The organism is Massiliimalia timonensis (assembly GCF_900186585.1).
In the GTDB taxonomy this organism is placed as follows: domain Bacteria; phylum Bacillota; class Clostridia; order Oscillospirales; family Ruminococcaceae; genus Massiliimalia; species Massiliimalia timonensis.
Genome location: NZ_FYDD01000003.1, coordinates 690,973 through 921,658, shown reverse-complemented (window position 1 = coordinate 921,658; position 230,686 = coordinate 690,973). Strand labels below are relative to the sequence as shown.

The following is a 230,686-nucleotide window of genomic DNA, read 5'->3' as shown; positions in this document are numbered from 1 at the left end:
AATCCACCTTTTTAAAGACCCTGAATCGGATGAACGACTTGATCCCCAACGTAAAGATCGACGGGACGGTACTGCTGGATGGGGAAGACATTTATTCTCCAAAAGTGGATACCACCCTGCTGAGGAAGAAAATCGGAATGGTATTTCAGCAGCCGAACCCGTTCCCGATGAGCGTATATGACAATATCGCCTACGGTCCTAGAATCCATGGGATCCGTTCCAAGGTAAAGCTGGATGAGATCGTGGAAAAGAGCCTGCGGGACGCCGCGATTTTTGACGAGGTAAAGGACCGTTTAAAAAAATCCGCACTTGGTCTGTCCGGTGGACAGCAGCAGCGCCTTTGCATTGCCAGAGCGCTTGCCGTAGAACCGGAAGTGCTTTTGATGGATGAACCGACCTCTGCCCTGGACCCGATCTCTACTTTGAAGATCGAGGAATTGATGGAAGAATTAAAACACAAATATACGGTTGCGATCGTTACCCACAACATGCAGCAGGCCACCCGTATTGCGGATTATACCGCGTTTTTCCTGGTAGGGGAGATGATCGAGTTCGGCACCACGGAACAGATCTTCTCCATGCCCAAGGACCAACGTACAGAAGATTACATTACCGGACGCTTCGGATAATCGGGAGGGGGAGAAAAGTATGTCTGCAAGACCGACATTTGACCATGAACTGGAGCAGTTAAACACAGATCTAATCAAAATGGGGACCCTGGTGGAGGAGGCGATCGAAAACACGATCACTGTGTTCCAAACGCAGGATTATGACTTAGCGAAAACGATCGTGGAGCACGACCGCCAGATCAACGATATGGAAAAGATCATTGAGTCCCGAAGCCTCAGCCTGATGCTCCGCCAGCAGCCGGTGGCGGTTGATCTGCGGTTTGTATCCACCGCATTGAAAGTAGTGACTGATATGGAACGAATCGGAGATCAGGCTGCCGACATTGCGGAGCTTCTGACCCACATGGATGGCTCGCACATCTATACGGTGATCCAGCATATCCCTGACATGGCCAAGAACACCAAACAAATGGTCCACGATGCGATCGCCGCGTTTGTACAGCTTGATTTAGAGCTTGCCGAGCGGGTGAAAAAACGGGATGATGTGGTAGACGACCTGTTTAACCGGGTAAAAGACGAGGTGATCAAAATCCTGAAAACAGATGGCGCGCCGGTAGACAGCGGGATCGACTTTTTGATGATCGCCAAATATCTGGAGCGGATCGGGGACCATGCGGTAAATATCTGCGAATGGTTGGAATTTCGTCTGACAGGGGAGATCAACCACACGAAGCTGCTATAAGGCGTTTATAAAGAAACTGCACTGCGAAATTCACGGTGTGGTTTCTTTTTTGACCCGATAGAAACATAAAAATTTACATCTTTGTATTTGTATCTTTCAAACAGTTGTGATATAATATACCAGAATAATATAGAAAAGTTTTTTCTATCAATGGAGGATACTATGGGAAAATATCAGGATGTTGATTGCCCAATTTGCCATAAACCGATCGAAAACGGGGAACCGGTTGCTGTCTGCCCGGAATGCGGAGCGCCTTACCACAAGCACTGCATCGAACAGACAAAGCAGTGTGTGCATCAGGATTTGCATGCTTTGGGGAAAAACTGGGAGCCTCCTAAAAAGGCGCAGGCTAACTATGTAAAGGACGAACCGAACCGGTGCAGCCGCTGCGGTGCGTTAAACCCGGCGCAGGGACTTTTCTGCGAGGTGTGCGGCAACCCGCTTCGCACGACGCAGCAGCCCAGTCCCAATGACCCCGCGCGTGACCCTAAAAATCATTATCACGGCAATGCCGGTGTGAATATTGGACCGGAAAATCCAGCTGGCAGGGGAATGCAGACCCCGCCGCCGATGATGGAATACAATCCGTTTACTACTCCTTTCGGCGGAGTAAACCCGGATGAAAAGATCGACGATGTGCCGGTGCGGGACGTAGCAATTTTTGTGGGGCAGAATACGCCGTATTTTATCCCGAAATTCAAACAGATGAGCGACAAGACCGGCGGGATGTTTTTTAATTTTGCCGCAATGTTTTTTCATGGGTTTTATTTTTTGTACCGAAAAATGTACCTGTGGGGAATCCTGTTTTTGATCGTGATGTTTGCGCTGAGTACGCCGAGCTTGCTGATGTATATTGACACGATCCGCAAGGTACTGGACCCCAATGCGGCCGCATGGTTTAACAGCGACCAGTTGATAGTGCTTGGGAATACGCTGTCTATGGTGTCGGTGGTGGTGCGGTTTGTTTGCGGGATCTTGGCGAACCGGCTGTACAAAAATTACACGATGCAGAAGATCAAAAAAATACAGGAAGAGTACCCGGATCATGACGCTTATGTTGCAGCGCTGACCAAACAGGGCTCCATATCTTCCAAGCTGATCGTCGTTTGTGTGATCGGGTATTTTGTATTGGTGGGGGCAAGCTCCTTTTTGCTGGTGATGTTTGGCCTTTAAAAAATACTTGACAGATAGTTTTTAAAAGGGTATAATATTTCTGTTATCCTTGCTCTGCGTTACGGCGCAGGGCCAAAGTCCAAAAGGAGGTGCTTTTTAATGGCAAAATTAGAACAGAGCTATGAATCGATCATCATTTTAAGTACAAAATTAGGTGAAGATGGTATCAAAGCCGTGATCGCAAAATTTACGGACATGATCTCTAAAGAGGCTACTTTGGAATCTGTGGACGAATGGGGCAAACGCAGACTTGCTTATGCGATCAACTATGAACACGATGGTTACTATGTATTGTTCAACTTTACCAGCAAACCGGATTTCCCGGCTGAACTGGACCGTGTTTATAAAATTACTGACGGCGTAATTCGTTCTTTGATCATTGCAAAATCAGAAGAAAAGTAGGAGTTGATTTTTTATGTTGAACAGGGCGATTTTAATGGGACGCTTAGTAGCTGATCCAGAACTTCGTCAAACTCCGAACGGCGTCTCTGTGACTGCGTTCCGCATTGCGGTAAACCGGACCTATAACCGGGAACTGACTGACTGGATCGACATTGTCGCTTGGCGGCAGCAGGCGGAATTTGTATCTAAATATTTCCAAAAGGGAAGTATGATCGTTGTTGAGGGATCTATCCAAACCCGTAATTACGAAGATAAAAATGGAAACAAGCGCACTGCTGTAGAAGTGGTTGCGGATCAGATCCATTTTGCAGAAAGCAAGAACGCACAAAGAACGAACTCTCAAAATTTTCCGTTGCCGACTGAGATGGATGAACCTGCAAAGGGGACAGGCTTTTCTGTTGGGAACATGGACGATTATGAGGAACTGGATACCGATGACGGCGACCTGCCGTTTTAAAACCGATTTGTAAAGGAGGTACTTGAAAGATGGAAAGAAACAACCGTGGGAAACGTACCCGTAAAAAAGTATGCGCATTTTGTGTAGATAAAGTTTCTGAGATCGATTACAAAGACATCGCAAAACTGAGAAGATACCTTTCGGAAAGAGGAAAAATCGTTCCGAGACGTGTTACCGGTACTTGCGCTTGTCATCAGCGTCAGTTGACCACAGCGATCAAACGTGCCCGTCACATTGCATTGCTGCCATATGTAAGCGAATAAGACTGGAAAATCCCGTACCGTAAGGTATGGGATTTTTTATTGTTTATTTTTCGTATAACTCCTTACAAAATTAGACCTTCTTTTTGTGTATTCGTATATAAATGTCAAAAAAATTAAACATTTTGTTGACTTTATAGGTATATTTTTGTAAAATAAAAGAAAATTGACAATGAAAGGGAGAAAACAATGCAGCAATGCACTTCAAATGACGATTTAATAGAATACCAAGAGTTTAACTGGTCTGTAATGAGTTTTGTTTCCGAAATGGTGGGATTATTCCGGGATAACCCTGATCCGCAGACAGCGATTCTGCAAATTTTGAAAAGGGTAGGGGAACTGTACCGGGTAGACCGTGTATATATCAGTTTGTTTACACCGGATGGAACTAAAATTGAAACTGCGCTGCAATGGCATGTGGAAGATACGCCGGCACTGAATTTTTCCGACTTGATCAACCGAAAAGATGTTTTGCACACGTTTCAGGAACGGGAGATCTGCCGGTGCGATGACGTTTCAAAGCTTGATGACGAAAACGCGAAGAAATTTTATGACACTTACGGGGTAAAAGCGGGAATCGAGTACCTCTTTATCAAAAATGGGGAAGCATTCGGCTGGATCGGGCTGCACGACTGCCACCATACCCGTCATTGGCTGGCGCGGGAAATAGAACTGCTGCAAACGGTAGCGATCCTGTTGCGCGAAAGGATCCATAGCCTGTAAATCTTTACAGACAGACTTTTTTATGGTATGATGAATTTTGTTTGGAAAGCCTATGAAAATGATAAGATATTGTTGATAAAAGCGTTTGTGGAGTTTTCCGCAGGCGCTTTTTTACTTCAGGAGGAATTTATGCAAAGAAAAGAAGAAAATTTTAAGGCAGCAATTTTTGATTTGGATGGGACGATTTTGGATTCCATGTATGTATGGGAGTGGATCGATCAGGAATTTTTAACAAAACGGGGGATCCCTGTTCCGGATGATTATATCGAAGCAGTGTGTGCCCGAAGTTTTCAGGAAGCTGCGGATTATACCATTGCGCGTTTTGGCCTTCAGGAACGCGCGGAGGACATCATCGAAGAATGGGGAGAGCTGGCATATCAGCAATATAGCGAACAGGTAAAATTGAAACCCTATGCTAAGGAGTACCTCACCTTTTTAAAGGAACAGGGGATCAGGTTGGCAGTTGCGACTGGGCTTTCCCATGCTTTGATGGAAGCGGTTTTAAAAAATAATCAAATTTGGGACCTGTTTGACCTGTTCTGCTCTGCCGACGAAGTAGAGCGGGGAAAGGAATATCCGGACCTGTATTTTTATACGGCGGATAAGCTTTCCCTTGCGCCGGAAGAATGCATCATGTTTGAGGATGTTTATCCTGGGATAAGGAGCGCAAAGATGGCGGGAATGATCGTTTATGGAGTAGAGGACTTTTATTCGCTGGAACAGAAAGAGCGGATCATCGAGATCGCGGATGGGTATTTGAAAGATTTTCGCTTGGCGCCTGTTCCAAAGGAAAGCGGTCAATAAAGCCTCTGACAAGTATAGTACCTTGATAGGTAAATCGGTTACAAATGATCTTTGATTCGGTCCAGCGCGCCTTTTTCCAACCGGCTGACCTGCGCCTGGCTGATCCCAATTTCCTGCGCCACCTCCACCTGTGTTTTCCCTTGAAAAAATCGCAGGGTCAGGATCGTTTTTTCCCGGTCGTTCAGGCTGGTAAGGGCTTCTTTTAATAGGATTTCCCCCAGCCAGTCAGTTTCATCATTTTTGTCCCCAAGCTGGTCCATGACATAGATGGTGTCCCCGCCGTCGGAATAGACTGGTTCGTACAGGGAAACAGGATCGACGATTGCTTCTAACGCAATGACTACATCGGCTTTCTCCATCTGGAGTTCCTTGGAGATCTCTTCGATCGAGGGTTCACGGTTTAATTCCCGGATCAATTTTTCTTTGGCTTGCATGGCGCGGTAGGCGGTATCTTTTAAGGAGCGGCTGACCCGGACAGAATTAGAATTGTCCCGGAGAAAGCGACGGATCTCCCCGATGATCATGGGGACGCAATAGGTGGAAAAACGGACGTTAAAGTTAATATCAAAATTGTCGATTGCCTTGATCAGCCCGATACACCCAACCTGAAACAGGTCGTCTAAGCTTTCGCCGCGGTTGGTAAAACGCTGGATCACGCTTAAGACTAATTTTAGGTTTCCGCTGATCAGCTTTTCACGGGCAGTTGGATCTCCTTCATGCATTTTTTTCAAATATTCAATTCGTTCCTTTTCTTTTAGAACGGTCAATTTTGAGGTATTGATCCCGCTGATCTCAACTTTGTTTGCCCACATGTTTTTAGCACACCTTTCAAATGAACTACACCAAAAGTATGAGCAGGAAAACTGCGCGGCAAACAACTGGAAAAAAATAACGGCTCTTTTGTAATTTACCTTGACGAAAAAAACGGAATAGCTTATAATAAATTTAGAGAAAATATTCTTCTCCATTAAGGGAAGAATATTTTTATTTTGTGTAAAAACGAATGGAGTTGGACATTTTGGCAGCACAGACAAATGACTTGGGAACGTTACCGATCAAAAAATTATTGCTGCGTTTAGCTGCACCGGCGATTTTGGCGCAGCTGATCAATGTGCTTTATAATATTGTGGACAGAATCTACATTGGAAATATGCAGGGAATCGGACATCTGGCATTGACCGGGGTCGGGCTGACATTTCCCATCATTACGCTGATCTCCGCCTTTGCTGCAATGATCGGGATGGGCGGAGCGCCGCTGATGTCTATGAGCCTGGGCGAAAAAAATATGGTACGGGCGCAGAAGATTTTATCGACCTGTATGGCGGCTCTTATCGTGCTGGCAGTTGTTTTGACGGCAGTATTTATGATCTGGAAACGCCCTTTTTTGTTTGCCTTTGGCGCAAGCGGCGATACCATTTCCTATGCGGATGAGTATATCTCGATCTATCTGCTGGGCAGTGTTTTTGTTATGATATCATTGGGGCTGAATAGCTTTATCACCGCGCAGGGATTTTCCAAGATGGGGATGCTGACAGTTTTGATCGGGGCGGCGGCCAACATTGTTTTAGATCCGATCTTTATCTTTGTGTTCCAGCTGGGAGTGCGGGGCGCGGCGATCGCTACAGTCATTTCCCAGGGAATATCGGCAGCGTGGGTTTTGTTATTCCTATTCGGGAAAAAAGCTACGGTAAAATTAAGGCGGAAAACATTCCAATTTGAGTGGAAAGTCTTGCTTTCTGTGGTGGCGCTTGGGATCTCACCGTTTATAATGCAGTCTACGGAAAGCCTTGTGATGATAGTACTCAATAGCCAGCTCCAGCGTTACGGGAACGATTATTATGTAGGCGCTATGACGATCATATCCAGTGTTTCCCAGATCACGATGATGCCGCTGATGGGATTGGCGCAGGGGGCACAGCCTATCATCAGCTATAACTATGGGGCGGGGCAGCTGGGACGTGTCCGTCAGGGATACCGTTTACTGATCCGGGTATGCGTGATTTATGCAACTATTCTGTGGCTTTCCTGTATGCTGATTCCGCAGATATTTATCCGAATTTTTAACAGTGACCCTCAGCTTGTCAGCACGGCAGTCCCTGCACTGCGCATTCAAATGGGGATGATCTTTGCTATGGGGGTGCAGAACTCTTGCCAGCAAAGCTTTCTTGCCTTGGGTCAAGCGAAAATATCAGTTTTTTTGGCACTGCTCAGAAAGGTGATCTTACTGATCCCGCTAGCTCTTATTTTCCCATTATTTATGGGGGTCAACGGAGTATTTTACGCACAGCCTGTGGCAGATATTTTAGCAGCTACCAGTACGGCGATCTGCTTTGCTTTGTTTTGTAAGAAGCATCTGCACAAACAGGAAGAAACGAGCGCTGAATAAACGGAATGATTTTGTGCAAAATTATTAGAATATAGGGCTTCTATTAAAACTTTGTTAAGAAAATAACCAAATTTGGTATGAGCTTTGTAAAAAATGGATATTTTGGATTGCATTTGACAAGCATTTCAGTTATAATGTATAAGAAGAAATTTTGAACAATTCATGTTCAGAAGATTAAGAAGTAAAGGAGATGGAATGTATGAGTAGTTGGGCAGAGTTTTTCAACGTTGCAATTACCGGTATTGTGGTTGTTTTCATTGCATTGGTCGTACTGATCATTATTGTTTCGATCGTTGGCAAGATCTTCTCAAGTTTAGACACAAAAAAAAACAGCAATAGCACGGGAAACGACCAGCCTAAAGTGACCGGATCTCCTGTACCGGCCGATACTGTGGCAATGGAAGCGGAAGACGGCTTAACTGATGAGGTTGTGGCTGCTATCACTGCTGCGATCGCCTGTGTCATGACGGAAAACGGCGTTACAAAGCCGTTTCGGGTAAAAAGTATTCAGCGTGCCGGGAATTCTCGGAATGTGTGGAATATGGCTGGTTTGTTAGAAAATACCCGTCCATTCTAAGGAAAACAACACAAGGGGAGAAAAACAATGGATTTATTTTTGAAAAGTATGGGCGATATGCTGGCTGATTCAGGATTCGCTGCATTCTTTCAGGGTGACGGCTGGAAAAGCCTCATCATGATTGGGATCGCATGTATTCTGATGTATCTGGCTATCGTGAAGCAGTACGAGCCATTACTGCTGCTGCCGATCGCTTTCGGTATGCTGCTCGTAAATATTCCGCTTGGCGGGGTAATGGATTATCCGAAAATGGTATTTGAACCGATGCAAAACGGGGCGGGGCATTTCCCTGAGCTTTTAGTAAATACCGGTTCAGAAACCTTTACTGTATATCAGAACCTTGAAAAACAGGTGAACGGCGGTCTGCTTTATTACCTGTATCAGGGTGTAAAACTGGGGATCTATCCGCCGCTGATCTTCTTGGGCATTGGTTGCATGACCGATTTTGGTCCGCTGATCGCAAACCCGAAATCCTTTATTTTAGGTGCTGCCGCCCAGCTTGGTATTTTCGTAACATTTTTAGGAGCTTTGGCAATTTCTGCATTAAATATTCCGGGCCTTACCTTTACTCCGGAACAGGCTGCTTCTATCGCTATTATTGGTGGTGCTGACGGCCCGACTGCGATTTATACGACTGGTAAGCTGGCGCCAGAATTACTGGGGCCGATTGCGGTTGCCGCGTATTCTTACATGGCGTTGGTGCCGGTTATCCAGCCTCCGATTATGAAGGCATTGACCAGCAAGAAAGAGCGTATGGTCGTGATGGAACAGCTTCGTCCGGTTTCCAAAACCGAAAAGATCATTTTCCCGATCATCGTTACTTTGGTCGTTTGCTGCTTAGTTCCTTCTGCAACTCCGCTGATCGGTATGCTGATGCTGGGGAACCTGTTTAAAGAAAGCGGCGTGGTTGACCGTCTGGTCAAGACTGCACAGAACGAGCTAATGAACATTGTTACCATTTTCTTGGGTGTTACCGTTGGTGCGACTGCAAGCGCTGAAAAGTTCCTGAACCCGCAGACTATTGCGATCATCTTCTTAGGTCTGTTTGCATTCTGCGTTGGTACAGCAGGCGGCGTTCTGTTTGGAAAACTGATGTATGTCTTCACCAAGGGCAAGGTAAACCCGCTGATCGGTTCTGCTGGTGTTTCCGCGGTCCCAATGGCTGCTCGTGTATCCCAGAAGGTTGGTGCTGCTGAAAAACCAACCAACTTCCTGTTGATGCATGCAATGGGTCCAAATGTTGCTGGCGTTATTGGTTCCGGTGTTGCAGCTGGCGTACTCATTAGTATTTTCGGTTAAACTTGAATGAAAAAAGGACAGGTATGATGCCTGTCCTTTTTTATTTTTATCAGAAATTTCATTTTAGGGTACAAAGAGGGAATATCAGCAAATAATTTTGTGAATATGAATAATCTTTGAAGAATATTCTGTAGTATTTGCACACAAAATTTATGGAATCTTGATTTTAAGCTGGTAAAATGTTAAAATGTTCTGGTATGGTATCCTCTTTCTGGATAGGATTTGTTCTTGAGAGAGATACCAAGAATTTGGCAAGAAATCACAGGGAAGGGCATGGTAAGAATTTATGGCGATTATCAAAAGCAGACGATCCTTAAAGGGTGTCCATGTACCGCATCATAAAAATACGGAGCACTGCGAATCTGTATTGTTCCGTGATGTCGGGGAGGTTGTCATTCCAATGCAGCAGCATATGGGTGCACCTTGCCAGCCAACAGTAAAAGCAGGGGATTTGGTCAAGTTGGGGGACAAAATCGGCGACAGCCAAGAGTTCTTTTCTGCGCCAATCCATGCAAGCTGTTCTGGCACCGTGGTTCGTGTTGAGGATTTTTGGACTGTGACCGGTGCGCAGACCAAGGCTGTTGTTATTAAAAATGACGGGGAATATACAGTCAGCGAATCAGTAAAAAAACCATTTATCAGCGATAAAGAGGACTTTATCCACGCAGTCCGGGAATCGGGCCTGGTGGGCCTTGGCGGCGCGGGTTTTCCCGTTCACGTCAAACTGGCTTATAAAAATCCGGAACGGATCGACACATTGGTAATTAACGCCGCGGAATGCGAGCCTTATATTACAGCGGACTTCCGGGAATGCATGGAAAATACTGACGCTGTTTTGGCAGGGATCCGGGCGGTAAAAAAATACCTGAATATCAAGTCCGTTTATTTCGGGATCGAAGCCAACAAGCCGGAGGCATTAAAGCTTTTAGATGAAAAGACAGAAAGCGATCCGGATTTTCATGTGGTGCAGCTGAAACAGCTTTATCCTCAGGGGGCGGAAAAATCTATCATCTATGCTGCGGCGGGGATCGTGGTGAAAGACGGAAAATTGCCTGCCGACTGCGGTGTGATCGTGATGAACGTATCCTCTGTAGGATTTATCGGAAATTATTTAGAAACCGGGATGCCGCTGGTATCGAAGCGTATTACAGTAGACGGGGATTGTGTGAATCGTCCACAGAACCTGGTCGTGCCGATCGGGACGCCGATCCGATGCGTGCTGGAATACTGCGACGGTGACCTTGGTTGTAAAAAGCTTTTGATGGGCGGCCCTATGATGGGGACACCGGTCAATTCGGTGGATACGCCGGTCATCAAAAACAACAATGCGATTCTGGCCTTTTCCCATAACGATATTCTTGGGAAGCAGACGACCGCCTGCATCCGCTGCGGAAAGTGCGTATCGGTATGTCCTATGAATTTGATGCCTACCATGCTGGAAAAGGCATATGACCGGAAAGACGCCGAGGCGTTAAACGCTTTGCATATCAATTTGTGCATCAACTGCGGATGCTGCAGCTATACCTGTCCGGCCAAGCGGCAGCTTGCCCAGAAAAACCAGCTGGCAAAAACCTTTGCAAGAAAAAGCGCTGTCAAATCGTAAGGCTGCTGATAGAGAGAAGGAGAGTCTATGGGAAATTTTATTGTAACACCATCCCCTCATATTACCAGTAACCACAAAACAAGCACGATTATGAGGGACGTAATTATTGCACTGATGCCGGCGCTGGTAGCGGCAGTCGTAGTTTTTGGGATCCGCGCGCTGGTAGTTACAGCGGTTTGCGTGGCTTCCTGTGTATTGTTTGAGTATTTGATCCGCCGGGTGATGAAACGGGATGCCACCATTTCTGACCTGAGCGCGGTAGTCACAGGGATCTTGCTGGCATACAACCTGCCGGTGACGATCCCGCTGTGGATCGCTGTGATCGGTTCTTTTATTGCCATCGTTGTGGTGAAGCAGATGTTTGGCGGGATCGGGCAGAACTTTGCCAATCCGGCTTTAACGGCAAGGATCGTGTTGTTCGCCTCCTTTGCGGTACATATGACGACCTGGGCAAACCCGTTTGATATTGATACCATTTCTTCCGCGACCCCGCTTTTGGACATTGAACACGCTGATACAATGGCGCTGTTCCTTGGCAATGTGCCGGGCTGCTTGGGTGAAACCAGCGCGCTGGCCCTGTTATTAGGTGGGATCTATCTGGTGCTTAGAAGAGTGATCAGCCCAGTGATTCCGTTGACCTATTTGGGAACGGTATTTGTTTTGTCCTGGCTGCTGGGGTCTGACCCGGTAAACCAGTTGTTTGCGGGGGGGCTTATGCTGGGCGCTATCTTTATGGCGACCGACTATGCAACGACCCCGATCACGACCAAGGGGAAATTTATCTTTGCTTTGGGATGCGGCTTGATGACGATCGCGATCCGGCTGTACGGTTCTTATCCGGAAGGGGTTTCTTTCTCGATTTTGTTTATGAACCTGCTGACCCCGCTGATCGACCGTGTGACAAAGGCAAAGGCTTTTGGGACCCAGAAAAAAAAGAAAGGGGCGGAGGAATAATGGGAAAAGCAAAAGAGATTCTCGTTCCGACCCTTGCACTGACAGTCATTGCGGTTTTGGTAGCTGTTTTGCTGGCTGTTACTTATAATGCGACTGGGGTTGGAAATATCCAGCCGGGGTTGAGCGACGAGGAATGTGTGGAATATGCCTCTACGGTGATCCCGGATGCGCAAAAGCTTATTAAGGCAGATTATCAATCTGGTGAAGCGGATTTGCTTGGCGTGTATCAGGACGAAGGAAAAACCGGTGTTGCCTTGCATATCCAAACAGTGGGATATGCCGGGAAAAGCTCCCCGATAGAGGCTTTGATTGGGTTTGACAAGGAGGGGGCTGTCACTGGGATCGTGATCGTGTCCTGTCCGGAAACCCCAGGACTTGGTACGCGGATCGAAGACGCGGAATACCTGAAAAATTATACCGGCGTCAGCGGCTCAGCAGATGGGGTAGACACCATTACTGGTGCGACGATTTCGTCTACTGCTTTAAAAGCCGGCGTGAATTTTGCGATGGAGCAATTTGAAGCTGTGAAAGGGGAGGTGCTGGCATGAGCAACTTTAAAACGTTCAGCAAGGGCATTTTAGAAGAAAACCCGGTATTGGTCATGCTGCTTGGCACCTGTCCGACACTGGCGACCACCACGCTTGCCTCTACCGGCGTAGGGATGGGACTGGCGACCACCTTTGTTTTGGTCTGTTCCAACATTGTTATTTCCATGCTGAAGCGGGTGATTCCCAAGGAGGTACGCCTGCCCTGCTTTATTGTTGTGATCGCGGGGTTTGTTACCTTTGTCAGCTTTATTTTGCAGGCATATATCCCGGATCTTTACGATTCGCTGGGGATCTTTTTATCCTTGATCGTTGTAAACTGCATTATTTTAGGGCGTGCGGAGATGTTCGCTAGCAAAAATAAGGTCGGGGCTTCTGCTTTAGATGGTTTGGGAATGGGTCTTGGCTTTACATTGGCCTTGTTCGTTATCGGCTCCTGCCGTGAGATTTTGGGATTTGGCTCCTGGCTTGGAATCTCGTTTGAGGATCTGCTTGGTTTTTGGCCGGAACCAATGCTCTTCTTTATTACGCCTGCCGGCGGGTTCTTTGTGTTTGGTGTTGTGATCGCGGTCGTCAATCTGATTATGCGCGCCAAAAACCGCAAGCCAAAGGAAAAAATCGGTTGTGAAGGCTGTCCGCATAAAGCAGAATGCACGAAACAGGAAGGGGGCTGTGACGCATGTTAAAAGAAATGCTAGTCATTTTGTTCAGCGCAATTTTGGTCGACAACTTTGTGTTGAGTAAATTCATGGGGATCTGTCCGTTCCTGGGAGTTTCCAAAAAGATGGATTCCGCTGTCGGGATGGGCGGCGCCGTGATTTTTGTCATGCTGATGGCCTCGGCTATGACTTATCCGATCTATGAATACCTGTTAGTTCCTTATCACTTGGAATATCTGAACACCATGGCGTTCATTTTGGTAATTGCCTTGTTTGTTCAGCTGGTGGAAATCATTTTGAAACGGTATATCAAGCCTTTGTATAATGCCTTGGGCGTTTACCTGCCATTGATCACCACCAACTGTGCGGTGCTGGGTGTCACGCTGTTAAACGTGGAAAACGAATATAATTTCCTGTCCTCTATGGTAAATTCCTTGGGTGCCGGTTTAGGCTTTACCTTGGCGCTGATTTTGTTTGCAGGTGTCCGGGAACGGGTAGAAGCGGCGGATGTGCCTCAGGCGTTTAAAGGGGTGCCGATCACCTTGGTTGCCGCCAGCATCGTGGCGGTATCGTTCATGGGCTTTAATGGTTTAGTAACCGGTATTTTTGGATAAGGAGGGAAATGTGATCATGCAGATTTTAATTCCTGCCCTTATCTTTGCGGGGCTTGGTATTTTCGCCGGACTGCTGCTGTCGATCTTTTCAAAAGTGTTTGCAGTGAAAACTGATGAACGAGTAGAAAAGATCCGGGAGGCGCTTCCGGGAGCCAACTGCGGGGCATGCGGCTTTTCCGGGTGCGACGGTTATGCGGCAAAGCTGGTGGAGGATGACAGCTTAAAAACAAACCTTTGCCTGCCGGGCGGAGAAGAGACCTCCCGCGCGATCAGTGAGATCCTTGGTAAAAGCTTTGAAGCAGTGGAACCAATGGTGGCAGAGGTATACTGCAAAGGCACGAGCGAAACGACAGAAGATATTTTTGAATATGACGGGATCTATTCGTGCAGTGCCTGCAACCTGTATTATAGCGGAAAGGGAAAGTGTAATTACGGCTGTTTGGGATTCGGCGATTGTATGAACGTTTGCCAATATGGCGCGATCAGCATTGTAGACGGAAGGGCGCATATCAACGAGTCGCTTTGCGTTGGCTGCGGAATGTGCGCCAACATATGCCCCAAGGGGATCATTGGGATCCACAAGAAAGCGCAGAAGGTCGTGGTAAAATGCTTTAACTGCGACCCCGGAAAATACACCCGAAACGCCTGTACCGCCGGGTGTATCGGCTGTAAAAAATGTGAAAAGACCTGCCAGTTTGACGCGATCCATGTAGAACGCAACCGCGCCCGTATCGACTATGATAAATGTACCAACTGCGGGGAATGCGCGGCGGTTTGTCCGGTGAAGTGCATCCTTGTAAAAGATATCTAAAAGAAAAAACGCTGCAAAAGAAAAAATTTTGCAGCGTTTTTACATAGCAGGGCTAGCTTTATTTTTGAAACGTGCTATAATAAACGATACGGGACTAAAAACAAAACACAGAGAAGAGGCTTTTAGAAGAAATGAAAAAGGTTTTTACAGTGATTTTTTGCTTTTTAGGAGTGATTCTGACATTTGGCGGTATTTCCGGTATGGCTCGTTATTTTGAGGCGGCTGACGGGGATTCTGTTGCGGTAATTGGCGGAACGGATGGGCCGACTGCTGTTTACCTGACCGGGCCGATGGCAGATGAGAGCCTTTGGAGTTTGATTTGTATCACTGTTGTTGGGATCGTGACCTTGATCGCAACACTGCTGTTTACAAGGCATAGAAGGAAAAAATAAGAAAGGTATCTCTTACATGGGGAAGTATCAAAAGAAAAATTTGTTATTATTCTTGCTGGCTGGTCTGCTGGCAGTAAGCTGTACAGCGTGTGGCAAAGAAACCAAAACAGAGAACAGCAAGGCGGAAATATCTGTTTCTGAGCAATCCACCGCGGTCAGCGGAGCGGAAGAAAGCATGGAAGAGGTACAGCCTGTAAAGCTAAATCATACTTATACCACAAAATTTTCCGATGTAAATGCAGTCACTTATCCTCACTTTTTATTTGATTATTCGGATAACTGGACCATTTCACAGGAAGAGGTAACAACGAATACAGAGTCTGTGACCTTAGCCAATGATCATGGGGCGGAAATAAAGTTCCGTTATTTTGGCTATCCGAAGGATTTTAATTTTGGAACCAGCAATGCGACAATGACACGGGTAGAGGTTTCAAAAATCGGGGATTCCCAGTTTGTGCCCTCCTATGTACAGGGGACAGACCACAGCGATTTGGGGAAGTTTATGGTGGCACAGCTGAAAGTGACCGGGGAATTGGATATGCAGACAGATTCTGATTTTTCGGATATTGACGGCGCAGTGTCCTATGCTGTTTTGCCGGAATCATGGACCGGGACAGATGACAATGTCAGAGGACCGTTTGAAGGGGAATTTAGCTTTTGGTACAGCGGCTATCTTTCCTTTACCTGTAATATGCCGGAAGGAGAAATATCCGCGTCAGAAAAGCAGGAAATATTAGCGATCCTGTCAAGCTTTCGGAATGAATCATAATAAAACCAGCCGCGGGCATGCCCGCGGCTGGTTTTATTATGATTCCAGACTTTCAAAAAATGGATCAATATTTTTGTCCATCTGGAAGTGGAGGGATACATTCCCCAAAATCAGGGTAATGTAGGGAACATCTTGATAAAAAACCATTTCCATGATTTCACTTTGTTCTACGTCGCTTTTGTCTTCACCAAAGCGCTGGGTATCGTCTTGAGAAAGGACGCAGCGGTAGGAAACAGTTTCACTTTTTGGGTTTTGGACCAGCTTCCAGTTTACAGCTAGATTCATTTCCTCAAAAAGCTGTGAGATCTCTTCTTGGGTGTTCAGGGTCGCGATCACTGTTTTGTCCTCTTCCCGGATCACCTGGACCTCCTGTGATTTTCGCATTTCTGTAGTAATTGCTTTCATATCTGCTGCCCTTTCTGCAAGCTGATCGGTAAATTCACATCCTGCTAACAGGGAAAGGGTCATGATCCCTGCCAATAGGGCAGCTGTTATCTTTTTCATACTCTTTCACAATTCCTTCCTTAGAATTCATATCTTGAGCAAAAGCGCTGTTATAGCTTGTTTATTCCAGCCTTGTCAGGCATTCTTTGACAGCCCAAGAGATAAAGGAGGATTTTGCCACTCGTTCCGCTTCTTGCTCGAGGCGGTTTTCCCAGTAACAGCCTGTGAAACAGGAAAGCAACAAAGCCATTGAGCAGGAAATGAAAATAAATTTTTTCATCAGTTCCTCCTTGTAAAAAGGTTACTCCAGATTCAGGTGTTTGGATAAGGTACTGTGAGTGATAAAGAAGAACAGTACAAATTCCGCGGCGCTTAGAATGATAGATCCGATCATGATCAGATGCCCTAAGGCAGTTGGCGAAAGAACGATCGATTCTAAGAAGATGCCTGCAAACATCATCAGAATCAAAGCCACGATCTGCATGACAAAGGAGATCACCAGATATGCGCCGATCGCGTAAAGGATCTTATGCTTTTTGCTTAAACGGTGCCCGAGCGCTAGGCAGGCATAGTAAAAAACAATGCCTGAGTAATTGCTGACAACCAGCAGCACGATAAACTCAATGATAAAGAATACCAAGTGGAACTGGGTGATAAGCTCTGTTTCAAAGAAGCCTTTGATCAGATTATGAAACAGGAACGGGAGGTTTTGAACCATCCATTGGATCCCGTCGCCATTGAGCAGTAAAATGAACAGGGACAAAATGAATACAAGGATAGTCGCGACCGACCAGATCATGGAGGTGTGCAGTTTTGCCCAAATGTGCTGGGAAGGTTTTACCGGCAGGGTCATCATCAGATAACCTTCATCGCACATCAGGTTTTTATAAAAGCGGTACACAAAGATGATGAACGAAATGAAAAACATGGCAATCAATCCTAAAATGTAGATCGTCATGGTTGCGCCTGTCAGGATGGAAAGAATGCTTTGGATCATATCATTTTCGGGAAAGATCCGAAAGGAGGTGCTGTACCCGTTTAATTCCATGAACAAGCGATTGATCAAAGCAAGCGCCAGGATAATGAGATACATCGGCAAAAACATCCGGGCTGTCGCCTTAAACTCATATTTCATCAATTTTACTAACATCTGAATACCTCCCGGAAATAAGCGTCAATAGATTTTCCATGCTGTTCCCGGATCTCGTCGGTAGAAGCCGCCAGGAACAGGTTGCCCTGATTGATAAAGATAATATCATCCAGAATTTTTTCAATATCATAGATCAGGTGGGTAGAAATGATGACCGTTGAATTTTCACTGTAATTGCTGATGATCGTGTCAAGGATATAATCCCTTGCGGCAGGGTCAACGCCGCCGATTGGTTCATCCAGCAGATAAAGGTCTGTTTCACGGCTCATCACCAGGACAAGCTGGACCTTTTCCTTAGTTCCTTTCGACATGGTTTTTAAGCGGTCGCCGTCATTGATTTGCAGGCGTTTGAGCATATCATAGGCTTTTTCCTTATTGAAATTAGTATAAAAATCAGAGAAAAAGTCGATGATGTCCCGCACCTTCATCCAGTCGTTCAAATAGGTGCGCTCCGGAAGATAGGAAACCATGTTTTTTGTTTGTGCTCCAACAGGGATGCCGTTGATAGAAATGCTGCCGGAGGACGGGGTGAGGATCCCGCTGATCATTTTGATCAGGGTGGTTTTCCCGCTTCCGTTTGGACCAAGCAGGCCAACGATCCGTCCCCGCTTTACCGTTAAGTTTGTAAAGTTTAACGCAGGGAACTGGGTATAAATTTTTGAAACGCCCCTGCATTCTAAAATATTTTCCATACTCAAACCTCCTAGTTTGATCGTGTGATACGTTCGATCGTTTCCGATTTAGAATAACCTAATTGCTGCATTTGCAGGAAAAAGGTTTCGGTTTTTTCATCGGCTAGCTGTTCCTTGATTTGGGAGATACGCTGCTGGTTTTCGGTAATAAAGCGTCCTGAAGTACGCTGAGAATAAACCAGCTCCAACCGCTCCAGTTCTGCCAAAGCCTTCTGCATTGTATTTGGGTTGACAGAGGCTTCAGAAGCAAGGTCCCGTACAGACGGCAGCTTAGAGCCGGACGGGTACATCCCGGAAACGATCCTTAGCTGGATTTGTTCGATCAGTTGGGTGTAGATCGGCCTGTCATCTCGAAATTCCCATTGCAATCTGTTTTCCTCCTTCCGATTGTATTATTGTACTACTGGAATAATACAATGATACAATCGGAATAAAATTTTGTCAAGTAGTTTTTAAAAATTTTTGCCTTGCAATTTTTTTGATTTCATTGTATCATAAAGTATCGCAAAGAAAGGAAGGATATTGATGCAGATCCGATTAAAAAAATTAAACCCCAATGCAACGGTTCCAACCCGCGGAAGCGAACTGGCGGCGGGGTATGATCTATACGCCTGTTTGGAAAGGCCTGTTACGATCCTGCCGGGGGAAACGGCGAAAATCACTACCGGCCTGTCAATTGAGATCCCGAAAGGGTACGCGGGATTGGTGTATGCCAGAAGCGGGCTGGCTACCAAAAAGGGACTTGCCCCCGCCAATAAGGTAGGGGTATGCGACAGCGATTACCGGGGAGAATATTTGATTTTCCTACATAATCATAGTAAGGAAGCAGCTACTGTAGAACCAAATGAGCGGATCGCGCAGCTGGTAGTGACGCCTTTTTTAGAAGTTACTTTTGAAGAGGCAGAGGAATTGACCCAGACCCAGCGGGGCGAGGGCGGATTTGGCTCGACCGGAAAATAGAAAACGCCTTTCCCTGTCACGGGGGAAAGGCGTTTTCGCATTGTTTGAAAGCAAGGATCTGCTTGAAAAAAAGAGCAAAATATGGTAGAATAAATAAAATATTGGCACTATATGTTGAGTGAATTTCAAAAGAACGGAAGGCGTAAAAACATGTCGAAACTTTCCCCGATGATGCAACAATACTTAAATATCAAGGCGGCGCACAAAGACCATGTGCTTTTTTTCCGGCTGGGCGATTTTTATGAAATGTTTTTTGACGACGCGGTAAATATCTCGAAAGAACTGGAGCTGACCCTGACCGGGAAGGATTGCGGACTGCCGGAGCGGGCGCCCATGTGCGGGATCCCGTACCATGCCGCGGAAACTTATATCAAACGGCTGATCGACAGGGGGTATAAAGTAGCGATCTGTGAGCAGACAGAAGACCCCGCGCAGGCAAAAGGACTGGTGAAGCGGGATGTCATCCGGGTCATTACCCCGGGCACCTTGATTGAAGGGGACATGCTGGAGGATTCCAAGAACAATTATATTGCCAGCTTCTATGTAAAGGGAAAGGCCTTTGCGGTTTGCTTTGCGGATATTTCCACGGGGGAAGTATATCTGACCGAGCAGATCAGCACCAACCTGAACAACGATATGCTGAATGAACTATCCAAGTTTATGCCGTCTGAAGTACTGTGCCATGAAAGTTTTTTAAAGGCAAAGGAGATCAAGGATTTCCTTTCCAACCGCCTGCATGCGGTGTGCAGCTTTTACGAAAGGGAAGGGATCGACCTTTCTGAATCGGAATCGGTGGTAAAACAGCACTTTGCGGTTTCCGGCCCGGAGGAGCTGGGGCTTGCCGAAAACGGGCTGGCTGTTCTGGCACTTGGGGGATTGATTCAATACCTGAACCAAACCCAGCATGATGGGGCAAAGCGGTTATCACAAATTCACTTTTACAACGAAACGCAGTATATGAATATTGACATCACCGCCCGCCGGAATCTGGAGATCACGGAAACGATCCGCACTAAGGAAAAGCGTGGGACATTGCTGTGGGTGCTGGACAAAACAAAGACCGCAATGGGGAAACGCCTGATGCGGAAATCTTTGGAGCAGCCGCTGATCAATTTGGCGGAGATCACCCGCCGCCAAAACGCCGTTAAGGAATTGTTTGAAGAGGATATCCTGCGCAGTGATCTGCAGGATCAGCTTTCCGGGGTATACGATCTGGAACGGCTGATGACCCGGGTGGTTTACGGTTCGGCAAATCCAAGGGAGCTGCGCTCTCTGGCCGCGACCGCGGGCAGGCTCCCTGCGATCAAGGAGCTGACCGCCTCGTTCCAGTGTGAAATGCTCAAAGACATCCACGAGCAGATCGACCTGATGGAGGATATTGCGAACCTAGTGGACAATTCGATCGTGGAGGAACCTCCGTTCAACTTAAAGGATGGGGGATACATTAAGCCTGGCTTTAACTCTGATTTGGACGAATACCGCAGTCTTTGTACCAACGCGAAGGAGATCATCAAGGGAATAGAGGAATCGGAGCGGGAAAAGACTGGGATCAAGGGATTGAAGGTCAAATACAACAAGGTATTCGGCTATTACATCGAGGTGACAAACTCCAACCTTGACATGGTGCCTGATACTTATATCCGCAAGCAGACCCTAACAAACTGCGAGCGGTACATCACGCAGGAACTGAAAGAGCTGGAAACCAAGGTTTTGACAGCCAGTGAAAAGATATTGGCGTTGGAAAATGAAATTTTCCATGAGGTGCGAAAATATATCGCCTCTCGGCTGGACGGGATCCAGCGGACCGCGATCGCGGTTTCCAAGCTGGACTTTTTGTGCTCGCTGGCGTTCGTGGCGGCACAAAACAACTATGTTTGCCCGCAGATCGTGCCGGACGGGAGCCTAGAGATCAAAAACGGGCGGCATCCGGTGGTAGAGCAAATGCTGGACGGAAGCGTGTTTGTGCCCAACGATACCTATCTGGACCAAAAGGATCACCGCATGGCGATCATTACCGGGCCGAACATGGCGGGAAAATCCACCTATATGCGTCAGGTAGCGATTTTAGTGATCATGGCGCAGATCGGCAGTTTTGTCCCGGCCTCCAGCGCGAAGCTGAGCATTGTGGACCGGATCTTTACCCGCGTCGGCGCGTCGGACGATTTGGCGGCCGGCCAGTCTACCTTTATGGTGGAGATGAGCGAGGTGGCGCATATCCTGAAGCACGCGACCCCCCACAGCCTTGTCATTCTGGACGAGATCGGGAGGGGGACCTCTACTTTTGATGGGATGAGCATTGCCAAAGCTGTGGTGGAATACATGACGAACGCCAAAAAACTGCGGTGTAAAACACTATTCGCGACCCACTACCACGAGCTTACCTCCTTGGAAGACGAGTTGGAGGGCGTGAAAAATTATAATATCTCAGTGAAAAAACGGGGAGATGACATCACCTTCCTGCGCAAGATCGTACCGGGCGGCGCTGACGACAGTTTTGGGATCGAGGTGGCAAAGCTTGCCGGGATCCCGGAAAAGGTGGTAGAGCGTGCCAAGGAGATCTTAAAGGAGCTGGAATCGGAAAATGGGGTCGTGCGGGTGATCCGGGAATCCGCCCCGCAGGACAGCCAGATGACTCTGATGAATTACACCAGCGAAATTGAGGAAAAGCTCAGACAGCTTCAGGTGGATGCCTTAACACCGCTGGAAGCATTGAGTTTATTATATGAATGGAAGAAACTGATCAAATAAATTTGAGGAGGTGCGTACCAATGGCTAAAATACAGGTGCTGGATAAATCAGTTTCCGAACTGATCGCGGCGGGCGAGGTGATTGAACGCCCGGCTTCGATCGTTAAGGAGTTGCTGGAAAACGCGATCGACGCGAAGGCAAGCGCCGTGACTGTAGAGATCAAGCAGGGAGGGATCGGTTTTATCCGGATCACTGACAACGGGATCGGAATTGCAAGGGAGGATGTGCCGACGGCATTTCTGCGCCATGCAACCAGTAAGGTGCGCACCGAAGATGATTTGACGAATATTGCAACCTTGGGCTTCCGCGGGGAGGCGCTTGCTTCTGTCTGCGCGGTCGCCAAGGTGGAACTGATCACCAAGACCGCCGGGCAGGAACTGGGAAGCCGTTACCTGATCCAGGGCGGGGAGAATGGCACTTTGGAAGAGGCGGGCTGTCCCAACGGCACAACGATCATCGTGCGGGATTTATTTTACAATGTCCCGGCGCGCTTAAAGTTTTTGAAAAAGGACTTTTCTGAAGGGAACGCGGTTCAGGGAATCGTGGAAAAGATCGCCCTTTCCCACCCGGAAGTGTCGGTGAAGCTGATCAAGGAAAACAAAATGGTTCTGCATACTTCCGGCAACCGTGATCTGCGTTCGGCGATCTATTCGGTATTTGGAAAGGATTTTGCGGCAGGGCTGCTGCCGGTGAATTATCAGCACAATGGGATCAGGGTAAGCGGGTTTATCACAAAACCGGCTTGCTCCCGGACAAACCGCTCCATGCAGCATTTTTTTGTCAATGACAGATATGTGAAAACCCGCACGGGGATGGCCGCGCTGGAAGAAGGATACAAGCACTCGATCATGGTGGGAAAATTCCCGGCCTGTGTATTAAAATTGGGAATCGATTACAGTCTGGTCGATGTAAACGTCCACCCGGCAAAGATCGAGATCCGCTTTGTACAGGAACGCCCAGTGTTCGAGGCGATTTACTTTGCGGTAAAATCCGCGCTGGAGCAGGAGGATATTCTAAAATCCCAGTCCAAATCCCAGCGTCCGGAGCTGCTAAGCACCTTTTATCAGAAACCGACGCGGCAAACGCAGTTCCCGGCATCGCCCTCCGTGCCGCCAAAACCGGCCGATCCGGTTAAAGAAACCTCCCTGCCCCCCGGTAAGCTGAAAGTGCGGGAATATCCCGCGACACCCGCCGCACCGCAAATGACCGTGCAGGAGCCGGTACAAGAATATGATTTTCAAGCTCCTAAGCGGAGCGTTCCAGTATCGCCGGCGCCGCAGTCTGCCCCAAAGCAGGTGTTTGATGAAGCTGCATTTTCTTTTTTAAAACGGGAAAACTTTCAAAAACAGGAGCAGCAGGAGCCGGAAACCATCATTCCGGAAGCTGCGCCGCCTCAGCCGGAACCGGAACAAGAAACGCCCGTGATCCGCATGATCGGAGAAGTGTTCAAGACCTATATTCTCTTTGAAACAGAAGACCTGTTCATTATGCTTGATAAGCATGCGGCGCACGAGCGGATCTTATATGAGAAGCTGAAAAAACAAATCCATTTAAAGCAGTCCCAGCTTTTGCTGGCACCGGTTCCCGCCGCGCTTTCCACAGAGGAAACGGACGCGCTGCTCTCACACCGGGATTTATTGCGCCAAATGGGCTTTGATATTTCACAGCGGGACGGAAAGCTTCAGGTGACCGAAGCGCCGGTCGTTTTAAGCCGGTATCCCTTAGGGGAGATCATGGAAGACTTAGCAAAAAATATTTTACTTTGTAAAATAGATGTGACCCCGCAGGTGTTTGACGATCTGCTGCACTCTATGGCCTGCCGGGCGGCGATAAAAGCGAATGAGGACAACACCCCGGAAGAACTTCAGGAATTGGCGCAGCAGGTGTATTTTGACCATAAGATCCGTCATTGCCCACACGGACGCCCTGTAGGGATCACCATGACAAAATATGAGATCGAAAAAAAATTCGGGCGTCACAATTGATCAGAGGAAAGGAACATTCGGATGCAGAAAATAAAGCTTTTGGCGTTGGTAGGTCCCACTGCTTCCGGGAAGACCCGGCTGGCGGTAGAACTGGCAAAGCGTTTTTCGGGAGAGATCATTTCCGCCGACAGCATGCAGATCTACCGGACAATGAATATTGCGACGGCAAAGCCGACAGTGGAGGAGATGGCGGGGATCCCCCACCATTTGATCGACTGTCTGGATCCGGAAGAGGCGTTTTCTGTTTCTGATTATGTTTCTTTGGCAAGGGAAAAGATCCGTGAGATACACGGGAGGGGACATCTGCCGATTTTAGCTGGCGGGACCGGGCTTTATATCGACTCGGTGGTCCAGCATGTGACCTTTTCGGAACAGCCGGAGGACCCTCGGCTGCGGGAAGAGCTTTACCGGCAGGCGAAAAAAGATCAAGGGAAGGAACTTTACGAGTCCCTTTGCCGGATCGACCCGCAGGCAGCGGAACAGATCCATCCGCATAACTTTGTGCGATTGGTGCGGGCGGTCGAGGTTTACCGGCTTACCGGGAAGACCCTGACCCAGCATAAGGAAGAAAGCCGGCGGGAACCTTCCCCCTACGAAACCTGCATGATCGGTCTGAACGCCACGGACCGGCAGTTTTTGTATGACCGGATCGACCTTCGGGTCGATTTGATGATGAAGGCCGGACTTTTAGAAGAGGCCAGAAAGGTTCTTTTCTCCAAACATTTAAAAACAGCTTGGAATGCCATCGGGTACAAGGAATTAAAGCCTTATTTTGACGGAGCGGCTTCGCTGGACGAATGTATCGGGAAGATCAAGCAGGAATCCCGGCGCTATGCCAAGCGGCAGCTGACTTGGTTTCGGCGGAATCCCCAAATCCATTGGGTTTATATTGATGAATGCGGTACATTTGAGGATGTTATAAAAAATTCTCAAAAATATGTAGAATCTTTTTTCAATCTGTGATAGAATAAGGAAAAATGAATACTATAGGTATAATTTTTAAAAGAAAGGTGGTCTGAGCAACGGGAATGGTTCCCTTGCGGTATCAAATGAAGAACTTAAATTTACAAGATGTATTTTTAAATCAGGCCCGGAAAGAAAAAGTACCTGTGACGATCTTCTTGACGAATGGATTTCAGTTTCGGGGGATCGTAAAAGGGTTTGACAGCTATATTGTGATTTTGGACTGTGACGGCCGCCAGAATCTGGTGTATAAGCATGCGATGTCCACCGTCGTACCTTCCCGCCCAATTTCGATTTTAGATGCGGAACAGAATAACGAAGAATAGGAACGCTGATTCATGAGCAATAAATTGACAAGGGTAGTTGCCCTGATCCTTGCTGTTTTCGCATTGATCTATTTTGGCTATCAGATCTATCACTTTTTTTATACCCCTTATCAAACCGAGGTGACAGAAGTATACCAGTATGTCGATGAGGTGGAGCTGGAGGGGGTCCTCTTGAAAAATGAGGAAGTGATCAGCAAAGAGCACGATGGGGTGATCCAGTATGAATACCACAATGCAAAAAAAGTTGTGGAAGGTTCAGTGGTGGGGACCATTTACCAATCGGAGGCGGATGTTTCCAAAAATTTGTATGCCAAACAGCTTGATGAAAAGATTTCTGTTTTACAGGAATTGCAGACGCTTACCAACAGTTCCGGTACGGATCTGCAAAGCATCCATTCGGCAGTAGAGCGTGAGCAGTCCGATTTGGTGTATCTGATTAGTCAGGGTCAATATTCGGAGCTTTCCGACCGTTCCAGTGAATTTTTAAAACAGCTTTTGAAACAGGAAAAAGCGCTGGCTCCAGAGCTTAATTTTGGGGAGGAGCTTTCCTCCTTGCAGACCGAGCGCAAAGCTTTGGAGGTCCCGGAGGGGGAAACGGTCAAGGCACCGATCGCAGGGTATTTTACCAGCGCTCTGGACGGATATGAAGGGGTGATCACTCCAGAATCTTTGGACGAGCTTTCTGTTGATGCGATCACCGATCTGCTGGAAAACACAAAAGCTGGTTTTGCGCCTCAAAATGCGGTTGGGAAGATGGTTGCATCCACCGATTGGAAATTTGCTGCTTTAGTGAAAACAAAGGATTTGGAAAAGCTGAAGGAAGGACAAAAGGTTTCTCTTGTTTTTTCTGGCGGTAGCTCCAATAGGATCGAGGCAAAGGTGGAAAAGATCAACAAAAACCTAGAGGAAGAAACTAGTTCGGTCCTGCTGAGCAGCAGTATTATGAATGAAGATATTATTGATCTGCGCAAGGAAAAACCGGTCATTTATTTTGGCAGCGGAAAGGGTCTGCGGGTTGACCGGGAGGCTGTGCGGATGAAAGACGGACAAACTGGCGTTTACATCAATTCAGGCCGGGTGGTCCGCTTTCGGAAGATCGATATCGTTTACAGCACAGATGATTATGTAATCAGTAAAATGTCCGATGAAGACGGATTTTTACAGTTATATGACGAAGTCATTATTGAAGGAAAAGATGAGTTATATGATGGGAAACCAATGTAGCCCGGAAGAAATCCGGGAAAACATCAAACGGATCCGCAGCCGGTTGGGGGAAGCATTTATAAAATCAGGCAGATCCCCTCAGGAGGTTCGGGTAATGGCGGTTACCAAGACCGTTCCCGCCGAGTTAGTGAATGTGGCGATTCAGGAAGGGATAGACTTGCTGGGCGAAAACCGGGTACAGGAATTTCAGTCTAAGCGGGAGTCTTATGATTTAAGAAAAGCAGAAGTTCACTTTATCGGCCATCTTCAGACGAATAAAGTAAAGTACCTGGCAGATACGGTTACAATGATCGAATCGGTGTCCTCTTATAAACTGGCGGAAGAGATCGACCGGATCATGGGGAAAAAACAGAAAAAAATGCCGGTTTTGCTGGAAGTAAATATTGGAAATGAGGAAAGCAAGAGCGGATTTGAGCCAAATAATTTGGTGGAAAATCTGGAAAAATTGTCGAAACTATCCAATATTTCCATAAAAGGATTGATGTGTATCCCTCCAAAGGGGGAATCTGAGAAATTTTTTTACAATATCCAGAAATTATTTGTTGACATTAAAGGGAAAAAATTAGATAATATAGATATGAGTGTATTGTCCATGGGGATGTCTGCGGACTTTGAACAGGCTATTCAGTACGGGTCGAATATTGTCCGTTTGGGTACTGTGCTGTTTGGACATAGAAACTATCAGAATTAAAATTGCTGGAGGTTTAAACTTATGAGCATTGTAAATAAGATCAGAGACATATTTGTCCCGCCGGAAGACGAAGAATTTGAAGATGAAATGGACATTTTGAATTCCAGTGCTCCGGAATCTAAAAAAGATTACGACTATGAAGAAATGACAGTTTCTACAAAAAAGAACAAGGTGGTCAATATCCACGCAACGACACAGCTTCAGGTTGTTTTGGTAAAGCCGGAACACTTTGAAGATGCAAGCGGAATCGCAGACCATCTGAATAACAAACGCACTGTTGTTTTAAATCTGGAATCTGCCAGCAAGGAACTGGCCAGAAGACTGGTAGACTTTTTAAGCGGTGTGGCTTACGCAAATAACGGACAGATCAAACGCGTTGCAAACAGCACCTTTATTATTACTCCGTATAATGTAGATATTATGGGCGATCTGTTGGACGAGCTGGAAAACAGCGGCGTATATTTTTAATGGATGGATTCGAAAACAGAAAAAGCGGATGAAATTTTTTCCGCTCGCGTTCAGAATATGATCGCGGCCGCAACGGATAAAAATTACCCGAAGTATTCTTTGTTTCTGGACGAGCATCAGCAGATGCTGGCGCTGGGCATTCTGAAGAAACACCAATGTGAGCATTACCATTTTTACGGTGGTTTTAAGGAAGCAAAACGAAAGATGCTTTGCGTGTATCCGGATTATCTGCAAATAGAGGACCTTTCTTTTCCGATCCGGTACCTTTCTTTCACATATCGGAAGAGCGATACTCTGACGCACCGGGACTTTCTTGGGTCCTTGATGGCGCTTCAGATCAAAAGGGAAACGGTTGGCGATATTGCGGTTGGAGAAGGGCTCTGTTCTATTGCGGTCGGAGAAAGCACAGCGGATTATATCTTAAATAATGTGCGCAAGATCGGCCGTGTTGGGGTGGCTGTTTGTGAAACAGAATCTCCCAGCATACAGGTCCAGCAGGAATTTGAAGAGCAAAGCGGTACTGTGGCTTCTTTAAGGATCGACAGTGTGGCTGCGCTTGCTACCAAATTAAGTCGGTCGAAAACCGTACAGCTGATTGAAGCCGGAAAAGTAGCTGTGAATTATCAGGAGATCTCTTCTGCTTCACAGATGCTCAAGCCGGGCGATGTCATTTCTGTGCGCGGTTTTGGCAAATATATTCTCGGGGAAGAGATCCGGGAAACGAAAAAAGGCAGATACTATATTATGATGCACAAATACATATAAAGGGGGCAACACCATAATGAACAGCAATGAAATTATGGCTAAGGATTTTGACGTAGTAAGAAGAGGCTTTGACCCGGACGTTGTAAAAGGATACTTGGCTGAAGTTTCTAACTATGTAAAATCTTTGGAAGCAGACAAAGTAAACATGATGAAAAAGCTGGAAGTTCTGGCGCGCAAAGTAGAAGAATATAAAAAAGATGAAGAAAGTTTGCAGGATGCTTTACTGGGCGCTCAGAAACTTGCGAAAGCCACCATTGGCGATGCGCAGGAAAAAGCTGACACGATTACCACCGAAGCGCAGGAAAAGGCGGATGCTCTGTCTGCTGCCGCAAAAGCTGACGCGGAAAAAATGGTAACAGAAGCGAAGGCGTTTTCTCAGGAACTGCTGACGAAAACAAAGGCAGAATCTGAACGTATGATGGCTGAAACAAAAGCTAACATCGAAAATACTCTGCGTACCAGCAGATATGAAATTGAAAAAGAACAGACGATCCTTTTGAGAACGCAGAGAGAAGTTTCTAAATTCAAAAAAGAATTGTTGGATATTTACCGCACCCATATTGACCTGATCCAGAAATTGCCGGATGATATGAATTCTGACAAAACGGAAGAAGAAAAAGAAGTACGCGAGCTGCAGAAAAACATCTACCAGCAGAAAGTGGAAGAAAAACAGCATGAGGATCTGCCGGCAGATGTAACGGTCAAAGAAGAAACGATCGATACTGCTGCAACAGAAACTTCCGCAGAAGTGAAGGAAGCGCCGGCTGAAGCTGCCGAGCCGCAGGTCAGTAAATTTGGGGAATTAAAATTTGGCAGCAATTCCTAAGGGAATCGTTGTCTGATATGGAAAACAGGAACCTGCCGGCATTTTTGCTGTCAGGTACTTGTTATTTCGGTAAAGATTTACTTAAGGAGAGTTTTGTTGAATGGCACAGGATTACAATCAAACACTGAACTTACCGCAGACTGAGTTCCCTATGCGGGGGAATCTTCCGAAGCGTGAGCCTGATATGTTGAACGCTTGGGAAGAGGCGGACTTATACCAGAAATTGATGGAAAAGAATGAAGGGAAACCTTTGTTCATTTTGCATGACGGCCCTCCGTATGCAAATGGGAATATCCATATGGGTACTGCGTTAAATAAGGTGCTCAAGGATTTTATCATCAAATATAAAAATATGAACGGCTTTAAAGCCCCGTATGTTCCGGGGTGGGATACCCATGGTCTGCCGATCGAACTGAAAGCACTGAAAAAAGACGGTGTTGACCCGGCCTCGATCTCCAAAGTGGAACTGAGAAAGATCTGCAAGGAATTTGCAACTTCCTTTATTGGTTCTATGACGAACCAATTCAAACGTTTGGGAGTCATTGGGGACTTTGAAAATCCGTATATGACTCTGCGCCCAGAATTTGAGGCAAAACAGATCGAAGTATTCGGCGCGATGGCAAAACGTGATTTCATTTATAAAGGGTTAAAGCCGGTTTATTGGTGTCCTGAATGTAATACCGCGTTGGCGGAAGCTGAAATTGAATACGCCAACGATCCGTGCCATTCTATTTATGTAAAATTCCGGGTAACAGACGACAAGGGATTCTTCTCTAATATGGGTGTTGACCCGAAAGATGTTTTCTTTGTGATCTGGACCACTACGACATGGACGTTGCCGGGCAACGTAGCGATCTGCCTTGGGCCGGAATACGAGTATACCTTGGTAAAGGCAAACGGCGAATACTATGTAATGGCGAAAGAACTGGTCGCTCCGACTATGGAAGCAGCCAAAATCACAGATTATGAAACAGAGGGTTCTTTCTTAGGAAAAGAACTGGAATATATGAAAGTCGCACATCCGTTTATGAACCGGGAATCGTTGGTGATCTATGGGGATCACGTCACCTTGGAAAGCGGTACTGGCTGCGTTCATACAGCACCCGGACACGGTGTGGAAGACTTTGAGGTCTGCAAAAATTATCCGGAGATCCCGATCATCGTTCCGGTTGATTCGGTTGGGAAACTGACTGAGGAAGCTGGAGAATTTGCCGGGTTAACCACCGATGAGGCTAACAAAGCGATCGCAATTAAATTAGAGGAAATCGGCGCTTTGTTTGCTTTGCAGAAGATCATCCACCAATATCCGCATTGCTGGAGATGTAAACAGCCCGTCCTGTTCCGTGCAACAGAACAGTGGTTCTGCTCGGTCGATGGGTTTAAGGATGAGGCGATTCAAGCGATCCATGATGTGAAATGGATCCCAGAATGGGGCGAAGGACGGATCGAAGGAATGGTCCGTGACCGCAGCGACTGGTGTATTTCCCGTCAGCGCTCTTGGGGCGTGCCGATCCCGATCGTTTACTGCAAGGACTGCGGGAAAATGATCGTCAATGACGAAACGATCAAGGCGATTTCCGACCTGTTCCGCAAAGAAGGGGCAGATGCTTGGTTTGAAAAAGAGGCGAGCGAATTTATCCCGGACAGTGTGAAATGTGAATGCGGATGCGGGGAGTTTATCAAAGAAACAGACATTATGGACGTTTGGTTTGACAGCGGAGTCAGCCACGCAGCTGTTTTGGCGGAACGCGATGACCTGCAATGGCCGGCTGACCTTTATTTAGAGGGTGCTGACCAGTACCGTGGATGGTTCCAGTCCTCCTTGCTGACCTCGGTTGCGTGGAAAGGCGCCGCGCCTTATAAGGCGGTCTGCACCCACGGCTGGGTTGTAGACGGGGAAGGCAGAAAGATGTCTAAATCCCTGGGCAACGGGATTGAAGCGGATGAGATCATCCAGCAGTACGGCGCAGATATTCTGCGTTTGTGGGTTGCTTCCTCCGACTACCATGCCGACATTAGAATTTCAAAGGAAATCCTGAAACAGCTGAGCGATACCTACCGCAAGATCAGGAATACTGCAAAATATATCATTGGGAACCTGTTTGATTTTGATCCGGATACTGATATGGTTGCTTTAGATCAGTTGGAAGAACTGGATAAGCTGGCAATGACCCGTTTGAATACTCTGATTGAAAAGGTCAATGCAGGTTACGAGGCGTTGGATTTCCATGTTGTTTATCACGCTATTTATAATTTCTGCGTTGTTGATATGTCAAACTTCTATCTTGACATCATCAAGGACCGGTTATATTGTGAAGCGCCAGCGGGAGCTTTACGCCGTTCTGCACAAACTGCGATGTATCTGATCTTGAACACCTTAACAAAGATACTGGCTCCAATCTTGGCTTATACTTCTGATGAGATCTGGAAAGCAATGCCGCATTCCAAAGAAGATGATGCGGAAAATGTTCTGTTTAACCAGATGTCTAAACCGTTTGCACTTTCTGTGGATCAGGCGTTTATGGATAAGTGGAACCGCATTTATGCAGTGTGCGGAGATGTTCAGAAAGCTTTGGAAGAAAAGCGGAGCGAGAAGCTGATCGGAAAATCCTTGGATGCAAAGGTGACCTTGTATTGTGACGGGGAATTGTTCACATTCCTGTCTGGGGTGAAGGGAGAACTGAAAACGATCTTTATTTGCTCTCAGGTCGAAGTGTTAAACGGGACCGGGGAATTTTCCGGTGAAACCGAAGGGCTTTCGATAACAGTTACCAAAGCGGAAGGCGAAAAATGTGAGCGCTGCTGGGTTTATGACGACAGCGTTGGAAAAGATGCAGAACACCCAACACTGTGCGCGCGCTGTGCGGGCGTGATGAAAAACTAAGGATACTTTAAATTGCCGTTATCAGAACCGCTGTATAACGGCAATTTCTATATTGTCACAGGAGAAATAGCATGAATATCATCAAAAAACATCTAAATTATTTCGTTTTATTTGCAGCCTTAGTTGCGATCGGCCTAGATCAGTTGTTTAAATATCTGGCGATCCAGTTTTTGTCCGGCATAGAAACTCTGCCGCTGATAAATGGCGTACTGAATCTAACTTATTTGGAGAACAGGGGCGCCGCCTTTGGGATTTTTCAGGGGAAAAAGTTCTTATTGGTCGGGATCACCGGTCTTTTGATTTTGGGCTTGATCGTGCTGTTACTGGCCGGACGCATCCGTTCCGCCATGCTGATGTGGGCTGTTGGGCTGATTATCGGCGGCGGGATCGGCAATTTGATCGACCGGATCTTCCGAGGATACGTTGTGGATTATGTGCATGTCCGCTTTATCCAGTTCCCGATCTTTAATTTTGCGGATTGTCTGGTCGTGATCGGAACGATCATGATCATTATCTATTTTTTATTCATTGAGGGACGCAAAAAAACGGATGAAAAGACACAGGAAACATCAAAATGAATCAGGAATTTGAATCGGTCAAAACAATAGAATGCCTGGATTCCGATCAGGGGAAAAGGCTGGATAAATTTCTGTCAGAGATCTTTCCCGAGCGTACGCGCAGCAGCCTGCAAAAACTCCTGGAATCGGGAAATGTATTGTTAAAGGATAAGCCGCTCCCTAAAAACTATAAGCTAAAAGGAGCAGAAATGCTGGTCGTACAATTTCCTATGCCGCGGGAACTGACGATCAATGCGCAGGATATTCCGTTAGAGGTCGTATATGAGGACGCTGACCTGCTGGTGATAAATAAACCGAAGGGGATGGTGGTTCATCCGGCTCCCGGAAATTATGAGGGAACGCTGGTTAATGCCCTTCTGTATCATTGCGGGGACAGCCTTTCGGGAATCAACGGGGTGATCCGTCCCGGGATCGTTCACCGGATCGACAAGGATACTTCCGGCCTTTTGATGGTCGCAAAGAACGACAAGGCACATTTGTTTCTGGCGGAACAGATCAAGGAGCACAGCTTTCTGAGGGAATATGAGGCGGTCGTGTATCACGCGCCGAAAGAGGAGAGCGGGGAGATTGACCTGCCGATTGGCCGTTCCAAAGTAGACCGGAAAAAGATGTGCGTAACAGACCAGAATTCTAAACCGGCAGTCACTTATTTTGAGGTGTTGGAACGATTTTCAGGGTTTTCCCATCTGAGGTTTCGTCTAAAGACCGGCAGGACCCACCAGATTCGTGTGCATATGGCGTATTTGGGGTGCCCTGTCGCAGGCGATCCGGTTTACGGGCCGAAAAAGGTGATCACCTCATTACAGGGACAGTGTCTGCACGCTAAAAAGTTGGGGTTCATTCATCCCACGACTAAGGAATGGATGGAGTTTGACAGCCCGCTGCCGGAATATTTTCAGGCCTTTTTACGGGGATTGGGAAGGAAATAAGGAGGCGCAGGATGAAAAAGCCGTTATCCCATATATTATTGATCACAGATATGGATGATACTTTGTTGAGGACGGATAAGACTGTCAGCCGGGAAAATCTAGATGCACTGGAGGAATTCCGGGCTTTGGGAGGAAAGTTTACCATAGCGACCGGCCGTTCTATCCCCTCCTATCTGCCATATCATCAAAGCCTGCATCCGGACTGCGCGGTGGTGCTCAATAACGGCGCTGTCTTATACCGTCCGGACCGGGATGAAATTCTGTGGAATTCGATCCTGCCAGCCAGCGCCAAGGAATATGTGACACAGGCAGTACAGGAATTTGACTCGCTGGGAGTAGAGATTTTGCTGGGGAAAGAGATCTTTATCCCCAAAATGAACCAGCAGATCTGCGACCATATGGAGCATGAACATTTAGTACATACGGTGGCGCCGGTAGAACAGATCCCGGATGAGTGGTACAAGGTGCTTTATGCCATGGAGCCTGATGAACTGCCCGGACTTTGCAGCTTTTTAGAGCAGCAGGGACATTCTGATGTGACCTATGTCACTTCCAGCTCCTGTTATTGTGAAATGCTTCCCAAGAATACCTCGAAAGGGGATTCCTTAAAAATTTTGCTGGAATTAGAACAACTTCAAAATCATAAGGTATATGCGGTAGGGGACTATTACAACGACATCCACTTGTTGGAGGCCGCGGATGTTGCGGCAGCAGTGGACAACGCACCGGATGATGTGAAAGCATACGCGGACTTTGTGGTGGCCTCTAACAACGAACATGGGATTGCTCAGGTAGTGAAACGCATCATGGAGAAAGAATTATGATCTCGAAAAAACAAATATGGTCTGAAAGCTGTTTGAGAAAAAGAAGACAACGGCAGGCTATTTTGCTATTGTTGCTATTGATTTTATGCGGTGTTCTGTTGACTATGCTTTTCATAAGAGAGCCGGGAGCTGCCCATTATTCCAAAGGGGCGATCTGTTTGGATGCGGGGCACGGCGCGGAATATACCGGGGCTGTTTATGAAGGCCGTCAAGAAAAGGACGATACGCTGCGCATTGCGAAGGAGGTGCGCAATGTACTGGAACGCCAAGGGCAAAAAGTTTTGATGACCCGCGACGGTGACGATAATATCGGTTTGAAAGAACGGACAGACCTTGCAAACCGGTATCGGGCTTCTGTATTTGTTTCCCTGCACCGTAACAGCGGAAGCGGAAAAGGAGTAGAGATCTGGGTGGAGCATACACAGCCGGAACCAGACACTACCTTGGCTAATAATATCTTAACTGAGTTAGAGAAAGCTGGGATCCAGGAAAACCGGGGCGTCAAATTCGGATACCGGGAAAACCATTCCAATGCGGATTATTCAGTTAACCGGGAATCTGAGATGCCGAGCTGTCTGGTAGAGCTTGGATTCATGCAAAATGAAGTGGATAACCAGTTTTTCGATGATCACCTGCATGATTATGCGGTCGCGATCGCAAGGGGAATTATGAAGACGTTTGGAATTCCCTTTGATGAAAGCAAAATTTGATTGGAAAATCTGTTCCAATTTTGAGCGCTTCGGTAAAAACAGTAAAACACCCCCTTGTGTGATACACAAGGGGGTGTTTTGGTATAGAATGGCCTTTATTTGCGCAATACCGCTAAAATATAGGGCGGTAAGGATTTATTGATAAAGTCGTATTTTAAAACATCATATTCTTTTGCGTTTAAGGAGGTGCAGAACGGTTCGATCAGTTCGCTTTCCAGCTTTCCCTGCGGGTGGCCGGGATATAAAACAATGACAAGCAAACCACCTTTACACAGATTATTCACTGCTAAAGATACTGCCTGCATGGTAGTTTGAGGCAGGGTTGTGACTGATTTATCCCCATTGGGCAAATAACCTAGGTTAAAGACCGCTGCATCAATCGGGTCATTGACATATTCTAAAAAACGGTGGTGGCTGTCTAATATCAGACGCACGTTGCTGACACCGTGTTCTTCCAACCGCTTTTGGGTGGAGGCTAAAGCCTGAGGCTGAATGTCGAACGCCGTTACCACAGATTGGGTGTGCTGGGCCAAGAACAGGGTATCATGCCCGTTTCCCATGGTAAAATCAAGATAGTTCCCCGCTGGCTTTACATGAGGGAGAAGCAACGTTTTGACAAAATCAAGAATCCGTTCCAATGTTGTTCCACTCCTTTCCCTGCATGCTGTTCCGCCGCAGAAGCTCTTTGTCGATTTCATTCATCACCACAAATTTTTTTAAGCTCCACAGCGGCCCAACCAGGTCCTCTTTCTTTCCGTCGCCAGTGACCCGCTGGATTACCGTTTGTGGAGAAAATACCTCCAGCTGGTCGCAGATGATCTGTACATATTCCTCTAGGCTGAGGAGGGAAAAGTCCCCGCGCTCCAGTTCGTTTGCGATTTGTGTTCCTTTGAGTACATGCAGCAAATGAAGCTTGACAGAATGGGGACGCAAAGCGGCGACGGTCCGCGCGGAATAAAGCATCATTTCGTGCGTTTCGCCGGGCAGGCCGTTGATCAGGTGGACGCACACCCGAATCCCCCGTTGAGTCAGTAGACGATACCCTTTTAAAAAGTCCTGATACGAGTGGCAGCGGTTGATCCGTTCGCCGGTTTCATCAAATACGCTTTGCAGCCCCAACTCCACCATCAGATGGGTTTTCTGGTTGATCTGCGCCAGATAATCGGCGGTCGCCGGGCTAAGGCAGTCTGCGCGAGTAGCAATGCTTAAGCCCACAACGTTGGGGTAGGCGAGCGCCTCTTCAAAGCACCGTTTTAAAACCGGCAAAGGGGCATAAGTGTTGGTGTGCGCCTGAAAATAGGCAATGTATTGCGCCTGCGGCCATTTTTGATGAAGTTGGTGTTTTATTTCGTCAAATTGCTTGTGTAAAGGCGTTTCGGGATTCCCGGCAAAATCGCCGCTGCCGGCGGAAGAACAATAGGTGCATCCGCCCACGCCTTTTTTTCCGTCAAGGTTTGGGCAGGTAAATCCCGCGTTTAAAGAAACCTTAAAAACTTTGCCGCCAAATTGATGCCGCAAGTAATAATTCCAGGTATGGTAGCGCTTGTTATCATCAGAATAAGGAAAAGGTGACTTCATAATCCAGCCTTTCTCAGCATAAAATTTTGATACCGAATCTATTATAGCCTGTCCTGAAAGCAAAGGCAAGCTGGGGAAAGCGGTTTACAAATATTTTATGGGAATTAAATTGATTATTTTTAGAAATTCCAGTATAATTATAATAATGAGAAAAAGTTCTTGAAAGGTACTAATATGATGAAAGAAACGCTTGCTATGCTGTTAAAACAGCAGAATATAGAATATAAAGAAAATATCAGCCTGTCGCAGTACACCTCCTTTAAAATCGGAGGGCCGTGCCCGTTGATGCTCCTTCCCCATACGGTGCAGGAGGTGGAACAGGCAGTGGTTAGCTGTAAGCAGGAAAACGTCCCTTACCTGATTCTTGGGAACGGTTCAAACATGCTGGTTTCGGACGACGGTTATGACGGGGCAGTCATTTGGTTTCATCATAATTTTTCCGAGATCTATTTGGAAAACGAAACGACCGTTTATGCGCAGGCGGGGGTCAGCCTTGCGGGGCTGTGCGTTTTTGCACAGAAGCATGGTTTGTCCGGGCTTGAATTTGCCTATGGGATTCCTGCAACAGTGGGCGGAGCCGTTTACATGAACGCGGGAGCCTACGGCGGGGAGATGAAAGATGCGGTTTCCTACGCCGATTATGTGGACGAAACTGGGAAGCTGTGCCGGAAATATTTAACGGAGCTGGATTTTTCCTACCGCCACAGCTTTTTTACCAATACTGCGAACGTGATCGTAGGGGCGGGGTTCTCTTTGCGGCCGGAAGAGCCGGAAAAGATCCGCACCGCAATGGACGATTTTTACACAAGGAGGAAATCAAAGCAGCCGCTGGAATATCCGAGCGCGGGCAGCACCTTTAAACGCCCGCAGGGAGCCTATGCCGCGCAGTTGATCGAAGACTGCGGGTTAAAAGGCAGGACAGTCGGCGGGGCGCAGGTCAGTGAAAAGCACAGCGGATTTGTCATCAACAGGGGCGGCGCTACCTGTGCCGATGTATTGGAATTGATCCGTATCATTCAGGAAACTGTAAAAGAAAAAACCGGCTTTACCTTGGAATGTGAAGTAAAACGAATCGGTTTTTAAAAGAAAGTGGAGGCCAAAATTATGGAAATGCTGATAATTACAGGGATGTCCGGCGCTGGGAAATCCCGGATGATCGACACCTTGGAGGACATTGGATTTTACTGCGTGGACAATATGCCGCCAATGCTGATCAGCAAATTTGCAGAGCTGGCGTCCCAAAGTGAAAATAATATCAATAAAATGGCAGTGGTCGTAGACGCGCGAAGCGGCCGGCTCTTTCAGGAATTTTACCGTGAAATGGACCTACTGGTAGAACGGGGGATCGAACATAAGCTGTTGTTTTTGGATTGCTCCAACGATGTTTTGATGCGCCGTTACAAGGAAACCCGAAGAAAGCATCCGCTGTTTGACGAGGGCACGCCCTCGATCGAACAGGCGATCCAGAAAGAACGGGAAATGCTGCGTCCGGCAAGGGAAAGGGCAGATTATGTCATCGACACGACTCATCTGGCGCCGATCCAGCTAAAGGAAAAGGTGACAGCTATTTTCTTGGACAATATTTCTACCGGAATGCTGATCAACTGTATGTCTTTTGGCTTTAAATACGGTCCAGCCAGTGAGGCGGACCTGGTGTTTGACGTGCGCTGTTTGCCGAATCCCTTTTATATTAAGGAATTAAAATTTAAAACAGGGATCACGTCAGAGGTACAGGAATATGTGATGAGTTGGCCGCAGTCGCAGGAGCTTTTGAAAAAGCTGATTGACCTGATCGACTTTTTGATTCCCTTGTATGTTGCCGAAGGAAAAAGCCAGCTTGTCATTGCGATGGGCTGTACCGGGGGAAAACACCGGTCGGTCACCTTTGCGGAGATGGTTTACCGCCATCTGCTTGACCAGAACCGGAAAGTTACGGTAAACCACCGTGACATCAGCAAATAGGAAAGGTTTGTTTTTCATGACGTTTTCACAGTCGGTGAAACAGGAATTGTGCCATGCAAAATTCCATTGTCCGGAGTGCGGGTTTCTGTGTACCTACATGGCGCTTTCGCTGTGCCAAAGGCAGAGCCCGGAGATCTTATACCGTTCGGACCGCCCGGAAGTGGTCGAATTTTTGGCGGAAAATCTGGTGGAGGACATTGGGGTCATTGCGACGGTGACAAACCCCGATCTTTCGGCAAAGGGGAAGAACAAAGTGCTGCTGCTGACCTTGGAGGACAAAGAGGACAGGCAGGCTTATTTAAAGCGGTATGAAATTCCGATGAAGAACGCTCTGGAAAAGGTGAAAAAGGCATGCTGCCGGGCAGCAGTGCTCCGTGGGGCGTTTTTATCCTGTGGAACGATCGTAGACCCGGCGCGGGAATACCATTTGGAGTTCCGTTTTTTAGATAAGGAACAGGCGGATTTGTTTGCGTCTTTTTGCGAAAGGTTTGACTTGCGTTTTCACAGGGCGACCCGGAAAGAAACAGATATATTATATTTAAAGGAAAGCGAACATATCGAGGACCTGCTCACCTTTATGGGAGCAGTTAAGTCGGCAATGAACCTGATGGATGTCAAGATCGTGAAAGAGGTCCGCAACAACGTGAACCGGATCACCAACTGTGAAACTGCGAATATCCAGAAAACGGTGACAGCTTCTGTAAAACAGGTGCGGGATATTGAACTGATCCGTGCAGGAAAGGGGCTTTCTTTTTTGTCGGAGGATCTTCAAAAAACAGCGAAAGCACGGTTAAAATATCCAGAATTGTCGTTAGGGGAGCTGTGCAAGGTCATTGACCCGAATCTTTCCCGTTCCGGTTTAAACCACCGGTTAAAACGATTGTCCGCCATTGCGGAAGAAATGAGAAAAGAAAAATAACAGGAAGAGGAAAATAGTTGTGAGTGATTTTGTCCATCTTCATGTCCACAGTGAATTCAGTCTGTTAGACGGGGCGTGTCGGATCAAGGAACTGCCCAGACAGGCGGCAAAGCTGGGGCAAAAAGCGATCGCGATCACCGACCACGGCAATATGTACGGGGTGGTGGATTTTTATAAAGCCTGTAAAGAAGAAGGCGTTAAGCCGATCATTGGCTGCGAGGTATATGTCGCCCCGCGTACCCGCTTTGACAAGGTGCATAAAATTGACAGTTCGCCCTACCATTTGGTGTTGCTGTGCAAAAACCGGATTGGTTATCAAAATTTAATTAAAATGGTATCGGAAGCAAACTTAAACGGTTTTTACAATAAGCCCAGGATCGACCATGATCTGCTGGAGCAGTACCATGAGGGGCTTGTCTGCCTCTCTGCCTGCCTTGCAGGGGAACTGCCCAGACAGTTATTGCAGGAGGGGTATGAAAAGGCGAAAGAAACAGCTCAATTCTACCGATCCCTATTTGGAGACGACTACTATATTGAATTGCAGGATCATGGGATCCAAGCGCAAAAACAGGTTTTGCCTATGCTGGAACGTCTGGCAAGGGAATTGGGGATTGGATTAGTCGCTACCAACGATACCCACTATCTTGAAAAGCAGGATGCCAAGACTCAGGCTGTTTTGATGTGTATTCAAACAAATACTGTTTACGGCCAGACCCAGGCAATGGAATTTGAAACAGATGAATTTTACCTAAAGTCCTATGACGAAATGGATGCAGTATTGGGAATGTATCCGCAGGCGCTGGAAAATACGGTAGAAATTGCGGACAAATGTAATTTCGATTTTGAATTCGGTATGACAAAGCTGCCGTATTTTAAAGCGCCGGATGGGCTGGATAACCGGGAGTTTTTTATTTCTTTGTGCCAAAAGGGGTTGCGGGAACGTTTTGGGGAAAATCCCGGCAAAGAACTTCAGGACAGGCTTTCCTACGAAATCGACGTCATCAGCCAAATGGGATATATTGATTATTTCCTGATCGTATATGATTTTATCCATTATGCGAAGGAGCATAATATCCCGGTTGGCCCGGGGCGGGGGTCTGGTGCGGGGAGCCTTGCCGCTTACTGCATTGGCATCACGGGGATCGACCCGATCAAGCACGATCTGCTCTTTGAACGGTTTTTAAACCCGGAACGGGTCAGTATGCCCGACTTTGATATTGATTTCTGTATTGAAAAACGTCAGCAGGTCATTGATTATGTCATCGCAAAATACGGTTCCGACCATGTGGCGCAGATCATCACCTTTGGAACCATGGCCGCAAAGCAGGCGGTGCGGGACGCAGGGCGCGCCATGGGGATGAGCTATCAGGCGGTCGACGTGGTCGCTAAAATGATCCCGGCCGTACTGAACATGACGATCCAGAAAGCGCTGAAACAATCAAAAGAGTTGAAAAACGTTTACGATACAGACGATTCGGCACGGGAGCTGATCGACACAGCGATGAAGCTGGAGGGGATGCCCCGCCATGCCTCTACCCATGCGGCGGGGGTAGTGATCACCAGAGAACCGGCGGATACTTACGTCCCGTTACAGAAAAATGATGATGTGGTCGTGACCCAGTTCCCCATGTTTACATTGGAAGAACTAGGGCTTTTAAAAATGGACTTTTTGGGGCTGCGGAACCTGACAGTGATGAAGGCCTGTGAAACAGAGATCCGAAAACGCCATCCGGATTTTACTCTGGAGCAGATCCCGATGGATGATCACGGTGTTTTCGAGATGCTTTCCGCCGGGGATACTGACGGGGTGTTCCAGCTGGAATCCGGAGGGATCCGTCAGGTGCTGACCCAGCTGAGACCGCAAAATTTAGAGGATATCATCGCGGTCATTTCGTTGTACCGTCCGGGACCGATGGAATCTATTCCTAAATATATTGACAATAAGCACCACCCGGATCATGTCACCTACCGGCATCCTCTGTTAAAGCCGATTTTGGAGGTCACATACGGCTGTATCGTGTACCAGGAGCAGGTCATGCAGGTCTGCCGCAGCCTGGCTGGGTATTCATACGGCAGGGCGGATCTGGTGCGCCGCGCCATGGCGAAGAAAAAAGCAGATGTAATGGCAAAGGAACGGCAGAATTTTATTTATGGGAAGAAACGGGAAGACGGGACAGTGGAGTGTATCGGCGCTGTAAACAACGGCGTCAGCGAAAAAATTGCTACCGAAATTTTTGAAGAGATGTCAAGCTTCGCCTCCTACGCATTTAATAAATCCCATGCGGCCGCCTATGCGTATATTTCTTATCAGACCGCATACCTGAAATATCATTACAAGCAGGAGTATATGGCGGCATTGCTCAGCAGCGTGCTGTCCTATACAGAAAAGATCAATGAGTATATCAACTACTGCAAGCGTAGCAATATCCGGGTGACAGCACCGGATGTCAACGTCAGCGAAGCGGGGTTTACGGTTATTGGGGAAGACATCAATTTTGGCTTGCTGGCAATCAAGAACCTGGGGCGGGGGATCATCCGCAATATTGTTGCTGAACGGGAACAGCATGGGCCTTATCAGTCCTTGCCGGATTTCTGTGAGCGGCTTTACGGGAAGGAACTCAACAAGCGGGCTATCGAAAGCCTGATCAAGTCCGGCGCGTTTGATTCGTTCCCGCATAACCGCAAGGAGATGATGCGGGCTTACGAGGGCGTAGTAGACCAGATCGACCAAAATAAACGCCGCAACATTGAAGGGCAGATCAGTCTGTTCGCCTTGGTTGAGGACGCTCCTCCTGCCTACGATATCCCAAAAACGGAGGAATATTCTGTTTCCGAACTGCTGGCAATGGAAAAGGAAACGGTGGGGTTGTATCTTTCCGGCCATCCGCTGGACCAGGCGGGAAGGGTGTCGATCAAGGCTCCGGTCACAGAAGTGACAGAACTGACCGGAGTGGAGGAAGGGCAGGAGCTGTCGCTGGACGGGAAAAGAGTGAACCTGTTCGGGATTATTCAAAGCAAAAAGGTGTTGTCTACCCGTAGCGGAGGAACGATGGCATTCGTTCAGTTTGAGGACAAGACTGGAGGGATTGAGGTAGTCGTCTTTCCAAACGTATACGGGCAGTATGCGCCGATGATCGCAGAAGGACAGATCATGATGGTCAGCGGAAAGGTCTCAGTTAAGGAGGAGGAAGCGCCGAAGGTGCTGTGTGAAAAGATTTTTTCCCTTGGGGATCTTGCCGCGCAGAGCAGGGAAGGGGCGCCGAAACAGCCGAAGCTCTTTTTAAAGTTTACCGGGAAGCAGGACCCAATGATCCCGCAGGTAAAGCAGCTTCTTTCTGATTTCCCGGGAAATGCTGAGGTCATTTTCTATTTTGAGGATCAGAAGTCCTATTTTCATGTAAAGGACCGGCATGCAAATATCAATGAAGAATTATTGAAAGAGCTGAAAAAATGTTTGCCGGAAAAGTCCGTTGTGTATAAAACGTGAAAAGTATGTCGTAATAGTTGACAGGTTGATAAAATCTGTTAAAATTGGTATCAGGAAATCTTTGAAAAATTTGAGATAAAAGAGAGGTCTTTCATCATGGATACAAAGCAAAAAACGATCGGTATTTTGACCAGCGGCGGTGACGCACCGGGGATGAACGCTGCGGCGCGTGCAGTGGTCCGCGCGGCTTTGAAAAAGGGGATGCGGGTCATTGGCATCCAACGTGGGTATAACGGTTTGATCCACGGGGAAATGGTCGAAATGAATATGAGATCTGTTTCCGATATTATCCACCGCGGAGGCACGATGCTGTATACCGCCCGCTGTGTGGAGTTTAGAGAATGGGAAGGCGTTTTAAAAGCGAAAAAAACCTGTGAGGAAACCGGGATCGACGGGATCGTCGTGATCGGCGGGGATGGTTCTTTCCGCGGTGCGGCCGACCTTTCTAAAGCGGGTGTGCCTTGTGTTGGTTTACCGGGTACCATTGACAACGATATTGCATGTACCGAATACACCATCGGTTATGACACCGCAATGAATACCGCGATGGAAATGGTAGATAAGATCCGCGATACCTCCCAATCCCACGACCGTTGCAGCGTTGTTGAAGTGATGGGACGCCGCGCGGGATACATTGCTTTAAATACTGGGATCGCCTGTGGCGCGACCTGTATTTTGGTTCCGGAACTGGAAATGAAAATGGAAGATGTCATTGCGAAGATCAAAGAAGCGCAGAGCCTTGGAAAACAAAACTTTATCGTTTTGGTAGCAGAAGGGGTCGGCGGCTCGAATGAGATCGCCAAACAGATCGAAGAGGCAACTGGGATCGAATCCAGAGCGACTGTTTTGGGACATGTACAGCGCGGCGGTAATCCGACAGTCCGCGACCGTGTAGAGGCAAGCCGGATGGGCTACTATGCAGTAGAACTATTGGAAAAAGGGATTGGAAACCGTGTGGTCGGGCTTCAGAAGGGCGAAGTGGTCGACTTTGACATTCAGGAAGCGTTGAGCATGAAAAAGGAATTTCCGATGGATCTTTATAAAATCGCAAATGAAATTTCCTTCTAATCGAAGGAATGGTGAAACAAAAAGGCGCTCTCAATTTTGGGAGCGCCTTTTCTAGTTTCATAAATTTCGCAAATATTTCATGGAAATCGGGCAATAGATATGATATAATAAAACTATTATGTCAGGATATTCCAACGAAAATGAAGAAACGATCTTTATGGAAATAGATAGGAGGACGTGAAATGTGTGCGTTGATGAGTGAAGAATTATATCCGGGGATTTATTTTCATACTGTATCTGACGAACGCTTTAAAACAAATCAGATCGAGGTACACTTGGTAACAGCGCTGGACCAGGGCTCTGCCGCGCAGAATGCCTTGATCCCAAGTTTACTGAGAAAAGGATGCGAAAAGTACAAAGACTTTACACAGTTTAACCGCTATTTGAATTCCCTGTATGGGGCAGTCGTGGATTATGACGTGGAAAAATTCGGGGATGAACAGGTGCTGTCGCTTTCTATTATCAGTGTAGACGACCGGTTTACCCTAAACCAGGAACCGGTGACGGAACAGATTTCGCAGGTACTGTTTCAGATGCTGCTCCATCCCGTTACCGAAAACGGGATGTTCGCCGCTTCGGAAGTGGAACTGGAAAAAAAGGCGCTGATCGACACGATCGAGGCGGAAATCAACGATAAAAGGATGTTCGCGCTTAGAAGCACCACACAGCTGATGTGCGAGGGAGAACCGTACGGGTTGAGCGAATATGGAACGGTAGAACAGGTAAAGGCGATTACGCCGGCCTCTGTGACACGGGCTTATCACCAGCTTTTAAGCAGCGCGCAGATCGAGATCTTATTCGTAGGCAGTGGGAACGCGGAGGTCTGCAAGCAGATCGCAAAGGAACAGCTTCGGGTGTTGAGCCGCAGCAAGAGTGATGTACGTCTTACTGCCACAAAGCTTCATGCACCGTTAGAGAGAATGATCGAAAAGACGGTGCAGATGGAGGTCAGCCAATCAAAGATGGTGCTGGGCTTTGCGACAGAGATCCCATGCAACACGCGGGAACTTTATGCCCTGCGGCTTATGGTGATCATTTTGGGCGGTACGCCGATGTCTAAGCTGTTTTTAAACGTCCGGGAAAAGCTGAGCCTGTGTTATTATTGCGCGGCCCGGCTGGACCGCACCAAGGGGATCGTTAAGATCGACTGCGGTGTAGAAAATGAAAATATTGAAAAAGCCAAGGAAGAAATTTTGAAGCAAATTGAAGAAATGCAGCAGGGAAACATCACTTCTGAGGAAATGAAAAACGCGATGCTCAGTATGGTGAACAGCTACCGTACCGTGAATGATTCCAATGCTTCCATTGAGTCGTTCTATCTGGGGCAGATCCTTTGCGGCAGCACCAATTCCCCGGAAGAGGAAGCGCGGCAGATCTGCTCGATTACCAAAGACGAGGTGATCTGGGCTTCCAAACAGCTGAAGCTGGATATTTGCTATATCCTAACAGGAAAAGAAGTATAAGAAAGGCTGGTTTTCTGAAACAATGAAAAAACGGATCGTCAGGAATGAAAAATTACAGGAAAAGTATTATTACGTGCAGCATCCGTCCGGGCTGACGATTTTGCTGTACCCCATGCCGAACTACAGTTCTGCCTATGCCTTGTTTGGGACACGGCTGGGGTCTATTGATATGACCTTTAAATCCGGGAGCGACCAGCAGTTTACTGTTGTGCCGGAGGGCGTCGCGCACTTTTTAGAGCACAAGCTGTTTGAAAGTGAAGACGGGGATGCATTTAGCTTGTTTGCCAAAACAGGGGCATCCGCAAATGCGTTTACCTCGTTTGACCGGACTTGTTACCTGTTCAGCACCACCAACCATTTTAAGGAATCCTTGAAGTCGCTGCTCACCTTTGTCCAGTCGCCTTACTTTACTCAGGAGACGGTAGAAAAGGAGCAGGGGATCATTGGGCAGGAGATCAAGATGTATGAAGATAATCCGGGTTGGCGTGTCTTTTTTAACCTGCTTGGCTGCCTGTACCACAACCATCCGGTAAAGATCGATATTGCGGGCACGGTGGAAAGTATTGCGAAGATCGACGCAAAACTTCTTTACAAATGCTACCATACCTTTTATAATTTAAATAATATGGTTTTGGCGATCGCCGGGAACTTTTCGGTACAGGAAGCAGAAGAGGTGATCGAAGCTAACCTGAAGGATACGGAAAAGGTGAAGCTGATACAAAAAACAGCGGACGAGCCGGATTCGATTTGTGAGAAGGAATGCCTGCAAAAGCTAAGCGTATCACTTCCGCTGTTCCAGATCGGATTTAAGGAAACGCCGTACAGCGGGATGGAATGGCTGAAAGCCCAGATGGAAAGCGAGATCCTTTTGGAGATGCTGGCTGGGGAGGGAAGCCTGTTATACCGCCGCCTATATGACGCCGGGCTGATCCATGACGATTTTGGTACCGAGGTGTTCAGCGGCCGGGGATATTTTGCGAATATCTTTGCCGGGGAATCCAAAGACCCGAAAAAGGTTCAGGAAGAACTGCTGAAAGAAATCCGCAGGCTAAGAAAAAGCGGACTGAGCGAACAAGATTTCCTGAGCTGCAAAAAATCCATGTACGGCAGGATCGTGCGGGGCTTTAATAAAGTGGAAAGCGTTGCCAACGGGCTGGTGAGCTCCTATTTTGCTGATGTTGATATTTATGACAACATCAAGGTGGCAGAAGCTATGAGCTTCCGCGATATCAAACGCCGGTTTGCTGATTCTCTTGATGAATCAAAAATGGCGATTTCTGTGATCGAACCGTTGGAGTAAATACCTTGTCTTATTGCACATCCTGATGAAAACGCGGGATGTGCAGAATAAATAAATTAAGGAGGAAGTTTTACTGCTGCTGGCGGCAGTAAAATCATCATGAGCAATGAACGTAGCATTTCCTAATTTAAATCTTGAGTTTACCATGAACCCCTTTATTGATGTTTTCGGGCTGGAGATCGCCTGGTATGCGATCATCATCGCATTTGGGTTTATTCTGGCCGCCGCGTACGGCATCTCCCGCATGAAGCAGTTCGGGCTGGATGCGGACCGGGCTATCGACGCTATTTTAGCCGGTATGGTCGGCGGGATCATCGGCGCGAGGATCTATTATGTCGTATTTTCGTGGGACAACTATAAGGACAATCTTTTGGAGATATTCAACATCAGAAACGGCGGCCTTGCCATTTACGGCGGGATCATCGGCGCGCTGATTTTTGGATTGATCATGTGCAAGATCCGCAAGGTGAAGATGCTCCCCATGCTGGATGTTACCGCACTGGGCTTCTTGATCGGGCAATGTGTGGGCCGCTGGGGAAACTTTGTAAACGCGGAAGCGTATGGTTCCTCAGTTTCTGACAATTATCTGCTGGGGATGAGTGTTCCTGGCGAGGAAGCACTTGTTCACCCCTGCTTTTTGTATGAATCTGTTTGGTGCCTGATCGGCTTTATTCTGCTGCACTTCTATTCCAAACGCAGAAAATTTGACGGGGAAGTTGGGCTGATGTACCTGATGTGGTACGGGGCCGGCAGAATGGTGATCGAAGGGCTGAGAACCGATAGTTTGTATCTTGGCAACCTGAGGGTTTCCCAGATCCTGTCCGGCTTGCTTTTGATCGGTGCTTTGATCGTTTGGTTGGTGATCCGTTCCCGCATCAAGCGGAACAACGATCCGGAATACCTGAAGCTTTATGTTAAGACAGAGGAATCTAAAGAATTGCTGGAACTGGCACAACTGCGCAACAAAGACCCGAAAGCCTATGCCCAGCTGCAAAAGGAGAAAAAAGAAGAACGCAAAGCGGCAAAAATGGCTAAGAAGGAACAGAAAGTTTCTGGACCGGAAGATGATATGGAAATCGAAGAAGCAGAAGAGGGGGTGGATTCCCCGGATGTAACAGAACAGGAAGTATCTGCTGAATCGGAAAGCACAGAGGAAATAGAAGAACCGGAAGTGTTGAAAGAAACAGAAGTTGTTTCTGACGATGAGCCGGAAGAAACTGAGTCTGCCGATGAGGAAGAAACGGAAGAAAAGAAACAATCAGATACATATGAAGGGAAGGACGAATAATGGCTTCGATCATTGATGGGAAACAAATCTCCATGGACGTCAAAATGGCGGTGAAAGATGAGGTTACGGCGCTGAATCAACAGGGAGTTTCAGTTTGCTTGGCAGTTGTGATCGTCGGAAACGACCCGGCCTCCCGCGTGTATGTCAATTCTAAAAAGAAAGCGTGCGAACTGGTGGGGATCGAATCCCGCGAATATGCACTTCCAGAGGAAACGACTCAGGAAGAGCTCTTGAAGCTTGTAGATACCTTAAATCAAGACGCAGGGGTGAACGGGATACTGGTCCAGCTTCCGCTGCCGAAACAGATCGACGAGCAGGCGGTGATCGCGACCATCTCCCCGGAAAAGGATGTAGACGCGTTCCATGCGGCAAACGTGGGGAAAATCATGATCGGGAATTTTGATTTCCTTCCCTGTACGCCGGCCGGCTGTATGGATCTGATCCATTCTACCGGCGTTGAAGTAGCTGGTAAGCACGCTGTCGTAATTGGACGGAGCAACATCGTCGGCAAGCCGATGGCGATGCTGCTACTGCATGAAAACGCCACAGTGACGATCTGCCATTCCAAAACCCAGGATCTAAAGGAGATTTGCAAAACCGCGGACATTTTAGTTGCCGCAGTGGGACGGGCTAACTTTGTAACTGCGGATATGGTGAAACCGGGCGCTGTAGTGATCGACGTCGGTATGAACCGTTTGGAAAACGGGAAGCTGTGCGGCGATGTGGATTTTGCGGCAGTAGAGCCTTTGTGCAGCTATATCACGCCGGTACCCGGCGGAGTAGGGCCGATGACGATTGCAACGCTGATGAAAAACACATTGACGGCGGCAAAGATCCAAAACCAGATTTCTAAATAAAAGGACTTGCATTTTGATTTTTACTGTGATATAATATATACTGCTTTTGGTATGGAAATACCTAGCAAGAATTTGCAGAGTAGGCTTTGCTTGCTCTTACACACGTTTTGCTAACGTCCAGCAGGGTGCCGGATAGGTCCGGTGGCTGGAATGGTCAAAACGGCGGAAACAAACCAAATTTATGAAGGAGGAAATTACTATGGCAGTAGTTTCAATGAAACAGCTTTTGGAAGCTGGCGTGCACTTTGGTCACCAGACCAGAAGATGGAACCCGAAAATGGCTGAGTACATTTTCACAGAAAGAAACGGCATTTACATCATCGACCTGCAGAAAACCGTAAAAAAACTGGAAGAAGCTTATAGCTTTGTCCGTGATGTTGTTGCTGACGGCGGGGAGATCCTGTTTGTCGGTACCAAAAAGCAGGCAGGCGATTCTATCAAAGAAGAAGCGCTTCGCTGTGGCATGCACTATGTAAACGCTCGTTGGCTGGGCGGTATGATGACCAACTTTAAAACCATCAAACGCAGAATCAAACGTTTGGAGCAGCTCCGTACTATGCAGGAAGACGGTACCTTTGATCTTCTGCCGAAGAAAGAAGTTATCAAACTGAACCTGGAAATTGAAAAGCTGGAAAAATTCATGGGCGGTATCAAAAACATGAATAAATTGCCGGCAGCTCTTTTCGTAGTTGACCCAAGAAAAGAAAAGATCGCTGTTGCAGAAGCAAAAAATCTGGGTATCCCGGTTGTTGCGATTGTTGACACAAACTGTGATCCGGATGACATCGACTATGTGATCCCTGGAAACGATGACGCGATCAGAGCAGTAAAACTGTTGGCTGGCGCTATGGCTGACGCTGTTTTGGAATCCAGACAGGGCGAACAGATGGAAGAAGCTGTGGAAGAAACCGAAGAGGTTGTAGAAGCAGAAGAATCCGCTGAATAATTTACAAGCGAGTAAATGCCCGGGCAAGAATCATTTGCGCGGGCATTTTTACCAGATAGAATTTTTGATTTAGGAGGAAATGATAATGGCATTTACTGCAAAAGATGTAAAAGATTTGCGTGAAAGAACCGGCTGTGGCATGATGGATTGCAAAAAAGCGCTGACTGAAACAGACGGCGATATGGATAAAGCGATTGAAATTTTAAGAGAAAAAGGCCTTGCTGCTGCTGCTAAAAAAGCAGGCAGAATCGCAGCTGAAGGTTTGGTCGTTTCTGTGGTAGACCCGGCGAAAAAGGCCGGCGTTGTACTGGAGGTAAACGCTGAAACTGACTTTGTTGCCAAGAATGCGCAGTTTGTTGAGTTTGTAAACAATATTGCAAAAACAATCATTGACAACAATCCGGCTAACCTGGAAGAACTGAACACCATGAAATGCGCTGGCGGCGACATGACAGTGGAAGAAGAGCTGAGAGATAAGATCCTGACCATCGGTGAAAACATGAAGATCCGTCGTTTTGAAAGAATGGAAGGCGACTTGGTTGCTTACGTTCATGGCGGCGGCCGGATCGGCGTTATGGTTCAGTTTGACACTGACGTTGCTGACAAAGAAGGTTTTGAAGAATATGCAAAGGATGTTGCGATGCAGATCGCGGCAGCAGTTCCGCAGTACCTCAACAAATCTGACGTTCCGGAAGATGTTGTAGCGAAAGAAAAAGAAATTTTAACTGCACAGGCAATCAACGAAGGGAAACCTGCTAACATCGCCGAAAAAATGGTAGCCGGCCGTATCAACAAATTCTACAAAGAAGTTTGTTTGGAAGAACAGCCATTTATCAAAGACGGTGATGTAACGGTTGCTAAATACACCGAAAACACTGCAAAAGCACTGGGCGGTTCTATTAAAATGGCTCGTTTTGTTCGTTTTGAAAAAGGCGAAGGCTTGGAAAAAAGAGAAGACAACTTTGCTGACGAAGTTGCAAGCATGATGAACTAATTAGAAACGATAGGAAGGACTGTTTTACCTGACGGGAAACAGTCCTTTCCATGTTTGGTGCAGGAGGAAAAAAGATGGAACAGTATTATACGTTGCATGTTGCCGGCTTAACAAGGGAGCTGCCGGTATGTAAACTGAATGATGATTTGTCAATTGCCGGTTTTGTTATGTTTTCTGATGTGGAACTGACGATCGCCTGCGCAAAGGCTTTGCTGGAAAAACTTCCGGAATATGATGTTTTGCTGACTGCTGAATCGAAAGGGATCCCGCTGGCATATGAAATGTCCAGACAAAATGGGAAAAAATATATTTTGGCAAGAAAGAGCATAAAGCTGTATATGAGGAATCCTGTAGGCGTTGATGTTAAATCCATTACTACCGACCGCATCCAGACTCTTTACCTTGATGTAGAGGATAAAAATTATCTGGAAGGAAAACGGGTGGTCATTGTTGACGATGTGATCAGCACCGGAGAATCCTTGCGCGCACTGGAAAAATTAGTGGAAAAATCCGGCGGGGATATTGTGGCAAAGGCGGCAGTCCTGGCGGAAGGCGATGCGGCAGAACGGAAAGACATTATCTTTTTGGAGCAGCTGCCGTTGATTGCCAACAAATAAGCAACCTTGGGAAAGGGGTATTACAAAGTGAATTATACCTATAAGCCTACGGGAGTCTGTTCCCGGCAGATCGATATTGAGGTAGAAGGCGACGTTATTAAAAGTGTCCGTTTTACCGGCGGCTGTGCTGGAAATACGACTGGAATTTCTTCTTTGGTAAAAGGGCGGACTGTCGATGAAGTGATCGCCAGCTTAGACGGCATCCACTGCGGCCCGCGGGGTACCTCGTGTCCCGATCAGCTGGCAAGGGCGCTGAAAGAAATCAAAAAACAATAAAAATTTAGAAAAGGCTGGAAAAATTCAGCCTTTTTTGTATCTTTAGCCTGATTTCTGTCCACAATACTATTAAAGTATGATTCAGAATGGTTGGGAGCAATGAGAACATTATTATTTTATGGAAGCGCTAAAGAACATTTTTTGCCGAATCAGGTTTGCCGTATTTTAAAGCAGGAACATACTTTCTTAGTTCATAATCGAAACCAGTTGACCGCAAAAGGGAAAAATTTGCCTTTCCAGGTGATTGAATGCGACCACCTGCGGAAAATTGAAGCAGATCACATGATCTTATTTTTAAGAAAGCCCTGTGATTTAGAATCGATTCAATATATCGACCCTGCGGTTACAGTGATCATGAATGCCGATGACCATGAGCATGTGTCCTTTGCAGCTTCCCATCGTTTGTGTTCGGTAACGTATGGATTGTCGGACAAAGACACCGTTACCTTTTCCAGCCGGGAAGAAGGGAAGGTAGTCGTGGCTTTACAGCGTTCTGTTTATACGATTTATGGTAAAGTGGTAGACCCTATGGAAATCCCTTGCGAGATCCGGGGTGAATACCGGGATTTTACAGTACTGGCTTATGTAACCTTGCTGCTGCTATTAGACGAGATCCGGCTCACGGAAAGCGGGAGCTTGCTGATCGACTGGACAATATAATTGATATTAAAAAAAAGAGAGGACGCCCATCGGCCTCCTCTCTCTTTTTTAAAACGGATCCGCCAAAGCGGAAAAGTTTTTATTTGTGATCTTACTTGATAGAGTTTTCGTAAGATTCGATCATTTTTTTAACCATCTGACCGCCGATAGAACCAGCCTGTTTGGAGGTCAAATCGCCATTGTAACCCTGTTTCAGGTTTACGCCAACTTCGCTAGCAGCTTCCATTTTGAATTTTTCCATTGCTTCTTTTGCCTGAGGCACGACCAGTTTATTGCTGTTCATAATTTTGTACACTCCTTAAAATAATTTAATTGATTTTTTCTCTTGCGTTTGTGTTATTATTATCGTCAGCAGAGGCTGGAATATAAATGGTAATGTTTAGAATTCGTTCCAGTTTTTGCCCAAAAAAGATTTTTTCTGCAAGGCAGAAATTATTTACTTCTTTTCCCAAATATGATATAATAATTTCGTTATTATGAGTAATTGTGCTTCAATACAGGGAGATGAATCTGCTTGTTTAGCAATTACAGAACAAACTGTATGGAGGGATTTCACAATGGCATTGAAATATAAACGGATTTTGTTAAAATTGAGTGGGGAAGCTCTTGCCGGAGAAAAGGGATTTGGACTTGATTATTCGGTAATTACTAATATCTGCAAAAGTATTAAAGAGTGTGCGGACTTGGGCGCGCAGATCGCAATTGTTGTCGGGGGCGGAAACTTTTGGAGGGGCCGTTCCAGCGGGGCGATGGACCGTACCCGCGCCGACCATATTGGGATGCTTGGCACAACGATGAACGCGCTTGCTGTCGCCGATGTACTGGAGGAGCTTGGCGTTGACGTAAGGGTGCAAACCGCAATCGCAATGCAGGAGGTTGCGGAGCCTTATATTCGTAACCGTGCGGTCCGCCATCTGGAAAAAGGCAGGATCGTGATTTTCGGCTGCGGGACTGGGAATCCGTTCTTCTCAACGGATACGGCGTCTTCTCTGCGCGCGGCGGAGATTGAAGCAGATGTTATTTTTAAGGCAACTATGGTTGATGGGATCTATGACAAGGATCCGCATAAATATGCCGACGCGGTAAAATTTGATGAACTGACCTTCTCCGATGTTTTGGCAAAGGGGCTTCAGGTCATGGACAGTACCGCAGCGTCGATGTGCAAGGATAATAACATCTCGATTTTGGTATTTAATTTGAATGATCCCCAGAATATCGTCAAAGCGGCGCAGGGGGAAACGGTTGGAACTATTGTAACTGCATAACATATCTATTTGGAGGTATCATCATGAAAACAATTATCAGCAAATCAGAAGAAAAAATGAACAAATCTATTGCGGCACTGGAACATGAATACACTTCGATCCGTGCCGGCCGGGCAAATCCAAGTGTGCTGGACAAAATCAGTGTAGATTATTACGGGGTTCCAACAAAAATCAACCAGATGGCTGCCGTTTCTGTTTCAGAAGCGAGAATGCTTGTGATCCAGCCGTGGGATATGACTACTCTCAAAGCGATCGAAAAGGCGATCCAAACCTCTGATCTGGGAATCAATCCTACCAATGACGGAAAAGTGATCCGTATTGCGTTCCCTCCGCTGACTGAAGAACGAAGAAAAGAATTGGTAAAAGACGTTCACAAAATTGCAGAAGAATCAAAGGTAGCGATCCGATCTATCCGCCGTGACGCGAATGAGAAATTAAAAGCAATGAAAAAGGATTCTGCAATTACAGAAGATGATTTGAAAGACGGCGAAAAAGAAATCCAGAATCTGACTGATAAATTCTGCAAAAAGGTCGATGAGATCGCAAAGGCAAAAGAAAACGAAATTATGGAAATCTAAGCGATGATCAGTAAAGAATTATTGCCAAAGCATATCGGGATCATTATGGACGGAAACGGCCGGTGGGCGAAGCTGCGGGGGCTTCCGCGGCAAGCCGGCCATAAAATAGGCGCCAAAACCTTTCGTAAGGTGGTGCATTACTGTAACCAGATCGGGATTCAGTATTTAACAGTCTACGCATTTTCTACCGAAAACTGGAAACGGCCGCAGGAAGAAGTTCGTGCGATCATAGAGCTATTGCGCGAATATTTGATCGATGCGCCGAACCACAAGGATGAAAATGTGCAGGTTCAGTTTATAGGGGATCTGTCGGGATTCGATGATGATATTCTGAAACTGATTGCTGACTGCGAGGAAGAAAGCCGTCAGTTTACAGGGATGCATCTGAATATCGCGATCAATTACGGCGGGCGGGACGAGCTGGTACATGCTTTCCGCGCTATGAACCGGGATATTCAGGCAGGAAAATTAAACCCGGAAACAGTGACTGAAGCAACAGTTTCCGATTATCTTTATACCAAGGGCCAGCCTGATGTTGATTTGATCATCCGTCCAAGTGGGGAATACCGTTTATCTAATTTTTTGATTTGGCAGTCCGCTTATGCGGAATATGTGTTTATGGACCGAATTTTGTGGCCGGACTTTAATGAAAGTTATATCGACAAGGCTTTAGAGGAGTTTGCTTCCCGGAACCGCCGGTTTGGCGGGGTCTAAATAAAAGAGAGGCTTGGAGGACGAAATGAAAACCAGAATTATTTCTGCGGCTGTCGGGATACCGATTTTAATTGCTGTACTATTCTTTTATAATACCATTACGCTGAACATTGCGATCGCACTGGTCTGCTTGATCGGGGTGTATGAATTCCTGCATTCTACCAAGTACGTTACGAATCCTGCCGTGCTGGTATTTTCTATGGTGTTTGCCGCCGTGATTCCATTTACCAATATCCCAATGCTCAAAGAAAAACGTATTTTGATCATCATGATATATATCGTTGCGATGATCGTTATCTTGTTTACGAGGCACAGTACTTTAAAATTTGAACAGACCGCAGTCGCATTTACGGTATCTGTATTGATTCCGTTTGCGCTGTCCTCTTTTGTATTTATTCGTGACGCATATCCGGTCGGGGTATACTATATCCTGCTGATCTTTCTTTGCGGCTGGATCACCGATGCGGGTGCGTATTTTATTGGCAGAGTGTTTGGGAAACATAAACTTGCAGCGAATATCAGCCCGAAAAAAACGATCGAAGGCGCGGTCGGCGGTGTGGTTTTCTGCGTGATTTTCAATGTAGCTTTTACTTATGTTTATACTGTGATTACCGAGGATTCTTTCCACTTAGAAGCAAATTTGGTGGCGCTTTTGGTCATTACCTTTGCGGCGTCCGTGATCGGAATCTTTGGGGATTTGTTTGCCTCCATCGTAAAGCGCCAAACAGGCATCAAAGATTTTGGCAATGTAATCCCTGGGCACGGCGGGATCATCGACCGCTTTGACAGCGTGTTGTTTATTGCGCCGTTTGTTTATGTCATGTGTGATTTTATGCCAATTTTGTCAGTTGCTTAAGAAAGGAGCAATCCTGAAAGATGAATCAGAAAACGCTTTGTATTTTAGGTTCGACCGGTTCGATCGGTACACAGGCGTTAGAGGTATGTCAAGCCCACAACTTTCCAGTTTGTGGGCTTGCGGCATATCATAACGTAAACTTGCTGGCTGAACAGGCAAAACGCTTCCGGCCGAAAAAGGTTTGTATTTTTTGCAAGGAAAAATACGGGGAATTAAAAGCGCTCCTTGGCGATGATTCCATTGAAGTTGTAACCGGTATGGAAGGGCTTTTAGAACTTTCCGTCATGCCGGAGGCAGACATGGTGCTGAACTCTGTCGTAGGAATGATCGGATTGCGCCCGACCTTGGCGGCGATCGAAGCGAAAAAGGAGATCGCCCTAGCTAATAAAGAAACGCTGGTGACCGGGGGGAAGCTGGTCATTGAGGCCGCACGGAAAAATAATGTTCCGATCTATCCGGTAGACAGTGAGCACTCTGCTATTTTCCAATCTTTACAGGGAAACGAACATAACCGGATCCACAAAATTTTATTGACCGCTTCCGGCGGGCCTTTTTATGGAAGAACCGCAGAAGAATTGCGAAATGTCACTGTGGAGGATGCCTTAAAGCATCCGAATTGGAGTATGGGGGCTAAAATTACTATTGATTCTGCCACCCTGATGAACAAAGGCTTAGAATTTATTGAAGCGATGTGGCTGTTTGATTTGAAACCAGAACAGATCGAGGTTATCGTACACCGGGAAAGCGTGATCCATTCGGCGGTAGAATATGAGGATCATTCGGTGATCGCCCAGCTTGGCGTGCCGGACATGAAGATCCCGATTCAATATGCTTTGACCTACCCAAACCGTATCGACTGCCCTGTAAAGCCTTTATCCTTAACAGATTATGGCGCTTTGAGTTTTTCAAAACCGGATTATGATACCTTTGTCTGCCTGAAAGCTTGTATCAAGGCGATCACAATGGGTGGGCTGATGCCGGCGGCGGTAAACGGGGCGAATGAACAGGCCGTCGATTTGTTTTTGAAGGGACAGATCACGTTCCTTAAAATTGGGGAGTTAGTATATGAAACCTTGGATGCGATTCCAAATCAGAATAATTTTACAGTTGACGACATAATAAATACTGATAAAGCGGCAAGGCGTTTTGTACTGGAAAAAGCAGGAATGCTCGCTTAAATATGATACGGAAAGGCATGATATTTTGAATTCAGCTATCACGATCTTGTTGACCATTCTGGTCTTTGGGGTCATTATTATGATCCACGAATTGGGACATTTTATTGTGGCGAAACTGTGCGGCGTCCGTGTTCTGGAATTTTCTATGGGGATGGGGCCGGCGATTTTTACGCATCAGAAAAAGTCTGAGGAGATGGAACTGGACCCTGAAACCGGAACAATGATGCCGGTAAACCGCAATACAAAGTATTCGGTCCGTATTCTGCCAATCGGCGGATATGTCAGCATGGAGGGGGAGGACTCCGCTTCCAAGGATGAACGGGCGTTCTGCAATAAACCGATTTGGAAACGCTTTTTGATTGTGGTGGCCGGCGCTGTGATGAACCTTTTGTTAGGCTTTCTGATTTTGGTAGGGGCAGTGTCCACCATGGAGCATGTCCCCACAAAGCAGATCGCATCTTTTCAGGAGAACGCTGCTTCCCAGGCAGCCGGGCTGGCTGTTGGAGATGAGATTTTAAAAGTAAACGGACACAGCACCTTGACTTATGATGATGTGATAACAGAAATTTTAAGCGACGATGATGGGACAGTTGATTTCCAGATCAAACGCGATGGGACCGTACAAAATATTGAAAAGGTGACTTTTTATACAGAGATCACGGACAGCAAACGGGAGCTGGATATTGATTTTAAATTATTGGCAGTAGAAAATTCGGTCGGGGGCACATTAAGCTACAGTGCCGGCAGAGCGGTTTCTTTGGGCAAGCTTGTATGGGTGTCCTTAGGTGACCTTGTGACCGGAAAAGTTGGGTTTGACCAATTATCCGGACCAGTGGGCGTTGGGGAAGCGCTGGGTCAGGCTGCCTCGATCAGCGTGATGAACCTTTTGATCCTGATTGCATTTCTTACCATTAATGTGGGGATATTCAATTTATTGCCGATCCCCGCGTTAGATGGCGGACGGCTTATCTTTATTTTGATCGAAGCGATCTTCAGAAAGCCTGTCCCGGCAAAATATGAGGGGCTGATTCATGCCGTTGGACTGCTTTTCCTCTTTGGATTGATGATCATTGTGACACTAAAGGATATTATCAGGCTATTCTGATCAGGGAGTATATTTATGAAAAGAACTGTAAAACAGGTGAAGTTAAAAGATATTGTTTTAGGCGATGGAAGGGTAACGATACAATCTATGCTTAACCGTCCGGCAGAGGACATTGCCGGGAGCGTTGCGCAGGCCGTTCAGCTGGAAAAGGCTGGCTGCGAAATCGTCCGTGCGGCGATCCCTAACAGAGAGGCTGTTTCTCTTGTGCCGGCAATCAAGGAAAGGATACACATCCCGCTGGTGGCGGATATTCATTTTGATTACCGCTTGGCCTTGGAGTGTGCCGCCGCCGGGATCGACAAAATCAGAATCAATCCGGGAAACATTGGCTCTGACGAAAATGTAAAAAAGGTGGCGGATACCTGCTGGAACAGCGGGATTCCCATCCGGATCGGTGTGAATTCCGGCAGTGTGGAAAAGCATATTTTAGCGAAATATGGCGCGCCGACCCCAGAAGCCTTGGTGGAAAGCGCATTATATCATGTCCGGTTGCTGGAACGCTTTGATTTTGATGATATTGTGATCTCTATCAAATCCTCCCACGTGCCGACGATGGTAGCAGCCTATGAGCTGCTGGCGGAGCAGTGCCCGTACCCGCTTCACCTAGGAGTGACCGAGGCGGGGACAGAGCGGATGGGCTTGGTAAAGTCTGCTGCGGGAATCGGCAGTTTGTTGCTGCATGGGATCGGAGATACGATCCGCGTGTCTTTGACCGCCGACCCTGTAAAGGAGATTTATGCGGCGAAGGATATTCTGCGCGCGCTGGGCCTTAGAAATGACGGGATCGAGATCGTTTCCTGTCCGACCTGCGGAAGGACAAAGATCGACCTGATCGGTTTGGCTTCCCGGATCGAAGAAGCACTGAAAGATTCCAACAAGCATTTAAAGGTCGCTGTGATGGGCTGTGTTGTAAACGGCCCCGGCGAGGCAAGGGAAGCGGATATTGGGATCGCCGGGGGCGATGGCTGCGCCGTTTTATTCAAAAAAGGCGAGATCATCCGTAAAATTCCGGAAGAGGAAGTTATTACGCAGCTTCTGCGAGAAATTGAAGCAATGTAGGAAAGATAAGTAGGTGTCACGATTGAATCACAGCCTGGAACAAATTTTTGGCAATTATATTCAGGAAAAGGAAAAATATCAGATATTTTTAACAGATGGCGAGATCCTTCAAATAGAGATCGACCGGGACGCAAATTTAGTGATCTGTACTGTCAAGCTGACCCAGGTCATTGACTGGAGGCTTCGGACAGAACTGGAACGGGATCTAAAGCAGGCGCTTCATCTAAACCGATTTGCATTTTTAGTGAAATACCGGCCGGATTTGTTTAACGAGGGTTATTTTGAACAGATCAAATCTATTTTAAAATCGCGAGTCAGTGTTATAAACGGGTACTTTGACAATGCGGTTGCTACATATGAAAATAAGATATTGAGCATTGAACTGAAAAACGGAGGGGAAACGATTTTAGAACAGGTCAATGTCAGAAAAACGATTTCTGATTTGATTTACGACGAATTTTCAATCCGGGTCGAGGTGGTATTTACCGGAAAATTAAGCATGACTCAGGAAGATGTTTCCAACATTATGCCGGAGCTGCCGCCGATCGATTATACAGCCCCTCCGCCGCCTGCACCGGTTGATTTTGGCGCTCCTCCGCCGCAAGCCGCATCGGCACCTTCTGTTCAAAGGAGTGCGGCAAAACCTATGTCACGCCCGTCTTCGCGGCAGGTCGTGCGGTTTCATGGTGCTGATCTGCCGTTTCACGCGGAATCTGCGGAACTGATCGTAGGTCGTCCGATCCGGGAAAAGCCGATCGACCTTTCACAGGTATCTGCGGAATCGGGACATGTTGTGGTCTGGGGCGAAGTTTTTGCAGTCGATTCCCGGCTGACTAGACGGGAAGACAAGATTATTTTGTCGATCGACTTTACGGATTACACTGGTTCCAATACCTTAAAGATTTTTGACGACGTCAAGAAAAAGGACGATTATGACAAGCTGAAAAAAGGCTCATATATCTGGGTAGACGGAGACGCAAGCTTTGATAAATATGCCAACGATGTCACCATCCGTCCGCGCAGTATTATGACGGTTCAGCGGGATAAGAAAAAGGACGAGGCAGCTAAAAAACGAGTAGAGCTGCACCTGCATACCAATATGTCGTCGATGGATGCTGTTGCAAGCGCGGAAAAGCTGATTCAAACCGCATACGGCTGGGGACACAAAGCAATCGCGATCACTGACCACGGAGTGGTGCAGTCTTTCCCGGAAGCGATGAATACGGTGGATAGTATCCGTAAAAGCGGCGGGGATTTTAAGATTCTTTACGGGGTAGAGGCTTATTTTGTAGACGATTGCGTTGATGTTGTTGTGGGGCAAGACGACCGCAGCCTTGATGATGAGTTCATTGTTTTTGATACGGAGACCACTGGTTTAAGCCCAGCGACAGAACGGATGACCGAAATCGGCGCCGTACGGGTAAAAAACGGGGAGATCATCGAATCATTCAATACCTTTGTGAATCCAGAAAAGGCTATCCCGCATAAAATCGTGGAGCTGACGGGGATCACCGATGAAATGGTTGCGGACGCACCCAAAGAAGCTGATGCTCTCAAGCAGTTTCTGGAATTCTGCAACGGCGCGCCGTTGATCGCGCATAACGCGCCGTTTGATATGAGCTTTATCAAGGCGGCCTGCGGGCGTGCGAAGATCAACCGGGAGTTTACCTCGATCGACACAGTACCGATCTGCCGCCAGCTTTTGCCGCAGCTAAAAAAGCATAAGCTGGATATTGTTGCCAAGGAATTGCAGGTAGGGGATTTTAACCATCACCGTGCCTGTGACGACGCGGATACTTTGGCTAAAATTTTTGTAAAGCTTGCCCAGATGCTCAAGGAGCAAAAGCAGGTTTCTACACTCCAGCAGATCAATACCGCGCTGGCTGGGGCTGACCCGAAAAAATTAAGAACCTATCACCAGATCATTCTGGTAAAAAATCAGGCGGGACTGAAAAATCTGTACCGCTTGGTTTCTTACGGCCATTTGGATTATTTTTTCAAAAAACCAAGGGTTCCTAAAAGCGTTCTGACAAAATACCGGGAAGGGCTTTTGATCGGAAGCGCCTGTGAAGCAGGTGAGCTGTTCCGGGCGATCGTAGACGGGAAATCTTGGAACGAACTGTGTGACATTGCCAAATTCTATGATTATCTGGAGATCCAGCCTTTGGGGAACAACGAATACATGGTCCGCGAGGGGATCGTGCCGGATCATGAACGGTTAAAGGAATTTAACCAGACGATCGTAAACCTTGGAAAAGCCTTGAATATTCCAGTTGTCGCTACCTGTGACGTTCACTTTTTAAATAAAAACGATAGTATTTTCCGGGAAATTTTAATGGCGGCGATGAAATTTAAAGATTTTGCAAACCAACCGCCCTTATATCTGCGCACCACAGAGGAAATGCTGAAAGAATTTGATTATTTGGGTGAGGAAACCGCCTATGAAGTAGTGGTGGAGAACACCAACCTGATCGCGGATATGGTAGACGGGGATATTCGTCCCATTCCAAAAGGAACCTACACTCCGGAGATCGAAGGATCAGAAGAAGAACTGCAGCGGCTGTGCTATGAAAAGGCAAAGCGGATGTACGGCGATCCCTTGCCGGAATTGGTAGCCAAGCGTTTGGAACGGGAATTGACCTCTATCATCAAGCATGGTTTTGCAGTGCTTTACATGATCGCGCAAAAGCTGGTATTCAAATCCGAGCAGGACGGCTATCAGGTTGGCTCCCGTGGGTCTGTAGGCTCCTCTTTTGCGGCAACGATGTCCGGTATTTCGGAGGTGAACCCGCTGCCGCCGCATTATCTGTGCCCAAATTGTCAGTACAGTGAATTTATTACGGACGGCTCTGTGGGGTCAGGGTTTGACCTGCCGGAAAAAAATTGCCCGAAATGTGGTACGCCGCTGACAGGCGACGGGCATGACATCCCGTTTGAAACATTCCTTGGATTCAACGGGGACAAAGCGCCTGATATTGACTTGAACTTTTCCGATGAATACCAATCACGGGCACACCGGTACACAGAAGAACTATTTGGAAAAGACCATGTATTTAAAGCGGGAACGATCGGCACTGTCGCAGATAAGACCGCTTATGGCTTTGTGATGAAATATCTGGATGACGTGGGCCGGGTGGCACACAAAGCGGAGGAAAACCGCCTGGCGATCGGCTGCACCGGGGTGAAGCGGACCACGGGCCAGCATCCGGGGGGAATGGTCGTTGTGCCGGACCGGTATGATGTATATGATTTTACACCGGTACAGCATCCGGCGAATGATACCAATTCCGATATTATCACCACCCACTTTGACTTCCACTCCCTGCATGATACGATCCTGAAGCTGGACGAGCTGGGGCACGTTGGTCCGACCCATTATAAACACCTAGAGGATTTAACGGACACCAGTGTAACTGATGTCCCAATGAATGATCCAAAGGTGTACAGCCTGTTTACCTCTACAGAAGCGCTGGGTGTGACGCCGGAGGACATTTACAGTGAAACAGGGACGTTCGGCCTGCCGGAAATGGGAACGAGTTTTGTCCGCCAGATGCTGGTGGACGCGCAGCCCAAAAACTTTTCAGACCTGCTGCAAATTTCCGGCCTTTCCCATGGAACGGATGTATGGCTTGGGAACGCTCAAGACCTAATCAAAAACGGCACCTGTACCATCAGTGAGGTGATCGGGACGCGTGACAGCATCATGACCTACCTGATCCATAAAGGCTTAGAACCGGGCATGGCGTTTAAGATCATGGAGATCACCCGAAAGGGGAAAGCGACAAAGCTTTTGACCGAAGAGCATCTTTCTGCAATGCGGGAACACAATGTGCCGGAATGGTATATCGACAGCTGTATGAAGATCAAGTACATGTTCCCAAAGGCGCACGCTGCGGCTTACGACATCGCTGCGGTACGGCTTGGCTGGTATAAGATTTATTACCCGCTGGAATTTTACGCCTCTTACTTTACCGTACGCAACGGCGATTTTGACGCTGAAGAGGCCGTGAAGGGAAAATCGGCGGTAAAATTCCGTTTAGAGCAGCTTTTGCACAAAGGGAATGAAAGAAGCGTGAAGGAAGACGACGAGTTCAATATCCTGCTTATCATCAATGAAATGATCTGCCGGGGATTTGAATTTTTGCCGGTAGACCTGTATCATTCCGATGCGACGCGGTACACCATTGAAGACGGAAAAATCCGCCTTCCCTTTACTTCTTTAAAAGGGCTTGGCGAGGCTGCCGCCCGCAATTTGCAGGAAGCGGCGAAAGAGGGTTCCTTTATTTCGATTGACGAGGTACAAAACCGCGCGGGGGTTTCCAAATCGGTCATTGAACTGCTGGAAAACATGGGCGCGTTTGGCGACATGCCTAAAACTGCGCAGGTAACCTTTTTTTAATCAGACAGATAAAACAAATTTGATTAAAACACTTGATTTTATTATATTAATATGGTAAAGTGATAGCATAACAAAGCGGAGGAACGAAGATGGATAAAAATAAACTGATCACCCCGGAGGGGACAAAGGATTATTTATTTGAAGAAGCAGTTTTAAGAAGGCAGATCGAAACAGCCTTAAAAACTTCTTTTGAGCTTCGCGGCTATCACGAGGTGGTAACGCCCAGTTTGGAATTTTTGGATGTGTTCACAGCCATGGAAAACAGTATTCCTGTGGAGCAGATGTATAAGCTGGTAGATGCAAAGGGAAGGCTGATGGTTCTGCGGCCGGATTCCACCATGCCGATCGCACGGCTTGGGGTGACCCGTTTAAAAAATGAGATGCTCCCTTTGCGGCTTTACTACAACCAGTCGGTGTTTTCTGTAAATAAATCCCTGCGCGGCCGCAGTGACGAAATCATGCAGACCGGGATCGAGCTGATCGGCCCATCGAACCAAAAAGCAGATCTGGAAGTACTGAGCACCGCCATGCGGGCCTTGCAGGAACTGAAAATTGAGAATTTCCGCATGGAGATCGGCCATATTGGGATCTTCAATGCGCTGATCTCCTCCCTTGCAGTGGAGGAGGAAAAGAAAGAGCTGATCCGTCAGCTGATCCAGTCCAAGAACTATCCGGCTTTGCAGGATATGCTGGATGAGCTAGAAGACACCGAAGAAGTATCGCTTTTAAGACAGCTTCCGCGGTTCTTCGGCGGAGCAGAGGTCTTTACACAGATGGAAATGATGGTGACAGACCCGGTTATTTTAGGACTGCTTGCTTACCTGAAAGAATTGTATCAGCTCTTGTCCCAGATGGGGATGCAGGAGCATATTACAGTGGACCTTGGTATCGTCAACCGCACTGATTATTATACGGGTATCGTCTTTAAAGGCTATGTGGAAGGCTATGGGGAAGAGGTGCTTTCCGGCGGCCGGTACGACGGTTTGTTTCGTGCTTTTGGGGAGGACTGGGGCGCCGTCGGGTTTGGCGTCAACGTGGATTCCGCAGTGAACGCTCTGCTTTCGGTACAGGAACACAAAATTTTGCCGATTTCTGTTTTGGTCTATTCAGAAGCAGGGTATCAAACAGCGGCGTTTGCCCATATCCAGGAGCTTGCCGCACAGGGGATCAGCTCAGAATACAGCCTTTCCGACACCAGAGAGGAAGCGCTTTTGTATGCTAAACAAAAGGCGATCGGCCGTGTAGATATTATTTCAGAATCAGTAGATGTGCTGTATTGCGGGAAAGGGGAATAACAGAATATGCGTCCGATTAGAATTGCCCTGACCAAGGGAAGACTGGAAAAAGATACGATTAAGCTGTTTGAAAAGCTGGGGTTTGACTGTGAACAGCTTCACAATAAAGGCCGCAAGCTGATCTTACAGATCCCTGACGCCAATTTAGAGATCGTTTTGGCAAAGGCGGCCGACGTGATCACCTACATTGAACACGGCGTCTGCGATATGGGGGTCGTGGGAAAGGACACGATTTTAGAGTATGGCGGCACTTTTTTTGAGGTAGCCGATCTGGGCTTTGGAAGATGTAAATTTGCCTTAGCCGGGAAAAAGGGCGAGGATTTTTACGCGGGTTATGCGGAAAAAACGATCGCGACAAAGTACCCGAATGTTACGCACCAATTTTTTGAATCCAAAGGAATGGATGTCAAGATCGTAAAAATAGAAGGGTCCGTAGAACTGGCGCCTTTGCTGGGGTTGTCTGACGCGATCGTTGATATTGTGGAAACAGGCTCTACCTTAAAGGAAAACGGGCTGGAAGTTTATGAGGACGTGACGGCGATTTCAGCCCGGCTCATCGTGAATACAGTCAGCTTAAAGCTTCGCAAAGCGGAAATCGAAACTGTTATCAATTACATTGAGAAGGCTTTGGCTGAGTAACGGAAAGGAAGATACATCATGATTGAGATCATTAAAGCGGATGGGACCGCAGAACAAAATTATATGAAGCTGCTCAAAAGCAGGAGCACCCAAGTTAGTAAGACTGTGACGGAATCTGTTTCAAAAATCTTAGAAGATGTACGGGAACAGGGAGATCGGGCGCTGCTGGCATATACTGAAAAATTTGACGGGAAGCTCCCCAAATTTATTGAAGTGCCGCGGGAAGAGATCAACGATGCGCTTTCTGAAGCAGATGAAGATTATGTTAACGCGCTTTTAAACGCCATCGAAAATATCTCCGATTTCCACAACCGTCAAAAACAGCAGAGCTTTATCAATCCGAAACAAAATGGAGTGATTTTAGGACAGCGTATCCGTGGGTTAAAACGGGTAGGGATCTACGTGCCGGGTGGAACGGCGGCTTATCCATCTTCCGTGTTGATGAACGCGATCCCGGCTAAGATCGCTGGGGTAGAAGAAATTGTGATGGTGACCCCGCCTTTGTCGGACGGGACTGCTAACCCTGATATTCTGGTAGCCGCCGCCCTTTGCGGAGTAGACCGGGTCTTTTTGCTGGGCGGGGCGCAAGCCGTGGCCGCGCTGGCATACGGCACCGAATCTGTGCCAAAGGTAGACAAGATCGTAGGACCGGGGAACATTTATGTCGCGACCGCGAAAAAGCTGTTATACGGCACGGTAGACATTGATATGATCGCCGGGCCTAGCGAGATCCTTATTTTAGCAGATGAGACCGCGCCGGCCAGTTATGTGGCGGCTGATTTAATGTCCCAGGCAGAGCACGATGTCCTAGCCTCCGCTATTTTGGTAACGACTTCTGAAAAACTGGCCAAGGAAACGGTCAAGGAACTGGAGCGGCAGGTAAAAGAACTCTCCAGAAAAGAGATCATCGAGCGTTCCTTGCGTGATTTCGGCGTTGTTTTTGTTTGCGAGCAGGTGGATTATGCAGTAGAACTGGCAAATGAGTTTGCGCCGGAGCATCTGGAAGTGATGATGCAAAATCCTATGGAATACATTGGCAGGCTGGACAATGCAGGCTCGGTTTTCCTAGGAAATTACGCGCCGGAGCCATTGGGCGATTATTTCGCAGGACCAAACCATGTTCTTCCGACCAGCGGAACAGCGCGCTTTTTCTCCCCGCTGTCTGTGGATGCTTTTATTAAAAAATCCAGTTATATTTATTATACAGAAGACGCCCTTCGCGAAGCGCATGATGATATTGTCCTGCTGGCAAATAAGGAAGGGTTAACTGCACACGCCAATTCCATTATCGTCCGTTATCAGGATTAGGGCTGAGGGGGGCTAACGATGAAATATGATCTGCCGCAGAATATCAAGGACCTGACGGCATATGATCCGATTACAGGGAACTTTAAGATCCGGCTGGACGCCAATGAATCTTATGTTCCTTTGGAGTCGCTTCAATTGCAGGCCTTTGCAGACGCTTTGCAGGAAATTGAATTTAACCGCTATCCGGATTCTGGCGCGAACCGCCTTTGCGAGGCTTTTGCTACCTATTATGGGGTAAACCGGGACTTGGTAACTGCCTTTAACGGTTCTGATGAACTACTTTCCATTTTGATTTCTGCGTTTTTGGGGAAAAACGGGAAACTGGCTGTGTTTGAACAGGATTTTTCTATGTACAGGCTTTATGCTCAGATTTACCGTGCTGATTTGGAGGTTCTGCCAAAAGAAGACGATTTGAGTATCTCTGTAGACCGCACAATCGGTCTGCTCAGGGAAAAGGGCGTTACCATGCTCCTTTTCTCCAACCCATGCAACCCGACCTCATTGGGGCTTAGCCGGCAGGATGTCCTGCGTCTGGTTACCGAAACAGAGGCATTGATCATAGTAGATGAAGCCTATATGGACTTTTGGGATCAGTCGCTCCTGAAGTCTGTGGGGAAATACGATAATCTGATGATTTTGCGTACCTGTTCCAAAGCAGTTGGACTTGCTTCTTTACGGCTTGGCTTTGCCGTTGCGCCGGCAAAAATTACTCAGGTGCTTAGAGCGGTCAAATCCCCGTATAACGTCAATACGTTGTCCCAGGTATTTGGACAGCTAGTACTGGAAGGCGCAGAATATTTAAAGGAAGCAGCGGCAGAGATCATTGAAAACAGGAAATGGCTGCAAGCACAGCTTCAGGAACTTCTTGCCTATGATGAGATAGAAGATGTTTACCCTTCTTGTACAAATTTTGTATTCCTCAAAGTAAAGGGCAGCAAACAAATATATCAAGCGCTGTTAGAACGCTCCATCGTGGTGCGGGAAATGTCCCCATATCTGCGGATCACCGCTGGCAGTGGGCATGAAAACCGCGCCTTGATCCGGGAATTAACAGATATTTTAAAGGGGGAAGCAAAATGAGGAATGCGGCGTTGAACCGGGCTACCCGGGAAACGGATATTTCTGTGGATCTGAATTTGGACGGGATCGGCACCGCAGTGATAGACACTGGAATCGGTTTTTTTGACCACATGCTGACAGCCCTTGCCGTACACAGCGGGATCGATCTTTCCGTCACTGTGGACGGGGATTTGGAAGTGGACTGCCACCACACCATCGAGGATACCGGGATCGTGATCGGTATGGCCTTAGGAAAGGCGCTGGGCGATAAGTCCGGGATCTGCCGTTACGGGACTGCGTTTATCCCGATGGATGAAGCGCTGGGCTTTGCCTGTCTGGACATCAGCGGCCGGCCGTTTTTGGTGTTTGACTGCGATTTTTCTTCCCCTGCTATCGGGGAGATGGACACCCAGATGGTGGAAGAATTCTTCCGTGCTTTGGCGTTTCAGGCCGGGGTCACACTGCACTTGCGCTGTGAATATGGGAAGAACGACCACCATAAAGCGGAAGCGTTATTCAAAGCGTTTGCCCATGCGTTAAAACAGGCCGTGGCCGATAACGGGGGAGGCGTGCTTTCCACCAAAGGCGTTTTATAAAAGGAGTACAAGATTCATGATTGCGATTATAGATTACGGGGCGGGAAATTTATTCAGCGTGAAGAATGCTTTGACCTACCTTGGCCTGCCTTATCAGATCACCAATGATCTGGAGGAGATCCGCAGGGCTGACAGCTATATCCTGCCAGGCGTCGGGGCGTTTCCGTTTGCCATGAAGATGCTCCGGCAGACAAATTTGATAGAAGAAATCAAGAAGCAGGTAGTGGAAAAGCCCTTGCTTGGGATCTGTTTAGGGATGCAGATGCTGTTCGAGGAAAGCTATGAATTTGAACGCTGCTCTGGGCTTTCCCTCATTCCCGGAAAGGTAGACCGCTGGGATGCAGGCGGGTTAAAGATCCCGCATATGGGATGGAATCAGCTGTCTGTCAAACAGCCTGAAAATCCCTTGTTAAAAGGGCTACAGGAAGGGGACAGCGTTTATTTCGTCCACTCCTATATGGCTTACCCGAAACCGGAACACCTTGCAGCTTTTTGTGAATACGGCGTACAGGTACCGGCATTGGTTTCTAAAGGGAATGTTTATGGCGCGCAGTTTCACCCGGAAAAAAGCGGAGAAGTGGGCCTACAGATACTGCGTAATTTTGGAGGGCTGACCAAATGATTATTTTACCTGCGATCGATATTAAAGACGGAAACTGCGTCCGGCTGTTAAAAGGGGATTTTGGCACAGTAGAAAAGGTGGCGGAAGACCCGTTTCAAACAGCGGCCGGGTTTTTAAAAGCAGGGGCCCGGTACCTGCATATGGTAGACTTAGACGGTGCCAAAGATGCGAAAATGGTCAACCGTGATCTGTTTACGTCCCTTGCCAGGGAAACCAGCTTGAAAATCGAATTAGGGGGCGGGATCCGCACCTTAGACGCGGTGGAATATTATTTGGCAAACGGTATTGAGCGGGTCATTTTAGGCTCGATCGCTGTGAAAAATCCGGAATTTGTGGAATTGGCTGTCAAAGAGTATGGGGACAGGATCTCGGTTGGAATTGATGCGAAAGACGAAATGGTGGCTACAGAGGGATGGCTCGATACCAGTGACGTCCATTTCCTGACATTAGCCAAAGAAATGGAAAAAATGGGTGTAAAGAATATTATCTTTACAGATATTTCTAAAGACGGGACCCTTTCCGGGCCAAATTTGGAACAGCTTCGTGCTATCCACGAGGCGGTTTCCTGTGATATTACTGCCAGCGGAGGGATCCGGGACATTCAGGACATCCGCAATTTAAAAAGGCTTGGCGTTTGGGGAACGATCTGCGGGAAATCTATTTATAAAGGCACCCTGGATTTAGAAGAGGCGATTTTACAAGCAGCTAATAAGGGGGATAGCATATGTTAGCAAAACGGATCATCCCATGCCTTGACGTACGGGACGGAAAGGTAGTAAAGGGAATCAACTTTGTCGGCATCAAAGAGGTGGGCGATCCGGTGGAATGCGCGAAGGAATATAACCGCCAGGGCGCTGACGAGATTGTTTTTTTAGATATTACAGCTACCCATGAGGGCAGAAAGACAATTTTAGACGTCGTGGAACGCACGGCGCAGGAGGTCTTTGTTCCGTTGACAGTCGGCGGCGGGATCAACTCGATCGAGGATTTTAAAAATACACTGCGCGCGGGTGCGGACAAGGTTTCGGTCAACTCCGCCGCGGTACGTGATCCAAATTTGATCGCGCAGGCCGCAGACCAGTTTGGGAACCAGTGCGTGGTGGTAGCGATCGACGCCAAGCGGATCGACGGCGCCTTTCATGTGGTCGTCAACGGCGGGCGGATCGATACTGGCTTAGACGCGGTTGAATGGGCAAAAAAGGCGGTGGCTCTTGGAGCTGGAGAAATTTTATTGACCTCTATGGACACAGACGGGGTCAAAAATGGTTTTGACCATGAACTGTTAAACGCAGTATGCCGGGAGGTATCCGTTCCGGTGATTGCAAGCGGCGGATGCGGAAAACTGGAGCATTTTCGGGAGGTATTTGAGGAGACCCCGGCGGATGCGGCCTTGGCTGCTTCTTTATTCCATTACAAAGAGCTGACGGTGGGACAGGTCAAGGATTATCTGCATCAAAACCGTATTCCAGTCCGGCTGAGCCGATAAACAGGGAGGAAAGACTTTGGAAAATTTAGAACGTTTTTTTCTGAAATCAGATTTGATCCCGGCGGTCGTGGTGGAAGAGAAAACCAGCGAAGTGTTGATGCTGGCTTACATGAACCGGGAAAGCCTGAAAAAAACGCTGGAAACCGGCTATACTTGGTTTTACAGCCGTTCCAGGCAGGAACTGTGGAACAAAGGGGCGACCAGCGGGCATCTGCAAAAGGTACTGAGCATTACGGCGGACTGCGATGACGACACGCTGCTTGTCAAAGTGATCCAAACAGGCGCGGCCTGCCATACCGGGAGCCATTCTTGCTTTTTTAAACCGTTATGGAACGCGAAGGAGGAACAGTAATGAAAATAGAAACGATCGAAGGCTTGTACGAGATTATCCGGGAACGGAAAGAACACTATGAAGAAGGTTCATACACCTGCTACCTCTTTGAAAAGGGTCTAGATAAGATCCTGAAAAAATGCGGGGAAGAGTGCACTGAAATGGTGATCGCAGCTAAAAATCAAGATCGCACAGAATTGTCCAATGAAATGAGCGATTTGATCTACCATATGCTGGTACTGATGGTAGAAGCAGGCCTAACATTAGATGATGTGGGCGTTATTTTAGAGGAAAGAAGACAAAAGACCGGAAACCTGAAAAAATTCCATGTAGTCGATAAAAATTCTTAAAATTCATATCCCTTTGCATTTCAAAATATAATTAAGATAGCTGACAAGTTGTTTCCCTTCACAAAGAGGAACGACCTGTTTTCTTTGATATTTTGGAATTGCGGAGGGTTTTTGTTTATGAAGGAGTTTTTTCTGTCGCTCAACGACGCCGTACACAGCCTGATCTGGGGGCCGGCCATGCTTTGCCTTTTGCTGGGGATCGGCGTTTATTATACGCTCCGCACAGGTTTTTTCCAGCTTCGTTTCTGGAAAACGATTTGGCGTTGTACGGTCGGCGGGTTGCTTCGAAAAAAAGTCCCTTCTCAAGCAAAGGGGCAGGTGTCTTCTTTTCAGGCGGCTGCCACGTCGCTTGCTGGGTGCATTGGCACTGGGAATATTGTTGGGGTGGCGACTGCGCTTTCCAGCGGGGGGCCGGGCGCTTTATTTTGGATGTGGGTCAGTTCCTTTTTTGGAATGATTTTAAAATATGCAGAGATTTTGCTTGGCGTGCATTTTAAAAAGAAAAATGCAGAAGGCCAAATCGTTGGCGGCCCGATGTACTATCTTTCGGTTGGCTTACGGCAAAAATGGCTGGGCGGGATTTTTGCCTTTTCCTGCATTTTGGCCTCTTTTGGGATCGGGAATATGACGCAGGTCAACTCCATCACCCAGTCTTTTTCCGATATGGGAAATGCGGGACGCTTGCTGATTGGCGTTCTTGTTGCAACGCTGGTCGGCCTGGTCGTTTGGGGAGGGATTTCCCGGATCGCCAAGATTTCGGCGGTGACGGTTCCGTTTTTCGCATTTTTTTATCTGGCTGGGACGATTTTGATCTTAGTGTTCCGTGCTAATGAAATTCCGCACGCATTTACCTCTATTTTCACAGATGCGTTCCGGTTTGAATCAGCAGGTGGTGGGATATTGGGGTACCTCACCATGAATGCCGTCCGCTTCGGCTTTTCCAGAGGCGTTTTCTCCAATGAGGCGGGAATGGGGTCCGCGTCGATCGCACATGCCGCTGCGGATAGTTCCAATGAAGTAGAAGAGGGGATGTGGGGGATCTTTGAAGTGTTTTTTGACACCCTTTTGATGTGTACGATCACCGGGCTGGTGATCCTGACTACCGGTGTTTTGGAAACCGGGCTGGATGGGGCGCAGCTGACGGCCGCCGCCTTTTCTTCTGTCTTTGGAAGCTCTTTTTCCGGGTATTTTTTAACGATTTCTATTTCCATGTTCGCCTTTGCTACTCTGATCGGCTGGTACTATTATGGGGAAAGCTGTGTAAAATACCTGTTTTCGCATCGTCCTAATATGCTGTTGTGGTACCGTTTTCTTTACCTTAGCTGTACAGTGCTGGGAGCTGTGATGGAATTGCAGGTGGTTTGGAAGATCAGCGATACCTTTAACGGTTTCATGGTTTTACCGAACCTGATTGGACTGATCTTTTTAAGCGGTATTGTTGTGAGAAAGACAAAGGAATACGAATGTCTTTACAAGAAAAACAAAAAAGTTTTGAAATGATTTGGAAAATTATCCTAAAAATGTACTTTAATTGTGGAGTAATATTTTAAACTTTAAATAAAAACAGAAGAATATCAAAGAAATTAAAAGATTTTTCGCAGTATTTTTTATTATTGTTGGAAAAATAGGAAAATAATGTGTTTTTTTCTTAAAATACGCCTTGTGTCTTTGTGGGATCCATGATATAGTGTACACGTTTAATGTACAAATGTTTTTAGGTGGTGGACTGATATGGACATGGAACCACAGCTGATTTTAGTAGATGCTTCTGTGCTTCCCGGCGTTTTTTTTAAGGTGCTGGAAGCCAAAAAGCTGCTTTCCAAGGGGATTGCAAAAAGCTCGACAGAGGCCTGCCGAATGGTAGATGTTTCAAGAAGTGCTTTTTACAAATATAAAGACTGTGTTTTTCTATATGAAGAAAAAACGACTAAAAAGACGATCACGTTATATCTGCGCCTGAGCGATGAACCGGGAATGCTGTCTTCGGTCCTTTCGGTCTTTCATCGTCACCATGCCAACGTTTTAACAGTGAATCAAAATCTTCCGGTCGATGGGGTCGCGGATGTGACTATTACGACACGGGTCAATGAAAAGAAGACGAACCTGACGGAACTGAGGCAGGACTTGCGGAAGATTTCAGGGGTAGTAGAGTCAAAACAAATATAATAACAGAAAGGCTTGAGGGGCAAAATGATCAACATTGCGGTATTAGGACACGGGGTGGTTGGTTCCGGAGTGGTAGAAGTAATTGAGACCAATCAGGAATACATCGCAAAAAATGTGGGGGACAACGTCTATGTAAAGCGCATTTTGGATTTAAGGGATTTTGACGTACCCTATGCGGATAAATTTACGAAAGATTATGCGGATATTTTAAATGATCCGGAAATTTCTATTGTAGTTGAAGTGATGGGGGGGATCAACCCAGCCTATGACTTCAGCAAAGCGGCTTTAAGACATCAAAAAAGCGTGGTTACCTCCAATAAAGAACTGGTAGCGGCAAAAGGCGCCAAGTTATTGAGGCTTGCAAAAGAAAACAATGTCAATTACTATTTCGAGGCAAGCGTCGGCGGCGGGATCCCGATCATCCGTCCGCTCCATTCCTGTCTGGCGGCGAATCAGATCGATGAGATCGCCGGTATTTTAAACGGTACCAGCAACTTTATCCTGACGAAGATGATCTCTGAGCAAATGCCGTTTGAGGACGCTTTAAAAATGGCGCAGGCTCTGGGCTATGCGGAAAAAAATCCCACTGCTGATGTAGACGGGCACGACGCCTGCCGCAAGATTTGTATCCTTGCTTCTTTGGCATACGGAAAGCATATCTATCCTGACAGTGTTCCGACACAGGGGATCGGCGAGATCACATTGGAGGATGTCGACTATGCTGAAAGCAACGACTGCGTGATCAAACTGATCGGCAGAGTGAAGAAAGTGGACGAGCAGGGGCATGTTTTATGTATGGTAAGCCCTGCGCTGTTACATAAACAGAGCCAGCTTGCAGGAATCAGCGATGTGTTTAACGGGATCTTGGTCCGCGGGAACGCGACAGGGGACGTTGTATTCTATGGACGGGGCGCCGGGAAACTGCCGACTGCAAGCGCTGTGGTGGCAGACGTTATTGATGTTGCTAAAGCCAAAGGCACAACAGCGGCCCTGACTTGGGAGGATGACGGTGTAAACTATGTAGTTGATTACCGAAACACCCGCTGTGATTACTATATCCGTTTGTCTGCCTGCGATACCGATAAACAGCAGGCTGTCAAAGAAATCCAGAAACAGTTTGGCGAGGTCAGATATTTGTCACGCCCCAAACAGCCGGAGAATGAACTTGCATTTGTGGTAAATGATATGTTAGAACGGGATCTTTTGGAGAAAGAGCAGATCCTGTCCGCGGAAAACATTTATCTGGTCAATAAGATCCGTATCTTGAATTATTAAAGGGTGGCTTCGTCTATGTTAAAAATACAGATCCCTGCTACCAGCGCAAATCTGGGCGCAGGATTCGATTCTCTGGGTTTGGCGGTCAACCTGTATAACTATGTGTGGATCGGGAAAAGCGACCAGCTTGAGATCTCTTCTGTTGATGGGATCGAGGTCCCCACTGACGAGAGCAATCTGGTTTTCAGCTCTGCGAAGCATTTGTTTGATTTATGCGGAAAGCCTTTGACTGGAATGAAAATCCGGCAGGAAAACAATATCCCGATGACCCGGGGGCTTGGAAGCAGTTCTGCCTGTATCATTGCGGGGCTGTACGGGGCAAATTTGATTTTAGGTTCTCCGTTTAACACCGATGAATTGGTGGATATTGCGGCGAAAATCGAAGGGCACCCCGACAACACCACACCGGCGTTGCTGGGTGGGATCGTGACATCAGTCTACGAAGAGAACCGGAGAGTCCATTGGGTCAAACAGGAAATTTACCGGCATTTGGATTTCTTTGCCATTGTACCGGATTTTGAATTGAGCACCACCTTTGCCCGCCAATGCCTGCCGGAACAGGTGAGCCACATGGATGCGCGGTATAATCTGGCGCGGGCGGCGTTATTTTCTGCCTCTTTGCTGCAAGGGAAATACGAGAATATCCGGATTGCGGTTACAGACAAGCTGCACCAGCCTTACCGAATGAAGCTGATTCCCCATGCACAGGATGTTTTTGATAAAACTTACGCTTTGGGCGCTTACGGGACTTATATCAGCGGGGCGGGTCCCACCTTGATGTCTATCGTCAGCACTCAGAATTATGGCTTTGAACAGGAAGTTCGCCGTTATCTGGATGAATTGGGGCTTTCAGCATGGAAAATATTCAAATTATCCATAGATAACCTAGGCACAAGAGTTGCGCTAGAATAATAGATTGATAATAGAAAATTCTTTTTCATTACATAAATTTAGGAGGTCAATCATATGGGTTTGATAGTTCAAAAATTTGGAGGTTCATCAGTTGCCAACAAAGAGCGGGTCTTTAATGTTGCCAATATTATTACCGAAACCTATGACAAAGGGAATAATGTGGTAGTTGTCGTATCGGCACAGGGCGACACAACAGACGATCTGATCGAAAAGGCGGCGGAGATCAATCCAAATCCGTCAAAAAGAGAAATGGATATGCTGCTTTCTACCGGGGAACAAATTTCGATTTCATTGCTGGCAATGGCGATTGAAAGTATGGGATATCCGGTCGTTTCCTTGACCGGCTGGCAGGCAGGCTTTGTCACCAATTCCCAATACAGCGACGCCCGTATCCGCCGGATCGAAGGGGAACGACTCCACCGGGAATTGGATAAGAAAAATATCGTGATCGTTGCAGGCTTCCAAGGCTTGAACCGCTATGATGATATCACGACCTTAGGACGCGGCGGTTCCGATACCAGTGCGGTTGCACTGGCAGCATCCCTGCATGCCGACCTATGTCAGATTTATACCGATGTTGACGGCGTTTACACAGCTGACCCAAGACTTGTGCAGAATGCCGTTAAGCTTGACGAGATCTCTTTTGATGAGATGCTGGAGCTTGCCACCCTTGGCGCGCAGGTCCTGCACAACCGTTCTGTAGAAATGGCAAAAAAATATAACGTAAAATTAGAAGTATTATCCAGCTTAGAAAGAAAACCGGGAACACAGGTTAAGGAGGTAATCAAAATGGAAAAAATGTTGATTAAAGGGGTTGCAAAGGACGACAATATCGCGCGGATCGCATTGATCGGGCTGCCGGACCGTCCGGGTATCGCGTTCCAGGTTTTCACCACCCTTGCAAAGAAGAAAATCAATGTTGACATTATCCTGCAGTCTATCGGCCGTGATGGAACAAAAGATATCAGCTTTACTGTTCCGCTTAACCAGAAGGATCTGGCTTTGGAATGCCTGAAGGAGGAAAAAGATTATATTCAGGCTCAGAATATTGAAATGGATGACTCTGTTTCCAAAGTATCTATCGTTGGCGCTGGGATGCAGTCTAACCCAGGGGTCGCTTCTAAAATGTTTGAAGCCTTGTATGAGGCCGGGATCAATATCCGCATGATCTCTACCAGTGAAATCAAAATTTCTGTGCTGGTAGATTCTGAAAAGGCAAAACAGGCAGTCGTAGCGATCCACAATGCATTCGATTTCTAATAAAAATTTATTTCGTACCATTATTTCAAAAATGAAATAATGGTACGTTTTATAAGGAGAAAGTAATGATTCGGTATGTTGGATTTGATATGGATGGTACCTTAGCGGATACTTTGACAGACGCGACAGATGCGGTGAATTTTGGCTTGTCACAGATCCACTGCCCGCCAAGGAGCGAGGAAGAAGTGCAAAGCTATATGGGGGACAGCGTTTATGAATTGATCCGCCGCGCGATGGCCCCGGTTGAAGACGAGGATTTGCTGGTGCAAGCGAAACAGGGGTTTGATACATATTATGAAAAGCATTTCTGTGACAAGACACACCTTTATCCCGGCATCCATGAACTGTGCAAAAAACTGACTGAAACAGGGATTCAGTTGTTTGTTTTTTCTAATAAACAGATTTTATTTGTGCAGGAGATGCTGCAAAGGCTGCTTCCGGAATTCTCTTTTGCGGCTGTTTTGGGGAACCATGAGAATTTTCCGCCCAAACCGGACCCACAGCAGTTTTTGTTGTTTCAGGAAAGGGAGGGCTTTTCCTCCAGGGAATGCGTTCTGATCGGGGACAGCAATATCGATATAGCTACAGCGCACCGTGCTAATATTTATTCTGTGGGCGTACTGTGGGGATATGGCGAACGTAAGGCTTTTCTGAAAGAAAAAGCGGATCTATACACCGATTCTGCGGAAGAAATATACCAATGGATTACAAAACAATAAGAAAAGAACGCCTGATGTTACGCAGGCGTTCTTTTCTTATTGTTTGCGCATCGCAGATCTTTATGATATACTGGAATGGAAGAAAAAACGACAGGAGGCCCCTTGTGAATTATCAAATCAACTTTCAAAATTTCAAAAATAATTTTTCTCTTCCAAGCCTGGTTGTCGAGGATCTGCAACATATCCCTTCCGACTACCTGAAGGTCATCCTGCTTATTTTTAAAAGTCCCGACAAGGAGTACAGCGTTTCGCTGCTTTCTAACCTGCTGAACTTGCAAGAGGAGGTAGTCACCGCCTCGCTGCAGTACTGGATCGAAAAAAAAGTACTGCATGTTACCGAACGCTCTGTCCCAGAACAACAACCTGCTGTACATATGGTGCATACGGCAAAACAACCGGCGGTTTCCTCTCTGAATGATTCAGAACTGCGCTTTTTAATTGGGGAAATGGAACAGATCCTGGGCCGGACCGTGACCTCGACCGATATTAAAACGATTTCCTATATTTATGAATACTACCGTTTGCCGGCGGATGTGATCATTATGGCGATCCAATATGCGGTAAAAAATGAAAAACGGGATATCCGTTACATTGAAAAGGTCTGTATCAACTGGTATGAACAGGGAATCACCAGTCACACCGCCGTAGAAGAGTTTTTAAAACGTGTGACTGATTATCAGCAAAAGGAAAAGCAAGTGCAGAAGCTGCTGGGGATCGCAGACAGAAAATTGATCCCATCTGAGGAAAAATGGATTCGCATTTGGCTGGAGGAATACCATTTTGAATTAGATGTGATCCAGCTTGCTTATGAACGCACCGTAAAAAATACCGGCAAGGCGGCGCTTGCTTATATGAATAAAATTTTACAAAATTGGCATCAAAAAGGGCTTCATACGTTGGAGCAGATCGAGCAAAAGGATGGGGGAAAACGTCCTGTAAAAGAAGGGGATTCTGAAAAATCCTATGACATCGATCTTTTGGAGCGCTACTGGGATAATGTCCCCACATTGGATTAGAGGTGAACATTCCATATGACGAAACGAGAAATTTATGAAGCGGCATATCATGTGCTGGATCAGAGGCGTCAGGAGGCGTTGATGGACGCAAAACGCAGGAGAGACCTTGCACTGGAGAAGATTCCGCAGATTTTGGATCTGGAAGACCAGATGGCGCAATCGACCATCAAACTTACCAAGCTGGTTCTTTCCCATTCTGCGGATATTTCAGAGATCATGCCTAAAATAGTCAGTGAAAACTTAGCGGTACAGGAAAAAATTGCAGATCTACTGCAATCCCATCAGTTGCCCAGAGATTTTTTAAAAACAAAATTCCACTGTGAAAATTGCCGGGATACAGGTTCGGCGCAAGGGGAACGCTGTCAGTGTTTTAATACGCTGGTACGTCAGATCGCCGCAGAAGATTTTAACCGTTCCACCCATATGACCCTTTGCCATTTTGACGATTTTAAACTGGGGTATTACCAAGGGGAAGATTTGGAGACCATGTCGAAGATCTTTGATTTTTGCAAGCTTTATGCGGCGGGTTTTTCCTTGCGTTCCCCAAGTATCTTGATGTTTGGGCGCACTGGGCTGGGAAAAACGCATCTGTCCCTTGCTATTGCACATGAGGCGATCCAAAAGGGATATACCGCCCTTTACGGAACGGCGCAGGACTTCTTTTCCAAAATACAGGATGAACGCTTTGGAAAAGGGGAGGAGGGTGCGAATACAACAGAAACGATTCTGGAAACAGATCTTTTCGTATTGGATGATCTGGGCGCGGAATATGAAAGCGCGTTTTACACCTCTATTTTTTATCATTTGATCAACGCCCGCCTGAATGCCGGAAAGCCGACGATCATCAATACCAACCTTTTACCTAAGCAGATCGAGAACAGATATGGGGAGCGGGTCAGCTCCCGGTTAATGACTTTGTATAAATGCCTGAAGTTCTGTGGGACAGATATTCGGCAGCAAAAGTTATGGAAATAAAAAAGCGCGGGAATTCCCGCGCTTTTTTATTCGGATTTTTGTTTTAGAAACAGCATTGACGTTACAATCTCAGCCGCAATGAGAAAACTGATTCCAGCGCCTGTTAACGAGTAGAACTCCATTCCATACAATATTGGAAACAGGGAGATGATAAAGGCGGCAATAGAACAATCAAAAAGAGCTAGAGCAAAACCGCGCCGTTGTGTGACGAGCAACAAAACAGCTAAGATCAGCAGGATACAGGATAAAACGGCGGTGATCAAAGGACCAAAATTGGCGTTTCCAAAAACCGTTAGGCTGAAATAAGAAAAGGTTTTCCGGATCTTTTCGGAAGGGGAAACTGCGAAACATAATACTGCACCAGTTGGCAAGGCTTCTAATATCAGCGCAAGGACAGGCCACAAAATTAAAAATATCTTTTTCGTTTTCATAGCTTACATGCTTCTTTTCCGTTCGTTACTTTTTAGAAGGATCATATTTGACGAATTCGATCTGCGGCTGTTCCTTGAAGCCTTCGGTACTGTCTGTTTTTAAAAAGACGATCAAGGTTTGGAAGATCAGCTTGATATCCAGCCAAATACTGTAATTTTCGATATACATCAAATCTAAAAACAACTTGTCTTTTGGTGAGGTATTATACTTCCCAACGATCTGCGCATATCCAGTCAGCCCCGCTTTTACCCGCAGGCGGTAAGCAAATTCAGGGAGCTCACGGGTATATTTTAAGACGTTTTCCATCATTTCCGGACGTGGACCTACGATACTCATATCGCCTTTTAAGATGTTGAAGATCTGTGGAAGTTCATCCATGCGGGTTTTGCGTAAAACCTTTCCGACAGAAGTGATCCGGTCGTCGTCTTCTTTCGCGGAGACGTTTTCTACATGTTCCTTCATGGTACGGAATTTATAAACCTCAAAGATCCGCCCGTCTTTTGTTGCCCGTTTCTGCTTAAAAAAGACCGGCCCATGGTCGCAGATTTTGATAGCAACTGCGGAAATGATCAAAATCGGGCTGGAGATGATCAATCCGAGCGTTGAGAGCAGAAGATCGATCATCCGCTTTACAAAACGCTGCTCAAAGGAAAGATCCTTTATAACCAGAGAAACAAAGGATTTATCATCTAATACGACATGCTTGGCATTCACTGCCACAACATCACAGATTTCCGGATTATAGTAGATGTTTTTCATGTGATCGTAACAATATTCGATCAAATAGGTACGTTCCCGGACTGGGACATCGTATAAAAACACCGTATCATTGCGGTCGATAGCAAGATAGATGTCTTCAGAGGTATAATCAATAATATCTTTGACTTGATACTGTTTTTTGTATTTTCGGATCTTTGGCAACACCTGGTTTAGGCTCTTTTTGGAGGAAGTGATAATGCATACCTGTTCTGGGGGATTCATGGTAAAGAAAATATAATTTCCCACATAAGCCCAGATGATAATAAAAATTACCTGCAACACCACAATAAGCAATAGTATTTCCGGCGCTGCAAAACGGAATGCATAGTTGTTTGCCGGGCTGGCATTCATGATACAAAACTCAAGATAAGTGATGAGGTCGGTAATGATCGTGGCCAATACCATAGAATGGATGATCGGCTTGCTTTTCTGTTTGCCGATTGCATACCCGCCGTAAACGGAAAGTAAAGCGGTGCCCAAAACCACAAAGGTGACCATAGTGATTGCGGCGGTACGGGACAATTTCAAAATATAAGGATAATCGATCGAGAAAAGCAGGAAGAAAATAGAAAACAACACAAAATATAAAAATATCTTTAATAGGAAGACAATGCTTCGCTGGAACTTTTGAGCGCGGTGTTTCAAACGTAACCCCTCCGGATCGTCATTGATGTTGATATATATTTAATTATTATATCAGTTTTGCCCGTTTTTTTCAACCACAGTAGAAGATTGTTCATCTAATGTTTTCGTAAACCCTGATAAAAATTCAGATAAAAATAATTCAACTTCCGGCAGTTCCATTTGATGAAGCGCCCTCAGCTGTGCTTCCTTTGCCACGGAAAATTCCAAATTTCCGGCTTTTTCCTCTTCCAAGCACTTGATCAGCGCCGATAATTTATCGGCAGCTTTTACCAGTACCCACAGTTCTTGGTCCTCTTTCTGGGGGATCAGCAGAGGCTCGTAATCCGGCTGAAGGTCCTGTGGCAGGAAGGAAAGCAGGGAATGGCTTGCCGTTTCCTCTATCTTTTTGTATGCGGATGTGATTTCGTCGTTATAATATTTCACAGGGGTGGGCAAATCGCCTGTAATGATTTCGCTTGCGTCATGGAATAAAGCGAGGACAGCAGCCCGATGGGGATCAGCTTCTTTTCCAAAACGCTTTTTCCGCAGTACTGCCAGTGCATGTGCCAAGACCGCCACATCAAGGCTGTGTTCGGACAAGCTTTCTTTCCAAGTGTTCCTCATCAAGCCCCAGCGGTCAACATGTTTCATCCGAAGCACCATTGAATAAAAATTATTTTCCATCCTTTTCAGCCTTTCCGCCAAGTTTTTTATTGAATTTAGTATAGTATAATTATCAGGAAAAGTCTATGTAAAAATCGTGAAAAGAATAAAAAGTTACTATGATAAAAAGTTTTCACAATTTTTCAGGAAAATTATGTTATAATAAATACTACGTTCTAAAAAGTGTTGGGAAAGGATTTCTTTGAATGAAACAAGGACTACAGGCAAAGAGAAGGATCTTTATTTTTAAAAATGATTATTGGAATATCTTTGTGATCAGTCTGATCACGGCGGCGGTGATCTTCCTGCCATTTATGATTTATGACCACGGATATTTTTTGTATTACGGGGATTTTAACGCCCAGCAGATACCGTTTTACTTACACGCGCATGACGCGGTACGAAACGGAAATATTTTCTGGGACTGGGGGACTGACCTTGGCACAAACTTTATCGGTTCTTATACCTTCTACCTGTTGACAAGCCCATTTTTCCTGTTTACACTGCTGTTCCCAAGCAATATTGTTCCGCTTTTGATGGGGCCGCTTTTGATCGTAAAATTTGCCTGCGCCGGGCTGACCGGTTTCGCCTTTTTAAAGCGCTTTACTAAAAATAACTATTATGCAATTATCGGTGCGCTGTTATACGCGTTTTGCGGGTTTAACCAGTTCAATATCTTTTTCAATCACTTCCATGAAGCGGTGATCGCGTTCCCGCTGCTGTTAGTTGCGCTGGAAGAATTTGTTATAAACGGCAGACGGGGCTGTTTTGCCTTAGCTGTGGGCTTCTGCGCAGTGATCAATTACTTTTTCTTTTTTGGGCAGGTCACCTTTACTGTCATTTATTTTGTCCTGCGGTGTTTTTCTCCGGACTTTCGGATGAATATCCGCAAATTCCTGCTTCTGTTTTTCGAGGCAGTAGTTGGGGTACTGCTGGCATGCGTGATCCTGCTGCCCTCCGCGCTGGCGATCATGGACAACCCTCGTACCAGCACCATGCATTATGGGATGGATCTGCTTTTATATAACAATGTGCAGCGGTACGGCTTGATTCTGGAAAGCCTGTTTTTCCCGCCGGATATTCCATCGCGCCCCAACTTTTTCCCGGATTCTAATTCTAAATGGTCTTCTGTTTCCGCGTTTTTGCCTCTCTTCAGTATGAGCGGGGTGGCGGTTTTTTGCAGATATGCGAAAAAACACTGGTTAAAACGGATCTTGGTCATTTGCGGGGTCATGGCGCTTGTTCCGGTGCTGAACAGCTCGTTCTATGCGTTTAACTCCAGCTATTATGCCCGGTGGTTTTATATGCCGGTTTTGATGATGTGCTTGGCGACCTGTCTTGCGTTGCAGGATGTCAAGCTGGATTTTTCTTTTGGGATCAAGTTTTGTTCTGTTATGGTCGCGGGATTCTCCCTGATCGGGATATTACCGACCAAGGATGAAGAGGGACATGTAAAATGGTTCCAGTTTGAGCCGTATCCGGAGCGCTTTTGGGCATATATTCTGATTGCAGTTCTTTCCATTTTACTGCTTTGGATCTTGTATTACCAGGCTCGTCATACCGTCGCTTTTTACCGTCAGGCGGTTGCGTTTGTCTGCCTTATTTCAGTAGTGAGCACTATGCTGATAATAGGAACGGGGAAACAGCATGCTTCCACCAATATCTATGAATTGGTGGTGGAGCAGGGGATCAAGGGGAAAGACCAGTTTGACTTGGACCAAAGCGGGTTTTACCGGGTAGATGAATATGAACTTTTAGATAATATGCCGATGTATTGGGACATGTCTACCATCCAATGCTTTCATTCGATCATTCCAGCCTCAATTATGGAATTTTATGAGGCCATTGATGTGGAGCGGGATGTCGCCTCCCGGCCGGAATTAGGAAGCTATGGACTTCGTGCGCTGACAAGCGTAAAATATCTTTTCTGCGAAACAGATGAGGAGGAAAAGCCCTCCCTTTATGGATTTGAATTGACAGGCGTACAAAATGGCTTAAACGTTTATGAAAACCAGTACTTTATCCCGATGGGCTTCACCTACGATTATGCCGCAGACAGTTCTGTTACAGAGGATTACCTGTCCTCCAGTATGGATAAGCTGATGCTCAAAGCGCTGGTCCTCTCCGATGAAGACGCCCAAAAGCATCAGGACATCCTTCCGGTGCTTCCCGCAAATGAAATGCCGGAGTTGACGGAAGAGGAATATCTAAAAAATTGTCAGGAACGCGCGGTTTCTGCCGGTACAAAATTTACCTATGATACGCACGGCTTTACCTCTGAAATCCATTTGGATCGGGAGAACCTTGTTTTTTATTCCGTACCTTATGAAAGCGGGTGGACCGCTTATGTCAATGGAGAGCCTGCTGAGATCGTGAAGGCAAACGTAGGCTTTATGGCAGTCAGAGCACCGGCTGGAGATAACACGATCACCTTCCGTTACCGTACTCCCGGATTGTATGAGGGAGGAGCAGTCACCTTGATTGGAGCGATCCTGCTGGCCGGCTACTGGCTGATGATCCGCAGATACCGGAAAAGGAACCCGCAGGCAAGGGTAAAACCACACCGGCATCGCTTGCCGTATGCGGAACAAAAGGAGATCACTCAGGCGGGAGCGGCATATATCAATGCTGTAAAATCTATCGGCAAAATACCAAAATAAGACAGGCGGGCAATTTGCCCGCCTGTCTTATTTTTATTGAGGGGAAATCTTGAAGGATCCTAACGGCAGTCGTTTTCGTTGAACTGGTTTTGCGCGTTCGGATTCTGTTTCTTGTTCTGTGCCTGATTTTTCTTGTGGCAGGATGTCGGGTTGTTTTTATCCTGCAGATTGTTAGAACGGTTATTTTTCGCAGACATGGTTTTCACCTCGTTTTTATTGTTTGCCAAAGAATTTTCTTTGACGAAATTAGTTTTTGTAAACTCAAGGGATTTATCACATGAAAATTTTGTAAAATAATAAAACGTCATTTCGTATTTCTGTTGTTTCTGAAAAGCATACTTGCGCTACCGGACAAAATGATGTATAATATATTGTCGAGAAAATGTAAAATAATGAGAAAGGCCAGGTTTCTTTATGTCAGGACATTCTAAATGGAAAAATATCATGCATAAAAAGGGAAAAACAGACGCGCAGCGTGCAAAAGTTTTTACCAAGATCGGCCGTGAGATCATGGTCGCTGTAAAAGAGGGCGGCGCAGATCCAGCGGCAAACGGAAAGCTTCGTGATTTGATTGCCAAGGCAAAGCAAAATAACGTGCCGAATGATAACATTGAACGCGTTATCAAAAAAGCTGCCGGCGGCGATGATAAAAATAACTATGAAAGCATGGTCTATGAAGGGTACGGGCCGAACGGCGTCGCAGTTATCGTAGAGGCGCTGACAGATAATAAAAACCGTACTGCGGGTGAAGTGCGCCATTATTTTGATAAATTCGGCGGCAACCTTGGAACGACCGGATGCGTATCTTATATGTTCTCTACCAAAGGGGTTATTGTTCTGGAAAACGACGGTCTGGACGAGGAAAAGGTAATGGAAGACTGCATGGAGGCTGGGGTAGAGGATTTCGACTTTACCGAAGAAGCAGTTGAAATTGAAACTATACCGGCTGAATGCGGCAATGTCCGTGAATTTTTAGAGGGGAAAGGCTATACCATTGTTTCTGCGGAAGTAGAGCAGGTTCCAAGCACCTATACCCAACTGGATGATCCGGAGCATATCCGGAAAATGAACCTTTTGCTGGATGCGTTGGAAGAAAATGACGACGTACAGAACGTATTCCATAACTGGGAGAACCAGGAAGAAGAGGAATAGCTGATTTTCCGCCGGCCGCTGACTGCGCTCGGCGGATTTTTATGGGGAGATCAAAATACTATGAAGCTGATAGAAATCCAAGATAGGACAAAAACGATACAGTTGGAACTATTTCAAATTTTGGAAAGCTCTGTTCGGGCTACTCATACCTTTTAAGTGAGGAAGAAATCCAGAAAATTGCACAATATGTTCCTGAAGCACTAAAGGAAATTCCAGTTTTGATCGCTGCTAAAAATGATGTGGGTGAATATACTGCTTTTATGGGATTAGATGACAAAAAGATTTCGATGCTGTTTGTTTCTGATCAAGAACGACATAAAGGAATCGGGAAAATGCTAATCCGCTATGGAATAGAACACTATGGTATTAACGAAGTGTGTGTTAATGTACAAAATCCTCAGGCAGTTTGTTTTTATGAGCATTTGGGATTTAAATGCTACAAACAGTCTGAATTAGACGAGCAGGGAAATCCTTATCCAATTTTATATTTAAAAGTAAATTGATTTTTAGAGGACATGGATACCATGTCCTTATTTTTGTCAAAACGGCATTTTTCCTTTACAAATTGTTCATATTATGATACAATAAGTCGAATTTGAAAATTAGGGGGCATAAATATGGTAGTTACTTCTACAAAAGAACTGTCGGATGGCGCCAAAATATTGCTTGGTATACAGCATCTATTTGCAATGTTTGGTTCTACCGTCTTGGTTCCGGCGCTGACAGGACTAAACCCGTCTGTCGCTTTGATTTGCGCTGGAATCGGAACGCTGATTTTCCATTTTGCGACCGGCCATAAAGTTCCGGTATTTGTTGGCTCCAGCTTTGCTTTTTTGGCGGCTTTGCAGGTGACCATCAAAAGCTATGGGATTCCGGCTACTCAGGGGGGAATTATTGCTGCCGGTGCTGTTTATCTGATTTTGGCACTGCTGGTAAAGCTGATCGGCGTAAAACGAGTCAGAAATTTATTCCCGCCGGTTGTTACTGGACCGGTGATTGTAGTCATAGGGCTTACATTGGCGCCAACTGGGATCAACATGGCAAAAACGAATTGGCTGGTAGCGGTTTTTGTACTAGTGATTATCGTGCTTGTGTCTATTTTTGCAAAGGGATTCTTTAAATTGGTCCCAATTTTGATTGGTTTGGCCGGAGGGTACCTGCTGTCGATCATCTTGACTTTAACTGGGATATGCCCGGGGCTGGTGGATTTTCAGCCTATTGCAGAAGCTCCTTGGATCAGTCCGTTCTGGAGTATAGGGGAGTTCTTTACCGTTCCGGAGTTCAATCTCCATGCGATCGCACTTTTGGCTCCAATCGCACTGGTTACCTTTATGGAGCATATCGGAGACGTTACTACAAACGGCTCAGTTGTCGGAAAGGATTTCTTAGAGGATCCGGGACTGCACAAAACTTTGATCGGAGATGGCTTGGCTACTATGGCCGCTGGCTTGTTGGGCGGTCCTGCTAACACGACTTATTCCGAAAATACCGGTGTTTTGGCTGTTACCAAAATTTATGACACCGTTGTATTAAAGATCGCTGCTGTTTTTGCGATTTGTCTTGGTTTGTTCGGAAAAGTGGGCGCAGTTATTCTTTGTATCCCAGATGCAGTAAAGGGTGGAATGTCTGTCGTTTTGTTTGGAATGATCGCTGCCGTTGGGATGCGAACGATTACCGAAGCAAATCTTGATTTTGCACACAGCAGGAACCTGTTGATCACTGCTTTGATTCTTGTTTTTGGCTTGGGGCTGAGCGCAGGGGTCAGCATTGGGAACTTCCAGATTTCCGGGTTGTTTATTGCAGTTGTAGTTGGCGTGATCACCAACAAATTATTGCCGTTGGAAGAATAAGTATATAAAAAAGAACCGGTACAATACCGGTTCTTTTTTTTCGGGAAATCTGGATTTCCCGCATTCTAAATGCTATAATAAAAGAAAGATACGCTGAAGGGGGATAAAGATGATTTTAGTCATCGATGGACAGGGTGGAGGAATTGGACGTGCTCTGATCGAACAATTAAAACAAAAGGGCGTTTCGCAGGAAATCATTGCTGTAGGTACTAATAGCGGCGCTACTGCCGCTATGCTGAAGGCCGGTGCTGACGCTGGGGCTACGGGGGAGAATGCGATAACTTATAACTGCGGCAGGGCACAGGTGATCGCCGGCCCGGTTGGAATTTTACTGGCAAATTCCATGTATGGGGAAGTATCCCCTGCTATGTCTGCCGCAGTATCGTGCAGTAAGGCGAAAAAAGTACTGATTCCGATCACGAAATCAAATCTGTTTGTTGTAGGAACGCAGAACAAGCCAATGATGCAGTATATCGAGGAAGCAGTACAGGCGGTATTGGAGGCTATTGAATAAAATATGGAATTATATCAGGCAAAACAGATCAACGATCATACATATATCATTGGGGAGGATTACGGCACACGAGCCAATACGACCATGGCGCTGATAATTGGGGAAGAGCGCGCCGCGCTAATCGACACGGGGGCAGGAATTGCGGATCTTTCTAAATTTGTCAAAAGGTTTACTGAGCTTCCAGTAGTTGTTTTGACGACTCACCTCCATGCAGATCATGCAGGTGGAAATCCGTTTTTTGAGGAGATCTATGTCAGTGAGGAGGATGTATTTTTAATGCCGGAATCCATGGGGATGGATTTTCGGATGAACTATATCCGGCAATGTTTAGGGGAAGATAATCCAAGAAAGGCGGAGATAGAACGCACCGTCAATCGCATTCTTTCCTTTCCGTATCATCCGCTTTCGGATGGCGATCAAATCGACCTAGGGGGAGTGTCCCTGAAAACGGTCGCTTTGCCGGGGCATACTCCCGGCTCTATGATGTTTTTTGATGAAACAACACATACTTTATTCAGCGGGGATGCAGTCAATACTACACCATGGCTGTTTTTACCTTATTCCGCTCCGCTTTGTGTTTATTTAAAGAACCTAAAGCGATTACGGCCGCTTTTTGCAGAAACAGAGCACATTTACTGTGGGCACGATATGAATGATATTGGCACTGATGTCCCAGAGGCTTTAATGCTGGCCTGTGAGGATGTTTTAAACGGAGAACGCGGAAGGCCGGTCCGCACCTTTGCCGGGGAGGCTTATCAGTACCGTAGAGGGAAGATACGGCTTTTTTTCCGCCCAGATAATCTTGTATCAGGAGGACGGTCATGAAAGCACGGATCAAGAAAACCAAAGAAATGGTTTTATGTTATCACAAGGGAAATGAACAGCTTTTGTGTTTACTGGAAAAACTGCATGTTCCCTGTCAAATCATTTCGGACAGCGACTTAGAAAAGACTATTTCGATCTGCCTTCAGGAAAGGGAAAGGGAGCAAACGAAAAGCCAGGTAGAAATCCCGGAACCGTTTTTGCTGTTCAGCGGGATCTCACAGAAACGCTTTGATGAGATTTTAAATTTGCTTCGTCCAGATTTTCCGAAGCTAATGAAAGCGGTGGTGACCCAACATAATCAAAATTGGACAGTGGTACAGTTGTACCGGGAGCTTTGCCGGGAACGGAAGAATTTTGGCGTTCACCAAAGATAGCTTTTAGACGAAACAAAGCGAAAAAAGAAGAATTTTTCCGTCAAAATTCCAATCTGTTAATTCCGTAACAAAAATACACTTGATTAAACGGACAAAAACCTTTATAATGATATGTGGTGAAAATGCCATAAATGTAATAAACCATATTTATGCAGTTTATTCAAGGTAGAACCGAAAGGAGTTTTCAAATGATTTATTCACATGAAGTAGAGAAAATGTGCCCGGTTGCACAAGGCGTTGCTCATGGTGCTGCTCCGATTCCGGAAGAAGCAAAATGGGTGAAGGCAAAAGAAATTACTGATATTTCCGGTTTGACCCACGGTGTGGGCTGGTGTGCTCCACAGCAGGGTACTTGTAAACTGACCCTGAACGTAAAGGAAGGCATTATTCAGGAAGCGTTGGTTGAAACGATCGGATGTTCCGGTATGACCCACTCCGCTGCAATGGCTTCTGAAATTCTGCCGGGCAGAACTATTTTAGAAGCGCTGAACACTGACCTTGTCTGTGACGCGATCAACACTGCAATGAGAGAACTGTTCCTGCAGATCGTATACGGCAGAACCCAGAGCGCTTTCTCTGAAGACGGTTTGCCGGTCGGTGCTGGTTTGGAAGACCTTGGGAAAGGACTGCGTTCTCAGGTTGGTACTATGTATGGTACTCTGAAAAAAGGTCCGCGTTATTTGGAAATGGCAGAAGGTTATGTCACCGGGATTGCTCTGGACGATGAGGATCAGATCATTGGCTACCAGTTTGTAAACTTCGGTAAAATGATGGACTTCATGAAAAAGGGCGATGACGCTGCAACAGCTTTTGAAAAATCAAAAGGTCAGTATGGCCGTGTTGCTGATGCTGCGAAAATCATTGATCCGCGCGAAGAGTAATTGAGGAGGTAACGCGATTATGGCATTGTTTGAATCTTATGAAAGAAGAATTGATAAAATCAATTCTGTTTTAAATAGTTATGGCATTGCTTCCATTGAAGAAGCTGAGAAAATTACAAAAGACGCTGGTTTAGATATCTACAATCAGGTAAAGGCGATTCAGCCGATCTGCTTTGAAAACGCTTGCTGGGCTTACACTGTTGGTGTTGCCATCGCAATCAAAAAAGGCTGCACCAGAGCTGCTGACGCCGCCGCCGCAATCGGAGAAGGCTTGCAGGCATTCTGCATCCCAGGTTCTGTCGCAGACCAGCGTAAAGTTGGCTTGGGCCACGGTAACCTTGGCAAAATGCTGCTGGAAGAAGAAACTGAATGTTTTGCATTCTTGGCTGGCCACGAATCCTTTGCTGCTGCAGAAGGCGCAATCGGGATTGCTGAAAAAGCAAATAAAGTCCGTAAAAAACCTTTAAGAGTTATCCTCAATGGTTTGGGAAAAGACGCCGCACAGATCATCTCCAGAATCAACGGTTTTACCTACGTTGAAACTGAAATGGATTATTACACCGGCGAAGTAAAAGAGGTTTTCCGCAAATCTTACTCTGACGGTTTAAGAGCAAAGGTAAATTGCTACGGTGCAAACGATGTAACCGAAGGCGTTGCGATTATGCACAAAGAAGGCGTTGACGTTTCCATCACCGGGAACTCCACCAACCCGACCCGTTTCCAGCACCCAGTTGCAGGTACCTACAAAAAAGAATGTATTGAACAGGGTAAGAAATACTTCTCTGTTGCTTCCGGCGGTGGTACGGGCCGTACCCTGCATCCGGACAACATGGCTGCTGGCCCAGCTTCCTACGGTATGACGGATACCATGGGCCGTATGCACTCTGACGCACAGTTCGCTGGGTCTTCTTCTGTTCCTGCTCACGTTGAAATGATGGGCTTGATCGGTATGGGGAATAACCCTATGGTCGGTGCTACTGTAGCGTGTGCTGTTGCTGTCGAAGAAGCAATGAAAAACAAATAAAATCCGATAGACAGTGGATTTATCGCCAAAAGAGCTGCTCGCTGAGCGGCTCTTTTTTTGTCTTAAAATCTTCTGAAGAAGATAGAAATTCAGTATTTTTACCCAAATTTTACCCCTAGGCTGGGTACATGGGCCTGCGAAGCCGCATCACTGCTAGATTTCTGTGGATATATTGTTCTATCAATGTTTCTGGAAAATGTTAGTAGCAGTGGCTGGATCTGAAACTGTATGTCATAAATATATCGATCAAGTAGTACAAATGCTTGATGAAAAGGGATACCAATCTTAGAAACTTATATACTTATTTAAAAACATGGAGGAAGAAGCTCACATTTTTGTTTGTGAAGAATGCAGTCATGAGTATGGAAAGGTAGAAGCGACAGAGAAGATTCAAATTTAGAAGAGGACGAAACTAATGAGTTATACTCCTTTATGGAAGAGCATTTAGAGATAAAGAAAACAGGCTAGAACTAAAAGATCGTATCCCTTTTGGTCCTAGCCTTTCTTTGTGTTATCCAAACAATTTCTTGATTTTTAATTGTGATTTATAGTATAATATTACTCATGATACAAAAAAAGCGCTGAATACTGTGGCTTTTGGCTGCTGCCTTAGTGACGATGAAAACGTTGCTCATCAGGCGAATGAATTTTGGAAACTGGACAGTATTGGAAAAAATTATTGCATGATGTCCCGTGCTGTTTTGGCACTGGACAAATTACAAAAGGAACATGGTGAATGATGATGGATATTCAAATCCTAGAACAAAAGCTGAGAGATAATATCGGCCTGGTGATCAAAGGAAAAGATGACGTGATTCGAAAGATTGTCATTTGTCTGATATGCTCCGGGCATATCCTGTTGGAGGATGTCCCCGGGACCGGGAAAACGACCCTTGCAAAAGCTTTGGCTCGTTCCTTGGACTGCGATTTTAAACGGGTTCAGTTCACGCCGGATCTACTTCCTTCCGATTTGACAGGGGTCAATTTCTATAACCAAAAGCTGGGAGAGTTTCAGTTTAAAAAAGGGGCGTTGTTTACCAATATCCTGCTTGGGGATGAAATAAACCGCGCAACCCCAAGGACCCAATCCAGTTTGTTGGAATGCATGGAAGAACGGCAGGTATCGGTAGACGGGCAAACCTATCCTTTAAAACAGCCTTTTTTAGTGATCGCAACCCAGAATCCAATTGAGATCCAAGGGACTTTTCCACTACCAGAAGCCCAACTGGACCGCTTTTTTATGCGCCTTAGTATGGGATATCCCGATTTAATAAGTGAGATCGCTATGTTGCAGCGGGGAGAAGAACAGCTTTTAACTCCGGTTGCCTCCGCACAGGATATAGCTGAAGCACAGAGAATCGTCAGCGACATCAAGGTGAGCGGTCCGGTGAAAGAATATCTGGTAAATTTGGTAAATGCGACGCGAAGCCACGAAAAGATCCGGCTGGGGGTCAGCCCGCGCGGAAGCTTGGCGCTGATGAAGGCGGCGCAGGCACTTGCGGCGATAGAGGGCAGGGACTATGTGATCCCCGATGATATTCAGCAGATCGCCCTTGACGTTCTACCGCACCGCATTATCTGCAAAGGGCACAATATTATGCAGCAGGGTGATTTGGCAAAGGAATATCTGCGCCAGATCATTACCCAGACGCCTGTGCCGATCGAGAGAAGATAACATGGAATTTTTAGCATTACTACTGATTGTGCTGGTCGTTGTTATGCTCCAAAACTGGGTATTTCAGTGCTGGGGGCTTCGCAGCTTGGATTATAGTTGTACCTTAAGCACAGACGAAGCAACCCAGTATGATGATATCGAACTAGTAGAAACGATCACCAACCGCAAATGGCTGCCTGCACCATGGCTAAAATCAGAGATCACCACTTCAGTCGGTTTGGATTTTGCTGGGGCGCAGTCAGTCCTGACCGATAAAAGCCGGTTTGTTCCCAGCTTCTTTATGGTGCGCAGCTATCAGACCGTAAAACGGGTGTGGAATGTTCATTGTGCTGCGCGCGGGGAAATGGAGATCCAAAAGATCGTTTTAGTTTCTACTGACCTGTTTGGAAATGTCACATTATCCCGGCCGGTAGAGGTATCCGCCAATGTGCTGGTCCTGCCAAAGCCTTTTGTGTTGGAAGAAGTCTTTTTATCTCCCAAAAACCTGTCTGGGGATATCATTGTCCGGAAGCACCTGCTGGAAGATCCATTTTTCTTTTCCGGAGTACGGGAATACACAGGCCGGGAACCAATCAATCAGATCCACTGGAACGCCTCTGTCAAGGAACAGGAGTTGATGGTATATCAGCATGATTCCACCTCTACCCAAACTTTGACGGTCATTTTAAATATGCAGTCACAGGCAAGGGATTTTGCGGACCGCCCGCATCTTTTGGAAGCATGCATCCGCACCAGTGCCTCGGTGATAGAAAACACCTGGGCAGAACAGATCCCTGTCAGGCTGATGAGCAACGGGAATATCAGCAAGGAAGCGTTGAAGACCCATCAAGGCCTGATTTCCACACAGTCGTGGGGAAAAGAACATATTTTAGAACTGTTCCGCCTGCTTGCGAAATTAAAATACGGGTTTACTGACCCATTTGACGAATATCTGTACGATATTTCGGCTTCGGTCACGTCTTCGGATATTGTCATTGTCACAGCCTATCTAACACAGGCAGTCTGCGATTTTGCAAGGGAAAAGCAGATTTTTGGGGTCAGGGTAAAGATCTTTATTTTAGGCAGGATTTCAGAACAGGAGATCCCGGAGGATTGTGACATTTACTGCTTCCGGGAAAATTATAATCTCCAAACAGAAACAAAGGAGGAGAAAATATCATGAAAAAATCTCTTCCTCAGTTTTTAAAGCTTCTTTCTATCCTTGGGTTTGGTCTGCTGTTGTACCCCTTATTTTTCTTAAGCATCTTTTTATTTGGCGAGATTAATTTAACTCATAGCCTCTATGCGCTTGTGTGGGGGCTTATCCTTGTTTTTTTGGGTTTTGGAACCTCTGCGGCTGTCAATAAATTGAACTTAAAAGGTGTTTTTAAAAATCTGTCAGCGATCGTGTTAGGAGTATCTTCCGCCGCGCTTACTGTTTTTCTTTTTGGGGGATATGGCTTTGTTACGGCGATCCTTGTGGGTATGATCGGTGCAGCGGTATTTTGGGTTTCATGCAGGCTTTATTACCGGGAATACGCGGATATTCTGCCCACGATGATGATCCTTGCGTTTGCCTGCATAAATCTTGCCGCAATCGTAGTCCTTTATTCCATAAAAGAAGTCCCGGATCATGCGCTGGATCTGCTGGCTCCTTGTTTTTTAGCGGTGCTTTTTATTTATGCGCTGGTAAGAAATCAGGCGAATATTGATCAGATGATGCAACGCCGCCGCCACAATTTAGAGCACCTTCCCAAGAAGATCCGGTATTATAACAGCATATTGCTGATTGTGCTGTCTGTCGTTATTCTACTGCTATTCCTGTTCCGGGACTCGATTGCCGGCGCAGTAAGCTGGTTAGGGAAAGAACTGCTTCGGCTTTTGCTGATGATCGCGGGCGGGATCATGCGCCTGGTGTCCATGCTGTTTCCGCAGCAGACCTTTGAAGGTACAATAACAGGGGGAGAACTAGGTTTTGCGGGGGAAGAAGGGGCTTCCGGTCCCTCCTTTCCTGTAGAACTCATTGCCGTTTTATGTATCGTATTGATCCTGTTTTTCTTTCGGAAAGCGATTGCAGAAAAAATACGGCTGTTGTTCCAAAAAATAAAGCAGCTTTTGAGCAAAACGCTTACCCTGCGAAAAGCAGAACACAAAAGCGAATACTATGAAGATTATGTGCATACCCTGACGCAGGAAGAACGGAAACAGCTTCAGGAAAAAAATGATACGGGAAACGGTATCCGAAAATGGCGAAAAGCATATCGGCAGTATCAGAAAACCGCTTTGCCAAGTGAACGGCTTACGAAAGGGTATCAGCTCTTTGTAAGCTGGCTTTCCTTAAAAGGGGTGGATACCTTGCCCGGGGATACCACTTGGGAGATCCTGCAAAAGGGAAAGGGGATCTGCCCATATGTAGAGGGAGAGGACTTGACCAAGGTGTATAATCTGTTTTTATACCGGGGAGATGAGGTGGCTTCGGAAAAGATCGCTTTGTTGGACAGTTTTTTAAAAGAATTGTCTGTTTCATTAAAATAATTAGGAGTTGACAGTGTAAGATGAATATGCCTGACAAAATACCGGAGATGCTCTTTGCTTGCTGCGGGATGAACTGCATGGCGTGCTACCGGCACTGTTTTCCTACTAAGCCTTGTTCCGGATGCAGGAGCGGGGAAGTTCCCTATAAGCCAAAACATTGCCTCAACTGTCCTATTAAAGATTGTATAGAAAACAGGGGATATCAACACTGTTATGAGTGTTCGGACTTTCCCTGCGAGAAAATAAAACGCTTGGATAAAACCTACCGTACCAGATACAAAATAAGCCTGATTAAAAATAGCCGGTTTGTAAAAGAAAAGGGAATTCCTTCTTTTTTAAAGGGACAGGCGCAAGAAGTACACCTGTTCAAAATGCGGCGGGATCATCTCACTGCACGACGCACAGTGCAGTGAATGTCGAACCAAAACTAAAAGATAAACAGAATCCCGGCAGCTGCAAAACTGCCGGGATTCTGTTTATCTTAGGGATTTTGCTAACTGCAAATAGTGCCGTATATCCCGCTCGGAATGAATGTCATAGATCCTCTGCTGTAAAATACCTTGTTCCGCTTCAGATAAGCTGAGAAATAATTCTTTTGCCGCGCGGTCGCTGTTTAGTACCTGATATAAGTTATCCTGATGCAACATAAGATTCGCTCCTTCTCAAATGCAATTTGGTTTTAGGTTATTTATCCCCGTATTTCCCAGAAAATATACGGATTCCGATCCGCAAAAAATTGACTTTTTCGCGCTTTTACGTTATGATAAAGAAGACCACAAATATTTGATAAAAAAGGGGAGCGTTTCCCTTATTTTGAGGAGAATTAAAATGAGTAAAATGCTGTTTACTTCAGAATCTGTCACTGAAGGGCATCCTGATAAGATCTGTGACCAGATTTCCGACGCGATTTTAGACGAAATCATTTCCAAAGACCCCAATGCCCGGGTAGCTTGTGAAACTACTTGTACAACGGGGATCATTTCTATTATGGGGGAGATCACAACCTCCTGTTATGTGGATATTCCCAGTTTAGCGCGCAAGGTCGTGCTGGACATTGGATATGACCGCGCGAAATATGGATTTGACGCAACTACCTGCGCAGTCGTAACTTCTATTGACGAACAATCCCCAGATATTGCAATGGGGGTCAATGAAGGATATGAAAATAAGCAGGGCACAGGGCAGGAAGAGGAAAATATGACTGGTGCCGGCGATCAGGGCATGATGTTTGGCTTTGCCTGTGATGAAACGCCGGAGTTGATGCCGATGCCGGTTTCTTTAGCGCATAAGCTGGCAAAACAGCTGACTAAAGTAAGAAAAGACGGCATTCTGCCATATCTTCGTCCTGACGGGAAAACTCAGGTCACGATCGAATATGACAACGGCGTCCCCACCCGGGTAGATACGGTAGTGGTGTCGTCTCAGCATGCGCCGGAAGTCAGCTTGGAACAGATCCGCAGCGACATTACCAAAGAAGTGATCCAGACGACCATCCCGGCTGAACTAATGGATGAGCAGACCAAAATTTTCATCAATCCGACCGGCCGTTTTGTAGTGGGCGGCCCTCAGGGGGACAGCGGCCTGACTGGACGGAAAATTATTGTTGACACTTACGGTGGCTATGCACGGCACGGCGGCGGTGCGTTTTCCGGGAAAGACCCGACCAAGGTAGACCGCAGTGCGGCTTATGCGGCACGCTGGGTTGCCAAGAACGTGGTTGCAGCTGGCCTTGCGAAAAAGTGCGAAGTACAGTTGGCCTATGCGATCGGGGTAGCGCATCCGGTTTCTATTATGGTGGATACCTTTGGTACAGGAACTGTCAGCGACGACAAGATCGCCGAGGCGGTCCAAAAGGTATTTGACTTGCGGCCAAACGTTATCATTAAAACCTTAGACCTCCGCAAGCCGATTTATAAAGCATTGGCTTCTTATGGCCACATGGGCAGGGAAGACCTTGGCGTTTCCTGGGAACAGGTAAACCGCGTGGAAGAATTAAAATCAGCAATACAGTAATAAAAAAGCGATGAGAAATATTCTCATCGCTTTTTTATTACTGTTTATGTGCTGTGATGACTGTATAACTGTACGCATTCACAGTTATTGTACAGGTGCCGGTATCAATGTACCAGTTTTTCCCGCGCCTTTCGATAGAAGAACAAAGGGAAAGTATTTGTGCTTTACACCAGCCGATCACATCATCAGTATCCAAAGAAAGATTCTTCCGAATACGCTCCACACCTAATTTCGTGGTATGGAGCTTCTCTAAATTTTTAAGCAGCTCCATATGTATTTAGTAGGTTAAGAACTGGGTCAAAAGCCCAGGGCCAAAGTCTACAAAAACGCCGGTAGTTTTAGCGGTTTCCTCGTCAAACACAGTGATTTGCGGGTGCTCCACTGCTTTTGATTTTTGATAGATCAAAAACGGGATCGGATCGGAAACATGGGTCTTCAGCGCCAGCGGGGTAGCGTGATCCGGCAAAATCATTACCTTATAATCCGCCTCCTGCTGATCTAAAAAGTCAAGGACAGGCTTTAATACGTCACGGTCAATGATCTCCAAAGATTTTACTTTGTTTTCGATCTCAAACCGGTGCCCGCACTCGTCTGGAGCTTCTACATGAATATACACAAAGTCGGAACCGTTTTGCAGGGCGTCAATACACGCCTGCGCCTTTCCGGTAAAGTTGGTGTCGATATATCCGGTGGCGCCTTCCACTTCGATCACGTCCATATCGGCCAGCTTTCCGATCCCTTTGATGAGGTCTACTGCCGAAATGACAGCGCCATGCAGCCCGTTTTTCTCTTCAAAGGAGGGAAGCGCTGCGCTTTTTCCATTTCCCCAAAGCCAAATAGAGTTCGCCGGGCGCAGACCGCGTGCGATCCTTTTTTGATTGATTGGGTGGTCTTTTAAAAGGTCATAGCTTTTCTTCATCATATCCAGCAGTTTTTCCGCCGCGGGATGGTTTGGAAGATATTCGGTAACCACTCTGCCGGAAATATCATGCGGAGGGGTCAAATCTCCTACGTCTTCCGCGCCGTGATGCCAAATGAGGCAGTGACGGTAGCTCACGCCGCTGTAATAGGTAAACTCTTCGCTGTCAAAGGCTTCCTTCAGTGATTTTACGATCTCTTCTGCTTCCGCTGTGGAAATGTCATCCGCACAGTAATCAACCATGGTTTTGTCTTCATAGTTTTCTTCTTCGCTCAGGGTGACCAGATTACACCGCATGGCAATATCGGTAGAAGACATTTTAATACCAATACTTGCCGCTTCCAGAGGGGAACGCCCAGTATAATATAATTTGGGATCATACCCCATAACTGAAAGGTTTGCAACGTCGCTTCCGGGTTTAAAACCGTCTGCAACTGTTTGCACCATTCCTACCATACCAAACCGTGCCAAGGTGTTCATATTCGGTTTCTCTGCAACTGCCATTGGTGTTTTCCCATTAAGCTGTTCTAACGGGTAATCCGCCATACCGTCGCAGAGCAAAACAACATGTTTCATTTACGCCATATCTCCTGTCTTAAAATTTCTGTTATTATTTTATCATATTTTAAAAAGAAATACAAATGTTTTTCTGTGGAATACAATCAATCAAATCGTCCGCTGTGGAAATCATCCGCAAACCAAACCTGCTCCACCTCAAAGGTCTTTCCTTTCAGGTAGTTGAGGACGCCCGCATCCGTCTGAAACTGGAAGGTCAGCCGGTACGCGCAAAGCGCCTGATGCTTGTATCCGTATTTCCGGTTCAGGGCATTGACCCCATATTTTCCATCCCCCAGCAGCGGCGCGCCAAGATAGGCCATGTGCGCCCGGATCTGATGGGTCCTTCCGGTATGCAGGGTCACACGGGCCAGCGAAATATCACCTTTGGTTTCCAGCACCTGATATTCTGTGATCATCGTCTTGGTATCCTGGTCTGGAAAGTCCTGCACGCGGACCAGGTTATTTTCAGCGTCTTTTTTCATATAATGGGTCAAAGTTGCTTCTGGGCTTTTGGGCCTTTTGGCAAGCAGGCAAAGATACTGCTTTTCTATTTCGCGGTGCTTGATCTTTTCGTTGAGCACCCGTAGCGCCGCGGCAGTTTTGGCTACGATGACGATGCCGCAGGTGTTTCGGTCAATGCGGTTTGCCAAAGCAGGGGCAAAGGACAATTCCTGTTCCGGCTGGTAATCCCCTTTTTCGTAAAGATAATGCTTGACGCGGTTGATCAGGGTATCCGGGGTGTTGTCGTTGTCTTCGTGGACTACAAGCCCCTGCGGCTTATTGACCAGAAGGATATTTTGATCCTCGTATACCACAGAAATATTTCCGGGCACCATCAGGAAGGTTTCGTTTGTCCGGCCCTCATTAAAAAATTCATCATTGATGTATAACTCAAGCTTGTCCCCGGCCACAAGCCGGTAATTTAATTCGCACCGTTTCCCATTTACCTTGATCCGTTTTTTCCGGATCGCTTTATACAGCAGGCTTTTGGGGAGCAGAGGAACGCTTTTCTGCAAAAATTTATCCAAACGCTGGTCTGCGTCATTCTCTGTGATCAAAAATGTCTTCATAATAGAGCTTTTTATTCTCCTTTGTCATCTTTTAAAATTTATTATACCATGCGCGGCGTTTCCTCTTCAAGTATTTGCACAGGGTAACACTTTGTGCTACAATAAAACAGACGAAAAATGATAAAATGGGGGTGGAGCAAATGCCGGAAAAGAGTAATCCTAATAAGGAACACCGCAAGCGTTTAAAAAAGCGGTTCCTGCAAGAGGGGTTTGATTCCTTTGAAGAGCACAACATGATCGAACTGGCACTGTTTTATACCATCCCCGTCAAAGATACCAATAAGCTAGCGCATACTTTAATAGAACGGTTTGGTTCTGTCGCCGGAATCCTAGACGCATCGGTTGAAGAACTGAAAGAGGTAAAAGGGATCTCTGATCACACGGCGATCTTTTTTCATATGGTCGCGGCACTTGCCAAGGTATACTATACTACAGAATCAAAGCGGGAAAAAATAAAATTTGACAATGCAGATAAAATAGGGGAGTATTTCATCCGGAAATATCTAGGAGTCAAAGAAGAACAGGTTTACCTGCTTTTGCTCGATAATGCGTTATCTGAACTGGGATGTGAGCTGATCAGTGTTGGAACGCTCAATTCCGCTTCCCTTGATTTGAGAAAGGTGGTAGAGGCGGCGTTTCACGCACAGGCGACCCATGTAGTGCTTGCTCATAACCATCCAGCCGCAGGAACTTCCCCATCAAATGAAGATGTAATTGCCACCCATTATTTAAAAAATTACCTGGAGGCTTTAAATATCGATTTGTTAGATCATGTGATCATTTCCGGCAGGGAATTTCAATCTATGAAACGGTTAGAATATCTATAGAAAGGCAGGAGCACTCCTGCCTTTCTAGTTTGCCTTGACTTATCGTGCCAAAGGGTGTTATGATAATGAAACGCATGAAACAGGAGGAAAACGATATGACTGATTTTTTAGTAAAGCTGTTTATAAAAAATCGTAATGATATCCACGATCCGCAGGTACGGAAAAAATACGGAAGTCTTGGCGGGATCGTTGGCATTATCTGTAATATTATTTTATTTACACTCAAATTTTTAGCTGGGGTACTTACTTCTTCTATTTCTATTACGGCTGATGCTTTTAATAACCTTTCAGATGCCGGCTCTTCCATTATCACCCTGGTCGGGTTTAAAATGGCCAGCATGCCTTCCGACGATGAGCATCCCTTCGGACACGGCAGGATTGAATATGTGTCCGGCCTCATTGTTTCACTGATCATCATGCTAATGGGGGTAGAGCTTTTTAAATCATCGGTAGAAAAAATTATTTCTCCTGAAACGATCACCTTTCAATGGCTTTCTTTAGGAATTTTGATCTTTTCGATCCTATTAAAGCTTTGGATGGCGCTATTTAACCGCAGGCTGGGGAAAAAGATCAATTCGGTCGCGATGCAGGCAACCGCCGCCGACAGCCTAAGCGATGTAATTGCCACAACCGCTGTCGTGATCGGTATCCTAGTGTTTTACTTCTTTCATCTTAACATCGACGGCTGGATCGGTGTGGTAGTTGCGCTGTTTATCCTTTATACAGGCTTTACCACTGCGCGGGATACCATGAACAGCCTTTTGGGGCAGGCGCCGGATGCCGAGTTTGTAAAAGCGGTAGAGGAAAAGGTACTCTCTTATCCTGATGTTGTAGGGGTACACGACCTGATCATCCATAATTACGGTCCGGGGCGCTGCTTGATCTCCCTGCATGCCGAAGTCCCCTGCGATATTGATATTCTTTCTATCCATGATGCGATCGACAATATTGAACGGGATTTAAACCAGACCTTCCAGTGCGAAACCGTGATCCACATGGACCCGATCTCTTTAAACGATAAAGAAGCCAATCGAATGTATGATTTTCTGAAAGCTCTGGTGGCTGAACTAGACCCTGTTTTAAGCATTCATGATTTTCGGATGGTCGCAGGGCCTACCCATACCAACCTTATTTTTGATGTGGTCGTACCGCATAAATACCATCTTTCAGATGAAGAGGTGCGGGAAAAAATCAACCAACTGGTCAAAGAAAAGAATACTAGCTACGAAACAGTGATGAATATCGACCATTCCTATACTGTATAAGGAAAAAAACCGTAACAGAAAAAAGGACCGTCCTGTTCCGGACGGTCAAAATGAGGAATGAAAATTGATGAAGGGTAAAATAGAATGCATACCAAAGTGATCTTTCCCATAAAAGAAAGTTGAAAAAAACGCTAATTTATGATTAAATAAAGTAGTACATAAATTTTGCTTTCCTCAAACGGAATCATCGGTACAACAAATAATATACCACTGTTTTCATACAAAAGGTGTCGAAACTGGTATCATAAAAAATTTAATAGGGAAAAGGAACCGATATGTTAATTATTCATGCCAATATTAAAACGATGGAATCACAGGATTACCCGAACGGATACCTGAAAATCCAAGATGGGAAGATCACGGAACTAGGCGATATGAAAGATTTAGATGTTCAGGAAACAGATAGCCTGGACGTAAAAGGGGCGCTGGTCCTGCCAGGGCTGATCGATGCACATTCCCACATTGGTATGTGGGAAAACGGCTTAGGGTTTGAAGGGGATGACGGAAACGAAGAAACCGATCCGTTGACTCCGCAGCTTCGCGCTATTGACGCGGTCAATCCTATGGATTACTGCTTTGAGGAAGCTCGGCAGGCAGGCATCACCACTGTGCTGACCGGTCCGGGGAGCGCTAACCCGATTTCGGGGAGTTGGTGCGCCATGAAAACCTACGGCCGCAGGATCGACGACATGCTGCTCTCTGAACAGGTTGGAATGAAATTTGCCTTGGGCGAAAATCCAAAAGGGGTCTATCACGGAAAAGGGGAAACCCCGATGACCCGGATGGGAACCGCGGCGCTGATCCGCGAGGAGCTGCACAAGGCCAAACGGTATCTGGACGATCAAAAACGGGCCAAAAAAGATCCAGATATTGACCCGCCGGATTACGATGCAAAAAGCGAGGCCCTGATCCCGGTATTAAAGCGGAAAATGAAAGCATTTTTCCATGCGCACCGGGCGGATGATATTTTTACTGCGCTGCGGATCGCAAAGGAATTTAAACTGGATTGCGTTATTGTACATGCGACGGAGGGATATAAAATCGCGGACATCCTTGCTGGGGAAAAGGTACCGGTGATTGCAGGACCGGTGCTCTGCGACCGCTCTAAGCCGGAGCTGCGGGATATGTCTATCGAAAATACGGCAATTTTGCGAAAGCATCATGTAGAAACCGCGATTTGTACCGATCATCCGGTCATTCCGATCCAATATTTAGGACTGAGTGCAGGGATCTGTGTAAAAGCGGGACTGCCTTACGAGGAGGCGCTGCGGATGCTGACCATTGTTCCGGCAAAGATCTGCGGGATCGACCGCCGTGTTGGTTCTATTAAAAAAGGGAAGGACGCCGACCTGCTGATCATCTCTGACGATCCGCTGAACGTGTACAGCAAACCTGATTATGTGATATTGAACGGGAATATCGTGGTAAATAATATAGAAAAGGGGAACTAGACATGAGGGAATTATCTGTCTTGGAGATCACCAAAGCGGTCAAAGAGCTTTGCATCCAAGCTAACATGGTTCTGCCCTGCGATCTGCGGGAGCGGATCGAAAAACAGGCGGAAGCGGAGCCGTTCCCGCTGGCCAAAGAAGTCATGGGGGATATTCGGGATAACATCTACTGTGCGCAGGAGATCAGCGTCCCCATTTGCCAGGACACTGGCATGGCAGTTATTTTTCTGGAGCTTGGACAGGAGGTGCATCTGACAGGCGGTGATTTAAACGCCGCAGTCGATGAAGGGGTCCGTCAGGGATATGTGGAAGGGAAACTGCGTTGTTCTGTGGTGGAAGATCCTTTGCGCCGTATCAACACCAATGATAACACCCCTGCGATTTTGCATCTTTCCATTGTTCCGGGAGAACAGGTGAAGATCACGGCAGCGCCCAAAGGGTTCGGCAGTGAAAATATGAGCGCTATGAGGATGTTCACCCCCTCGGCGACAAAAGAGGACATTATCAATTACATCGTAGAACAGATCAATACAGCAGGCTCCAATCCATGCCCGCCCATGGTGGTCGGAGTCGGCATTGGCGGAGATTTTGAAAAATGTGCATATCTGGCTAAAAAGGCGTTGTGCCGGGCTGTCAGCCAGCCAAATCCCGATCAGTTTTATGCTGACATGGAGCAGGAACTGCTTTGCCGAATCAACCAGCTGGGGATCGGGCCGCAGGGCTTTGGGGGCGAGACAACTGCACTTGCGGTAAATATCGAAGCGTTTCCAACTCATATTGCCGGCCTGCCGGTAGCGGTCAATGTTGGCTGCCATGTCACACGGCACGCTGAAATGACTTTATAACTAAAGGAGAATTATGACAATATTAACTTATCTTGCACCATGCCATTTTGGCTTGGAAAGCGTCTTAGCCGGGGAATTAAAACGCATGGGCGCTGAAAACGTACAGGCCGATAACGGGAAGGTGGAATTTTCCGGCCCGCCTGAGATGATGGCCCGCGCCAATATCAATCTGCGGACTGCTGAACGGGTGATGATCAAACTGACCTCGTTTGAGGCAACCTCTTTTGAAGAACTGTTTCAAGGGGTCAAAGCGATCCCGCTGGAAGAATATATCGGAAAAAAGGACGCCTTTCCGGTAAAGGGCTGGTCTTTAAATTCACAGCTCCACAGCGTCCCCGATTGTCAGGCGATCATCAAAAAGGCCGCGGTAGAACGGTTAAAAACCCATTATCATCAGGATTGGTTTTCCGAAACCGGTCCAATGCACCAAATACGTTTTTCCATTTTAAAGGACCAGGTCACGGTAATGCTGGATACCTCAGGCGTTGGGCTTCATAAAAGGGGATACCGGTTAAAAGCCAACGAAGCGCCGATCAAGGAAACCTTAGCAGCCGGGATCATTGATATTGCCCGCGTAAAGGGATTTTCCGAGGTGAACGATCCTTTCTGCGGTTCCGGAACGTTTTTAATCGAAGCGGCTACTAAGGCTTTGAATATCCCGCCCTGCCTGCGCAGAAAATTTGCGGCGCAGGATTGGGGAATGTTTGATGAAAAGATATGGCGGGATGAACGCAGCAGGGGATTGGACCTGGTGCGCAGAGACGCAGAATTTTTTGCGCATGGCAGCGATATTGATCCCGAATGCGTTGCGCTGACAAAGGAAAACGCAAAACGAGCCGGCGTATTTGGGAAAATATCCGTTCAGACGGCTGACATCAAAAATTTCCGTGTCAAGGAAAACACCATTACATTTGCAAACCCGCCGTATGGGGAACGCCTTTTGGAAAAACAGGAGGCGGAGCAGATTTACCGGACGATGGGAAAGGTCTTTCAAAGGGCAGACCGCGCAAGTTATTATATCATCTCTCCACACGAATCCTTTGAATCCATTTTCGGAAAAAAAGCGGACAAGCGCAGGAAGCTTTATAACGGCATGATGAAATGCCAGCTGTTCCAATATTTTAAATAAAAAAGATGCCAGAAATTTTCTGGCATCTTTTTTATTCCTCTTCTTCTATTGGCCCCGCGTTAATGGAAGCAATGATGTCGGTAAAGTCTGCTTCTATCTTTTGGGTTTTGTCGGTATTTCCCACGATGACCTTGCCGGATAATTCCACATTCAGGCAGTCAAAAAACATTTTCGTAGGGATTGTCAGGTATTCCTGCAGCCGTTCTCCGCAGTTCCCGCCGGTCATCAGCAAAAATCCCTTTTTCCGCTGCGGGAAGGTGTTCTTCCGTCCGTCAAACTGGTTGACATAAAACTGCTGCGCCCGGTCCATCATCGCTTTTACCGGAGCTGGAAACCCAGCACAGTAAACGGGTGAAGCAAGTAAAATAATATCTGAATGCTGTACTGCTTCGATCAGATCATCATAGTGGTCGATATGGTTATAACAGCATAAGCCGTGTTCACAGTTTTGACAGTCTGTGCAGGGGATCAAGTCCATTTCAAACAGGTCAAACTGTTCCAAATAAAAGCTGTTTTCCTCTAACTGCTCCAAAAGCTGCATCACAAGGCGAAACGTATTTCCCACATGATGAGGGGAACCAAATAAAAGCAGGATCCGCTTTTTAAATAAGCTGGCGTTCGTCACAATATTCGCAGACAAGTAAATCACCATTTTCTTTGTAAGATTTTTCTAAGTATGTTTCATGGTTTGTGATGCAGTTTGGGTTATTACAGGAAATATGAGCACAATGATGGGAGATAGGGGCCCTTTTGGTCCCGTTTGACTGCAACAGCGTCATGATCAGCGCCATCCGGGCGTAAACACCGTTGACAGCCTGTTTAAAATAAATCGCCCGTGGGTCCTTGTCCACGTTGAGGTCAATTTCATCTACACGCGGCAAGGGATGTAGGATACATAAGTCTTGTTTGGCGTGGAACAGCTTTTCCATGTCCAGGATATAGACATTTTTTTGCCGTTCATACTCCTCCTGCGAGGCAAAACGTTCCTTTTGGATCCTTGTCATATACAAAACATCTAGCTGAGGGATCGCCTCCGCCAAAGAGTAGCATTCCTGACAGGCACAATTATGGCTGTTCAGCCAATCCTTAATATACTGCGGAACAGAAAGCTCTTTGGTAGAAATCAGTACAAACTTATTATTCGGATACATGGAAAGCGCCTTGATCAAAGAGTGGACGGTCCTTCCATATTTCAGGTCCCCGCACAACCCAATAGTCAAGCCGCTCAAGGCGCCTTTTTCGCTTTGCAGGGTAACCAGGTCTGTCAAAGTCTGAGTAGGGTGCAGGTGTCCGCCGTCGCCGGCATTGATCACCGGGCACCCAGCATAGATCGCCGCCGCTTTTGCCGCGCCCTCTATCGGGTGGCGCATAGCAAGAATATCCGCATATCCGGATACGATGCGGATGGTATCCATCAGGTTTTCCCCTTTGGAAACTGAGGAGTTCTGCGGGTTGTCAAACCCAATGATCTGGCCTCCCAACCGGAGCATTGCAGTTTGAAATGACATCTGCGTCCGGGTAGAGGGTTCGTAAAATAACGTAGCTAAAATTTTATGTTTGCAGACTTCGGAATAAGCCTTTTCGTTGGCCTTTATTTTTAAAGCAAGCTGGATAATTTCGTTCCATTGTTCGACAGATAGATCGTTTAAGTCGATTAAATGCTGAAATTCCACGATAAATCTTCCTTTCTTTCGGATACTTATCCTTTTATCTATTCTATCAATTTATGACAATAATTTCAATATCTAACCGGGGATTCCAAGATTTTTTCTGAAATATTCACCAAAATAAGATTCTTCACATATAATTTTAGGAAAGATGACTTTGAAAAGATTCGGGGGGACCGTTATGAGGATGAGGCGCAAACATAGAAAGCATCGTCATTTAAAACGTCAAGTTCGGTTTTGTTTTGTTGTTTTTATGCTGATTGTCAGCATTTTTCTGCTTAACCGCGCAGTAGGGCAACTATTTGAAAAGGTAACGACCGATCAGATCCACAATGCGGGCGTCCGGATTTTAAATCATGCTGTGGAGGAGCTATCCGAAAACGACGCGGTCAATGCGCAGGACCTCGTGACGATCTCTTATAAGGACGACCAAACGATTTCTTCTATTTCCATCAATTCCGCAGAGGTCAACCGGATCCGCACCGAAATTACCTCTACTGTTTTGGAGGAAATCAAAGCTGAAGGAGTGGAAACGGTCCAGATCCCCTTAGGAAGTCTCAGCAACCTTTGGTTTTTTTCCGCACAGGGACCGAAAATTGATTTCGATGTGTTTCCCAGCGGTTATTTAACCAGCAAAATTACCAGTGAGTTTGATTCGGCAGGGATCAACCAGACTAGGCACCGTCTGGTTTTGAATCTTTCTCTTGATTTGATGTGCGTGAATCTCCTGCACCGCCAAACGGTGACCGTTAATTCCGAATACATTCTGTCGGAAACTATTATCGTAGGGGAAACGCCCCAGCAGTACGCCCAGCTTTTGTTTGAAGACCAAAGCAAAATCGAAACCCAAAAATAAAAGGGAGGAATTTCAAATCCTCCCTTTTATTTTTTCCTTTTCCGGACAAACTAATTCTGGATCGATTTGAAAGGAGAATGCACCATGGAGCATACAAAAGCAGAATGGAAAAACCAGGATAATGAAGCGGAAGAGAATTCTGACGAAACCAATACAGAAGAACAGGAACAACAGCAAAACAGTATTGTCGACATGGGTTCGGTCACTACAAAGGGAAAGCACCTGATTCATTGCCTGACTATTATCGGGCAGGTGGAGGGGCATTATATCCTGCCGGCGCAGAATAAGACCACCAAATATGAACATGTGATCCCGCAGTTGGTAGCGATTGAAGAGGACCCGGACATCAAAGGTTTGATTATCATGATCAACACAGTAGGCGGAGATGTAGAAGCCGGCCTGGCGATTGCGGAACTGATCGCCGGCATGACAAAGCCAACAGTATCATTAGTTCTGGGAGGCGGACATTCGATCGGGGTTCCTTTGGCGGTCAGTGCACAAAAATCATTTATCGTACCATCTGCCACTATGACGATCCATCCAGTGCGGATGAGCGGGCTGGTTCTGGGAGTGCCGCAGACCTTTTCCTACTTTGAAAAGATGCAGGACAGGATCGTACAATTTGTTACAGACAATTCCAGAATCCGGGAAAACCGTTTTACAGAGCTGATGATGACGACCGGGGAGCTTGCTATGGATGTGGGAACGGTATTGAATGGTACGGATGCCGTAAAAGAGGGGCTGATAGATTCCTTAGGGGGATTGTCGGACGCCCTGCATTGCCTGTATGACATGATCGACCAAAAAGAGTCAGAAAAGAGTGAAAAGTAAGATGTTATATACAATCATTGATGAAAATGAGATATTCACTCAACCAAAAAATATCAGTTATTTTTATAAAAGGGTTGATAATTGTATCCTTGAGGGTGTAAAATATGATAAGAGTATTATGCTCAATCGGGTCATTTCGACCGATCTGCGCGATTACCTGAAACCGGAATACCGTTTAGGGGCGCGGATGAAAGATCTGTAACAACAGATCTTTTACATAAACAAAGAAGAAAGGTACATACGTTATGTCTATTATCGAAGCACTTATTCAGGGAATCGTCCAGGGATTGACAGAATTTTTACCGGTGTCCAGCTCCGGGCACTTGTCGTTATACCAGCACTTCACCGGATTAAGCGGGGAATCCGGTTTGATGTTTTCTATTATCCTGCATGTCGGAACACTGGTTGCCGTTTTTGGGGCGTTTTATCGCTTGATTTGGGATTTGATCCTGGAATTTTTTCGGATGATACGCGATATTTTTACCGGGAAATTTTCTTTCAAAAATCGAAATGCAGAACGCAATATGATTTTTATGATCATTTTAGCACTGGTACCGCTTGCGATCATCTATTTCCTGTTAGGGGATGTTTACAAGGCTGTTTCTTCCGATAATGACATTATGGTGGAAGGCTTCTGCTTTTTGCTGACTGCGACCCTGCTGTTTTTGGCAGACCGTAAAACCAATGGAACAAAAACAAATGGACAAATCACTCCGCGTGATGCCTTGGTGATCGGGACATTACAGGCAGTCGCACCATTGCCGGGCGTTTCCCGTTCCGGGTCAACGATCGCTTCTGGTTTAATGTGCGGGCTTTCTAAAGAAACCGCTGTTGCATTTTCCTTTATCCTTGGGATCCCGGCAATTTTAGGCGGGTCTGTCATGGAACTAAAGGACGTTACCTCAGCGGACCTGAACCTGCCGATCAGTGTGATTTTAGTTGGATTGATCACTTCAGCAGTAGTAGGCTTCTTATCCATCAAAATGGTGCAGTGGCTGTTAAAGTCCGATCGCTTTAAAATTTTTGCTATTTATACCCTGATTCTTGGTATCATCGTGATCGGAGTCAGCACTTATGAATATATTTCTGGCTCTCCAATCGTTTTTGCGTTTGGAAACGCCGTTGCGTGATCATCAGTATAACAAAAGGCGGAAAAATTTCATGGCAGTAAAAAAGAAAACGTCTTCTACAACAAGGCGTTCCAGCACAAAACCGGCATCCTCATCCAAAAAAAATACCACAAAGCCAGCTTCCAGTGCAAAAAAACGCACCACAAAATCCCAAGCAGAGCAAGAACGCATTCTCCGGCAGGAGCACCGCAAACGTCAGGTTTGGGCAATCATCTTGTTTGCGCTGGGGCTTTTGGTCGCCGCCCTGATTTTTGTAAAAGGGCAGAACCTTTGGCGCGGGATCCACAATGTCCTGTTCGGGATTTTTGGAACAGGCGTGTTTGCTTTACCTGTTTTGATGATCTACATAGCGGTTCGTGCGACTTTGGATGAGCGAATGGGGAAGATACGTCACAAGCTTTGGCAGTCATTGGTATTATTGGCGCTATTGTGTGCGCTTCTGCAAATTCTGGTTGTTGGGAAATATAGCGGAGACAGTTTTACCGAAGTGGTTAAGACCTTGTATTTGGCGGGATCGCTGAAGATCAGCGGCGGGGTTCTAAGCATTGCAGTTGGAATGCCCTTGCTGCTTGCCTGCGGTAAGGTCGGTGCAACGATCATCATTATTTTATTCTCGTTCGCATTTATCCTGCTGATCACCGGAGCGACTTTGCTTGATGTATTCCATAAAGTTTCTGAGCCGGTCAAAAAAATGGAGGATCACTATATCCAGCGGCAGGAAGAGCGGGAAAGGGAACGCGAAGCCAAGTTTGACATCAATGTGGATCTTGGGCCTGATGCTTTGCCGCAACATCCTGTTTCTTCCTCGAAAGCTATTTTCCATACGGAGCCAAAGCCGGATATTACTGTCCAGCCGGAACTAACGGATCATTTTATCGACGTTGTAGAACAGACAGATACCTCGAAAGCGGCGATTGGAAAAGCCTCGAAGATCACCGCTGATTCTATAGAAACAAGGCCAAAACCCAAAAAAGAAGAACGTGTTAATGAAGAAAAAACTACGCCAGAAGCACCTTTAGATGAACTGGTAAAAAAAGCAGTGCCTACACAAGAAGAAGCGGTTTCTGAACCGGAAAAGGCAGAAAAGCCTGATGCAGAGATCGCAAAGCAGCTGTCCCAAAACAGTACTGCAGAACAAAAAGTGCTGTACCGGTATCCTCCGGTCAGTTTATTAAAAGCGCCTGTTAACCGGAAAAACGGTGACATTTCCGTCGAACTGCGCGCTAATGCAGAACGTTTGGTAGATACCTTAAAGAGCTTTGGCGTCCAGACCCGTGTGATCGACATCAGCCGCGGTCCAACGGTTACGCGGTATGAACTTCAGCCCTCGGCTGGGGTGAAGATCAGCAAGATCACTGGCTTGGCGGACGACATTGCACTGAACCTTGCGGCGGCCGGGGTGCGTATTGAAGCGCCGATCCCAAATAAAGCGGCTGTCGGAATTGAAGTGCCAAACCGCCAGACGGATATTGTCACCATCCGGGAAGTGATTGATTCTGTTAGCTTCCGGGATGCAAAAAGCAAGCTTTCCGTTGCATTGGGACGTGATATTTCCGGAAAAGAAGTGGTGTTCGATATTGGGAAAATGCCCCATATGCTGATTGCGGGTGCTACCGGTTCCGGTAAATCAGTGTGTATCAACACCTTGATCATGAGCCTGATGTACAAGGCTACCCCGGATGAGGTACGCCTGTTGATGATCGACCCAAAGGTGGTTGAATTAGGAATCTATAACGGAATTCCGCATCTGCTGGTCCCGGTCGTTACCGATCCGCGGAAAGCCGCCGGTGCTTTGGGCTGGGCTGTTACCGAAATGCTTAACCGCTATAAGCTGTTCGCGGACAACCAGGTCCGTGATCTGCATGGTTATAATGAACTGGCCATGACAAAAGAAGACCTGAATCCATTGCCGCAGATCGTGATCATTATCGACGAGCTAGCCGACCTGATGATGGCCGCACCGAACGAGGTGGAAGATTCTATTTGCCGGTTGGCGCAGATGGCGCGTGCGGCGGGAATGCACCTTGTCATTGCAACACAGCGTCCGTCCGTTGATGTGATCACCGGTGTTATTAAGGCGAATATCCCATCCAGGATCGCGTTTGCGGTATCGTCGCAGGTCGACTCCCGCACGATACTGGACTCCGGCGGGGCGGAGAAGCTTCTGGGAAGAGGGGACATGCTTTTCTACCCTGTGGGGATGCCAAAGCCTACCCGGCTTCAGTGCTGCTATGTCAGCGACAAAGAGGTAGAAGAAGTAGTTCAGTTTGTAAAGGGCAATCTGGAATCCGAATACGATGACCAGATCATGGATGAGATCGAAAAACAGGCTGTGAAAGAAAAACCATCTAAATCCAGCGATGGAGGAGGATTTGACGATACTGATGAGCTTCTGGATTCCGCCATTGAATGCGTAATTGAAGCCTCCCAGGCCTCCACCTCTTACTTGCAGAGAAGGCTGAAAGTAGGATATGCGCGCGCCGCAAGGTTAATGGATGAAATGGAAACCAAAGGGATCATCGGCCCGTTTGAAGGCAGTAAGCCGCGACAGGTCTTGATGACCAGAGATCAATGGCTGGAAATGAAAATGAACCAGTCAGGTGAAAACGAATCATAATCTCAGCAGGGAATCTCTTTTTTGTAAAAAGGGATTTCCTGCTGTTGTGTCGTAAAGCTTCCTATATCTTTCCTATTAGCGGGTATGGGAAAACTGCTTACAGTCTTTCATCGTCAAATATTGTCTAAGATTGGAATAAAGGAGAAATACCATGGCAGATTTTTTGCCTATCACCAAAAAAGAAATGACAGAACGTGGCATAACACAGTTTGACTTTATCTGTGTTACCGGGGATTCCTATGTCGACCATCCCTCGTTTGGGATCGCGATCATTTCCAGATTGCTGGAATCTCAGGGGTTTTCTGTTGGAATGATCGCACAGCCGGATTGGAGAAATAAAAAGGACTTTTGCGAATTTGGCGCGCCCAAATACGCCTTTTTAGTGACCGGCGGAAATATCGACTCAATGGTGGCGCATTATACTGTGGCAAAGCGCCGGCGTTCTGACGACGCGTATACTGCTGGGGGAAAAGCTGGAAAACGCCCCGACAGGGCAGTGACCGTTTACACGAAAGCATTAAAGGCTATTTATCCTGAAGTCCCGGTACTGATCGGCGGGCTGGAGGCTTCCTTGCGGCGGTTTGCGCACTATGATTACTGGGATGACGCCGTTCACCCTTCGATCCTTTGCAGTTCCGGGGCGGACCTGTTGATGTACGGCATGGGGGAATTGCAGATCACTGAGATTGGGCGTCGTTTCCGGGAAGGGCAGACCGTTTCCCAGATGACTGATATTTGCGGTACCTGCTATCTGACCGATCCTGTGAACACGCCTTACGGTGCTGTGCAGTGTCCTGATTTTCAAATCGTGGCACGGGACAAAAAAAGTTATGCAAAGGCCACACGCCAGCAGATGAATGAACAGGACGAGGTGTATGGAAAAACGATCGTCCAGCGCCAGGGAGATAAAATGCTGGTACAAAACCCGCCGATGCGTTCCTTGAGCCAATCAGAGCTGGACAAGGTATACGCCTTGCCATATATGAGAATGTATCATCCCAGCTATGAACCGCTGGGCGGGGTGGCGGCAATCGAAGAAGTAGAATTTTCCATCGCCCACAACCGGGGATGCTTCGGAGCCTGCAATTTTTGTTCTATTGCATTTCATCAGGGGCGCAAAATCGCCGTTCGGAGTGAGGAATCTGTATTGCGGGAGGCGAAACTTCTTGCAAGCAGTCCGCGCTTTAAGGGATATATCCACGATGTTGGGGGACCTACGGCAAACTTTCGTCAGCCCTCCTGCAAAAAGCAATTAGAGCATGGCTTGTGCAAAGGAAAGAAATGTCTGGCGCCAACACCTTGCAAACAATTGGAGGCAGACCATACCGAATATCTGGAACTTCTGCGCAAAATCAGGGCCATACCGGGTGTAAAACGGGTGTTTATCCGTTCCGGGATCCGGTATGATTATTTGATGGAAGATAAAAATGAAGCGTTCTTTGACGAGTTGGTCCGGTACCATGTCAGCGGGCAGCTGAAAGTAGCACCAGAGCATTGCAGCAACGCAGTTTTGGATAAAATGGGGAAACCCCATATTGAAACTTATCTTGCTTTTATGCGCAAGTTTTACCAGAAAACCAAAGAAGCGGAAAAAGAACAATATTTAGTTCCTTATTTGATGTCCTCCCATCCGGGCAGTACCTTACAGGACGCCATTGAACTAGCCTTATTTTTAAAGCAGAACAAGATCCGTCCGGAACAGGTACAGGATTTTTATCCTACTCCCGGTACCGTTTCTACCTGCATGTATTATACCGGGCTGGATCCTTATACCATGGAACCGGTTTATGTGCCTACCGATCCGGAGGATAAAGCGATGCAGCGCGCTTTGCTACAGTATTTTCAGCCTAAAAATCAGGATCTTGTCCGCAAGGCTCTGCGAAAGGCAAAGCGGTTTGATTTGATCGGACATGGAAAAAATGCCCTGGTGGAGGGTAAGCCTGCGGCGCCGCAGGGAAAATATACCGGTACAGGCTGGAAAAAAGGAAATAAGTCCCGGAAAGGAAAGGATCATTCATGGCAAAAAGACGTTACCAAAAAAGGAAAAGGAAACAGAAAACGTCCTTAAAAGCATTTTATTCATTTCTGGCTATCGTGGCATGTTTTTTTGCTGCTATCACGGTCAATACTTACGCTCCGTTTACCAGGTCGCTTCCTACTTGGGAACAAATTCGGGCAGAAGTGGGATCCATGCTGGAAGACGCTTCTTATCCACAGGGATATGTTGACGGGGAAGTCACGGTCCATTATATCGACGTGGGACAGGGGAACTGTACCCTGATCCGTACAAAGGAGCATGCGGTCCTGATCGATGCCGGCGAAAATGACCAAGGGGAAACGGTAGTATCTTATTTAAAGGGGCAGGGCATTAAAAAGATTGATTATGCGATCGCCACCCACCCTCACTCCGATCATATCGGCGGGCTGGATGTGGTGATCCGTGAGATCCCGACTGAAAATATCATCATGCCTAAACTGAAAAAAAGTCTGATCCCAACAACCCGTACTTATGAAGACCTGCTGACAGCGATTCAGGAAAACAATGTCAACGTAATTACCGCCAAGGTGGGGGAGCAATACGAGATCGACGGGGGCATCCTAACAATTTTAGGACCGGCAGGTGATTTTAACGACTTAAATAACATTTCGGTGGGAGCGCGTTTTTCTTATGGGGATGTTGCATTTTTATCCACTGGCGATATGGAAGAACAAGCAGAAGAGGCTTTATTGAACACAGGGGAAAGGTTATCAGCGGATGTTTTTTCAGCAGGGCATCATGGTTCGGATACGGCAAATTCTGAGGCTTTTTTGAAAGCAGTAGGAGCTGAATATTTTGTGGTACAGTGTGGATACCAAAATCAGTACGGGCATCCACACAAGGAAATATTACGGCGCATGGAGCAGCTGGGTGGAGAGATTTTACGTACCGACGTATCTGGAACTATCGTGTTTTCCACCGATGGAACCCAGCTGGACCTGCAAACAGAAAAATAAGAGGAAAAATACTATGGAATATATCATAGACCGTATTGAAAATAAGGTAGCCGTTTTAGAGCTTCCCGACCGCAGTCATATCACCGTGCCTGTCAAAGAGCTACCGGCTGGAGTACAGGAAGGCGATGTGCTAATACAAGGGGAGCAGTCAGAATGGCTGATCGACCAAAAGTCTACTAAAAAAAGACGGGAAAGAATCTTTCGTATGATGGAGCAAATTTTCCCAAAAGAAGACTGATTTTATCTAAAATACTTGCGAAAGCTTGATAAAAATGATACAATAATTTTTGAATGTTGTGACTAAGAACAGCATTTGAAAAGAAAATAGTGGGGGTATTGCTGTTTGAGCAAACAACAGGATATTTTTGTTTCAGAAGAAGAGTTACTGCGCCAACAGGACTTCGCACAAAAGGTAAAAATGCTGCTGCATCAGCATTATGGGGAAGATATGCCGATCGCGCATGTCCATAGCTACGGCTGTCAGCAGAACGTTTCTGACGGGGAAAAGATCAAAGGGATGCTTGCGTTGATGGGATATGGCTTCAGCGATTCCAACGCGGAAGCAGATCTGGTGATCTATAATACCTGTGCTGTGCGTGAAAACGCGGAAGACCGGGTATTCGGAAATGTTGGGGCGTTAAAGCATAATAAACGCCGCAGAAAGGGAATGCTGATCGGACTATGCGGCTGTATGATGCAGCAGGAGCATATCGTGCAGCGCCTAAAAAAAAGTTTCCCTTATGTGGATTTGATCTTTGGGACGCATGTTGTCCACCGTCTGCCGGAGCTGTTATATCAAGCTTTGAGCACAAAAGAACGGGTATTTGAAACACCGGACAGCGATGGCGTGATCGCAGAGCATCTTCCGATCCGTCGGGATGGAACGCTGAAAGCATGGGTTCCGATCATGTACGGATGCAATAATTTTTGCACCTACTGTATCGTACCGTATGTCCGCGGCCGGGAAAGAAGCAGGACTTCGCAAGAGATACTGCATGAGGTTTCCGGGCTGGTTTCTCAAGGATACAAAGAGATCACCCTGCTTGGGCAGAATGTAAATTCCTATGGAAAAGGGCTGGAAGAGGAGATCAACTTTGCCGGCCTGCTTCGTAAGATCAATGGGATAGAGGGGGATTTCCGAATCCGCTTTATGACATCGCACCCAAAGGACGCAACGCCGGAATTGATTGATACAATGGCGGAGTGTGAAAAGGTGTGTCATCATCTGCACCTTCCTGTGCAGTCCGGCAGCGACCGGATCTTAACAGCGATGAACCGTCATTACCAGCGGGAAGATTACCTAAAGCTAGTCGATTACGCACGAAGCAGAATTCCAGACCTTGCTTTGACCAGTGACATTATCGTTGGCTTCCCGGGCGAAACAAGAGAGGATTTTCTAAAGACCATGGACCTGATCCAAACAGTGGGATATGATTCTTTGTTCACCTTTATTTATTCCAAGCGGGTGGGGACCAAAGCCGCTGTGATGGATGATCCGACTCCTTCAGAGGATAAAACTAAATGGCTGATGGAGCTGTTGGAAGTCCAGAAAAAAATTGGAGAAGACAAATTAAAAGAATACGTTGGGAAAACATTGCGCATCCTAGTAGACGGTCCTGGAAAAAGCGGGGAGGACTATGTTACAGGGCGCACCGAACAAAATTTTATCGTGGATTTGAAGGGCCCTGCCGATCTCATTGGAAATTTTGTAGATGTTCGGATCACCAAAGCATTGAACTGGGCTTTACTCGGCGAACTACTTTAAGCAGGAAACCGATTAAATCATAAATGAAAGTTTTTATCAGAAAGGAATTTTTAAGATGTCTATTATTGATTTGGCAAGACAGATGGGGAAAGAAATTCAGGCAAGCGAAGAATACAAAGCACTGCACGACGCGAAAGAAGCAAATGACAATGACGCAGAATTGCAGGATTCTATCGGTAAGTTTAATTTAAAACGGATAGAGCTTAGCACTGCAATGTCCGCAGAAAAAAAAGACGATGCGAAAATTGCTGATATTGACCGGGAACTGAAAGCGGTTTATCAATCTATCATGCAGAACCCACACATGGCTGCTTTCAATCACGCAAAACAGGAAATGGATAAAATGATGAACGAAGTTACTACCATTTTAATGCTGTGTGTCAATGGAGAAGACCCAGATACCTGTTCTGCAGAACAGTCCGGCTGTTCTGGAAGCTGCTCTACCTGCGGAGGCTGTCACTAATCTTAATAATTAACAATAAAAACAGTATGAAAATTATTTCGTACTGTTTTTATTGTTTTATTTGCTAATTTTTATCAAAAAATCTAGTAAATCTGCGAAATCAAAAAAATCTTCACAAAAATAACATACACAGATTCATATTTATGGTATAATAAATATATCTTATTTTTTGGAGGCTCTTAAATTATGAAATTCAAAATGCGCGCTTTGTATTTTTCTCCAGCAGGAAATACAGAAAAAATGGCTCGTGCAATCGCTAAAGCACAGGAAGCGGTATGTGATCAGATCCCGCCGGCATATCCAAGTGAGAATGAAAAGCTTTTGTTTATTGGGGTAGAAATGAAAGGATCTTCTGCCAATAAGGCCGTACTGGATCTTTGTCGCGACCTGACCCCGGCAAGAGCAAAAAATGTTGCGTTTTTCGCGGTTGGATCAGGGAATTTTTCCGCTGTTGAAGAACTGAAGAACATTGTAAAAGGGAAGGGCATCGAGGTTGCCGGAACTACATATGAATGTACCGTAAAAGGCGGTTTGTTCAAACAGGGAAAAGTATCAGACGGCGATGTATCTGGCGTAGTAGCGTGGGCAGAAGAGATCGTAAACTCTTTAGCTGTTTAAATCCTGTACCGTTAAGGACAAGGCCAAAAGCCTTGTCCTTTTTGTTAGATAAATTTTAAAAAAACACTTGACAATATCAAAAAAATATTCTATAATATAAAAGCTGTGTTAAACAGTACAAGCTGTGGAGAAGTCGCCTAGCCCGGTTTATGGCGCACGACTGGAACTCGTGTATGCGTTAATAGCGCATCGAGGGTTCGAATCCCTCCTTCTCCGCCAATCAAAAAGAATCGCCTTAAAACAGGCGGTTCTTTTTTTATCCCCGAATTTCACTCGATTTTATTCAAATTTTGAGGATATTGGTAAAGAAAAAGGAAGATAAGACATCTCCGTCTTATCTTCCTTTTTCTTTACCGGGAGTTCATTTAAGCTTTTGTAGTTTGACGCATCCTATCCCTATATTCCTTTGGACTTTCCTGTTCTGTTCGTTTGAAAGTCTGGGAAAAATAAGAAGGGGAGGAAAAGCCAACAATATCCGAAATTTGGGAAAGAGAAAAATCAGTATTTTCCAAAAGGTATTTGCTTTCTTCGATCCGTTTTCCGATCATATAAGCGATCGGAGCCATTCCATAAGTTTTTCGGAACGTATGGGTCAAATAAAATTTATTCATATGGATCACATCAGCTAACTGGTCTAGGGTGATGTTTTCTTTAAAATGTGTATCAATATATTGTTTCAGCGCTGTACATTCCTTGCTGATTCGGTTAGTAGGGATCAAAGCAAAAGCGCAGTTTGAATCCCGCATCAAATTAAGCAATAAAATTTCCAAAACATTTTGACACACCGTTTCATATCCTTTCGGTTTATCCTGAATCTCTTTTGTCAATGTTTTAAAATAGAACCAAAACTCATTTTTTTTCCCGCGATAATTAAAGACACTGTAATTCTTGATTTCCTCCTCTTCTGGCTGAAATACAAAGGAAAGCCCCTCGATTCCCAATGCAACATATTCTAAAGGCTGATCATAAACCGATACCTCTGTATGTAGCGTTTGGGAATTTATGATAACCAAATCATCCTCTTTTACTGGGAAGCGTTTTTCTTCTACAATGAATTCTCCTTTTCCGCGTACCACATAAAACAACTCAGAAAAATGGTGCATGTGCAACAGACTGTTCCAGTCTTTTCCATAGGAGGAGGTAGTGATGTAAAGAAGCTTTGCCCCAATGTCCTTGATCTGTGTGCTGTCAATATCATAGCGATTATTGCTCATAGACTCACCTTCCTTTTTAGAAATGTTGCTTTTTCAATAAATTTATTATAACGCATATACAAAATTTTTACAACAATATCGTGAAAAATAAACAATTATTTTTTACTACTAATTATTTGAATTTATAGTTTGTTTGTAATATCGTATAAAAAATAAATTATTGCGACTGAAATTGCTCTAGAATGAATTAGAATTTTTAACTCACTAAAGTTTTTTTATACAATTTACACGAAGTGAACAATATCTATAAATTTTGAAGCAACAATTTGATTGAATTCGTCCTTTTGATGACTATAATAAAAGTATACCAAGAACGTGAACGTAACCTTTCTAATCATTTAAGGAGGTAATCAGAAATGAAAATGAAAAAGATTCTTGCATTGGTTATGGCGCTCACTTTGTCCAGTGTCATGGTAACCGGATGCGGCGGCGACACTGATAAAGACCAATCTAAAGGCGGAAATACTACCGGAGGAGAAAAACAGACGCTGAAAGTTGCGGCATTAGAAAGTGCATACGGGGCTGATGTTTGGAAAGAAGTTGTAAAAGCTTTTGAAGAAGAAAAGGGAAATGTTACTGTTGACCTTACGATCGATAAAAGTTTAGAAACCGTAATCAGTGCTAAGATGAAAGCTGGGGAATATCCTGACTTTGTTCATCTGGCAACCGGACGTCCAGATGCTTTGACAGAAACTTTAATTAAAGACAACGGCTTGCTTGCGATCGACGATGTGTTCGACATGACCGTTCCTGGAGAAAGCAAAACCGTTTCTGAAAAATTGATCCCAGGGTTCCGTGATTCTTCCATCATTAAACCTTACAGCGATGGAAAGACTTACATGGCCCCGATGTTCTATTCACCGGCTGGCTTGTTCTATAACGCGGGACTGCTCAAGGAAAAAGGCTGGGAGGTTCCTACCACTTGGGACCAAATGTGGGAGCTCGGTGATAAGGCAAAAGCAGAAGGAATCGCATTATTCACTTATCCAACGTCAGGATACTTTGATGCATTCTCCTGGGCTTTGCTAGCAAACATTGGCGGACCGGATTTCCTGAAAAAGGTGACCAGCTATGAAGAGGGGATCTGGGACACCGCAGAAGGTGCAAAATATCTGGAAATCATGGGAAAACTGGCAGAATACACAGAAAAGAATACGGTTGCAAATGCCAACAATACCAACTATCTGAAAAACCAGCAGTTGATTTTGGATAACAAAGCGATCTTCATGCCGAACGGCACATGGGTCATCGGCGAGATGGAAGAAGCTCCAAAGGCAGAGGGCTTTGAATGGGCAACCGCTTCTATTCCGCGGGTAAATGAAAGTGATGAACAGTATATCACTACGTTCTTTGAACAGTGTTGGATCCCTGCAGCTTCTGAAAATCAGGATCTGGCAAAAGAATTTATGGCCTTCATGTATAGTGACAAAGCGGCTCAGATCTTTGCAAACTACGGCGCAGTACAGCCAATTCAGGGTGCTTCTGCAATGATTCCTGACAGCAGAGGAGAAAAGTCCCTGTACGCTATTTATGACACTCCAGTAAACGCAATTACTGATGGCGGTTTTGCTACCACCGACGCGGTAGAAGGCGTCAGCATTGCAGACAGCTGGTTTAGCGCATATGACAGCGTAGTTTCCGGTTCCAAGACTGTAGAGGAATGGAAAGCAGGGATCGTAGAAGCAAGCGATAAACTTCGTCCGGCTTTAAAATAACGCAAACTTGCAAGACTAAAAACTTGCCGGAAAACAGGCTGATAAAAACGGCGGGTAATAAAAATTTCCCGCCGTTTTTTCACTCATTCAGACAAAAACACCGAATATTTCGCAGACAATATGATTGCGACGGGGAAAAGAGAGGAAACCATGGAAAAGCAGAAAGGCCGCGGCCGTTTTATCTTCTTTTGTGTTGCGCCTGCAACAATCCTTTTTCTGATATTTATGGTAATTCCAACCATCAATATCTTTCGGATGTCTTTTTATAAATGGGGCGGGTACTCACCAAACAAAGAATTTGTCGGATTTAACAATTTTGTTACCCTGTTCCAAGACACAAAATTTTTACAGTCTTTCCAAAATACAGTACTGTTGATCGTTATTGTAACCATCGTCACCTTTGGATTGGCTTTGATTTTTGCCGCTTTGCTTACAAGGGCAAAAGTAAAAGGAACGAACTTCTTCCGTACTATTTTTTATATTCCAAACATTTTGTCTATGGTAGTCATTGCAGCAATTTTCTCCGCAATTTACGACCCGGATAGAGGTCTTTTGAATGGTATTTTAGGGATATTCCGCGGAGATGCTCAGGCAATTGCATGGCTTGGAGATCAAAAAATTGTTATCTATAGTATTGCAGGAACGCTGATCTGGCAGGCGATCGGGTACTATATGGTCATGTATATGGCCAGCATGGCCAGTATTCCAGAAAGCCTGTATGAAAGCGCTAACCTAGAAGGGGTAAGCGCTGTAAAGCAATTTTTTACGATTACGATCCCACTTATCTGGACCAACATCCGCACCACCTTGACCTTTTTTATCATCAGCTCTATCAACCTGAGCTTTTTGCTTGTCACGACCATGACAGACGGAAAACCGGATGGCGCTACCGAGGTATTCTTAAGCTATATGTATAAACAGGCGTATGGGAACTCCTCGTACGGGTACGGAATGGCGATCGGCGTTATCGTATTTTTGTTTTCATTCCTGTTGTCTGCTGTTGTCAATGCCGTCACCAAGCGTGAGCCGATCGAATTTTAGAAGGAGGGCATACAAAGATGAAAAGTCGAATCACAATCGGAAGAGTTATCACTTATATCGCCCTCATCATATTGGCTGTTTCGATCATCGTCCCGGTAGGCTGGGTATTTTTAGCCTCTATCAAAGAGAACAACGAGTTTTATGGAAATCCATGGACACTTCCAAAAGGGTTTCATTTCCAAAACTTTTCAGAGGCTTTTTCCCAGGCACGCATGGGGTCGTATTTCTTTAACTCAGTGATGGTCACGGTGATCGCACTGGCGTTATTGCTGATACTTGCTTTGCCTGCGGCTTATGTGCTGTCCCGTTACAAATTCAGAGGGAATAAGCTGTTGAATCTGGCCTTTATGGCAGGGTTATTTATCAATGTCAGCTATATCGTGGTACCGATCTTCCTGATGCTGGTTGACGGGAATAAATTTTTGAAACAGATCTTTGGGGGAAATGTCAGCTTCTTTTTAAATAATATCTTTATTATGGGACTGATCTACGCTTCCACAGCGCTCCCATTTACCATTTACCTGCTGTCCAGTTATTTCAAGACCCTTCCTAAAGACTTTGAGGAAGCTGCTTATGTTGACGGAGCAGGATATTTTAAAACCATGACGGCTATTATCCTGCCTATGGCAAAACCAAGTATTATCACAGTGATTTTGTTTAATTTCCTGGCGTTCTGGAACGAATACATTATTGCAGTGACTATTATGACAGAAGATACTGCCAAAACATTGCCGGTCGGTTTAATGAACCTAATGGCTGCCCAAAATGCAAAAGCAGAGTATGGAAAATTGTATGCCGGACTGGTAATCGTCATGCTGCCCACATTGATCCTGTACATGATCGTACAAAAACAACTGATCCAGGGTATGACTGCCGGCGGGATCAAAGGTTAAGGAGGAAAACGATGAAACAATATCTGTCAGATCATAAGATCCTTCAGGTGATCCTATGCCTTATCATTTTTATAGTCAGCCTGGCACTGATTATTTTAGGACAAAAGGAAATAGGCTATATTGGCATCCTTAAAATGATGATCGGGCTGGCTGGAATCCTATTTTTGCTCGGCTTTTACAACAGCTTTTACAACAAATAGGGATGCCGGGAAACAAATTCCCGGCCAGAAAGGAGAAAGAACATGGATGCGACCCATACCAAAGGAAGAGTAACCATTCCCACTGATGTGGATGTAGTAAAGGAAACCATTGAACTGGTGGACCGTTGGGGCGCTGACGCGATCCGTGACTGCGATGGGACTGATTATCCGGAGGAATTAAAGCATGTGGATGCAAAGGTGTATTCCACTTATTATACCACCAGAAAAGACAATGCATGGGCAAAAGCAAATCCTGACGAGATCCAGCAAATGTACATTATGACCCCGTTCCACACCGCGGTATCCGGCGAGGTGAAGATCCACCTGATGGACCACCTGTACCCGGATATGCTGAAAGTAAACAGCCATGATGATATTACACGCTGGTGGGAAGTGATCGATCGCACCACCGGCGAGGTAGTGCCTACAAGCCAATGGGACTACAGTGAAGAAACCGGCGATGTGACGATCCGCCGCACGCTTATGTTCCACGATTATACTGTCAGCTTTTTGGCTTATATTATGTGGGACCCGGTACACATGTATAATGCGGTGACAAACAACTGGGAAAATGTAGAGCACCAGATCACTTTTGACGTCAGGCAGCCAAAAACAAAGGCCTTTTCCATGGAACGGTTACGGAAGTATATCCAGGATAACCCACATGTCGATGTGATCCGATACACCACCTTTTTTCATCAGTTCACCCTGATCTTCGACGAGCTTGCAAGGGAAAAATATGTCGACTGGTACGGATATTCCGCCTCGGTCAGCCCGTATATTCTGGAGCAGTTTGAAAAAGAAGTTGGTTATCCATTCCGGCCAGAATATATCATCGATCAGGGATATATGAACAACACCTATCGGATCCCTTCTAAAGAGTTCCGCGATTTTCAGGATTTCCAGCGCCGTGAGGTCACCAAGCTTGCTAAACAGATGGTGGATATTACCCACGAATACGGGAAAGAAGCCATGATGTTTTTGGGGGACCACTGGATCGGGATGGAACCCTTTATGGAAGAATTTAAAAGCGTGGGACTGGATGCGGTAGTGGGAAGCGTTGGAAACGGTTCTACCCTGCGTCTCATCAGTGATATTCCGGGCGTAAAATATACAGAAGGGCGTTTTCTGCCTTATTTCTTCCCAGATACATTCTACGAGGGAGGCGACCCTGTTAGGGAAGCAAAGGTCAACTGGGTCACTGCACGCCGCGCTATTTTAAGAAAACCGATCGACCGGATCGGGTACGGCGGGTATTTGAAGCTTGCGATGCAGTTCCCGGATTTTATTGATTATGTGGAAAGCGTATGTCAAGAATTCCGCACCTTATATGATAACATCAAAGGCACCATCCCTTACTGTGTAAAAAGGGTAGCGGTATTAAACTGTTGGGGAAAGATGCGTGCCTGGGGGAACCACATGGTCCATCACGCGCTTTATTATAAGCAGAACTATTCTTATGCCGGTGTGATAGAAGCCCTGAGCGGCGCCCCGTTTGATGTTAAGTTCATCAGCTTTGATGATATTCGGCAGGATACAGGGCTGTTAGATGATATTGACGTGATCCTGAACATAGGGGATGCCTATACAGCTTATACCGGCGGTGAAAACTGGGCCGATCCTGTCGTTGTTTCTGCTGTGAAAAAATTTATCTATCACGGCGGCGGGCTGATTGGAGTAGGGGAACCAACCGCCTATCAATGGCAGGGGCGCTTTTTCCAGCTTGCAGATCTGCTTGGGGTAGAAAAAGAGAACGGGTTTAATCTAAATACCGATAAATACAACTGGGAAGAGCATCCGCACTTTATTACCGAAGACTGCACCAAAGAGATTGATTTTGGGGAAGGAAAAAAGAATATCTTTGCATTGGACGGAACTACGATCATTAAACAGATCGACAAGGAAGTTCAGCTTGCAGTGAATGAGTTCGGGAAGGGGCGTTGTGTTTATATTAGCGGCTTACCGTACAGCTTTGAAAACAGCAGGCTGCTGTACCGTTCTATCATCTGGGCTTCTCATGAGGAGGACCATTTGCACCGCTGGTTCAGCACAAACTTCAATGTAGAAGTACATGCCTATCCCCATAACGGGAAATATTGTGTGGTCAATAATACCTATGAACCGCAAAGCACTACAGTTTACAGAGGAGATGGCTCAAGCTTTACTTTGGATCTGGATGCAAACGAGATCGTGTGGTATGAAATTTAAGTGAAAATAGAAACCGGAGGATTAAAATATGACACGAGAAGAGTACTGCGCTAAAAAGGACGAAGCGATCGCACAGTTTGATTTTCAAGGAGAAGTGATGGATGCAGAGCTGTATGGCAGCGGCCATATCAACGATACATTTTTGGTGCGTTGCCGGGATAATGGGCGGACGATCAATTATATTCTACAGAGAATGAACCATGAGATCTTTAAAAATCCAATAGAATTGATGGAAAATATCGTGAACGTAACCTCTTTCCTGCGGAAAAAGATCATCTCTAACCATGGGGACCCTGACCGGGAAACAATGAATATTGTTCCGACTAAGGATGGAAAAAAATATTACCGGGATAGTATTGGTTCTTATTGGCGGAGCTATCAGTTTATTAAAAACGCTTTAACATTGGATATTGTGGAACGGGCGGAGGAATTCTATGAAAGTGCGTTTGCTTTCGGTAATTTTCAGAACCTCTTGTCCGATTATCCGGCTGAAACACTTCACGAAACGATCCCAAACTTTCATAATACACCGGACCGTTATCAAAAATTTTTAACGGCTGTTAAAAATGACCCGTTGGGGCGTGCCGCGTCGGTTCAGGAAGAGATCCGCTTCGTTATGGAGCGTGAGGATTTTACCCATACCTTGATCCGCGCTCAGAAAAAGGGGGATTTACCATTACGCGTTACCCATAATGATACGAAGCTGAACAATGTTATGCTGGACGAGAAAACACGGAAAGCAGTCTGCGTCATTGATTTGGATACCGTGATGCCGGGATTCTCTGTAACAGATTTTGGGGATTCTATCCGTTTTGGGGCAAGCACTGGCGCGGAAGACGAACCGGATCTATCAAAAGTAAACTTGGATCTCTCTTTATTTGAACTGTATACCAAGGGCTACCTAGAAGGATGCAGCGGCAGCCTTACTGAAACAGAATTAGATCTTTTGCCGGCCGGCGCCAAAATGATGACGCTGGAATGTGGGATGCGTTTCTTGACAGATTATCTGGAAGGGGACACCTATTTTAGGATCCACCGAGAAGGTCATAATTTAGACCGCTGCCGAACTCAGTTTAAGCTGGTTTCAGATATGGAACAGCACTGGGGGGATATGAAACAGATTATCGATCAATTTCGATAATACTCTCTTTAACCTCAAAATACCCTCGGCAGATATCTGCCGAGGGTATTTTGAAAGGGAAATTATTTTAGTTAATCCCACAATTTTTCAGGATAAAGCCCCTGTTCCTTAAACCGCTTCATTGCTGCCACAACCTCCGCTTTGTCTTCTTTATAGGTCACACCGTACCATTTATCCGCAGACTTTAACACTCGTACGGTAGCGCGGCTTTCATTTAACAGCTGATTGACAACTCCCGGAAGAAAATACTCGCACTTCAGTGGATTTTCTTTCAAACCTGTTTCCAAAAAAGCCGAGAAATTTTTTTCAAGCTCTTGTAAAATGCTGTTGGTAAAGCCCCACATGTTCATGGAAACGATACTTCCCTGTGGAATCGTGTGCCAAGTTGCACCATCGTCCTCTGTGTATTCTGTTTTGCCATCCCGCTTTTCAATGTGGGTTCTTTCGTTAATACCCGCAAGCATCCCGTCCTCAGATACTACACAAACTCCACGGGCCACATGGCCATTTTCTGTTAAGGTATTTTCCAGAATATAGCCTACCATAGCATAACGGTATAGCTCGTCATCTTCTGTGGTAGACAAATAGTGGTAAATTTCTTCAAAAGCGTGGCTGCCATAGTAATCGTCGGCGTTGATCACCGCAAACGGACCGTCTACAACTCCCAGACAGCTCAGTACTGCGTGGCCGGTTCCCCAAGGTTTGACGCGGTTTTCCGGTACAGTAAACCCTTTGGGAAGGTTATCTAACTGCTGGTATACGAATTCCACCTCCACATATTGGGAGATCCGGTTTCCGATCATTTCTTTAAAATCCTGCTCGATCTCTTTTTTGATAATAAATACGATCTTTTGAAAACCAGCCTTGATTGCATCATAAATAGAAAAATCAATGATTAAATGCCCTTGCTCATCTACCGGGTCGATCTGCTTTAAACCGCCGTATCTGCTGCCCATACCTGCTGCCATAATTACTAAAACCGGTCTTTTCATGTTGTTTTCTCCTTTCTAAAGCGAGCCTTATTCTTATGTATTTATTATACAAAAAATTTTTTACAATAGCCATGAAAAATAGTATAAGAAATCGTAAAATCGTATAATATTTACGATTTTACGATTCGAGGGTGTTATTATGGAACAAAAAATGGAATTGTTGTCCGTACTGAAAGAACTGCATAACATCTCCGGATTCCGGATCTCTGTCCACGGGACAGACTTTTCAGAGATCGTTTCCTATCCGCCCGATCTCACTGAATTTTGCCGTCTGGTCCAAGAAGACAAAAATGTCAGAAGATCCTGCGAAGCAGAGGACGAAAACGCCTTTGAAATCGTAAAGCGCACTGGGGAGGTGTATGTTTACCAATGCCATTTCGGTCTGTATGAGGCAGTAGCACCGCTATATGATTTTGGTGTTTTAACCGGGTATTTGATGATGGGACAAATATTGGATACTGCAACCAACAGCACCGCATACGTGATGCAAAAAGCCTGTTTCCATATTTCAGATCAGGAGGCTCTTTTAAAAGCTGTTCAAGCCATTCCGCTCAGCTCCAAGGATAAGATCCTATCCTGTATTGCTATCATGAACATCTGTGCCGAGTATATCACGCTGAGCGACCGGTTAAATTTAACAGAACGAACACTGGCACACGCAGTAAAAAAATATATCAGCCAAAATTATGCCAGTAAGATCTCAATCGACCTTTTATGTGAGCATTTCTTTTGCAGCCGTTCCACTTTGATCAACCATTTCAAACGGGTTTATCATAAAACGGTGAACCAGTATCTCAATGAGGTCCGATTGGAACATGCCGCCAGTCTTCTGCTACACAGCAACAGGCCGATTTATGAAATCTCGGAGCAATGCGGATTTTCAAGTCAAAATTATTTTTCCAAGCTTTTTTTAAAAAATTACAGGTTAACACCCAGTCAGTATCGTTTTCAATCGGAAGAGCTGGAATAAAAAAGAAGGCTGATGTCAGCCTTCTTTTTTAAGTGATAGCATAGAATTCGCCAGCTTTTGGTATTGGTCAGATAAATACTGAATGATTTTTTTACGGGTAATGATCCCAATGAATACCCCTCGGTCATCCACTACAGGTACGAAATTTTGATTTAACGCATGTGCAATCAAATCTTCCATCTTGGTGTGGATTGTAACGGCGTGGATATCAAAACGGCGGGGGATCTCCATCAGCGGAAGCGCTTCCGCTTCTTTGATATTTAAAGAATACTTATTTTTTAAAATATGTAATAAATCTCCCTCTGTAATGGTAGCGATATAACGTCCCTCGCGATCAATGATCGGGACTGCTGAATATCCGTGATATTCCAGCTTCTCCAAGGTTTGTCGCAGGGTATAATCGCTGTAAACAAAAGCGATCTGGTTTTTTGGGGTGATATTCAATAAAATATTCATGATACATAAAGCTCCCTAGTCTTTTTGCTATTATTATTATACTATATTTTCATTAACATTCTATGAAGTTCCTAGAGTATCTGCATGAAATATGTTATAATCATGTAAATTAACTGTTGAGGGAGGCATGATCCATGTCAAAACGCACTTTATTGGTCTTGCGGACATTATTGATACTTGCTATTGCTGCGATCTTAACCTTTATATATTACCATTCTACCCGTGTTGGGAACAGTTCGGCTTATTTCAGCCAAGCTGCTACCTCTAAAATAAACCAGATCCTATCCTTTTTGCATATGGATGGTGTGTTTTCGGAGGGGGCTGTGCGTAAAATGGCGCATTTTGGGGAGTACTGGCTGCTGGGCTTTCTTACCTGCGCGCTATTTTTAACGTTTCCTAAAATACATACGTTTTGGTCCATCTGTTTGCCATTGGTCGGCGGTATCAGCGCGGCCGGCTTGGATGAATGGATCCAGCGTTATACCCCCGGGCGAAATGGACAGGTTATGGATGTAATTTTAGATGGCTTTGGAGTATGCCTTGGGATATTTGTGGCTCTATTTTTCTTTTTCCTAGTTACCAATGCCAAAAATCAGGATTTTCATAAAAGGATATAAAAGAAATTTTGCAGTTTCTTTGCTGTTGTGATATAATAAAGTGTAGAATTATTCGGTTGAGGAGAGTGTCCACTTTGAACTTCAAATTTTCAGAAAAAATGGGGAATTTAAAAGCATCTGCGATCCGGGAGATCTTAAAATTTACTTCCGATCCTTCCGTTGTTTCTTTTGCCGGCGGAAATCCGGCATCAGAAGCGTTTCCAACCAAGGAGATCGAACGCATCGCGGAAGAAATTTTAACAAAAACTCCGATCGCGGCACTGCAATATAGCATTACAGAAGGCTATGGCCCGCTGCGTGAATCCATTAAAAAGGTTATTTTAGGCCGGGGAGAAACTATTTTCCATGAGGGGATCGACGATATTATCATCATGTCCGGCGCCCAACAGGGGAATGAATTATCCTGTAAAGTATTCTGCGACGCCGGTGATACCCTGATCTGCGAAAATCCAAGCTTTATCGGAAGCTTGAACTCCTTTAAATCTTACGGGGTAAATCTGGTCGGGGTCACGCTCAAAGAAGATGGTGTTGACTTAGAGGAGCTGGAATCGGTATTAAAGCAGAACCCTAATTCCAAGGTGATCTATCTGATTCCGAATTTCCAAAATCCAGCAGGCTCCACCATGTCTTTGGAAAAACGAAAGGCCGTATTGGAGCTGGCGAAAAAATATGATGTGATGATCCTGGAGGACAACCCTTATGGCGACCTTAGGTTTGCTGGGGAAGATGTTCCATCCATCAAATCTTTGGATACAGAAGGCCGGGTCATTTACTGCGGCTCTTTCTCTAAGGTGTTGGCGCCTGGGCTTCGTGTCGGCTATGTTGTCGCACATAAGGAAGTTATCCAAAAAATCGTTGTCTGCAAGCAGGTCAGCGATGTACATACAAATATCTTAGCACAGATGATCTGTAATCAGTTTTTGGAAGAAAATGATTATCAGCAGCATATCCAAAAGCTGCGCGGGATCTACCAGCATAAGTGTAACCTTATGGTAGACTGCATTGAAAAATATATGCGTCCTTACATCACTTATCAAGTTCCGGAAGGCGGACTGTTTATCTGGTGCACCTTACCGGATCACATTGATATGGTAGATTTCTGCAATCAGGCGGTTCAGAAAAAAGTAGCCGTAGTTCCGGGCACTGCTTTTATGCCAAATGAAAGCTACCATACCCAGTCTTTCCGCATGAATTTCTCCACCCCCAGTGATGACGACATTGTGCGCGGCGTGAAGATTTTAGGGGAATTGCTGGAATCTTTATCATAAATAAGAGCTACAGGAGGCTTCATCATGGCAGATACACAGGAAAAAAAGCAGATCATCCTCAGCGGCATTCAGCCGACTGGCACGTTTACGCTGGGAAATTATATTGGCGCGATCCGTAACTGGGTCAAGCTTCAGGAGGAATATGACTGCGCTTATATGATCGCGGATATGCACGCCTTAACGGTCCGCCAAGACCCGGTTAAGCTGCGCCAACAGATCTTAAGCGCTTTTGCAGTGCTTCTGGCCTGCGGCGTTGACCCGAAAAAAAGCCTGACCTTTATTCAGAGCCAGGTTCACCAGCATGCAGAGCTAAACTGGGTTTTGGCCTGTAACACCCAGTTTGGGGAATTATCCAGAATGACCCAATTTAAGGATAAAAGCGCCAAGCATCCGGAAAATATCAATGCCGGATTGTTTACTTATCCAGCCTTAATGGCGGCAGATATTTTGCTGTACCAAGCAAACCTGGTGCCGGTCGGCGTAGACCAAAAACAGCATCTGGAGATCACCCGGGATATTGCAAACCGCTTTAACAATAACTATGGCCAGACATTTACCATTCCGGAACCCTATATTCCAGAGATCGGCGCCAAAGTAATGTCCTTGGCAGAACCGACCAAAAAAATGTCCAAATCTGATGAAAACCAGAATGCGTTTATTACGATTTTGGATGCTCCGGAAGTGATCATTAAAAAGTTTAAACGTGCCGTTACCGACTCTGATATGGAGATCCGTTATGCAGAGGGGAAAGACGGGATCAATAACTTGATGTCTATTTACTCCACTATTACCGGCGATAGTTATGAAACGATTGAACGTGATTTTTCAGGTAAAGGCTACGGGGACTTCAAAACAGCCGTAGGGGAGGCGGTAGCAGAAGCGCTCCGCCCAATTCGTGAAAATTATGACCGCCTGATCAAAGATAAAGCGTATTTGGAAGAAACCTATCACGATGGAGCTCAAAAAGCAGCCTATCTTGCAGAAAAGACTATGCGCAAGGTTTACCGCAAGGTTGGATTTTTAGCGAAGTAACGTGGGGGTTGGTGTAATGATTCGAGGCTTTCAGAAACAGGACCTTCCCCAAATGATGGAGATCTGGAACGAGGTAGTGGAGGAGGCAGTGGCATTTCCTCAAAAGGATCCGCTTGCTTCTGTCGAGGAAGCGGAACTCTTTTTTGGAGAACAAACCTTTACCGGCGTTCTGCTTGACGATGGACAGAATATTCTGGGGTTGTATATTTTGCATCCCAATAACGTGGGCAGATGCGGGCATATCGCCAACGCCTCTTATGCTGTGAAATCCGAAGCGAGAGGGCAAAGGATCGGTGAACAATTAGTCCGTCATTCTCTGACACAGGCAAAGGTGGAAGGATTCCTTATTATGCAGTTTAATGCCGTTGTCAGCAGTAACTTGGCTGCGATCCATTTATATGAAAAGATCGGTTTTCGGCGCTTAGGGACGATACCCGGCGGATTTTTGATGGGAGATGGAAGCTACAGCGATATTATCCCGTTTTATATGACATTATAACATGATAAAAAAGACCTCCAAGTTTGGAGGCCTTTTTTATCATATAGACATATGTAACCCATTTCATAGAGAAATGCTATCGTTTAGCTTTATCCTTTCCATTAACAAAATAAATTCCGTAGCAAATACCTCACCCCTCCGCACAAACTGATATTGATATTATTTATGATCGAACATTTTTATATAAATATCATATGCGGAAGTACACTCTTCTTCTGATAATCCCGGTTTGATAGCACAAATTCAAACTCTATCTTTCATTTTAATAATTCATTTTGGTAAGCGCGGCTTGTTTCCATTAAAGTCTGGTACAAGGCTTCTACGTACTGTTTCAACTCCTCTGGAGCTTTTGACCTCTGCTTTACAATAATTTCCTGTTCCCGTTTTGGATGCAATACAGGCAGGTTTTGCTCCTTTTTATACTTTGCCACCTCGATCACAGTGTTCATTCGCTCCAAATATAATTCCAGTATCTTTTCGTCGATTTGATCTATCCGCGTACGGCATTCTTCTAAATTCATTGATCTCACTCCTTTTTTCTATTATAGCAAAAATCTGTAGATTAGGAAAGGGGAAGGGGAGAACGAAAAAGAGTAGGTTGAATTTTTCAACCTACTCTTTTTCAAAACTGAAAAGAAAGTTATTTTAAGCCATAAAAAGCTTTCTTGTAGATATCTTCTAATTCAGTAACCAGCGGGTATCTTGGGTTAGCAGGAGTACACTGGTCTTCATGTGCCTTTTCGGACAGTTCGTAAACAGAAGCCATAAATACTTTTTCATCAACGCCGCAGTCAGCAATGCTCTTCGGAATGTTGAGGTAATCGTTCAACTCACGGATCGCCGCGATCAGGTTCTTTACACCTTCCTCTACAGTCGGAGCAGGGATACCAGCAACACGGGCGATTTCAGCATAACGCTGATCAGCCTTGAAGTGGTCGTATTTCGGCCAGGTAGCAAATTTTGTCGGTTTCTGTGCATTATATTCAATAACCCATGGCAGCAGGATCGCGTTTGCACGTCCGTGCGGGATGTGGTATTCACCGCCCAGTTTATGAGCCAGAGAGTGGTTGATTCCCAAGAATGCATTGGTGAACGCCATACCAGCCATACAAGATGCATTGTGCATTTTTTCTCTTGCTTTCAGGTCGCCGTCATAAGATTTTTTCAGGTTTTCAAATACCAGTTTGATTGCCTGCAATGCTAAACCATCTGTGTAGTCAGAAGCCAGAACAGATACATAAGCTTCGATCGCATGGGTCAGAACGTCCATACCACAGTCAGCGACCAAGCCTCTTGGAAGGGTCTGAACGAACTGCGGGTCGATGATCGCAACATCTGGAGTCAATTCGTAGTCAGCCAATGGGTATTTGATGTTGTTTTTCTTATCTGTGATAACAGAGAAAGAAGTAACTTCAGAACCTGTACCAGAAGTGGTTGGGATACAAACCATCTGTGCCTTGGTACCCAGTTTCGGGAAATGGAACGCACGTTTCCGAATATCCATAAATTTCATTCTCAGGCCGTCAAAAGAGGTGTCTGGATGTTCGTAGAACAGCCACATACCCTTTGCAGCGTCCATTGCAGAACCGCCGCCCAAAGCGATGATAACATCAGGCTGGAAGTTGTTCATAGCCGCAACACCGCGCATAATGGTTTCAACGGACGGATCGGATTCCACAGAATCAAAAATTTCAGAATGGCAGTAATCCGGACGTTTTCTGAGGTAGTGTAAAATCTTATCCACATTTCCGAGTTTTACCATCATCGGGTCAGTAACGATGAATGCACGGCTGATATCCGGCATTTTTTCAAGGTACTGGATGGAATCGTCCTCAAAATAGATTTTCGGCGGAACTTTAAACCACTGCATATTCGTTCTCCTTTTAGCGACACGTTTGATATTTACTAGGTTGCTGGAAGAAACGTTCTGGGTCGTAGAGTTGTGTCCGAAAGAACCGCAGCCCAGTGTCAAAGACGGCATGTTGGTATTATAAATATCACCGATACCACCCTGAGAGGAAGGAGAATTCACAATAACACGGCCAACCTGCATTGCTTCACCAAATCTGGTAACCATGTCGTTGTCAGAAGTATGGATAGAAGCAGAGTGCCCCATCCCACCAAGAATCAGCATTTCTTTACATTTTTCAAAGCCTTCTTCTTCTCCGTCAACAACGATGTAAGCCAGAACAGGGGAGAGCTTTTCTTTGGACAGCGGGTATTCTTCGCCGACGCCCGGGATTTTCGCGATCAGGATCTTGGTGTCTTCCGGAACGGAGAAACCAGCGTTTTTCGCGATCCAATAAGGAGACTGCCCAACGATCGCGCCATTTAAAGCATGACCTTTCTCAGCCGGGAAACAGAATTCAGACAGCAAAGGAATTTCTTTTTCCTTTACAAAGTAGCAGCCGTTTTCAGCCATCAACTTTTCAAATTCCGGAGCAACTTCTTTATCAACGATAGCAGCTTGTTCCGAAGCACAGATCATACCGTTGTCAAAAGTTTTAGACAGCATAATGTCATTACAGGCTGCAGGCATATCAGAGGATTTATTGATATAAGCAGGAACGTTACCAGGTCCTACGCCCAAAGCCGGTTTACCAGCGCTGTAAGCCGCTTTAACCATGCCAGGGCCACCAGTTGCAAGGATCATAGCAACACCCGGGTGATTCATCAAAGCATTAGTTGCTTCAATGGAAGGGTATTCGACCCACTGGATGCAGTTTTCTGGAGCGCCTGCTTTTACAGCTGCATCTAAGAGCAGTTTTGCAGTGGCAACACAGCACTGCTGAGCAGCAGGGTGGAAGCCGAAAATAATCGGGTTTCTGGATTTGATCGCGCTCAAAGATTTAAAGATCGTAGTGGAAGTTGGGTTTGTAACCGGAGTAACACCGCAGATAACACCGATCGGTTCTGCAATCTCAATGTAGCCTTCCAATTCATTATCATTGATAATACCAACGGTTTTCATGTTTTTGATTGCATGCCAGATGTACTCGGAAGCATACAGGTTTTTGATGATCTTGTCTTCGTAGATACCACGTTTGGTTTCTTCGACTGCAAGTTTTGCAAGTTTCATGTGTTTGTCCAGAGCAGCCAAAGCCATTTCGTGAACGATGTGGTCAACCTGTTCCTGGTTAAAACTCATGAACTCATGCAAAGCAACCTGTGCTTTTGCTACATGGTCGTCAATGATTGCATTGACATCCGGTTGTGTGGTTTTTGCAGTTTCTTTTTTTACTGCTTCTTTCTTTTCAGCCATAAAAAAACCTCCAATTTATATTGTTTAAATTGTATGGGCTTATTAAAATAAGTTGTTAATTTCTTAACAACTACATTATAATAAACTAGGGAAGAAAAGTCAAGGAAAATTGATATTTTTTTATCAAAGTTAATATACAAAGTTAATGATTAAAAGATTGGTTTTTTGTTAAAAATAACAATTATTTCTTGCTTTTTACCTTTGCCAATGGGTTTTGGTCGGTTGCTTCCTTAATTTGTTCATTAGAAACATGGGTATAGATCTGCGTGGTACCTAAATTAGTATGCCCTAAAATTTCTTGCAGCACACGCACATCGACATGTCCATGCTGATACATCATGGTAGCGGCCGTGTGTCTCAGCTTATGCGGCGAATATCCCATCCCGGAAAGTCCGGAAAGCTTCAGGTATTTTTCAACGATCCGTTCTACCTGACGGGGACACAAACGGGTTCCGCGGCTGGAAAGAAACAAAGCCTGCTTGTCCGTTGGTTTGACAGAGGCCAAGTGCTGGTTTCGTTCTTTTATGTATTCCTGAATTGCCGTTTGGCAGGCCTCATTTAAGTAAACGATCCGTTCTTTATTTCCTTTTCCGCGCAGCAGAAGGGTATTATCCCGAATATCCGGAAGATTGATCCCCACTAATTCACTCAGCCGCATCCCACAGTTTAGGAAGAGGGTGATCATACAATAATCCCGGGCTTTTTCCTTACCATCAATGGCATTCAGTAATTCATAGCAATGCTCTAAGGTAAGGTATTTGGGCAGCGATTTTTTGATGCTGGGGATCTCTAGGTTTTCCACCGGGTTTTCTGGGAGCAGCTTTAAATTTACAGTCAGATATTTAAAAAACACCCGGATACAGGAAACCTTGCGGGCTCTAGTTTTGGCCTGATTTTGCCGGTCAGAGGACACATAATGCAAAAATTCATAAACATCAGATAAGGTGATCGTCCTGATAAAGGAAATATCAATATCATCAATCGAGATTTTGGAAAACTCCAGTTCCGGGGCAGATAAATGCCTGTGTAGCTTCATAAAACGAAAAAAGGTGCACAGATCCGTGTAATAGCCCTGAACTGTTCTGGGTGAACGGCCTTTGATCGTTTCCATATAAAATAAAAAATCCCGCATGACGGAAGGGCATGAATCATACATCGCTAATAAACTCCTTACAAAGTAACCATACCGCAATTTGCTGCGGTTGTCAATAAAAAAGGCATAAATTGGGATATTGAAAATTCAAATCCCCTTAATGTCGTTAAATTTTTATTTAACGACATTTATACTATTTTTAGTATACCACGCTTCCCGAAAAAAGTCAAAATAAAAAAGCTGGTAAAATCACCAGCTTTTTATCAAATTAAGCTTCCAACGCAGCTAACAGCAATTCTTTCAGCTTCTGCGGGTTGCCCTGTCCCTTGGTGGCTTTCATACATTGTCCAGTCAGATAACCCAATGCGTTTGTTTTTCCATTTTTATAGTCTGCAACTGATTTTTCATTGTTCGCCAAGACATCAGCTACAACTTTTTCCAAAGCGCCTTCATCGGAAATCTGAATGAGTCCTTTTTCCTTGACAACATCCATCGGATTGCGGTCCTCTGTCAACAGAATTTCAAATACCTGTTTTGCCGCGGCATTAGAAATTTTCCCTTTTTCAATATAGCTGATCAGCTCCGCCATTTTTTCCGGGGTCAGTTTGGTTTCTACCAACGACTTTCCGGTTTCATTCATGTACTTAGAAATATCCCCCAAAATCCAATTTGCGGCAGCCTTGGCAGTACAATTTCCAGTCTTCATCATGGCTTCCAGCCATTCGGATTTTTCCATATTATCAATGATCGTTTCCGCATCAGTCTGGGAAATCCCCCATTCTTTCACATAGCGGATCACTTTCAAGTTCGGCAGTTCGGTAATAGAAGCTTTCAGTTCATCTACCTTTTCCTGCGGAACAACGATAGTCGGAAGGTCTGGTTCCGGGAAATAACGGTAGTCGTGAGCGTCTTCCTTGCTTCGAAGCAGGATATTCACACCTTTGGCATCGTCCCAGCGCCGTGTTTCCTGTTCGATCGTTCCCCCGTTTTCCAATACTTCGATCTGGCGGGCCGCTTCATAATCAATGGCACGGACAGCACCGCTGAAGGTATTGACATTCTTCATCTCTACCCTAGTGCCAAAAGTATCGCTTCCCTTTGGGCGAACAGAAACGTTCACGTCACAACGAATAGAACCCTCCTGCATCTTACCGTCGGAAATATCCAGATACAATAAAATCGAGCGCAGTGCTTCCAAATAAGCCTTTGCATCTGCCGAACTCCTGAAATCCGGTTCCGACACGATCTCGATCAGCGGAACGCCGCAGCGGTTAAAGTCCACCAAAGAACCCTCAAAGCTTTCCCCACCGTGCAGCAGCTTCCCTGCGTCTTCTTCAATATGGATCCGGGTAACGCCAAATTTTTTAACTTTCCCTTCTACCATTACTTCCACATATCCGTGCTCGCACAGTGGGACATCAAACTGGGAGATCTGATACGCCTTGGGAAGGTCGGGATAAAAGTAATTCTTCCGATCCTGTTTGCAAATCCGGTTGATGTCGCAGTGCAGGGCGTGTCCCATTTTGATCGCTTTCTCTACGACCTGTTCATTTAAAGTTGGCAAAGTGCCTGGCATACCCATACAGATCGGGCAGCATTGTGTATTCACTTCTAAGCCGAACGCGTTGTGGCATTCGCAGTAAATCTTAGATTTCGTATTCAGCTCTGCATGGACTTCCAAGCCAACTACAATTTCATATTCCATATGTTGCAATCTCCTCTACTCTATCTGATCTGTGGAATCCGGTTGAACCCGCCGACAGACTGCTCATAAGCAAACGCTGTGTTTAACAGGTTCTGTTCGCTGAATTTTGCCCCGATAAGCTGGCAGCCGATCGGCAAAGCACCGTCGTATCCGCAAGGGACGCTTAAAGCAGGCAAACCGGCAATATTGACCGTAACGGTACAAATATCAGTTGCGTACATCTTGAGAGGATCACCGATGTTTTCCCCGATTTTAAAGGCAGTATCAGGGGCGGTCGGTGTTAAAAGAACGTCGCAGGCTTCAAACGCATTATGAAATTCTGCGGTGATCTTCTGCTGGAGCAGTTTCGCTCTTTTATAATAAGCGTCATAATAGCCGCTGCTTAACACAAAAGTTCCTAGCATGATCCGGCGTTTTACCTCGTCGCCAAACCCTTCGCTTCTGGTTTTTTCGTAGAGGTCTACCAAACCGTTATAATCCTTTGCGCGAAACCCGTATTTTACCCCGTCAAAACGCGCCAGATTAGAGGACGCTTCTGCGGAAGAGATGATATAATAAGCATTCAGCGCATAGTCCGTACTGGGCAGGGTAACTTCTTTCAGTACAGCCCCCTGCTGTTCTAAGTCATGAGCCATTTTCATGATGGCGTCTTTTACTTTGTCAGAAACGCCATGCCCGAAGTATTCTTTCGGAAGGCCGATCACTTTCCCTTTTAGGTCTGCCTGTAAGCTTGCGGCAAAATCAGGATATTCCCGTACTGCTGAAGTTGCGTCATGGTTGTCCCTGCCACAAATTGCAGAGTAAAGCATCGCTACATCAGCTACACTTCTTCCCAGCGGGCCGATCTGATCCAAAGAGGACGCGAACGCCACTAACCCATAACGGGAAACAGAACTATAGGTCGGTTTCAACCCAACGACGCCGCAGTAAGAAGCTGGAAGCCGGATAGATCCCCCTGTATCTGAACCCAAAGAAAGCGGAACCTCCCCTGCGCTGACGCACGCTGCGCTCCCGCCAGAAGAACCTCCCGGCACCCGGTCCAGATCATTGGGGTTTCTTGTCTTTTTAAAATAGGAGGTTTCGGTAGAAGAGCCCATGGCAAATTCATCCATGTTCACCTTCCCTACCGGAACATAATCACAACGCTCTAGCTTTTCGATCACTGTTGCGGAGTAAGGCGGAACAAAATTTTCCAGCATTTTAGAAGCACAGGTCGTTCCAACGCCTTTCGTGCAGATATTATCTTTCACAGCGATCGGGATCCCAGCCAGATCATGTAAAGCTTCTCCAGCCACCCTTTTCTCATCTACTTGCTTTGCTTTCTGCAAAGCAAGTTCTTCGGTAACTGTAATAAAAGCGCCGACTTTATCGTCAACAGCGTGGATCCGGCCCAGTACCGATTCTGTTACCTCTACCGCGCTGCATTCTTTCTTTTTCAGCATGGACGACAATTCCGCCGCCGTATATTGATACATTTCCATCCGTCCTGAAACTCCCTTTCTCTAATCTACCACTTTTGGCACAACGACGCAGCCGGCTTTTGTCTGCGGAGCATTTTGCAGCAACGCATCCCGTTTAAAATGCTGCTGGGCCGTGTCTTCCCGAAGGATCATAGGCTGATTTGGGTCCATCAAAGCGCCGGTATCATCCAACTGAGGAAGATCCTGGATCATTGCAACGATGTTTTCCATTTCTTTTGCAAATTTTTCCTCTTCCTGCTCTGTCACACAAAGGCGGGAAAGCTTTGCAATATGCTTGATATCAATCATGGTTTTCACCCTCCGTTTGATTTATCATCTTGAGAAAGTCTGTTTCTGACAAAATCGGAACACCTAAGTCCTCTGCCTTTTTCAGCTTACTGCCCCCGGCTTCCCCAGCCAGAAGATAGTTTGTCTTTTTAGACACACTGCCAGATACCTTTCCACCATTCTTTTCTATTATATCCTTTGCTTCATTTCTTGTAAAGCCATTTAAGGTGCCGGTGATCACAAATGTCAGATTGCTCAATAAATTTCCGCTGATCTTGGATTCATGAGTCATGTTGACCCCAGCCTCCCGCAGCCGGGCGATCAGTTCCTTTGATCTTTCACGGCTGAAATATTCCGTGATATTTTCTGCCATGACCTGCCCGATCCCGTCGATTTCTGTAATCTCCTCACAACTCGCCTCCATGATCCGGTCAATCGTCGGATAAGCTTCGCACAAAAGCTCCGCCCCTTTTTTCCCTACATTGCGGATCCCCAGCGCAAATATCAAGAGCGACAAATCATTGTTTTTTGAATTTTCGATCGCCTGAAACAGATTGTCTACCGATTTTTCTCCCATTCGTTCCAGATCAATTAAGTCTTCTCGGTTCAAAAAATATAGATCCGCTTCATCGTGAACGAAATCCTTCTCAACCAACATCTTTAAGATCGCAGGCCCTAACCCGTCGATATTCATAGCATCCCTGGAAGCAAAATGGATCAGATTTTTCAGCATGGTCGCAGGACAGAATGGATTCACGCACCGCAGCGCCGCCTCGTCTTCCAGCCTCACCGCTTGTTCTCCACAGGAGGGACAAACATCAGGGATAAAATACGGCATACTATCCGCCTGATGGGAAACAGAGCGTACTACCTCAGGAATGATCTCCCCAGCTTTTCGCACTATGATCTGGTCGCCTAAACGGATGTCCTTTTCTGTAATATAATCCTGATTATGGAGCACGGCCCGGCTTACCGAGGTCCCGGCTAATAAGATCGGTTCAAAAATAGCTGTTGGGGTCAGCACCCCGGTCCGCCCAACGCTGATCTCTATCTCCTGCAGGGTAGTTTCTTTCTCTTCTGGCGGATACTTAAAGGCTACCGCCCACTTGGGGTATTTTGCGGTTGCTCCCAGCAGTTCGCGATCCTGCAAGCTGTTCACCTTTACAACAGCCCCGTCCGTATCAAAGGAAAAGCTTCCACGCGCTTCCCCGATTTTTTCAATATCATCCAGCACATCTTCGATTTTAGAAAAAGTGTGATACCATGGGGAGACCTTAAAGCCCAGTTCCTTTAAAAAGTCTAAACTTTCGCTATGCGTTTCCAGCGTTTTGCCTTCGATCTGCTGGATGTTAAATACAAAAATATCCAGTTTTCGTTTGGCCGCAACCTTAGGGTCTTTTTGCCGCAAAGAACCCGCCGCCGCATTTCTGGGATTTTTAAACGGCACTTCCTCATTTAGTTCCTGCTGTTCTACCAATTCTAAAAACGTTTTCCGGGGCATATATACCTCTCCGCGGACCTCTAAAAATGGGACCGGCTGGGAAAGCTTCAGCGGAATCGAACCGATCGTTTTCAGGTTTTGGGTCACATCTTCTCCCACAAAGCCATCCCCCCGGGTAGAGCCTCGTGTGAAGATCCCATCGGTATATTCTAAAGAAACGGAAAGCCCGTCTATTTTTGCCTCGACCACATATTCCGGAGAAGAAATCGTTTTTTGTACTCTTTCGTCAAACTCGCGGATCTCCTCCAGGCTAAATACATCCTGTAAACTGCCCATCTGCACGGTATGAGTCACTTTTTCAAATAGGTTAAGCGCTTCTCCTCCCACCCTTTGCGTTGGGGAATCCGGGGTAATCAGCTCAGGATATTCATTCTCCAGCCTTTTCAGCTCATTCATCATCATATCATAATCATAATCGCTGACTGCCGGGTTATCATAAACATAATATAAGCGCGCATACTCGTTTAAAGTATCTTTCAATTTTTGCGCCCTATCTTTTATCGCTTGTTCCATGAATTTACTTCTCATCCTTTACTTGAAACTATGATCCTTTTGAACTTATTCTCTCCCGCAAACCTACCGGGATAAAAACGCGTTCTGACAGCTTTTTTGAGAACGTCAAACGACCCTGTTTAACCTCTATTATACCATAAATTCCTCTAAAATGGTATCTTTCCGGGGAAAGAAAAATACCGCAGACATCCAAAAGCCTGCGGCAGGTTAAGACATTACAAAGAATCCAGCTGTTCCATGTAAGTCTGTTTTAATTGTTTTATTTTTTCGTAATCAGCCGGCTCATCTTTGATCCAACCACGTTTAGAAAGCTCTGCATAAACGCTTGCATAAATATCATGTTGGTTCATCAATAAATTTAACATTTGTTGCTGAGCCATATTTCCGCTGCTTTCATTTACTGCATCATTATACAAATTTGTCAGGCAGCGTTCTGTGCATAAAAGGTCGGCTAGCACATCCTGATCTATCTTTCGTTTTTCCTGTCCCATAAAATTTTCTCCTTTACCGGATCATGTCCAGCAGCTTTGTATAATGATCGATATGCTTGGCGGCAATCTCCTCGCATTTGATCTTAAGCTGCGGATCAGAGCATAACTGATAACAAAACTTGTATTTCTTCACCATTGCCTGTTCAAATTTTAACTGGTTTTCGACCCAGAACATTTCCCGTTGTGTCAGCGTAGGCATTTGACCACTTCCTTCCCTTTGCGTAAACAAGATTCTTATCATATTGTTGCCAGTAAAAGGGTAGGTTAAACATGCCTATACAAGATTATCATACCGGAATAGAAAATATCCCTGTGGAACCTCCCGTTCCAGCACAGTTTTCATTTCTTCCTCCAAGATCTCGGATTCCGAAAATTTATAGGCTGCAAGCCCGACGTACAGCTTGACTGGGGAATCCTTCACCAGATTTTCCCATTTTTCCAAGACCTCTAAAAAAGGGGCTTCCGGGTCTTCAAAATCCCAGTAAATCTGCGGCGCAACATAATCAAGGTATCCTTCCTCGGTGCACCACAGGCTTAGATCCGTCAGCTGTGTAGAATCCGATACCGGAGACTCCCGGAAATTCCCAGCCGGGCTGATGCCAAACAATAATTCGGCGTCCTGATTTTTGACGCACTGGTAAATCTTTTTCACCATCTGGGTAACATTTTCCCGGCCTTCTTTATCGCTTTCCCCAAAGGCCTTGGGCTTCACCTTATCATAGAAATAATCGTCGATCTGTATCCCATCCAGATCATAATTTGTAATCAGCTCCTGTATCCCATTGACAATTAGTTCCTGTACCTCATCGTTCCCGGCATTCAAATACCAGTATCCATCAGTCCCCTTTTCCATATACGAATCATTTTGATACCACTCCCGAATCTTATAATCCTTGGAAACTAGTTCCATTTCTTCCTCTTGCATCAAGCGGTACGGGTTGATCCACGCATGAACTGATAGATCTTCTTTTTGGGCCTCCTCTATCAAAATTTTTAAGGGGTCGAATGAACAGCCTTTCTGTGGCGATCCAGTCACATGGACAGACCACGGATAATATTGCGATGGATAATATGCATCTCCGTGGGACCGTACCTGTACGATCAAGGTATTGAGCTCTTGTTCTTTACAGTTCTTGACCATATCCTGAATATTGGCCCGGTATTTTTTTTCCGATCTGCCTTTCAGCATATGGTCAAACTCTAAATAGGAAACCCATACCCCTTTTATCTTTCCCTCCTCTTCCACAGGCAGGGCCGGGATCGAAAGATTCGCAGCAGGAAATTCGGAGACCGGAAATTCCTCTTCTTCGGAAGTTAGGGATGTCTGCTGCCCGGAGGGAGTACAGGCGGTCAACAAAAGCAGCAAACTAATCCCAGATAAAATTCGACAGAAAAAACTTTTTTGTTTCATAAAATGATTTTTCTCCTAAAAAAACTTTTGAGCAGTCGTTTGACTGCTCAAAATAAATCACAATTATTTGTTTTTAGAAATATTAATCGTAATGCTTGCATTGTATTTCGGTGTTTTTACCGTAAAACCGCTTCCATCAGAATGGTTTTCAATTTCAATATCTGCCGAGATCAAATTTCTAAAATTCACATCAATAGAATTTTCATGCAACAGGAACATGATGCTGTCTTCCGGTTCTTTTAGTTCCGAAATCTGTTTATCCAAATCATTCAAGATTTCATTGCTTTCCGCGTTTCCGTCATTTAAAATCTGCTCCTGTAATTTTGCAAGGTCAAATTCCATAGTATGGTCGCTGCCTTCTTCCGTTTTCGGTTCTTCTTCCAGGTTTTCCAACCCGGTTTCTTTCAATAAGTCTTCAAAAGACATTTCTTCTTCCTCCGGCTCTGTTTTTACAGCTAATTTACTTGCCGCGGCAATTCCTAAAGCCGCAACATCTTCTGATGTATGCTCTTCTGGCGCCTGAATATCGTCAAGCTCAAAAGCGGAGGTATCAGCATGTTTTTCCTCCTGCGGGATATCCGGAACCATAAATCCAGCATTTTGTGAAGAAACTGTGTGGCTGCGAATATCTGTATCAGCTAATGGCAGCTTGGAGGATTCGTTTTCAGATTCAGACGCCAAATCCTCTTCTGCGTCATCATAATATTCATATTCCTCGTCTTGATCCTGTATTTTCAGACGGAATACCAAAAACAGCACCAAGAAAATAACAAATAAAGATAATGGAAGCACCTCTAAAACAATCAGGCCGGTAGTAGAATTCACAAACTGAAAAGCATTTCCCATACCGTTTAAAGCCATGGTCGCTTCCCCGTACATATCTGTACTTTGAATCGAAGTTAAATCCTCCGCAGTTTCCGGAGTTGTGTTGCCCGAAATAGTATGGAATATAATTTCACCGGAATCGTCTTCTGCTGTTTCGATCATCTGTACAGTCGCTAAGCTGAAACCAGGATATACCTCGTTACTGGTATCATTTGCCGGGGTACGGTATAAGATCACATCCCCTTCTTGGATATTAACGGGATAGGCTTCCTCAATGATTACGATACTTCCTGCTGAAATACTGTCGAAAGTATTCTCTTTCATCATAGGAACATACTGTTTTCCAAACAGTGTTGGAACAGAATCTGTTTTTGCAGCTTTGGAAACGCTAGAAAACACAGGCAGATAAATCAATGAAGTAATCACAGATATTACCAAAAAAAGGATAAATAAGAATTTAAAAATACGGGTTGCAGTATGCTTGGACGACATATAATTGGAACCTCCTGATCAAATTCTGAAAAGCGAAAGATAAAATATATAGTATATTATCCGTTCTTTTCCCGGAAAAGTCAAGAGAATTCCAGTATTTTAGCCATATTACTCAAAAAATTTATGCAAAAAATGTTCTTTTGCAGTTTTTCTTTTCCCGGATTGTTCATAATCATCTACTAAAATGATATCTTCCCCGATCACCTGCACCTGCTTGCAGGAGATCCGGATGTCTTCCCCCCTGCCCAGCAATCCAAAAAAACGGTACCGCCCGTATGCAATCAAATGGGTGATTTCATAGGTGTCCATATCAAAGGCAACGTCATCAACATATCCTACGCGCAAACCGTCCTTGGTGCAGATGATCTCCTTATTTTTTAAATCAGCAAAACGGGACAACATGACAAAACACCTCACATATCAAAAGATATGCAAGGTGTCGGAGGATTATGCCAGTTACTTTAATTGTACGATGGTAACGCCGGCTTCCCCTTCGCCAAAGGTTCCCAGCCGGAACGATTTGATGCTCTTGTGTTTCTTTAAATGGCTGTGGATCGCACTGCGAAGCGCTCCGGTACCCTTGCCGTGAATGATGGTGATCTGCTCCAGATGATTCATGATAGAACGGTCGATAAAAAAATCCACTTCCATCAAAGCTTCTTCCACGGTCTGGCCGCGCAGATCAATTTCGGTAGAAGCGCTGCGCTGGGCCGCCTTTGCTACACTGCGCATAGTCCGCCCAGTCGGTTTATACGGGTTTTCCTTTTTCAGCAGACGCAAGTTATCTACCTTTACACGAATTTTCATAATCCCCGCCTGCACCATAATATTGCCGGATCTGTCTGCTTCCTCCAGAACGGTTGCCCGTTTATCCAGATCCACGATCAAAACGTCATCTCCCCGCTTTAACGGACGCGGCAGGATATATCCTTCATTTGTACGGGTGCTTACAGGATTTGCCTGATTGTGCAGGCGGTCAAGCTGGCCTTTTAGCTGTGACTTTGCCTGCGCAGCTTTTTTGGAAAAATCGGCCTGATCTTTCTGCCGCCGCAGTTCATCCAGTTCGTCCATCAGATTCTGAGATTGCAGCTTGACCGTTTCCACGATCTTGCGCGCCTGTTCTCTGGCGCTTTCCAAAACCTGTTCTTTCTGTTTTTCCAGCTTTTGTTTTTCTTCTTCCACCAACTGGGTGCGGTTGCGGTATTCATAAACCTTTTGATTGTATTCCTGATATTTTTCCTCAAACTCCTGCCGGGAATTTTCCAACCGGTCAATGACAGTTTCCAACTGCTTATCCTGATGGGAGATCAGCGCTTGTGCCTTTTGCAGCACCTGTTCAGAAAGCCCAAGCCGCCGGGAAATGGCAAATGCGTTGGAACGTCCAGGCACACCAATCAAAAGCCGGTAGGTAGGCCGCAGGGTCTTAACATCAAATTCGCAACAGGCGTTTTCCACGTCTTCTGTTTCAATGGCATATACCTTCAGTTCTGGATAATGGGTTGTAGCAGCCGTAACGCTACCCTTTGCGCGCAGCTCCTCTAATACCGAAATAGCAAGTGCCGCCCCCTCGACCGGATCCGTTCCCGACCCAAGTTCATCCACCAGTGTCAGTGTATGTTCGTCAGCTTCCTTTAAAATCGACACGATATTTGTCATATGCGCGGAAAAGGTAGACAAGCTCTGTTCAATGCTCTGCTCGTCGCCAATATCCACCAAAACTTTCCGGAACACCGATACCACGCTTTCATCGCTGACCGGGATCAGTAAGCCGCACATGGTCATCAGGGTCAAAAGCCCTACTGTTTTCAGGGTAACGGTCTTGCCGCCAGTGTTTGGACCGGTAACCACCAAAGTATGATACTTACTCCCAAGCTCTACATTGACTGGAACGACTTCCTCTTTAGCGATCAACGGATGCCGCGCCTTTTTCAGAACGATTTCCCCGGAATTGACGATCTGTGGCATCATAGCGTTCATCTTTGCCGCCAGATGGGATTTTGCAAAATAAAGGTTCAGCGTGATAACCACATCAAAATTACTGAGGATATTTTCTTTATGCTCTGCGCACATGGCAGACAGCTCATATAGAATCCGCTCGATCTCCGCCTTTTCTTTCAGTTCCAGAACGCGGATCTCATTATTCGCTTCTACCACCGCCATTGGCTCCACAAACAGGGTCGCCCCGCTGGAAGAGGTATCATGTACCAAACCGGGAATTTCCGCCTTGTATTCCGCTTTGACCGGAATTACAAAGCGGCCGTCCCGTATCGTTACCAGGTTTTCCTGCAAGGCTTTTTGATATTTGGAAGACCGGATGATCTTTTCAATATTCTGTTTTGCTTTGGCCTGCGTTGACGTGATCTTGCGGCGGATATCAGCCAGCTCTACGCTGGCAAAGTCGTCGATCCGGTCGTCAGAAACAACTACCGCACGGATCCTGTCTTCCAAAGTCTTATTCGGTTCCAGATAGGAAAAAATATCCGAAAGACGGTTCGGCATATTCTGACATTGCCGGATCCATTCACACAAAAGCCGGGTCTGCCGTAAAATCTCCGCGATATTGATAAACGCAGGCAGGCTCATCATCCCTCCTGCCTCTCCCAGCTTCAGAGAATCAGCGGGATCTTTTAAGTTTGCAAAAGACGGGGTTCCAAATTTGGAGGAAAGCAAAAATGCGTCGTTTGTTTTCTCCACCTCGTCCTGTACGATCCGCAAATTGGTGAACGGACGGATCGCGAGCGCCCGGGAACGGGCATAATCGCAGCAAGTGTACTCTGCCAGCTCCTGCAATATTTTGTCAAGCTCTAAAGCTTTACAATATTTTTCACTAATAATCATAGTATCTCCTCGATTAGTCTTTTGTCTGTCGGTATACATCCAGCGCCTTGAAGCGTTGCTCCGTTTGGATCAATACATAATTTTCTGTAATAAATTCCAGTTGCTTTAAAGAATCGCCCTTTAAATTGAACTGGAACAGCTTAGCATCCTCCGCATAAATGATATGGCGCATCGCATAAAGTACAGGCGGGGTCAGCGTATATTTTAAAAGACCGCTGTTTTTATACTTTTCTATACAATCGGCACAGATCAGCTTTGCCTCGATCGGTAAAAAATACATAGGATCTGTTTCGTATGCCTGACAATCCGCACAGCATACCAGATTGGGCATAAATCCCGAAAAGGACAGCATCTTTAGCTCAAAAATGCATTTCAGCAATTCCATCTCACGCTTATCATCTTCCAGCAGAGCTAACGTATTTAAAAGAAAACGCAAGGAAACCCACGAACTATCCTTCTGTGGAGAAAGATAGTTCGTGAGATCGCAAAAATAAGTTGCCAAAGAAAGCTTTGCCACATCCAAACGAATGTTATAAAAAGAATGGATCACCTCTGCGCTGTTTACCGTGTCATATTTTTTCCCTTGAAAAATACAAAACTCGGAATAGGATAATAGCTGGCAACCTCCAGCCAAGGGGCTTTTCATTCGTTTTACCCCACGGGCCGAAACCTCCATAATGCCATAATCCTTGGTCAATAAAACCAAGATCCGGTCATTTTCCCCGATATTGCGCTGTTTGAGAACCAGCCCCTGTGTTTTGAGTAGCATGAATCGGATTCTCCCCAAGTATGACAGTCTGCCGATAAGACAAATAATCGGCCACACTGCCGCTATGTTCAAACCGTTCCCAAGCGGATTCGGCATTGGATCCCTGAAAATTCTGTAAAGACTCTTCCATAACCTGTATGCCTCCCTGTTCCATTCGATACTACTAGTATGACAGGAGGACAGGCAAATTATAAATGGAAACTCTTACAACCAATTATTCCCGGAAGGATAAACCAAAGTTATTGATCAGCCCATCTTTATTCCGCCAGTCTTCTTTTACTTTTACCCAGCATTGCAGGTTGACCTGAATGCCAAAAAAACTTTGAATGTCTTCCCTTGCCTCGCTGGCGATCTTTTTTAATACGCTGCCGCCTTTTCCGATCAGCATCCCTTTGTGTGTGGAACGTTCACAGTAAATAACAGCGTCAATGTCCAGGATATCTTTATCGTCCCGCTCCTGCATTTTTTCGATCACGATCGCAGTCCCGTGCGGGATCTCCTGGCGCATGTTCAATAAAATTTTTTCCCGGATCCGTTCCGCTACAATGACCCGTTCCGGCTGGTCGGTCAGGCTGTCATCCGGGAAAAAGTGAACGCTTTCTGTTAAATAGCGGTCAACCTCCTGCATCACGAGCTCCATCCCGTCATGGTTTAACACGCTCACCGGAACCACCGCGTCAAAGCTGTGCAGAGCGGTAAACTGGGCGATACGTTCTGCCAAACGTTCTTTTTTATCTAATAGATCAATTTTATTGATTACCAAAATTGCCGGCAATTTTCTTTTTTTTATGGTTTCGATCAAATCGTGCTCCGAACGGTTGATCGGTCCCTGCGGTTCAACTACCAGTAAAACAACGTCAATGTCATTTAAGGTGGTGTTTACCGCTTTCACCATGTTGTCACCCAGTCGGTTCTGCGCCTTATGAAGCCCCGGCGTATCAATAAACACATATTGTTTTGATCCACGAGTCAAAACCCCGGTAATCTTGGTACGGGTCGTTTGGGGCTTGTGGGTCACGATCGCAAGCTTTTCCCCCAACACTTCATTTAACAGGGAGGATTTCCCCACATTTGGTTTTCCAACGATCGCAATAAAGCCGCTGTATGTCTTCATCATAATAATTTCCTTATCCTTTATTTGTCACGGTGTTTCCTGCGAACCGCGCGCCGGCTGTTCCAACGGAAAATAAACAGCCATGCTATTACCAGCTCCGCCACTGCCAAAAGAATGAGCACAGGATGCTCTAACAGATAGCTCCCGCATGCCTGTAGTTTTTCCAGATTCCCGAAAATCAACACCCCGACCACAGCCGAAGTGACCGCTAACACCAAAACAGCGCCTGCCGCAACATCCTTTGCGATGCGGGCAAGCGTGTCATATCCAGAGGTATTTAAATTGACTAAAGCTTCGATTGCGGTATTGATCATCTCGGCTGTAAGCACCAGACCAAATAAAAGGCATAAGATCATATATTCATACGCCTTTACCTGATATAAAACAGCGAATTCGATCACTAAAATTGTCATCGTTAGATGAATCCGCATGTTCCTTTCATTGTCGACCGCAAAACGAAACCCGCGAAAAGCGTAAGAAAAGCTTTTTGCTAAATTGTAAACATCGTCAATATATCGATTACTCATTTTCCAGTACATAGCTGGAACCCCGCGGGATACCCAGCTGAGTTAAAACACTTTCTTCCTTTTCCCGCATTTGGACGGCTCTCAGTCCGCCTTCTTCATGATCATAGCCCAACAGGTGGAACATGGAATGGACCGTTAAAAAGCCGATCTCACGCTGGATGCTGTGGCCATAGAGGTTTGCCTGCTCAAACGCCTTTTCTACCGAGATCACAATATCCCCGATCATATAAATATCGTCTTTATGTTCCCCGTGAAATTCCTCCGCTTCAAACTGCGGAAAAGACAATACGTCTGTTTCACGGTCGATATTGCGGTATTTAGCGTTCAGCGCCCGGATCTCCTCATTGTTCACAAAGGTGACACTGACCTCCGCTTCCCGGTCGATCCCTTCTTCCAGCAGTGCGGCGTTACAGCAACGGCGGATCAATAATCTGATCCCAGTTGGAATTTTCACATCTTTTTGCTCGTTTTTAATCAGTACCTTTACCTTTCCCATCTCTTTTGCGTCTACCTTTCCTATCCATCAATTATCATTATTTATTATAATATTTTTCATAAGCCCGGATAATGTCCTGTACGATCTTGCTTCGGACAACATCCTTCTCATTAAACCGCAGGATCGCAATGTCATCGACATGCTTTAATATTTTCAGCACCTCGATCAGCCCCGAACGTTTATTTCCCGGTAAATCGATCTGCGTAATATCCCCTGTTATAACAGCTTTGGAATTAAACCCAAGACGAGTCAAAAACATTTTCATCTGTTCTACAGTGGTATTCTGCGCTTCATCCAGAATGATAAAGGAGTCGTTTAAGCTGCGTCCGCGCATATAAGCAAGCGGAGCCACCTCAATGGTCCCTTTTTCCAACTGCCGGTTAAAGCTTTCTTCCCCCAGCATTTCAAACAAGGCGTCATACAGTGGACGCAGATACGGGTCTACCTTCGTTTGAAGATCTCCCGGCAAAAAGCCAAGGCTTTCCCCTGCTTCTACCGCAGGACGGGTCAAAATGATCCGGTTTACCTCCTGTGCTTTAAACGCGCGTACTGCCATGGCTACGGCAAGATAAGTTTTCCCGGTACCGGCAGGGCCTACGCCAAAAACGACCGTATTATCCCGGATCGCTTCCACATACCTTTTTTGACCGACTGTTTTGGGCTTTACCGGCTTGCCGGAGGTGGTCAGGCAAATACAGTCGCTGGAAGTCAATGCCTGGATCGGCGCCAGCGAATGCTCCTCTTCCGCCACATTCATCACATACCGGATATTCTGCTCATTGATTGTTTCACCCTTTTCCAGCATCATCAGCAATCCATCGATCACAGTAGAAACTTTTTCCAGATCAGCCTCTTCCCCGCTTAATTTTAAATCACTTCCACGGTTGACGATATTTACATGATAATATTTCTGTAATGTTTTTAAATTCTCATCAAAGTCACCGAACAGGCTGTAAATGTGTTCTGTATTTTCAATGTGGATTACCTTCTCAGCCAAAAATAATTCGCTCCTTTTTTATCGTTTCTTTCCCCTGAAAAACATTCGGCAACGACCTGCAAATTACCGTTATTATTATAACATATTTTGTAACAGTATGGAATCACACATATTATACAAAAATATGTCAGTTTTTCGGCGTTTCGTTAATAGATAGTTGCATTTTTGCCGCAATATCTTCTTCACATAAGTATTCCCTGGTAATAGACAATTTTCCATCCTTTTCAGAAATTTTTTCCTCAAAAGAAAGAATGGCGATTTCTTTCATCTGTTCCTGCTCATAGACCTGAAATGCCTTTTGTATCAGCGCCTCTCCCTCCGCCTTTGTATATTCTATTTGTTTGGTTTGGTAAAACTGATGCTGTTCTTTCACCAGGCTGACCGGGTAGGTATTTCCCAAAACAGAAACCGGGGTCTCCTCTGTTTTTACCTGAGAAGGAAACGGAAGCGAGAAGTCAACATACAGCGGTATCGTAACGCCAAGAATCTCAATGGCATAACGGGTGTCCCCTTGATCGAGGAATATCTTTTCCTCCTGATGCAGATCAAATGTGATCGTATGCTTTCGGTGCGTCTGCGCCATGACTTTGGCATCCGCATGGATCTGCCGGACGATCCCAACGTCATTTTCTGTAATCCCGCTGACCAATAGATCCCCTTTGGAAACAGCTTCTTTTTCTTCCACCATCCCCTTGCCTCCGTAAACCTCTATATGGACCACCTGCCCGTCCCTTTTCGCTATGATGTTGCAGGGAGAAGATTCCTTGATCTCCGGCGGGATCACCTTTTCTGATACCTCTACCTCTAAAACAGTACCCTTGCGGTTTAGCGCCATCCACGAAATATCCTCTATTTCCATTAGGATCTGCTGCTGTAATAACCTGCAATCCAAACCCGGAAGATAAGCCCCAACATGGATACCGTAATCCTCCATGACCTCCGTCAGGAACGCCCGATCCTTTTCCCCATAATCATGGATCTCGATCGACCAGAGAAAATTTTGGGAAAGCAGCAGCAAAAAGCAGCACAGACCTGCTCCAACCAAAATCCCTTTCCGCCTTTTCAAGCGGACCCAATAAAAGGGTGCGCCATATTTTTTGACAACGCGTACCTTTGTTCCATTTTTTCTGGCGATTCCCGCAAAGCCGCGGTACTCCCCGGAGGAGATGCAGCCGCAGAATACATTCCCCTTTGGGATAAGCCGCCAAATTTTAAACCCCTGACTGACGGTTTGATTCAAAGTTTCTTCGATGCCTGTTCCCGACATCTGAAAATCCACAAAGCCTTTCAGGCGGCGAATCAATGAAAGATACAAATTTATCCCTCCTACCCGAAATATTCTATCTTGTCGATCGTACCGGCAATGATCATGCTTTTTGCCTGAAAAGATTGCAGCGATAGCCCGGACCCATAAAAGCAGATTTCCTGTTTCTTGGCCTGTAGGCGAATCATATTTTCATCATATATCAAAATTCTTTCACAACCCTCCACGATCGCCTGGCGGTTCCTTTGTAGAATGATCCGCGGTGTGTAGATCGCCAGATTATTTTCTCGGGGCAACTGGATCTTTGGCAGTTTTTCTTTCACATCCTCCAGCCTCCATTCAGGTATATAATTTTTTCCTAATCAGTGTATTTATATTATAAATCGAAAGCGCATATACATAACTTAAACTGATCTTCTGAAAGGGGCTTTATTATGAAGCGTATCCTGCCAAGCCTGTTATTTGGAGTTACCGCCTGTTGTTTGATCGCCTGTATCCTCCTTTCTGCCGATCTGACGCAGGGGATCTCTCAAGGGATTCACCTGTGTTTGAACTCCCTGATCCCCTCTCTTTACTTTTTTATGATATTGTCCAATCTGATCATGAACAGCCGCCTGTGCCAAGTGCTGGCAAGGCCTTTCCGCTTTTTGTCACGGAAGGTGCTCCATCTGGACGATTCCCTGTTTACCATTTTTCTACTCAGTATGCTGGGCGGGTATCCCATTGGCGCCAAGCTGGTCGCAGATCAAATAAAGCAAGGAAACATCACTCCTCAGACCGGTCGATATTTACTTAATTTCTGCGTCAACTGCAGCCCTGCTTTTTTAATGTCCTATCTTTCCGTGCGGCTTTGGGGAAACATTGGTCCCGGTTTTCTGATTTATCTGTCCCAGATATTGTCAGCGCTGCTGATCGCTGTATTTACCGGCCTGCGACACCCTTGCAAAATAGAAAAATCGGTATCTCTTTCCGCGCCGAAGCTTTCCTCCTCCGCGGTCTTTGTTTCTTCGGTGAATCAAGCGACCCATACCATGGGGATCATTTGCAGCTTCGTGGTGGTATTCTGTGCCGCGTTTCCAATATTAGACCGCCTGTTATCCAGCTATGGAACGCTTTCTATTTGGTTGAAGGGACTGTTGGAGGTCACTGCGGGTTGTCAAAACTTGAGTGAACTTTCCGCCTATTCCAGTATCCTTGCAGCTTCCCTTTTTACCTCTTTCGGCGGGGTATGCGTTTTTCTGCAAATCACAGCCCTGATTTCCGGCACTGGAATTTCTATCATTAAATGGCTGCTGTGGCGTATCCCATATACGTTCCTTAGCGTTGGGATTACCTATCTTGGAATACTTCTGTTTCCGCAGAGCCTTTCCTGCTTCGGAACTTCCCAGGGAGCGTTTGAAGCAAAATGGTTTACCGTATCCCCAGCCGCCTCCGTTTCAATGATCGTAACGGCTGGTGTTCTGCTTTTTCTATCGGTTCCCAAATCTGTCAAAAAACATGGCTTGTAATTTTTCTGTACTTTGATTATAATAAGAGAAATAAAAAAGAAGGATTTTGCACTATGAAATTGTTTGGAAATAAAATAGACCCTTGCTGCTGCTACTGCGAGTTCAGCGTCCCTTCCCATGATGACCAGATGGTATTCTGTCAAAAACGAGGGATCGTAGCGCCGTACTTCTCCTGCCGGCATTATCAGTATGCGCCGCTAAAGCGGGTCCCACGGCGAAACCAGGCGCTCCCCAATTATGATCCAGAGGATTTTTCCTTGTAGGAATAATCTGCCCTTCTGTTGAATAAGGATAGTTCTATAAACAGGAGGTTGATGAACATGATGAATCGAAAAAATGGTCCTATGCCGCGCCGCGCAGAACCGGAACGCCAAGTAATCGCAGTAACTGACCCCAGCCCCTACCCACCGGTAGAGGTCGACCAAAAAAACACGCATCTTTTGGTTCCGCTCTCCTTGGATCTTGCTTCCGCCAGCGGGGAACTAACTGCGATTTACCAATACATATATCAAAGCATCCTATTGCAGGAAAGCTATCCTGTCATCGCGGATACATTAAGGCGGATCGCCATTGTTGAGATGCATCACATGAATATCCTTGGACAGATCATGGTGAAGCTTGGCGGCTCCCCGCGGGCGATCTCCCAGTTCGGCGGCCGCGCTACTCCTTGGAATGGCACTATGCCTTCCTACACCAAAGAGATAAAGCAGATGCTTCAGGTCGATTTAAAATCAGAACAGGATACCTATCACCGGTATTTATTGCAGGCGCACCGTATTTCTGACCCTAATATTTCATCTATTTTGCGCAGGATTGCCTTGGATGAAGAGATCCACATTAAAATATTTGAACGCTTTTTAACTGAACTGTAGGAAAAAAGCAAGAGGTTCCCATCAATTTGGGTTCTTCTTGCTTTTTATTTTTTTTGAGGATATAATAAAAAGACAAGGAGGGATACAGATGACTTTTGAAACGATCTGGGACAAGTATGGCTCAACAGCCCTAGAGCTTTTGCTGGTTCTGGTCATTGGGTTGACTTTGATCAAGCTGGTGATGAACCTGCTGCGCAAAGGGCTGCAAAAAAGTAAGATCGATGTTACTGCCCATAAATTTATCCTAACGATCTGCAAATTTCTGCTGTTATTCTTATTGGCACTGGCCATATTGGAAACGCTGAATATCAAGGCCTCCAGCGTATTAGCTGCCTTCGGTGTGGTCGGTCTGGCAGTCAGCCTTGCAGTACAGGATACCTTATCAAACGTGGCAAGCGGTTTTTTACTGCTGATGACCCGGCCGTTTGAAGTTGGGGATTATGTGCAGGTCAACAATGTTGAGGGAACGGTCATTCATATCAGTATTGTCAACACCAAGCTGGATACGATCGACAACAAGGCTGTCTATATCCCCAACCGGCAGATCACAGACAGCGTTATCACAAACTTTACCCGCGAGGAACAGCGTCGTTTAGATTTAAAATTTTCTATTGCTTATCATAATGATTTTCGGAAAGCTAAAGAAATATTACTGGACATCGTGACCCATCATCCCATGGCCCTGCAGGAGCCGGAACCAGTGGTCCGCCTATGCGAGCACGGTGACAGCGCCTTAAAAATTTTAGTGCGTGTCTGGGTGAAAAGCGAGGATTACTGGGACTTAAATTTTGATCTGTTAGAGGAGGTAAAGCTCCGGTTTGATGAAGCGGGGATCGAAATCCCATACCAGCATATGGATGTGATCGTCCATCATACCAAAAAACCAGATGCTTAAAAGCATCTGGTTTTTTACTGCCGGAAAAGGACCCGGATCTTCTTATCTAAAAACTATTTGGAGGACAGCATATCCGCTACATACAGCCCGTTTGCCGCAGCCTGTGAAAGCGAGCGGGTAAAACCTGCGCCGTCTCCGATGGCATAAATCTTATCAAACTGCTTGAGTTGGAACTGGTCACATTCCGGGCGCGCCGAATAATATTTGCATTCGATCCCGTAAAGCAGGGTATCATAGTTAGCGGTACCCGGTGCGATCTTATCCAAAGCGTGCAGGGTTTCAATAATGTTGTCCAACTGGCGTTTCGGCAGGCACAGGCTCAAATCCCCGGCCACAGCGTTCAGGGTCGGCCGTGTGGTAGACTGCTTCATCCGTTTTTCATCGGTCCGTCGCCCTGCTTCTAAATCTCCCAGCCGCTGGACCAAAACACTTCCCCCGCTGATCAAATTAGCAAGGCTCGCGACATGACGCGCGTACTCGATCGGTTCTTTAAACGGTTCTGTGAAACGGATGGTAGACAACAGCGCAAAGTTGGAATTTTCCGTTTTGCGGGACTGGTCTCGGTAAGAATGGCCGTTGACTGTCAACACTCCATCTGTATTTTCAGTGACCACACTTCCCCGTTCGTTAAAACAGAACATCCGTGTCGTGTCGCCATATTGTTTGGACCGGTACCAGATCTTTGGCTCGTAGATCTTTTTGGAAAAGTCCTCCCAAATATAGGACGGAAGTTCCACACGTACACCGACGTCTACCTGATTGTTTTTTAATGGGATCTCATGGTCACGGCACCACTTGGAGAAAAACCTGCTCCCAGCCCTGCCTACTGCAAAAACGATCTGCTCCGCAGTAATCGTGTGTTCTTCCCCTTTTTTACGGATCAAAATTTCATGCTGGTACGGCTCCACATCAAGCACTTCGGTATCTGTCAAAATGTCGATCTGGTCTTCCATAGATTCGATCAGCTTTCTCATGGTATCAAAGTTCGCGTCGGTCCCAAGATGCTTTAACTGTGCCTGGCTCATGTGCAAGTCATTTTGAAGGCATAGCTTTTTCAGCTCATTGTTCGGCATAAAACGTTCTGTAGTCGCTCCAAAGGAAACCAGTATCTGATCCGCCTGTTCAATATAGTCGATCACAGTTTCCGGCGGTAAAAATTCTGTCAGCCAGCCGCCGTATTCCGTAGAGATCACATACTTTCCATCCGAAAAAGCCCCGGCTCCAGCCATCCCTTCCATGATGGCGCAGGAAGGACATTTAACACATTTTTCAGTCTTTTTTGTCACGATCGGGCAGATACGTTTTGTGATAGAATGTCCCTTTTCCAAAATACATATTTTTAAAGCGGGGGCCTTTTGGTGCAGGCGGTATGCGGTCATGATACCGCCGATCCCCCCGCCGATAACAGCAACATCCCAATGCTTATGGTTCACAAAAAACAACTCCTAACAATCAAATTGGAATAAATTTACGATATTTTTTAACACAAACGCTTATATTATAGCATCTTTTATTAATATGTCAAGTAGAATTTAAAAAATAAAAGACCCGCTCCCATTTGGGAGCGGGTCTTTTATTCTTCCTTATCCTGATCGCCATGATGAAATACATCGAGTTCAAACACAGAAAGCTTCCGCTTTTTTCCATGCCGCTTGGAATGATTTTCATTTTCCACCTCTAAATGATGGTACACGTCAAGCAGATAATGGGCAAGATTTTCCTGTCCGGATTTTTTCACAGATTCGATCACTGAATGGCGCAACGCCAGCTTTTGCTCATCAGAAAGAGACTTATATTTTAACATCTGCGAATACATTTCTTCTGCATCGTAAAAAATGTATCCATTTACCCCCATAACGATCTGGCCCTCATTGAGTTTATCAAAACGGTGCAATACCGGTAAACCGGTAGCCATTGCTTCCAGCATAGAAATAGAGTTGGTATCTGACAAAGAGGTGGTGACATAAAGATTACAGCATGCATAATAATTTACCAGCTCATCATGCATCACTTTTCCTGTAAAGGTCACTACATCGTCGATCTTTAGCTTCCTTGCCTGTTCCTCCAGCTCCGGCCGGCTGGGTCCTTCCCCAATAACCAGCAAACGGATTTTATCCGCGCGGTCTACTGTTTGGGCAAAATAATCCAGCAGAACATCCACACTTTTTTCCCGCCCTAAACGGCCGCAAAAACAGACGATCAGTTCATCATCCTGAATGTGATATTTTTCCTTGATTTGTTTTACTTTTTCCTGATCTACGCATTCTAACTGGAATTTATCCAATTCCACGGGGTTCGGCACCACATTGACTTTTTTGGCGACACCGCATTCGCTTAAAAACTCCTGCACTTTAGGAGAAGGGCCGGTAATTGCGGCAGCACGCTTGCCCAAAAAGCGGAAATACCGGTGAGAAAACCGGCGTACCACAGGGATCAGCGGCTTCGGAGCGATATAATAAAGATAATCATCATACATCGTATGCAGGGTATAAACCAGCGGTACTTTTAAAATTTTGGCGATCGCGATCCCAGAAAGCCCTACCCCAAATTCATTATGGATATGGATAATATCCGGCTTAAAGCGCTTGATCATCCGCAGTCGCTTCAAGCTGACCGGTGAAGCAAGTCCATAATCATAAAAACGTTTAAATTCTTTCGCCGGGCACCAAAGCACCCCATTCTCAATATAGTGACGGTGGGTATTGATATCCGCTGAAACAACCAGGACCTTATGCCCTGCCCGTTCTAAACCGTCTTTCAAAGATTTGACGTGTGTTACCACACCATTGATATATGGCAAATACGTTTCCGTAAACAATGCAATATTCATATAAAAACAGCCCTTTCTGGATTCTGTTATAGGTTTATGGTTATATTTTAACACAATTTTCAAAGTTTGAATATAGGATAACCCCTAATTTTTTCTTAAGATTCATTAAGATTACAAAATAAAAAGGAGAGTTGAACATCATGCTTTTTTCAGGTATAATAAATACAGTACCGATTCAAAATAGTAGAAAGGGGTATATTTTATGGGACAAACTTTTACCGTTCCGTTAAAACGGATCATAAAAGAATTTTCACTGGAGACCCTATATATGCCGGAATCAAAACAGGATACGCTGATCCAAAGCGCTGATATCAACCGCCCTGGTATCAACCTTTCAGGATTCTTTGAATACTTTGACAACAAACGGATCCAAATCATGGGGCTGGGTGAATACGCTTATCTTCGGGAATTGTCCGATGGGCAGCGCGAATCGCGGATCAACGCTCTGTTTGAAAAGGGGTTCCCCTGCATGGTATTTGCACGGGGACTGGAAATTTTTCCGGAAATTATGCAGGCGGCAGAAAAATATGAAATGATTATTTTACGCACTCCGGAAGCGACTTCCAGCTTTATGTCCGGGCTGATCTCCTACCTCAACGTAGAACTGGCTCCCCGAATCACCCGTCATGGGGTACTGATCGAAATTTACGGCGAAGGTGTACTTTTGATGGGTGACAGCGGCGTCGGAAAAAGTGAAACCGCCATCGAGCTGGTAAAGCGCGGGCACCGTCTTGTCGCGGATGACGCGGTGGAGATCAGACGGGTATCCAACCGCAGTCTGGTAGGCTCTTCTCCAGAAAATATCCGCCACTTTTTGGAACTGCGCGGGATCGGGATCATCAATGCCCGCCGCCTGTTTGGAATGGGGTCTGTCAAGGTAACAGAAAAGATCAACATGGTCGTCAAATTGGAAGCCTGGGATCCTGATAAGATCTACGACAGAATGGGAATGGAAGACGAATACACGACCATTTTAGGGATCCGTGTGCCTTCCCATACCATTCCGGTCAAGCCAGGCCGTAACCTTGCCATTATTTTAGAGGTAGCCGCTATGAATAACCGCCAGAAGAAAATGGGCTATAATGCGGCACAGGAATTGATGCAGAATTTGGGGATGACTATCGAACATCCGCAGGCGCACAAAAATTGGGATTTTTACTAAATTGGGGCGGCAGTGTATCGGCACTGCCGTTTCTTCTTGGAATTCGGAAAGAGAGGATCGCACATGTACCACTTTATTGCAGATACACATTGTCACACCATTGCTTCTACCCATGCTTACAGTACCCTGATAGAAAACGCCAGTTATGCCGCTGAAATCGGGATGAAGGCCCTTGCTGTCACCGACCATGGGCCCAAAAACCTAGATGCTCCGCATCTATGGTATTTCACAAATCTCCCTATAACAGTTCCCCGTTTCCTTCATGGGATCAATATCCTGCGGGGCGTAGAGGCAAATATTATGGACTACGAGGGCACGCTGGACCTTGGCGAGAACACCTTGAAAAAGCTTGACTGGGTCATCGCTTCTTATCACAGCTGTAATTGTGAGCCGGGTACGGTAAAACAGCATACCAATGCTTATTTACAAATCGCACAAAACCCTTATGTTGATGTGATCGGGCACAGCGGTTCCCCGAAATACCTCTATGACTACGAGCAGGGGATCAAGGCATTTAAAGAATATGGCAAGCTGGTGGAGATCAACCAGAATTCTTTCCGGGTCAGAAAACAGAATTTAAAAAACTGTGCCGAGATCGCTAAACTTTGTAAACGCTATGAGGTTCCCATTGTCGTGAATTCGGACGCGCATTTCTGTACCCAAATCGGTGTGTTTGACGATGCGGTGCAGATGCTTGAAGAAATTGATTTCCCAGAAAAATTGATTCTAAACGCTGATTTTGATCGTTTTCAGGATTACCTGTATCAAAAAAGAAGGATCACCTTAAAATAAAGAAAAACCGCTGTTTATAAAGACAGCGGTTTTTCTTTATTTTAATTTTGTAACGCTTTGATTCGCCTCTATGCTTAAACGGGTAATTTCGATCTCCACGTCCGTTTTAAAGGAAAGCTCGCTTAGATGATCGGAAAAGTCTTCTGAAATCTGTTTCCAGAGCTCGGGATTTTTCTTATGGATCATATCCCCGAGCGAGAACAGGTGGCTGCCGTCCGTTTTAACCGCTCGGTTGAAGGCCCCTGTACAGTCGGCTGCGATGCTTTGTTCTGCAGAATCAGCAAATTCCTCCAAATCCTCTGCCCCGGTCGTTTCCCCCCTGGGCAGCAGGACCTCATCAATGCTGGCCTTCGCCCGCACTTTTAATACAAAGGTGATCTGATCTCCGTCAAATTTCGGAGATAGTTTACTGTCGCACTCATAAATGTGAACAGACGCATAATGCCCCTCGGAGTCCTGTGCGACAAGAGTCGTATTTTTAATACTATCACTTAAAAAAGTAACTCCCCGGCTTTGCTCCTGATCTAAGGTATCAATCAACTTATAATCCTTGAAAACAGCAGTTTTTTCTACCTTTACTACGTCTACAGAGTCGATCGGGGTATCTGTGGCAGCATCTTCTTGTCTCCCGCTTTCTTCTCCATCTTTCCCCTGGGACTGCTCTCCCCCCTTTTGTTCTGGCTGGGACTGTTCCGGTTTCCCGATCTTTTCAATCACCGGAACTGCCGCACAGCCATAATAAAGAAACATATCCCTGCTGAACTGATAGTACGGAGCACGGGTGATATAGCCGTTTGTTTCACAGTTTTCCACCGTTTTTTCTAATGTTTCCGCTGCCAAAATACCTTGGTCAATATTCAGCGCAACGATATCCTTCGCCTTGCCTTTGGATACTAACACATCAATATTTTGTCTGGTCAGATGATTTCGGTCAAAGTAACTGAATACGTTTTCTACACCCTGTTTGGCAAATTCCTCGCCCAAAATCAAAAGCCGATTATGTCCGGCAAAGATATATTCCCCCTGCAAAGCGGTAGCATGGATCATTGCTTCTGAAATGGTCTTCCCTTTTGCAGAAACAATATTTGCATTGTTATTGCTGGTGTCGATCGCAGTGGTAGAGCCGCCCCCCTTTGGAGCATAGATCTGCATGGTGACTTCGTATTGACCGTTTTCTGCCAAATCAACAGCAATTGCCTGTACGATCGCCGTTTCATTTAACTGGTGGCTTTCAAAACAGGAGGTCAGGGAAAGCGACATAAACACAGCGGCAATGAAAATCGCAAATTTTTTCATTCCTGTAATCCCTCCTTTTGTTTTTGCGCTGTCTGCGGGGGAACTGTTTTCCGGTGGAACAGCAAAAGGATGATCGGCAGGATGATCGTCAGGACCACCAGTGGGATCCCTGTTTCAAAAAATTGATAGATCATATTGTTATATTGCAATTTACTGGACAAAAACAGGGAAAATCCTAAAATCAGGGCACCTACGGCCGACAGGCTCCATTTCGCCAACCGGTGCGGGAGGACCCTGTGCAACAGAGAATTAGCTGCTAGCATAAAAATAGAAGTCCTCAAAAAAGCGGTAAGCACCCAAATGGTCATATGGATCGCATCAAACCTGCGAATGATCTCAACATCAACAACAGAAGCGATCATATAAAACGGGAATATCTGCCGGAAGGTGAACTCTCCTAGTACAGTAGCCACCAAGAAAGAGATCAGGCACAGCATTGCAGAGGTCGCCAGAACATAAATGACTACAGAACGGGACATTTTTCCCTTCGCATTTGGGATCAAAAGCATAAATAAAAGCAGCTCCATGTTTTTAGAGGTGTCCTGCCACGCAACAGACAACACACTTTTGACCGGATCATACATCAGCGGCTTCAAATTTAGCAGATCGATCCGGTCATAAAGGGTAAAGCCAATAGTTACCAAAAATAATGCCAGAAGCAGACAAACGATAGCCCCGGTCCGGAAAAGTCCTTCCATCCCCATAAAAACGGCATAAAAAGCTGCTAAAAACATTGTTACTACAATGATCCATGCGTTTACGTTTGGAAATACGGCATTCACCATGAAAAACTGAAGGTGAACCAGTGTATTGATGCTGACGACCATAGTGCTCGCGAACAACAGCAAAAATACAGCTTTCCCAAACACAGGATGGATCCGATAGGACAAAGAAACGACATCCTCATTTGTTTTACGCATCAACAAGATGATCGGTACCGCCGCCGCCAGCAAAATAAAAGTGGAACATGCTCCTCCCAAAAACACGGCTGTGATCTCTGATTTGTCTGTATAAACAGGTGTATATGTGATCACCGTAAACACCTTACAGACAAGCAGCGTCATAATAATCTGCGCAGTGCTTACTTTTCCATACTCTACCATCTAGATCCCTCCTTATACGTTAATCTTGACGGCCAATATGAATTCCATTCAATTCGTCCACCTGATTATCTTTTTTCTGTAATGTTTTGATCCCCGAACGTACAAACGTATCTCTCATTGCATAAAGGCTAAACGGAGCGATCGGTGAAAGATACGGCACACCAAATGCCGTCAGCGCTGAAGCATTTACCAACACGACCGCTGCCCCTAAGGCGATCCCATACAGTCCCATTGTCCCACCGATAATGATAAATCCAAATTTTAAAACAGCGGCGGGCTCCTGCAAGGAAGGTACGACAAAGGAAGAGATCGCAGTCAGGGCTACAACCATAACCATCGGCGAACCGATCAATCCCGCAGTTACAGCCGCGTCCCCTATTACCAAAGAACCTACAATGCTGATCGCATGTCCTACCGGGCGCGGTAGCCTCAGGCCGGCCTCCCGCATCACTTCATAAATAAAATGGATCACCAGTGCCTCGATCACCATAGGAAACGGCGTTGTTTCCTGCGAAGATACGATATTAAACAGCAAAGCCGGCGGGAAGAGCTCCGGGTGAAAGGTCCCGATCGCCACATAAAGGCCCGGAAGAAGAATGGTGACTGCAAACGAGATATATTTCAAAAAACGGACGGCTGTAGCATAGTAGGGCTTATGGTTGTAGTCATCAATACTTTGAAAATTTTCGGAAAATAAATACGGGACGATCAGTGCAAACGGGGTCCCGTCTACTAAAACAGCGACCCTGCCTTCATAAATTTTAGCGCATACCGTATCGGGGCGTTCTGTATAACCAACATCTGAGAAAAAAGATCCCTGAACACTTTCCAAAAACGGCTGGATGTATCCTGAATTTAAGATCAAACTAAAATCTATTTTGGAGAGCTGATACTTGATATTCTTTAAAAGTTTTGGGGAAGCAACGTCATCCAGATATGCCAGACAGACATCAGTCTGCCCGGTGTTCCCAACTTTCAGCATTTCAAAGTGTAAAGCTTCTGACTTTACACGTCTTCTAATCATACTCATATTGATTTTTATTGGCTCTGTGAAGCCTTCCCGTGAACCGCGGATATTGATCTCCCCTGACGGCTCTGAGATCGAACGGAATTGAAACCCCTGTGCCCCCATAGAGATCGCATGGTCGACCCCATCAATCAAAACAATCAAAAACCCCGACATCATCATCTTAAACAGGTCTTCAAATGTATAAATATCTTTCATTTCAGCGGCAAACAGCATCTTTGTTTCAATGAACTGGTAAATCTCCTCCCCAGTCGCATCATCACGTTCTTTAAACGACTCTGTCAAGCGAATCAAGGAATCGTTGACAGTTTGAATATTAGTCATCCCTTCGTTAGTAAAGATATTTACCTTTACACCACCTATTTCTAATTCCCTGACATTAAAGTCACTGGTACCCTTTAAACGTTCCTGCATCAAGACCACATTTTTGGTCAAACTGGCAGAAATCTTGCTTTTTGGTTTTGCTTTAGGCGGTTGGATTTCATTCCCAACACCGCACAAAAAATTGAATAGTCCTTGTGATCGAATTTGGTAGAACCATTTTCTCATATTGATTACCGGCCCTCTCGTCATTTTAATTTCTCTTTTATCCTTTCCGGATCCTTTCCGGAAAATACATCTTTTGGAATATTTATCATCAAATTCCGCACAATAAATGATGTCATTACATCTTTCGGAGGGTTTTCTATGCTCATTGTTTTTATTCGCGCGCTATTATTATACTTATTAGTCATTTTTGCTCTGCGCCTTATGGGAAAACGGCAGCTAGGCGAACTTCAGCCAACCGAATTAGTGATCACGATCCTGATTTCCAACATTGCTTCTCTGCCGATCGAGGACACCTCCATCCCAATGGTGACCGGAGCGATCCCTATCCTAGTCTTGGTAGCCTTTGAACTTTATATTTCAAATATTTCTTTAAAAAGCCGGAAATTCCGAAAATTTATTTCCGGAAGTCCTGTCTTTGTAATAAAAAACGGGGTTATTGACCAAAAAGCGCTTCATTCTCTCCGTTTTTCGATCGACGATCTGATGGAAAGCCTGCGGGCACAAAATATTTTTGATATCCGGGATGTGGACTACGCTGTAGTGGAAACAACAGGAAGTGTCAGTATTTTACAAAAGTTTGATTCACAAACAGTCACCCCAAATATGCTGAAATTACCGGGGAAAAACCCTGCCCCTCCTGCTATCATCATCAGTGACGGGAAAATTGTGCGTGAAACAATGGACCACTACGACATTTCTGAAGAATGGCTAATGAAAATTTTACAAAAAGAAAAGCAGTCATTAAAAACCATCTTTTTAATGACTGCCAATAAGCAACTTCAATATTATATTGTACCAAAAAAATCAGAATAGGAGGACAATTAGTTTGAAACGTGTCTTAACGATTACAGGGATTTTATTGATTATTCTGATTTGTTCCGTATTAGGGATCCAGCATATTTCCAAAACGAATCTACAGATGAATCAATACCTTGAAAATACCATTTCTTATCTCTCATCTGAAAACTATACACAGGCCTTAGAAGAAATAGAGTCAGCAAAAAAATTATGGGAAAAATCAGGCAGTTTTATCAATACTTATGTCAACCATGAAACAGTTGATGTTATTGAAGAAAACCTAGTCCGTTTATCCGCCAATATTCACAACCGCCAGGCAACTCCTTCGCTAGTACTCATCGAGGCCATTCAGTTTGAGCTAAACCACATCTATGAGTGTGAGCTTCCTACCCTAAAAAATATTTTTTAATCCTGATTCTGCTGTTTATGTTCTACTAATTGCTGTAATTCGCTTAAAAATGTTTCAACATCTGAAAATTCACGATAGACAGAGGCGAATCTTACGTAAGCCACCTCGTCAATATCCTTGAGACGCTGTAATGCCATTTCTCCTAAATGTTGGGAGGAAATTTCCCTCGAAGAAGAAGATGCACAGGAAAATTCTATATCATCAACAGCCCTTTCTAAGGTTTCTACTGCAACCGGACGTTTTTCACAAGCCCTTAACAGGCCATTAAGCAATTTTTCCCGGTTAAAGAGCTGACGAGAATTATCTTTTTTCAATACAATTACGGGCGTAGTTTCAATTATTTCATAGGTAGTGAATCTTCCGCCGCATTTCATACATTCACGACGCCGACGAATTTTTAAATCGTCTTCTGTTGGTCTTGAATCTGTCACTTTACTTTCCGTATAAGAACAATAAGGGCATTTCATAATACCACCTCTTAAGCCTTTCTGTTATTTTTATCATAACATGGAAAAAGCACAAATTCAAGAAAAATATTCCATCTTTCCTTTTAAGGCAATCTAATAGATCGCATCTTCTACAATATTTTCTAAATGACATACCTCCACATTTTCTTCGTTCAGTGTTGCGGTAAGTCTTTCCACAAACTCACGTTCTGTACTGATGTCTTCTACCTTTTTGATCACTTCACCTCTTTCATTTTTATACAAGATCCCGAATTTTAAAATTTTTACCGAGTTAATAATTTCTTCGGTGCAAAAAATTTGGTACGGTTCTATGTATATTTCTTCTGTTGTCCCCATCAAATCCCACTTCCTTTCACTCGGTCTGTATGCCAATTATACTACAAATTCCTAGTATTTTCCATACAAAAAATTCGATGGGATTCAGTACTATTATTAAAATAATAATTCTAATTGACGGTATGCGAGGTATAACTGCTCTATTTGACCAAAATTACTGCGATATAATTCTATCACAGCGGCTCCTGAAAATGAATATTTTTGCATTTTTTTGAAATATTTTGCAAAATCAAAATCACCTTCCCCTATAGGAAGACAATCCTTTTCTTTTGTATGGTCGCTGATATGGGTATGCACAATATTCTCTCCCATAACCTCCATCATTTCAAACGGATCTTCCCCAGCACGAACTGCCTGTTTAATGTCCAGCACAAACTCTACTTCACCATGAAGATACGTTTTCATATCACGGATGAAAGAAACGGAATGACTTTTAAAAGGCGCCACATTTTCTTGCGCAAGAATGATCCCTTCGCGTTTGCAAAAATCACGCATTTTTGCAAATCTTTCATAATAACGATTTTTTTCCATCGAAATATGGTCAATACAACCATGTAAAACAAGTATTTTAGCCCCTATTTCATGCATAAAGTCAAAATATAGCTGCCTATAATGCTCCAACCCATCTTCAAACCGGCCAGGATATTCCGAAAAGAACAGCATCGATTCATACCCTGAAGTAAACGGATGAACAGAAATTGCTTTCATCTGATATTCGGTAAGATATCGTTTCATCTTTTTAGAAAAGTCAGGCTTTGTTTCCCGGTAAGTATTCAAAAAAAGTTCGATGGTTTTAATTCCATGCTCCGCTAAATTTAACACGGAGTTTTCCGTTAATTCAGGATAAAAACAGGAAGTAGAAATTCCGTACTCCAACTAAAACCCCCCTATACTTTGGAATGAAAAAATCCGTCCATTTGGACGGATTTTTTATAAATATACCTTTTATGCTTTTTCTCTTTTTTCCTTCCAAGTCACCCACAATTCACTTGCCAGGCAAACAGAGGAATAAGCCCCGCTGATCAATCCCATGATGATCGGGAATGCAAAGCTTAAAATTGAATTTACTCCAAAAATCAAAGCAACAATACATACAACAACCATGGAAAGAATCGTTGCTACAGAAGTATTGACCGAACGCGCCAAGGTTTGATTGACGCTAATATTGACAACTTCCCCTAAAGACTTTGTTGAACCATACAATCTTTTGTTTTCACGGATCCGGTCATAAATAACGATGGTACTGTTAATGGAGTACCCCAAAATCGTCAGGACAACTGCAATAAAACTGTCGTCTAACGGCATCCTGAACACCACAAACGTACCGAATACGACCATCACATCATGCAACAAAGCAACGACTGCCATAAATCCAGCCGATACCCCGCCGATTTTCCGGAAACGGATCCCGATATAAAGGATCATTAACAGACTTCCAAACAGAACCGCTACCATACATTTGATAAAAAATTCTTTCCCCATTGTCGGATTGACACTGGTAATAGAAAGCTGTTTGATGTCCTGATCAGCAAAGATTTCCTGTAATTTATCAGTCAGATCACCCTGCACTTCAGAAGATACTCCGTCATTATCGACTAAAGTGATCTCAAATCCGTTCTGGTTTGTGAGTTTATTAAACTTTTCTTCCACAGTCAGGTTGCTGCCCAATACATCAGAAGCAATTTCTGAAACCTGTTCCAGGTCAACAGCTCCCTGTTCCCCTGCATAGGAATAATCTACCATGGTACCGCCTTTAAAACGGATGTCCAAATCGACGCCAAACACAAAGGAACTAATGATAATCGCCAGCATCAAAACAGTAGAGAAAATAAAGAATTTCTTTCTGTTTTTAACAAACCCTATTTCCTTATGTTTCATTTTAAACATTTCGACTACCTCCATAAACCCAAGGATTTCGGAAGCACTTAAATCTGGAAACAGATTTCATCATGTACTTGGAAGCAAAAATACCAAATACAAAGTTAGCAACTACACCTACCAGCAAGGTATATCCGAAGGAATAGATGGCCCCTTCCGTAGAAGCCGGGAACAGGAATAATAACGGTTTGAGCAGTGTTGCAAATGCGCTGTCCGGCGGCCCAAAGGTCCCCATTAAGATGATCGCCACAATAACGTTGGTGATGTTTCCGTCAAAAATCGCACTGAAAGCACGCTGATAGCCAAGCTCCACAGCACCGTCAATAGACTTTCCTGACCTGATCTCCTCTTTAATGCGTTCCGCAGTGATGATGTTGGCATCTACCCCGATCCCGATACTCAATATAATACCGGCGATACCTGGAATCGTCAGGGTAAAGCTGTTCATGCCTGGGACAAACCCAGTCAAAGCAGCCAGCATACCTCCGACCTGTCCTGCCAAAGCCACACAAGCCACGATACCGGGCAGACGGTAAAGCACGATCATAAAAATACAAACCAGAATAAACGCGATAACTCCAGACAACACCATTGCATCACGAGCACCAGTTCCCAAAGTCGGGTCGATCGTACTGTAGTTTTCTGTTTCCAGCTTAAACGGCAATGCGCCACCGTTGATCTTATTTGCCAGAGATTCTGCGGATTCCTGTGTAAAGTTTCCGGAAATGATCGCCACGCCGTCTGTGATCGCACTGTTGACATTCGGGTTGCTGATCATCGTGTCATCCATCCAGATAGAAATGCAGTCTTTCCCAGCCAGCCGGGTCGTCGCGTCTGCAAATGCAGTTTTCCCGCTGTCAGCTAATTTTAACTGCACATACCATTCGGCCTTGCCGGTATTGTCTATCGCGCCATAGTTTGCCTCTGCACGCTGTACATCGGCTCCTTGCAGGATCACAGTTTCCTTGGTGACACCCGAAGGCTTCCCATCTACATCCCGTTCATCACTTTCCCGAAAAGTTAGCATTGCCGTATCGCCCAATTCTGCGATTGCACTTTCCGCGTCAAAATCCGTTTCTCCCTCTTTCCATGGGAAACGGACAATGATCCGGTTGGAAGCATCGTCTGTATAAACTTCATAGTCTGTGATATTTAAGGTAACCAAACGCTGCCGCATAACTTCAGCCGCGGCGTCAAGCTCGTCCGCAGTCGCATCCTTTCCGGACTCTGGCGTAAAGGTCACGTCTACGCCGCCTCGAATATCGATCCCCCAGCGGATCTGGTCCACGCCCTTGATGATGACGTTTTTGACATCACCGTACTGGGTGGTTATCCCGGTAATGGAAAGCGTGGTAAACAGCAAGGTAATGACCACAACGATCCAAAAAACGGGTTTTCCAACTCGCTTCATGTGTTTTTCCTCCATTGCAGCAGGACACAGCCCCGCCCTGATTTTCAGAGCCGTAAAAAACCGCCCCGTTTTAGGCCAAACGGCTTTGAAAAAAGCGCACAATTCAGCCACAATACAGAAATCAGTTTACACGCTTTCCAAAAGAAAGTCAATATAAATCCCCCTGATTTCACAAAAATACCTTAAACGGAAAGCTCCGCTTTTTCATTTAAAATATCGCTGTTTGCTTCCCGCAGCGGGGTGATGTATTCGGCAATAAATTCATCGACCTGCTCCACACTTCTGCCTACGAAGTTGATCGGCTTCAGCACCGCCGTAATTTCCTCTTTGGTCAGATTAAAGGACTTATCTGCGCAGACACGGTCGATCAGATCGTTGTCTCCGCCTTCTTCCTTAACCACCTTAGCAGCCGCGATCGAATGCTGGCGAAGTTTTTCATGCAGTTCCTGACGGTCGCCACCTTTCTTCACAGCAGTCATCATAATATTTTCTGTCGCCATGAAAGGCAGTTCCCTTAAAACGCGCTGTTCGATCACTTTCGGGTAAACGACCAGCCCGTCACAAACATTGAGCATGATATTCAAAATAGAGTCAATCGCAAGGAATGCCTCCGCTACAGCGATCCGCTTGTTGGCGCTGTCGTCCAGAGTACGTTCAAACCACTGGGTCGCAGCGGTGTACATCGGGTTTAAAGTGTCCGCCATAACATAGCGCGCCAAAGCCGTGATCCGTTCGCTCCGCATCGGGTTACGCTTGTAAGGCATCGCCGAGGACCCGATCTGATTTTTCTCGAACGGTTCTTCCATTTCCTTGAAATTTTGCAGGATTCTCATGTCGTTGGAGAATTTACTAGCACTCTGTGCAATGCCGCTCAATGTGCAGACGACCTGCGAGTCGATCTTCCGGGAATAGGTCTGCCCCGAAACCGGGACAACGCCGTCAAAGCCCATTTCTTCGCAGATCAAACGGTCTACCTCCTTGATTTTGGCAGTATCCCCTTCAAACAATTCCATAAAGCTGGCCTGCGTACCAGTAGTGCCTTTAGAGCCAAGCAGCTTTAAGCCGGCGATCCGGTACTCCACCTCTTCCAAATCCATCAAAAGTTCGTTTGCCCACAAGGTGGCACGTTTCCCGACTGTGGTGAGCTGCGCCGGCTGTAAATGGGTATAAGCCAACGCCGGCTGCGCTTTGTGCTCCTGCGCAAATTTGCCTAGCAGGTCAATAACATTGATCAGCTTTCTGCGCACCAGCTTCAATGCGTCACGCATGATGATAATATCCGTATTATCCCCAACATAGCAGGAAGTAGCCCCAAGATGGATGATTCCCTTCGCGTGCGGGCACTGCTGGCCATAAGCATAAACATGGGACATCACGTCGTGACGGACTAGCTTTTCGCGTTCTTCCGCCACCTCATAGTTAACGTCATAAATATGCGCTTCCAGCTCATCTACCTGTTCCTGTGTAATGGGCAGGCCCATTTTCATCTCTGCGCGTGCCAAAGCGACCCACAGCTTTCTCCATGTTGTAAACTTTTTTTCCGCAGAAAAAAGCTGCTGCATTTCATCGCTTGCGTATCTTGTACTAAAAGGGCTGACATACTTATCGTACATTCCTGTAACCTCCAATATGTTGATATTCCTAGCTTTTCGTCAAATAACTTAAATATTATATCACAAAACCCGCTCCTATTCAAGGAAAACCGCCTTTTCTTTTCCTATAACAGACAAACAAAAACCGGCTCCGTTCGGAACCGGTTTCCTTTTTAGTCCTCTACTGGGATCTCAGATTCAATATAGCGGACTGCGTAGGTTTCATAAAAATAATCAATCAGCATCAAAATCCCTTTGAGTACAACTGCCACAGCCAACAGTGAACCCATAACTTTTAAAAATGTTTTCATAAAAAAACCTCCCAAACCACAATCCTTATTTTATCATTATTGTACCAAATCCTTTCATAAAAAACAAGCGATAACCATGAATATTTTGAAAAGAAAAACGGGTTTTCGTACCAAAACCCGTTTTTTGCAACCTATTCATCTTATCTGCGACAAAATTAAAATATTTTCTTGTAAAAATCATTTTTTTGTAAAACGACCATTAAAAGGATTCCCAAGGTATAGCATATTACCGCCTCCCCGATTCCTACAGAAAGCGCGTTTAAAGGATAAGCCTTTCCAAAGTCTGCACCTTCGTTTAACACAACGGTCAGCTCCGCGCCAACGATTACCGCATTAGCGACGACCGGCGGCAGCGGCACCAACAAATAACGCACCGTTCTACTTTTGCAGCGTCCTATCTTCCAGCTGATCACAGCAGCCAATAAAGTGGCTAATGTCCCAAATACCGCGTCGACGAGTCCCAGGGGGTTGCCCAAAAACAAGCCGATCAGATTTGCCAGACAGCAGCCTAGTGACAAGCCCGGAATTGCCATTGTGGTAAACGCCGGCAGTACGGTCATTGCCTCACTTACCCGAAACTGTACCGGCCCGTAAGCGAACGGCGCTACAGCAAGTGTCAACGCGACATAAATCGCCGCGATCATAGAAACTTTTACAAGCTTCATGACCCTTTTTTCTGTGTGTTCCATTTTCAAGTTTCCTTCTTTCGTAGTTTTCTTTAAAGTCAGGAGGTTGCGACTGACTGCGCCATTTTTAGGCACGTTCCCGATTATAGCAAAAACGGTAGGAAAACACAACCAAACCTTACAAAAATCGGCAAAATCAGTAAAGATCTCCCTTGGTTACACAATTCTCTTGGGAGTTACCGCCAGAAAAAAGGTAAATTTCCCTTGATTTTATTTTCTAATTTAGCTAAAATAGAAAATAAAGGAGATGGAGCAAATGAATGATGAATTTTTCCAAGCGCTTGCAAGCCCTTACCGCCGGGAGATCATCCGGCTTCTCAAACAGAAAAGCCTCAACGCCGGAGAGATCGCTTCCCACTTTACCATATCCAAGCCCTCTGTTTCCCGCCATTTGGAGGTACTTCGCCAAGCGGAGCTGGTAACTGTGGAACGGCGGGGCACCCAGCTTATCTATTCGGTTAACCTGACTGTACTCCAAGAAATGGGGATGGAGCTCATTGAGCTTGTCAGTACAAAGGAGCGTGTTTCCAATGAGCCTTAACCAAAGCCGCTTTTTATTGTTCCTGCTTTCGGCCGGTGCGCTGGCAACAGCTATTTTCCTGCGTGATCCCGCAGTCAGTCTTCTTCTCATCGGAACTATGCTGATCGTTTCCCTGGTCGTGCTGTACCGCAAAATGGACCAATTGGCAGGCCTTTCCCCTGCCAACCCAAAAACGAAAACCTTAAAAGGGCTGACACTGTTTTCCCTTTTTATCCTGCTGATCGCAGGAGGGGCAGCCTATCTTGTAGCAAACGGACAGGTTTCGGAAAATACGGAAAAGGCCTTTGCGGCGGGGATCATTTTATTGCTCATGGTGGTGTTGGGCAATCTATCCACCAAGATCCCCTTTAACCGTTACACTGGGCTTCGCCTGCCTTGGACGGTACGGGACGAAGAAACATGGCTGCTGGCCCACCGAGTGCTGGGATACCTTTCCCTGCCGCTTTCCGTCATCTATCTGGTGTTGATCCTTACGCTGCCTTATTTTGAAGCGGTCACTGCCATTGTGTTCTTGCTGTGGATCGGAATCCCCAGCATCATCTCTCTCCGCTTTTTTATGAAAAAACTACATGGCGCAAAATAAAAAGCAGGGCAATTTTGCCCTGCTTTTTTCACGTTAATAAATCCCCAGTACCTTTACCGGAAATTGTTTTTTTAAGGAGTCAAGCGCCTCAAAAACATCTGCTTTTTGTTCTTTTATCCCGTTAAGCTCTAAATAAAAATTATAGGTCCCCATATTCCTTTTGGTGGGGCGGGACATGATAGAAACCAGGTTGACCTGATGGTCATTGAAAATTTTCAGGATCCGAAACAGCACCCCCGGTTCGTCGATCTGCGGCATGACATATAAAGACACCTTGATTTCATTGAACCCGCTTTGCTCTAATACCCCGCCCGGCTGGATCACCAGAAAACGGGTAACATTGTTGCTGGAATCAGTCACGTTCTCAATTTGAAATTTAGCATTGGACTGCGAAAGCATATGCTGTGGGATGATCGCGGCTTCCCCAGGTTTTCCCTGCTGTACCAGATAAAAGGATTCCATGTTGCTTTCGGTAATCACCAGTTTTACACCGGAAAGGCTGTCGATCTGCCTGCGGCACTGCCCGCTGGATTTAAACTGTACATACAGGGTTTTGATCTCGTCCACGTTTTCCGTGTTGGCGACTAAAGAAAACTGTACCGGGACGGAAATTTCCCGTATAATCTTTAAATCCATTTCTAACAATAGATCCAGACTGCGCTGGACATATCCATCCAGCGTGTTTTCCACCGGAACGATCCCTAACACGCACTCTTTTCCCACCGCGTGGAAGGTTTCATCGATCGTGGGATAATAGACCGGCTGCAGCGGACGGGTGCACAGCTGCTGATATTTTTGGCAGGCGCTGTCGCTGAACGTCCCGGCCGGTCCCAGCACCGCAATATTTTGTTCCATACTCTTCCCCTCGCAACTTTTGCTTCACTGCATATCATTATAACACGGTTTTTGGGGAATGACAACGAAGAACCACCTCAAAAATTAAACAGAGTGTAAATATCCTTCATAAATGGGGCAAAAAGGCTTGCAACAAAATTCAATCCGTTATATACTATATTAGTTAACAGATTTATGCAGCAAAATAACAGGTTGGAGAGATACTATGGGTTTATATGAAAAAATATTTGGCACCTACTCTTCCCGTGAATTAAAACGGATCAACCCGATCGTTGATCAGGTTTTGGCACTAGAAGATAAATACAGCAAGATGAGCGACCATCAGCTTCAGGAACAGACTCCAGTATTGAAAGCGCGGTTGCAGAATGCGGAAACGTTAGATGACATTTTGCCGGATGCATTTGCTGTCTGCCGGGAAGCGGCATGGCGCGTGCTGGGTATGAAGCACTTTCCGGTACAGATCATCGGCGGGATCGTGCTCCATCAGGGACGGATCGCTGAAATGCGTACCGGTGAGGGGAAAACATTAGTCGCTACCCTGCCGGCTTATCTAAACGGTTTGTCCGGAAAAGGCGTGCACATTGTTACTGTCAACGATTATCTGGCAAAGCGTGACTCCGAATGGATGGGGAAGCTTTATAAATTTTTGGGACTGACCGTCGGCCTTGTGATCCACGGTGTAGAGGGCGATGAAAAACGCGCCGCCTACAACGCGGACATCACCTATGGTACCAACAACGAATTTGGATTTGATTACCTGCGTGACAACATGGTCATTTATAAAGCGCAGAAAGTTCAGCGCCCGTTCAACTTTGCCATCGTCGACGAGGTCGACTCCATTTTGATCGACGAAGCGCGTACCCCGCTGATCATTTCCGGCCCTGGGGACAAGTCTACCGATCTTTATACCATTGCGGATGCGTTTGCAAAAACATTAAAACCGTACCGTGTGGTTGAAGTAGATCAAAAAGAAGAACAGGATGATATTGACGGAGATTATATCATCGATGAAAAGGCCAAGACCGCTACCCTTACCCCGAAAGGCGTGAAAAAGGCAGAAGCTTATTTCCACTTGGAAAACCTGATGGACGCGGACAACCTGACCTTACAGCACCACATCAATCAGGCGATCAAGGCATATGGTATCATGCACCGCGATGTGGACTACGTTGTGAAAGACGGCGAAGTCATTATTGTCGATGAATTTACCGGGCGTTTGATGATCGGGCGCCGTTACAACGAAGGCTTGCATCAAGCGATTGAAGCTAAAGAACACGTTACCGTTGCAAGAGAATCCAAAACCCTTGCGACAATCACTTTCCAAAACTATTTCCGCCTATACGGGAAATTGTCCGGGATGACCGGTACTGCCTTAACTGAGGAAAGTGAGTTCCGGGAAATTTACAAGCTGGACGTCATTGAGATCCCGACCAACCGTCCGGTTCAAAGGAACGATTACAACGACGTTGTTTATAAAACTGAAAAAGCAAAATTCAATGCGGTCATTGACCAAATCGCAGAATGCCACAAAAAAGGCCAGCCGGTTCTGGTGGGTACGGTTACGATCGACAAATCCGAACTGCTCAGCAGCATGCTTCGCCGCCGCGGCATCAAGCATGAGGTTTTAAACGCGAAGTATCACGAAAAAGAAGCAGAGATCGTTGCACAGGCTGGTAAATTCGGCGCTGTTACCATTGCAACGAACATGGCTGGACGTGGTACTGACATCATGCTCGGCGGTAACGCGGAATATCTGGCCAAGGCAGACCTGCGCAAAAAAGGTTACAGTGAAGAGTTGATCGTAGAAGCAAACGGCTTCAGCGAAACAGAAGACGAAGAAATTTTAAATGCCCGCAAGGAATTTAAAGAGGCCCTCGCAAAACACAAAGCAGAAATCAAGGGCGAAGCGGAAAAAGTTCGTGAAGCCGGCGGACTTTATATCATCGGGACAGAACGCCATGAATCCCGTCGTATCGACAACCAGCTGCGCGGACGTTCCGGGCGTCAGGGCGACCCGGGCTGCAGCCGTTTCTTCCTCTCTTTGGAAGACGATCTGATGCGTTTGTTCGGCGGGGAGCGTATCCAGCACTTGATGGACCGCTTCAATGTAGAAGAAGACCAGCCAATCGAATACAAAATGCTCACTAATTCCATTGAAAGCGCACAGGCCAAGGTGGAAGCAAGAAACTTCAATATCCGTAAGTCTGTATTGCAGTATGATGACGTCATGAACAAACAGCGCGAGATTATTTACAGCCAGCGCGACATGGTATTAAACGGTGAAGACGTACATGAATCCATCTTGAATATGCTCAAGGAATGGATTACCGAAACCGTTTCCCGCTACCTACCGGAAGCTGCGATCCATGACGATTGGAATATTGACGGCCTGCGCAATTACTTCCTCGGATTTTTGACCCGGGAAGAGGATTTCCACTATACTGTCGACCAGCTCGCCGATATGACCCACGAAAATTTTTCCGATATTCTTTACAAGCGTGCAAAACTGCTGTATGATGTCCGGGAAAAGATGATCGGCTCTGAACGGATGCGTGAATTAGAACGCGTCATCCTGCTGAAAGTAGTTGACCGGTACTGGATGGACCATATCGATAATATGGCAGAGCTCAAACAAGGGATCCACCTGCGTTCTTTTGCGCAGAGAAACCCCGTTGATGAATATACCCGTGAAGGCTTTGACATGTTCGACGAGATGATCGCCGCTATCCGGGAAGACACCGTAAAACTGATCCTGACCTTAAAAATCCAGATCAATCAGGACATCAAGCGTGAACAGGTCGCGAAACCTACTGCCGCTGTACACGGTGAAAATACCGGGGAGAAAATCGTCCGCAAACAGCCGGTACGCAGTCAAAAAGTAGGACGCAACGATCCTTGTCCCTGCGGAAGCGGAAAAAAATACAAAAAGTGTTGTGGCGCGAATCAAGAAGTAACTAATCCACAGCAGGATAAATAAAAATTTTGAAAAGACAATAGTATTCTATGGGTGCTATTGTCTTTCTCTATCCCAAGAAAAATGGAGGAACCCCCTATGTTAGATTTAACCTATCATATGCCTACAAATATCATCTATGGTACAGGCTGTATTCAAAAAAATGCGTCCCTGTTCCCTGCTTTCGGAAAGAAATGCCTGATTGTTACTGGGAAAAACAGCGCAAAAGCTTCCGGGGCCTTAGACGATGTTTTGCAGGCGTTGGCCTTAGGCCAAATTGAATCTATCATTTTTGATGAAGTGGAGCAAAATCCGCTTTTGTCTACCTGCAAGCGCGCAGGTGACCTTGCCCGGGAAAACAAAGTGGATTTCATCATTGGAATCGGCGGAGGTTCCCCGCTGGATGCGACCAAGGCGATCAGTATCTTTGCAAAATATGACCTCCGTGCAGAAGAAGCATACAATCAGGACTACAGCAAAGACCATGTCCCTTTCTTTTTGGTGGGAACCACTGCCGGTACGGGCAGCGAGGTAACTCCGTACGCCGTTATTACCGTAGACAGGGATGGGCGAAAACGCTCCTTAAAAGGGCTGTTTGCCGAGGCTTGCTTCTGTGATTACCGGTATACCCTCTCCTTAAACTATGCCTTTTCTGTTTCTACTGCGCTGGATGCGCTGTCCCACTGTATTGAAGGATATTTTTGCAACCGGGCGGACACCATGTCTGATTTGTTTGCAGTCCAGGGAATCCAACTTATTTTAGATGTTTTCACAAACCTTTCCCCCGACCAGACCTTTACAGAAAAACAGCGGCAAAAATTATATGCTGCTTCTATTTACGGAGGCTTAGTTATTACCAAAACCGGTACGTCGTTCTGCCATTCCATGGGATACTTCTTGACAGAGGATCATCATGTGCCTCACGGGATCGCTTGTGCAGTATACCTGCCGGACTACCTGCGCCGTGGATTTGATTTTGAAACGAAAAAGGCAGACTTGTTGACCTATGAAATAGATTATACATTAAGCGAAATCTGCAATATCATTGAAAATATGACCGATTATACGCCGGTCGCCCTTTCCGAAGCAGAACGCGAAGAACTGTGCGAGCGCTGGACGGCAGACAATAAATTTGGTTCCGCCCCCGGAGATTTTACCCCAGCGGACGCTATGGAATTGGTAGACCGAATTTTCCCAAAAGCATGATCAAAAGATAACAAAACCCCGTGCTGAGTAATGTTCAGCACGGGGTTTTGTGTAAAGCCAATTCCCTTGTCGGCTATTTTTTCAAGATTTTCGGTGGTTTCTTCACCTGATCCACCTTTTTTTTCTCGGTAACCTTTTCTTCGATCACCGGTACGTCATTTGCCAATATTTCTGATTTGGAGGCCTGCACGATCTCCGCATAGCTGATATCCTTTTTTTCCAACCGTTTCGCGGTCACTGTTTTTAAGAGCGCATAAAGGACAGAAAAGGTAGGAACTCCCAGCAGTACGCCAATCAGCCCAAACAGATCGCCGCATACAAAGATAGCCAGCATCACCCACAGCCCCGGCAACCCAATGGAGCCGCCGACCACACGCGGATAGATGACATTCCCCTCGAAATTTTGCAGCAAGACCAGAAAAATAATAAACCACAAACAGGACAGCGGATCTACAAACAGAATGACAAATCCGCCCAGCACTGCTCCAATATAAGCCCCGAAAATCGGGATCAGGCTGGTTACCGAAATAATAACGCTGACAAGCAGCGCATACGGGATATGCAAAATGCTCATGCCAAGATAGCACAAGGTTCCCAATATCAGCGCTTCTGTGAACTGCCCGGAAACAAACCCGCTGAAGATCTGATTTGCCAAAGACCCGACAGATACCACTGTCTTCGCCTTTTCTTTTGGCAGGAAAGCAAAGAGCACCCGTTTTACATTGCGGATCAATTTTTCCTTGCTTGCCAGCATATAGATCGCGAACACCAGCCCGGTGATCAGGTTGATCACGCCTGTGGTGACCCCCATAGTCCAGGACATGACCGCCTTTCCCCCATCCGACACAAACGCAGTCAAACGTTCAATCAGGGAGCCCCAGTCCAATTTCAGGGTAGAAAGGTATTCCTGTGTAATGTTATACTGTGCCAGCAGATCATTGACCCATTTGCTGAACTCCGCAGCATAATAAGGGATGTTATCTGTCAATACTTTGATGGAATTCAAAAGCTCCGGTATGATCAAAAAGCAGATCAAACCAACGATGCCAAACAGCAGGATAAAGGCGATCAAAATACACACGCCCCGCCGACAGCGGACCCAAATTTTATGGTTGCGTTCATTCAGCCTTCGGAAAATACGTTCCTCAAACAGCTTTACAACCAGATTTAGAATAAACGCAAAAACGATCCCCATAAAAAACGGGGTGAAAATTTGTATGACGCGGTTGGCGATCGAAAGGAGCTGATTTAAATTAAACACCGCAAAAATCAGTACAATCGCAAACGTGATGATAAGTAGCACCCGCTTCAAAAGCTTATGAGACAACAATATCTCTTCAAGTTGTTTATTCATTCAGGCAAAAGTTCCCCCTTGGCAATCATTTCTATTTACTATCATAGCATAGTTTTTAGGAAAAACAATCAATAAATTGTAAAAAAGCCCAAAAGCACCCAAAAATAGTTTTCAAAGAATCCTGTTTATGATATAATACAACATGGAAATTTTGAATTGGAGGATGTTATCCATGAAACCTGACCCTTGCATACGGACCCGAATGATCGTTCAAGGTATCTGATAACACAAGCGCGAAGATACCTTGACAACTAATGCGCTGGAGGTATTTTCGATGATTCAATTCTACTTGACCGAACATAACCGGATGGTAAAAATCCCAAGCTTTACAGAGGGCTGCTGGATCAATGTGATCAGCCCAACGGTAGACGAGATCTCTTATTTGGTGGACCAGCTTCAGCTGGACCGCGATTTTGTGCGCGCAGCACTGGACGAAGAGGAATCTTCCCGTATTGAAAATGAGGACGATCAAACTTTAGTATTGGTCGATATTCCCTTTTTAACCAGCGAGGATAATGATACTGTCCTTTATACTACCCGTCCGCTAGGGATTATTATGACCGAAACAAATATCGTTACCATTTCCCTGCAAAACAATACGGTCATCAGCGACTTTGCAAACGGCATGATCCGTAATGTGCAGACCCAGTTAAAGACCCGCTTTTTGCTGCGTATCCTGCTTCGTGGGGCAACGCAATATCTGACCTACCTAAAACAAATCGACAAGATCACCTCTAGCTTAGAAAGTAAATTGGATAAATCTATGAAAAACCGGCTTTTGATGCAGCTGTTAGGTTTGGAAAAATCTTTGGTATACTTTTCAACCTCTTTAAAAGCGGACGAAATCACCTTAGAAAAGATCCTGCGCGGGCGTATCATCAAAATGTACGAGGAAGATCAGGACCTGCTCGAAGATGTATTGATCGAGGTCAAGCAGGCTATCGAAATGGCCAGCATCTATTCCCGCACTTTATCCAGTACCATGGACGCTTTTTCTTCGGTAATCAACAACAATCTGAATATCGTGATGAAAATTTTGACGGCAGTGACCGTATTGTTAGAGATCCCCAACATGGTATTCAGCTTTTACGGCATGAACATTGATGGTGGCTTATGGATGGACCGTTTTCAATGGGCGCCCCTTGGAATCGCGATTTTGCTGACGCTGATCGCGGCGATCATCTTATTTAAAGCAAAAATGTTCAAATAAAATTTAGATAAAGGGATGTTCTTTATAAAAAGGACTTCCCTTTTCTCATTTTTCTGTTGTAGTACAATAGGAGGAAAAGTTTATGATAAGATTGGCGGCAAAGGAAGATGCCGAACAGTTGTTTTTGTTAAATAAAGCGTTTAACGGCCCTCAAGAAACCAGTCTTGAGGAGGTAAAAAAATCGCTTACAGGCAACCAGCAGGAAATTGTGGTAGTCGCCGAGGCGGACGGCCGCATTGTGGGCTTTATTTGTGTCCAAATCAAACAATCATTCTGTTACTCTGATCCGTCTGCCGAAATCACAGAGGTTTTTGTACTGAAGAAACATCGAAGAAAGAAGCTGGCAAGTCAAATGATTTCATTTGCAGAAGCATATTGTGCGCAGTATGTTTCGATTCATAGCATCACACTTTTAACAGGAAAAGAAAATTTCCAGGCGCAGGCTCTTTATCATTCCCTGGGATACCGGAAAGAAGAAGAGCAACTTCTGTCTAAATATCTGTAAAGAAACCCCCTCAGAGCTTCCAGAAGCTCTGAGGGGGCAATATTTTTTCCCATGTTATTTATGTCTGTGCAGGAACCAAGGAAGGTTCCCCTCTGTCAGTCCGTTCAAACTGGGAATTATAAAGCGACTCATAAAAGCCCTTTTGTGCGATCAATTCATCATGTGTCCCCTGCTCCACAATGTCCCCGTCACGCATCACTAAAATAAGATCCGCGTCGCGTATCGTAGAGAGCCGGTGCGCAATCACAAAGCTTGTGCGCCCTTTCATCAGGTTATCCATTGCTTTTTGGATCCGTGTTTCGGTACGGGTGTCTACCGAACTGGTCGCTTCATCCAAAATCAGGATCTTCGGATCTGCCAAGATCGCGCGCGCAATGGTCAAAAGCTGTTTTTGCCCCTGCGATACATTGCTCGCCTCTTCATTGAGTACCATCTGGTATCCGTCCGGAAGCGTCTTGATAAAATGGTCAGCATGGGCCGCCTTTGCCGCCGCATATACCTCTTCATCGGTCGCCCCCAAACGCCCATAACGGATATTTTCCATAATGGTGCCATGGAACAGCCAGGTATCCTGCAGTACCATGCCGAATAAGCTTCGCAAATCATCCCGGTTAAAGTCCCGGATATCGTGCCCGTCTACTAAGATTGCACCGCTGTTGACATCATAAAAGCGCATCAGCAATTTGATCATGGTAGTTTTTCCGGCGCCGGTAGGACCAACGATCGCAATTTTCTGCCCCGGCTTCACCTGGGCGCTGAAATCATTGATGATAATTTTATCCGGGTTATAGCCAAAATGAACATGCTCAAAAGCAACACTGCCGTCAAACTGTTTCATCTGAACAGGGGTTTCTGCTGTTTGATCCTCTTCTCCCTCTTCCAAAAATTCAAAAATCCGTTCCGCTGCGGCAGCCGTAGACTGGAGCATATTGGACACCTGCGCCAGTTGGGTGATCGGCTGGGTAAAATTTCGGGTATATTGAATAAAGGATTGGATATTCCCAACAGTGATCTGTCCGGAGATGGCAAAATAACCGCCGATGATTGCGACCGCCACATAACCAATATTTCCAATAAAGGCCATGACCGGCATCATCAATCCAGACAGGAACTGGGACCGCCATGCAGACTGATAAAGGGTGTTGTTGTCCTTTTCAAACTGTTCGGTCACCTGCTTCTCTGCATTAAACGCACGCACCACCGAATGCCCGCCAAATACTTCTTCTACCTGGCCGTTGACATGCCCCAAATATTCCTGCTGTCCTTTAAAGTATTTCTGGGAGCGCTTCACGATCTGTGATACAAGAATAGCGGACACAGGCAGAATAACCAGTGCGATCAAGGTCATGACCCAGTTGATCGACAGCATCATGACCAAAACCCCGATCACCGTGACGATCGAAGTGATCAGTTGCGTTGCGCTTTGGTTCAAGCTCATGGACAAGGTATCCACGTCGTTGGTGACGATAGAAAGGATCTCCCCGTGATTTTTTGTTTCAAAAAAGCTCATTGGCATCCTGCCGACTTTTTCCGAAATCTGTTTTCTGAGCTGGTAGGTCAGTTTTTGTGAAACTCCTGTCATCAGCCAGCCTTGGATATAAGAGAACACCGCGCTTAGAATATAAAGCCCCAATAAAAACAACAGGATTTGTGTGATCTTTTCAAAGTTGATCCCTGCGCCGCCGGTGATCTTGCTCATCAGGCCGGTAAACAGTTCCGTGGTAGCGTTTCCAAGGATTTTCGGTCCGATAATTGCAAACACCGTACTGCCGACTGCGAATAAAACAGTTAAAAGCAGGGCTACCCAATAACGGGAAAGATATTTCCATAGCTGCTTCATGGTCCCCTTAAAATTCTTCGCCTTTTCCCCGGCACCCATTCCGCCCATGGGACCATGAGCTCTGCGTGGCCGTTTTGCTTGATTACTCATAATCCAATTCCTCCTTTGAAAGCTGGGACAGCGCGATCTGCTGGTAGACCTCGCAGTTTTTCAGCAGTTCGCGATGGGTTCCTTTGCCGACGATCTTTCCCTCATCCAGCACTAAGATCTGGTCCGCGTTCAGTACCGTGCTGATCCGCTGTGCAACGATCAGGATCGTACTGTTTTTCGTTGCCTCCCGCAGCGCCTTTCGCAGGGTAATATCAGTTTTAAAGTCCAAAGCGGAAAAACTGTCGTCAAACAGATAGATCTCCGGCCCTTTGGCGATTGCCCTTGCAATGGAAAGGCGCTGTTTCTGCCCACCGGACACGTTTCCGCCGCCTTGAGAGATCGGGCTTTCATACTGTTCCGGTTTTGCGTCGATAAATTCTGTTGCCTGTGCGATCCGCGCGGCTTCCCGGACCATTTCCTCGGAAATATCATCCCGTCCGTAGGAAATATTCGATTGGATCGTGCCGCTGAACAGAACGCCTTTTTGCGGTACATAACCCAATTTATCCCGCAGTTCGTGCTGCGGCAGGTCACGGACATCTACCCCGTCTACCATAACTGATCCCTGTGTCGCGTCGAAGAACCGCGGGATTAGATTTAAAAGGGTGGATTTCCCGGAACCGGTAGAACCGATCAATGCAACGGTCTGCCCAGGTTTTGCAGTAAAACTGATATTGCTGAGCACGTCTTCCTCCGCATTTGGATACCGGAAAGAAACATCTTTAAATTCGACCCAGCCTTTTTTCTCAGCAACAGGAGCTTTGGGCGCTTCACTGTCATGGATGGAAAGGGGCTCATCAAAAATTTCGCCCAGGCGGCGTACAGAAACCCAAGCCCTTGGCAGCATAATGGACATCATAGAGAGCATTAAAAATGCCATGATGATCTGCATCCCATACTGGATAAAGGCCATCAGGTCCCCTACCTGCATGACGCCGGTATCGACTTTCCCGGCGCCGACGCCGATCACCAAAATGGAAACGCCGTTCATAATAAACATCATGGTAGGCATCATCAGCACCATGACACGGTTGACGAACAGGTTGGTTTTCGTCAGATCCCGGTTGGCCTTATCAAATCGTTCTTCTTCATGCTTCTGGGTAGAAAAGGCACGGATCACCGGCAAGCCGGTTAGAATTTCCCGGGTAATCAGGTTTACCTTATCCACCAATTTTTGCAGGATCTTGAATTTTGGCATCGCGCATGCAAACAGCGCAATCACGATCCCCATGATCAACACGACTGCCAGCCCGATCACCCAAGTCATTGAACTGCCCTTGCTCATCAGCTTGATCAAGGCTCCGATCCCAATGATCGGAGCGTAAAAAACCATCCGGCACATCATAACTAACAGCATCTGCACCTGCTGAATGTCGTTTGTGCACCGGGTAATTAGAGAAGCTGTTGAAAAATGATCCATTTCCTTGCTGGAAAATTTCAGCACCTTTCGGAACGCCCCGCTTCGCACATCACGGCTGTAAGAGGCCGCGATCCTTGCCGCGATAAAGGTAACGCCAATGGTACAGACCATTGCCACCAAAGCGACCCCCAGCATTTTCAACCCGGCAATCAGGATATACTGTTTCTGCATCTGGTCTACATCAAGTCCCGCCGCCCGATATTCTGTCTGCAAATAGGCGATCGCGCTTTGGGAAAGAATACTTTCAGGGATCTGGCTTAGCTGCTCATCCAGCTGAGATAAAACCGCGTCGGCCTGTTCCTGCGGCATCTGTAAAAACAGCTGCATCAGCGGAGCCCCGCGCATTTCTTCCGGCAGAGCCTGTGTCATCTGTTCCTGCATCGACTTGGCCTGTTCGCTGTCTCCGTCCAGCAGTGAAACCGCCATGATCGCCTTAGAACAGATAGGTTCCATTGTTTCCAGATCAGCGTCCTCTTTTAATCGGAAATGATAGCTGTCGTCTTTTGTAACCGTATCCCAAGTCTGGTCCCAGGAAACTGTTTCCCCATCTTTGATCAGTTCATAATTATCATAAAAAATATTTCTGTCTTTCTCTAATGTCATAGTCACCAGCTTTTGAAATTCGCTTGCACGGATCTCTTCGGGCACGGCATACTCGATCCCGCCCTGCTGGATCCCAACATTCACAATGTTGGAAGTATAGTCCGGCAATGCCAGGTCACAAAGAGCCTGCGCGACCAGCAGTGCAATGATCAGCACAATCCAGCCGGAAAATCTTTTTAGAAGCTTTCCTAATTGTGACATGATACTCCTCCTTTACTAGAATGTGATCTTGGTTGTTTGGAATTGTTTGTTCGATTTTTTAGGTTTTTTGACATCCGGTCAAGAAAATTTTGAAATTGCGCTGCTTCCTCTTCTGAAAAACCTTCCAGACACTCCTCCCTGATCTGTGACCGCAACTTCGTTAAATAAGATACCGTCTGCTTTCCCAGATCTGTCAGGGATATTCTGGTGATCCGCTTATCCTTTTCGTCGATACTGCGTACCACAAAGCCGCTTTTCTCCATCCTCTGGATCATGACGGCGATCGTAGCCGGCTTTACAGCCATGCGGTTTGCAATTTCTCTCTGGCTTAGTCCATTCGCATCTTCGTCCAGAACAAACATCAAAATCTGCTGTCCCGGATAAAGCCCTATGGTTTCCATCATCGCATGTGCACGGGTAAAATGCAACCGCACAGCACGGTCAAAACTTGCCATGAATGAATCTTTGTACCTCATTTCTTCCCTCTTTTATAATTGATTAGTCGACTAACTAATCATACTCTCCTTCCGTCTGTAAATCAATACCATTTCGTATGTTTAACAATTATTTCATAAACATTTTTCAGATTGGAGAAAAACCTCTTTATACAGCGCTTTTCTTTTGTGGACACTGAATAAGCTGAACCCGCAAAACCTGAAAATTGTTGTAATGAATACAAAATAATGGTAATATATAATATAAGATTCTAAAATATCGGAAAATCTCAGGCATGGGAGTGTGTGATTTGGGTAATACGAAAAAACAGAACTTTATTCAAGGCGCTTCGATTTTAATGGTATCTATGATCATAGTTAAAGTCGTAGGCGCGGTTTTTAAAATTCCCTTAACAAACGTATTAGACGCGACTGGTATGGCTTACTTCAATTCCTCCTACCAGCTGTTCACAACGATTTACGCCTTAACGGTCACCGGTCTTGCTTCGGCAGTCGCCCGCATGGTAGCCGCATGTTCTACCAAAGGGCGTTACCGCGATTGCCGCAAAATTTTACGGACTGTCCAGATCATCTTCATTTCGCTTGGGCTGTTCGGCGCGCTTTTAATGCTCGTTTTTTCCCGCGGGTTCTCTTCCCTGATCGAGATGGAAAACGCCCGTTATGCTATTATGGCAATGGCTCCTACCATTATCTTCAGCTGTATGATGGCCTCTTACCGCGGTTATTATGAAGGTCTCCGCAACATGACCCCTACCGCAGTATCTCAGGTGGTAGAAGTCATCTGCAAGCTGATCGTCGGGCTATTGTTCGCGTATGCAGTCATCGCATACGCCAAAGGACAGTTCCATGATACGGGCATGGTATTCGGCACCAAGGTGCTTACCGAATCCGATGCGGTATCCATTGCGCTGCCTTTTGCGGCCGCCGGCGCTATGCTGGGGATCAGTTTCAGCACCTTGGCTGGCTTCTTATACATGTTGATCCACTACCGGCGTTCCGGCGACGGTATCACCAAAGAGGAACTGCGCAATTCCCCTCCGCCGGTACGTACCAAAGCAATTGTGTTTACCCTAATCAAAACCGCATTGCCGATTACCTTAAGTTCTGTCGCGCTGACCCTGACGAACCTTATCGACGTAATGACCGTTTCCAACCGCCTGCAAAGCACATATCTGGCAAACCAGAGCTTTTTTGATAACCTTTACGGACAGTACCTAGGTGCAGGACAGGAAATGCACACCTTTTTATATGGGACCTATACGACTGCCCTGACCTACTTCAGTTTAGTTTCAGCATTTACCTCCCTGTTTGGAAAAAGCGCCCTCCCCAATATCACTTCTGCATGGGTGGACAGGGACAGAAAGAGCCTGAAAACCAACATGGAATCCATTTTGCGGATGACAGCCCTGATCGCTTTTCCTGCCGGGATCGGGATTAGTGTTTTATCCAGACAGATCATCATGCTGTTCCACGGTTCTAAACCCGGTCTGGTCGCAGCTACCCCGGATTCCTTGCGTCTATTGGGGATCGCCGCTATTTTCTTGGCCTTTACCACACCGATCTATGCGATCCTGCAAGGGGTCGGCCGATTTGACCTGCCACTAAAATTTATTATGATCGGCGCATTTATAAAAATCACTACAAACTTTATTATGGTCGGGATCCCGCAATTAAATGTAACCGGTGCGGCGATTGGATCATTTTTATGTTACTTTACCATTGTTGTGCTCTGCCTCGTCTGGCTGACCCGGATCACAGGCGTGCATCTCAGTTACTTTAAAATTTTGGGGAAACCATTGATCGGGGCGCTTGCCTGCGGGGGAACTGCTTATTTGGTTTCCCAAATCTCGGATTCCAAGCTGATTACCATTGCTTCGATCGCCGCCGCCGGCGCAGTTTATGTCGTCATTATTCTGCTGATCCGCGCAGTCCCGAAATCGGATATTTTAATGATGCCAAAAGGCGCTAAAATTGCGGCACTGATGGAAAAATTACATCTTTTATAAGAAACAGGAATAACAGTAAAAGGAGTGTCAAAGATAGAAATGGTAGAATTTGAACAGAAAGAGCGCTATCAGATCAACGACCTATTGGAGATCATGAAAATTCTACGCGGCGAAAATGGGTGTCCTTGGGATCGCGAGCAGGATCATCACTCGATCCGCAAAAACTTTCTGGAGGAAACCTATGAGGTTTTAGAGGCAATCGACAAGGAGGACTCCTCCCTGCTTCAGGAGGAACTCGGCGATGTTCTGCTTCAGGTGGTATTCCATGCGCGGATGGAGGAAGAAAAGGATGTCTTTAACTTTGACGACGTTGTTACTGGGATCTGCAAAAAGCTGATTCACCGCCATCCACACATTTTTTCTGATATTGAGGCCAGCACGTCAGATCAGGTCTTAAAAAACTGGGATGCTATCAAAAAAGAGGAAAAACATCAAAACTCTTATACAGAAACACTAGAACAGGTGCCGGCCGTCCTTCCTGCTTTAATGCGCAGCGAAAAGGTACAGCACAGGGCAAAACGCGCTGGTTTTGATTACCCTAACTCAGAGGGTGCCTTAGACGACCTGCTCAGTGAAGTAGAAGAACTGAAACAGGCAATTTCCAACAAGGATTTGGCGAATATTGACGAAGAAATTGGCGATCTTTTATTCAGCTGCGTAAATATTTCTCGCTTTTTTGAAATTGATAGTGAAAAAAGCTTGACAAATTCTACAGAAAAGTTTATAAATAGATTTAGAGAGGTCGAGCGGATGGCCGTTGCCAAGGGAATTGACATGAAATCCGCTGATTTAGAGACCTTGAATAAATTATGGCGTTCTGCCAAACAAGAGGTAATTGATAAGCAAACGCTTTATTGATTGAAAAAAACGATGGAGGTCAAACAAATGACGAAAACTGAATTGATTGCTGCTGTAGCAGCAAAAGCTGAACTGAGCAAAAAGGATGCTGAAAAGGCTGTCAACGCAACGATTGAAGCTGTTTCCGAAAGCTTGAAAGCTGGTGAAAAAGTACAGTTGGTTGGCTTTGGTACTTTTGAAGTAAGAGACCGTGCAGAAAGAGATGGCATCAACCCAGCTACTGGTAAAACAATTAAAATCCCTGCAACAAAAGTTCCTGCTTTCAAAGCTGGTAAAGCACTGAAAGATTTAGTGAAATAATTGCATGTGTTTTGTTTGGAAAAGCCGACATGATGTCGGCTTTTTTATCTATCTGAAAGGAATTAACTGACAAACAATGAGATTGGATAAGTATTTAAAACTAACACGTCTGATCAAGCGCCGCACCATTGCTAATGAAGCCTGCGACGCCGGCAGGATCACAGTCAACGGCACTGTAGCCAAGGCTTCCTATCAGGTGAAGCTTGACGATGTGATCGAGATCAATCTTGGCTCCAAAACCTTAAAGGCAAAGGTAACGGGCCTTTCCGAGCATACAACAAAAGATACCGCTGCAGACAACTATATGATCATAGAATAAAAAAGAGCATCTAACGATGCTCTTTTTTATTCTATCTTGGCAGTTTTCTTCGGTAACACCATAACAGAACTGTCCCAACCAAGGCAATCACAGCCTGTGTGACCGGGACGGAGATCCAGACCCCCAGCAGATTCAACATTGGCGGGAATACAAAATTCAACAGCAAAAATAAAAGGACCGGTTCCCCATAAATAAGAAGATAGGCGTATAGGTTTTGCTTAACGGCATACAGGTACGAGATCGTGACACGGGAAAACCCGACAAACAGAAATCCCAGCAAAAAGATGGGCAGTACCTCTTCCACAGTCTTTCCCACTTGAGCAGAGGCGCCAAAGAAGCTGGAAACAGACCCCCGTAACAAATAGATCCCCAACATGGCAAACAGAGCAGTCACTACAGAAACCCAGTACGCTGTCCTGTGATGGGCGCGTACCGCCGCTGTATGGCCTTGCCCATGATAGCGGCTGATCAACGGTTGGCATCCATCCCCCACTCCCTGAAGAAGCAGCTGAATGATACAAACCACATAGCTGACCACCGCATACGCGGATACCGCGGCGTTTCCTCCATGATCCACAGCACTTTTGTTCATCAGCATCAAGATAATGTTTGGGGATAGCGTCAACCCGAAAGGAGAAGCCCCTACAGCAACGATTTTACGCAGGGTGAGTCCTGATACCCTGAAAGATGACAATGCTTTAAAATGGCCGTGAACCAACAAAAACACAACGCATGGTACAGCAGTAACAAACTGCCCAATCACTGTAGCAACCGCGGCTCCCATCATTCCCCATTGAAAGACAGAAACAAAGGCCCAGTCCAATAAAATATTAGTGACGAACCCGGCGATCATGGCGGCCATAGCTAAAAATGCACCGTTAAAATTTCGGATGATCGGCACCAGGCCCGTGCCAAGGATCTGGCAGGTCGCCCCTAATATGATATAACGGATATATTCTAACGCCAAGTCAAAAATTTCCCCTTGTGCACCGAATAAATGCAACAGCCCGGGCGCCGCGAGATAAAGAACGGCTGTCATCGCAAGACAGCTAGCGATCAAAAGTCCGATGGTATTTTGAAAAAAGCGATCCTTTTCCCGGTCGTTTTTTGCCCCGATGCTGATTGCGATATGGATCGCGCCGCCCATACCGATCCCCGTCCCGGCAGATTGCAGCAGAGCCGTGATGGGATAAGCAAGGTTAATGGCCGCAAGTCCGGCGTCCCCAATATTTCTACCCACAAAAAAGCCGTCGACGATTGCGTATACTCCAGAAAATGCAAACGCCAGCATAGATGGCAGTACATACTTAAAAAACTCTTTCTTCATCAAAACTAGTTCCCTTTCTTCATATTTTTTTGAAACAATTCTAAAAACAGATGTCCGCTTTTTATCATTTGTTCACACTGTGCTTTCCCCATTTGTACCATAACGGTTTCCTCCAAGGAGAATAATTCTCCAAGGATCTGATCGGCAAACTCTCTCCCAGAAGAAGTAAACCGAATCTCTTTATTTCTTCTGTCTGTGGGTAATGGGCGGATCTCCAGCATGTCCCGCTCCTGTAAAGACTTTAAAATCGTGTGTACTGTCTGTTTGGGCATACACCACTGTTCACAGATCTGTTTTTGGGTAGAATGCCCGTTATTCTGCCAAACGCCATAAAGCACAAATAATGTATGCGAGGTGATATGACGCGCTGACGCCCACTCTTCATAGGCGCGGTCTATTCCAAGCCATACAGCATAATAGTCCTTGATTTTTTCCTGAACCCAGTTCATAAGTCACTCCTTCAATTAGTCTGTTTTCGTACTAATTGACAGGATACCATATTTTTGCTGATTTGTCACGTGAAAGAGAAAAAATTTTTTCTTCTGTTTTTGATACCTGATGCATATATTGGTACTATCTGAACGAAAGGGAGATTTTTCATATGACCGAAGAAAAAAACACAAACCGCCTTCCCCATCAGATCATCCTTGATAACCGGAAAAACCTTTCTGTTTCGGGTGTTGAAAACATAGAAAGCTTTGATGACAACACGATTATTCTAATTACTTCTATGGGAGAACTGACGATCCGTGGAACAGAGCTGCACATTACAAAATCCAATGTAGAAACTGGGGAGCTTATCATGGATGGAAGTATTACAGACCTGATCTACACAGAACGAGTCCCTAAAAAGGAGACTTCCGGAAAGCTGTTCGGACGTCTTTTCGGCGCCTAACCCTTAAGGAAAGTTGGAACAGATATGATATTTTTGCAGGCCTGCCTGCTGGGAGTATTGCTGGGGATGATATATGATTGCTTTCGGGTATTTCGGGAGATCGTCCCCTGTAAAAAAACTGCCACCTTTATTCAGGACCTTCTCTTTTTTGGGATCGTCACCCTTTGTACACTAGTATTTTGGGTGGGCGTCAACAAAGGCCAGTTACGTCTTTACCTTGTTATTGGGGAGGGATTGGGCGCATGGCTTTATTTCCAGTCAATCAGCCGTATCGTCTTTTGGGCGATCTGCCGCGTTATCCGCTTGATCAAACGTTTTTTACGGTTCCTATTTCGTCCTGTTAAACGCTTATTTTCCCGTTTTTGGAGCTTTATTCAGAAAAAAATTCCGCATTGGAAGCAGAAGAAAAAAAATATTTGTGAAAAACCGCTTTCCCTCTTGAAAAAGCCTTCCCGGATAGTGTATAATAAAAAAAATGATACCAAAAAAGGAAGGGGATTTTTATGGCAACGAAAAGGAAAGCCAAAGGTATAAAAGCTATTGTTGTTGCAGTTGCCCTTCTGGTTTTTACTGTCTATGTTGTGATTTCTTTGATCGTCATTGGCAACGATATTAAAGAAAAGCATCAGGAAACGCTTGAACTTCAGGCACAGATAGTAGACACAAAAACGATCAATAAGGAATTACAGGAACTAATTGACAATGGTGCTGATGCCGAGTATATCATCAAAGTAGCCAAGGAAAAGCTTGGTCTGATTTCGCCTGATGAACGTGTCTATGTAGACATCTCTGGAAATTAGTCATCAAACTGATCCCCCACAACGGAACAGTGAAATATACAGGAGGAAATAATTCATTTATGCAGCTTGAGGTAGGTAAAATCGTAGAGGGCAAAGTAACTGGCATTACCAAATTTGGAGCGTTCGTCGAACTGGAAACCGGCGAGGTTGGCATGGTACATATTTCCGAAGTTGCGCCGACTTATGTCAATGACATTTCAGAGCACCTTCAAGTGGGTCAAACCGTCAAAGTGAAAGTGTTAGCGATCAACGATGACAAAAAAATCAGTTTGTCCATCAAAAAAGCGATGCCGCAGCAGCGGGAATTTTCAAAGGATAGGCCGCAAAATAACAACGGGAACCGTCCCCGGTTTAACAATAACAGGCCTTCCGGCGACAGAAACGGCGGCTATAATAATCACAATCATAACAGCCGCGGGCCCATGCAGCCGGCTTACCAACGCCCTGCGCCAAAGGGACCTGCTTCATTTGAGGATATGCTGAGCAAGTTTATGCAAAGCAGTGATGAAAAGATCTCTGACATGAAGCGTTCCCGTGAAGTCAACCGCCGCGCTGGACAGCGCCGCCCCAAATAATATGACAACATAATGACCCCGGATATGGAATATTCCATATCCGGGGTTTGTATTTTCATTATGCTTTTTGGCGTACCGTCCAGCGTATCTTTAATAAAGGCTTTACAATCAATGCTATCGGTACCAATGTGACTACCCACTTGATCACATTGGTGACCGCGGTACCTCCAAGATAGACAAAAAAGACAGTGGCGGATTCGATCGCTCCCCCGATCAGCATCATATAAATCGGATACATCAGAGCATTGATAACAAGCCCGGATACCACGATCCCCACAAGACTGACCAAAGAACCAAACAGATATGCAACGTAGATGCTATGCTTTTCCCGCAGTTTCCGGAACAGCAGTGAAAACGGCAGTACCATGCCGATCCCTACTGCACAGTTGCAAATTTCCCCGATCCCTACTGTATCAGTCCGAAACAGGTGCAGGATGTTTTTCACGATCTCAACCGTGACCCCTGCTGCCGGCCCCATGATGATCCCACCGATCAAAGCGGGCAGGTCAGAAAAGCCGATCTTTAAGTTTGCGGCGAACGGCATGGGGACTTCTCCCAGATAATACAGTACCGTTGCCAGTGCGCTGAGCATTCCAACCACTGTAATAAAACGTGTTTTGTCCATTGATGTGTTCATGTTTTCTACCTCCAAAAAATGATTTATTCTGAAGGTCTGTCTGGGGTGAATAAAACCGCCCTTGACAAAATTTGTCAAGGGCGGTTCCTTTGCATCTGCATCCAAGTAAAATAATACCAGCTACAAAGCAATGTTTCTTTCATCCGGACTATACCGTCGGTTCCGGAATCACACCGGATCTGCTACAGCTTATAAAAAGCTGTTCTGCTCGCGGACTAAGGAAAACTCCCATTACCGCCGGTGGAGAATCTCACTCCGCCCTGAAACAGACTTTATTCAGTACTAAAATTAGTCTTTCTGATCCTCTTCTTCTGCAAGGATCTCATCCAATTCCTCTGGTTTGATGAACTCCAGCAATTCGTTGCAGTTCGGGCAGTTCATTTCGCCCTCTTCTAACATTTCCGGATCCAGATAAACGGTTTCGCCGCATTGAGGGCAGGTCACTTCATAAAGCTCCTCTTCCTCGTCACAGCAGCCGCAATCACAATCATCGTCATCTTCGGCCTCATCAAAGCTGTAGAAATCCTCTTCCAAGGTCTGAAGATCGTCATCCAACACGTCGATCGCTTCATCCAGTTCAGACCAAGCATCCTCCATGTCAGAAACCTCTTCCGCCAGATCGCCGAACGCATCGACAAGCGCCAGCAAAAGTTTCCCCTCTTTGGTGGAATCATCTATTCCAAGACCCTTTGCAAGGCCCTGTAAATAGGCTGCTTTTCTTGCTACATCCATTTTATCCATCTTCTTACCTACCCCTTATCTGCCGCACGTTTTTATGCGGCGTATGATGGTTTTTCCCTGCTTCTGCTGCTATATCAAAACAGGAAACGCTTATGCTCTTTCCATGTATTCGCCAGTACGGGTATCGATCCGGATCATTTCGCCTTCTTCAATGAACAGCGGAACTTTAATTTCTGCACCAGTTTCCAAAACAGCCGGCTTTGTAGCGTTGGTTGCGGTATCACCTTTAAAGCCCGGGTCAGTCTGGGTCACTTGCAGCTCTACAAAGTTCGGTGGTTCAACCCCAAAAATCGTACCCTTGTAAGACAGGACCTTACATACCATGTTTTCCTTTACAAATTTGAACGCGTCACCCAGCTGGTCTGCGTTGATCGGAATCAGTTCATAGGTCTCCATGTCCATAAAGTAATACAAAGTATCGTCCTGATAAGAATATTCCATGTCTTTGCGTTCAATAAACGCTTTCGGGAATTTATCGGTCGGGTTAAAGGTTCTGTCGGTAACAGAGCCGGTCAACACGTTTCTCAATTTGGTACGGACAAATGCCGCGCCTTTTCCCGGTTTTACATGCTGGAATTCAATAATTTGAAATACGTTTCCGTTATCGTCAAAAGTGACACCATTTCTAAATTCGCCTGCTGAAATCATATTGTACCTCCAACTATTTTAGAATCAATGTTTCTCCACATTTCTTCCATCCTATATCACTATTAGTTTACCGTATCTCGGCGTTTTTTTCAAGCCCTAATTTGAAAAAAGGGCGCAAACAATCAAATTTTTCCAAATCCGCTAAGAAAGGCAGATCAATTCCTTTGGGCTGGTGTTCAAATTGCGAAAACCATCTTTCTCGATCACTACTAAATCTTCGATCCGCACCCCAAATTCCCCGGGCAGATAGAGCCCCGGCTCCACAGACAGGATCATCCCATCCCGCAGGACGGCATCACATAACGGGGAAAAACGCGGCTCCTCGTGGATCTCAAGCCCTACCCCGTGTCCAAGCCCATGGCCAAAGCACCCTTGATAGCCGCAGGAATCAATATATTCACGCGCGGCACTGTCTATCTCAGAGCACACCCGCCCCGGACGTATCTGCTCAAATGCCAGGCGCTGGGCCTCCAATACAGTGTGATAGACTTTTTTCTGCTTTTCAGAAACTTCCCCGATCCCGATCGTGCGGGTCATATCCGCGTGATAACCATGGACCAGCGCGCCAAAATCCATCGTGAGGAAATCCCCGTTTTCCAGCCGGTAATCCCCCGGCTCACCGTGCGGCAGGGAGGAATTTTTCCCAGCCACCGCAATAGTATCAAAGGAAATCCCATCCGCTCCCTGTTTTTTCATGCGGTATTCCAGTTCTAAGGCCACTTCCTTTTCCGTCATTCCCGGACGGATCACTTTTAACATCTCTAAAAAGGCCTGTTCGCTCATCTTCTGCGCAAGCGCTACCTGTTCGATCTCCTGCGCAGATTTTACCAGCCGCATTTCGGCGATCTGCTGGCTCATGCCGCTTCCAGCCACTACCTCCGCCTGAAGGCGTTTCCGGTACACAGAAAGCTCCGATAAAGTGACGGAATCATCCTCCAGTCCTACGGTCTTTACCTGATGTGCCGATAAGATCTCATTGATCTGGTCATACAGCTTATCCTGCAAAATCAGTTCACAGCCGGTCACCTGCTGCTGTGCCTTTTCAAAATAGCGGAAATCAATGATAAAGTACCACTTTTCCGGTAAAAACACCAGTGTGCCCGCTGACGAATGAAATCCCAGCAAGTACTGACGGTTCACCGGCGCGGTGATGATCAGCGCGTCTGCTTTTCCCGGGAAACAACGTGTACTTAGTTCCTGCAACCGATTCATTTTATATCACAACTCTTTTCTTTTTACGAACTCAAAGCATCTGGGACAGCCCGTTCAGGGCAAGGAAATAGCTGTATTTTCCAAAACCCGAGATCTGGCCCACGCAAACGCCTGCCAGCATAGAAGTCTGGCGAAACTCCTCACGGTTATAGATATTGCTCATGTGCACCTCAACTGTTGGGATACGCACCGCAGAGATCGCATCCCTTAACGCGATACTATAATGAGTATATGCCCCAGCATTGATCGCGATCCCATCAAAAACACCTTTCGCCTGTTGGATCTTGGTGATCAGCTCCCCCTCCAGATTCGAGTGGTAGATCTCACATTCCAGCCCCAGCGAAGCCGCGTATTCTTCGATTTGGCGGTTGATGCTCTCAAAGGTTTCCTTGCCGTAGATCCCGGTTTCCCGTTCCCCCAGCATGTTGACATTCGGCCCGTGGATCACCAATATCTTCTTTTTCAGGCCCAAATTCCGGCTGATCATCATAAAGCGGTCACTCCTTTATTGATTCTCTGCTTTGCCCACAGCATTTTGGTACAGTTCTTTCATTTGTCTGGCATCCTCCGCCTGCGTTCCTGCCGATTCACAGATGATCCTTGGAGAATAATTCCCTTTGGCTAAAAGTTCGCCTAAAGGCTCAAATTCTGGACCATATAGGGTATCCTCAAAGGTCAGATGGCGTTTTTCCCCGCCCTTTTCTGTATATTCGATCTTGGAAAAATGGGCGTGAAAATGGTGTGCCCGTTCTGTTCCAAGCACTTGCTCCATGGTTGTTAAAAGCTGCTGAAACGCATCGGTACTGTTTATCTGTCCCAGCGTTCTTGCATTAAGGTGCCCAAAGTCAATGCACGGGATAAAGCGGTCTTCTAAACGGCACAGTGCCATTACCTCGCCAAAATCCCCAAGCTGGTTAAACTTCCCCATCGTTTCCGGACACAAATGAATTTCCTCCATACCAAGCTCATCTAATTTTTTCTGGGCACGCAGCAGGGTATCTCCCGCCAAGGAAAGCGCCTCCTCCCGGCTTATTTTCGCACAGGAGCCGGAATGGATCACGATGCGGTCAGCCCCCATTGCATGCGCCGCCTGAGCTGTCTGGATAATATAATCAATGCCTTTCTCCCGCTTTTCCTCTTCCACGCTGGAAAGCGAAATATAATACGGGGAATGGACAGACAACAGGATCCCCTTTTCTTTTGCTTCCTGCCCGAATTCCTGCGCTGCTTTTTCAGAGATCCGCACGCCATGCCCGCACTGGTATTCGTAAATGTCTAATCCCATACGGTTCAAGTATTCCGGCACCTGGATGGTCTTTTTATAACCCATTTCCTGAAAACTCTGCGAATTTCCCGCCGGTCCAAATAATGCACTCAAACGAAACCTACTCCTTTTCCTGTTCCTCTATTCTGCAATGGCGCAGGTGGCGCTGTTCTAACTTCCTTTTTGCACGGAATAACCACCCTGTTTCCAATTCAAACGGCTGTACCAAAACGGTGAACAGCCCTTTTAAGTTTCCGCCCAATATATCCGTATATACCTGATCTCCCACCAAAGCCACCTGTCCGGGCGGTAATTGAAACCGCTTGCAGGCTTTGGTAAAAGCAATAGTCATTGGTTTACAGCTCATTGCGATATAATCAAGTCCTAGCTTTTTGGCAAAGGGGCGTATCCTTTTATCATAGTTATTGGACGCAATCGTCAGCTTTAATCCATGATGTTTCATCAGCGCCAGCCAATCCAAAATTTCCTGCGTCACTTCCTGGCTTCCGTGGTGGGTCAAGGTGTTGTCCACATCTAAAATAATGCCGCGGATATGGTGCTGTGCCAGCCGCTGCGGCGTTAGGTCGGTGATCCTGTGGAGGTACAGGTCCGGGGTAAAAATCGACAAATTCCCATTCGCTCCTTCATAAAAAATAAATGAAAAAGCGAGCAAAACTGCTCGCTTTTCTTCTTAGTAGATACACTTGTCCGGGACTACATCACTGGGGTAAAAACACCCAACAGACCTAATCCCCATGTTACGCAACCCGTAAACTTATCTAAATTTGCGTTTGCGTGCAGCTTCTGATTTCTTTTTACGCTTTACAGAAGGTTTTTCATAGTGTTCTCTTTTGCGTACTTCAGCCAAAACGCCCGCTTTTGCGCAAGATCTTTTAAATCTTCTGAGAGCACTGTCCAAAGACTCGTTATCTTTTACACGTACTTCTGACACTTTCAATTCCCTCCCTTTGCCCTACTGGCAGAGGTTTACAATCTAATATTGCAACATATAGTATTATACAATGTCTCCCAGCCAGTTGTCAAGCTTATTTTTGATTATTTTACTACAAAATTTACCAGTTTTCCAGGAACAAAAATTTCTTTGACCAAATTTTTCCCCTCGACCGCAGCCTTGACCCGTTCGTCAGCTTTTGCCAGTGCAAACGCGTCAGCTTTTGCAATATCTGCCGCAACTGTCAATTTTGTACGGATCTTTCCGTTTACCTGCACTACGATTTCAACCGTATCGTCTTTGCATTTCGCTTCTTCATAAACTGCCCAAGGCTGTGCAGACAAACGTCCCTCATAGCCCTGCGCCTCATAGATCTCCTCGGTCAGATGCGGCGCAAAAGGATTGAGCAAAACAAGCATCGTTTTCAGTTCCGCGCGGTTGATAGAACCCGTATCGCTGACTTCGTTTAACAGCGCCATCATCGCAGCGATCGCCGTGTTGAACTTCAAAGCTTCAATATCCTCGCTCACCTTTTTCACGGTCTTGTGGAACGCACTTTCCAGCTCCGGACGGTAGCTATCGCCGTCTGTCAAAATGTCCTGCAGGTTCCAGATCCGCTCCAGAAACCGTTTGCAGCCCTTGATGCTGGCAGTATTCCACGGCGCAGACTTTTCAAAATCGCCGATAAACATTTCATACAGGCGCATGGTATCCGCACCGTACTCGGAAATGATATCATCCGGGTTGACGACATTTCCACGGGATTTACTCATCTTTTCCCCGTTTTCGCCCAGAATCATGCCGTGGCTGGTCCGTTTTGCGTACGGCTCCGGGCAGGACACTACCCCGATGTCATACAAGAACTTGTGCCAGAAACGGGAGTACAGCAGGTGCAGGGTGGTATGCTCCATCCCGCCGTTGTACCAGTCGACCGGCAGCCAGTAATTCAAAGCTTCTTGTGAAGCCAGCGCCTCGTCATTGTGCGGGTCGCAGTAGCGCATAAAATACCAGGAAGACCCCGCCCACTGAGGCATGGTATCTGTTTCCCGTTTTGCCGGAGCGCCGCAGTGCGGGCAGGTAGTGTTGACCCAATCAGTCATCTTAGCCAGCGGGGATTGTCCGTCGTCGGTCGGCTCGTAAGAATCCACCTCCGGCAGGCGCAGCGGAAGCTCTTCTTCCGGTACCGGTACCCAACCGCATTTTTCGCAGTAAACCAACGGGATCGGTTCGCCCCAGTAGCGCTGTCTGGAGAATACCCAGTCGCGCAGCTTAAAGTTTACCTTTGGCTCGCCCTTTCCGTTTTCTTTCAGCCAGTCAATGATCTTGACCTTTGCCTCTTCTACCGAAAGCCCGGTCAGGAAATCGGAATTTACCATCACTCCAGTCGCACAGTCGGTAAAGGCTTCTTTTTCAACATCGCCCCCTGCAACCACTTCAATGATCGGCAGGTCAAACGCTTTTGCAAAATCATAGTCGCGGGTGTCGTGTGCCGGTACTGCCATGATCGCGCCGGTGCCGTACCCCATCAGTACATAGTCGGAAATAAAGATCGGGATCTCTTTCCCATTGACCGGATTGATCCCCTTCACGCCCTTGAGTTCCACCCCGGTTTTATCTTTCACCAGTTCAGTACGCTCAAAATCGGATTTTTTCGCCGCTTCTTCCTGATATGCACGAACATCAGCAAGGTTTTCGATCGCATCAACCCATTTTTCAATATACGGATGTTCCGGTGAAATGACCATATAAGTCGCACCGAATAATGTATCCGGACGGGTAGTGTAGATTTTCAGCACATCGCCCTGCGTTGTCCCAAAATCGACTTCCGCACCGGTAGAACGCCCGATCCAGTTTTTCTGGGAGATCTTTACACGGTCGATATAATTGATGTCCGGCAGATCCAGATCATCGATCAAGCGCTGTGCATACTCGGTGATCTTGAGCATCCACTGGCTTTTTACCTTCCGAACAACTTCACTGCCGCAGCGTTCGCAAACGCCGTTGACAACTTCTTCATTTGCCAATACGCATTTACAGGAGGTGCACCAGTTTACCGCCATTTCACTTTTATAAGCCAGTCCCTTTTTAAACAGTTGTAAAAAGATCCACTGAGTCCATTTATAATAAGCCGGATCGGTCGTATTGATCTCACGGTTCCAGTCAAAAGACAGCCCCAATGATTTTAACTGGGATTTAAAGCGCGCCACATTTTTCGCCGTTACGATTTCCGGATGAATGTGGTTTTTGATCGCAAAGTTTTCTGTTGGAAGGCCAAATGCATCCCAACCCATCGGATACAGCACATTATATCCTTCCAGCCTTTTTTTCCGCGCCACAATGTCCAGCGCCGTATAAGAGCGCGGATGCCCTACATGCAGTCCCTGCCCTGACGGATACGGAAACTCTACCAGCGCATAATATTTCGGCTTCGTGTAGTCATTTTGTGCAGCAAAGGTATTTTCCCTGTCCCACACGTCCTGCCATTTTTTTTCAATGGCCGCAAAATCATATTTCACTCTTTACCACTCCTGTTTTTATTTGATCCGCTCAAGTCGGATTTACGCATCTAATAAACTGCTGACATTAAGAAGCTCGCCGTCAGACCACAAGCGTTCCAGAGAATAAAAATTTCTGGTCTCCTCGTGAAAAACATGAACGATCACATCGCCGTAATCCATGATGATCCAATTCGCATACTGATACCCTTCCAGCTGCCGCGGTGCGGTCCCGCGCTCTTTCAGCTGAAATTCCACCTCGTCTACCAATGCCTTTACATGGGTCGAGTTGGTAGTAGACGCAATGACAAAATAATCGGCAATGATCGTCAAATCGTTGACCTTGATCACCTGAATATCATCTGCTTTTTTCTGGTCTAAAATTTTTACAATATCTTTTGTTAATTCAAAAGACGTCATAGATCCCTCTCCTTTATTCCCCTGAGTCCGACGCAACAGACTGCTCTGCTCCGTTCAGCTGGTCAAAGGTACTTATATGATTTTCCTCGGATGGATATTCCGTCAACTCGATGATCCCCAGCGACTCCGCGGGCACTGCTTCCTCATAGGGGCGGAAATATTGGTTTAAAAGCTCGGCTGTCCGCTGTTTATCAACACTGTAAACAGCCTGTTTCCCGATCTTTGTTTCATTGGTATACAACCCCGTTCCAGGAACAGACACCACAGAAATTTGATTCATGTCCATGCCTTGAACCAGCTTGTAATACTCCAGCGCATCAGCAATGCTTAAGTCAGTCGTCACTGATTCCATGACTGGCGTAATCAGCTTCGCCATATCTGCCACGCTTAACTTCAGGCATTTTTCAGCCAAAGCGGCCATAAACAGCTTTTGGGTGTCAAGCCGTCCTAAGTCGGCATTTACATAAGCTTTCCTTACCCGGACGACTGCAATGGCCTGCTCTCCAGTCAAGGTCTGCCTGCCAGCAGAAATAGAAAGCCCATCCAGCTCCATGTCCTTCGGCACGTCCATTGTTACGCCGCCGATACTGTCCACGATTTTGGCAAATCCGTCCATCTGAAGCGTTGCATAATGGTCGATCGTAATGCCGAATGTTTCATGGATCATTTTTGCCAAACCGTCTAAGCCGGCATACTCCCACTTTTCTGGACTTTGCCCATAAATGGCGTTTATTTTTCCGGTATTGGTCTCATAGCCTATGTAAGAATCGCGCGGTATCTGCAAAATATTGATCTTTTGGGCTTCAAAATCGCAGGAAACGACCATAATGGTATCTGTCATATTATCGTCGCTTCTCAGTTCAGGATCGTTGGAGATCCCCAACACCAAAAAATTTGCCATTTTATCCTTGATTTTACTCGGCGTATTATACTGATCCTCGATTTTTCCATCGGGCGATTTGACCGTATCATCTTTCATCAAATTAACCTGAAATGCATATACGCAGACTGCCGCAATGATCCCCAGCAAAACAATAAAAATTGAAAGGATCACAATGACGCGCTTTTTCTTCTGATTTTTATCAGCTGTTCTCTGCCGGGACATCGTATCCTACCGCCCTTTCTGATGATCCATCTCACAATATTGATTGTAGGCCTGTAATGTATCTGCCGGAAGCAGACATTCATCCTTCACCAGATAACGGATGCTGTGTTTGAGCATTTCCAGCATACACAGGTCCAGATCCTCCATGGCAAGCCTGCGAAATTTTTCCACCTGCTTATAGGTCCGGTCGGCGGACACAGCATCCGCCAGATAGATGATCTGCTCCAGCCGGGACATCCCTGCCCGGGCCGTTGTGTGGTAACGGACAGCAGCCAAAATATCCGCATCGGTAATTCCCAGTTCCCGTTCTGCGTACAACGCCCCGGTAATCGCATGGTAAAGGCTTGGACTTTTTAAAATGACATTATCATTTATTATACCAAACTTCTGAAGCATTTTCAACTGCTCATCCAGCGGGACTTCTTTGGTAATATCATGAAGCAGGGCGGCAGTTCCCGTTTTTTTAGGGTCTTCGCCAAACCGGGCCGCCATTTTTAACGCTTGTTCCCAAACACATATCACATGATGCGCCCGTTTGGCGGACAACCGCTGTTCTACCAATTTCATCAGTTTTTGTTCCGACACCCGTTATTTCCCCTTTCCCTGATACAGCCCGTGCTCTCGAATATAGGAAAACACCTGCTCAGGCAGGTAATCCCGTACAACCGGTTCTCCCGTTTCCAGCGCTTTTCGCACCTGCGTGGACGAAAGCGGCTTTGCCGCAAGCCGGATGATCTCGACCCTGTTTTTCAAAGGTCCCAGCTGTTCCCGGTAAGAAAGCATCTTGTCATATTCCGCCTGTTCCCGGGCCCCGGCAACCACCTTTGCCATGGAAAGGATCTCCTCATACCGGTACCATTGGTGAAAAGTATAAAGCATGTCGCTGCCTATGATCCAGTGCCATTCCACTTCCGGGAAATTTTGGGTCAGCTTGCGCAGGGTCTGCACAGTATAGCTGACCCCTTTTAACCGCAGCTCCAGATCGCTGACCTCCAAAAAGGGGATGTCCTCTGCCGCCAGCCTGCACATGTCAAGGCGCTGCTGGGCAGTGGCAAGCTGCTGAACCTGCTTATGAGGCGGAAGGTTATCCGGCATTAGAATGATCTTTTGAAACTGATACTCCCGCTGGCATTCCGCGCAAAGATGCAGATGCCCCAGGTGGATCGGATTAAAGGTGCCGCCAAATACAGCCACTTTCTGTTTCATCATTTATTTTCCCAGATCGTAGATCGGTTCTTTGGGGTTGCGTTTAAAAAGCACAAAACGGGTGCCGATCACCTGCACCACGTCGGCGCCGGTCTGTTCAGCCAATTCAACCGCCGCTTCCTTTGCAGTAAGCAAAGAGTTTTCCAAAACCCGCATTTTTATCATTTCCCGCGCTTTCAATGCGTCCTCTACCTGCATCACCACAGTGTCGGTTACCCCGCTTTTCCCGATCTGCAAAATCGTTTCCATCTGGTTGGCATATCCCCGCAAGGTTGCCCGTTGTTTACTTGTCAGCATTTATTTCGTTCCTTTCAAGTCTTCTTCCATCATCTTTAAAGCCCTGCCCCTGTGACTGAGCCTGTCCTTTTCTTCCCCGCTCAGGGTCGCAAAACTGTCGGTATCGTTTACCATGAAGATCGGGTCGTAACCAAACCCGTTTTCCCCGACCATCTTATCGCCGATAAATCCCTCGCAGGTTCCTAAATAACTTCTGCGGTCAGTTTCGCCTAAAATCAAATGGATCGCAGAAACAAAGCGCGCACTCCGTTTCTCTTTTGGGACTCCTTCCATCTTTTTTAAGATCAGCAGGCATTTGTCACGGTCTATCAAACCAGGGCCGCCAAACCGCGCGGAATAGATCCCCGGTGCGCCGTCCAGGAAATCGACCTCCAGCCCAGAGTCATCCGCAATGGTCGCAAGGCCGGTTGCGCGGAAAATCGCTTCTGCTTTTAAAGCTGCATTTTCGGCAAAGGTCGTGCCGGTTTCCTCTACGTCAATATCGGTGTCCACATCCGCCTGGGACAGCACTTCATATCCCAACGGCTCTAGGATCCGCCGGAATTCAATGAGTTTATGCGCATTTTTGGTCGCCGCTACTAATTTTATCATCTTTCGTTCTCCTTAATCGTCAAAAAGCGCGTTCGCAAAGTCCTGTGGGTCAAACGGCTGAAGATCGTCGATCTGCTCCCCGACCCCAATATATTTCACCGGTAGTCCCAGCTCATCCTTGATCGCAATCACGATCCCGCCGCGCGCAGTACCGTCAAGCTTTGTCAGCACGATCCCGGTAATGCCGGCGGCTTCCTGAAACTGTTTTGCCTGGCTGACAGCGTTCTGCCCGGTGGTAGCGTCCAGCACCAGCAATACTTCCTTGTCACAGCCCTCCATTTCCCGGTCGATCACGCGGGAAATTTTGGCAAGCTCGTCCATCAGGTTCTTTTTGTTGTGCAGCCGCCCGGCGGTATCGCAGATGATCACATCGCAGCCGCGCGCCTTTCCTGCACTGATCGCGTCAAATACGACAGCCGCAGGATCCGCACCCTCTTTGTGTTTGATCAGCTCCACCCCGGCGCGATCGCTCCAAATTTCAAGCTGTTCGATCGCGGCGGCACGGAACGTGTCCGCTGCGCCCAGCAATACCTTTTTCCCCTCTGCTTTTAAGTTTGCGGCCAGTTTTCCAATAGTGGTAGTCTTCCCAACGCCGTTTACCCCGATCACCAAAATGATCGACGGCTTGGTGGAGATATTCAGCGCTTCACCCCCGGTCAGCATTCCGCTGATGATCTCTTTCATCATGCCTTTGATCTGTGCCGGGTCGGTCGCTCCTGTTTCCTTGATCTTTTCACGCAGCAGATCACAGATCTTTACCGATGTTGCAACGCCGACATCGGACATGATAAGCGTTTCTTCCAGTTCTTCAAAAAATTCCTCATCAATTTTTGTGAAGGAGTTCAGCAGGGTTTCCACCTGCTTGACCATATTATCCTTGGTCTTTTTCAAGCCATTTTTAATTTTATCAAACAATCCCATTCGATTGATTCCCTCCTTTATGCTTCCAGCTTTCCAAGCTTTTGCTCCACCTCGCTGACATCCAGCCGCAAGAGTTTTGAAACACCCTCCTCCTGCATGGTGACTCCGTACAAGACATCCGCCTCTTCCATGGTGCCGCGCCGGTGGGTGATCATGATAAACTGCGTGTTGTCGCTCATCAGGCGGAGATACTCCGCGTATTTGCTGACGTTAACGTCATCCAATGCGGCTTCGATCTCGTCCAAGATACAAAACGGCGCCGGACGTACTTTTAAAATAGCAAAATAGATCGCGATCGCTACAAATGCCTGCTCGCCGCCGGACAGCAAGCTTAGGTTTTTGATGATCTTTCCCGGCGGTTCTACAAAGATCTCAATCCCAGATTCCAATACATGCTCCGGGTCGGTCAGCTTTAATTCTGCGCGCCCGCCGCCGAACAATTCCACAAAAATACGCTGGAAATGACGGTTGATCTGGTGGAAGCTGGAATCGAAGATCTCCTGCATCTTTCCGGTCAGTTCCCCGATCAAACGGGTCAGTTCCGCTTTCGATTTCTCAACGTCCTTCAACTGCCCGCTCAAAAATTCATAGCGTTCGGAAACCTCTTTGTATTCTTCGATCGCCGCCACATTCACGCTTCCCAAAGCACGGATCTTCCCACGCAGGGACTGCAGTTCCCGTTCCGCCCCTGCCAGATCCTCGATCGGCTCGGCGGACTGGTCCGCTTCGCTTTTGGTAAGCTGGTATTCCTCCCACAGCTTATTGATGATGCTGTCGTACTCTTTCTGCACCGTGGCGACCCGTTCTTCCAGCCGGGCAATATCTTGTACCACCGATTCCTTCTGTGCGGAAACGGTACGTTCCTCCTGCCTTAGCTTGGTGGTTTCCCCTTCCAGAACATTCCTGTGCTGCATCTGTTCAGCTACCTGCTGTTCCAGTGCTTCGCCCTGATTTTTGCAGTCATCCGTTTCCTGCTCCAGCATCGCGATCTGTTCTCGAATTTGGGAATCCTCCCTGCGGTAATCTTCCAACTGGCGTTTTAACTCTTCCAACTGCTGCTGTGCCGCCTGGTCGCGCAGGTTTAATTCCGCAAGGCTGTTTTTAGTGGACTCTATATCCTTTTGCAGTTCCAGCCGTTTTAACCGCAGACCCTGCAAGGATTCGGAAAGGCGTTTTCTCGCCTCGTCCGCATCGCTGTGCTCGCCCTGCATCCCAGCTAACTTCTGACGGGCGTCAGAAAGCTCCTGTTCGATCTGTCCGGAACGCTCTTTCCATATGGAAAGCTGTTCCTGCATTTGCCGGATCCGGTTTTCAAGGTCCTGCTGTTCTTCTTTCATAGAAGCCAGCAAAGCTTCTTCCTGCTCCAGCAGCAGGCTCAGGCGCTTTTCCTCACCCTCCGCCCGGATTCGGTCTTCGTGAACTGTCTGCAATTCGCTTTGAATGGCCGTCATCTTCGCCTGCAAGCCGTTCTTTTCCTGTTCCAATGCCTGTAGATCCTTAGAGGCAGTAAAAATTTTGCCCTCCAGTTCCTGCGCCTGTGCACGCAGCTTCTCGATCTCGGTCTTACGGCTCAAAATGCCCTGGGAACGTCCCTTTAACGAGCCGCCGGACATGGAACCGCCCGCATTGACGACCTGCCCGTCCAGCGTTACAATTTTAAACTTATATCCGTTTTTCCGCGCGATCAAAACCGCCGTATCCAGATCCTCCACAATGACGATCCTGCCCAGCATAGAATCCACGATCCCCTGATAACGGGGTTCGAACTGGACAAGGTCGCTTGCCAAAGAGATAAAGCCATCTGTTTCCTCAAAGGAAGCGGTGTTCAAGCGGCTCCCCTTTATAGAAGTCAGCGGCAGAAACGTAGCCCGACCCGCGTTCTCCTGTTTTAGGAAATGGATCGCACTTTTTGCATTCTGTTCTGTTTCCACCACGATGTTTTGCAGCATCCCGCCCAAGGCTACTTCAATCGCAGTAGAATATTCCTTCTGCACGTTTAGCAGCTGGGAAACCGTCCCCAAAATCCCGCTCAGTATCCCGTGCTTTCCCTGCCGCAGCACTGCCTTGACGCTGAAAGCAAAGCCTTCCATATTGCGTTCCAAATCTTCCAGCAATTTGGCGTTTTGCTGCTTTTCTTTTACCTGAAGTTCCAGTTGGTTCACCTTCTGCGCCGCTTCCGAACAACGCTTTTCCCGGCTAGACAGCTTTAGCTGATAACCGCCCAAAGCATTTTTCAGTGATTCTGTACGCTCGTCCAGATTTTTCATCAGGGACAGCGCTTCCAAAAGCTCCTGTTTGCTGGCGGAAAGATCGTTCTCTTTGCCGGTGATAGTCTGATAGTTTTCAAAAAGGCGCCGCTGTGCTTCCTCCAACTGTCCCTGGCCTTGCAGGATATGCAACTGGTTTTGGGATTGCTCCACCAGTAGCCCGTTGACTTCCTGTCCCAATTGTTGGGCGGCTTCAGAAAATTCGGCTGCCTGCTCGCTTAAGTCAAGCAGCTCCTGCTCCTTTTCGTTCAACTGGCCATCTGTTTGTGATAATTCGGCCGACAAGCTTTCCAGCGCATTTGTTTTTCTTTTCGTTTCCTCGGCCAGTTCCTCGCCGGAATGGCCGAAATTGCCGATCTCACCCTGTACTCGGCTTTGATTCTGCGCGTTATGGGTAAGGTTATTGCGGCACACCGCGATCTGCGCGTTCAAATCCGCTGCTTTCTGGTCGGTTTCCTCCCGTTTTCTGCGCAGCTCGTCGATCTCTACCAAGCACTGCTGCATCTGTGTGTAAACCGATTGGATCTGCGCTTCGATCTGTTCGACCTGCTGTTCGATTTCCTCCTGCGCCATCCTCCGCGCCAGCATTTTGTCCTGCTGGTCCTTTAACGAAGCGTTTGCACGGGATAGGTTTTGCACCCAAACTGAAATTTCAAGCGTCTTTTTCTCTTCGGACAGTTCTAAAAAACGCCTTGCTTTTTCCGATTGCTGGCGCAGCGGTTCTACCCGTTCCTCCAGTTCGGACAAAATATCCATCAGGCGCAGAAGATTTTCTTCTGCGCTGGAAAGCTTGCGCTCCGCTTCATTTTTGCGGTAACGGTATTTGGAAATACCTGCCGCCTCTTCAAAAATTTCGCGGCGCTCATCGCTTTTAGACTGGACGATCTCAGCGATCCGCCCCTGACCTACCATTGCATACCCGTCGCGCCCAAGGCCGGTATCCATAAACAACTCGTTAATGTCCTTTAAGCGCACGTTTGTGCGGTTGATCATATATTCACTTTCACCGGAACGGTAATATTTCCGAGTGATCACCACTTCGTCGCTGTCGATCTCCAGCGTTTTGTCAGAATTATCAATGACCAGTGATACCTCTGCAAAGCCCTGTGATCTTCTCGCCTTAGTCCCGGTAAAAATAACGTCTTCCATTTTGGAGCCGCGCAGGTTTTTGGTGGACTGTTCCCCCATTACCCAGCGGACGGCGTCGCTGATATTGCTTTTCCCGCTTCCATTTGGGCCGACAACAGCTGTTAACCCCTGCCCAAACTGTATTTTTGTTTTATCCGGAAAGGACTTAAATCCCTGGATCTCCAACGATTTTAATACCAAACTGCCACCTCGTTTTATTCTTCTGCTACTTGGATCTCATACTTTTTTAAAGCTGGGTTCCCCGTCACCCTGACCGGGCGGCCCCAATGCTTTTCTAACCATAAAATATTGCCGCGCTTTTGTCCTATCATTTTAGAAAGTTCTGTCGGGTTTGTCTGTAAAGTGATTTCACTTAACATTTTAGGAACCCGCACAGAAACAGCCTGTTCCCGGTATACCCTGCTTTCGCAAAGCTCCCGGAACGCTGGATGATAAATTCCCGCAACCATTTCCCGTGCCACCTGTTCGGAGGCGTGGAGCCCTAATTTTATTACCGGGATAGACCGCTCTTCAAACAACCGCAGCAGCTTTGCACACAAGTCAACCGCTTCTTCCATTGGCATCACCGGATATTCCCCGGCCCGGTATCGTTTTTCCAGCTCCGTTCCCGGCAAAATGACCGTGGGATAAATCCGCACCGTATCCGGATGCAGATCAGCCAGCTCCTGCGCAGAAGCTATGTCTGACGCCGCGGTCGCCCCATATAAACCGACCATCATTTGAAGCCCCAGTTCAAACTTTTCCCGTCGGATCATCTGTGCGGCGGCGCGCACCTGCCGGGCGGTATGCCCTCGATGATTCATTTCCAGCACGCTGTCATCCATACTTTGTGCACCCAATTCGATCGCGGTGACCCGGTACCCTTTCAGTTCTGAAAGAATTTCCGGCGTAATGGCATCCGGCCGGGTAGAGATCCTGATCCCTTTTAACCCAAATTCCTCCAGATAATGCTGCGCTGTCTGCAATAAGGTGGCCCGGTAAGCCCACGGGACAGCGGTAAAGCTGCCGCCGAAAAAGGCAATCTCTGTTTTCAAGGGATCGCCGCGGTGTACCGCAAGCGCTTCCCGCAGCAGCCTGTCTACTTCCTGCGGAGAAGGAGCATGCTGTGCGCCGGAGATCACATGCTGATTGCAAAAGCTGCACCGGTTTTTACAGCCGATATGCGGGATAAAGACCGAGATATTACTATGTTTCATAACCCATCAGCGCCAGCGCTTCCTTGGCCGCAACCTGCTCCGCCTGTTTTTTGCTTCTGCCGGTGCCGGTACCGATCACATTGGAATTAAGGTGTACTTCCACTGTAAACAGCTTATTGTGATCCGGTCCCTTTTCTTCCACCAGCACATATTCGATTTTTTCTTCCCGGTTTTTCTGGATAATTTCCTGAAGCGCGGTCTTATAATCGCTGACATAGGTCATCTTTTTCACATCCAGCTTTTGCGGGATAAAGCGCAGTACAAAATCGCGCGCCGCTTCCAGACCGCTGTCAAGGTAGATGGAAGCGATCACCGCCTCAAACGCATCCGCTAAAATGGATGGACGTTCCCTGCCGCCGGTCATTTCTTCCCCTTTTCCAAGCACCAGATAATCCCCTAAATGGATCTGCAAGGCAAACTGATGCAGGCTTTTTTCACACACTAAAGAAGCTCTCAGCTTTGTCAGCTCCCCCTCCGGCAAATGGCGGTAATGCTCAAACAAATGCTGCGCAACGATAATGGACAGGACCGAATCCCCTAAAAATTCCAGCCGCTGGTTATTCTTTAAATGCTTTCTTCCTTCGTTGGCATAGGACGGATGGGTCAGCGCTTCATTCATCCAACTTTTCTTGTGATAATGATATTGAATCTGTGTTTCAAAATCCACCAAGCTCCTCGTCCTCCCTATCAGCTTATGCCTTTGCTTTCTGTTCTCTTAGTACTTTGGCGATCTCCCCATTGACATCCTGCTTTACAAAATCGCATGCCTGGCGGATCGCGTTTTTATAAGCGTACCCGTCTGAGCTGCCATGCGCCTTGATCACCGGTTTCGCCGAACCCAAAAGCGGGGCGCCGCCGTATTCTTTGTAGTCCATTTTCTGCTTGAACTTTTTCATATCCTTTAATACCAAAGCGGCCGCCATCTTTCCGCCCAGGCTTCCCATGAAAATATCTTTGATGTTGCCCATCAAAAACTTCGCCAGACCTTCAGTCAGCTTTAAGATCACATTCCCGGTAAACCCATCGGCAACTACTACATCGGCTTTTCCAAGCGGAATATCCCTGGCTTCTACATTCCCGACAAAATTCATGCCGGATTCTTTCAGCATAGAGAAAGTTTCAAGCTGCAGTTCCCTGCCTTTGGTCTCCTCTTCCCCTACATTGACCAGTCCAATGCGCGGGTTCTCCACCCCAATGATCCGGTTCATATAAATAGAGCCCATCATAGCGAATTGGGTCAGCATTTCCGGCCGGCATTCCAAATTAGCCCCGGCATCCGCCAGCAAAAAGCATCCCTGCTGGGAGGGAATGACTGTAGCGATAGAAGCACGCTTAATTCCTTTTAAACGCTTGACAATGAGGGAAGCCCCCACAACGACCGCCCCCGTACTGCCGGCACTGACAAAAGCGTCTGCCTCTCCGTCTGCCAGCAGTTTCATCGCGACCGCCATAGACGACTGCGCGTGTTCCTTTACGATCGAAGTCGGGTCGTCGCAAACCTCGATCACATCTTCTGTATGATGAAAGGTGATCCCCTCCACTGAAATATTATGCTCCTGCGCGGTTTTTCTCAGCACAGATTCATCGCCTGTCATGATAATGGAAACGCCGTATTCTTTCACGGCCAGCGCGCTTCCCTGAAGTACTGACAGCGGAGCGTTATCCCCGCCAAATCCATCTACTACAACTTTCATGATATTCATCTCCTTATCGGTCCAAAAAGGGATTTTATTCCCCATATCCTTCCAATGCTGTTTCAAACGCTTTCATCCCGCGTTCGGCAATGGTCTGGTAACGAAGTTTCTTGTCCCGGATCCGTTCCGGAAGCGGCGGCAAAACGCCCATATTCGCCCCCATCGGCTGGAAATTCACAACCGTTTCATCGCTGATGTAATGAGAAAGCGCCCCGATCATGGATTCCACAGGTAAGGTCACCGGCTCTTTCCCCTCCAAGATCCGTCCGGCATTCAGCCCTGCCATGATCCCGGAAGCAGCGCTTTCGGTGTATCCTTCCACCCCGGTGATCTGCCCTGCAAAGAAAATATTGGGCTGTTCCTTCAGCCGGAAATGGCAGTCCAAAAGCTTTGGGCTGTTTAAAAAGGTATTGCGGTGCATCACCCCATACCGCAGAAATTCCGCCTGCTCCAAGCCCGGTATCATGGAAAATACTCGTTTTTGCTCGCCCCATTTTAGATTGGTCTGAAAGCCTACCAAATTGTACATGGTGGAAGCGGCGTTCTCTTTTCTTAGCTGTACCACTGCCCACGGACGGTGCCCTGTGCGCGGGTCAGTTAAGCCAACCGGTTTCAGCGGCCCATACCGCAGGGTATCCGGCCCCCTTTTCGCCATGACTTCTACCGGCATACATCCCTCGTACACCTTGAAATCACGCTGGTCGATCTCTTTGAGCGGCGCCTGTTCCGCATGGATCAAGGCATCATAAAACTGCTCGTACTCCGCTTTGTTCATCGGGCAGTTGATGTAATCATCTCCCTCCCCGTTGCTATAACGGGAAGCGGCAAAGGCGATCTGCATATTCACAGTATCCGCCGAAACAATCGGAGCCGCCGCATCAAAGAAGCTAAGATGCTCCTCTTTGACGAGTCCTTGTATCGCAGAGGCTAATCCGTCAGACATCAATGGACCCGCTGCAACAATCACCATCCCCAGCGGAAGCTCTGTTACTTCCCTGTGGATCACATGAATGAGTTCATGCCCGGTAATGTGACTGGTGATGTAATTGGAAAACAGCGTGCGGTCAACCGCCAAGGCTCCCCCTGCCGGAACAGCGCACTGCCGTGCGCTTTCCATGACCAGGGAATGGAGCCGGGTCATCTCTGCCTTTAAAAGACCTGCCGCCGAATCAAACCGGGCAGCTTTCAGAGAATTGGAACAAATCAATTCTGCAAATCCCTCATAATGATGAGCCGGCGTATACTTTTTGGGCTTCATCTCATAAAGGTCCACCTCTATCCCGCGCCGTGCGAGCTGCCATGCCGCTTCACAGCCGGCAAGCCCGGCGCCAATCACACTAACTTTCTTCATCTGACTCCTCACTTATTTTCCCGGTTCTACCGTTTCGTAATCACAGCTTTCATTGGAACAGTATATCTTCCCGTTCCGTCCCGCTTTTTTCAGCAGGGTTTTGCCGCATTTCGGGCAAACGTCCCGGGTCGGCGTATCCCATGTCATAAAGGTGCATTCCGGATAATTGCCGCAGCCAAAGAACTTCTTCCCCTTTTTGGATTTCTTCTCTAAGATCTTGCCGCCGCAGACCGGGCATTCCCCCGGCATTTCTTTTACGATCTTTTTAGTATGGTTGCATTCCGGGTACCCGGAGCACGCCAAAAACTTCCCAAACCGTCCCACTTTCACTACCATGGGGCGGCCGCATACTTCGCAGATCTCGTCGGTCACTTCATCCGGCAGAACGATCTTTTCTTCACCGATGTTCTGCTCCGCATTTTTCAGCGCTTCACTGAACTCCGTATAAAAATCGCGGATACAGTCTTTCCACGCCTCGTCCCCCGCTTCGATCTTATCCAAATCAGTCTCCATATTTGCAGTAAAGCCCACATCAATAAATTTACCAAAGTGCTTACGGATCAGTTCTGTCGTGATCTCTCCCAGCGGAGTTGGCACCAGCTGTTTGCCATCCCGTTCCACATAGTTGCGCGCAATAATGGTCGTGATAGTCGGAGAATAGGTGCTTGGCCGGCCGATCCCGTTTTCCTCCATCGCCTTAGTCAAAGACGCTTCAGTATAGCGGGCGGGCGGCTGGGTAAAATGCTGAGTGCCACCTAGTTGGTTCAGCCGCAAAATTTCTTGTTCGGTCAGGTTCGGCAGTCTGCCTTCTTCCTGGGTAGCCTCGTCCTTTCCCTCTTCATAAAGCGCGGTAAACCCGTCAAACTGCACGGAATACCCGCTGGCTTTAAAGTCGTATTCCCCCGCCTTGATGACAGCCTGCACCGTATTTAAAATACAATCCGCCATCTGGCTGGCAATAAAACGCTCCCAAATCAATTTATAAAGCTTATACTGGTCTGTTGTCAGGCTGTCTTTCGCCATAGCCGGAGTTAAGGCCGGCACAGTCGGGCGGATCGCCTCATGCCCGTCCTGTGCGTTTGACTTTGTTTTAAACGTTCTGCCGCCAGCCGGTAAATACTTTTCGCCGTAACGTCCGACAATATATTCTTTTGCCGCCTGCTTCGCTTCGTCAGAAATACGCAGGGAGTCGGTCCTCATATAGGTGATCAAACCCATAGAGCCGAATTCCGGCACTTCCATCCCCTCGTAAAGCTCCTGCGCTGCCTGCATGGTCCGGCGGGACTGGAAACCCAGCTTTCGGGAGGCCTCCTGCTGCAGGGTAGAGGTGATAAACGGCGGGACTGGGGATTTTTTACGCGTCCCTTTTTTGATAGAATCCACCACAAAGTCATTGCCCTTGATCGCTTCTAAAACAAGGTCGGTATCTTCTTTCTTTTTCAAGTCGATCTTCTTGCCGTTTTTCCCGTAAAACTTCGCGACAAAGGTACGCTTCGCTTCTGCGAGCGCACTGTCTGTCAATGAAGTAAGATTGGCTTCAATGCTCCAATATTCCTGCGGGATAAAACTGCGGATCTCGTTTTCCCGGTCTACAATCAGGCTGACAACAACCGACTGTACCCGTCCGGCAGAAAGCCCGCTCCGGATCTTTTTCCAAAGCAGCGGGCTTAACTTATACCCTACGATCCGGTCCAAAACCCTGCGCGCCTGCTGTGCGTCTACCAGATCCATATCCAACCGGCGGGGATGCTCCATCCCGTTTTCCACCCCGGTGTGAGTGATCTCGTTAAAGGTAACGCGGTTTTGCGCCTCCAACGGCAGATCCAGCAGCTGTGCCAAATGCCAGGAGATCGCTTCTCCCTCCCGGTCAGGGTCGGTCGCCAAATAAACGGCTTTGGATTTTTTCGCCTCTTCCTTGAGCATTTTGATCGTTTTAGACTGTTTTCTGATATTGATATACTGAGGCTCAAAATTATTTTCAAGATCGACCCCCAGCTTGCTTTTCGGCAGGTCGCGCACATGGCCGACAGAAGCGACCACCTCGTATCCCCGGCCCAAATATTTCTTGATATTCTTTACCTTTCCCGGGGACTCCACGATCACCAGCTTTCTGGTCGGCGCCCGTTTTGCCGCTTTCTTTGTTGTTTTTTTCGTCGTTTTTTTCACTGTTTTGGTTTCAGTTGCCATATTTAAATCCTATGTTTCCTTTCTATTCGGTGATTACATGCTTTGCATACCGTTTTCCGGAATATGATGAGATGTACTCCAATAATTCTAATTCTGTCGCGATCGCGGCTGCCTGTGCGGCGCTTAATCCTGCCCTTGCCGCAATCTCGTCCAAGGATTCCGGCTGGCTGGTCATCGCATCGAACATATTCCGGTGCGCCTTGCTTAAGGTAGGGTCCCACGCCTTTTGCTTTTGTTCCAGCACTTTCTGCGGTTCGATCTCCTTTTTAACTGCCGTTTGCCGCTGATGATACACGGGGAGCGTTTTATTCCGCTTCACCTGCTGGGCAAATTGATACTCGGCATTGAGCTTGTGCGGGTAAAGCATAAAATATTCATCCAGTACATCCTTAGCAGAAAATACCGGGATCGCCCCGTCGCGCAGATAACGCGCTACCCCACCGAAATTTACGTCATAAATATCATGGGGAGGCACACAAAAAAGATCCTTCCCCTGCTCAATCGCATGTTCGGCTGTAATTAAGGAACCACTTTTCATCGGCGCTTCTGTTACCAATACCCCTACGCCCAAAGCCGACATGAGCCGGTTCCTGACCGGAAAGATGGACCGGGTAGGATATTCGCCAGGCGGGCATTCGCTGACCAGTGCGCCCTTTCGCAGGATCGCCAGCTTCAACTCACGGTTTGAGGCCGGATAATCGACATCCAGCCCGCATCCTAGCACAGCGATCGTTCTTCCACCGGCCTTTAACGCGCCCCAATGCGCATAAGTGTCTATTCCCTCCGCGCAGCCGCTTATGATCAGCGCCCCAGCGCGGGACAATTCATAACAAAGGTTTCCGGTCAACCGTTTCCCGTAATCGCTGGCCCTGCGGGTACCGACCACAGTAATGCCGGCCTCTTCATCGATCCCCTGAATCTCGCCCTTAACGTATAATACCATCGGCGGGGCGTAAATATCCGCAAGACGATGGGGATATTCCGGGGAGCCATAACAAATGATGTGAATTCCCAGCCTGTCACAATCAGAAAGGATCTTATCCGCCCGTTCCAAAGAGGTGTGTATGATCGCCCGGCGGTCGGATTCCTTTAAAAAGGAGAGCTTTTTCAGGTCCTCCTCACTCGCTTCCAAAACCGCCCGTGGAGAGTGGAACACCTCCAGCAGTTTCCGCGGTTTTTCACTTCCGTAAGCAAACACGCGAGACAGCCAAACCCAATATTTGATCTCATCCATTGTTATCCCTCCTGTTTTTTGGAATCAATTTTGAACCAATTCCCACATCAGGATGCCGGCTGCCATTCCAGCATTAAGCGATTCCGCATTTCCCTTCATCCGGATGGTGATCTGTTTTTGGCAGGCAGCTATCGTCCGCGGTTCCAGACCGTTTCCCTCGTTCCCGATCACCACCATGCTGTTCGGTGCAAAGCTGGTCTGCAACACCGAATCGGCGCTTTCGTCCACCACGGCCGCATAGGTTACGAACCGTTTTCCAAATTGTTCCAGATCACTGGCAGGGTCTTTGCCGAAAAATATCGGGAGCCGGAACGCAGAACCCATACTGGCGCGAAGCACTTTCAGATTATAGATGTCACAGGTACCGGCGGAGATCATCACGCCGTCAAGCCCGACTGCCTCCGCAGTGCGCAGGATCGTCCCTACGTTGCCGGTATCCTGCAAGCCGGCAAGATAAAGATACTTCCCGTTCGGTACTATTGTATCAGCCTGCCGGTGTTTGTCAAGTTTTTTACAGATGGCAAAAAGCCCGCCCGCATTCTGGGTACAGGTCATCTTTTCCTCTACTGCCTTGGAAATCTGGTAAACCGGACAATCCAGATCAAAAAGCTTTTGTAAAACAGCAGGATTTTTTTTCACACACTGCTCCGTCACAAAAACCTTTTGAAAAATTACCCCGGAGCAGGCCGCCTCCAAAATAAGCTTTATGCTTTCGATGGCGAATGTCCCGTTTTGATCCCGGTAGGATTTTGAAGATATAAGCTTTCCATATTCCTTTACATTTTTGTTGTCTTTTGACAAAATTTGTTCCATCATGCTTTTGCAAACCTTCCCAAATATACGGCCTAAACCCGGCAAATAATATAGAAACACGCCCGAGCCAAGTTGACACGGGCGTATTGAATATCTTACTGTAATGCCTCTTTTGCTTTTTCACACAAGCTGGTGAACGCAGCCGGGTCATGAATTGCGATTTCGGAAAGCATTTTACGGTTTAAGGTGATGTTCGCCTTTTTCAAACCGTTAATGAAGGTAGAATAGTTCATACCGTTCATTTTGCAGCCAGCAGAAATTCTGGTGATCCACAACTGACGGAAGTTACGTTTTTTCTGTTTTCTGCCAATATACGCATACTGGCCGGATTTCATTACTGCTTCTTTTGCAGTTTTAAACAGTTTGCTTTTGCCGCCCCAGTAACCTTTTGCAAGTTTCAGGACTTTATTTCTTCTCTTACGAGTAGCCATTGCTCCTTTTACACGAGCCATAAGTATTTACCTCCTGTGTTCTGTGCTTTCAAGCACACTTTTCATTTTCTCTTATCCCTGCGTGATGTTTGGTTTCGATTATTTGTAAGGGATCAGCAGTTTGATTGCCTTTACGTTTGTTTTATCAGCATAAGCTGCTTTGCGAAGGCCTCTTTTCCGTTTTGTGGTCTTCTTGTTCAAGATATGAGACTTGAAAGCATGAGCACGTTTGATTTTACCGTTTTTGGTTACTTTGAAACGTTTTTTCGCTCCACTATGTGTTTTGATTTTAGGCATTTTCATATCCTCCTTAATGATTACTTCACGGGCTTTGATGCGATGAACATGACAAGGCTGCGCCCTTCCATCTTAGGCTGCTTATCAACAACACCTACTTCACTGCAATCATCTTTAAACCGTTCCAGCAAACCTCTGCCCAGCTCTGGATGAGCCAGTTCACGGCCGCGGTACCGCACCGATACCTTTACCTTGTTCCCCGCACTGAGGAATTTTTTCGCAGCGTTCACCTTTGTGTTAAAGTCATGCGTGTCAATGTTCAGTGACATTCTGACTTCTTTGATCTCAATGGTTTTTTGATTTTTTCTTGCCTCTTTTTCCCGTTTCGCCTGTTCATAGCGGTATTTTCCGTAATCCATGATACGGCAGACCGGCGGCTTTGCCTGCGGAGCGATGTCTACCAGATCCAAGTTTTTGGATGCGGCGATGTTCAGCGCTTCTTTCAGAGGCAGGATGCCAAGCTGTGAGCCGTCAGCGTCAACGACACGGACTTCTTTCTCACGAATGCTCTCGTTTATGAGCAGCTCTTTGTTGTTGCTAATTGTCAAGCACCTCCATATGCCCAGATAATAAACAAAGCGTAGACCCAAGAACAGTCTACGCACCAATACACAAAACAAAAAGGCAAAAGCTACCCTTTTCATTTTATCCGTATTGACCCATGCAGTACCAAAAAGACCCATAGGTGAGAACGTATTTGCTGTTCTGCTTTGTTTTCTTAAATAGTATATCAGACAATGATCCCATTGTCAAGCATTATTTTTAAGGGGAGAAGCTTCTCCCCTTAAAATAGTTTAGCACACCTTGATTTCTTTTGCAAGATGAAGCGAATAGATCAGGCATTCCTTGACCGGAAGCTGAAAATACTGTTCCAGCGCCGCTTTGTAGATCCTAAGCTGGTCGGCGTATTTCGCTGCAAATTCCGCAGGGTTCGATAAGCGGTCTGTCTTATAGTCCACGATGACCAGCTCCCCGTTTTCTATGAATACCGCGTCCGCGATCCCCTGCATCAGGATCTGTTCTCCGGCATACTGCTCAGGCAGGGTGTCGTCCACCTCTCTGGCAGAAATTTCATAAATGAACTGGTATTCCCGCTCCCAGTATTGTGCCGCCATCATCCGGGCAAGCAGTTTCGAATCCAAAAAGCTGCGGATCGTCCTGCGGTTGAGATACTGCGCGTCCTCTTCCTTTAAAAATCCGGCGTCAGAAAGCCGTTCGATCTCTTTCCCCAAGTCCTGCTTTGCGGCCGTAAAGTCCGCGTACTGCATAAAGCTGTGCAGGATCGTTCCCCGCTGGGCGCCGCTTAACACATCGTCCGTTGCCAGACGCATCTCCTCCAGCTGAGCCAGCGCCTCCTGCTGTTTTGACTTTGCGATCTGAGTCACCGTCACCTTTGCCGGCACCGCCTGCAAAGCCTGATCCGGGTATTCAAATTCAATCGCGCGCGTCAGCTGCCGCAATAGTTTTTCGGATGGCTGACAATGGAACACCAGTTCTCCCGCTTCTTCTGCCTGCGCGGATTCTATATCAGAGAATATACAGCGGAAAGCGCCGGCAACTGCCGTATCTGTTTCACCGGTTACCGCCTTCCCGAGTTCTACAGAACCGGAAAGGGAAAGCAGGATCCAGTCCAGAAAGCTCCGCTGCCGGGAAAGTAAAAACGGCGAAACGCCCCTCCCATAAGAAGCTGTTTTTAACAGCCGTTCGCAGTGGCCGCGGATATTTTTCCCGCTGCCGATCAAAACCAGCTTTTCCTTGGCACGGGTCATCGCCACATAAAGCACCCGCATCTCTTCGGACAGCAGTTCCCGCTGGTTGGCGATCCGAATCGCGTCGATCGGCATGGTACTGTACCTTTGGCAGGTATCCTGATTTTGTATTTCCATCCCAAAGCCATAGTCAGGATGAAGCATCCAGCGTTTTTTCAGGTCCATCGTGTTAAACGCTTTGCCTAAATCCGCTAAAATACAGATCGGGAATTCCAGCCCCTTGGACCCGTGGATACTCATGATCCGCACCACATCGGCACGTTCCGACACCGTATTGGCGCAGATAAAATCGTCGCCCCGTTCGATCGCCCGGCCGATAAACCGCAGAAAACCGTCCAGCCCAAACTTTCCGATCGACTCATAATTTTCCGCATAACTTAACAGCAGCCGCAGGTTGGCCCGCTTCTGCTCCCCGGATACCATGGATTCCACCACGAACAAAAAGCCCGTACGGTCATAGATCAGCTGTACCAGCCGGCTGACAGGCAGGATCACTGCCTGCGTGCGCAGAAAGGAAAGGGTTTCTAAAAATTCCCGGCACGCCGGGTCTCCTTCCTGCGCGCAAAGCCCCACCGCCGTGTAAAGCGGCGCTTTCCGATCCTTTAAACGGATCCGGGCAAGGTCGTCCGGCGTAAATAAAAACATCGGCGAAAGCATGACCGTAAACAGGTCGATGTCCAGCATCGGGTTATCAATCACCCGAAGCAGGGAAAGCATGACGGAAATTTCAAACGAATCAAAATACCCTTGTCCCGCCTCCGCATAGCAGGGGATGCCAAGTTCCTTTAATTTGTCTGCCAGCGGGGCTACCTTTCCCTTTTTGCTGCGCATCAAAATACAGAAATCCCGCCAAGTACAACGGCGCATCTCCCCATGGTCCTGCACCATGTAGCCACTCTCTACCATCAGGCGGATCTGGTGCGCGATATACTCCGCTTCCACCGCGATCGCCGGGTCTTTCCCCCCATCGTCCTCCCGGTTTCCAGTTTCCACCAAATGAAGCTCCGTTGCCCTTCCCGGCGCTTCTTCATACGGGGCCGAAGGGACAAGCTCCTCTTCCTCATTATAAGTCAGCTCGCCTAGCTCCTCGGTCATCACCCGGAAGAAAAGCTGGTTGACAGAATCCGTCACCTCTTCCCGGCTCCGGAAATTATTTTGCAGTAAAATTTTTCTGCCCGGCCCGGTGTGCTCTTCCATGGAAAACAGCTTTTTCCGCCGGGTAAACAGGGTCGGCATGGCGTTCCGGAACCGGTAGATGCTCTGCTTGACGTCGCCCACCAAAAATAAATTTTGGCTTTTTGTCAGCATTTCGTCCGTACCGATCCGCACCTTTTCCTCCCCGCGGGACAGCGCCCAGAAGATCAGGTTTTGAATGGTGTTGATATCCTGGCATTCGTCGATCATGATTTCGTCATATAACGCCGACAGGCTAAGCGCGGCCGGCGTTTTCCGGTAATATCCGTCCTCCTCCCGGATCAGCAGCTCCAGTGTATAATGCTCCAGATCCGGAAAATCCAACAGCCCGCGGGAGAGCATCTCCTGCCGTACAGCTACAGCGTAACGCCGCACCAGTCCAAATAAAGCAGCGATCTTCTCCCTTAAAAACGCTTGATCCTCCTGAAACCCTTGTTCATCTATCAAAAAATAACTTGGCTCCCAGCTACTTTTTTTCAAAAGCCCATAGGCGTATTCCCGCAGGTCCTTTACCCGCTGCTGGAGCTCCGGGTCCTCACAGCCCCGCACTGCTTTAAAGCTTTGTTTTTGGTGGCTGCGGTAAATGGAGCACACCCGATCCCAATCGTCTTCCTCCAGCGCGCGTTTCATCATCTGGAAGGTATGGCAGTCTTCCTCCAAGGCTGGGACATATTTTTCCAGCAGCTTTTCATCCGCGGAGGCAAGCTCCTTTGCCTGAACAAAAAGGTCCAGCACCTGTTCCAATAGCATACCGACATGATCCCGGTACAGCGCGAACCACTTTGTTTCTTTCAGCGGTGCGTCTGAACGGTACATCTCCTCAAAGCGATCCAAAACGGAAAGCGGGAACGGGTAGGAACGGATCCAGCGGTAAATCTCCAGAATCATTTCCCCCAGCCGACGGTCGTCGCGTTCCGACAAAAAATCGGCAAGCGTTAAAAATTCCGGCGTCCCCTCCTGATAGCATTCCTCCAGCATACTTTCCAGCAGGTCTTGCTGGAGGGTGCGCAGCTCGTTGTCCTCCGCGATCCGGTAAGTGACCGGCAGCCCGACCTCCTGGAAATGGTCGCGCAGGATCTCCCCGCAAAGGGAGTCGATCGTACCGATCTTCGCGCGGGATAAAAGCAGGTGCTGGGTTTGATACAGCTCGTTTTCCGGATCCGTTTCGATCAAGTCGTTCAGCTTCTGTTCGATCCGCTGGCGCATCTCAATGGAGGCCAGTACCGTAAAGGTCACAATGATCAGCCTGTCCGCCGGGATGGGGTTTTCTCCTGTCAGCAGTTCGGTCACCCGTTGGGTCAAAACGGCTGTTTTTCCACTCCCTGCCGCCGCCGATACCAGCACCGTTTCCCCTCTGGCGTCTATCGCGGCCTGCTGGGAGGGGGTAAATTCTATCTTTGCCATTGATCTCTCCTATTGTTTCAACGATCTGTTTGCTCTTCCCGAGCAAGTGTTTCAAATAATTCCGATTTGTCAAACGACTGGTACTCAGTCACGTCGTCACCCTCTTCAAAGCCGCAGGCAGTCTGAAATTGGCAGTATGCGCAGCCCACCAGTTCCTTGCTTTTACGCAGGGGCTTGGCCTCGATATTTCCGTGTTCCATTTCCCGCGCCATCTGTTTTAAGGTGCGCTCCAGTTTTCTGTAAAGCTGTCCCAGCTGCTCGGAAGAAAGCAGGAAATTCATGTTTCTGGAGCCAAACAGCGCTTCGTTGGCATGGTGGTCAATGAATACCTCTTCTTTCAGGCGATGGTCCTTGTCGTAAGCCTTTTTGGTTACAGATACTGGAATATATCTGCCCGCAAGGTCGCGTTCCATGGCCCGCAGGACTTCCTCCTCGTCCAGCACCATGCCTTTCATGCAGAAATTCTGCGATACCTTTTTCTGGATCTCCTCCGGCGCGGCACCCCGCTGCAAATCTGCCGCAGGCTCTCTGGCAGGCATATACAATACACCCGCGCCTTTTGCCTGCCGGTAAAACTGTTGCCCGTTTTTCTCCAAACACATCAGGTATAAAAACATCTGCAGGTTGACCCCATTCATCAGATCGGACAACGCAAATTCTTTTGTGCCGGATTTATAATCGACTACCCGCAGATAGGTGGAGCCGTCTTTTGCCTCGTATTGGTCGATCCGATCCACCGTACCGATCATGTACAGCTTCAGCCCGTCCGCATTTTGGATCGCCAGCGGGCGGACGTGCTCCGGCTCACCGATCCGGTATTCAAATTCAGCCGGACGGAACAGGCTTTGGGACAATTCCTCAAAAAGCTGTTTTAAGATCAGCATGATGGTTCGGAAAATACGGCGATAAAGGTATAAAAACCGCTTGGAACGGCTCTTCCCGTCAAGCATATCAGAAAGGTAAGCCTCCAGCTCCCGTTCTACCAAACCGCGTATTTTTTCTTCATCAAAAAAGCTGTAATCATCTATTTGCTCGCAGACAGCCTGTAAAATATGATGGATCACCAGCCCACGGCTGCTTCCGTTGAGCTGGATCCGTTCCCTCGGGCGCAGACGCATCCCATATTCGCAGAAATACCGGAATTTGCAGGCGTGGTACTTTTCCACTTGCGACGGGGAAAGATAAATAGAGTCCCCGTAAAGCGCCCTTGCGGTTTCCCGGTCCGGCAAGCGCTGCCTGCTGCGGTCAAGGCTTTGGGAAATACGCTCCATCCGGCCTTTGTAAAGCGGATCGTGAGAAAAGTATTCCCGCAGGGAGGCGGTCAGCTCATGATCCTGACGGTACTGGTACGCCAGCACCGAAAAGGCGGTGGGTTTTGTTTTACAAAAGTAAATGCGATCCACGTCATCAGTGTCCTGCACTGCCGTAGGGCCAAACATCCGCTTAAACTGCTGGAACAGGTAAGACGGCGCTTTTGCCGCACCTTTCATATCTGCTTTTCTGGCAATGACGAACAACTGCTGGGAAGGGATCGCCAGTGATTTGTAGGCGATAAATTTTTCTTCCCGAATCTTATCTTTCAAAGGGGCTGACAGCTCTACCCCGATCCCAATAAGATCCTGACGCTCCTTATCGGTCAGCAGGCCGCGGTTCTCCGGAATATATGGAAACACCTTGTCGTTTGCTTCTAAGATGAACAGCGCCTTTGGACAGTCGGTACGGATGCGCTCCGCGCTTCCAGCAGTCACGCAATCCACCGTCTGCGGCAGGGTGCCCAAATCAAAGTTTGCGGCCACCGCCAAAAATAGTTCCTGAAACCGGCGGACCGACAGCTTGTTCCGTCCGATCACCGTAGTGATCAGCCGCAGGATCTCTTCGGTGATCTCCCATACCTGACGGTGATCCCGCACCTGTTCTATCTGCTCTGCCAAAGAATCCTCTTTCAGTTCTTCGATCATCCGGTTTATGGACTCCCGCACCTTTAATGCCTCTAAAAGGTTTGCCAGCGCTGTACAGATCTGCCCTGCATCAGCGCCCGAAACCTGTTCCCGGAAGCTTGCCAAGGCAGTATATAAATGCTCCCTGATTCTATTGAAACCAAGCAGCGCCAGCGTATGCTGCTGAAGCTCCTCCTCACCAGAGGGCTGGTCCATCCCAAAAATACTGTTGACAAAAGGTTTTTCCCATTGATCTCCTTTGATGTCCCACAGGAATACATAATTTTCCAGCAGCGCGATCTCTTCCGCTGTGTAGCCGCAGAACCCGCATTTTAACAGCGAGATCAGGTCGTCAGACTTTAAACTGCCGCCGGCGCAGGACAGGCAAAGGTCGATCATCCGGATCAAAGGCGAAGCGCCGATATTTTTTACCGTGTCCAAATAATATGGGATCTCATACTTTAAAAAGGCGTTTTCCAAACAGCTCTGCACAGTCTGGAAATCACGGGAAACCACCACGATGTCGCGGTACCGAAGCCCCTGCTCCTGCACCAGCTCCCGGATCGTTGCCCCCACATAGTCCGCCTCGTCATATTCATTTGCCGCCAGAACCCCTTTAAAATGTGTGCATTCCTCACCGAAAGCTTTAGGTGAGGAAGAAAACACCTGCTGTTCCAGATGCGCCAGCTCCGGTGACTGGAACCGGTGCTGTTTTGATAAAACTGTCGGCACGGAAACTTTTTGCATCCCCTGCCGCGCCAACTGCTTTAACTTCTGATAGGTTTGGTCCACGCAGTAAAAAAGCTGGTTTTCGCCCGAAGCGGCGGGATCCAGGCAAAGGGAAACCGTCACTTCCTGCGCCGTTTCCATCATCACCCGAAGCATAGAAAATTCCCGGGCGGTAAACCCTTTAAATTCATCAATAAAGATCAGGCTGTCCTTAAAATATCCATGCTTGCGGATCTTTTCCACCGCGCGGGAAAGATCGTCCAAATGGTCTTTGTAATGGGCGCCTAGCATTGCGTCATACACCGAATAGATCAGGGAAATATCCCCAGCCTTTGCTTTTAATTTTTCGTTGGAAAGCTGTTTTGCGTGCCTAAAAAAAGCCTCCCCGTCCAGATCCGCATTTTTTAGTTCCGTCACCATTTCCAGCATGGTCTGTAAAAACGTCCCGTGTTCGGCCGACTTTGCATAGGCGGTCAGCTGGGAGCGAACCTCTTCCACGGCCGCGCTCATCAAAATCAGCTTAACGCTGTCGTCCGCATAGTCGCCTGCCGCCCCGCCGTATTCCTTAAACACCTGGTGCGCGATCCGGCTGAAGCTGATGATCTTCACATTTCGCAGAGCCGCGGCGCCTAACGCGTGGTAAAACTTACGCTCCGTTTCAAAGGTGAACTGTTCCGGGACCACCACAAAAATATTCTGTTTTCCATTCGCGGACTGCCGGACTCGTTCCAGCACTTCCTGTGATTTTCCGCTTCCCGCTCTTCCTAAAATAAAATGGACCATATCTGCCTGCGAATCCCTTTCTTCCTTATTTTGATTTTTATTATACCATTTTTCGCCCCTTTTTCCTACTTATTTTCAAAAAGAAAAACAGCCGTCAAGGAGAAAACTCCTTCACAGCTGTTCAGTAAAGTTTTACCATCGCTGGTTATTATTAAAATAACTGCGAAACTCTTTCTGCCTTTTCCGATATTTGATCGTCTGTCTGATATTACGGAAGAAATCCCCGCCAAAAAACAACAGGAAATTGAGGATCGAAAATAAGATCGCCACCCGCTGTGACCACGTCCCGAAAATAAGCCCTGCCAAAAACAAAAGCGCGTCCAGATAAGCAAGGTATTTGATCTTGATCGGAATGATGAAGAACAGCAGCATCTGAAAATTAGGGAACAGCGCCGCAAACCCAAAGAAAAGCGATAGGTTCAAATAAGTGTTGTCCGCCCCGCCGGTAATCATCGCGCCAATGATCGTGCCGATCATCCCCACCAGATAATACACGTTGAAGCGAAACGCCCCCCACTGGGATTCCAGCCCGCTTCCTGCTAAATAGTAAAAATAAAGGCTGAAAATGATCCAGATCGGGCTGGTAGAGGTCGGCAGGAAAATAAAGGTCAGCAAACGCCACACCTGCCCCTGCAGTACCAGTCCACGGTCTAAATAAAGCCAATAGCTCACCTGAAGCTGCGGCAGCAAAAGATCACAGAGAAACACGGTAAACATCCCGCACACGATCAAAAACATCAGGTTCGGGATCGCTACCCTGCCGCATTTCCGTTCCAATTTATCTAACCAATTCATGAATAGTCCCCTTTAAATGATATTCTATAAACATCATACTAAATTTGCCTTTGATTATCAAGGCATTTTCTTCCAAAGACGTAAATTTTTCATGACTAGGCTGTGAAGTTTATTCCTGATAACCTCCGGACATAGGACGGAAAAATTTCCGTGTAAGGTTGCCGACAGGCACTGGAAAACACCATATTTTTCTATCTCGGCCTCAGTTTCACCTCACCGCGGCTTTTAACACATTCTGTTCCGCAAAAAGCACCCTACAGTGGAAAATTGCAGAAAGTTATGATATGATAAAAAGAGCATAGAAAAAAGGTAAGGGAATGAAACGATGAAAACTTTGCTGGTGGGGATCAACGCCAAATATATCCACTCTAACCTGGCGATCCGATACTTAAAGGAATATGCCCAGTCCCGCGGGGTAAGCGGGATCTGCCTTGCGGAATTTACTATCAATCAGCGCCCGGAGCAGATCCTGCCGGAAATTTTTAAAGAATGTCCGGATGTCATTGGTTTTTCCTGTTATATCTGGAATTTTTCCATAGTCTGCCGGCTGGCGGCGGAACTGAAAAAGGTACTGCCGCAGGCGTTTATCTTTTTCGGCGGGCCGGAGGTCAGCTATAACGCCGCTCAGGTTTTAGAGCGCACCTCTGCCGACCTTGTAGTGCACGGCGAAGGGGAAGAAACGGTGTTCCGGTTGCTTCAGGCACTGGAAAGCAAAGCGCCTTTACAATCTATTCCGGGGATCACCTGCTGGGTTGAGGGTAGTATTTCAGAAAATCCGGATATGCCGCCGATCTCTATGGACGACCTTCCCTTTGTATATCACAATATGACCGAACTGGAACATAAGATCATTTATTTTGAAAGCAGCCGAGGCTGTCCGTTTTCCTGCCAGTACTGCCTTTCCTGCAACGACCACAACGTCCGTTTTATGAGCCTACCAAAGGTGTTCCGGGCGCTCGATTTCTTTTTAAGTCAGAAAGTGCGTCAGGTAAAATTCGTGGACCGGACGTTCAACTGTGACAAACAGTATGCTATGAGCATCTGGCAATATCTGGCCGAGCACGACAACGGGATCACAAATTTTCATTTTGAGATCGCGGCGGAACTTTTGGACGGTGAAATCCTTTCCTTTTTGAAAACGGTCCGCAGGGGGCAGTTCCAATTTGAGATCGGGGTACAATCCACCTATCCGCCCACCCTAAAAGCGATCCGCCGGATCACGAAGCTTTCCCTGCTGCGGCATATCGTAGGAGAATTGAAGCAGGGGGATAACATCCACCTCCACCTTGATTTGATCATCGGCCTGCCTTTGGAAAGCTATGAGCAGTTCCAGCAGTCCTTTAACGATGTCTATTCCCTGTCGCCGGACCAGCTACAGGTCGGCTTTTTAAAGCTTTTGAAAGGCTCCGGACTTTATGAGACCGCCTCCCAGTACGGGATCGTGTGCAGCGAATTCCCTCCCTATGAGGTGCTGTATACCAGGGAACTCCCCTATGAAAAGCTTTTAAAATTGAAAATGCTGGAGGAAATGGTGGAAACCTACTATAATTCCGGACGGTTCCAGCAGCTTATCTCTTATCTGGTCGGCCTGTTCCCCACCCCCTTCGATTGCTTTGAGGCGCTTGCCTCCTTTTACGAAGAGCAGGGGTATCATCTGGTATCCCATTCCAACGTGGAGTACTACACCATCCTCTACCGCTTTTTCCAGACATTGAACCGGGGCGACAGTACGCGTTTTCAGTGGCTTGCCAAACACGATTTGTATTCCCACGAAAAAGCAAAAAAGATCCCGGAATGGCTGACCGTTTCCCTGGAGCCGGAATACCGGGGGTGTATTTACCGCTTTTTCGACGATCCTGACAAGGTGGCGAACTATCTCCCCCAGCTTTCCGGTACAGAGACCAAACTGATCTGCCGGCAGGCGCACATTGAGGTGTTCCCCTCCCCGGAACAGGAAGTCGAGCGGGTCGCCGTCCTTTATTCCTACCGGCAGCGTGACCTGCTGGGCAACGCACAAACCACGATTTTACCAATGAAGGAACTAGAAGATGATGGAACGAATTGACCGGCTGCGCGCCAAAGCAAACAGCCTTGTATTAAAACCCGGCGTATACCTGATGAAGGACAACGCCGGCCAGATCATTTATATCGGAAAGGCCAAAAAGCTCAAAAACAGGGTGGTCAGCTATTTCCGACAAAATAAAGGGCACAACGAAAAGGTGCGGAAAATGGTTTCGCTGGTCGAGGACTTTGACTATATCGTCTGCGACAGTGAATTTGAGGCCCTGGTCCTGGAATGCAGCTTGATCAAGCAGTACACCCCAAAATATAATATCCTGCTCAAAGACGACAAGGGCTACCACTACGTCAAGATCACCCCTGGGCCTTACCCCCGCATTCAGGCCGTC

At 46.4% G+C, this 230,686-nt stretch carries 231 protein-coding genes, 1 tRNA gene and 1 riboswitch (2 of these 233 running past the window's edge); of the genes, 140 read left to right on the top strand and 92 right to left on the bottom strand.

Features of this window, described 5'->3' with window-relative positions; all coding sequences use genetic code 11:
• The 8 genes from pstB to CIB36_RS06480 form a co-directional block, all read left to right on the top strand.
• Positions 1 to 629, top strand: the 3' portion of a protein-coding gene (pstB, locus tag CIB36_RS06515) for a phosphate ABC transporter ATP-binding protein PstB (protein ID WP_178085657.1). It extends 148 nt beyond the left edge of the window; the window shows 629 of its 777 coding nt (coding positions 149-777); the start codon falls outside the window, past its left edge; the stop codon is at positions 627 to 629.
• A gap of 19 nt (positions 630 to 648) precedes the next feature.
• Positions 649 to 1,311, top strand: coding sequence for a phosphate signaling complex protein PhoU (gene phoU, locus CIB36_RS06510; protein WP_093988712.1), 663 nt, complete (start codon positions 649 to 651; stop codon positions 1,309 to 1,311).
• Positions 1,312 to 1,473: 162 nt separating this feature from the next.
• Positions 1,474 to 2,484, top strand: coding sequence for an RING finger protein (locus tag CIB36_RS06505; RefSeq protein WP_158662604.1), 1,011 nt, complete (start codon positions 1,474 to 1,476; stop codon positions 2,482 to 2,484).
• Positions 2,485 to 2,583: 99 nt separating this feature from the next.
• A complete protein-coding gene (rpsF, locus tag CIB36_RS06500; RefSeq protein WP_093988710.1) occupies positions 2,584 to 2,886 on the top strand; it encodes a 30S ribosomal protein S6 in 303 nt (100 codons plus the stop codon).
• A 13-nt stretch (positions 2,887 to 2,899) separates the two neighbouring features.
• Positions 2,900 to 3,343: a single-stranded DNA-binding protein gene (locus CIB36_RS06495; protein ID WP_093988709.1), complete on the top strand. Its 444-nt coding sequence runs from the start codon at positions 2,900 to 2,902 to the stop codon at positions 3,341 to 3,343.
• A gap of 29 nt (positions 3,344 to 3,372) precedes the next feature.
• On the top strand, positions 3,373 to 3,606 hold the full coding sequence (gene rpsR, locus CIB36_RS06490) for a 30S ribosomal protein S18 (protein ID WP_093988708.1): 234 nt from the start codon (positions 3,373 to 3,375) through the stop codon (positions 3,604 to 3,606).
• Positions 3,607 to 3,792: 186 nt separating this feature from the next.
• Positions 3,793 to 4,326, top strand: a complete 534-nt coding sequence (locus CIB36_RS06485) for a GAF domain-containing protein (protein WP_093988707.1) — start codon at positions 3,793 to 3,795, stop codon at positions 4,324 to 4,326.
• Positions 4,327 to 4,455: 129 nt separating this feature from the next.
• Positions 4,456 to 5,130 carry an HAD family hydrolase gene (locus CIB36_RS06480; RefSeq protein ID WP_093989015.1) on the top strand — a complete coding sequence of 225 codons (675 nt, stop codon included), beginning with the start codon at positions 4,456 to 4,458 and terminating at the stop codon, positions 5,128 to 5,130.
• A gap of 38 nt (positions 5,131 to 5,168) precedes the next feature.
• On the opposite strand, the gene sigG is transcribed toward CIB36_RS06480, so the two are convergent.
• On the bottom strand, positions 5,169 to 5,942 hold the full coding sequence (gene sigG / locus CIB36_RS06475; protein ID WP_093988706.1) for an RNA polymerase sporulation sigma factor SigG: 774 nt from the start codon (positions 5,940 to 5,942) through the stop codon (positions 5,169 to 5,171).
• A gap of 206 nt (positions 5,943 to 6,148) precedes the next feature.
• On the opposite strand from sigG, the gene CIB36_RS06470 reads away from it, so the two are divergent.
• From CIB36_RS06470 to CIB36_RS06420, 11 genes are all read left to right on the top strand, one after another.
• Positions 6,149 to 7,516 (top strand): MATE family efflux transporter, encoded by a 1,368-nt coding sequence (locus CIB36_RS06470; protein WP_407657457.1) that lies wholly within the window; start codon positions 6,149 to 6,151, stop codon positions 7,514 to 7,516.
• Between the two features lie 199 nt (positions 7,517 to 7,715).
• A complete protein-coding gene (locus CIB36_RS06465; protein WP_158662603.1) occupies positions 7,716 to 8,093 on the top strand; it encodes an OadG family transporter subunit in 378 nt (125 codons plus the stop codon).
• A 27-nt stretch (positions 8,094 to 8,120) separates the two neighbouring features.
• Positions 8,121 to 9,392, top strand: coding sequence for a sodium ion-translocating decarboxylase subunit beta (locus CIB36_RS06460; RefSeq protein ID WP_093988703.1), 1,272 nt, complete (start codon positions 8,121 to 8,123; stop codon positions 9,390 to 9,392).
• 286 nt (positions 9,393 to 9,678) lie between these two features.
• Positions 9,679 to 10,995, top strand: coding sequence for an electron transport complex subunit RsxC (rsxC, locus tag CIB36_RS06455; protein WP_093988702.1), 1,317 nt, complete (start codon positions 9,679 to 9,681; stop codon positions 10,993 to 10,995).
• A gap of 27 nt (positions 10,996 to 11,022) precedes the next feature.
• A complete protein-coding gene (locus CIB36_RS06450; RefSeq protein ID WP_093988701.1) occupies positions 11,023 to 11,949 on the top strand; it encodes an RnfABCDGE type electron transport complex subunit D in 927 nt (308 codons plus the stop codon).
• Positions 11,949 to 12,497 (top strand): FMN-binding protein, encoded by a 549-nt coding sequence (locus CIB36_RS06445; RefSeq protein WP_093988700.1) that lies wholly within the window; start codon positions 11,949 to 11,951, stop codon positions 12,495 to 12,497. The genes CIB36_RS06450 and CIB36_RS06445 overlap by 1 nt, the downstream gene beginning before the upstream one ends.
• Positions 12,494 to 13,180, top strand: a complete 687-nt coding sequence (rsxE, locus tag CIB36_RS06440; protein ID WP_093988699.1) for an electron transport complex subunit RsxE — start codon at positions 12,494 to 12,496, stop codon at positions 13,178 to 13,180. Before CIB36_RS06445 ends, rsxE begins: the two co-directional genes overlap by 4 nt.
• Positions 13,174 to 13,767 (top strand): electron transport complex subunit RsxA, encoded by a 594-nt coding sequence (gene rsxA / locus CIB36_RS06435; protein WP_093988698.1) that lies wholly within the window; start codon positions 13,174 to 13,176, stop codon positions 13,765 to 13,767. Before rsxE ends, rsxA begins: the two co-directional genes overlap by 7 nt.
• 16 nt (positions 13,768 to 13,783) lie before the next feature.
• A complete protein-coding gene (locus CIB36_RS06430) occupies positions 13,784 to 14,578 on the top strand; it encodes an RnfABCDGE type electron transport complex subunit B (RefSeq protein ID WP_093988697.1) in 795 nt (264 codons plus the stop codon).
• A gap of 131 nt (positions 14,579 to 14,709) precedes the next feature.
• Positions 14,710 to 14,970 carry a hypothetical protein gene (locus tag CIB36_RS06425; RefSeq protein ID WP_093988696.1) on the top strand — a complete coding sequence of 87 codons (261 nt, stop codon included), beginning with the start codon at positions 14,710 to 14,712 and terminating at the stop codon, positions 14,968 to 14,970.
• Between the two features lie 16 nt (positions 14,971 to 14,986).
• Positions 14,987 to 15,739 carry a hypothetical protein gene (locus CIB36_RS06420; protein ID WP_093988695.1) on the top strand — a complete coding sequence of 251 codons (753 nt, stop codon included), beginning with the start codon at positions 14,987 to 14,989 and terminating at the stop codon, positions 15,737 to 15,739.
• 36 nt (positions 15,740 to 15,775) lie between these two features.
• Here the strand turns inward: CIB36_RS06420 and CIB36_RS06415 are convergent, their stop codons facing one another.
• From CIB36_RS06415 to CIB36_RS06400, 5 genes are all read right to left on the bottom strand, one after another.
• The gene (locus tag CIB36_RS06415; RefSeq protein WP_093988694.1) at positions 15,776 to 16,243 is read right to left on the bottom strand and encodes a hypothetical protein; all 468 of its coding nucleotides are present in this window, start codon (positions 16,241 to 16,243) and stop codon (positions 15,776 to 15,778) included.
• A gap of 61 nt (positions 16,244 to 16,304) precedes the next feature.
• Positions 16,305 to 16,463: a hypothetical protein gene (locus tag CIB36_RS13250; protein ID WP_158662602.1), complete on the bottom strand. Its 159-nt coding sequence runs from the start codon at positions 16,461 to 16,463 to the stop codon at positions 16,305 to 16,307.
• Positions 16,464 to 16,484: 21 nt separating this feature from the next.
• Positions 16,485 to 17,333 carry a hypothetical protein gene (locus tag CIB36_RS06410; RefSeq protein ID WP_093988693.1) on the bottom strand — a complete coding sequence of 283 codons (849 nt, stop codon included), beginning with the start codon at positions 17,331 to 17,333 and terminating at the stop codon, positions 16,485 to 16,487.
• Entirely contained in the window at positions 17,327 to 18,025 is a 699-nt protein-coding gene (locus tag CIB36_RS06405) for an ABC transporter ATP-binding protein (RefSeq protein WP_093988692.1), read from the bottom strand. The genes CIB36_RS06410 and CIB36_RS06405 overlap by 7 nt, the downstream gene beginning before the upstream one ends.
• A gap of 11 nt (positions 18,026 to 18,036) precedes the next feature.
• Positions 18,037 to 18,393: a GntR family transcriptional regulator gene (locus CIB36_RS06400; RefSeq protein WP_093988691.1), complete on the bottom strand. Its 357-nt coding sequence runs from the start codon at positions 18,391 to 18,393 to the stop codon at positions 18,037 to 18,039.
• A 157-nt stretch (positions 18,394 to 18,550) separates the two neighbouring features.
• Between CIB36_RS06400 and dut the strand changes: the two genes are divergently transcribed.
• The 15 genes from dut (at position 18,551) to CIB36_RS06325 (ending at position 34,906) form a co-directional block, all read left to right on the top strand.
• The gene (gene dut / locus CIB36_RS06395) at positions 18,551 to 18,985 is read left to right on the top strand and encodes a dUTP diphosphatase (RefSeq protein WP_093988690.1); all 435 of its coding nucleotides are present in this window, start codon (positions 18,551 to 18,553) and stop codon (positions 18,983 to 18,985) included.
• A gap of 150 nt (positions 18,986 to 19,135) precedes the next feature.
• A complete protein-coding gene (gene mutS / locus CIB36_RS06390; protein WP_093988689.1) occupies positions 19,136 to 21,733 on the top strand; it encodes a DNA mismatch repair protein MutS in 2,598 nt (865 codons plus the stop codon).
• Between the two features lie 20 nt (positions 21,734 to 21,753).
• Entirely contained in the window at positions 21,754 to 23,718 is a 1,965-nt protein-coding gene (mutL, locus tag CIB36_RS06385) for a DNA mismatch repair endonuclease MutL (RefSeq protein WP_158662601.1), read from the top strand.
• 21 nt (positions 23,719 to 23,739) lie between these two features.
• Positions 23,740 to 24,681, top strand: a complete 942-nt coding sequence (gene miaA, locus CIB36_RS06380; RefSeq protein ID WP_093988687.1) for a tRNA (adenosine(37)-N6)-dimethylallyltransferase MiaA — start codon at positions 23,740 to 23,742, stop codon at positions 24,679 to 24,681.
• 86 nt (positions 24,682 to 24,767) lie between these two features.
• Positions 24,768 to 25,007, top strand: coding sequence for an RNA chaperone Hfq (gene hfq, locus CIB36_RS06375; RefSeq protein WP_093989014.1), 240 nt, complete (start codon positions 24,768 to 24,770; stop codon positions 25,005 to 25,007).
• A gap of 12 nt (positions 25,008 to 25,019) precedes the next feature.
• On the top strand, positions 25,020 to 26,231 hold the full coding sequence (locus tag CIB36_RS06370; protein ID WP_093988686.1) for an HlyD family efflux transporter periplasmic adaptor subunit: 1,212 nt from the start codon (positions 25,020 to 25,022) through the stop codon (positions 26,229 to 26,231).
• Positions 26,203 to 26,922, top strand: coding sequence for a YggS family pyridoxal phosphate-dependent enzyme (locus CIB36_RS06365; RefSeq protein WP_229408206.1), 720 nt, complete (start codon positions 26,203 to 26,205; stop codon positions 26,920 to 26,922). The genes CIB36_RS06370 and CIB36_RS06365 overlap by 29 nt, the downstream gene beginning before the upstream one ends.
• A 21-nt stretch (positions 26,923 to 26,943) precedes the next feature.
• Positions 26,944 to 27,390 carry a cell division protein SepF gene (locus CIB36_RS06360; RefSeq protein ID WP_093988684.1) on the top strand — a complete coding sequence of 149 codons (447 nt, stop codon included), beginning with the start codon at positions 26,944 to 26,946 and terminating at the stop codon, positions 27,388 to 27,390.
• A gap of 3 nt (positions 27,391 to 27,393) precedes the next feature.
• Positions 27,394 to 28,155, top strand: a complete 762-nt coding sequence (locus CIB36_RS06355; protein WP_093988683.1) for a YlmH family RNA-binding protein — start codon at positions 27,394 to 27,396, stop codon at positions 28,153 to 28,155.
• Positions 28,156 to 28,171: 16 nt separating this feature from the next.
• A complete protein-coding gene (locus CIB36_RS06350) occupies positions 28,172 to 28,981 on the top strand; it encodes a DivIVA domain-containing protein (protein WP_093988682.1) in 810 nt (269 codons plus the stop codon).
• Positions 28,982 to 29,081: 100 nt separating this feature from the next.
• Complete coding sequence (ileS, locus tag CIB36_RS06345) at positions 29,082 to 31,865, top strand: isoleucine--tRNA ligase (RefSeq protein WP_093988681.1); 2,784 nt, start codon at positions 29,082 to 29,084, stop codon at positions 31,863 to 31,865.
• Between the two features lie 71 nt (positions 31,866 to 31,936).
• Complete coding sequence (gene lspA / locus CIB36_RS06340; RefSeq protein ID WP_093988680.1) at positions 31,937 to 32,443, top strand: signal peptidase II; 507 nt, start codon at positions 31,937 to 31,939, stop codon at positions 32,441 to 32,443.
• Entirely contained in the window at positions 32,440 to 33,372 is a 933-nt protein-coding gene (locus tag CIB36_RS06335; RefSeq protein ID WP_093988679.1) for an RluA family pseudouridine synthase, read from the top strand. Before lspA ends, CIB36_RS06335 begins: the two co-directional genes overlap by 4 nt.
• Before the next feature lie 11 nt (positions 33,373 to 33,383).
• A complete protein-coding gene (locus CIB36_RS06330; RefSeq protein ID WP_093988678.1) occupies positions 33,384 to 34,196 on the top strand; it encodes a Cof-type HAD-IIB family hydrolase in 813 nt (270 codons plus the stop codon).
• Between the two features lie 104 nt (positions 34,197 to 34,300).
• Complete coding sequence (locus CIB36_RS06325; protein ID WP_158662600.1) at positions 34,301 to 34,906, top strand: N-acetylmuramoyl-L-alanine amidase family protein; 606 nt, start codon at positions 34,301 to 34,303, stop codon at positions 34,904 to 34,906.
• Between the two features lie 95 nt (positions 34,907 to 35,001).
• Here the strand turns inward: CIB36_RS06325 and CIB36_RS06320 are convergent, their stop codons facing one another.
• Together CIB36_RS06320 and CIB36_RS06315 are read right to left on the bottom strand one after the other, a co-directional pair.
• Positions 35,002 to 35,544 carry a class I SAM-dependent methyltransferase gene (locus CIB36_RS06320; RefSeq protein WP_203226433.1) on the bottom strand — a complete coding sequence of 181 codons (543 nt, stop codon included), beginning with the start codon at positions 35,542 to 35,544 and terminating at the stop codon, positions 35,002 to 35,004.
• Positions 35,528 to 36,484, bottom strand: coding sequence for a TIGR01212 family radical SAM protein (locus CIB36_RS06315; RefSeq protein ID WP_093988675.1), 957 nt, complete (start codon positions 36,482 to 36,484; stop codon positions 35,528 to 35,530). Before CIB36_RS06315 ends, CIB36_RS06320 begins: the two co-directional genes overlap by 17 nt.
• A gap of 174 nt (positions 36,485 to 36,658) precedes the next feature.
• Here CIB36_RS06315 and murB point away from each other — a divergent pair, with 174 nt between their 5' ends.
• The 14 genes from murB (at position 36,659) to CIB36_RS06245 (ending at position 52,321) form a co-directional block, all read left to right on the top strand.
• Complete coding sequence (gene murB / locus CIB36_RS06310; RefSeq protein ID WP_229408205.1) at positions 36,659 to 37,567, top strand: UDP-N-acetylmuramate dehydrogenase; 909 nt, start codon at positions 36,659 to 36,661, stop codon at positions 37,565 to 37,567.
• A 21-nt stretch (positions 37,568 to 37,588) separates the two neighbouring features.
• The gene (gene rapZ, locus CIB36_RS06305) at positions 37,589 to 38,446 is read left to right on the top strand and encodes an RNase adapter RapZ (protein ID WP_093988674.1); all 858 of its coding nucleotides are present in this window, start codon (positions 37,589 to 37,591) and stop codon (positions 38,444 to 38,446) included.
• 16 nt (positions 38,447 to 38,462) lie between these two features.
• Positions 38,463 to 39,365 carry a DNA-binding protein WhiA gene (whiA, locus tag CIB36_RS06300; protein ID WP_093988673.1) on the top strand — a complete coding sequence of 301 codons (903 nt, stop codon included), beginning with the start codon at positions 38,463 to 38,465 and terminating at the stop codon, positions 39,363 to 39,365.
• Positions 39,366 to 39,384: 19 nt separating this feature from the next.
• A complete protein-coding gene (locus CIB36_RS06295) occupies positions 39,385 to 42,852 on the top strand; it encodes a DNA polymerase III subunit alpha (RefSeq protein ID WP_093988672.1) in 3,468 nt (1,155 codons plus the stop codon).
• Positions 42,853 to 42,948: 96 nt separating this feature from the next.
• Entirely contained in the window at positions 42,949 to 43,920 is a 972-nt protein-coding gene (gene pfkA / locus CIB36_RS06290; protein WP_093988671.1) for a 6-phosphofructokinase, read from the top strand.
• A 182-nt stretch (positions 43,921 to 44,102) separates the two neighbouring features.
• The gene (gene yfmF / locus CIB36_RS06285; RefSeq protein WP_093988670.1) at positions 44,103 to 45,383 is read left to right on the top strand and encodes an EF-P 5-aminopentanol modification-associated protein YfmF; all 1,281 of its coding nucleotides are present in this window, start codon (positions 44,103 to 44,105) and stop codon (positions 45,381 to 45,383) included.
• 22 nt (positions 45,384 to 45,405) lie between these two features.
• Positions 45,406 to 46,683, top strand: a complete 1,278-nt coding sequence (gene yfmH / locus CIB36_RS06280) for an EF-P 5-aminopentanol modification-associated protein YfmH (protein ID WP_093988669.1) — start codon at positions 45,406 to 45,408, stop codon at positions 46,681 to 46,683.
• 106 nt (positions 46,684 to 46,789) lie between these two features.
• Positions 46,790 to 47,971 (top strand): prolipoprotein diacylglyceryl transferase, encoded by a 1,182-nt coding sequence (gene lgt / locus CIB36_RS06275; RefSeq protein ID WP_093988668.1) that lies wholly within the window; start codon positions 46,790 to 46,792, stop codon positions 47,969 to 47,971.
• Entirely contained in the window at positions 47,971 to 48,828 is an 858-nt protein-coding gene (gene folD / locus CIB36_RS06270; RefSeq protein WP_093988667.1) for a bifunctional methylenetetrahydrofolate dehydrogenase/methenyltetrahydrofolate cyclohydrolase FolD, read from the top strand. Before lgt ends, folD begins: the two co-directional genes overlap by 1 nt.
• Before the next feature lie 199 nt (positions 48,829 to 49,027).
• Positions 49,028 to 49,774 carry a 30S ribosomal protein S2 gene (gene rpsB / locus CIB36_RS06265; protein WP_093988666.1) on the top strand — a complete coding sequence of 249 codons (747 nt, stop codon included), beginning with the start codon at positions 49,028 to 49,030 and terminating at the stop codon, positions 49,772 to 49,774.
• Positions 49,775 to 49,859: 85 nt separating this feature from the next.
• Complete coding sequence (gene tsf, locus CIB36_RS06260; RefSeq protein WP_093988665.1) at positions 49,860 to 50,768, top strand: translation elongation factor Ts; 909 nt, start codon at positions 49,860 to 49,862, stop codon at positions 50,766 to 50,768.
• A 74-nt stretch (positions 50,769 to 50,842) separates the two neighbouring features.
• Positions 50,843 to 51,385: a phosphoribosyltransferase family protein gene (locus CIB36_RS06255; RefSeq protein ID WP_093989012.1), complete on the top strand. Its 543-nt coding sequence runs from the start codon at positions 50,843 to 50,845 to the stop codon at positions 51,383 to 51,385.
• 27 nt (positions 51,386 to 51,412) lie between these two features.
• Positions 51,413 to 51,661, top strand: coding sequence for a TIGR03905 family TSCPD domain-containing protein (locus CIB36_RS06250; protein WP_093988664.1), 249 nt, complete (start codon positions 51,413 to 51,415; stop codon positions 51,659 to 51,661).
• A 99-nt stretch (positions 51,662 to 51,760) separates the two neighbouring features.
• Complete coding sequence (locus CIB36_RS06245; RefSeq protein WP_093988663.1) at positions 51,761 to 52,321, top strand: hypothetical protein; 561 nt, start codon at positions 51,761 to 51,763, stop codon at positions 52,319 to 52,321.
• Between the two features lie 91 nt (positions 52,322 to 52,412).
• Here CIB36_RS06245 and CIB36_RS06240 read toward each other — a convergent pair whose 3' ends face one another.
• Entirely contained in the window at positions 52,413 to 52,604 is a 192-nt protein-coding gene (locus CIB36_RS06240; RefSeq protein WP_093988662.1) for an alpha/beta-type small acid-soluble spore protein, read from the bottom strand.
• A gap of 274 nt (positions 52,605 to 52,878) precedes the next feature.
• On the opposite strand from CIB36_RS06240, the gene pyrH reads away from it, so the two are divergent.
• From pyrH to CIB36_RS06110, 26 genes are all read left to right on the top strand, one after another.
• Positions 52,879 to 53,586: a UMP kinase gene (gene pyrH / locus CIB36_RS06235; RefSeq protein ID WP_093988661.1), complete on the top strand. Its 708-nt coding sequence runs from the start codon at positions 52,879 to 52,881 to the stop codon at positions 53,584 to 53,586.
• A gap of 23 nt (positions 53,587 to 53,609) precedes the next feature.
• Entirely contained in the window at positions 53,610 to 54,164 is a 555-nt protein-coding gene (frr, locus tag CIB36_RS06230) for a ribosome recycling factor (RefSeq protein WP_093988660.1), read from the top strand.
• A gap of 3 nt (positions 54,165 to 54,167) precedes the next feature.
• Positions 54,168 to 54,878, top strand: coding sequence for an isoprenyl transferase (locus CIB36_RS06225; protein WP_093988659.1), 711 nt, complete (start codon positions 54,168 to 54,170; stop codon positions 54,876 to 54,878).
• Between the two features lie 25 nt (positions 54,879 to 54,903).
• Positions 54,904 to 55,734 (top strand): phosphatidate cytidylyltransferase, encoded by an 831-nt coding sequence (locus CIB36_RS06220; RefSeq protein WP_093988658.1) that lies wholly within the window; start codon positions 54,904 to 54,906, stop codon positions 55,732 to 55,734.
• 20 nt (positions 55,735 to 55,754) lie between these two features.
• The gene (locus tag CIB36_RS06215; RefSeq protein ID WP_093988657.1) at positions 55,755 to 56,912 is read left to right on the top strand and encodes a 1-deoxy-D-xylulose-5-phosphate reductoisomerase; all 1,158 of its coding nucleotides are present in this window, start codon (positions 55,755 to 55,757) and stop codon (positions 56,910 to 56,912) included.
• A 25-nt stretch (positions 56,913 to 56,937) separates the two neighbouring features.
• The gene (gene rseP / locus CIB36_RS06210; protein WP_158662599.1) at positions 56,938 to 58,017 is read left to right on the top strand and encodes an RIP metalloprotease RseP; all 1,080 of its coding nucleotides are present in this window, start codon (positions 56,938 to 56,940) and stop codon (positions 58,015 to 58,017) included.
• 15 nt (positions 58,018 to 58,032) lie between these two features.
• On the top strand, positions 58,033 to 59,076 hold the full coding sequence (ispG, locus tag CIB36_RS06205; protein ID WP_093988655.1) for a flavodoxin-dependent (E)-4-hydroxy-3-methylbut-2-enyl-diphosphate synthase: 1,044 nt from the start codon (positions 58,033 to 58,035) through the stop codon (positions 59,074 to 59,076).
• Positions 59,077 to 59,089: 13 nt separating this feature from the next.
• A complete protein-coding gene (locus CIB36_RS06200; RefSeq protein ID WP_229408204.1) occupies positions 59,090 to 63,475 on the top strand; it encodes a PolC-type DNA polymerase III in 4,386 nt (1,461 codons plus the stop codon).
• A gap of 89 nt (positions 63,476 to 63,564) precedes the next feature.
• Entirely contained in the window at positions 63,565 to 64,770 is a 1,206-nt protein-coding gene (gene hisZ / locus CIB36_RS06195) for an ATP phosphoribosyltransferase regulatory subunit (protein ID WP_093988654.1), read from the top strand.
• A gap of 6 nt (positions 64,771 to 64,776) precedes the next feature.
• Entirely contained in the window at positions 64,777 to 65,409 is a 633-nt protein-coding gene (hisG, locus tag CIB36_RS06190; RefSeq protein ID WP_093988653.1) for an ATP phosphoribosyltransferase, read from the top strand.
• 18 nt (positions 65,410 to 65,427) lie between these two features.
• On the top strand, positions 65,428 to 66,717 hold the full coding sequence (hisD, locus tag CIB36_RS06185) for a histidinol dehydrogenase (protein ID WP_093988652.1): 1,290 nt from the start codon (positions 65,428 to 65,430) through the stop codon (positions 66,715 to 66,717).
• Positions 66,718 to 66,735: 18 nt separating this feature from the next.
• Entirely contained in the window at positions 66,736 to 67,797 is a 1,062-nt protein-coding gene (locus CIB36_RS06180; RefSeq protein ID WP_093988651.1) for a pyridoxal phosphate-dependent aminotransferase, read from the top strand.
• Positions 67,794 to 68,372 (top strand): imidazoleglycerol-phosphate dehydratase HisB, encoded by a 579-nt coding sequence (gene hisB, locus CIB36_RS06175; protein WP_093988650.1) that lies wholly within the window; start codon positions 67,794 to 67,796, stop codon positions 68,370 to 68,372. Before CIB36_RS06180 ends, hisB begins: the two co-directional genes overlap by 4 nt.
• A gap of 16 nt (positions 68,373 to 68,388) precedes the next feature.
• Positions 68,389 to 68,994: an imidazole glycerol phosphate synthase subunit HisH gene (gene hisH, locus CIB36_RS06170; RefSeq protein WP_093988649.1), complete on the top strand. Its 606-nt coding sequence runs from the start codon at positions 68,389 to 68,391 to the stop codon at positions 68,992 to 68,994.
• Complete coding sequence (gene hisA / locus CIB36_RS06165) at positions 68,991 to 69,725, top strand: 1-(5-phosphoribosyl)-5-[(5-phosphoribosylamino)methylideneamino]imidazole-4-carboxamide isomerase (protein ID WP_093988648.1); 735 nt, start codon at positions 68,991 to 68,993, stop codon at positions 69,723 to 69,725. Before hisH ends, hisA begins: the two co-directional genes overlap by 4 nt.
• Positions 69,719 to 70,480 (top strand): imidazole glycerol phosphate synthase subunit HisF, encoded by a 762-nt coding sequence (hisF, locus tag CIB36_RS06160; protein WP_093988647.1) that lies wholly within the window; start codon positions 69,719 to 69,721, stop codon positions 70,478 to 70,480. The genes hisA and hisF overlap by 7 nt, the downstream gene beginning before the upstream one ends.
• A gap of 16 nt (positions 70,481 to 70,496) precedes the next feature.
• Positions 70,497 to 70,832 (top strand): phosphoribosyl-AMP cyclohydrolase, encoded by a 336-nt coding sequence (gene hisI, locus CIB36_RS06155; RefSeq protein ID WP_093988646.1) that lies wholly within the window; start codon positions 70,497 to 70,499, stop codon positions 70,830 to 70,832.
• Positions 70,832 to 71,161 (top strand): phosphoribosyl-ATP diphosphatase, encoded by a 330-nt coding sequence (gene hisE / locus CIB36_RS06150; RefSeq protein WP_178085660.1) that lies wholly within the window; start codon positions 70,832 to 70,834, stop codon positions 71,159 to 71,161. The genes hisI and hisE overlap by 1 nt, the downstream gene beginning before the upstream one ends.
• A gap of 117 nt (positions 71,162 to 71,278) precedes the next feature.
• Complete coding sequence (locus tag CIB36_RS06145) at positions 71,279 to 72,661, top strand: alanine/glycine:cation symporter family protein (protein WP_093988645.1); 1,383 nt, start codon at positions 71,279 to 71,281, stop codon at positions 72,659 to 72,661.
• Positions 72,662 to 72,892: 231 nt separating this feature from the next.
• The gene (locus tag CIB36_RS06140) at positions 72,893 to 73,327 is read left to right on the top strand and encodes an ACT domain-containing protein (RefSeq protein WP_093988644.1); all 435 of its coding nucleotides are present in this window, start codon (positions 72,893 to 72,895) and stop codon (positions 73,325 to 73,327) included.
• Positions 73,328 to 73,351: 24 nt separating this feature from the next.
• The gene (locus CIB36_RS06135) at positions 73,352 to 74,602 is read left to right on the top strand and encodes a homoserine dehydrogenase (RefSeq protein ID WP_093988643.1); all 1,251 of its coding nucleotides are present in this window, start codon (positions 73,352 to 73,354) and stop codon (positions 74,600 to 74,602) included.
• Between the two features lie 15 nt (positions 74,603 to 74,617).
• Positions 74,618 to 75,514: a homoserine kinase gene (thrB, locus tag CIB36_RS06130; RefSeq protein ID WP_093988642.1), complete on the top strand. Its 897-nt coding sequence runs from the start codon at positions 74,618 to 74,620 to the stop codon at positions 75,512 to 75,514.
• A gap of 54 nt (positions 75,515 to 75,568) precedes the next feature.
• Positions 75,569 to 76,774: an aspartate kinase gene (locus tag CIB36_RS06125; protein ID WP_093988641.1), complete on the top strand. Its 1,206-nt coding sequence runs from the start codon at positions 75,569 to 75,571 to the stop codon at positions 76,772 to 76,774.
• A 65-nt stretch (positions 76,775 to 76,839) separates the two neighbouring features.
• Positions 76,840 to 77,493: an HAD family hydrolase gene (locus CIB36_RS06120; protein ID WP_093988640.1), complete on the top strand. Its 654-nt coding sequence runs from the start codon at positions 76,840 to 76,842 to the stop codon at positions 77,491 to 77,493.
• A gap of 104 nt (positions 77,494 to 77,597) precedes the next feature.
• Positions 77,598 to 78,509 (top strand): DnaD domain protein, encoded by a 912-nt coding sequence (locus CIB36_RS06115; protein ID WP_158662598.1) that lies wholly within the window; start codon positions 77,598 to 77,600, stop codon positions 78,507 to 78,509.
• A 15-nt stretch (positions 78,510 to 78,524) separates the two neighbouring features.
• On the top strand, positions 78,525 to 79,484 hold the full coding sequence (locus CIB36_RS06110; protein WP_093988638.1) for an ATP-binding protein: 960 nt from the start codon (positions 78,525 to 78,527) through the stop codon (positions 79,482 to 79,484).
• A gap of 26 nt (positions 79,485 to 79,510) precedes the next feature.
• Here the strand turns inward: CIB36_RS06110 and CIB36_RS06105 are convergent, their stop codons facing one another.
• The 3 genes from CIB36_RS06105 to yfbR are packed head-to-tail and all read right to left on the bottom strand — an operon-like array spanning position 79,511 to position 81,983.
• Positions 79,511 to 79,915: a hypothetical protein gene (locus tag CIB36_RS06105; RefSeq protein WP_093988637.1), complete on the bottom strand. Its 405-nt coding sequence runs from the start codon at positions 79,913 to 79,915 to the stop codon at positions 79,511 to 79,513.
• Positions 79,916 to 79,940: 25 nt separating this feature from the next.
• Complete coding sequence (locus tag CIB36_RS06100) at positions 79,941 to 81,320, bottom strand: exopolysaccharide biosynthesis polyprenyl glycosylphosphotransferase (protein WP_203226432.1); 1,380 nt, start codon at positions 81,318 to 81,320, stop codon at positions 79,941 to 79,943.
• A 51-nt stretch (positions 81,321 to 81,371) separates the two neighbouring features.
• Positions 81,372 to 81,983, bottom strand: coding sequence for a 5'-deoxynucleotidase (yfbR, locus tag CIB36_RS06095; RefSeq protein WP_093988636.1), 612 nt, complete (start codon positions 81,981 to 81,983; stop codon positions 81,372 to 81,374).
• A gap of 185 nt (positions 81,984 to 82,168) precedes the next feature.
• Here yfbR and CIB36_RS06090 point away from each other — a divergent pair, with 185 nt between their 5' ends.
• On the top strand, positions 82,169 to 84,622 hold the full coding sequence (locus CIB36_RS06090; protein ID WP_093988635.1) for a YfhO family protein: 2,454 nt from the start codon (positions 82,169 to 82,171) through the stop codon (positions 84,620 to 84,622).
• A gap of 59 nt (positions 84,623 to 84,681) precedes the next feature.
• Here CIB36_RS06090 and CIB36_RS06085 read toward each other — a convergent pair whose 3' ends face one another.
• The gene (locus CIB36_RS06085; RefSeq protein WP_158662597.1) at positions 84,682 to 84,849 is read right to left on the bottom strand and encodes a hypothetical protein; all 168 of its coding nucleotides are present in this window, start codon (positions 84,847 to 84,849) and stop codon (positions 84,682 to 84,684) included.
• A 187-nt stretch (positions 84,850 to 85,036) separates the two neighbouring features.
• Between CIB36_RS06085 and CIB36_RS06080 the strand changes: the two genes are divergently transcribed.
• From CIB36_RS06080 to CIB36_RS06025, 12 genes are all read left to right on the top strand, one after another.
• Entirely contained in the window at positions 85,037 to 85,774 is a 738-nt protein-coding gene (locus tag CIB36_RS06080) for a YebC/PmpR family DNA-binding transcriptional regulator (protein ID WP_093988633.1), read from the top strand.
• Between the two features lie 218 nt (positions 85,775 to 85,992).
• Positions 85,993 to 86,277, top strand: coding sequence for a GNAT family N-acetyltransferase (locus CIB36_RS13650; protein WP_324612355.1), 285 nt, complete (start codon positions 85,993 to 85,995; stop codon positions 86,275 to 86,277).
• 114 nt (positions 86,278 to 86,391) lie between these two features.
• Positions 86,392 to 87,624 carry a uracil-xanthine permease family protein gene (locus tag CIB36_RS06070; RefSeq protein ID WP_093988632.1) on the top strand — a complete coding sequence of 411 codons (1,233 nt, stop codon included), beginning with the start codon at positions 86,392 to 86,394 and terminating at the stop codon, positions 87,622 to 87,624.
• A gap of 109 nt (positions 87,625 to 87,733) precedes the next feature.
• Positions 87,734 to 88,138: a DUF3842 family protein gene (locus CIB36_RS06065; RefSeq protein WP_093988631.1), complete on the top strand. Its 405-nt coding sequence runs from the start codon at positions 87,734 to 87,736 to the stop codon at positions 88,136 to 88,138.
• 3 nt (positions 88,139 to 88,141) lie between these two features.
• Positions 88,142 to 88,963 (top strand): MBL fold metallo-hydrolase, encoded by an 822-nt coding sequence (locus tag CIB36_RS06060; protein ID WP_093988630.1) that lies wholly within the window; start codon positions 88,142 to 88,144, stop codon positions 88,961 to 88,963.
• Positions 88,960 to 89,337, top strand: a complete 378-nt coding sequence (locus CIB36_RS06055; RefSeq protein WP_093988629.1) for a DUF3783 domain-containing protein — start codon at positions 88,960 to 88,962, stop codon at positions 89,335 to 89,337. Before CIB36_RS06060 ends, CIB36_RS06055 begins: the two co-directional genes overlap by 4 nt.
• A 188-nt stretch (positions 89,338 to 89,525) precedes the next feature.
• Positions 89,526 to 90,218, top strand: coding sequence for an iron-sulfur cluster assembly scaffold protein (locus tag CIB36_RS06050; RefSeq protein WP_093988628.1), 693 nt, complete (start codon positions 89,526 to 89,528; stop codon positions 90,216 to 90,218).
• Between the two features lie 19 nt (positions 90,219 to 90,237).
• Positions 90,238 to 91,242 (top strand): GGGtGRT protein, encoded by a 1,005-nt coding sequence (locus CIB36_RS06045; RefSeq protein WP_093988627.1) that lies wholly within the window; start codon positions 90,238 to 90,240, stop codon positions 91,240 to 91,242.
• 742 nt (positions 91,243 to 91,984) lie between these two features.
• Complete coding sequence (locus tag CIB36_RS06040) at positions 91,985 to 92,917, top strand: AAA family ATPase (RefSeq protein ID WP_093989008.1); 933 nt, start codon at positions 91,985 to 91,987, stop codon at positions 92,915 to 92,917.
• 1 nt (position 92,918) lies between these two features.
• A complete protein-coding gene (locus CIB36_RS06035; RefSeq protein ID WP_093988626.1) occupies positions 92,919 to 94,079 on the top strand; it encodes a DUF58 domain-containing protein in 1,161 nt (386 codons plus the stop codon).
• Positions 94,076 to 95,431, top strand: coding sequence for a hypothetical protein (locus CIB36_RS06030; RefSeq protein ID WP_093988625.1), 1,356 nt, complete (start codon positions 94,076 to 94,078; stop codon positions 95,429 to 95,431). The genes CIB36_RS06035 and CIB36_RS06030 overlap by 4 nt, the downstream gene beginning before the upstream one ends.
• 20 nt (positions 95,432 to 95,451) lie before the next feature.
• Positions 95,452 to 95,844: a DUF3795 domain-containing protein gene (locus CIB36_RS06025; protein WP_407657455.1), complete on the top strand. Its 393-nt coding sequence runs from the start codon at positions 95,452 to 95,454 to the stop codon at positions 95,842 to 95,844.
• Between the two features lie 63 nt (positions 95,845 to 95,907).
• Here the strand turns inward: CIB36_RS06025 and CIB36_RS13245 are convergent, their stop codons facing one another.
• A complete protein-coding gene (locus CIB36_RS13245; protein ID WP_158662596.1) occupies positions 95,908 to 96,078 on the bottom strand; it encodes a hypothetical protein in 171 nt (56 codons plus the stop codon).
• A 181-nt stretch (positions 96,079 to 96,259) separates the two neighbouring features.
• Between CIB36_RS13245 and metK the strand changes: the two genes are divergently transcribed.
• Positions 96,260 to 97,444: a methionine adenosyltransferase gene (gene metK / locus CIB36_RS06020; protein ID WP_093989007.1), complete on the top strand. Its 1,185-nt coding sequence runs from the start codon at positions 96,260 to 96,262 to the stop codon at positions 97,442 to 97,444.
• Positions 97,445 to 97,481: 37 nt separating this feature from the next.
• On the opposite strand, the gene CIB36_RS06015 is transcribed toward metK, so the two are convergent.
• The 3 genes from CIB36_RS06015 to CIB36_RS06005 form a co-directional block, all read right to left on the bottom strand.
• Positions 97,482 to 97,715: a DUF3781 domain-containing protein gene (locus CIB36_RS06015; RefSeq protein WP_093988624.1), complete on the bottom strand. Its 234-nt coding sequence runs from the start codon at positions 97,713 to 97,715 to the stop codon at positions 97,482 to 97,484.
• Positions 97,716 to 97,721: 6 nt separating this feature from the next.
• The gene (locus CIB36_RS06010) at positions 97,722 to 98,939 is read right to left on the bottom strand and encodes a cofactor-independent phosphoglycerate mutase (protein ID WP_093988623.1); all 1,218 of its coding nucleotides are present in this window, start codon (positions 98,937 to 98,939) and stop codon (positions 97,722 to 97,724) included.
• A gap of 86 nt (positions 98,940 to 99,025) precedes the next feature.
• Positions 99,026 to 99,991 (bottom strand): RluA family pseudouridine synthase, encoded by a 966-nt coding sequence (locus tag CIB36_RS06005; protein ID WP_093988622.1) that lies wholly within the window; start codon positions 99,989 to 99,991, stop codon positions 99,026 to 99,028.
• A gap of 140 nt (positions 99,992 to 100,131) precedes the next feature.
• Between CIB36_RS06005 and CIB36_RS06000 the strand changes: the two genes are divergently transcribed.
• From CIB36_RS06000 to CIB36_RS05980, 5 genes are all read left to right on the top strand, one after another.
• Positions 100,132 to 100,818 carry a JAB domain-containing protein gene (locus tag CIB36_RS06000; RefSeq protein WP_158662595.1) on the top strand — a complete coding sequence of 229 codons (687 nt, stop codon included), beginning with the start codon at positions 100,132 to 100,134 and terminating at the stop codon, positions 100,816 to 100,818.
• A gap of 65 nt (positions 100,819 to 100,883) precedes the next feature.
• Positions 100,884 to 102,083 carry a cation diffusion facilitator family transporter gene (locus tag CIB36_RS05995; protein WP_324612354.1) on the top strand — a complete coding sequence of 400 codons (1,200 nt, stop codon included), beginning with the start codon at positions 100,884 to 100,886 and terminating at the stop codon, positions 102,081 to 102,083.
• A gap of 275 nt (positions 102,084 to 102,358) precedes the next feature.
• Positions 102,359 to 103,534: an amidohydrolase gene (locus CIB36_RS05990; RefSeq protein WP_093988620.1), complete on the top strand. Its 1,176-nt coding sequence runs from the start codon at positions 102,359 to 102,361 to the stop codon at positions 103,532 to 103,534.
• A 2-nt stretch (positions 103,535 to 103,536) separates the two neighbouring features.
• On the top strand, positions 103,537 to 104,379 hold the full coding sequence (locus CIB36_RS05985) for a fumarate hydratase (RefSeq protein ID WP_093988619.1): 843 nt from the start codon (positions 103,537 to 103,539) through the stop codon (positions 104,377 to 104,379).
• A gap of 13 nt (positions 104,380 to 104,392) precedes the next feature.
• Positions 104,393 to 105,508: a THUMP domain-containing class I SAM-dependent RNA methyltransferase gene (locus tag CIB36_RS05980; protein WP_093988618.1), complete on the top strand. Its 1,116-nt coding sequence runs from the start codon at positions 104,393 to 104,395 to the stop codon at positions 105,506 to 105,508.
• A 31-nt stretch (positions 105,509 to 105,539) separates the two neighbouring features.
• On the opposite strand, the gene CIB36_RS05975 is transcribed toward CIB36_RS05980, so the two are convergent.
• Positions 105,540 to 106,148, bottom strand: coding sequence for a flavodoxin family protein (locus CIB36_RS05975; RefSeq protein ID WP_158662594.1), 609 nt, complete (start codon positions 106,146 to 106,148; stop codon positions 105,540 to 105,542).
• Positions 106,111 to 107,184 (bottom strand): aspartate carbamoyltransferase, encoded by a 1,074-nt coding sequence (gene pyrB / locus CIB36_RS05970; protein WP_093988616.1) that lies wholly within the window; start codon positions 107,182 to 107,184, stop codon positions 106,111 to 106,113. The genes CIB36_RS05975 and pyrB overlap by 38 nt, the downstream gene beginning before the upstream one ends.
• Positions 107,185 to 107,362: 178 nt before the next feature.
• Between pyrB and yunB the strand changes: the two genes are divergently transcribed.
• The 12 genes from yunB (at position 107,363) to CIB36_RS05910 (ending at position 118,668) form a co-directional block, all read left to right on the top strand.
• A complete protein-coding gene (gene yunB, locus CIB36_RS05965; RefSeq protein WP_158662593.1) occupies positions 107,363 to 108,031 on the top strand; it encodes a sporulation protein YunB in 669 nt (222 codons plus the stop codon).
• Positions 108,032 to 108,115: 84 nt separating this feature from the next.
• Positions 108,116 to 108,862 (top strand): ClpP family protease, encoded by a 747-nt coding sequence (locus CIB36_RS05960; RefSeq protein ID WP_093988614.1) that lies wholly within the window; start codon positions 108,116 to 108,118, stop codon positions 108,860 to 108,862.
• Position 108,863: 1 nt separating this feature from the next.
• Complete coding sequence (locus CIB36_RS05955) at positions 108,864 to 109,064, top strand: YlzJ-like family protein (RefSeq protein WP_093988613.1); 201 nt, start codon at positions 108,864 to 108,866, stop codon at positions 109,062 to 109,064.
• A 43-nt stretch (positions 109,065 to 109,107) separates the two neighbouring features.
• Positions 109,108 to 109,992, top strand: a complete 885-nt coding sequence (locus CIB36_RS05950) for an undecaprenyl-diphosphate phosphatase (RefSeq protein WP_093988612.1) — start codon at positions 109,108 to 109,110, stop codon at positions 109,990 to 109,992.
• A gap of 31 nt (positions 109,993 to 110,023) precedes the next feature.
• Complete coding sequence (locus CIB36_RS05945; protein WP_093988611.1) at positions 110,024 to 112,609, top strand: FtsK/SpoIIIE family DNA translocase; 2,586 nt, start codon at positions 110,024 to 110,026, stop codon at positions 112,607 to 112,609.
• A 151-nt stretch (positions 112,610 to 112,760) separates the two neighbouring features.
• A complete protein-coding gene (locus CIB36_RS05940; RefSeq protein ID WP_093988610.1) occupies positions 112,761 to 114,677 on the top strand; it encodes a YgiQ family radical SAM protein in 1,917 nt (638 codons plus the stop codon).
• Positions 114,626 to 115,603, top strand: coding sequence for a ComEC/Rec2 family competence protein (locus tag CIB36_RS05935; protein WP_093988609.1), 978 nt, complete (start codon positions 114,626 to 114,628; stop codon positions 115,601 to 115,603). The genes CIB36_RS05940 and CIB36_RS05935 overlap by 52 nt, the downstream gene beginning before the upstream one ends.
• A gap of 13 nt (positions 115,604 to 115,616) precedes the next feature.
• Positions 115,617 to 115,841: a DUF3006 domain-containing protein gene (locus CIB36_RS05930; protein WP_158662592.1), complete on the top strand. Its 225-nt coding sequence runs from the start codon at positions 115,617 to 115,619 to the stop codon at positions 115,839 to 115,841.
• 105 nt (positions 115,842 to 115,946) lie between these two features.
• Positions 115,947 to 117,368, top strand: a complete 1,422-nt coding sequence (gene miaB / locus CIB36_RS05925) for a tRNA (N6-isopentenyl adenosine(37)-C2)-methylthiotransferase MiaB (protein WP_229408203.1) — start codon at positions 115,947 to 115,949, stop codon at positions 117,366 to 117,368.
• 55 nt (positions 117,369 to 117,423) lie between these two features.
• Positions 117,424 to 117,831: a YlbF family regulator gene (locus CIB36_RS05920; protein ID WP_093988607.1), complete on the top strand. Its 408-nt coding sequence runs from the start codon at positions 117,424 to 117,426 to the stop codon at positions 117,829 to 117,831.
• Between the two features lie 186 nt (positions 117,832 to 118,017).
• Entirely contained in the window at positions 118,018 to 118,449 is a 432-nt protein-coding gene (locus CIB36_RS05915) for a flavodoxin family protein (protein WP_093988606.1), read from the top strand.
• Between the two features lie 126 nt (positions 118,450 to 118,575).
• Positions 118,576 to 118,668, top strand: a tRNA-Ser gene (locus CIB36_RS05910).
• A gap of 146 nt (positions 118,669 to 118,814) precedes the next feature.
• On the opposite strand, the gene CIB36_RS05905 is transcribed toward CIB36_RS05910, so the two are convergent.
• Positions 118,815 to 119,663 (bottom strand): AraC family transcriptional regulator, encoded by an 849-nt coding sequence (locus CIB36_RS05905; RefSeq protein ID WP_093988605.1) that lies wholly within the window; start codon positions 119,661 to 119,663, stop codon positions 118,815 to 118,817.
• Between the two features lie 356 nt (positions 119,664 to 120,019).
• On the opposite strand from CIB36_RS05905, the gene CIB36_RS05900 reads away from it, so the two are divergent.
• The 6 genes from CIB36_RS05900 to CIB36_RS05875 all read left to right on the top strand — a co-directional run bounded on the left by CIB36_RS05900 (position 120,020) and on the right by CIB36_RS05875 (position 126,861).
• Entirely contained in the window at positions 120,020 to 121,378 is a 1,359-nt protein-coding gene (locus CIB36_RS05900; RefSeq protein ID WP_203226430.1) for a carbohydrate ABC transporter substrate-binding protein, read from the top strand.
• A gap of 150 nt (positions 121,379 to 121,528) precedes the next feature.
• Positions 121,529 to 122,419 carry a carbohydrate ABC transporter permease gene (locus CIB36_RS05895; RefSeq protein ID WP_093988604.1) on the top strand — a complete coding sequence of 297 codons (891 nt, stop codon included), beginning with the start codon at positions 121,529 to 121,531 and terminating at the stop codon, positions 122,417 to 122,419.
• 17 nt (positions 122,420 to 122,436) lie between these two features.
• The gene (locus CIB36_RS05890) at positions 122,437 to 123,312 is read left to right on the top strand and encodes a carbohydrate ABC transporter permease (protein WP_093988603.1); all 876 of its coding nucleotides are present in this window, start codon (positions 122,437 to 122,439) and stop codon (positions 123,310 to 123,312) included.
• Between the two features lie 11 nt (positions 123,313 to 123,323).
• Positions 123,324 to 123,512 carry a DUF6903 family protein gene (locus tag CIB36_RS05885; RefSeq protein WP_093988602.1) on the top strand — a complete coding sequence of 63 codons (189 nt, stop codon included), beginning with the start codon at positions 123,324 to 123,326 and terminating at the stop codon, positions 123,510 to 123,512.
• Between the two features lie 42 nt (positions 123,513 to 123,554).
• Complete coding sequence (gene gnpA / locus CIB36_RS05880) at positions 123,555 to 125,720, top strand: 1,3-beta-galactosyl-N-acetylhexosamine phosphorylase (RefSeq protein WP_093988601.1); 2,166 nt, start codon at positions 123,555 to 123,557, stop codon at positions 125,718 to 125,720.
• Positions 125,721 to 125,748: 28 nt separating this feature from the next.
• Positions 125,749 to 126,861 (top strand): phosphotransferase enzyme family protein, encoded by a 1,113-nt coding sequence (locus CIB36_RS05875; protein WP_093988600.1) that lies wholly within the window; start codon positions 125,749 to 125,751, stop codon positions 126,859 to 126,861.
• A gap of 71 nt (positions 126,862 to 126,932) precedes the next feature.
• On the opposite strand, the gene CIB36_RS05870 is transcribed toward CIB36_RS05875, so the two are convergent.
• Positions 126,933 to 127,853: a nucleotidyltransferase family protein gene (locus tag CIB36_RS05870; protein WP_093988599.1), complete on the bottom strand. Its 921-nt coding sequence runs from the start codon at positions 127,851 to 127,853 to the stop codon at positions 126,933 to 126,935.
• A 139-nt stretch (positions 127,854 to 127,992) separates the two neighbouring features.
• On the opposite strand from CIB36_RS05870, the gene CIB36_RS05865 reads away from it, so the two are divergent.
• Positions 127,993 to 128,823, top strand: coding sequence for a helix-turn-helix transcriptional regulator (locus CIB36_RS05865; protein WP_093988598.1), 831 nt, complete (start codon positions 127,993 to 127,995; stop codon positions 128,821 to 128,823).
• Positions 128,824 to 128,838: 15 nt separating this feature from the next.
• Here the strand turns inward: CIB36_RS05865 and CIB36_RS05860 are convergent, their stop codons facing one another.
• Positions 128,839 to 129,279, bottom strand: a complete 441-nt coding sequence (locus tag CIB36_RS05860; protein ID WP_093988597.1) for a CBS domain-containing protein — start codon at positions 129,277 to 129,279, stop codon at positions 128,839 to 128,841.
• A 134-nt stretch (positions 129,280 to 129,413) separates the two neighbouring features.
• On the opposite strand from CIB36_RS05860, the gene CIB36_RS05855 reads away from it, so the two are divergent.
• The 4 genes from CIB36_RS05855 to CIB36_RS05840 all read left to right on the top strand — a co-directional run bounded on the left by CIB36_RS05855 (position 129,414) and on the right by CIB36_RS05840 (position 132,695).
• Positions 129,414 to 129,896 (top strand): VanZ family protein, encoded by a 483-nt coding sequence (locus CIB36_RS05855; RefSeq protein WP_093988596.1) that lies wholly within the window; start codon positions 129,414 to 129,416, stop codon positions 129,894 to 129,896.
• 74 nt (positions 129,897 to 129,970) lie between these two features.
• Entirely contained in the window at positions 129,971 to 131,164 is a 1,194-nt protein-coding gene (locus tag CIB36_RS05850) for an aminotransferase-like domain-containing protein (RefSeq protein WP_093988595.1), read from the top strand.
• A gap of 24 nt (positions 131,165 to 131,188) precedes the next feature.
• Entirely contained in the window at positions 131,189 to 132,196 is a 1,008-nt protein-coding gene (gene trpS, locus CIB36_RS05845) for a tryptophan--tRNA ligase (protein ID WP_093988594.1), read from the top strand.
• A 16-nt stretch (positions 132,197 to 132,212) separates the two neighbouring features.
• On the top strand, positions 132,213 to 132,695 hold the full coding sequence (locus tag CIB36_RS05840; protein WP_093988593.1) for a GNAT family N-acetyltransferase: 483 nt from the start codon (positions 132,213 to 132,215) through the stop codon (positions 132,693 to 132,695).
• A gap of 257 nt (positions 132,696 to 132,952) precedes the next feature.
• Here the strand turns inward: CIB36_RS05840 and CIB36_RS05835 are convergent, their stop codons facing one another.
• The 20 genes from CIB36_RS05835 to CIB36_RS05740 all read right to left on the bottom strand — a co-directional run bounded on the left by CIB36_RS05835 (position 132,953) and on the right by CIB36_RS05740 (position 154,064).
• Positions 132,953 to 133,216, bottom strand: a complete 264-nt coding sequence (locus CIB36_RS05835; protein WP_093988592.1) for a chorismate mutase — start codon at positions 133,214 to 133,216, stop codon at positions 132,953 to 132,955.
• Between the two features lie 119 nt (positions 133,217 to 133,335).
• Positions 133,336 to 135,957 (bottom strand): bifunctional acetaldehyde-CoA/alcohol dehydrogenase, encoded by a 2,622-nt coding sequence (gene adhE, locus CIB36_RS05830; RefSeq protein ID WP_093988591.1) that lies wholly within the window; start codon positions 135,955 to 135,957, stop codon positions 133,336 to 133,338.
• A gap of 181 nt (positions 135,958 to 136,138) precedes the next feature.
• Positions 136,139 to 137,113 carry a tyrosine recombinase XerC gene (locus CIB36_RS05825; RefSeq protein ID WP_229408202.1) on the bottom strand — a complete coding sequence of 325 codons (975 nt, stop codon included), beginning with the start codon at positions 137,111 to 137,113 and terminating at the stop codon, positions 136,139 to 136,141.
• 205 nt (positions 137,114 to 137,318) lie between these two features.
• Positions 137,319 to 138,755 carry an Asp-tRNA(Asn)/Glu-tRNA(Gln) amidotransferase subunit GatB gene (gene gatB / locus CIB36_RS05820; RefSeq protein ID WP_093988590.1) on the bottom strand — a complete coding sequence of 479 codons (1,437 nt, stop codon included), beginning with the start codon at positions 138,753 to 138,755 and terminating at the stop codon, positions 137,319 to 137,321.
• 20 nt (positions 138,756 to 138,775) lie between these two features.
• On the bottom strand, positions 138,776 to 140,236 hold the full coding sequence (gene gatA / locus CIB36_RS05815) for an Asp-tRNA(Asn)/Glu-tRNA(Gln) amidotransferase subunit GatA (protein WP_093988589.1): 1,461 nt from the start codon (positions 140,234 to 140,236) through the stop codon (positions 138,776 to 138,778).
• Between the two features lie 21 nt (positions 140,237 to 140,257).
• Entirely contained in the window at positions 140,258 to 140,524 is a 267-nt protein-coding gene (gene gatC, locus CIB36_RS05810; protein WP_093988588.1) for an Asp-tRNA(Asn)/Glu-tRNA(Gln) amidotransferase subunit GatC, read from the bottom strand.
• Complete coding sequence (ligA, locus tag CIB36_RS05805; RefSeq protein ID WP_093988587.1) at positions 140,517 to 142,517, bottom strand: NAD-dependent DNA ligase LigA; 2,001 nt, start codon at positions 142,515 to 142,517, stop codon at positions 140,517 to 140,519. Before ligA ends, gatC begins: the two co-directional genes overlap by 8 nt.
• Positions 142,518 to 142,732: 215 nt before the next feature.
• Positions 142,733 to 143,008: a spore coat protein gene (locus CIB36_RS05800; protein WP_093988586.1), complete on the bottom strand. Its 276-nt coding sequence runs from the start codon at positions 143,006 to 143,008 to the stop codon at positions 142,733 to 142,735.
• Positions 143,009 to 143,021: 13 nt separating this feature from the next.
• Positions 143,022 to 143,207: a spore coat protein gene (locus CIB36_RS05795; protein ID WP_093988585.1), complete on the bottom strand. Its 186-nt coding sequence runs from the start codon at positions 143,205 to 143,207 to the stop codon at positions 143,022 to 143,024.
• A 75-nt stretch (positions 143,208 to 143,282) separates the two neighbouring features.
• Complete coding sequence (locus CIB36_RS05790; protein ID WP_093988584.1) at positions 143,283 to 144,419, bottom strand: glycoside hydrolase family 10 protein; 1,137 nt, start codon at positions 144,417 to 144,419, stop codon at positions 143,283 to 143,285.
• Positions 144,420 to 144,482: 63 nt separating this feature from the next.
• A complete protein-coding gene (locus tag CIB36_RS05785) occupies positions 144,483 to 145,736 on the bottom strand; it encodes a S24/S26 family peptidase (RefSeq protein WP_093988583.1) in 1,254 nt (417 codons plus the stop codon).
• A gap of 108 nt (positions 145,737 to 145,844) precedes the next feature.
• Positions 145,845 to 146,138: a YlmC/YmxH family sporulation protein gene (locus CIB36_RS05780; RefSeq protein WP_093988582.1), complete on the bottom strand. Its 294-nt coding sequence runs from the start codon at positions 146,136 to 146,138 to the stop codon at positions 145,845 to 145,847.
• 54 nt (positions 146,139 to 146,192) lie between these two features.
• Entirely contained in the window at positions 146,193 to 148,574 is a 2,382-nt protein-coding gene (locus tag CIB36_RS05775; RefSeq protein ID WP_093988581.1) for an endonuclease MutS2, read from the bottom strand.
• Between the two features lie 13 nt (positions 148,575 to 148,587).
• Complete coding sequence (gene recO / locus CIB36_RS05770; protein WP_158662591.1) at positions 148,588 to 149,343, bottom strand: DNA repair protein RecO; 756 nt, start codon at positions 149,341 to 149,343, stop codon at positions 148,588 to 148,590.
• A gap of 214 nt (positions 149,344 to 149,557) precedes the next feature.
• Positions 149,558 to 150,457: a GTPase Era gene (era, locus tag CIB36_RS05765; protein ID WP_229408201.1), complete on the bottom strand. Its 900-nt coding sequence runs from the start codon at positions 150,455 to 150,457 to the stop codon at positions 149,558 to 149,560.
• A gap of 20 nt (positions 150,458 to 150,477) precedes the next feature.
• Positions 150,478 to 150,996: a diacylglycerol kinase family protein gene (locus CIB36_RS05760; protein WP_093988578.1), complete on the bottom strand. Its 519-nt coding sequence runs from the start codon at positions 150,994 to 150,996 to the stop codon at positions 150,478 to 150,480.
• Positions 150,977 to 151,480, bottom strand: a complete 504-nt coding sequence (ybeY, locus tag CIB36_RS05755) for an rRNA maturation RNase YbeY (protein WP_093988577.1) — start codon at positions 151,478 to 151,480, stop codon at positions 150,977 to 150,979. The genes CIB36_RS05760 and ybeY overlap by 20 nt, the downstream gene beginning before the upstream one ends.
• Before the next feature lie 37 nt (positions 151,481 to 151,517).
• Positions 151,518 to 152,477 carry a PhoH family protein gene (locus CIB36_RS05750; protein ID WP_093988576.1) on the bottom strand — a complete coding sequence of 320 codons (960 nt, stop codon included), beginning with the start codon at positions 152,475 to 152,477 and terminating at the stop codon, positions 151,518 to 151,520.
• A 127-nt stretch (positions 152,478 to 152,604) separates the two neighbouring features.
• Positions 152,605 to 153,792: a sporulation protein YqfD gene (locus CIB36_RS05745; RefSeq protein WP_093988575.1), complete on the bottom strand. Its 1,188-nt coding sequence runs from the start codon at positions 153,790 to 153,792 to the stop codon at positions 152,605 to 152,607.
• An 11-nt stretch (positions 153,793 to 153,803) separates the two neighbouring features.
• Positions 153,804 to 154,064 (bottom strand): YabP/YqfC family sporulation protein, encoded by a 261-nt coding sequence (locus CIB36_RS05740; protein ID WP_158662590.1) that lies wholly within the window; start codon positions 154,062 to 154,064, stop codon positions 153,804 to 153,806.
• Positions 154,065 to 154,175: 111 nt separating this feature from the next.
• Here CIB36_RS05740 and CIB36_RS05735 point away from each other — a divergent pair, with 111 nt between their 5' ends.
• The 4 genes from CIB36_RS05735 to CIB36_RS05720 all read left to right on the top strand — a co-directional run bounded on the left by CIB36_RS05735 (position 154,176) and on the right by CIB36_RS05720 (position 157,016).
• Entirely contained in the window at positions 154,176 to 155,249 is a 1,074-nt protein-coding gene (locus tag CIB36_RS05735) for a hypothetical protein (protein ID WP_093988573.1), read from the top strand.
• A gap of 53 nt (positions 155,250 to 155,302) precedes the next feature.
• The gene (locus CIB36_RS05730; protein WP_093988572.1) at positions 155,303 to 155,512 is read left to right on the top strand and encodes a hypothetical protein; all 210 of its coding nucleotides are present in this window, start codon (positions 155,303 to 155,305) and stop codon (positions 155,510 to 155,512) included.
• Between the two features lie 57 nt (positions 155,513 to 155,569).
• The gene (locus tag CIB36_RS05725; protein WP_158662589.1) at positions 155,570 to 156,121 is read left to right on the top strand and encodes a ferritin-like domain-containing protein; all 552 of its coding nucleotides are present in this window, start codon (positions 155,570 to 155,572) and stop codon (positions 156,119 to 156,121) included.
• A gap of 88 nt (positions 156,122 to 156,209) precedes the next feature.
• Positions 156,210 to 157,016 carry a mechanosensitive ion channel family protein gene (locus CIB36_RS05720; protein ID WP_093988570.1) on the top strand — a complete coding sequence of 269 codons (807 nt, stop codon included), beginning with the start codon at positions 156,210 to 156,212 and terminating at the stop codon, positions 157,014 to 157,016.
• A 53-nt stretch (positions 157,017 to 157,069) separates the two neighbouring features.
• On the opposite strand, the gene CIB36_RS05715 is transcribed toward CIB36_RS05720, so the two are convergent.
• The gene (locus CIB36_RS05715; RefSeq protein ID WP_207726098.1) at positions 157,070 to 158,395 is read right to left on the bottom strand and encodes an NAD(P)/FAD-dependent oxidoreductase; all 1,326 of its coding nucleotides are present in this window, start codon (positions 158,393 to 158,395) and stop codon (positions 157,070 to 157,072) included.
• 194 nt (positions 158,396 to 158,589) lie between these two features.
• Entirely contained in the window at positions 158,590 to 159,846 is a 1,257-nt protein-coding gene (locus CIB36_RS05710; RefSeq protein WP_093988568.1) for a glycosyltransferase, read from the bottom strand.
• A 202-nt stretch (positions 159,847 to 160,048) separates the two neighbouring features.
• On the opposite strand from CIB36_RS05710, the gene hprK reads away from it, so the two are divergent.
• Together hprK and CIB36_RS05700 are read left to right on the top strand one after the other, a co-directional pair.
• Positions 160,049 to 161,008 carry an HPr(Ser) kinase/phosphatase gene (gene hprK / locus CIB36_RS05705; RefSeq protein WP_093988567.1) on the top strand — a complete coding sequence of 320 codons (960 nt, stop codon included), beginning with the start codon at positions 160,049 to 160,051 and terminating at the stop codon, positions 161,006 to 161,008.
• Positions 161,009 to 161,071: 63 nt separating this feature from the next.
• Positions 161,072 to 161,800, top strand: a complete 729-nt coding sequence (locus tag CIB36_RS05700; RefSeq protein ID WP_093988566.1) for a phosphatase — start codon at positions 161,072 to 161,074, stop codon at positions 161,798 to 161,800.
• Between the two features lie 36 nt (positions 161,801 to 161,836).
• Here CIB36_RS05700 and CIB36_RS05695 read toward each other — a convergent pair whose 3' ends face one another.
• From CIB36_RS05695 to CIB36_RS05685, 3 genes are read right to left on the bottom strand one after another with little or no spacing between them, the layout of a single operon-like run.
• A complete protein-coding gene (locus tag CIB36_RS05695) occupies positions 161,837 to 163,096 on the bottom strand; it encodes a Ger(x)C family spore germination protein (protein ID WP_093988565.1) in 1,260 nt (419 codons plus the stop codon).
• Entirely contained in the window at positions 163,093 to 164,199 is a 1,107-nt protein-coding gene (locus CIB36_RS05690) for a GerAB/ArcD/ProY family transporter (RefSeq protein ID WP_093988564.1), read from the bottom strand. The genes CIB36_RS05695 and CIB36_RS05690 overlap by 4 nt, the downstream gene beginning before the upstream one ends.
• A 19-nt stretch (positions 164,200 to 164,218) precedes the next feature.
• A complete protein-coding gene (locus tag CIB36_RS05685; protein WP_203226429.1) occupies positions 164,219 to 165,799 on the bottom strand; it encodes a spore germination protein in 1,581 nt (526 codons plus the stop codon).
• Positions 165,800 to 165,913: 114 nt separating this feature from the next.
• On the opposite strand from CIB36_RS05685, the gene CIB36_RS05680 reads away from it, so the two are divergent.
• Entirely contained in the window at positions 165,914 to 166,588 is a 675-nt protein-coding gene (locus CIB36_RS05680) for a DUF421 domain-containing protein (RefSeq protein ID WP_229408200.1), read from the top strand.
• A gap of 13 nt (positions 166,589 to 166,601) precedes the next feature.
• Entirely contained in the window at positions 166,602 to 166,982 is a 381-nt protein-coding gene (locus CIB36_RS05675) for a DUF4363 family protein (RefSeq protein WP_158662588.1), read from the top strand.
• Here the strand turns inward: CIB36_RS05675 and nrdR are convergent.
• From nrdR to CIB36_RS05645, 8 genes are all read right to left on the bottom strand, one after another.
• A complete protein-coding gene (nrdR, locus tag CIB36_RS05670) occupies positions 166,979 to 167,449 on the bottom strand; it encodes a transcriptional regulator NrdR (RefSeq protein WP_093988562.1) in 471 nt (156 codons plus the stop codon). The two genes, CIB36_RS05675 and nrdR, sit on opposite strands and share 4 nt — an antisense overlap.
• Before the next feature lie 93 nt (positions 167,450 to 167,542).
• Positions 167,543 to 167,785 carry a DUF6514 family protein gene (locus CIB36_RS05665; protein WP_093988561.1) on the bottom strand — a complete coding sequence of 81 codons (243 nt, stop codon included), beginning with the start codon at positions 167,783 to 167,785 and terminating at the stop codon, positions 167,543 to 167,545.
• A 96-nt stretch (positions 167,786 to 167,881) separates the two neighbouring features.
• Entirely contained in the window at positions 167,882 to 168,661 is a 780-nt protein-coding gene (locus CIB36_RS05660) for a sugar phosphate isomerase/epimerase family protein (protein ID WP_093988560.1), read from the bottom strand.
• A 69-nt stretch (positions 168,662 to 168,730) separates the two neighbouring features.
• Positions 168,731 to 169,672 (bottom strand): protein translocase subunit SecF, encoded by a 942-nt coding sequence (secF, locus tag CIB36_RS13430; RefSeq protein ID WP_229408199.1) that lies wholly within the window; start codon positions 169,670 to 169,672, stop codon positions 168,731 to 168,733.
• Positions 169,665 to 171,074, bottom strand: a complete 1,410-nt coding sequence (locus tag CIB36_RS13425; protein ID WP_178085665.1) for a preprotein translocase subunit SecD — start codon at positions 171,072 to 171,074, stop codon at positions 169,665 to 169,667. Before CIB36_RS13425 ends, secF begins: the two co-directional genes overlap by 8 nt.
• 182 nt (positions 171,075 to 171,256) lie before the next feature.
• Positions 171,257 to 172,687 (bottom strand): adenylosuccinate lyase, encoded by a 1,431-nt coding sequence (gene purB / locus CIB36_RS05650; RefSeq protein ID WP_093988559.1) that lies wholly within the window; start codon positions 172,685 to 172,687, stop codon positions 171,257 to 171,259.
• Between the two features lie 152 nt (positions 172,688 to 172,839).
• The gene (locus CIB36_RS13240; RefSeq protein WP_158662587.1) at positions 172,840 to 172,977 is read right to left on the bottom strand and encodes a hypothetical protein; all 138 of its coding nucleotides are present in this window, start codon (positions 172,975 to 172,977) and stop codon (positions 172,840 to 172,842) included.
• A gap of 155 nt (positions 172,978 to 173,132) precedes the next feature.
• Positions 173,133 to 173,666, bottom strand: a complete 534-nt coding sequence (locus CIB36_RS05645) for a QueT transporter family protein (RefSeq protein WP_093988558.1) — start codon at positions 173,664 to 173,666, stop codon at positions 173,133 to 173,135.
• A 253-nt stretch (positions 173,667 to 173,919) separates the two neighbouring features.
• Between CIB36_RS05645 and CIB36_RS05640 the strand changes: the two genes are divergently transcribed.
• Together CIB36_RS05640 and CIB36_RS05635 are read left to right on the top strand one after the other, a co-directional pair.
• Positions 173,920 to 174,204, top strand: a complete 285-nt coding sequence (locus CIB36_RS05640) for an autorepressor SdpR family transcription factor (RefSeq protein WP_093988557.1) — start codon at positions 173,920 to 173,922, stop codon at positions 174,202 to 174,204.
• Entirely contained in the window at positions 174,194 to 174,787 is a 594-nt protein-coding gene (locus CIB36_RS05635) for an SdpI family protein (RefSeq protein WP_093988556.1), read from the top strand. The genes CIB36_RS05640 and CIB36_RS05635 overlap by 11 nt, the downstream gene beginning before the upstream one ends.
• 33 nt (positions 174,788 to 174,820) lie before the next feature.
• Here CIB36_RS05635 and CIB36_RS05630 read toward each other — a convergent pair whose 3' ends face one another.
• Entirely contained in the window at positions 174,821 to 175,642 is an 822-nt protein-coding gene (locus CIB36_RS05630) for a prephenate dehydratase (RefSeq protein ID WP_093988555.1), read from the bottom strand.
• A gap of 205 nt (positions 175,643 to 175,847) precedes the next feature.
• Between CIB36_RS05630 and secA the strand changes: the two genes are divergently transcribed.
• Entirely contained in the window at positions 175,848 to 178,619 is a 2,772-nt protein-coding gene (gene secA, locus CIB36_RS05625; protein WP_093988554.1) for a preprotein translocase subunit SecA, read from the top strand.
• A 75-nt stretch (positions 178,620 to 178,694) separates the two neighbouring features.
• Positions 178,695 to 179,801 (top strand): iron-containing alcohol dehydrogenase, encoded by a 1,107-nt coding sequence (locus tag CIB36_RS05620; protein WP_158662586.1) that lies wholly within the window; start codon positions 178,695 to 178,697, stop codon positions 179,799 to 179,801.
• A gap of 73 nt (positions 179,802 to 179,874) precedes the next feature.
• On the opposite strand, the gene CIB36_RS05615 is transcribed toward CIB36_RS05620, so the two are convergent.
• On the bottom strand, positions 179,875 to 181,155 hold the full coding sequence (locus CIB36_RS05615) for an AI-2E family transporter (protein ID WP_093988552.1): 1,281 nt from the start codon (positions 181,153 to 181,155) through the stop codon (positions 179,875 to 179,877).
• A 274-nt stretch (positions 181,156 to 181,429) separates the two neighbouring features.
• On the opposite strand from CIB36_RS05615, the gene CIB36_RS05610 reads away from it, so the two are divergent.
• Both CIB36_RS05610 and CIB36_RS05605 read left to right on the top strand, forming a co-directional pair.
• Positions 181,430 to 182,365, top strand: a complete 936-nt coding sequence (locus CIB36_RS05610; protein ID WP_093988551.1) for a magnesium transporter CorA family protein — start codon at positions 181,430 to 181,432, stop codon at positions 182,363 to 182,365.
• Between the two features lie 82 nt (positions 182,366 to 182,447).
• Positions 182,448 to 182,870, top strand: coding sequence for a GNAT family N-acetyltransferase (locus tag CIB36_RS05605; RefSeq protein WP_093988550.1), 423 nt, complete (start codon positions 182,448 to 182,450; stop codon positions 182,868 to 182,870).
• A gap of 58 nt (positions 182,871 to 182,928) precedes the next feature.
• Here CIB36_RS05605 and CIB36_RS05600 read toward each other — a convergent pair whose 3' ends face one another.
• Genes CIB36_RS05600 through CIB36_RS05590 form a run of 3 tightly spaced genes read right to left on the bottom strand, consistent with a single transcriptional unit; the run spans position 182,929 to position 187,500 of the window.
• Positions 182,929 to 184,800 carry an ABC transporter ATP-binding protein gene (locus CIB36_RS05600; RefSeq protein ID WP_093988549.1) on the bottom strand — a complete coding sequence of 624 codons (1,872 nt, stop codon included), beginning with the start codon at positions 184,798 to 184,800 and terminating at the stop codon, positions 182,929 to 182,931.
• Complete coding sequence (locus CIB36_RS05595; RefSeq protein ID WP_093988548.1) at positions 184,793 to 187,024, bottom strand: ABC transporter ATP-binding protein; 2,232 nt, start codon at positions 187,022 to 187,024, stop codon at positions 184,793 to 184,795. The genes CIB36_RS05600 and CIB36_RS05595 overlap by 8 nt, the downstream gene beginning before the upstream one ends.
• The gene (locus tag CIB36_RS05590) at positions 187,012 to 187,500 is read right to left on the bottom strand and encodes a MarR family winged helix-turn-helix transcriptional regulator (protein ID WP_093988547.1); all 489 of its coding nucleotides are present in this window, start codon (positions 187,498 to 187,500) and stop codon (positions 187,012 to 187,014) included. Before CIB36_RS05590 ends, CIB36_RS05595 begins: the two co-directional genes overlap by 13 nt.
• 269 nt (positions 187,501 to 187,769) lie before the next feature.
• Between CIB36_RS05590 and CIB36_RS05585 the strand changes: the two genes are divergently transcribed.
• From CIB36_RS05585 to CIB36_RS05570, 4 genes are all read left to right on the top strand, one after another.
• On the top strand, positions 187,770 to 189,485 hold the full coding sequence (locus CIB36_RS05585; RefSeq protein ID WP_158662585.1) for a putative polysaccharide biosynthesis protein: 1,716 nt from the start codon (positions 187,770 to 187,772) through the stop codon (positions 189,483 to 189,485).
• Between the two features lie 39 nt (positions 189,486 to 189,524).
• A complete protein-coding gene (gene mazG, locus CIB36_RS05580; protein ID WP_093988545.1) occupies positions 189,525 to 190,343 on the top strand; it encodes a nucleoside triphosphate pyrophosphohydrolase in 819 nt (272 codons plus the stop codon).
• 27 nt (positions 190,344 to 190,370) lie between these two features.
• Entirely contained in the window at positions 190,371 to 190,643 is a 273-nt protein-coding gene (locus CIB36_RS05575; RefSeq protein WP_093989000.1) for an HU family DNA-binding protein, read from the top strand.
• Between the two features lie 76 nt (positions 190,644 to 190,719).
• Positions 190,720 to 190,962, top strand: a complete 243-nt coding sequence (locus CIB36_RS05570) for an RNA-binding S4 domain-containing protein (protein WP_093988544.1) — start codon at positions 190,720 to 190,722, stop codon at positions 190,960 to 190,962.
• 31 nt (positions 190,963 to 190,993) lie between these two features.
• Here CIB36_RS05570 and CIB36_RS05565 read toward each other — a convergent pair whose 3' ends face one another.
• Positions 190,994 to 192,289, bottom strand: a complete 1,296-nt coding sequence (locus CIB36_RS05565) for an MATE family efflux transporter (RefSeq protein ID WP_093988543.1) — start codon at positions 192,287 to 192,289, stop codon at positions 190,994 to 190,996.
• Between the two features lie 5 nt (positions 192,290 to 192,294).
• Positions 192,295 to 192,738, bottom strand: a complete 444-nt coding sequence (locus tag CIB36_RS05560; protein ID WP_093988542.1) for a MarR family winged helix-turn-helix transcriptional regulator — start codon at positions 192,736 to 192,738, stop codon at positions 192,295 to 192,297.
• A 152-nt stretch (positions 192,739 to 192,890) separates the two neighbouring features.
• On the opposite strand from CIB36_RS05560, the gene yabP reads away from it, so the two are divergent.
• The 4 genes from yabP to CIB36_RS05540 are packed head-to-tail and all read left to right on the top strand — an operon-like array spanning position 192,891 to position 194,559.
• Positions 192,891 to 193,184, top strand: coding sequence for a sporulation protein YabP (yabP, locus tag CIB36_RS05555; RefSeq protein ID WP_093988541.1), 294 nt, complete (start codon positions 192,891 to 192,893; stop codon positions 193,182 to 193,184).
• Positions 193,185 to 193,208: 24 nt separating this feature from the next.
• Positions 193,209 to 193,718, top strand: a complete 510-nt coding sequence (gene yabQ / locus CIB36_RS05550) for a spore cortex biosynthesis protein YabQ (protein WP_093988540.1) — start codon at positions 193,209 to 193,211, stop codon at positions 193,716 to 193,718.
• On the top strand, positions 193,688 to 193,984 hold the full coding sequence (locus tag CIB36_RS05545; RefSeq protein WP_093988539.1) for an FtsB family cell division protein: 297 nt from the start codon (positions 193,688 to 193,690) through the stop codon (positions 193,982 to 193,984). The genes yabQ and CIB36_RS05545 overlap by 31 nt, the downstream gene beginning before the upstream one ends.
• Positions 193,985 to 194,043: 59 nt before the next feature.
• Complete coding sequence (locus CIB36_RS05540) at positions 194,044 to 194,559, top strand: S1 RNA-binding domain-containing protein (RefSeq protein WP_093988538.1); 516 nt, start codon at positions 194,044 to 194,046, stop codon at positions 194,557 to 194,559.
• A gap of 58 nt (positions 194,560 to 194,617) precedes the next feature.
• Here the strand turns inward: CIB36_RS05540 and CIB36_RS05535 are convergent, their stop codons facing one another.
• The 30 genes from CIB36_RS05535 to CIB36_RS05390 all read right to left on the bottom strand — a co-directional run bounded on the left by CIB36_RS05535 (position 194,618) and on the right by CIB36_RS05390 (position 228,278).
• Complete coding sequence (locus CIB36_RS05535) at positions 194,618 to 195,196, bottom strand: ECF transporter S component (RefSeq protein ID WP_154824528.1); 579 nt, start codon at positions 195,194 to 195,196, stop codon at positions 194,618 to 194,620.
• Between the two features lie 127 nt (positions 195,197 to 195,323).
• A riboswitch (FMN riboswitch) is annotated at positions 195,324 to 195,468 on the bottom strand.
• A 16-nt stretch (positions 195,469 to 195,484) separates the two neighbouring features.
• Positions 195,485 to 195,937, bottom strand: a complete 453-nt coding sequence (locus tag CIB36_RS05530; RefSeq protein WP_229408198.1) for a CD1247 N-terminal domain-containing protein — start codon at positions 195,935 to 195,937, stop codon at positions 195,485 to 195,487.
• A gap of 90 nt (positions 195,938 to 196,027) precedes the next feature.
• Positions 196,028 to 196,585 (bottom strand): elongation factor P, encoded by a 558-nt coding sequence (efp, locus tag CIB36_RS05525; RefSeq protein ID WP_093988536.1) that lies wholly within the window; start codon positions 196,583 to 196,585, stop codon positions 196,028 to 196,030.
• Positions 196,586 to 196,726: 141 nt separating this feature from the next.
• Positions 196,727 to 197,797, bottom strand: coding sequence for a M24 family metallopeptidase (locus tag CIB36_RS05520; protein WP_093988535.1), 1,071 nt, complete (start codon positions 197,795 to 197,797; stop codon positions 196,727 to 196,729).
• Positions 197,798 to 197,828: 31 nt separating this feature from the next.
• Positions 197,829 to 198,287, bottom strand: a complete 459-nt coding sequence (aroQ, locus tag CIB36_RS05515) for a type II 3-dehydroquinate dehydratase (protein ID WP_229408197.1) — start codon at positions 198,285 to 198,287, stop codon at positions 197,829 to 197,831.
• A gap of 15 nt (positions 198,288 to 198,302) precedes the next feature.
• On the bottom strand, positions 198,303 to 199,175 hold the full coding sequence (locus CIB36_RS05510; RefSeq protein WP_093988534.1) for a TIM barrel protein: 873 nt from the start codon (positions 199,173 to 199,175) through the stop codon (positions 198,303 to 198,305).
• Positions 199,176 to 199,182: 7 nt separating this feature from the next.
• Entirely contained in the window at positions 199,183 to 199,689 is a 507-nt protein-coding gene (locus tag CIB36_RS05505; RefSeq protein ID WP_158662584.1) for a YqeG family HAD IIIA-type phosphatase, read from the bottom strand.
• A gap of 147 nt (positions 199,690 to 199,836) precedes the next feature.
• Positions 199,837 to 200,013, bottom strand: coding sequence for a 30S ribosomal protein S21 (gene rpsU / locus CIB36_RS05500; RefSeq protein WP_077534497.1), 177 nt, complete (start codon positions 200,011 to 200,013; stop codon positions 199,837 to 199,839).
• A 104-nt stretch (positions 200,014 to 200,117) separates the two neighbouring features.
• Positions 200,118 to 202,529, bottom strand: coding sequence for a leucine--tRNA ligase (leuS, locus tag CIB36_RS05495; protein ID WP_093988532.1), 2,412 nt, complete (start codon positions 202,527 to 202,529; stop codon positions 200,118 to 200,120).
• Between the two features lie 42 nt (positions 202,530 to 202,571).
• Entirely contained in the window at positions 202,572 to 202,928 is a 357-nt protein-coding gene (gene rsfS, locus CIB36_RS05490; protein ID WP_093988531.1) for a ribosome silencing factor, read from the bottom strand.
• Positions 202,929 to 202,941: 13 nt separating this feature from the next.
• Entirely contained in the window at positions 202,942 to 204,033 is a 1,092-nt protein-coding gene (locus CIB36_RS05485) for an LCP family protein (protein WP_093988530.1), read from the bottom strand.
• 6 nt (positions 204,034 to 204,039) lie between these two features.
• Entirely contained in the window at positions 204,040 to 204,618 is a 579-nt protein-coding gene (yqeK, locus tag CIB36_RS05480; RefSeq protein ID WP_093988529.1) for a bis(5'-nucleosyl)-tetraphosphatase (symmetrical) YqeK, read from the bottom strand.
• 3 nt (positions 204,619 to 204,621) lie between these two features.
• Positions 204,622 to 205,239, bottom strand: a complete 618-nt coding sequence (nadD, locus tag CIB36_RS05475; protein WP_158662583.1) for a nicotinate (nicotinamide) nucleotide adenylyltransferase — start codon at positions 205,237 to 205,239, stop codon at positions 204,622 to 204,624.
• 3 nt (positions 205,240 to 205,242) lie between these two features.
• A complete protein-coding gene (locus CIB36_RS05470; RefSeq protein ID WP_093988527.1) occupies positions 205,243 to 205,536 on the bottom strand; it encodes a YhbY family RNA-binding protein in 294 nt (97 codons plus the stop codon).
• On the bottom strand, positions 205,537 to 206,127 hold the full coding sequence (gene rdgB / locus CIB36_RS05465; protein WP_324612348.1) for an RdgB/HAM1 family non-canonical purine NTP pyrophosphatase: 591 nt from the start codon (positions 206,125 to 206,127) through the stop codon (positions 205,537 to 205,539).
• Between the two features lie 12 nt (positions 206,128 to 206,139).
• Positions 206,140 to 207,048 carry a signal recognition particle-docking protein FtsY gene (gene ftsY, locus CIB36_RS05460; protein WP_093988526.1) on the bottom strand — a complete coding sequence of 303 codons (909 nt, stop codon included), beginning with the start codon at positions 207,046 to 207,048 and terminating at the stop codon, positions 206,140 to 206,142.
• A 17-nt stretch (positions 207,049 to 207,065) separates the two neighbouring features.
• On the bottom strand, positions 207,066 to 210,644 hold the full coding sequence (gene smc / locus CIB36_RS05455; RefSeq protein ID WP_158662582.1) for a chromosome segregation protein SMC: 3,579 nt from the start codon (positions 210,642 to 210,644) through the stop codon (positions 207,066 to 207,068).
• Between the two features lie 14 nt (positions 210,645 to 210,658).
• Positions 210,659 to 211,660: an elongator complex protein 3 gene (locus tag CIB36_RS05450; RefSeq protein WP_093988524.1), complete on the bottom strand. Its 1,002-nt coding sequence runs from the start codon at positions 211,658 to 211,660 to the stop codon at positions 210,659 to 210,661.
• Complete coding sequence (rnc, locus tag CIB36_RS05445) at positions 211,650 to 212,330, bottom strand: ribonuclease III (protein WP_093988523.1); 681 nt, start codon at positions 212,328 to 212,330, stop codon at positions 211,650 to 211,652. The genes CIB36_RS05450 and rnc overlap by 11 nt, the downstream gene beginning before the upstream one ends.
• A gap of 22 nt (positions 212,331 to 212,352) precedes the next feature.
• A complete protein-coding gene (gene plsX / locus CIB36_RS05440) occupies positions 212,353 to 213,354 on the bottom strand; it encodes a phosphate acyltransferase PlsX (RefSeq protein WP_093988996.1) in 1,002 nt (333 codons plus the stop codon).
• A 34-nt stretch (positions 213,355 to 213,388) separates the two neighbouring features.
• A complete protein-coding gene (trmFO, locus tag CIB36_RS05435; RefSeq protein WP_093988522.1) occupies positions 213,389 to 214,705 on the bottom strand; it encodes a methylenetetrahydrofolate--tRNA-(uracil(54)-C(5))-methyltransferase (FADH(2)-oxidizing) TrmFO in 1,317 nt (438 codons plus the stop codon).
• 12 nt (positions 214,706 to 214,717) lie between these two features.
• Positions 214,718 to 216,892: a type I DNA topoisomerase gene (gene topA, locus CIB36_RS05430; RefSeq protein WP_093988521.1), complete on the bottom strand. Its 2,175-nt coding sequence runs from the start codon at positions 216,890 to 216,892 to the stop codon at positions 214,718 to 214,720.
• 22 nt (positions 216,893 to 216,914) lie between these two features.
• Positions 216,915 to 218,126 (bottom strand): DNA-processing protein DprA, encoded by a 1,212-nt coding sequence (dprA, locus tag CIB36_RS05425; RefSeq protein ID WP_093988520.1) that lies wholly within the window; start codon positions 218,124 to 218,126, stop codon positions 216,915 to 216,917.
• A gap of 24 nt (positions 218,127 to 218,150) precedes the next feature.
• Entirely contained in the window at positions 218,151 to 218,942 is a 792-nt protein-coding gene (locus CIB36_RS05420; protein WP_093988519.1) for a TrmH family RNA methyltransferase, read from the bottom strand.
• A gap of 92 nt (positions 218,943 to 219,034) precedes the next feature.
• On the bottom strand, positions 219,035 to 219,391 hold the full coding sequence (rplT, locus tag CIB36_RS05415; protein ID WP_093988518.1) for a 50S ribosomal protein L20: 357 nt from the start codon (positions 219,389 to 219,391) through the stop codon (positions 219,035 to 219,037).
• A 78-nt stretch (positions 219,392 to 219,469) separates the two neighbouring features.
• On the bottom strand, positions 219,470 to 219,667 hold the full coding sequence (rpmI, locus tag CIB36_RS05410) for a 50S ribosomal protein L35 (RefSeq protein ID WP_093988517.1): 198 nt from the start codon (positions 219,665 to 219,667) through the stop codon (positions 219,470 to 219,472).
• A 20-nt stretch (positions 219,668 to 219,687) separates the two neighbouring features.
• Positions 219,688 to 220,215 (bottom strand): translation initiation factor IF-3, encoded by a 528-nt coding sequence (infC, locus tag CIB36_RS05405; protein ID WP_093988516.1) that lies wholly within the window; start codon positions 220,213 to 220,215, stop codon positions 219,688 to 219,690.
• 246 nt (positions 220,216 to 220,461) lie between these two features.
• Positions 220,462 to 224,034, bottom strand: a complete 3,573-nt coding sequence (addA, locus tag CIB36_RS05400) for a helicase-exonuclease AddAB subunit AddA (protein WP_093988515.1) — start codon at positions 224,032 to 224,034, stop codon at positions 220,462 to 220,464.
• 17 nt (positions 224,035 to 224,051) lie between these two features.
• On the bottom strand, positions 224,052 to 227,483 hold the full coding sequence (locus tag CIB36_RS05395; protein ID WP_093988514.1) for a PD-(D/E)XK nuclease family protein: 3,432 nt from the start codon (positions 227,481 to 227,483) through the stop codon (positions 224,052 to 224,054).
• A 132-nt stretch (positions 227,484 to 227,615) separates the two neighbouring features.
• Entirely contained in the window at positions 227,616 to 228,278 is a 663-nt protein-coding gene (locus CIB36_RS05390) for a rhomboid family protein (protein ID WP_093988513.1), read from the bottom strand.
• A 325-nt stretch (positions 228,279 to 228,603) separates the two neighbouring features.
• Here CIB36_RS05390 and CIB36_RS05385 point away from each other — a divergent pair, with 325 nt between their 5' ends.
• A complete protein-coding gene (locus CIB36_RS05385) occupies positions 228,604 to 230,343 on the top strand; it encodes a B12-binding domain-containing radical SAM protein (protein ID WP_093988512.1) in 1,740 nt (579 codons plus the stop codon).
• Positions 230,327 to 230,686, top strand: partial view of an excinuclease ABC subunit UvrC gene (uvrC, locus tag CIB36_RS05380; RefSeq protein WP_093988511.1) — the 5' end (the start) only. The gene runs 1,467 nt beyond the window's last position; 360 of the gene's 1,827 nt are visible here — the first part of the coding sequence; its start codon is at positions 230,327 to 230,329; its stop codon lies beyond the right edge, outside the window. Before CIB36_RS05385 ends, uvrC begins: the two co-directional genes overlap by 17 nt.

Coding starts and splice junctions, on each gene's coding strand:
- CIB36_RS05840 (WP_093988593.1), top strand. CDS start 132,213: ATGATTCGAGGCTTTCAGAAACAGGACCTTCCCCAAATGATGGAGATC.
- CIB36_RS05825 (WP_229408202.1), bottom strand. CDS start 137,113: ATGTATGATTCATGCCCTTCCGTCATGCGGGATTTTTTATTTTATATG.
- CIB36_RS06325 (WP_158662600.1), top strand. CDS start 34,301: ATGCTTTTCATAAGAGAGCCGGGAGCTGCCCATTATTCCAAAGGGGCG.
- CIB36_RS06425 (WP_093988696.1), top strand. CDS start 14,710: ATGAAAAAGGTTTTTACAGTGATTTTTTGCTTTTTAGGAGTGATTCTG.
- CIB36_RS05870 (WP_093988599.1), bottom strand. CDS start 127,853: ATGAAAAGACCGGTTTTAGTAATTATGGCAGCAGGTATGGGCAGCAGA.
- CIB36_RS06220 (WP_093988658.1), top strand. CDS start 54,904: ATGAAAACCAGAATTATTTCTGCGGCTGTCGGGATACCGATTTTAATT.
- rsfS (WP_093988531.1), bottom strand. CDS start 202,928: ATGACGTCTTTTGAATTAACAAAAGATATTGTAAAAATTTTAGACCAG.
- CIB36_RS06480 (WP_093989015.1), top strand. CDS start 4,456: ATGCAAAGAAAAGAAGAAAATTTTAAGGCAGCAATTTTTGATTTGGAT.
- secA (WP_093988554.1), top strand. CDS start 175,848: ATGGGTTTATATGAAAAAATATTTGGCACCTACTCTTCCCGTGAATTA.
- CIB36_RS06420 (WP_093988695.1), top strand. CDS start 14,987: ATGGGGAAGTATCAAAAGAAAAATTTGTTATTATTCTTGCTGGCTGGT.
- CIB36_RS06120 (WP_093988640.1), top strand. CDS start 76,840: ATGATTCGGTATGTTGGATTTGATATGGATGGTACCTTAGCGGATACT.
- CIB36_RS06060 (WP_093988630.1), top strand. CDS start 88,142: ATGGAATTATATCAGGCAAAACAGATCAACGATCATACATATATCATT.
- CIB36_RS06225 (WP_093988659.1), top strand. CDS start 54,168: ATGATCAGTAAAGAATTATTGCCAAAGCATATCGGGATCATTATGGAC.
- CIB36_RS06410 (WP_093988693.1), bottom strand. CDS start 17,333: ATGTTAGTAAAATTGATGAAATATGAGTTTAAGGCGACAGCCCGGATG.
- sigG (WP_093988706.1), bottom strand. CDS start 5,942: ATGTGGGCAAACAAAGTTGAGATCAGCGGGATCAATACCTCAAAATTG.
- miaA (WP_093988687.1), top strand. CDS start 23,740: ATGCAGAAAATAAAGCTTTTGGCGTTGGTAGGTCCCACTGCTTCCGGG.
- CIB36_RS05600 (WP_093988549.1), bottom strand. CDS start 184,800: ATGAGTAATCAAGCAAAACGGCCACGCAGAGCTCATGGTCCCATGGGC.
- CIB36_RS13250 (WP_158662602.1), bottom strand. CDS start 16,463: ATGAAAAAATTTATTTTCATTTCCTGCTCAATGGCTTTGTTGCTTTCC.
- dprA (WP_093988520.1), bottom strand. CDS start 218,126: ATGGATGAGATCAAATATTGGGTTTGGCTGTCTCGCGTGTTTGCTTAC.
- mutS (WP_093988689.1), top strand. CDS start 19,136: ATGTCGAAACTTTCCCCGATGATGCAACAATACTTAAATATCAAGGCG.
- CIB36_RS06080 (WP_093988633.1), top strand. CDS start 85,037: ATGTCAGGACATTCTAAATGGAAAAATATCATGCATAAAAAGGGAAAA.
- CIB36_RS06040 (WP_093989008.1), top strand. CDS start 91,985: ATGGATATTCAAATCCTAGAACAAAAGCTGAGAGATAATATCGGCCTG.
- CIB36_RS05920 (WP_093988607.1), top strand. CDS start 117,424: ATGTCTATTATTGATTTGGCAAGACAGATGGGGAAAGAAATTCAGGCA.
- nadD (WP_158662583.1), bottom strand. CDS start 205,239: ATGAAACAGAAAGTGGCTGTATTTGGCGGCACCTTTAATCCGATCCAC.
- CIB36_RS06450 (WP_093988701.1), top strand. CDS start 11,023: ATGGGAAATTTTATTGTAACACCATCCCCTCATATTACCAGTAACCAC.
- CIB36_RS05915 (WP_093988606.1), top strand. CDS start 118,018: ATGAAATTCAAAATGCGCGCTTTGTATTTTTCTCCAGCAGGAAATACA.
- adhE (WP_093988591.1), bottom strand. CDS start 135,957: ATGGCTGAAAAGAAAGAAGCAGTAAAAAAAGAAACTGCAAAAACCACA.
- CIB36_RS05390 (WP_093988513.1), bottom strand. CDS start 228,278: ATGAATTGGTTAGATAAATTGGAACGGAAATGCGGCAGGGTAGCGATC.
- CIB36_RS05735 (WP_093988573.1), top strand. CDS start 154,176: ATGAAGCGTATCCTGCCAAGCCTGTTATTTGGAGTTACCGCCTGTTGT.
- gnpA (WP_093988601.1), top strand. CDS start 123,555: ATGGATGCGACCCATACCAAAGGAAGAGTAACCATTCCCACTGATGTG.
- CIB36_RS05760 (WP_093988578.1), bottom strand. CDS start 150,996: ATGTACTGGAAAATGAGTAATCGATATATTGACGATGTTTACAATTTA.
- trmFO (WP_093988522.1), bottom strand. CDS start 214,705: ATGAAGAAAGTTAGTGTGATTGGCGCCGGGCTTGCCGGCTGTGAAGCG.
- CIB36_RS06030 (WP_093988625.1), top strand. CDS start 94,076: ATGAAAAAATCTCTTCCTCAGTTTTTAAAGCTTCTTTCTATCCTTGGG.
- hisA (WP_093988648.1), top strand. CDS start 68,991: ATGATTATTTTACCTGCGATCGATATTAAAGACGGAAACTGCGTCCGG.
- CIB36_RS06045 (WP_093988627.1), top strand. CDS start 90,238: ATGGCATTGTTTGAATCTTATGAAAGAAGAATTGATAAAATCAATTCT.
- efp (WP_093988536.1), bottom strand. CDS start 196,585: ATGATTTCAGCAGGCGAATTTAGAAATGGTGTCACTTTTGACGATAAC.
- CIB36_RS05710 (WP_093988568.1), bottom strand. CDS start 159,846: ATGAATATTGCATTGTTTACGGAAACGTATTTGCCATATATCAATGGT.
- CIB36_RS05590 (WP_093988547.1), bottom strand. CDS start 187,500: ATGAGGTACAAAGATTCATTCATGGCAAGTTTTGACCGTGCTGTGCGG.
- ispG (WP_093988655.1), top strand. CDS start 58,033: ATGAAAAGAACTGTAAAACAGGTGAAGTTAAAAGATATTGTTTTAGGC.
- CIB36_RS06445 (WP_093988700.1), top strand. CDS start 11,949: ATGGGAAAAGCAAAAGAGATTCTCGTTCCGACCCTTGCACTGACAGTC.
- yunB (WP_158662593.1), top strand. CDS start 107,363: ATGAGGCGCAAACATAGAAAGCATCGTCATTTAAAACGTCAAGTTCGG.
- CIB36_RS05530 (WP_229408198.1), bottom strand. CDS start 195,937: ATGGATAAAATGGATGTAGCAAGAAAAGCAGCCTATTTACAGGGCCTT.
- ligA (WP_093988587.1), bottom strand. CDS start 142,517: ATGGAACAAGCGATAAAAGATAGGGCGCAAAAATTGAAAGATACTTTA.
- CIB36_RS05990 (WP_093988620.1), top strand. CDS start 102,359: ATGTTAATTATTCATGCCAATATTAAAACGATGGAATCACAGGATTAC.
- CIB36_RS05725 (WP_158662589.1), top strand. CDS start 155,570: ATGATGAATCGAAAAAATGGTCCTATGCCGCGCCGCGCAGAACCGGAA.
- CIB36_RS06145 (WP_093988645.1), top strand. CDS start 71,279: ATGAAGGAGTTTTTTCTGTCGCTCAACGACGCCGTACACAGCCTGATC.
- CIB36_RS05615 (WP_093988552.1), bottom strand. CDS start 181,155: ATGAATAAACAACTTGAAGAGATATTGTTGTCTCATAAGCTTTTGAAG.
- CIB36_RS06350 (WP_093988682.1), top strand. CDS start 28,172: ATGAACAGCAATGAAATTATGGCTAAGGATTTTGACGTAGTAAGAAGA.
- rsxE (WP_093988699.1), top strand. CDS start 12,494: ATGAGCAACTTTAAAACGTTCAGCAAGGGCATTTTAGAAGAAAACCCG.
- rplT (WP_093988518.1), bottom strand. CDS start 219,391: ATGGCTCGTGTAAAAGGAGCAATGGCTACTCGTAAGAGAAGAAATAAA.
- CIB36_RS05985 (WP_093988619.1), top strand. CDS start 103,537: ATGAGGGAATTATCTGTCTTGGAGATCACCAAAGCGGTCAAAGAGCTT.
- CIB36_RS06070 (WP_093988632.1), top strand. CDS start 86,392: ATGGTAGTTACTTCTACAAAAGAACTGTCGGATGGCGCCAAAATATTG.
- yfbR (WP_093988636.1), bottom strand. CDS start 81,983: ATGGAAAATAATTTTTATTCAATGGTGCTTCGGATGAAACATGTTGAC.
- CIB36_RS06495 (WP_093988709.1), top strand. CDS start 2,900: ATGTTGAACAGGGCGATTTTAATGGGACGCTTAGTAGCTGATCCAGAA.
- murB (WP_229408205.1), top strand. CDS start 36,659: ATGATGAAAGAAACGCTTGCTATGCTGTTAAAACAGCAGAATATAGAA.
- CIB36_RS06105 (WP_093988637.1), bottom strand. CDS start 79,915: ATGAAAACGAAAAAGATATTTTTAATTTTGTGGCCTGTCCTTGCGCTG.
- CIB36_RS05715 (WP_207726098.1), bottom strand. CDS start 158,395: ATGACCGCATACCGCCTGCACCAAAAGGCCCCCGCTTTAAAAATATGT.
- CIB36_RS05420 (WP_093988519.1), bottom strand. CDS start 218,942: ATGATGGAACAAATTTTGTCAAAAGACAACAAAAATGTAAAGGAATAT.
- CIB36_RS05890 (WP_093988603.1), top strand. CDS start 122,437: ATGAAAAGTCGAATCACAATCGGAAGAGTTATCACTTATATCGCCCTC.
- CIB36_RS06335 (WP_093988679.1), top strand. CDS start 32,440: ATGAATCAGGAATTTGAATCGGTCAAAACAATAGAATGCCTGGATTCC.
- CIB36_RS05940 (WP_093988610.1), top strand. CDS start 112,761: ATGGCAGATTTTTTGCCTATCACCAAAAAAGAAATGACAGAACGTGGC.
- frr (WP_093988660.1), top strand. CDS start 53,610: ATGAAAACAATTATCAGCAAATCAGAAGAAAAAATGAACAAATCTATT.
- CIB36_RS06065 (WP_093988631.1), top strand. CDS start 87,734: ATGATTTTAGTCATCGATGGACAGGGTGGAGGAATTGGACGTGCTCTG.
- CIB36_RS05980 (WP_093988618.1), top strand. CDS start 104,393: ATGACAATATTAACTTATCTTGCACCATGCCATTTTGGCTTGGAAAGC.
- hprK (WP_093988567.1), top strand. CDS start 160,049: ATGGGACAAACTTTTACCGTTCCGTTAAAACGGATCATAAAAGAATTT.
- CIB36_RS06355 (WP_093988683.1), top strand. CDS start 27,394: ATGGATTCGAAAACAGAAAAAGCGGATGAAATTTTTTCCGCTCGCGTT.
- CIB36_RS05800 (WP_093988586.1), bottom strand. CDS start 143,008: ATGGGACAGGAAAAACGAAAGATAGATCAGGATGTGCTAGCCGACCTT.
- secF (WP_229408199.1), bottom strand. CDS start 169,672: ATGTTTAAAATGAAACATAAGGAAATAGGGTTTGTTAAAAACAGAAAG.
- yfmH (WP_093988669.1), top strand. CDS start 45,406: ATGAAAAAACGGATCGTCAGGAATGAAAAATTACAGGAAAAGTATTAT.
- CIB36_RS05470 (WP_093988527.1), bottom strand. CDS start 205,536: ATGCTGACAAGTAAACAACGGGCAACCTTGCGGGGATATGCCAACCAG.
- CIB36_RS06330 (WP_093988678.1), top strand. CDS start 33,384: ATGAAAAAGCCGTTATCCCATATATTATTGATCACAGATATGGATGAT.
- CIB36_RS06000 (WP_158662595.1), top strand. CDS start 100,132: ATGCCGGAAAAGAGTAATCCTAATAAGGAACACCGCAAGCGTTTAAAA.
- rpsB (WP_093988666.1), top strand. CDS start 49,028: ATGGCAGTAGTTTCAATGAAACAGCTTTTGGAAGCTGGCGTGCACTTT.
- pyrH (WP_093988661.1), top strand. CDS start 52,879: ATGGCATTGAAATATAAACGGATTTTGTTAAAATTGAGTGGGGAAGCT.
- tsf (WP_093988665.1), top strand. CDS start 49,860: ATGGCATTTACTGCAAAAGATGTAAAAGATTTGCGTGAAAGAACCGGC.
- hisH (WP_093988649.1), top strand. CDS start 68,389: ATGATTGCGATTATAGATTACGGGGCGGGAAATTTATTCAGCGTGAAG.
- CIB36_RS05930 (WP_158662592.1), top strand. CDS start 115,617: ATGGAATATATCATAGACCGTATTGAAAATAAGGTAGCCGTTTTAGAG.
- CIB36_RS05560 (WP_093988542.1), bottom strand. CDS start 192,738: ATGAACTGGGTTCAGGAAAAAATCAAGGACTATTATGCTGTATGGCTT.
- pfkA (WP_093988671.1), top strand. CDS start 42,949: ATGGATACAAAGCAAAAAACGATCGGTATTTTGACCAGCGGCGGTGAC.
- CIB36_RS05665 (WP_093988561.1), bottom strand. CDS start 167,785: ATGGGGACAACAGAAGAAATATACATAGAACCGTACCAAATTTTTTGC.
- CIB36_RS06370 (WP_093988686.1), top strand. CDS start 25,020: ATGAGCAATAAATTGACAAGGGTAGTTGCCCTGATCCTTGCTGTTTTC.
- CIB36_RS05895 (WP_093988604.1), top strand. CDS start 121,529: ATGGAAAAGCAGAAAGGCCGCGGCCGTTTTATCTTCTTTTGTGTTGCG.
- dut (WP_093988690.1), top strand. CDS start 18,551: ATGCAGATCCGATTAAAAAAATTAAACCCCAATGCAACGGTTCCAACC.
- CIB36_RS05900 (WP_203226430.1), top strand. CDS start 120,020: ATGAAAATGAAAAAGATTCTTGCATTGGTTATGGCGCTCACTTTGTCC.
- gatA (WP_093988589.1), bottom strand. CDS start 140,236: ATGGAAATGTATCAATATACGGCGGCGGAATTGTCGTCCATGCTGAAA.
- CIB36_RS06050 (WP_093988628.1), top strand. CDS start 89,526: ATGATTTATTCACATGAAGTAGAGAAAATGTGCCCGGTTGCACAAGGC.
- CIB36_RS06315 (WP_093988675.1), bottom strand. CDS start 36,484: ATGAAGTCACCTTTTCCTTATTCTGATGATAACAAGCGCTACCATACC.
- CIB36_RS05995 (WP_324612354.1), top strand. CDS start 100,884: ATGAAACGCATGAAACAGGAGGAAAACGATATGACTGATTTTTTAGTA.
- gatB (WP_093988590.1), bottom strand. CDS start 138,755: ATGGAATATGAAATTGTAGTTGGCTTGGAAGTCCATGCAGAGCTGAAT.
- ileS (WP_093988681.1), top strand. CDS start 29,082: ATGGCACAGGATTACAATCAAACACTGAACTTACCGCAGACTGAGTTC.
- CIB36_RS05905 (WP_093988605.1), bottom strand. CDS start 119,663: ATGAGCAATAATCGCTATGATATTGACAGCACACAGATCAAGGACATT.
- CIB36_RS05545 (WP_093988539.1), top strand. CDS start 193,688: ATGGCAACGAAAAGGAAAGCCAAAGGTATAAAAGCTATTGTTGTTGCA.
- CIB36_RS05485 (WP_093988530.1), bottom strand. CDS start 204,033: ATGTCCCGGCAGAGAACAGCTGATAAAAATCAGAAGAAAAAGCGCGTC.
- mutL (WP_158662601.1), top strand. CDS start 21,754: ATGGCTAAAATACAGGTGCTGGATAAATCAGTTTCCGAACTGATCGCG.
- ybeY (WP_093988577.1), bottom strand. CDS start 151,480: ATGGGAAAGGTAAAGGTACTGATTAAAAACGAGCAAAAAGATGTGAAA.
- lspA (WP_093988680.1), top strand. CDS start 31,937: ATGAATATCATCAAAAAACATCTAAATTATTTCGTTTTATTTGCAGCC.
- CIB36_RS06465 (WP_158662603.1), top strand. CDS start 7,716: ATGAGTAGTTGGGCAGAGTTTTTCAACGTTGCAATTACCGGTATTGTG.
- CIB36_RS05640 (WP_093988557.1), top strand. CDS start 173,920: ATGAATGATGAATTTTTCCAAGCGCTTGCAAGCCCTTACCGCCGGGAG.
- CIB36_RS05960 (WP_093988614.1), top strand. CDS start 108,116: ATGGAGCATACAAAAGCAGAATGGAAAAACCAGGATAATGAAGCGGAA.
- CIB36_RS06505 (WP_158662604.1), top strand. CDS start 1,474: ATGGGAAAATATCAGGATGTTGATTGCCCAATTTGCCATAAACCGATC.
- folD (WP_093988667.1), top strand. CDS start 47,971: ATGGCTTCGATCATTGATGGGAAACAAATCTCCATGGACGTCAAAATG.
- CIB36_RS06005 (WP_093988622.1), bottom strand. CDS start 99,991: ATGAAGACATTTTTGATCACAGAGAATGACGCAGACCAGCGTTTGGAT.
- CIB36_RS06365 (WP_229408206.1), top strand. CDS start 26,203: ATGAGTTATATGATGGGAAACCAATGTAGCCCGGAAGAAATCCGGGAA.
- CIB36_RS05605 (WP_093988550.1), top strand. CDS start 182,448: ATGATAAGATTGGCGGCAAAGGAAGATGCCGAACAGTTGTTTTTGTTA.
- CIB36_RS05540 (WP_093988538.1), top strand. CDS start 194,044: ATGCAGCTTGAGGTAGGTAAAATCGTAGAGGGCAAAGTAACTGGCATT.
- CIB36_RS06135 (WP_093988643.1), top strand. CDS start 73,352: ATGATCAACATTGCGGTATTAGGACACGGGGTGGTTGGTTCCGGAGTG.
- CIB36_RS05695 (WP_093988565.1), bottom strand. CDS start 163,096: ATGAAAAAATTTGCGATTTTCATTGCCGCTGTGTTTATGTCGCTTTCC.
- CIB36_RS06215 (WP_093988657.1), top strand. CDS start 55,755: ATGAATCAGAAAACGCTTTGTATTTTAGGTTCGACCGGTTCGATCGGT.
- CIB36_RS13245 (WP_158662596.1), bottom strand. CDS start 96,078: ATGTTGCATCAGGATAACTTATATCAGGTACTAAACAGCGACCGCGCG.
- CIB36_RS05720 (WP_093988570.1), top strand. CDS start 156,210: ATGACTTTTGAAACGATCTGGGACAAGTATGGCTCAACAGCCCTAGAG.
- rsxC (WP_093988702.1), top strand. CDS start 9,679: ATGGCGATTATCAAAAGCAGACGATCCTTAAAGGGTGTCCATGTACCG.
- topA (WP_093988521.1), bottom strand. CDS start 216,892: ATGGCAACTGAAACCAAAACAGTGAAAAAAACGACGAAAAAAACAACA.
- CIB36_RS05700 (WP_093988566.1), top strand. CDS start 161,072: ATGTACCACTTTATTGCAGATACACATTGTCACACCATTGCTTCTACC.
- CIB36_RS06240 (WP_093988662.1), bottom strand. CDS start 52,604: ATGAACAGCAATAAACTGGTCGTGCCTCAGGCAAAAGAAGCAATGGAA.
- CIB36_RS05635 (WP_093988556.1), top strand. CDS start 174,194: ATGAGCCTTAACCAAAGCCGCTTTTTATTGTTCCTGCTTTCGGCCGGT.
- CIB36_RS05885 (WP_093988602.1), top strand. CDS start 123,324: ATGAAACAATATCTGTCAGATCATAAGATCCTTCAGGTGATCCTATGC.
- CIB36_RS06055 (WP_093988629.1), top strand. CDS start 88,960: ATGAAAGCACGGATCAAGAAAACCAAAGAAATGGTTTTATGTTATCAC.
- phoU (WP_093988712.1), top strand. CDS start 649: ATGTCTGCAAGACCGACATTTGACCATGAACTGGAGCAGTTAAACACA.
- rpmI (WP_093988517.1), bottom strand. CDS start 219,667: ATGCCTAAAATCAAAACACATAGTGGAGCGAAAAAACGTTTCAAAGTA.
- CIB36_RS06090 (WP_093988635.1), top strand. CDS start 82,169: ATGAAACAAGGACTACAGGCAAAGAGAAGGATCTTTATTTTTAAAAAT.
- CIB36_RS05630 (WP_093988555.1), bottom strand. CDS start 175,642: ATGGAACAAAATATTGCGGTGCTGGGACCGGCCGGGACGTTCAGCGAC.
- CIB36_RS05535 (WP_154824528.1), bottom strand. CDS start 195,196: ATGAACACATCAATGGACAAAACACGTTTTATTACAGTGGTTGGAATG.
- yabQ (WP_093988540.1), top strand. CDS start 193,209: ATGATATTTTTGCAGGCCTGCCTGCTGGGAGTATTGCTGGGGATGATA.
- CIB36_RS05395 (WP_093988514.1), bottom strand. CDS start 227,483: ATGGTCCATTTTATTTTAGGAAGAGCGGGAAGCGGAAAATCACAGGAA.
- CIB36_RS05775 (WP_093988581.1), bottom strand. CDS start 148,574: ATGATTATTAGTGAAAAATATTGTAAAGCTTTAGAGCTTGACAAAATA.
- hisG (WP_093988653.1), top strand. CDS start 64,777: ATGCGTCCGATTAGAATTGCCCTGACCAAGGGAAGACTGGAAAAAGAT.
- CIB36_RS05865 (WP_093988598.1), top strand. CDS start 127,993: ATGGAACAAAAAATGGAATTGTTGTCCGTACTGAAAGAACTGCATAAC.
- yabP (WP_093988541.1), top strand. CDS start 192,891: ATGACCGAAGAAAAAAACACAAACCGCCTTCCCCATCAGATCATCCTT.
- hisF (WP_093988647.1), top strand. CDS start 69,719: ATGTTAGCAAAACGGATCATCCCATGCCTTGACGTACGGGACGGAAAG.
- purB (WP_093988559.1), bottom strand. CDS start 172,687: ATGTACGATAAGTATGTCAGCCCTTTTAGTACAAGATACGCAAGCGAT.
- nrdR (WP_093988562.1), bottom strand. CDS start 167,449: ATGAAATGCCCTTATTGTTCTTATACGGAAAGTAAAGTGACAGATTCA.
- rpsR (WP_093988708.1), top strand. CDS start 3,373: ATGGAAAGAAACAACCGTGGGAAACGTACCCGTAAAAAAGTATGCGCA.
- CIB36_RS05680 (WP_229408200.1), top strand. CDS start 165,914: ATGCTCATTGTTTTTATTCGCGCGCTATTATTATACTTATTAGTCATT.
- CIB36_RS05385 (WP_093988512.1), top strand. CDS start 228,604: ATGAAAACTTTGCTGGTGGGGATCAACGCCAAATATATCCACTCTAAC.
- CIB36_RS05945 (WP_093988611.1), top strand. CDS start 110,024: ATGGCAGTAAAAAAGAAAACGTCTTCTACAACAAGGCGTTCCAGCACA.
- CIB36_RS06025 (WP_407657455.1), top strand. CDS start 95,452: ATGAATATGCCTGACAAAATACCGGAGATGCTCTTTGCTTGCTGCGGG.
- CIB36_RS05450 (WP_093988524.1), bottom strand. CDS start 211,660: ATGAAACATAGTAATATCTCGGTCTTTATCCCGCATATCGGCTGTAAA.
- rapZ (WP_093988674.1), top strand. CDS start 37,589: ATGGAAATGCTGATAATTACAGGGATGTCCGGCGCTGGGAAATCCCGG.
- ftsY (WP_093988526.1), bottom strand. CDS start 207,048: ATGGGATTGTTTGATAAAATTAAAAATGGCTTGAAAAAGACCAAGGAT.
- mazG (WP_093988545.1), top strand. CDS start 189,525: ATGGTAGAATTTGAACAGAAAGAGCGCTATCAGATCAACGACCTATTG.
- CIB36_RS05570 (WP_093988544.1), top strand. CDS start 190,720: ATGAGATTGGATAAGTATTTAAAACTAACACGTCTGATCAAGCGCCGC.
- rpsF (WP_093988710.1), top strand. CDS start 2,584: ATGGCAAAATTAGAACAGAGCTATGAATCGATCATCATTTTAAGTACA.
- CIB36_RS05690 (WP_093988564.1), bottom strand. CDS start 164,199: ATGGTAGAGTATGGAAAAGTAAGCACTGCGCAGATTATTATGACGCTG.
- CIB36_RS06460 (WP_093988703.1), top strand. CDS start 8,121: ATGGATTTATTTTTGAAAAGTATGGGCGATATGCTGGCTGATTCAGGA.
- CIB36_RS06180 (WP_093988651.1), top strand. CDS start 66,736: ATGAAATATGATCTGCCGCAGAATATCAAGGACCTGACGGCATATGAT.
- rsxA (WP_093988698.1), top strand. CDS start 13,174: ATGTTAAAAGAAATGCTAGTCATTTTGTTCAGCGCAATTTTGGTCGAC.
- lgt (WP_093988668.1), top strand. CDS start 46,790: ATGAACGTAGCATTTCCTAATTTAAATCTTGAGTTTACCATGAACCCC.
- CIB36_RS06415 (WP_093988694.1), bottom strand. CDS start 16,243: ATGAAAAAGATAACAGCTGCCCTATTGGCAGGGATCATGACCCTTTCC.
- CIB36_RS06245 (WP_093988663.1), top strand. CDS start 51,761: ATGAGAACATTATTATTTTATGGAAGCGCTAAAGAACATTTTTTGCCG.
- recO (WP_158662591.1), bottom strand. CDS start 149,343: ATGCTACTCAAAACACAGGGGCTGGTTCTCAAACAGCGCAATATCGGG.
- CIB36_RS05645 (WP_093988558.1), bottom strand. CDS start 173,666: ATGGAACACACAGAAAAAAGGGTCATGAAGCTTGTAAAAGTTTCTATG.
- hisZ (WP_093988654.1), top strand. CDS start 63,565: ATGGATAAAAATAAACTGATCACCCCGGAGGGGACAAAGGATTATTTA.
- CIB36_RS05875 (WP_093988600.1), top strand. CDS start 125,749: ATGACACGAGAAGAGTACTGCGCTAAAAAGGACGAAGCGATCGCACAG.
- CIB36_RS05620 (WP_158662586.1), top strand. CDS start 178,695: ATGTTAGATTTAACCTATCATATGCCTACAAATATCATCTATGGTACA.
- CIB36_RS06110 (WP_093988638.1), top strand. CDS start 78,525: ATGACGAAACGAGAAATTTATGAAGCGGCATATCATGTGCTGGATCAG.
- metK (WP_093989007.1), top strand. CDS start 96,260: ATGAGTAAAATGCTGTTTACTTCAGAATCTGTCACTGAAGGGCATCCT.
- addA (WP_093988515.1), bottom strand. CDS start 224,034: ATGGCAAAGATAGAATTTACCCCCTCCCAGCAGGCCGCGATAGACGCC.
- CIB36_RS05780 (WP_093988582.1), bottom strand. CDS start 146,138: ATGTTGTCCCGTTTTGCTGATTTAAAAAATAAGGAGATCATCTGCACC.
- CIB36_RS06035 (WP_093988626.1), top strand. CDS start 92,919: ATGGAATTTTTAGCATTACTACTGATTGTGCTGGTCGTTGTTATGCTC.
- rdgB (WP_324612348.1), bottom strand. CDS start 206,127: ATGATAAAATTAGTAGCGGCGACCAAAAATGCGCATAAACTCATTGAA.
- CIB36_RS06010 (WP_093988623.1), bottom strand. CDS start 98,939: ATGAAACATGTTGTTTTGCTCTGCGACGGTATGGCGGATTACCCGTTA.
- CIB36_RS05730 (WP_093988572.1), top strand. CDS start 155,303: ATGAAATTGTTTGGAAATAAAATAGACCCTTGCTGCTGCTACTGCGAG.
- hfq (WP_093989014.1), top strand. CDS start 24,768: ATGAAGAACTTAAATTTACAAGATGTATTTTTAAATCAGGCCCGGAAA.
- CIB36_RS05950 (WP_093988612.1), top strand. CDS start 109,108: ATGTCTATTATCGAAGCACTTATTCAGGGAATCGTCCAGGGATTGACA.
- gatC (WP_093988588.1), bottom strand. CDS start 140,524: ATGATTGATATCAAGCATATTGCAAAGCTTTCCCGCCTTTGTGTGACA.
- CIB36_RS13425 (WP_178085665.1), bottom strand. CDS start 171,074: ATGAAGCGAGTTGGAAAACCCGTTTTTTGGATCGTTGTGGTCATTACC.
- CIB36_RS06360 (WP_093988684.1), top strand. CDS start 26,944: ATGAGCATTGTAAATAAGATCAGAGACATATTTGTCCCGCCGGAAGAC.
- CIB36_RS05565 (WP_093988543.1), bottom strand. CDS start 192,289: ATGAAGAAAGAGTTTTTTAAGTATGTACTGCCATCTATGCTGGCGTTT.
- CIB36_RS05785 (WP_093988583.1), bottom strand. CDS start 145,736: ATGTCGTCCAAGCATACTGCAACCCGTATTTTTAAATTCTTATTTATC.
- CIB36_RS05795 (WP_093988585.1), bottom strand. CDS start 143,207: ATGCCTACGCTGACACAACGGGAAATGTTCTGGGTCGAAAACCAGTTA.
- yfmF (WP_093988670.1), top strand. CDS start 44,103: ATGTGTGCGTTGATGAGTGAAGAATTATATCCGGGGATTTATTTTCAT.
- CIB36_RS05790 (WP_093988584.1), bottom strand. CDS start 144,419: ATGAAACAAAAAAGTTTTTTCTGTCGAATTTTATCTGGGATTAGTTTG.
- CIB36_RS05860 (WP_093988597.1), bottom strand. CDS start 129,279: ATGAATATTTTATTGAATATCACCCCAAAAAACCAGATCGCTTTTGTT.
- CIB36_RS05520 (WP_093988535.1), bottom strand. CDS start 197,797: ATGAATCGGTTGCAGGAACTAAGTACACGTTGTTTCCCGGGAAAAGCA.
- aroQ (WP_229408197.1), bottom strand. CDS start 198,287: ATGATGATCAGCCGGAATTTGGGCCTGAAAAAGAAGATATTGGTGATC.
- CIB36_RS05835 (WP_093988592.1), bottom strand. CDS start 133,216: ATGAATTTAGAAGAATGCCGTACGCGGATAGATCAAATCGACGAAAAG.
- CIB36_RS05935 (WP_093988609.1), top strand. CDS start 114,626: ATGGCAAAAAGACGTTACCAAAAAAGGAAAAGGAAACAGAAAACGTCC.
- CIB36_RS06405 (WP_093988692.1), bottom strand. CDS start 18,025: ATGGAAAATATTTTAGAATGCAGGGGCGTTTCAAAAATTTATACCCAG.
- era (WP_229408201.1), bottom strand. CDS start 150,457: ATGAAGACATACAGCGGCTTTATTGCGATCGTTGGAAAACCAAATGTG.
- CIB36_RS13240 (WP_158662587.1), bottom strand. CDS start 172,977: ATGAAAACATTTTTAAAAGTTATGGGTTCACTGTTGGCTGTGGCAGTT.
- CIB36_RS06485 (WP_093988707.1), top strand. CDS start 3,793: ATGCAGCAATGCACTTCAAATGACGATTTAATAGAATACCAAGAGTTT.
- CIB36_RS05685 (WP_203226429.1), bottom strand. CDS start 165,799: ATGACGAGAGGGCCGGTAATCAATATGAGAAAATGGTTCTACCAAATT.
- CIB36_RS05955 (WP_093988613.1), top strand. CDS start 108,864: ATGTTATATACAATCATTGATGAAAATGAGATATTCACTCAACCAAAA.
- CIB36_RS05855 (WP_093988596.1), top strand. CDS start 129,414: ATGTCAAAACGCACTTTATTGGTCTTGCGGACATTATTGATACTTGCT.
- thrB (WP_093988642.1), top strand. CDS start 74,618: ATGTTAAAAATACAGATCCCTGCTACCAGCGCAAATCTGGGCGCAGGA.
- CIB36_RS06125 (WP_093988641.1), top strand. CDS start 75,569: ATGGGTTTGATAGTTCAAAAATTTGGAGGTTCATCAGTTGCCAACAAA.
- CIB36_RS06430 (WP_093988697.1), top strand. CDS start 13,784: ATGCAGATTTTAATTCCTGCCCTTATCTTTGCGGGGCTTGGTATTTTC.
- CIB36_RS05610 (WP_093988551.1), top strand. CDS start 181,430: ATGATTCAATTCTACTTGACCGAACATAACCGGATGGTAAAAATCCCA.
- CIB36_RS05595 (WP_093988548.1), bottom strand. CDS start 187,024: ATGTCACAATTAGGAAAGCTTCTAAAAAGATTTTCCGGCTGGATTGTG.
- trpS (WP_093988594.1), top strand. CDS start 131,189: ATGGCAGATACACAGGAAAAAAAGCAGATCATCCTCAGCGGCATTCAG.
- CIB36_RS06140 (WP_093988644.1), top strand. CDS start 72,893: ATGGACATGGAACCACAGCTGATTTTAGTAGATGCTTCTGTGCTTCCC.
- hisE (WP_178085660.1), top strand. CDS start 70,832: ATGAAAATAGAAACGATCGAAGGCTTGTACGAGATTATCCGGGAACGG.
- CIB36_RS05575 (WP_093989000.1), top strand. CDS start 190,371: ATGACGAAAACTGAATTGATTGCTGCTGTAGCAGCAAAAGCTGAACTG.
- hisD (WP_093988652.1), top strand. CDS start 65,428: ATGATTGAGATCATTAAAGCGGATGGGACCGCAGAACAAAATTATATG.
- hisB (WP_093988650.1), top strand. CDS start 67,794: ATGAGGAATGCGGCGTTGAACCGGGCTACCCGGGAAACGGATATTTCT.
- CIB36_RS06015 (WP_093988624.1), bottom strand. CDS start 97,715: ATGGAGCTGCTTAAAAATTTAGAGAAGCTCCATACCACGAAATTAGGT.
- CIB36_RS06255 (WP_093989012.1), top strand. CDS start 50,843: ATGGAACAGTATTATACGTTGCATGTTGCCGGCTTAACAAGGGAGCTG.
- plsX (WP_093988996.1), bottom strand. CDS start 213,354: ATGAAAGTTGTAGTAGATGGATTTGGCGGGGATAACGCTCCGCTGTCA.
- whiA (WP_093988673.1), top strand. CDS start 38,463: ATGACGTTTTCACAGTCGGTGAAACAGGAATTGTGCCATGCAAAATTC.